Source organism: Arthrobacter sp. R4, assembly GCF_051365025.1.
Taxonomy (GTDB): domain Bacteria; phylum Actinomycetota; class Actinomycetes; order Actinomycetales; family Micrococcaceae; genus Arthrobacter.
In genome coordinates this window covers 55747-280101 of sequence record NZ_JBLWIJ010000015.1, presented here as the reverse complement: position 1 = coordinate 280101, position 224355 = coordinate 55747, and the positions used below count along the sequence as shown (strand labels likewise).

221 protein-coding genes, 3 tRNA genes and 2 riboswitches (2 of these 226 cut by a window edge) are annotated in these 224355 nt (G+C 65.4%); of the genes, 79 read left to right on the top strand and 145 right to left on the bottom strand.

Features of this window, described 5'->3' with window-relative positions:
• Positions 1-433, top strand: partial view of a Pls/PosA family non-ribosomal peptide synthetase gene (locus ACLKOZ_RS11410; protein ID WP_436475137.1) — the end only. The gene continues 3518 nt to the left of window position 1, outside the view; the window shows 433 of its 3951 coding nt (coding positions 3519-3951); the start codon falls outside the window, past its left edge; it ends in the stop codon at positions 431-433.
• Between the two features lie 43 nt (positions 434-476).
• The gene (locus tag ACLKOZ_RS11405) at positions 477-1862 is read left to right on the top strand and encodes a M1 family metallopeptidase (RefSeq protein WP_436475135.1); all 1386 of its coding nucleotides are present in this window, start codon (positions 477-479) and stop codon (positions 1860-1862) included.
• 13 nt (positions 1863-1875) lie between these two features.
• Here ACLKOZ_RS11405 and ACLKOZ_RS11400 read toward each other — a convergent pair whose 3' ends face one another.
• Genes ACLKOZ_RS11400 through pheS form a run of 3 tightly spaced genes read right to left on the bottom strand, consistent with a single transcriptional unit; the run spans position 1876 to position 6152 of the window.
• On the bottom strand, positions 1876-2535 hold the full coding sequence (locus ACLKOZ_RS11400) for a 4'-phosphopantetheinyl transferase family protein (protein WP_436475133.1): 660 nt from the start codon (positions 2533-2535) through the stop codon (positions 1876-1878).
• 9 nt (positions 2536-2544) lie between these two features.
• Entirely contained in the window at positions 2545-5088 is a 2544-nt protein-coding gene (gene pheT / locus ACLKOZ_RS11395; RefSeq protein WP_436475132.1) for a phenylalanine--tRNA ligase subunit beta, read from the bottom strand.
• 2 nt (positions 5089-5090) lie between these two features.
• Positions 5091-6152 carry a phenylalanine--tRNA ligase subunit alpha gene (gene pheS / locus ACLKOZ_RS11390; RefSeq protein WP_337347664.1) on the bottom strand — a complete coding sequence of 354 codons (1062 nt, stop codon included), beginning with the start codon at positions 6150-6152 and terminating at the stop codon, positions 5091-5093.
• A gap of 227 nt (positions 6153-6379) precedes the next feature.
• Between pheS and ACLKOZ_RS11385 the strand changes: the two genes are divergently transcribed.
• Both ACLKOZ_RS11385 and ACLKOZ_RS11380 read left to right on the top strand, forming a co-directional pair.
• Entirely contained in the window at positions 6380-6862 is a 483-nt protein-coding gene (locus ACLKOZ_RS11385; protein WP_436475129.1) for a hypothetical protein, read from the top strand.
• A 2-nt stretch (positions 6863-6864) separates the two neighbouring features.
• A complete protein-coding gene (locus tag ACLKOZ_RS11380) occupies positions 6865-7506 on the top strand; it encodes an SIMPL domain-containing protein (protein WP_337347662.1) in 642 nt (213 codons plus the stop codon).
• A gap of 72 nt (positions 7507-7578) precedes the next feature.
• Here the strand turns inward: ACLKOZ_RS11380 and ACLKOZ_RS11375 are convergent, their stop codons facing one another.
• From ACLKOZ_RS11375 to ACLKOZ_RS11365, 3 genes are all read right to left on the bottom strand, one after another.
• Positions 7579-8916 (bottom strand): MFS transporter, encoded by a 1338-nt coding sequence (locus tag ACLKOZ_RS11375; RefSeq protein ID WP_436475127.1) that lies wholly within the window; start codon positions 8914-8916, stop codon positions 7579-7581.
• A 111-nt stretch (positions 8917-9027) separates the two neighbouring features.
• The gene (locus tag ACLKOZ_RS11370; RefSeq protein WP_337347660.1) at positions 9028-10041 is read right to left on the bottom strand and encodes a PDR/VanB family oxidoreductase; all 1014 of its coding nucleotides are present in this window, start codon (positions 10039-10041) and stop codon (positions 9028-9030) included.
• Between the two features lie 28 nt (positions 10042-10069).
• Positions 10070-11164 carry an aromatic ring-hydroxylating dioxygenase subunit alpha gene (locus ACLKOZ_RS11365; protein WP_436475125.1) on the bottom strand — a complete coding sequence of 365 codons (1095 nt, stop codon included), beginning with the start codon at positions 11162-11164 and terminating at the stop codon, positions 10070-10072.
• A 160-nt stretch (positions 11165-11324) separates the two neighbouring features.
• Between ACLKOZ_RS11365 and ACLKOZ_RS11360 the strand changes: the two genes are divergently transcribed.
• Positions 11325-11924 carry a PadR family transcriptional regulator gene (locus tag ACLKOZ_RS11360; RefSeq protein WP_337347658.1) on the top strand — a complete coding sequence of 200 codons (600 nt, stop codon included), beginning with the start codon at positions 11325-11327 and terminating at the stop codon, positions 11922-11924.
• An 80-nt stretch (positions 11925-12004) separates the two neighbouring features.
• Positions 12005-13135 (top strand): Rv2578c family radical SAM protein, encoded by a 1131-nt coding sequence (locus ACLKOZ_RS11355; protein WP_436475123.1) that lies wholly within the window; start codon positions 12005-12007, stop codon positions 13133-13135.
• Positions 13136-13156: 21 nt separating this feature from the next.
• On the opposite strand, the gene ACLKOZ_RS11350 is transcribed toward ACLKOZ_RS11355, so the two are convergent.
• Positions 13157-13609 carry a (deoxy)nucleoside triphosphate pyrophosphohydrolase gene (locus tag ACLKOZ_RS11350; protein ID WP_436475121.1) on the bottom strand — a complete coding sequence of 151 codons (453 nt, stop codon included), beginning with the start codon at positions 13607-13609 and terminating at the stop codon, positions 13157-13159.
• Between the two features lie 81 nt (positions 13610-13690).
• On the opposite strand from ACLKOZ_RS11350, the gene ACLKOZ_RS11345 reads away from it, so the two are divergent.
• Positions 13691-14899: an MFS transporter gene (locus tag ACLKOZ_RS11345; RefSeq protein WP_337347655.1), complete on the top strand. Its 1209-nt coding sequence runs from the start codon at positions 13691-13693 to the stop codon at positions 14897-14899.
• Between the two features lie 48 nt (positions 14900-14947).
• Here ACLKOZ_RS11345 and ACLKOZ_RS11340 read toward each other — a convergent pair whose 3' ends face one another.
• Positions 14948-15925, bottom strand: coding sequence for a cation diffusion facilitator family transporter (locus tag ACLKOZ_RS11340; RefSeq protein ID WP_436475118.1), 978 nt, complete (start codon positions 15923-15925; stop codon positions 14948-14950).
• A gap of 204 nt (positions 15926-16129) precedes the next feature.
• On the opposite strand from ACLKOZ_RS11340, the gene ACLKOZ_RS11335 reads away from it, so the two are divergent.
• The gene (locus ACLKOZ_RS11335) at positions 16130-16405 is read left to right on the top strand and encodes a GlsB/YeaQ/YmgE family stress response membrane protein (protein WP_337347653.1); all 276 of its coding nucleotides are present in this window, start codon (positions 16130-16132) and stop codon (positions 16403-16405) included.
• Positions 16406-16511: 106 nt separating this feature from the next.
• On the opposite strand, the gene ACLKOZ_RS11330 is transcribed toward ACLKOZ_RS11335, so the two are convergent.
• From ACLKOZ_RS11330 to infC, 4 genes are all read right to left on the bottom strand, one after another.
• Positions 16512-17444, bottom strand: coding sequence for a TrmH family RNA methyltransferase (locus ACLKOZ_RS11330; RefSeq protein WP_436475116.1), 933 nt, complete (start codon positions 17442-17444; stop codon positions 16512-16514).
• A 57-nt stretch (positions 17445-17501) separates the two neighbouring features.
• Positions 17502-17966: a 50S ribosomal protein L20 gene (rplT, locus tag ACLKOZ_RS11325; RefSeq protein ID WP_436475114.1), complete on the bottom strand. Its 465-nt coding sequence runs from the start codon at positions 17964-17966 to the stop codon at positions 17502-17504.
• Positions 17967-18082: 116 nt separating this feature from the next.
• On the bottom strand, positions 18083-18277 hold the full coding sequence (rpmI, locus tag ACLKOZ_RS11320; RefSeq protein WP_009358635.1) for a 50S ribosomal protein L35: 195 nt from the start codon (positions 18275-18277) through the stop codon (positions 18083-18085).
• A 116-nt stretch (positions 18278-18393) separates the two neighbouring features.
• Positions 18394-19446 carry a translation initiation factor IF-3 gene (gene infC, locus ACLKOZ_RS11315; RefSeq protein ID WP_436475111.1) on the bottom strand — a complete coding sequence of 351 codons (1053 nt, stop codon included), beginning with the start codon at positions 19444-19446 and terminating at the stop codon, positions 18394-18396.
• A gap of 386 nt (positions 19447-19832) precedes the next feature.
• Between infC and ACLKOZ_RS11310 the strand changes: the two genes are divergently transcribed.
• Positions 19833-20219, top strand: coding sequence for a DUF1844 domain-containing protein (locus tag ACLKOZ_RS11310; protein WP_310166219.1), 387 nt, complete (start codon positions 19833-19835; stop codon positions 20217-20219).
• 183 nt (positions 20220-20402) lie between these two features.
• Here ACLKOZ_RS11310 and ACLKOZ_RS11305 read toward each other — a convergent pair whose 3' ends face one another.
• From ACLKOZ_RS11305 to ACLKOZ_RS11270, 8 genes are all read right to left on the bottom strand, one after another.
• Positions 20403-21695, bottom strand: a complete 1293-nt coding sequence (locus ACLKOZ_RS11305; RefSeq protein ID WP_337352213.1) for an MFS transporter — start codon at positions 21693-21695, stop codon at positions 20403-20405.
• Between the two features lie 56 nt (positions 21696-21751).
• On the bottom strand, positions 21752-22675 hold the full coding sequence (locus ACLKOZ_RS11300) for an SseB family protein (RefSeq protein WP_436475109.1): 924 nt from the start codon (positions 22673-22675) through the stop codon (positions 21752-21754).
• A gap of 20 nt (positions 22676-22695) precedes the next feature.
• Positions 22696-23442 carry a bifunctional 1-(5-phosphoribosyl)-5-((5-phosphoribosylamino)methylideneamino)imidazole-4-carboxamide isomerase/phosphoribosylanthranilate isomerase PriA gene (gene priA / locus ACLKOZ_RS11295; protein ID WP_436475107.1) on the bottom strand — a complete coding sequence of 249 codons (747 nt, stop codon included), beginning with the start codon at positions 23440-23442 and terminating at the stop codon, positions 22696-22698.
• Between the two features lie 54 nt (positions 23443-23496).
• Positions 23497-23655 carry a hypothetical protein gene (locus tag ACLKOZ_RS11290; protein ID WP_337347646.1) on the bottom strand — a complete coding sequence of 53 codons (159 nt, stop codon included), beginning with the start codon at positions 23653-23655 and terminating at the stop codon, positions 23497-23499.
• Entirely contained in the window at positions 23656-24390 is a 735-nt protein-coding gene (gene hisH / locus ACLKOZ_RS11285; protein ID WP_337352215.1) for an imidazole glycerol phosphate synthase subunit HisH, read from the bottom strand.
• Positions 24387-25013 (bottom strand): imidazoleglycerol-phosphate dehydratase HisB, encoded by a 627-nt coding sequence (gene hisB / locus ACLKOZ_RS11280; RefSeq protein WP_337352216.1) that lies wholly within the window; start codon positions 25011-25013, stop codon positions 24387-24389. Before hisB ends, hisH begins: the two co-directional genes overlap by 4 nt.
• Positions 25014-25075: 62 nt before the next feature.
• Entirely contained in the window at positions 25076-26194 is a 1119-nt protein-coding gene (locus ACLKOZ_RS11275) for a histidinol-phosphate transaminase (RefSeq protein WP_436475104.1), read from the bottom strand.
• A 56-nt stretch (positions 26195-26250) separates the two neighbouring features.
• Positions 26251-26661 (bottom strand): LysM peptidoglycan-binding domain-containing protein, encoded by a 411-nt coding sequence (locus ACLKOZ_RS11270; RefSeq protein ID WP_436475102.1) that lies wholly within the window; start codon positions 26659-26661, stop codon positions 26251-26253.
• A gap of 347 nt (positions 26662-27008) precedes the next feature.
• Between ACLKOZ_RS11270 and lexA the strand changes: the two genes are divergently transcribed.
• On the top strand, positions 27009-27755 hold the full coding sequence (gene lexA, locus ACLKOZ_RS11265) for a transcriptional repressor LexA (RefSeq protein WP_337352219.1): 747 nt from the start codon (positions 27009-27011) through the stop codon (positions 27753-27755).
• Between the two features lie 74 nt (positions 27756-27829).
• Here the strand turns inward: lexA and ACLKOZ_RS11260 are convergent, their stop codons facing one another.
• Both ACLKOZ_RS11260 and hflX read right to left on the bottom strand, forming a co-directional pair.
• Entirely contained in the window at positions 27830-29887 is a 2058-nt protein-coding gene (locus ACLKOZ_RS11260; RefSeq protein ID WP_337352220.1) for an ATP-dependent DNA helicase, read from the bottom strand.
• Positions 29880-31448: a GTPase HflX gene (gene hflX, locus ACLKOZ_RS11255; RefSeq protein WP_337347639.1), complete on the bottom strand. Its 1569-nt coding sequence runs from the start codon at positions 31446-31448 to the stop codon at positions 29880-29882. Before hflX ends, ACLKOZ_RS11260 begins: the two co-directional genes overlap by 8 nt.
• 430 nt (positions 31449-31878) lie before the next feature.
• Between hflX and ACLKOZ_RS11250 the strand changes: the two genes are divergently transcribed.
• Positions 31879-32493, top strand: a complete 615-nt coding sequence (locus ACLKOZ_RS11250; RefSeq protein WP_337347638.1) for a class I SAM-dependent methyltransferase — start codon at positions 31879-31881, stop codon at positions 32491-32493.
• On the opposite strand, the gene dapF is transcribed toward ACLKOZ_RS11250, so the two are convergent.
• The 6 genes from dapF to ACLKOZ_RS11220 all read right to left on the bottom strand — a co-directional run bounded on the left by dapF (position 32474) and on the right by ACLKOZ_RS11220 (position 38163).
• Complete coding sequence (gene dapF, locus ACLKOZ_RS11245; RefSeq protein ID WP_337352221.1) at positions 32474-33418, bottom strand: diaminopimelate epimerase; 945 nt, start codon at positions 33416-33418, stop codon at positions 32474-32476. The two genes, ACLKOZ_RS11250 and dapF, sit on opposite strands and share 20 nt — an antisense overlap.
• A 67-nt stretch (positions 33419-33485) precedes the next feature.
• Positions 33486-34382, bottom strand: a complete 897-nt coding sequence (miaA, locus tag ACLKOZ_RS11240) for a tRNA (adenosine(37)-N6)-dimethylallyltransferase MiaA (protein WP_436475098.1) — start codon at positions 34380-34382, stop codon at positions 33486-33488.
• Positions 34383-34385: 3 nt separating this feature from the next.
• Complete coding sequence (gene miaB, locus ACLKOZ_RS11235; protein WP_436475096.1) at positions 34386-35933, bottom strand: tRNA (N6-isopentenyl adenosine(37)-C2)-methylthiotransferase MiaB; 1548 nt, start codon at positions 35931-35933, stop codon at positions 34386-34388.
• A gap of 91 nt (positions 35934-36024) precedes the next feature.
• A complete protein-coding gene (locus tag ACLKOZ_RS11230; protein ID WP_436475171.1) occupies positions 36025-36522 on the bottom strand; it encodes a regulatory protein RecX in 498 nt (165 codons plus the stop codon).
• A 169-nt stretch (positions 36523-36691) separates the two neighbouring features.
• Positions 36692-37747: a recombinase RecA gene (recA, locus tag ACLKOZ_RS11225; RefSeq protein ID WP_337352224.1), complete on the bottom strand. Its 1056-nt coding sequence runs from the start codon at positions 37745-37747 to the stop codon at positions 36692-36694.
• A 191-nt stretch (positions 37748-37938) separates the two neighbouring features.
• A complete protein-coding gene (locus tag ACLKOZ_RS11220) occupies positions 37939-38163 on the bottom strand; it encodes a DUF3046 domain-containing protein (RefSeq protein WP_337347633.1) in 225 nt (74 codons plus the stop codon).
• 41 nt (positions 38164-38204) lie between these two features.
• Between ACLKOZ_RS11220 and ACLKOZ_RS11215 the strand changes: the two genes are divergently transcribed.
• Positions 38205-38753 (top strand): MarR family winged helix-turn-helix transcriptional regulator, encoded by a 549-nt coding sequence (locus ACLKOZ_RS11215; RefSeq protein WP_337352225.1) that lies wholly within the window; start codon positions 38205-38207, stop codon positions 38751-38753.
• 52 nt (positions 38754-38805) lie between these two features.
• On the opposite strand, the gene ACLKOZ_RS11210 is transcribed toward ACLKOZ_RS11215, so the two are convergent.
• The 8 genes from ACLKOZ_RS11210 to ACLKOZ_RS11175 all read right to left on the bottom strand — a co-directional run bounded on the left by ACLKOZ_RS11210 (position 38806) and on the right by ACLKOZ_RS11175 (position 47562).
• A complete protein-coding gene (locus ACLKOZ_RS11210) occupies positions 38806-39258 on the bottom strand; it encodes a helix-turn-helix domain-containing protein (RefSeq protein WP_337347631.1) in 453 nt (150 codons plus the stop codon).
• A 151-nt stretch (positions 39259-39409) separates the two neighbouring features.
• A complete protein-coding gene (locus ACLKOZ_RS11205; protein WP_436475093.1) occupies positions 39410-39889 on the bottom strand; it encodes a CinA family protein in 480 nt (159 codons plus the stop codon).
• Positions 39890-39931: 42 nt separating this feature from the next.
• On the bottom strand, positions 39932-40555 hold the full coding sequence (gene pgsA, locus ACLKOZ_RS11200) for a CDP-diacylglycerol--glycerol-3-phosphate 3-phosphatidyltransferase (protein WP_337347629.1): 624 nt from the start codon (positions 40553-40555) through the stop codon (positions 39932-39934).
• 9 nt (positions 40556-40564) lie between these two features.
• A complete protein-coding gene (locus ACLKOZ_RS11195; RefSeq protein ID WP_436475091.1) occupies positions 40565-43468 on the bottom strand; it encodes a DNA translocase FtsK in 2904 nt (967 codons plus the stop codon).
• A 135-nt stretch (positions 43469-43603) separates the two neighbouring features.
• A complete protein-coding gene (locus ACLKOZ_RS11190; protein WP_337347627.1) occupies positions 43604-45295 on the bottom strand; it encodes a ribonuclease J in 1692 nt (563 codons plus the stop codon).
• A gap of 40 nt (positions 45296-45335) precedes the next feature.
• Positions 45336-46244, bottom strand: coding sequence for a 4-hydroxy-tetrahydrodipicolinate synthase (dapA, locus tag ACLKOZ_RS11185; protein WP_337352229.1), 909 nt, complete (start codon positions 46242-46244; stop codon positions 45336-45338).
• Between the two features lie 100 nt (positions 46245-46344).
• Complete coding sequence (locus ACLKOZ_RS11180; protein ID WP_436475088.1) at positions 46345-47091, bottom strand: carbon-nitrogen hydrolase family protein; 747 nt, start codon at positions 47089-47091, stop codon at positions 46345-46347.
• Between the two features lie 48 nt (positions 47092-47139).
• Positions 47140-47562: a hypothetical protein gene (locus tag ACLKOZ_RS11175; protein WP_436475086.1), complete on the bottom strand. Its 423-nt coding sequence runs from the start codon at positions 47560-47562 to the stop codon at positions 47140-47142.
• Between the two features lie 123 nt (positions 47563-47685).
• Between ACLKOZ_RS11175 and ACLKOZ_RS11170 the strand changes: the two genes are divergently transcribed.
• On the top strand, positions 47686-48921 hold the full coding sequence (locus ACLKOZ_RS11170) for a heparan-alpha-glucosaminide N-acetyltransferase domain-containing protein (RefSeq protein ID WP_436475084.1): 1236 nt from the start codon (positions 47686-47688) through the stop codon (positions 48919-48921).
• A 13-nt stretch (positions 48922-48934) separates the two neighbouring features.
• On the opposite strand, the gene ACLKOZ_RS11165 is transcribed toward ACLKOZ_RS11170, so the two are convergent.
• The 7 genes from ACLKOZ_RS11165 to ACLKOZ_RS11135 form a co-directional block, all read right to left on the bottom strand.
• Positions 48935-49414 carry a hypothetical protein gene (locus ACLKOZ_RS11165; protein WP_337347622.1) on the bottom strand — a complete coding sequence of 160 codons (480 nt, stop codon included), beginning with the start codon at positions 49412-49414 and terminating at the stop codon, positions 48935-48937.
• Between the two features lie 3 nt (positions 49415-49417).
• On the bottom strand, positions 49418-50188 hold the full coding sequence (dapB, locus tag ACLKOZ_RS11160) for a 4-hydroxy-tetrahydrodipicolinate reductase (protein ID WP_337347621.1): 771 nt from the start codon (positions 50186-50188) through the stop codon (positions 49418-49420).
• 94 nt (positions 50189-50282) lie between these two features.
• Positions 50283-50744 (bottom strand): molybdenum cofactor biosynthesis protein MoaE, encoded by a 462-nt coding sequence (locus ACLKOZ_RS11155; RefSeq protein WP_337347620.1) that lies wholly within the window; start codon positions 50742-50744, stop codon positions 50283-50285.
• Complete coding sequence (locus ACLKOZ_RS11150) at positions 50734-51261, bottom strand: MogA/MoaB family molybdenum cofactor biosynthesis protein (RefSeq protein ID WP_436475081.1); 528 nt, start codon at positions 51259-51261, stop codon at positions 50734-50736. Before ACLKOZ_RS11150 ends, ACLKOZ_RS11155 begins: the two co-directional genes overlap by 11 nt.
• On the bottom strand, positions 51258-51752 hold the full coding sequence (gene moaC / locus ACLKOZ_RS11145; RefSeq protein ID WP_337347618.1) for a cyclic pyranopterin monophosphate synthase MoaC: 495 nt from the start codon (positions 51750-51752) through the stop codon (positions 51258-51260). The genes ACLKOZ_RS11150 and moaC overlap by 4 nt, the downstream gene beginning before the upstream one ends.
• Positions 51740-53029, bottom strand: a complete 1290-nt coding sequence (locus ACLKOZ_RS11140; RefSeq protein ID WP_436475079.1) for a molybdopterin molybdotransferase MoeA — start codon at positions 53027-53029, stop codon at positions 51740-51742. Before ACLKOZ_RS11140 ends, moaC begins: the two co-directional genes overlap by 13 nt.
• Positions 53030-53053: 24 nt before the next feature.
• Positions 53054-54481 (bottom strand): molybdopterin-dependent oxidoreductase, encoded by a 1428-nt coding sequence (locus tag ACLKOZ_RS11135; protein WP_436475169.1) that lies wholly within the window; start codon positions 54479-54481, stop codon positions 53054-53056.
• Positions 54482-54808: 327 nt separating this feature from the next.
• Here ACLKOZ_RS11135 and moaA point away from each other — a divergent pair, with 327 nt between their 5' ends.
• The 4 genes from moaA (at position 54809) to ACLKOZ_RS11115 (ending at position 57857) form a co-directional block, all read left to right on the top strand.
• Positions 54809-55936 (top strand): GTP 3',8-cyclase MoaA, encoded by a 1128-nt coding sequence (gene moaA / locus ACLKOZ_RS11130; protein ID WP_436475077.1) that lies wholly within the window; start codon positions 54809-54811, stop codon positions 55934-55936.
• A 4-nt stretch (positions 55937-55940) separates the two neighbouring features.
• Positions 55941-56207 (top strand): MoaD/ThiS family protein, encoded by a 267-nt coding sequence (locus ACLKOZ_RS11125; protein ID WP_436475075.1) that lies wholly within the window; start codon positions 55941-55943, stop codon positions 56205-56207.
• A 154-nt stretch (positions 56208-56361) separates the two neighbouring features.
• The gene (locus tag ACLKOZ_RS11120; protein ID WP_436475073.1) at positions 56362-57510 is read left to right on the top strand and encodes a hypothetical protein; all 1149 of its coding nucleotides are present in this window, start codon (positions 56362-56364) and stop codon (positions 57508-57510) included.
• A gap of 47 nt (positions 57511-57557) precedes the next feature.
• Positions 57558-57857, top strand: coding sequence for an HNH endonuclease signature motif containing protein (locus tag ACLKOZ_RS11115; RefSeq protein ID WP_436475071.1), 300 nt, complete (start codon positions 57558-57560; stop codon positions 57855-57857).
• A gap of 83 nt (positions 57858-57940) precedes the next feature.
• Here the strand turns inward: ACLKOZ_RS11115 and ACLKOZ_RS11110 are convergent, their stop codons facing one another.
• Positions 57941-59113 (bottom strand): helix-turn-helix transcriptional regulator, encoded by a 1173-nt coding sequence (locus tag ACLKOZ_RS11110; protein WP_436475069.1) that lies wholly within the window; start codon positions 59111-59113, stop codon positions 57941-57943.
• Positions 59114-59270: 157 nt separating this feature from the next.
• Here ACLKOZ_RS11110 and ACLKOZ_RS11105 point away from each other — a divergent pair, with 157 nt between their 5' ends.
• A complete protein-coding gene (locus tag ACLKOZ_RS11105; RefSeq protein ID WP_436475067.1) occupies positions 59271-59552 on the top strand; it encodes a hypothetical protein in 282 nt (93 codons plus the stop codon).
• Positions 59553-59632: 80 nt separating this feature from the next.
• On the opposite strand, the gene ACLKOZ_RS11100 is transcribed toward ACLKOZ_RS11105, so the two are convergent.
• From ACLKOZ_RS11100 to truB, 10 genes are all read right to left on the bottom strand, one after another.
• A complete protein-coding gene (locus ACLKOZ_RS11100; protein WP_337352237.1) occupies positions 59633-60094 on the bottom strand; it encodes a DUF1579 family protein in 462 nt (153 codons plus the stop codon).
• 34 nt (positions 60095-60128) lie between these two features.
• The gene (locus tag ACLKOZ_RS11095; protein WP_436475065.1) at positions 60129-61472 is read right to left on the bottom strand and encodes a M16 family metallopeptidase; all 1344 of its coding nucleotides are present in this window, start codon (positions 61470-61472) and stop codon (positions 60129-60131) included.
• Between the two features lie 109 nt (positions 61473-61581).
• Entirely contained in the window at positions 61582-63846 is a 2265-nt protein-coding gene (locus ACLKOZ_RS11090) for a polyribonucleotide nucleotidyltransferase (RefSeq protein ID WP_436475167.1), read from the bottom strand.
• Positions 63847-64094: 248 nt separating this feature from the next.
• Positions 64095-64364, bottom strand: a complete 270-nt coding sequence (rpsO, locus tag ACLKOZ_RS11085) for a 30S ribosomal protein S15 (RefSeq protein WP_310166300.1) — start codon at positions 64362-64364, stop codon at positions 64095-64097.
• Positions 64365-64504: 140 nt separating this feature from the next.
• Positions 64505-65809, bottom strand: a complete 1305-nt coding sequence (kynU, locus tag ACLKOZ_RS11080) for a kynureninase (RefSeq protein ID WP_436475165.1) — start codon at positions 65807-65809, stop codon at positions 64505-64507.
• 2 nt (positions 65810-65811) lie between these two features.
• A complete protein-coding gene (gene kynA / locus ACLKOZ_RS11075) occupies positions 65812-66666 on the bottom strand; it encodes a tryptophan 2,3-dioxygenase (RefSeq protein ID WP_337347612.1) in 855 nt (284 codons plus the stop codon).
• A gap of 30 nt (positions 66667-66696) precedes the next feature.
• Positions 66697-67680 (bottom strand): bifunctional riboflavin kinase/FAD synthetase, encoded by a 984-nt coding sequence (locus ACLKOZ_RS11070; RefSeq protein WP_337347611.1) that lies wholly within the window; start codon positions 67678-67680, stop codon positions 66697-66699.
• A 143-nt stretch (positions 67681-67823) separates the two neighbouring features.
• Complete coding sequence (locus tag ACLKOZ_RS11065) at positions 67824-68282, bottom strand: hypothetical protein (RefSeq protein WP_436475062.1); 459 nt, start codon at positions 68280-68282, stop codon at positions 67824-67826.
• A gap of 19 nt (positions 68283-68301) precedes the next feature.
• A complete protein-coding gene (locus ACLKOZ_RS11060; protein ID WP_337352241.1) occupies positions 68302-68655 on the bottom strand; it encodes a hypothetical protein in 354 nt (117 codons plus the stop codon).
• 2 nt (positions 68656-68657) lie between these two features.
• A complete protein-coding gene (truB, locus tag ACLKOZ_RS11055) occupies positions 68658-69593 on the bottom strand; it encodes a tRNA pseudouridine(55) synthase TruB (protein WP_436475060.1) in 936 nt (311 codons plus the stop codon).
• A 98-nt stretch (positions 69594-69691) separates the two neighbouring features.
• On the opposite strand from truB, the gene ACLKOZ_RS11050 reads away from it, so the two are divergent.
• Positions 69692-70846: a pyridoxal phosphate-dependent aminotransferase gene (locus tag ACLKOZ_RS11050; protein ID WP_436475058.1), complete on the top strand. Its 1155-nt coding sequence runs from the start codon at positions 69692-69694 to the stop codon at positions 70844-70846.
• Positions 70847-70857: 11 nt separating this feature from the next.
• On the opposite strand, the gene trxA is transcribed toward ACLKOZ_RS11050, so the two are convergent.
• The 7 genes from trxA to rimP form a co-directional block, all read right to left on the bottom strand.
• Complete coding sequence (gene trxA, locus ACLKOZ_RS11045; RefSeq protein ID WP_436475056.1) at positions 70858-71310, bottom strand: thioredoxin; 453 nt, start codon at positions 71308-71310, stop codon at positions 70858-70860.
• Positions 71311-71330: 20 nt separating this feature from the next.
• Positions 71331-71816, bottom strand: a complete 486-nt coding sequence (locus tag ACLKOZ_RS11040; protein ID WP_436475054.1) for a nucleoside deaminase — start codon at positions 71814-71816, stop codon at positions 71331-71333.
• A 91-nt stretch (positions 71817-71907) separates the two neighbouring features.
• Positions 71908-72417, bottom strand: coding sequence for a 30S ribosome-binding factor RbfA (rbfA, locus tag ACLKOZ_RS11035; protein ID WP_337347604.1), 510 nt, complete (start codon positions 72415-72417; stop codon positions 71908-71910).
• Between the two features lie 245 nt (positions 72418-72662).
• The gene (gene infB, locus ACLKOZ_RS11030) at positions 72663-75572 is read right to left on the bottom strand and encodes a translation initiation factor IF-2 (RefSeq protein WP_436475052.1); all 2910 of its coding nucleotides are present in this window, start codon (positions 75570-75572) and stop codon (positions 72663-72665) included.
• A 152-nt stretch (positions 75573-75724) separates the two neighbouring features.
• On the bottom strand, positions 75725-76087 hold the full coding sequence (locus ACLKOZ_RS11025; RefSeq protein ID WP_436475050.1) for a YlxR family protein: 363 nt from the start codon (positions 76085-76087) through the stop codon (positions 75725-75727).
• Between the two features lie 188 nt (positions 76088-76275).
• The gene (nusA, locus tag ACLKOZ_RS11020; RefSeq protein ID WP_337347601.1) at positions 76276-77256 is read right to left on the bottom strand and encodes a transcription termination factor NusA; all 981 of its coding nucleotides are present in this window, start codon (positions 77254-77256) and stop codon (positions 76276-76278) included.
• Positions 77256-77870 (bottom strand): ribosome maturation factor RimP, encoded by a 615-nt coding sequence (gene rimP / locus ACLKOZ_RS11015; protein WP_337352246.1) that lies wholly within the window; start codon positions 77868-77870, stop codon positions 77256-77258. Before rimP ends, nusA begins: the two co-directional genes overlap by 1 nt.
• Before the next feature lie 106 nt (positions 77871-77976).
• On the opposite strand from rimP, the gene ACLKOZ_RS11010 reads away from it, so the two are divergent.
• The 3 genes from ACLKOZ_RS11010 (at position 77977) to ACLKOZ_RS11000 (ending at position 81071) form a co-directional block, all read left to right on the top strand.
• Complete coding sequence (locus ACLKOZ_RS11010; protein WP_436475047.1) at positions 77977-79143, top strand: DUF4439 domain-containing protein; 1167 nt, start codon at positions 77977-77979, stop codon at positions 79141-79143.
• 45 nt (positions 79144-79188) lie between these two features.
• Positions 79189-79947 carry a VIT1/CCC1 transporter family protein gene (locus tag ACLKOZ_RS11005; RefSeq protein ID WP_436475045.1) on the top strand — a complete coding sequence of 253 codons (759 nt, stop codon included), beginning with the start codon at positions 79189-79191 and terminating at the stop codon, positions 79945-79947.
• Positions 79948-80030: 83 nt separating this feature from the next.
• The gene (locus ACLKOZ_RS11000; protein WP_436475043.1) at positions 80031-81071 is read left to right on the top strand and encodes an aminoglycoside phosphotransferase family protein; all 1041 of its coding nucleotides are present in this window, start codon (positions 80031-80033) and stop codon (positions 81069-81071) included.
• A gap of 58 nt (positions 81072-81129) precedes the next feature.
• Here the strand turns inward: ACLKOZ_RS11000 and ACLKOZ_RS10995 are convergent, their stop codons facing one another.
• The 3 genes from ACLKOZ_RS10995 to ACLKOZ_RS10985 are packed head-to-tail and all read right to left on the bottom strand — an operon-like array spanning position 81130 to position 85161.
• Positions 81130-82530, bottom strand: coding sequence for a pyridoxal phosphate-dependent decarboxylase family protein (locus ACLKOZ_RS10995; RefSeq protein WP_436475041.1), 1401 nt, complete (start codon positions 82528-82530; stop codon positions 81130-81132).
• Between the two features lie 9 nt (positions 82531-82539).
• Positions 82540-83340, bottom strand: coding sequence for a sulfite exporter TauE/SafE family protein (locus ACLKOZ_RS10990; protein ID WP_436475039.1), 801 nt, complete (start codon positions 83338-83340; stop codon positions 82540-82542).
• 9 nt (positions 83341-83349) lie between these two features.
• Positions 83350-85161 carry a proline--tRNA ligase gene (locus tag ACLKOZ_RS10985; RefSeq protein WP_436475037.1) on the bottom strand — a complete coding sequence of 604 codons (1812 nt, stop codon included), beginning with the start codon at positions 85159-85161 and terminating at the stop codon, positions 83350-83352.
• A 424-nt stretch (positions 85162-85585) separates the two neighbouring features.
• Between ACLKOZ_RS10985 and ACLKOZ_RS10980 the strand changes: the two genes are divergently transcribed.
• Genes ACLKOZ_RS10980 through ACLKOZ_RS10970 form a run of 3 tightly spaced genes read left to right on the top strand, consistent with a single transcriptional unit; the run spans position 85586 to position 87806 of the window.
• Positions 85586-86422: an ABC transporter ATP-binding protein gene (locus tag ACLKOZ_RS10980; protein ID WP_436475035.1), complete on the top strand. Its 837-nt coding sequence runs from the start codon at positions 85586-85588 to the stop codon at positions 86420-86422.
• 8 nt (positions 86423-86430) lie between these two features.
• A complete protein-coding gene (locus ACLKOZ_RS10975) occupies positions 86431-87174 on the top strand; it encodes an ABC transporter permease (RefSeq protein WP_436475163.1) in 744 nt (247 codons plus the stop codon).
• Entirely contained in the window at positions 87171-87806 is a 636-nt protein-coding gene (locus tag ACLKOZ_RS10970) for a TetR family transcriptional regulator (protein ID WP_436475033.1), read from the top strand. Before ACLKOZ_RS10975 ends, ACLKOZ_RS10970 begins: the two co-directional genes overlap by 4 nt.
• A gap of 40 nt (positions 87807-87846) precedes the next feature.
• Here ACLKOZ_RS10970 and ACLKOZ_RS10965 read toward each other — a convergent pair whose 3' ends face one another.
• The 8 genes from ACLKOZ_RS10965 to ACLKOZ_RS10930 form a co-directional block, all read right to left on the bottom strand.
• Positions 87847-88737 carry a GNAT family N-acetyltransferase gene (locus ACLKOZ_RS10965; RefSeq protein ID WP_436475161.1) on the bottom strand — a complete coding sequence of 297 codons (891 nt, stop codon included), beginning with the start codon at positions 88735-88737 and terminating at the stop codon, positions 87847-87849.
• Positions 88700-89866 (bottom strand): flavodoxin-dependent (E)-4-hydroxy-3-methylbut-2-enyl-diphosphate synthase, encoded by a 1167-nt coding sequence (ispG, locus tag ACLKOZ_RS10960; RefSeq protein ID WP_310166360.1) that lies wholly within the window; start codon positions 89864-89866, stop codon positions 88700-88702. The genes ACLKOZ_RS10965 and ispG overlap by 38 nt, the downstream gene beginning before the upstream one ends.
• A gap of 46 nt (positions 89867-89912) precedes the next feature.
• Entirely contained in the window at positions 89913-90206 is a 294-nt protein-coding gene (locus tag ACLKOZ_RS10955; RefSeq protein ID WP_436475030.1) for a YciI family protein, read from the bottom strand.
• A gap of 77 nt (positions 90207-90283) precedes the next feature.
• Positions 90284-90802, bottom strand: coding sequence for a hypothetical protein (locus tag ACLKOZ_RS10950; RefSeq protein ID WP_436475028.1), 519 nt, complete (start codon positions 90800-90802; stop codon positions 90284-90286).
• Complete coding sequence (locus ACLKOZ_RS10945; RefSeq protein ID WP_436475026.1) at positions 90799-91464, bottom strand: MarR family transcriptional regulator; 666 nt, start codon at positions 91462-91464, stop codon at positions 90799-90801. The genes ACLKOZ_RS10950 and ACLKOZ_RS10945 overlap by 4 nt, the downstream gene beginning before the upstream one ends.
• 102 nt (positions 91465-91566) lie before the next feature.
• Positions 91567-92898 (bottom strand): M50 family metallopeptidase, encoded by a 1332-nt coding sequence (locus tag ACLKOZ_RS10940; RefSeq protein ID WP_436475024.1) that lies wholly within the window; start codon positions 92896-92898, stop codon positions 91567-91569.
• Between the two features lie 18 nt (positions 92899-92916).
• A complete protein-coding gene (dxr, locus tag ACLKOZ_RS10935; protein ID WP_436475022.1) occupies positions 92917-94101 on the bottom strand; it encodes a 1-deoxy-D-xylulose-5-phosphate reductoisomerase in 1185 nt (394 codons plus the stop codon).
• 35 nt (positions 94102-94136) lie between these two features.
• A complete protein-coding gene (locus ACLKOZ_RS10930) occupies positions 94137-94883 on the bottom strand; it encodes a TSUP family transporter (RefSeq protein WP_436475020.1) in 747 nt (248 codons plus the stop codon).
• Positions 94884-94929: 46 nt separating this feature from the next.
• Between ACLKOZ_RS10930 and ACLKOZ_RS10925 the strand changes: the two genes are divergently transcribed.
• On the top strand, positions 94930-96405 hold the full coding sequence (locus ACLKOZ_RS10925) for a lipase maturation factor family protein (RefSeq protein ID WP_436475018.1): 1476 nt from the start codon (positions 94930-94932) through the stop codon (positions 96403-96405).
• A 19-nt stretch (positions 96406-96424) separates the two neighbouring features.
• Here the strand turns inward: ACLKOZ_RS10925 and ACLKOZ_RS10920 are convergent, their stop codons facing one another.
• From ACLKOZ_RS10920 to ACLKOZ_RS10890, 7 genes are read right to left on the bottom strand one after another with little or no spacing between them, the layout of a single operon-like run.
• Positions 96425-97264 carry an HpcH/HpaI aldolase/citrate lyase family protein gene (locus ACLKOZ_RS10920; protein WP_436475016.1) on the bottom strand — a complete coding sequence of 280 codons (840 nt, stop codon included), beginning with the start codon at positions 97262-97264 and terminating at the stop codon, positions 96425-96427.
• A complete protein-coding gene (locus tag ACLKOZ_RS10915; RefSeq protein ID WP_436475014.1) occupies positions 97261-97818 on the bottom strand; it encodes a MaoC family dehydratase in 558 nt (185 codons plus the stop codon). The genes ACLKOZ_RS10920 and ACLKOZ_RS10915 overlap by 4 nt, the downstream gene beginning before the upstream one ends.
• Positions 97815-98582 carry a CoA transferase subunit B gene (locus tag ACLKOZ_RS10910; RefSeq protein ID WP_337347583.1) on the bottom strand — a complete coding sequence of 256 codons (768 nt, stop codon included), beginning with the start codon at positions 98580-98582 and terminating at the stop codon, positions 97815-97817. The genes ACLKOZ_RS10915 and ACLKOZ_RS10910 overlap by 4 nt, the downstream gene beginning before the upstream one ends.
• Positions 98583-98584: 2 nt before the next feature.
• Complete coding sequence (locus ACLKOZ_RS10905) at positions 98585-99367, bottom strand: CoA transferase subunit A (protein WP_436475012.1); 783 nt, start codon at positions 99365-99367, stop codon at positions 98585-98587.
• Between the two features lie 23 nt (positions 99368-99390).
• A complete protein-coding gene (locus tag ACLKOZ_RS10900) occupies positions 99391-100554 on the bottom strand; it encodes an acyl-CoA dehydrogenase family protein (RefSeq protein ID WP_376046270.1) in 1164 nt (387 codons plus the stop codon).
• A 2-nt stretch (positions 100555-100556) separates the two neighbouring features.
• Positions 100557-102809 (bottom strand): acetyl/propionyl/methylcrotonyl-CoA carboxylase subunit alpha, encoded by a 2253-nt coding sequence (locus ACLKOZ_RS10895; RefSeq protein WP_436475010.1) that lies wholly within the window; start codon positions 102807-102809, stop codon positions 100557-100559.
• A gap of 7 nt (positions 102810-102816) precedes the next feature.
• Entirely contained in the window at positions 102817-104424 is a 1608-nt protein-coding gene (locus ACLKOZ_RS10890; RefSeq protein WP_436475008.1) for a carboxyl transferase domain-containing protein, read from the bottom strand.
• 302 nt (positions 104425-104726) lie between these two features.
• Here ACLKOZ_RS10890 and ACLKOZ_RS10885 point away from each other — a divergent pair, with 302 nt between their 5' ends.
• Positions 104727-105353: an SACE_7040 family transcriptional regulator gene (locus tag ACLKOZ_RS10885; RefSeq protein ID WP_376046279.1), complete on the top strand. Its 627-nt coding sequence runs from the start codon at positions 104727-104729 to the stop codon at positions 105351-105353.
• 67 nt (positions 105354-105420) lie between these two features.
• On the opposite strand, the gene ACLKOZ_RS10880 is transcribed toward ACLKOZ_RS10885, so the two are convergent.
• Genes ACLKOZ_RS10880 through pdhA form a run of 3 tightly spaced genes read right to left on the bottom strand, consistent with a single transcriptional unit; the run spans position 105421 to position 109030 of the window.
• Positions 105421-106836 (bottom strand): dihydrolipoamide acetyltransferase family protein, encoded by a 1416-nt coding sequence (locus ACLKOZ_RS10880; RefSeq protein ID WP_436475006.1) that lies wholly within the window; start codon positions 106834-106836, stop codon positions 105421-105423.
• A gap of 8 nt (positions 106837-106844) precedes the next feature.
• Complete coding sequence (locus tag ACLKOZ_RS10875; RefSeq protein WP_436475004.1) at positions 106845-107855, bottom strand: alpha-ketoacid dehydrogenase subunit beta; 1011 nt, start codon at positions 107853-107855, stop codon at positions 106845-106847.
• Positions 107855-109030 carry a pyruvate dehydrogenase (acetyl-transferring) E1 component subunit alpha gene (gene pdhA / locus ACLKOZ_RS10870; protein WP_337347575.1) on the bottom strand — a complete coding sequence of 392 codons (1176 nt, stop codon included), beginning with the start codon at positions 109028-109030 and terminating at the stop codon, positions 107855-107857. Before pdhA ends, ACLKOZ_RS10875 begins: the two co-directional genes overlap by 1 nt.
• 196 nt (positions 109031-109226) lie before the next feature.
• Here pdhA and ACLKOZ_RS10865 point away from each other — a divergent pair, with 196 nt between their 5' ends.
• Entirely contained in the window at positions 109227-109700 is a 474-nt protein-coding gene (locus ACLKOZ_RS10865; protein ID WP_337347574.1) for an Lrp/AsnC family transcriptional regulator, read from the top strand.
• Positions 109701-109858: 158 nt separating this feature from the next.
• Positions 109859-110431 (top strand): hypothetical protein, encoded by a 573-nt coding sequence (locus ACLKOZ_RS10860; RefSeq protein WP_436475001.1) that lies wholly within the window; start codon positions 109859-109861, stop codon positions 110429-110431.
• Between the two features lie 77 nt (positions 110432-110508).
• Here the strand turns inward: ACLKOZ_RS10860 and ACLKOZ_RS10855 are convergent, their stop codons facing one another.
• On the bottom strand, positions 110509-112125 hold the full coding sequence (locus ACLKOZ_RS10855) for a solute symporter family protein (RefSeq protein WP_337347572.1): 1617 nt from the start codon (positions 112123-112125) through the stop codon (positions 110509-110511).
• Positions 112122-112502, bottom strand: a complete 381-nt coding sequence (locus tag ACLKOZ_RS10850) for a DUF485 domain-containing protein (RefSeq protein WP_337347571.1) — start codon at positions 112500-112502, stop codon at positions 112122-112124. Before ACLKOZ_RS10850 ends, ACLKOZ_RS10855 begins: the two co-directional genes overlap by 4 nt.
• Before the next feature lie 178 nt (positions 112503-112680).
• On the opposite strand from ACLKOZ_RS10850, the gene ACLKOZ_RS10845 reads away from it, so the two are divergent.
• The 5 genes from ACLKOZ_RS10845 to ACLKOZ_RS10825 are packed head-to-tail and all read left to right on the top strand — an operon-like array spanning position 112681 to position 117199.
• Positions 112681-113871, top strand: coding sequence for a sensor histidine kinase (locus ACLKOZ_RS10845; RefSeq protein WP_337347570.1), 1191 nt, complete (start codon positions 112681-112683; stop codon positions 113869-113871).
• 45 nt (positions 113872-113916) lie between these two features.
• On the top strand, positions 113917-114639 hold the full coding sequence (locus tag ACLKOZ_RS10840; protein ID WP_337347569.1) for a LytR/AlgR family response regulator transcription factor: 723 nt from the start codon (positions 113917-113919) through the stop codon (positions 114637-114639).
• A complete protein-coding gene (locus ACLKOZ_RS10835) occupies positions 114636-114986 on the top strand; it encodes a DUF485 domain-containing protein (RefSeq protein ID WP_436474999.1) in 351 nt (116 codons plus the stop codon). Before ACLKOZ_RS10840 ends, ACLKOZ_RS10835 begins: the two co-directional genes overlap by 4 nt.
• 7 nt (positions 114987-114993) lie before the next feature.
• Complete coding sequence (locus ACLKOZ_RS10830) at positions 114994-116460, top strand: cation acetate symporter (protein WP_436474997.1); 1467 nt, start codon at positions 114994-114996, stop codon at positions 116458-116460.
• Positions 116461-116509: 49 nt separating this feature from the next.
• Entirely contained in the window at positions 116510-117199 is a 690-nt protein-coding gene (locus ACLKOZ_RS10825; RefSeq protein ID WP_337347566.1) for a hypothetical protein, read from the top strand.
• Positions 117200-117223: 24 nt separating this feature from the next.
• Here the strand turns inward: ACLKOZ_RS10825 and ACLKOZ_RS10820 are convergent, their stop codons facing one another.
• The 6 genes from ACLKOZ_RS10820 to rpsB form a co-directional block, all read right to left on the bottom strand.
• The gene (locus ACLKOZ_RS10820; protein ID WP_337347565.1) at positions 117224-117808 is read right to left on the bottom strand and encodes a DivIVA domain-containing protein; all 585 of its coding nucleotides are present in this window, start codon (positions 117806-117808) and stop codon (positions 117224-117226) included.
• Between the two features lie 94 nt (positions 117809-117902).
• Positions 117903-118826 carry a phosphatidate cytidylyltransferase gene (locus ACLKOZ_RS10815; protein WP_337347564.1) on the bottom strand — a complete coding sequence of 308 codons (924 nt, stop codon included), beginning with the start codon at positions 118824-118826 and terminating at the stop codon, positions 117903-117905.
• Positions 118826-119383 carry a ribosome recycling factor gene (frr, locus tag ACLKOZ_RS10810; RefSeq protein WP_337347563.1) on the bottom strand — a complete coding sequence of 186 codons (558 nt, stop codon included), beginning with the start codon at positions 119381-119383 and terminating at the stop codon, positions 118826-118828. The genes ACLKOZ_RS10815 and frr overlap by 1 nt, the downstream gene beginning before the upstream one ends.
• Before the next feature lie 127 nt (positions 119384-119510).
• On the bottom strand, positions 119511-120248 hold the full coding sequence (gene pyrH / locus ACLKOZ_RS10805) for a UMP kinase (RefSeq protein ID WP_337347562.1): 738 nt from the start codon (positions 120246-120248) through the stop codon (positions 119511-119513).
• Between the two features lie 129 nt (positions 120249-120377).
• Complete coding sequence (tsf, locus tag ACLKOZ_RS10800; protein WP_337347561.1) at positions 120378-121214, bottom strand: translation elongation factor Ts; 837 nt, start codon at positions 121212-121214, stop codon at positions 120378-120380.
• 129 nt (positions 121215-121343) lie between these two features.
• The gene (gene rpsB / locus ACLKOZ_RS10795; RefSeq protein WP_337347560.1) at positions 121344-122225 is read right to left on the bottom strand and encodes a 30S ribosomal protein S2; all 882 of its coding nucleotides are present in this window, start codon (positions 122223-122225) and stop codon (positions 121344-121346) included.
• Positions 122226-122660: 435 nt separating this feature from the next.
• Between rpsB and ACLKOZ_RS10790 the strand changes: the two genes are divergently transcribed.
• Complete coding sequence (locus ACLKOZ_RS10790) at positions 122661-123236, top strand: M23 family metallopeptidase (protein ID WP_436474993.1); 576 nt, start codon at positions 122661-122663, stop codon at positions 123234-123236.
• A gap of 39 nt (positions 123237-123275) precedes the next feature.
• Here the strand turns inward: ACLKOZ_RS10790 and ACLKOZ_RS10785 are convergent, their stop codons facing one another.
• Positions 123276-124013 (bottom strand): VOC family protein, encoded by a 738-nt coding sequence (locus tag ACLKOZ_RS10785; protein WP_436474991.1) that lies wholly within the window; start codon positions 124011-124013, stop codon positions 123276-123278.
• Positions 124014-124097: 84 nt separating this feature from the next.
• Here ACLKOZ_RS10785 and ACLKOZ_RS10780 point away from each other — a divergent pair, with 84 nt between their 5' ends.
• Positions 124098-124922 carry an alpha/beta fold hydrolase gene (locus tag ACLKOZ_RS10780; RefSeq protein WP_436474989.1) on the top strand — a complete coding sequence of 275 codons (825 nt, stop codon included), beginning with the start codon at positions 124098-124100 and terminating at the stop codon, positions 124920-124922.
• A 39-nt stretch (positions 124923-124961) separates the two neighbouring features.
• Here the strand turns inward: ACLKOZ_RS10780 and ACLKOZ_RS10775 are convergent, their stop codons facing one another.
• Positions 124962-126152 (bottom strand): acyl-CoA dehydrogenase family protein, encoded by a 1191-nt coding sequence (locus ACLKOZ_RS10775; RefSeq protein ID WP_436474987.1) that lies wholly within the window; start codon positions 126150-126152, stop codon positions 124962-124964.
• Positions 126153-126664: 512 nt separating this feature from the next.
• Between ACLKOZ_RS10775 and ACLKOZ_RS10770 the strand changes: the two genes are divergently transcribed.
• Positions 126665-127111: a hypothetical protein gene (locus tag ACLKOZ_RS10770; RefSeq protein WP_337347555.1), complete on the top strand. Its 447-nt coding sequence runs from the start codon at positions 126665-126667 to the stop codon at positions 127109-127111.
• A gap of 302 nt (positions 127112-127413) precedes the next feature.
• On the opposite strand, the gene ACLKOZ_RS10765 is transcribed toward ACLKOZ_RS10770, so the two are convergent.
• From ACLKOZ_RS10765 to ACLKOZ_RS10735, 7 genes are all read right to left on the bottom strand, one after another.
• Positions 127414-127644 carry a hypothetical protein gene (locus ACLKOZ_RS10765; RefSeq protein ID WP_436474985.1) on the bottom strand — a complete coding sequence of 77 codons (231 nt, stop codon included), beginning with the start codon at positions 127642-127644 and terminating at the stop codon, positions 127414-127416.
• 115 nt (positions 127645-127759) lie between these two features.
• Positions 127760-128653: a hypothetical protein gene (locus ACLKOZ_RS10760; RefSeq protein ID WP_436474983.1), complete on the bottom strand. Its 894-nt coding sequence runs from the start codon at positions 128651-128653 to the stop codon at positions 127760-127762.
• 311 nt (positions 128654-128964) lie between these two features.
• Positions 128965-129041 (bottom strand) — tRNA-Ile (locus tag ACLKOZ_RS10755).
• Between the two features lie 79 nt (positions 129042-129120).
• A complete protein-coding gene (locus ACLKOZ_RS10750) occupies positions 129121-130317 on the bottom strand; it encodes a glycosyltransferase (RefSeq protein ID WP_436474981.1) in 1197 nt (398 codons plus the stop codon).
• A gap of 96 nt (positions 130318-130413) precedes the next feature.
• Positions 130414-131322: a DMT family transporter gene (locus ACLKOZ_RS10745; protein WP_337347545.1), complete on the bottom strand. Its 909-nt coding sequence runs from the start codon at positions 131320-131322 to the stop codon at positions 130414-130416.
• Positions 131322-131945 (bottom strand): CDP-alcohol phosphatidyltransferase family protein, encoded by a 624-nt coding sequence (locus ACLKOZ_RS10740; RefSeq protein WP_337347544.1) that lies wholly within the window; start codon positions 131943-131945, stop codon positions 131322-131324. The genes ACLKOZ_RS10745 and ACLKOZ_RS10740 overlap by 1 nt, the downstream gene beginning before the upstream one ends.
• 45 nt (positions 131946-131990) lie before the next feature.
• The gene (locus ACLKOZ_RS10735; protein ID WP_436474978.1) at positions 131991-132845 is read right to left on the bottom strand and encodes a phage holin family protein; all 855 of its coding nucleotides are present in this window, start codon (positions 132843-132845) and stop codon (positions 131991-131993) included.
• Between the two features lie 178 nt (positions 132846-133023).
• Between ACLKOZ_RS10735 and ACLKOZ_RS10730 the strand changes: the two genes are divergently transcribed.
• The 3 genes from ACLKOZ_RS10730 to ACLKOZ_RS10720 all read left to right on the top strand — a co-directional run bounded on the left by ACLKOZ_RS10730 (position 133024) and on the right by ACLKOZ_RS10720 (position 134971).
• The gene (locus ACLKOZ_RS10730; protein WP_337347542.1) at positions 133024-134247 is read left to right on the top strand and encodes a multidrug effflux MFS transporter; all 1224 of its coding nucleotides are present in this window, start codon (positions 133024-133026) and stop codon (positions 134245-134247) included.
• A 41-nt stretch (positions 134248-134288) separates the two neighbouring features.
• Positions 134289-134468 carry a hypothetical protein gene (locus tag ACLKOZ_RS10725; RefSeq protein ID WP_337347541.1) on the top strand — a complete coding sequence of 60 codons (180 nt, stop codon included), beginning with the start codon at positions 134289-134291 and terminating at the stop codon, positions 134466-134468.
• Positions 134469-134563: 95 nt separating this feature from the next.
• Positions 134564-134971, top strand: coding sequence for a hypothetical protein (locus ACLKOZ_RS10720; protein ID WP_436474975.1), 408 nt, complete (start codon positions 134564-134566; stop codon positions 134969-134971).
• An 83-nt stretch (positions 134972-135054) separates the two neighbouring features.
• Here the strand turns inward: ACLKOZ_RS10720 and ACLKOZ_RS10715 are convergent.
• The 6 genes from ACLKOZ_RS10715 to ACLKOZ_RS10690 all read right to left on the bottom strand — a co-directional run bounded on the left by ACLKOZ_RS10715 (position 135055) and on the right by ACLKOZ_RS10690 (position 141461).
• Positions 135055-135127: transfer RNA gene (locus tag ACLKOZ_RS10715), tRNA-Asn, on the bottom strand.
• Positions 135128-135254: 127 nt separating this feature from the next.
• Positions 135255-135327: transfer RNA gene (locus ACLKOZ_RS10710), tRNA-Asn, on the bottom strand.
• 88 nt (positions 135328-135415) lie between these two features.
• Positions 135416-137347, bottom strand: a complete 1932-nt coding sequence (gene dnaG, locus ACLKOZ_RS10705; RefSeq protein WP_436474973.1) for a DNA primase — start codon at positions 137345-137347, stop codon at positions 135416-135418.
• A 49-nt stretch (positions 137348-137396) separates the two neighbouring features.
• A complete protein-coding gene (locus tag ACLKOZ_RS10700; protein ID WP_436475159.1) occupies positions 137397-138695 on the bottom strand; it encodes a deoxyguanosinetriphosphate triphosphohydrolase in 1299 nt (432 codons plus the stop codon).
• The gene (gene dusB, locus ACLKOZ_RS10695) at positions 138679-139857 is read right to left on the bottom strand and encodes a tRNA dihydrouridine synthase DusB (RefSeq protein ID WP_436474971.1); all 1179 of its coding nucleotides are present in this window, start codon (positions 139855-139857) and stop codon (positions 138679-138681) included. Before dusB ends, ACLKOZ_RS10700 begins: the two co-directional genes overlap by 17 nt.
• A gap of 80 nt (positions 139858-139937) precedes the next feature.
• Positions 139938-141461 (bottom strand): YibE/F family protein, encoded by a 1524-nt coding sequence (locus ACLKOZ_RS10690; protein WP_436474969.1) that lies wholly within the window; start codon positions 141459-141461, stop codon positions 139938-139940.
• Between the two features lie 85 nt (positions 141462-141546).
• On the opposite strand from ACLKOZ_RS10690, the gene ACLKOZ_RS10685 reads away from it, so the two are divergent.
• Both ACLKOZ_RS10685 and ACLKOZ_RS10680 read left to right on the top strand, forming a co-directional pair.
• Complete coding sequence (locus ACLKOZ_RS10685) at positions 141547-142305, top strand: alpha/beta hydrolase (RefSeq protein WP_436474967.1); 759 nt, start codon at positions 141547-141549, stop codon at positions 142303-142305.
• Positions 142302-143102, top strand: coding sequence for a DUF1295 domain-containing protein (locus ACLKOZ_RS10680; RefSeq protein WP_337352599.1), 801 nt, complete (start codon positions 142302-142304; stop codon positions 143100-143102). Before ACLKOZ_RS10685 ends, ACLKOZ_RS10680 begins: the two co-directional genes overlap by 4 nt.
• A 79-nt stretch (positions 143103-143181) precedes the next feature.
• Here ACLKOZ_RS10680 and ACLKOZ_RS10675 read toward each other — a convergent pair whose 3' ends face one another.
• The 3 genes from ACLKOZ_RS10675 to ACLKOZ_RS10665 all read right to left on the bottom strand — a co-directional run bounded on the left by ACLKOZ_RS10675 (position 143182) and on the right by ACLKOZ_RS10665 (position 146739).
• Complete coding sequence (locus ACLKOZ_RS10675; protein WP_337352600.1) at positions 143182-144213, bottom strand: GNAT family N-acetyltransferase; 1032 nt, start codon at positions 144211-144213, stop codon at positions 143182-143184.
• Positions 144214-144215: 2 nt separating this feature from the next.
• Entirely contained in the window at positions 144216-145601 is a 1386-nt protein-coding gene (locus tag ACLKOZ_RS10670; protein ID WP_337347534.1) for a glycine--tRNA ligase, read from the bottom strand.
• A 148-nt stretch (positions 145602-145749) separates the two neighbouring features.
• Positions 145750-146739, bottom strand: a complete 990-nt coding sequence (locus tag ACLKOZ_RS10665) for a DMT family transporter (protein WP_436474965.1) — start codon at positions 146737-146739, stop codon at positions 145750-145752.
• 33 nt (positions 146740-146772) lie between these two features.
• Between ACLKOZ_RS10665 and ACLKOZ_RS10660 the strand changes: the two genes are divergently transcribed.
• The gene (locus ACLKOZ_RS10660; RefSeq protein ID WP_337347532.1) at positions 146773-147006 is read left to right on the top strand and encodes an RNA-binding S4 domain-containing protein; all 234 of its coding nucleotides are present in this window, start codon (positions 146773-146775) and stop codon (positions 147004-147006) included.
• A 75-nt stretch (positions 147007-147081) separates the two neighbouring features.
• Here ACLKOZ_RS10660 and ACLKOZ_RS10655 read toward each other — a convergent pair whose 3' ends face one another.
• A complete protein-coding gene (locus tag ACLKOZ_RS10655; RefSeq protein WP_436474963.1) occupies positions 147082-147732 on the bottom strand; it encodes an alpha/beta hydrolase in 651 nt (216 codons plus the stop codon).
• 95 nt (positions 147733-147827) lie between these two features.
• Between ACLKOZ_RS10655 and ACLKOZ_RS10650 the strand changes: the two genes are divergently transcribed.
• From ACLKOZ_RS10650 to ACLKOZ_RS10640, 3 genes are read left to right on the top strand one after another with little or no spacing between them, the layout of a single operon-like run.
• Entirely contained in the window at positions 147828-148679 is an 852-nt protein-coding gene (locus ACLKOZ_RS10650; protein WP_436475157.1) for an SGNH/GDSL hydrolase family protein, read from the top strand.
• Between the two features lie 44 nt (positions 148680-148723).
• Positions 148724-149929 carry a winged helix DNA-binding domain-containing protein gene (locus ACLKOZ_RS10645; protein WP_436474961.1) on the top strand — a complete coding sequence of 402 codons (1206 nt, stop codon included), beginning with the start codon at positions 148724-148726 and terminating at the stop codon, positions 149927-149929.
• A gap of 13 nt (positions 149930-149942) precedes the next feature.
• On the top strand, positions 149943-150437 hold the full coding sequence (locus ACLKOZ_RS10640) for a hypothetical protein (protein ID WP_337347529.1): 495 nt from the start codon (positions 149943-149945) through the stop codon (positions 150435-150437).
• Positions 150438-150489: 52 nt separating this feature from the next.
• Here ACLKOZ_RS10640 and metX read toward each other — a convergent pair whose 3' ends face one another.
• The gene (gene metX / locus ACLKOZ_RS10635; RefSeq protein ID WP_436474958.1) at positions 150490-151605 is read right to left on the bottom strand and encodes a homoserine O-acetyltransferase MetX; all 1116 of its coding nucleotides are present in this window, start codon (positions 151603-151605) and stop codon (positions 150490-150492) included.
• Positions 151606-151617: 12 nt separating this feature from the next.
• Positions 151618-151733, bottom strand: a riboswitch (SAM riboswitch).
• Between the two features lie 122 nt (positions 151734-151855).
• A complete protein-coding gene (locus ACLKOZ_RS10630; RefSeq protein ID WP_436474956.1) occupies positions 151856-153175 on the bottom strand; it encodes a bifunctional o-acetylhomoserine/o-acetylserine sulfhydrylase in 1320 nt (439 codons plus the stop codon).
• A gap of 43 nt (positions 153176-153218) precedes the next feature.
• Positions 153219-153334, bottom strand: a riboswitch (SAM riboswitch).
• Between the two features lie 172 nt (positions 153335-153506).
• Here ACLKOZ_RS10630 and ACLKOZ_RS10625 point away from each other — a divergent pair.
• Positions 153507-154145, top strand: coding sequence for a VOC family protein (locus tag ACLKOZ_RS10625; protein WP_337347526.1), 639 nt, complete (start codon positions 153507-153509; stop codon positions 154143-154145).
• A 151-nt stretch (positions 154146-154296) separates the two neighbouring features.
• Here the strand turns inward: ACLKOZ_RS10625 and ACLKOZ_RS10620 are convergent, their stop codons facing one another.
• Complete coding sequence (locus ACLKOZ_RS10620) at positions 154297-155073, bottom strand: CPBP family intramembrane glutamic endopeptidase (protein WP_436474954.1); 777 nt, start codon at positions 155071-155073, stop codon at positions 154297-154299.
• Positions 155074-155158: 85 nt separating this feature from the next.
• Between ACLKOZ_RS10620 and ACLKOZ_RS10615 the strand changes: the two genes are divergently transcribed.
• Complete coding sequence (locus tag ACLKOZ_RS10615; RefSeq protein WP_337347524.1) at positions 155159-155839, top strand: histidine phosphatase family protein; 681 nt, start codon at positions 155159-155161, stop codon at positions 155837-155839.
• Between the two features lie 12 nt (positions 155840-155851).
• Here ACLKOZ_RS10615 and ACLKOZ_RS10610 read toward each other — a convergent pair whose 3' ends face one another.
• From ACLKOZ_RS10610 to tdh, 5 genes are all read right to left on the bottom strand, one after another.
• On the bottom strand, positions 155852-156640 hold the full coding sequence (locus tag ACLKOZ_RS10610; RefSeq protein WP_337352608.1) for a DeoR/GlpR family DNA-binding transcription regulator: 789 nt from the start codon (positions 156638-156640) through the stop codon (positions 155852-155854).
• A 95-nt stretch (positions 156641-156735) separates the two neighbouring features.
• The gene (hutI, locus tag ACLKOZ_RS10605) at positions 156736-157947 is read right to left on the bottom strand and encodes an imidazolonepropionase (protein WP_436474951.1); all 1212 of its coding nucleotides are present in this window, start codon (positions 157945-157947) and stop codon (positions 156736-156738) included.
• Between the two features lie 11 nt (positions 157948-157958).
• Positions 157959-159071 (bottom strand): NAD(P)/FAD-dependent oxidoreductase, encoded by a 1113-nt coding sequence (locus tag ACLKOZ_RS10600; RefSeq protein ID WP_436474949.1) that lies wholly within the window; start codon positions 159069-159071, stop codon positions 157959-157961.
• Positions 159072-159136: 65 nt separating this feature from the next.
• A complete protein-coding gene (locus tag ACLKOZ_RS10595; RefSeq protein WP_436474947.1) occupies positions 159137-160333 on the bottom strand; it encodes a glycine C-acetyltransferase in 1197 nt (398 codons plus the stop codon).
• An 8-nt stretch (positions 160334-160341) separates the two neighbouring features.
• Entirely contained in the window at positions 160342-161388 is a 1047-nt protein-coding gene (tdh, locus tag ACLKOZ_RS10590) for an L-threonine 3-dehydrogenase (protein ID WP_436474945.1), read from the bottom strand.
• A 134-nt stretch (positions 161389-161522) separates the two neighbouring features.
• On the opposite strand from tdh, the gene ACLKOZ_RS10585 reads away from it, so the two are divergent.
• Positions 161523-162443: a LysR family transcriptional regulator gene (locus tag ACLKOZ_RS10585; RefSeq protein ID WP_337347518.1), complete on the top strand. Its 921-nt coding sequence runs from the start codon at positions 161523-161525 to the stop codon at positions 162441-162443.
• A gap of 44 nt (positions 162444-162487) precedes the next feature.
• Here ACLKOZ_RS10585 and ACLKOZ_RS10580 read toward each other — a convergent pair whose 3' ends face one another.
• The 5 genes from ACLKOZ_RS10580 to ACLKOZ_RS10560 all read right to left on the bottom strand — a co-directional run bounded on the left by ACLKOZ_RS10580 (position 162488) and on the right by ACLKOZ_RS10560 (position 168318).
• A complete protein-coding gene (locus ACLKOZ_RS10580; protein WP_436474943.1) occupies positions 162488-163090 on the bottom strand; it encodes a hypothetical protein in 603 nt (200 codons plus the stop codon).
• Positions 163091-163288: 198 nt separating this feature from the next.
• Positions 163289-164797, bottom strand: a complete 1509-nt coding sequence (gene gatB / locus ACLKOZ_RS10575) for an Asp-tRNA(Asn)/Glu-tRNA(Gln) amidotransferase subunit GatB (protein ID WP_436474942.1) — start codon at positions 164795-164797, stop codon at positions 163289-163291.
• Complete coding sequence (gene gatA, locus ACLKOZ_RS10570; RefSeq protein WP_337347515.1) at positions 164797-166386, bottom strand: Asp-tRNA(Asn)/Glu-tRNA(Gln) amidotransferase subunit GatA; 1590 nt, start codon at positions 166384-166386, stop codon at positions 164797-164799. Before gatA ends, gatB begins: the two co-directional genes overlap by 1 nt.
• Positions 166387-166393: 7 nt before the next feature.
• On the bottom strand, positions 166394-166690 hold the full coding sequence (gene gatC / locus ACLKOZ_RS10565; RefSeq protein WP_066286151.1) for an Asp-tRNA(Asn)/Glu-tRNA(Gln) amidotransferase subunit GatC: 297 nt from the start codon (positions 166688-166690) through the stop codon (positions 166394-166396).
• Positions 166691-166836: 146 nt separating this feature from the next.
• Positions 166837-168318: a CitMHS family transporter gene (locus tag ACLKOZ_RS10560; RefSeq protein WP_436474939.1), complete on the bottom strand. Its 1482-nt coding sequence runs from the start codon at positions 168316-168318 to the stop codon at positions 166837-166839.
• A gap of 181 nt (positions 168319-168499) precedes the next feature.
• On the opposite strand from ACLKOZ_RS10560, the gene ACLKOZ_RS10555 reads away from it, so the two are divergent.
• Complete coding sequence (locus ACLKOZ_RS10555; protein ID WP_436474937.1) at positions 168500-170230, top strand: ATP-binding protein; 1731 nt, start codon at positions 168500-168502, stop codon at positions 170228-170230.
• Positions 170223-170885: a response regulator gene (locus tag ACLKOZ_RS10550; RefSeq protein WP_337352617.1), complete on the top strand. Its 663-nt coding sequence runs from the start codon at positions 170223-170225 to the stop codon at positions 170883-170885. The genes ACLKOZ_RS10555 and ACLKOZ_RS10550 overlap by 8 nt, the downstream gene beginning before the upstream one ends.
• 15 nt (positions 170886-170900) lie before the next feature.
• Here ACLKOZ_RS10550 and ACLKOZ_RS10545 read toward each other — a convergent pair whose 3' ends face one another.
• The 5 genes from ACLKOZ_RS10545 to ACLKOZ_RS10525 form a co-directional block, all read right to left on the bottom strand.
• A complete protein-coding gene (locus ACLKOZ_RS10545; RefSeq protein WP_337352618.1) occupies positions 170901-171284 on the bottom strand; it encodes a RidA family protein in 384 nt (127 codons plus the stop codon).
• Between the two features lie 46 nt (positions 171285-171330).
• On the bottom strand, positions 171331-171834 hold the full coding sequence (locus tag ACLKOZ_RS10540; RefSeq protein WP_337347511.1) for a GNAT family N-acetyltransferase: 504 nt from the start codon (positions 171832-171834) through the stop codon (positions 171331-171333).
• A 120-nt stretch (positions 171835-171954) separates the two neighbouring features.
• Positions 171955-172764 (bottom strand): inositol monophosphatase family protein, encoded by an 810-nt coding sequence (locus ACLKOZ_RS10535; RefSeq protein WP_337352620.1) that lies wholly within the window; start codon positions 172762-172764, stop codon positions 171955-171957.
• A gap of 5 nt (positions 172765-172769) precedes the next feature.
• The gene (gene ligA, locus ACLKOZ_RS10530; RefSeq protein ID WP_436474934.1) at positions 172770-175052 is read right to left on the bottom strand and encodes an NAD-dependent DNA ligase LigA; all 2283 of its coding nucleotides are present in this window, start codon (positions 175050-175052) and stop codon (positions 172770-172772) included.
• Positions 175053-175146: 94 nt separating this feature from the next.
• The gene (locus tag ACLKOZ_RS10525; protein WP_436474932.1) at positions 175147-175308 is read right to left on the bottom strand and encodes a hypothetical protein; all 162 of its coding nucleotides are present in this window, start codon (positions 175306-175308) and stop codon (positions 175147-175149) included.
• Between the two features lie 314 nt (positions 175309-175622).
• On the opposite strand from ACLKOZ_RS10525, the gene ACLKOZ_RS10520 reads away from it, so the two are divergent.
• Positions 175623-175895, top strand: coding sequence for a DUF2277 domain-containing protein (locus ACLKOZ_RS10520; RefSeq protein ID WP_337352684.1), 273 nt, complete (start codon positions 175623-175625; stop codon positions 175893-175895).
• Between the two features lie 15 nt (positions 175896-175910).
• Here ACLKOZ_RS10520 and ACLKOZ_RS10515 read toward each other — a convergent pair whose 3' ends face one another.
• From ACLKOZ_RS10515 to ACLKOZ_RS10490, 6 genes are all read right to left on the bottom strand, one after another.
• Positions 175911-178259, bottom strand: coding sequence for a heavy metal translocating P-type ATPase (locus tag ACLKOZ_RS10515; protein ID WP_436475155.1), 2349 nt, complete (start codon positions 178257-178259; stop codon positions 175911-175913).
• 86 nt (positions 178260-178345) lie between these two features.
• Positions 178346-178576 (bottom strand): heavy-metal-associated domain-containing protein, encoded by a 231-nt coding sequence (locus ACLKOZ_RS10510; RefSeq protein WP_337348629.1) that lies wholly within the window; start codon positions 178574-178576, stop codon positions 178346-178348.
• 44 nt (positions 178577-178620) lie between these two features.
• Positions 178621-178971, bottom strand: coding sequence for a metal-sensitive transcriptional regulator (locus ACLKOZ_RS10505; RefSeq protein ID WP_337348630.1), 351 nt, complete (start codon positions 178969-178971; stop codon positions 178621-178623).
• A 309-nt stretch (positions 178972-179280) separates the two neighbouring features.
• Positions 179281-179793, bottom strand: coding sequence for a universal stress protein (locus tag ACLKOZ_RS10500; protein WP_436474930.1), 513 nt, complete (start codon positions 179791-179793; stop codon positions 179281-179283).
• Between the two features lie 53 nt (positions 179794-179846).
• Complete coding sequence (locus ACLKOZ_RS10495) at positions 179847-180569, bottom strand: class F sortase (protein WP_436474928.1); 723 nt, start codon at positions 180567-180569, stop codon at positions 179847-179849.
• A gap of 100 nt (positions 180570-180669) precedes the next feature.
• Complete coding sequence (locus ACLKOZ_RS10490) at positions 180670-181419, bottom strand: hypothetical protein (RefSeq protein WP_436474926.1); 750 nt, start codon at positions 181417-181419, stop codon at positions 180670-180672.
• A gap of 366 nt (positions 181420-181785) precedes the next feature.
• Here ACLKOZ_RS10490 and ACLKOZ_RS10485 point away from each other — a divergent pair, with 366 nt between their 5' ends.
• From ACLKOZ_RS10485 to ACLKOZ_RS10475, 3 genes are all read left to right on the top strand, one after another.
• Positions 181786-181986, top strand: coding sequence for a hypothetical protein (locus ACLKOZ_RS10485; protein ID WP_337348634.1), 201 nt, complete (start codon positions 181786-181788; stop codon positions 181984-181986).
• A gap of 63 nt (positions 181987-182049) precedes the next feature.
• Complete coding sequence (locus ACLKOZ_RS10480) at positions 182050-183204, top strand: WD40/YVTN/BNR-like repeat-containing protein (RefSeq protein WP_436474924.1); 1155 nt, start codon at positions 182050-182052, stop codon at positions 183202-183204.
• Positions 183197-183484, top strand: coding sequence for a MoaD/ThiS family protein (locus ACLKOZ_RS10475; protein ID WP_436474923.1), 288 nt, complete (start codon positions 183197-183199; stop codon positions 183482-183484). The genes ACLKOZ_RS10480 and ACLKOZ_RS10475 overlap by 8 nt, the downstream gene beginning before the upstream one ends.
• Positions 183485-183569: 85 nt before the next feature.
• Here ACLKOZ_RS10475 and ACLKOZ_RS10470 read toward each other — a convergent pair whose 3' ends face one another.
• The gene (locus ACLKOZ_RS10470) at positions 183570-183806 is read right to left on the bottom strand and encodes a hypothetical protein (RefSeq protein WP_436474921.1); all 237 of its coding nucleotides are present in this window, start codon (positions 183804-183806) and stop codon (positions 183570-183572) included.
• A 172-nt stretch (positions 183807-183978) separates the two neighbouring features.
• On the opposite strand from ACLKOZ_RS10470, the gene ACLKOZ_RS10465 reads away from it, so the two are divergent.
• Positions 183979-184467 (top strand): hypothetical protein, encoded by a 489-nt coding sequence (locus ACLKOZ_RS10465; protein WP_436474919.1) that lies wholly within the window; start codon positions 183979-183981, stop codon positions 184465-184467.
• Between the two features lie 9 nt (positions 184468-184476).
• Here ACLKOZ_RS10465 and ACLKOZ_RS10460 read toward each other — a convergent pair whose 3' ends face one another.
• The gene (locus ACLKOZ_RS10460; protein ID WP_436474917.1) at positions 184477-185703 is read right to left on the bottom strand and encodes a pyridoxal phosphate-dependent aminotransferase; all 1227 of its coding nucleotides are present in this window, start codon (positions 185701-185703) and stop codon (positions 184477-184479) included.
• 100 nt (positions 185704-185803) lie between these two features.
• Here ACLKOZ_RS10460 and ACLKOZ_RS10455 point away from each other — a divergent pair, with 100 nt between their 5' ends.
• A complete protein-coding gene (locus ACLKOZ_RS10455; RefSeq protein WP_436474915.1) occupies positions 185804-187537 on the top strand; it encodes a glycoside hydrolase family 13 protein in 1734 nt (577 codons plus the stop codon).
• Positions 187538-187591: 54 nt separating this feature from the next.
• Here ACLKOZ_RS10455 and ACLKOZ_RS10450 read toward each other — a convergent pair whose 3' ends face one another.
• Together ACLKOZ_RS10450 and ACLKOZ_RS10445 are read right to left on the bottom strand one after the other, a co-directional pair.
• Positions 187592-189286: an alpha-amylase family protein gene (locus ACLKOZ_RS10450; RefSeq protein WP_436474913.1), complete on the bottom strand. Its 1695-nt coding sequence runs from the start codon at positions 189284-189286 to the stop codon at positions 187592-187594.
• The gene (locus ACLKOZ_RS10445) at positions 189283-190275 is read right to left on the bottom strand and encodes a TIGR03885 family FMN-dependent LLM class oxidoreductase (protein ID WP_436474911.1); all 993 of its coding nucleotides are present in this window, start codon (positions 190273-190275) and stop codon (positions 189283-189285) included. Before ACLKOZ_RS10445 ends, ACLKOZ_RS10450 begins: the two co-directional genes overlap by 4 nt.
• A 104-nt stretch (positions 190276-190379) precedes the next feature.
• On the opposite strand from ACLKOZ_RS10445, the gene ACLKOZ_RS10440 reads away from it, so the two are divergent.
• Entirely contained in the window at positions 190380-191468 is a 1089-nt protein-coding gene (locus ACLKOZ_RS10440; protein ID WP_436474909.1) for an ATP-dependent DNA ligase, read from the top strand.
• A 115-nt stretch (positions 191469-191583) separates the two neighbouring features.
• Here the strand turns inward: ACLKOZ_RS10440 and ACLKOZ_RS10435 are convergent, their stop codons facing one another.
• Positions 191584-192903 (bottom strand): MFS transporter, encoded by a 1320-nt coding sequence (locus ACLKOZ_RS10435; protein ID WP_436474907.1) that lies wholly within the window; start codon positions 192901-192903, stop codon positions 191584-191586.
• A 232-nt stretch (positions 192904-193135) separates the two neighbouring features.
• On the opposite strand from ACLKOZ_RS10435, the gene ACLKOZ_RS10430 reads away from it, so the two are divergent.
• The 17 genes from ACLKOZ_RS10430 (at position 193136) to ACLKOZ_RS10350 (ending at position 209267) form a co-directional block, all read left to right on the top strand.
• On the top strand, positions 193136-193963 hold the full coding sequence (locus ACLKOZ_RS10430; RefSeq protein ID WP_436474905.1) for an IclR family transcriptional regulator: 828 nt from the start codon (positions 193136-193138) through the stop codon (positions 193961-193963).
• A gap of 131 nt (positions 193964-194094) precedes the next feature.
• Positions 194095-194976 carry a shikimate dehydrogenase gene (locus tag ACLKOZ_RS10425; RefSeq protein ID WP_436474903.1) on the top strand — a complete coding sequence of 294 codons (882 nt, stop codon included), beginning with the start codon at positions 194095-194097 and terminating at the stop codon, positions 194974-194976.
• A complete protein-coding gene (locus ACLKOZ_RS10420; protein ID WP_436474901.1) occupies positions 194976-196919 on the top strand; it encodes a bifunctional sugar phosphate isomerase/epimerase/4-hydroxyphenylpyruvate dioxygenase family protein in 1944 nt (647 codons plus the stop codon). Before ACLKOZ_RS10425 ends, ACLKOZ_RS10420 begins: the two co-directional genes overlap by 1 nt.
• A 55-nt stretch (positions 196920-196974) precedes the next feature.
• Positions 196975-197850: a protocatechuate 3,4-dioxygenase subunit beta gene (pcaH, locus tag ACLKOZ_RS10415; protein WP_376047425.1), complete on the top strand. Its 876-nt coding sequence runs from the start codon at positions 196975-196977 to the stop codon at positions 197848-197850.
• Between the two features lie 3 nt (positions 197851-197853).
• Positions 197854-198420: a protocatechuate 3,4-dioxygenase subunit alpha gene (gene pcaG, locus ACLKOZ_RS10410; RefSeq protein ID WP_436474899.1), complete on the top strand. Its 567-nt coding sequence runs from the start codon at positions 197854-197856 to the stop codon at positions 198418-198420.
• Positions 198417-199913 (top strand): lyase family protein, encoded by a 1497-nt coding sequence (locus tag ACLKOZ_RS10405; RefSeq protein ID WP_436474897.1) that lies wholly within the window; start codon positions 198417-198419, stop codon positions 199911-199913. The genes pcaG and ACLKOZ_RS10405 overlap by 4 nt, the downstream gene beginning before the upstream one ends.
• Entirely contained in the window at positions 199906-200724 is an 819-nt protein-coding gene (locus ACLKOZ_RS10400) for an alpha/beta fold hydrolase (RefSeq protein WP_337348649.1), read from the top strand. Before ACLKOZ_RS10405 ends, ACLKOZ_RS10400 begins: the two co-directional genes overlap by 8 nt.
• Positions 200721-201182 (top strand): 4-carboxymuconolactone decarboxylase, encoded by a 462-nt coding sequence (gene pcaC, locus ACLKOZ_RS10395; protein WP_436474895.1) that lies wholly within the window; start codon positions 200721-200723, stop codon positions 201180-201182. The genes ACLKOZ_RS10400 and pcaC overlap by 4 nt, the downstream gene beginning before the upstream one ends.
• Positions 201183-201280: 98 nt before the next feature.
• The gene (locus tag ACLKOZ_RS10390) at positions 201281-202480 is read left to right on the top strand and encodes a thiolase family protein (protein ID WP_436474894.1); all 1200 of its coding nucleotides are present in this window, start codon (positions 201281-201283) and stop codon (positions 202478-202480) included.
• Between the two features lie 16 nt (positions 202481-202496).
• A complete protein-coding gene (locus ACLKOZ_RS10385; protein WP_436474892.1) occupies positions 202497-203186 on the top strand; it encodes a 3-oxoacid CoA-transferase subunit A in 690 nt (229 codons plus the stop codon).
• A 2-nt stretch (positions 203187-203188) separates the two neighbouring features.
• On the top strand, positions 203189-203881 hold the full coding sequence (locus tag ACLKOZ_RS10380; protein ID WP_436474890.1) for a 3-oxoacid CoA-transferase subunit B: 693 nt from the start codon (positions 203189-203191) through the stop codon (positions 203879-203881).
• A gap of 91 nt (positions 203882-203972) precedes the next feature.
• Positions 203973-204782 (top strand): IclR family transcriptional regulator domain-containing protein, encoded by an 810-nt coding sequence (locus tag ACLKOZ_RS10375; RefSeq protein WP_436474888.1) that lies wholly within the window; start codon positions 203973-203975, stop codon positions 204780-204782.
• 270 nt (positions 204783-205052) lie between these two features.
• Positions 205053-206261 carry a Re/Si-specific NAD(P)(+) transhydrogenase subunit alpha gene (locus ACLKOZ_RS10370; RefSeq protein ID WP_436474887.1) on the top strand — a complete coding sequence of 403 codons (1209 nt, stop codon included), beginning with the start codon at positions 205053-205055 and terminating at the stop codon, positions 206259-206261.
• Positions 206261-206596, top strand: coding sequence for an NAD(P) transhydrogenase subunit alpha (locus ACLKOZ_RS10365; RefSeq protein ID WP_436474885.1), 336 nt, complete (start codon positions 206261-206263; stop codon positions 206594-206596). The genes ACLKOZ_RS10370 and ACLKOZ_RS10365 overlap by 1 nt, the downstream gene beginning before the upstream one ends.
• Complete coding sequence (locus tag ACLKOZ_RS10360; RefSeq protein ID WP_337352658.1) at positions 206593-207966, top strand: NAD(P)(+) transhydrogenase (Re/Si-specific) subunit beta; 1374 nt, start codon at positions 206593-206595, stop codon at positions 207964-207966. Before ACLKOZ_RS10365 ends, ACLKOZ_RS10360 begins: the two co-directional genes overlap by 4 nt.
• Before the next feature lie 93 nt (positions 207967-208059).
• Positions 208060-208302 (top strand): hypothetical protein, encoded by a 243-nt coding sequence (locus tag ACLKOZ_RS10355; protein ID WP_436474882.1) that lies wholly within the window; start codon positions 208060-208062, stop codon positions 208300-208302.
• 47 nt (positions 208303-208349) lie between these two features.
• Complete coding sequence (locus ACLKOZ_RS10350) at positions 208350-209267, top strand: diacylglycerol/lipid kinase family protein (RefSeq protein ID WP_337348659.1); 918 nt, start codon at positions 208350-208352, stop codon at positions 209265-209267.
• Between the two features lie 57 nt (positions 209268-209324).
• On the opposite strand, the gene ACLKOZ_RS10345 is transcribed toward ACLKOZ_RS10350, so the two are convergent.
• On the bottom strand, positions 209325-210167 hold the full coding sequence (locus tag ACLKOZ_RS10345) for an amino acid-binding protein (RefSeq protein WP_436474880.1): 843 nt from the start codon (positions 210165-210167) through the stop codon (positions 209325-209327).
• 233 nt (positions 210168-210400) lie between these two features.
• Between ACLKOZ_RS10345 and ACLKOZ_RS10340 the strand changes: the two genes are divergently transcribed.
• Positions 210401-211150 (top strand): IclR family transcriptional regulator, encoded by a 750-nt coding sequence (locus tag ACLKOZ_RS10340; RefSeq protein WP_376047455.1) that lies wholly within the window; start codon positions 210401-210403, stop codon positions 211148-211150.
• A gap of 122 nt (positions 211151-211272) precedes the next feature.
• Positions 211273-212466, top strand: coding sequence for a 4-hydroxybenzoate 3-monooxygenase (locus ACLKOZ_RS10335; protein WP_436474878.1), 1194 nt, complete (start codon positions 211273-211275; stop codon positions 212464-212466).
• A gap of 98 nt (positions 212467-212564) precedes the next feature.
• Here the strand turns inward: ACLKOZ_RS10335 and ACLKOZ_RS10330 are convergent, their stop codons facing one another.
• Positions 212565-213104 carry a TetR/AcrR family transcriptional regulator gene (locus tag ACLKOZ_RS10330; protein ID WP_436474876.1) on the bottom strand — a complete coding sequence of 180 codons (540 nt, stop codon included), beginning with the start codon at positions 213102-213104 and terminating at the stop codon, positions 212565-212567.
• A gap of 56 nt (positions 213105-213160) precedes the next feature.
• Here ACLKOZ_RS10330 and ACLKOZ_RS10325 point away from each other — a divergent pair, with 56 nt between their 5' ends.
• Complete coding sequence (locus ACLKOZ_RS10325) at positions 213161-214216, top strand: FAD-dependent monooxygenase (protein WP_436474874.1); 1056 nt, start codon at positions 213161-213163, stop codon at positions 214214-214216.
• Here ACLKOZ_RS10325 and ACLKOZ_RS10320 read toward each other — a convergent pair whose 3' ends face one another.
• The 5 genes from ACLKOZ_RS10320 to ACLKOZ_RS10300 form a co-directional block, all read right to left on the bottom strand.
• Positions 214217-216061, bottom strand: a complete 1845-nt coding sequence (locus ACLKOZ_RS10320) for an ABC transporter permease (protein WP_436474872.1) — start codon at positions 216059-216061, stop codon at positions 214217-214219.
• Complete coding sequence (locus tag ACLKOZ_RS10315) at positions 216058-217125, bottom strand: ABC transporter ATP-binding protein (RefSeq protein ID WP_337348666.1); 1068 nt, start codon at positions 217123-217125, stop codon at positions 216058-216060. The genes ACLKOZ_RS10320 and ACLKOZ_RS10315 overlap by 4 nt, the downstream gene beginning before the upstream one ends.
• Positions 217126-217168: 43 nt before the next feature.
• Positions 217169-218254: an extracellular solute-binding protein gene (locus ACLKOZ_RS10310; protein WP_436474869.1), complete on the bottom strand. Its 1086-nt coding sequence runs from the start codon at positions 218252-218254 to the stop codon at positions 217169-217171.
• A gap of 280 nt (positions 218255-218534) precedes the next feature.
• Positions 218535-219038, bottom strand: a complete 504-nt coding sequence (locus ACLKOZ_RS10305; protein ID WP_337348668.1) for a GNAT family N-acetyltransferase — start codon at positions 219036-219038, stop codon at positions 218535-218537.
• 140 nt (positions 219039-219178) lie between these two features.
• A complete protein-coding gene (locus ACLKOZ_RS10300) occupies positions 219179-224044 on the bottom strand; it encodes an NAD-glutamate dehydrogenase (RefSeq protein WP_436474867.1) in 4866 nt (1621 codons plus the stop codon).
• 213 nt (positions 224045-224257) lie between these two features.
• On the opposite strand from ACLKOZ_RS10300, the gene ACLKOZ_RS10295 reads away from it, so the two are divergent.
• Positions 224258-224355: the beginning of a MarR family winged helix-turn-helix transcriptional regulator gene (locus ACLKOZ_RS10295; RefSeq protein WP_436474865.1), read on the top strand. Its footprint extends 409 nt past the window's final position; the window shows 98 of its 507 coding nt (coding positions 1-98); its start codon is at positions 224258-224260; the stop codon falls past the right edge of the window.

Sequence of the window (224355 nt, the reverse complement as noted above, 5' to 3'; positions counted from 1 at the left end):
GGTGGATACGTTTATCGAAATGGTCAGCGCCCCATGGTTTGCCCGGGCGGCGAGCGGAACGCCGGCGCTGGTGTGGTGGCTCCGCGGACTGGGGGCCAGGATAGGTTCCGGGACCTGGTGTGAGAGCTATTGGCTACCGGAAGCGGACCTCGTAACCCTGGGCGCCAACTCCACGGTCAACCGCGGCTGCGTGGTCCAAACCCACCTGTTCCATGACCGGATCATGAGCATCGACACTGTTACGCTCGAGGAAGGAGCCACCATGGGCCCGCACGGCGTCATCCTCCCACAGGCACGGATCGGCAAAGGCGGAACCGTGGGTCCGGCATCGCTGGTGATGCGCGGGGAGACCGTTCCCGCCGGGACGTATTGGATGGGCAATCCTGTCAGTCCCTGGCAGGGTCCCGATGTTCCCGTACCCCGCCTGAAGTAAGTACCCGCAAGTCCGCCACCGTTGCAAATTGAGGCCCGTCCCCATGAGTTTCACAGAACCAGCAAGCTCCGAAGCCGCCGTGGGAACGGCCGAGGCCGGCTTGCGGTCCGACCGCTATATGCCGGGCCATGGCACCAATGCCTACAGCGTTTCGCGGTATGAACTGGACCTGGATTACCGGCTGTCTGCCAACCGGCTCAACGGCCGGGCCGTCCTCCACGCCACAGCCGCACGCCAGGCGTCCGCCGTCGTCCTGGACTTTGTGGGCCTCCGGGCCACCAAGGTGCAGTTCAACGGGCGCCGGGTCCGGCGTTTTGTCCAGCGCGCCGAACAACTGGTGGTGCATCTCGAGGCCGACCTCGCCCCGGGAGACACCTTCATGCTGGACATCCGCTACGAAGGCAACCCCTCGCCCCGCCGCGGGCTGTGGGGTGAAGTGGGCTGGGAAGAGCTTACCGACGGCGTGCTGGTGGCCGGTCAGCCCAACGGCGCCCCCTCCTGGTTTCCGTGCAATGACCACCCGCGGAACAAGGCAAGCTACCGGATCACCGTAACCACCGATGCCAATTACCGTGCCGTCTGCAACGGCCGGCTGGTGGGGCACAGCATCAGGGCCAGCCGCGAAACGTGGACCTATGAGCAGGAAGAGCCGATGGCCACGTACCTGGCCACAGTGCAGATCGGCCGGTATGGGTCCCTGATCCTCGACCCCGGGGACACGCCCGGCGGAGTGCTGCAGTCGGCGGCTGTTCCGGCAGATCTGGCCAGCACGGCCCTGCAGGGGCTGCGCCTGCAGCCGGAGATGATGCGCACGTTTGTCAATTGTTTTGGGCCCTACCCGTTCGCCGAGTACACGGTTGTGGTTGCCGACGATGTCCTGGAGATCCCGCTGGAGGCCCAGACCCTGTCCATCCTGGGGCGGAACCACCTCAGCCCGGACTGGGATTCCCAGCGCCTGATCGCCCATGAGCTCTCACATCAGTGGTTCGGGAATTCGCTGACTGCCAGCGGGTGGAGCGACATCTGGCTGCATGAGGGTTTTGCCTGCTACGCGGAGTGGATCTGGTCAGAAGCCGCCGGCCTGATGACCGCAGGCGACCGGGCGGCGGCCGCCTGGCGCAGGCTCTCCTCCGCGGGCCAGGACCTGGTGATCGGGGATCCCGGTCCGGAGCTGATGTTCGATGACCGCGTCTACAAGCGGGGGGCCTTGGCATTGCACGCACTGCGGCTGCGTTGCGGTGACTTGGCTTTCTTTGCGCTGCTGCAGGAATGGACCCGGACCCACCAGCACGGTTCGGTGTCCACCGCCGAGTTCATCCTGATGGCGGACCGGGTGGCGGGCCTCGACTCCGAGACGCTGCTGCACCCTTGGCTGTTTGAGGAGGCCCTGCCGCCGCTGCCCATGCGCGGGCGGCACGCCTCCGGCTAGCGGAACGGCCCGACTACCCGTCGAGGGCAACAGCGGCCACAAATGCGCCGGGCAAGCCTGTGTCCGCCGGGTCGAGGTCCGTGATCCCGGGTTTGTCGAGAACGTCGACGGCGCTCGGGTCCGCCCGGAGTCCTTCGCCGGTCATTTTGAGCCAGGCCTCTTTCCGGGCCCAGAGCCGGGCACGTTCACGCAGCAGTCCCGGCCCGGACAGATTTCCGACGGCGCGCCGTTCAGCGGCGCTGAGCGCCACGGCGTCGAAACCGTCAAAGTCCAGCCGCGAAGGATCTTCGGCGTCCACACCCAGCCGCATCCCGACACCTGGTGCCACCAGCCCTGCCAGGAGGATCCACTGTTGCGTCCGCGCCATGCTCAGCAGCAGCGGCAACGGCTCTCCCCTGTGGGTGTAGCCAGGCCTGCCATGGGCAAGGTCAGGTCCGGAGCCGCAGCGAAGACAGGAATATCGCACCTCAAGATCCCCCGCCTGCAGTTCCAGCAGGTCCGCGGCGAAACGGCGCAGGGCCGCCCGGCCCGCGACAAAGCGCGCCCGTGCACTGGGCTCCAGGGAGGCCGCCCGGGCGGCCTCCACGGGTTCGAGCAACTGCGCGTCTGAGTCCGGACCGTCCGCGTGGGGGCGGCGGAGATCCACGGCCTGCAGGACGAGCCCGGACTCCACGTCAGTCAGCTAGCGCTGGACGGCACCGAAGCGCTCGGCGGCCAGGGCCACCGCGCTTTCGCGTGCGGCCGACGCCTCGTCAGCCGTCAGCGTGCGGTCAGTCGCACGGAAGCGCAGGCCGAAAGCCAGCGACTTCTTGCCTTCCTCAATGCCCTTCCCGACGTAGACGTCGAACAGCGCGACATCCTCCAGCAACTCTCCGGCTCCCTCCCGGAGCGCCTCAAGGACGTGGTCCGCCGGAACGTCCTTCGGCACTACCAGCGCCACATCCTGGGTAGCCACGGGGAATGTGGAGATATGGCGCGCCACAATGACGTCCGCTGCGGCTTCGAAGAGGGCGTCGGCGTTGAATTCCAGCGCCACCGAGCGGGCCGGCATGTCATGCGCGGCAAGAAGCTTCGGGTGCAGCTCGCCGGCGTAACCCACCACTTCGCCGGTCCGCAGCGAAAGCTGCGCGGCACGGCCGGGGTGGAACGCCTGGTGCGCACCCTGGCTGACCACGATTTCGACGCCCAGGACGTCCCCGGCAATCCGGGCGATGTCCAGCGCATCCGACCAGTCCCACATGCGGGGGGTGTGGCCCGCAGCCGCCGGTGAATCGTGGCCCGTCAGGACCGCGGCGACGTACAGCGGCTGGTCCGGCACGCCGTCGTACAGTGCATCCAGCACCTCGTCGGCAGGCTTGACGCCCAGCGGCGGGATGGAGGCAGTACCCACGGTGCCGCCGGGCAGGAAAACGAGCCCCGACTCAAAAAGCGCCAGGTCCCGGAAGCCGCGGGAGTGGTTCCGCTTTGCAACCTCAATGAGCCCGGGAAGGATTGAGGTCCGCAGGTAGCCGTGTTCCTCGCTGATCGGGTTGGCCAGCTTAACCGCGCTGCGGTCGGCCCCCTGTTCCGCGACGCCGAACGTGTCGTTGGCGGCCTTGGAGACAAACGGGTAGGCCAGCACTTCGGTCAGACCGGCATCGGCCAATGCCTGGATGAGGCGACGGCGCTGCTGCTGCACGCGGGTCAGCCCTCGTCCCGGAGGTGCCACCGGAAGGGTGGCGGGGATGTTGTCGTACCCCACCAGACGGGCGATTTCCTCGGAGAGGTCCTCTTTGGTTTCCAGGTCATTGCGCCAACTGGGGGCGGTAACGGACCATCCGCCGTCGGCCTTTTCGACTACTGCACCAAGATCCACCAGCGAGGTGGTGATCTGCTCTTCGGTGAAGTCGATGCCGATCCGCTGGGCGGGGAACGCCGCAGGCAAGGCGATGGTCACCGCGTCCGGCGCGGTCCCGACGTCGGTCCCGGCCTCGTCGGCGACGCCGCCGGCAAGTTCCACGAGCAGGTCAACAACACGCTGGGCGGCGATGCCGGCAACCTGCCAGTCCACGCCGCGTTCGAAGCGCTTGGACGCTTCGGACGGCAGCTTGTGGCGGCGGCGCGAGCGTCCAATGGACACCTCGTCGAAGTGTGCCGCTTCAACCAGGACGTTCGACGTCGAATCGCTCACCTCGGTGGCGGCGCCGCCCATCACGCCGGCGATGCCGATCGCGCCGGAACCGTCGGTGATGAGGAGGTCCTCGACGTCGAGCGTGCGCTCTTTATCGTCCAGGGTGGTGATCTTCTCCCCCGCCACCGCACGGCGCACCACGATGTCGCCGGAAAGCTTGTCCAGGTCGTAGCAGTGCGTGGGCTGGCCGAGCTCCAGCATGACGTAATTGGAGATGTCCACAGGCAGCGAGATGGACCGGATGCCAGCCAGCCGCAGCCGGGAGGTCATCCACGGGGGCGTGGGCCTGGTGGCGTCGACGCCACGGACAGTGCGGGCCACGAAGCGGTCACAGCCGGGCTTGCCGTAGATGGGAGCGTCGTCGTTGAGCTTGACGCCGTAGCCGCCGGAGAGCTCGGCCGGTGCCTGGACCTTGGAGGCCGGGTCCGTGAAGGAGGTTCCGGTGGCGTGCGCGTATTCACGGGCTACACCGCGGATGGAGAACGCGTAACCACGGTCCGGGGTCACGTTGATCTCGGCCGCCTCGTCGTAGAGGCCCAGCAGGTCCATCGCGTCGGTGCCGATTTCGGGATCCAGTCCGATCCGGGACAGCACCAGGATGCCGTCGTGATCCTCGCCGATGCCCAGCTCCCGGACGGAGGCGATCATTCCGGCGGACAGGTGGCCGTACGTCTTCCGGGCAGAAATGCGGAAGTCTCCCGGCAGGACGGCGCCGGGGAGCGTGACCACCACTTTGTCGCCCTCCACAAAGTTGTGCGCGCCGCAGATGATCCCCTGCACGCCGGACGGATCGATGCCCTCGCCGGACAGGGATTGTTCCTGCCCTTCGGGGACCACGCGGACCTGGCACCAGTTGATGGTCTTGCCGTTGGTCTGGGGTTCCTTGACGATGCTCAGGACCTGGCCCACCACAATGGGACCCTGCAGGGTGTCCGTGGGTCGGTGGACTTCTTCTTCTTCAAAGCCGACTTTGACGAGTTCGGCCATGACGTCTTCGGCCGTTGCTCCGGCCGGTACCGCTGCAAATTCCCGCAGCCAGGAAAGGGGGATACGCACTGTTAGATCTCCATCCCGAAATGCTCGCTGAAACGTACATCGCCTTCGATCATGTCGCGCATGTCGCCCACTTCATTGCGGAACATCAGTGTGCGCTCGATGCCCATGCCAAAGGCAAAACCTGAATAGGCGTCCGGGTCGATGCCGGCGGCCCGGAGGACGTTCGGGTTGACCATGCCGCAGCCGCCCCATTCGATCCAGCGTGGGCCGCCCTTGGCGCCAGGATGCCAGATGTCCAGTTCGGCTGAGGGCTCGGTAAAGGGGAAGTAGTTGGGGCGCAGCCGGATCTGGGCTTCGTCGCCAAACATCTGCCGGGCGAAGTGCTCCAACGTTCCGCGGAGGTCAGCCATGCTGAGGTTCTTATCGATGGCCAGGCCCTCGAACTGATGGAACACCGGGGTGTGGGTGGCATCGAGTTCATCGGTCCGGAACACCTTGCCCGGACACAGCACGTAGATGGGTACGTCGCGCTCCAGCATGGAGCGGACCTGCACCGGGGAGGTGTGGGTGCGCATCAGCAGGTGGGCCTCGGGAGGCTCCACAAAGAACGTGTCCTGCATTTCACGCGCCGGGTGGTCCGGCTTGAAGTTCAACGCGTCGAAGTTGAACCACTCGGATTCCACCTCGGGGCCTTCGGCAATTTCCCAACCCATGCCCACGAAGATGTCCGCCACGCGGTCCTGCAGCGTGGACAGCGGGTGCCGGGCTCCGGCCCGACGACGGCGCGGCGCGGCCGTGACATCAACTGTTTCTTCCAGCAGGATCCGCGCGTCGTTTTCGGCTTCCAGCTCGGCCGTGCGGTCCGCGAGCGCTTTGTTCACCCGGCCCCGGGAAGAACCCATCAGTTTGCCGGCCACGGCTTTCTGGTCCTTCGGCAGAGCACCGATTTCCCGGTTGGCCAGGCTGAGCGGTGACTTCTCTCCAGTGTGGGCAAGCCTCACCGCCTTGAGTTCGTCGAGGGAGCCGGCGCCGGCAATGGCGGCGATGGCCTGGTCTACAGCGGCAGTGATGGCGGCTTCATCCGTAGGGTTCGGGATGGCGGCGCCCGGCAAAGTTTCAGTCATCTACTGTTCTTAGCTACGAGTCGGGGCTGACGTATTTCCTCAATGACCAGGGCAGCCCCACACGGTTTCCCGGCAGCGCGTCCGTCACTGGCAGGCCACCAAAGTGAATCCATGCGGCATGAATGCACTCAATGGCCAGGTCAGGACCGCCAGAACATTACCCGTGGGAGTTCTGCCGGCGGCCACTATCCTCCAGTCTAATTGAAGGCTCCGGCTACCATGGCCTCATGACACTGCGGCGGCGCCTGGCAGGAGCACGGCCATTGACGGCAGGCCAGCGGGCGCGGCAAATCGCCAACCTGGCCAACGGCACCACGCTGCTGGGGCTCGGTATTGCCCGGGCTGCGGGAACCGCCATCACCAAGGGCCCACGGGGACTGGTCATAGCTGCCGGATATCGGTGGAGGCTGCCGCACGCAGGGGCTTTCGCCGTGGGGAATGTGATCATCTGCCGCACCTCCGCTGAACGGCTGGCCTCCAACGCGGCACTTCTGGGCCATGAGGAAAAGCATTGCAGCCAGTACGCCTGCTGCCTGGGATTACCCTTCCTTCCGCTGTATTTCCTGGCCGCCGGCTGGTCGCAGTTCCGGACTGGAAATCCGGGGTCGGCGAACTTCTTCGAAAAGCTGGCCGGCCTGGAGGCCGGCGGCTACGTTGACATCAGGACACCTAGGCCGGCTCCGCACAGTGCCGGTGGAATCGAGGTTTGACCATGGCCGGCGCGAAGACCAGGACCATCACCGTGACGGGAACAGGATCGGCCGAGGCGCCCCCTGACCTGCTGACGATTTCCGTCGGCGTCGAGTGCCGGCGGGACAGCGTGGGTGCTGCCTACGCGGCTGCAGGCACGGCGTCCGCCGCTGTCTCCGGTGTGCTCCGGCAGTACGGCGTTGGCGACGCGGACATCAGGACGTCCGGGCTGAACGTCCGGCCGGAGCTGATTTGGCGCGACGGGGAGGGCCAGAAAGTGGCCGGTTATGTGGCGTCGAGCATGCTCACGGTCCGCCTCCGGCAGATGGGCGCTGCCTCCACGGTCATTGCGGACGTGGTTGAGGCCGGCGGCGACGACGTCCGCCTCAACGGCCTGGAGCTCGGCTTCACGGATGAGTCCGCTGTGATGTCACGTGCCCGGGAAGCTGCGTGGCAGGATGCCGCGGCTGCGGCCGAACAGTTTGCTTCCCTCGCTTCAGCCAGGCTTGGCGCGGTGGTGTCCGTTGCCGAGCACCCCCTCTCATCCGGCCCGGTTCCTGTGGCCAGGCTCGAGCGGGCCGTAGCCACGGACGCCATCAGTGTGGAGGCCGGCCATTCGAGCGTCGGCGCCAGCGTCACCGTGGTGTGGGAACTGCAGGCCTGAAGGAAGTCCGGGACTGCACTGGCTCTCGGCGTCAGGAAGCCGTCGAGAGCCAGTGCAACCGGCAGTTTAAGGTCAGACTCCGCTGAGTTCCTCCAATGAGGCGTCCTTCGCGCCTGGCTCTTTGGACCGGATCATTCCAACAGCGACAGCGCTGATAAGTACTACGGCACCGACGGCGAGGTATAGCTGCACGGCGGACCACGACGCGTCGAGGAGGGCGCCCGTGATCAGCGGGGCAAGGATGGCCCCGATACGTCCGACGCCGATACCCCAGCCGACGCCTGTGCTGCGGGCGGACGCGGGGTAGAGGGAAGGAGCAAGTGTGTAGAGTCCGGCGATGCAGCCGTTGATCAGCACACCCACCAGTATGCCTGCGCCAAAAGCGAGCATGAGCACAGAGGCGGCCGAAATAAAGACGACCATCATGATGGCCGAGAGAACGGTAAAGACCACAAGGACAATTTTGCTGTTCCACCGGGTGGCTATCACGCCGTACAGCAGGGCTCCGAAAATTCCGCCCAAGGTGAGCATCAACCCGCCGGTGATGCCTTGGCTCTCGGTCATGCCGGCGCTGACCAGGAGACGGGGAGTCCAGCTGTTGACGAAGTAGAAGCCGAACATTGTGGCGAAGAAGGCCAACCAGAGCAGCAGCGTGGAACGCCGGTTGGCGGGCGACATGAGGTCGGAGACGGGATTTGGCTTCTTCCTGGCCGGGGCAGGAACGTCCTGCAGGACGGCAAGTTCGGGGTGGCCCGTTTTGCGTGCAATTCGATTGAGCCGGTCCAGGACGTTGCGGGGCCTCTTGGTCACGAGGAAGTCGACAGACTCAGGGAGCACGAACAGCAGCAATACCAGGATGCTGAGCGTGCTGATACCGCCGAAAACAAAGACGGAACGCCAGCCGTACTGGCTCTGGAGGTAGACGGCGACGGCACCTCCGGCAGTGGCGCCGACGCCGTAGCCGGCCGTATAGATCCCAATGCTCAGACCCCGGCGCTGCTTAGAGGAGTATTCGCTGGCGATGACGTTGGTGCAGGCCAGGATACAACCCACGCCAAGGCCCGTCAGAAAGCGCCAGATGCCCAACTGCAGCATGTCTGCGGCCGTAGCTGCCAGCACCATGCCCAGGCCGGCCACTCCGACGGCAGCCAGAATCATCGGCCGTCGTCCGATGATGTCAGCGATGGGGGCGAGGCAGAGGGATCCAATGGCCATGCCTACGAGGCCCGCGCTCAAGAGGACACCCAGTTCGGAGCCCGTAAGGCCAAATTCCTTGGTGACACCGTTGGCCGTGAAAGCCATTGCCAGGACGTCGAAGCCGTCCAGGGCGTTGAGCAGCACGCACATCCCGATGATCAACCATTGGTATGGCGACATCCGGGATCTGTCGATACGTTCGCGTAGATCCATCTTGTATTCCTTGGAGTCAGGAGTTCCCTGGTGGGAGCTGGTTCTGTTGAGGGCGGCGGAGATGTCCGCAACCCGTTTGAGTTGATGCACGAAGTGCCGAAGCAGGCGCGATCAGGAGACGTCGATCGTGACGACCGCCAATGACGCGGAGGCTGCAGCGTCCTCCCGGTAGCCCGTGGCAGAGGTGACGGCGCGCGAGACACAGCAGCACATTTTGCGGGCAGCATGTTGCTGGCGTTCGCTGTAGAAGACGTCGCGATGATCCACGACGCCCTTCAAATCCAGAATGCGAACCTCACAAAGTCCGCATTCGCCCTTGCGGCAGTCGAACATCATGTCCACTCCGGCGTCCTCCAGCGCCTCGAGCATGGAGCGGCCCTGCCCCACTTTCGCCTCAACTCCCAGCCGCGGAATCCGGACCAGGAACTCCTCGGGGTCGTACCACCCGGAGTTGCCAAAGGTTTCGTAGCGCAGATTCGGCATGTTGAGTTCCCGCTCGGCCCAAGCCCGGCGCACAGCATCCATCAGCCGGATTGGCCCGCACATGTACAGTTCTGTCTCCATATCGAGGCCGGCAACCATGGCTGTGACGTCCAGGCTGCCACCGTCGTCGTCAACGTGGATCTGCAACCGGTCCCCGTGGAGATCCCGTAAATCCTGCAGGTAGGCCATCGCGGGTACCGTCCGGCCGGCGTAGACCAGGGTGTAGTCCGCTTTGACATTTCGAAGCACCGTGGCCATCTGCATAATGGCCGTAATCCCAATTCCACCGGCCAAGAGGACGTACCGCTTGGCCCCGACGCGCAGTGGAAAATTCTGCAGGGGTTGGGTGATTCGAAGTGTGTCGCCGGGCTTCAACGCGTGCATGAAGATGGATCCGCCTCGCGAAACGGGGGTCTTGAAGACGCTTATGGCCAATCTCTTTCCGCCATCAATGGATTCAACGACCGAGTAGGAGCGCTTCTCCGTCGCCCCGTTGATCATCACGCTGAGATCGATGTGCGATCCGGGCTCTGCATGCTTCGGCTCGGCCGGTTCCAGCTCAATCCGGCGGATGCCTGTGGCCACGTCCAAGACAGCCACGACCGTCGCCGACTGCCAGATTTCGTTGTTGGTTGCTGCCATGGTGTTTCCCCTTGAAGTCCGTGGTTGCTCAGAGTGCCGCCACCATGCGGCCCTCTGCCTGGAGCATCCGTTCAATCATCCTGCGGACCCACATGCCGCCAGCGTCAATATTCAGGCTGTAGAACTCGAAATCCGGGTTGGCGTCAATGGCAGCCTGCTGAGCGGCCAGCATTGCTTCATCCTCACCGAACACGCCATGCACGGCGTTGCGAAGCTGCGTGGTGATGAGCTGGCTGTCCAGGCAATAGTTGCGCATGAAGGCCCAGAAGTAGTGGCAGGACTTTGATGTCTCCGGGCTGATGGTGTTCATGACATAACCGTTGACGCCCTGGCTGCGGTCGCCATCCGGGGCGCCTGTGCCGGCCTTGGCAACGCCGACGTCAATGCGGATGGTCGAGGGCGCCTCAAAGCGAATGATCTGCCAACGGTCCACCTTGCCTTCGAAGCCTGGGAATTTGTCACGCAGGTTTTTGAGCCAGAACGGCGGGGCCTCGATATCGAGCATCCATCGGGAGACGGTTACCGTCCGGTCGTCGTGCGTGACCACAAATTCTGATTCGCTCAGCTCTTCCTGGCCGATGCTGGAGGCGTGGACAAATTCCTCGTGTGTAAGGTCCATGAGGTTGTCCAGGACCAGCTGGTAGTTGCACGGAGCAAAGATCGTCTCCCCATCGCCAGCCCAGTCCGGGCTGTCCATTTGGTGCATGTCGGGAACAAGGCCCGGATCCGCCTGGGTTGGGTCGCCCAGCCAGACCCACACAAAACGATGGCGCTCCACTACCGGGAAGGAAGGCACCGTGGCCGAGGGGTTGATGCTCTCCTGTGCCGGCATCGACGTACAGCGGCCCGCCGAGTTATAGCGGATGCCGTGATACGGACACTGGATCTCATCCCTGCCCACCACTTTGCCCATGGAGAGCGGGGCGAGTCTGTGCCAGCAAGCGTCGGCCAGTGCCACGGCATCGCCGTCCTCCGTCCGATAGAGGGCCAGGGGGCGGTCGGCGATCCGGCGGGCCAGGGGCTTCCGGGTTACCTGGTGGTCCCAAGCGGCAACGTACCAGGCGTTCAAGGGATAGCCCAGGACTTTGTTGGTGGTGGAACCAATGGTTTGGAGCACAGTCATCTTTGACCTCTTTCGGGGGCTGGCGAACATCTGCTGCGGGGTTACATGCTGATGTGGGAGCAGTTCTCTGAATGCAACTATCTATGTACATAGATGGTGGGTTGGGTCACACACTATCTATAGATATAGTTAGTTGACAAGACCTCGAAAGGAATTCCCCATGAGTCTTCGCTACGCGCTTTTGGCATTGCTCACGGTCGAGCCAATGACCGGTTACGACCTGGCCAAACGATTCGAGTCCTCCGTTGCTTTCGTCTGGCACGCTCCGGACTCGCAGATCTACCCCGAATTACGGAAGATGGCGAAGGAGGCCCTGCTCGAGGCGGAGGAAATCTCCTGGGGACCCAACGGGAAGAAGACGCAATACCGCATCACCTCCGAAGGCCGCGACGCTTTCCGGCAGTGGATGAACACACCCTTGGAGTACTCCCGCGAGCGCGATCCGGTGCACCTCAAGGCCGCCTACCTGGAGTGGGCCGAGCCAAGCGCGGCCAGGCAGCACATGCAGGCCCATATCGATTACCACACGATGCGGCGGGCTCAGTGGACCGGAATGATCGCAGAGTTGCGCGGAGCCACCAATGAAATGCTGAACAAGAGGTTGGCAGCAACCCCCGAGCAGGACCGTAGACGCACTTTGGAGTACAAGATCTTCACCTATGAGGGGCTGATCGCCAGGGCGGAGACGGAGATCGAATGGGGCAAGCAGGGACTCCGGCTCATCGATTCATTCCCCGCACCTTCACAGCAGGGGACCTGATTCAGGCTGACGCAACTCTTTCGGCTCGCCGTATCGCACCCATCCTTGACTTAAGTTCGAACATATCTTCGAATAGAGGCATGAGATGGGATGCACAAGCACTGATGCCGCGGCCCGGCAATGACGCCGGAAGCGTGGCATCACCGGCCCTGCTCCCCCTCGCCGGATTGGTCCGTTCGGTTACCACTCCCGAGTTCGCCGGCATCACCTTCCATGAGGTCACTGCCAAATCGGTGCTCAACAAGGTGGTTGCCGGTTCAAGGATGCCATTCGAGTGGACGGTGAACCCGTACCGTGGCTGCAGCCATGCCTGCGTCTATTGTTTTGCACGCAAGAGCCACACGTATCTCGATTTCGACGCCGGCCTTGACTTCGACAGCCAAGTGGTGGTCAAAGTCAATGCCGCAGAAGTCCTCCGGAAAGAGTTGGCCAAGCCTTCCTGGGGCCGCCATCAGGTGGCTCTCGGCACCAACACCGACCCCTATCAGCGTGCGGAGGGCCGTTACCAGCTCATGCCGGGCATCATCACCGCATTGGCGGACTCCGGCACCCCGCTGTCCATCCTCACGAAGGGGACGCTGCTGGCCCGCGACATTCCTCTGTTGAAGAGGGCTGCCGCCCAGGTGCCGGTGGGTGTCGGCATCTCGTTGGCCATGACGGACGAAGCACTGTCTGAGGCCGTGGAGCCGGGCACTCCGGGCCCGAGGGCAAGGCTGAAACTGGTCTCCCGGCTACGCGATGCCGGGCTCCCCTGCGGTGTCATGGCCATGCCCATCCTGCCGTGGCTCTCGGACAGTGATGAAGCATTGGATTCCCTGTTCGCTTCCCTGGCTGCCGCGGGAGCTACGGGCGTCACCGCCGGAGCCCTCTACCTGAAGCCGGGCACCCGGGAATGGTTCATGCAGTGGATTGCCAGGAACCACCCGGAGCTGGCTGGCAGGTACCGGCGCCTCTACGGCACGGGATCCTACGCCTCCAAGGAATACCGCGCGTGGCTGGCGGCAAAGGTCCGCTACTTCAAGCAGCGGCATGGCTTTTCAAGCGGCCACGGTTTCAGCCACCGTGACCTTGAGGACGATCCCCGCGGCGAGGAAGCACAGTATCCCGCCGGGAGCATTCCGCCTGCCCACTTTGCCGGTACACAGGAAAAGCCGGCTGCAGATTCCCCACCGGCCGCCTCCGGCCTTAAGCAGCAGCCCACGTTGTTCTAGCGAACGCCTGGGGGAAATAGTTCAGCGGGGAGCGCTTGAACCCACGAGCGTGCCCAAGGATTCCAGGAGGGCCCGGACAATCGGGAAGTCGGCCGGGATCCACGGAAGGCTGAGAGCTTCGTCACGGTTGGTGGTGCTGATCCACCGCAGCAGGTCGTGGTCTTCGAGCGGCCGGGGCTCGCCGTCCGAAATTTCCGCAAGCCACACCCGCATGCTCGCGCGCTCGTTCAGGCGCCAGCCAGCGGGCGTTGCGGCGGGCAGTTCCTCCCCGAGGCGGACCTCGACGCCCAGTTCTTCCCTGAGTTCCCGGTGTAGTGCGGCCTCGCCTTGTTCGCCGGCTTCCACTTTCCCGCCGGGGAATTCCCAGAGCCCGGCGAACTGCTCAGGAGCCGTCCGCCTGGCCACCAGCATCCGGGTGGGCTCCGCTAACGAGTCAAGGATTGCGCCGCCAACTACCTGTATCCGTCCAGTCACCCTTCCAGTCTATGGGGGACAATTGATGAGGTGCCCGCGGGCGTGCGCCACAATCCACTCCCCTTTCGAAAAAGCAGGCACATGAGCAGCGTCATCCAGTCACCCACCGCCCGGAAAACCCAGTCCCCCGGCATCGCGCCCGCCATCATTTCGCTGGCGATGGGAGGCTTCGGGATCGGCGTGACAGAGTTCACTATGATGGGCCTGCTCAAGGAAGTGGAAGTGGGCCTTGGCATCAGCACGCCGGAAGCCGGACACCTCATTTCTGCCTACGCCCTGGGCGTGGTGGTGGGCGCACCCCTGCTGGCCGCAGTCGGAGCCAAACTGCCGCGAAAACACCTGGCCCTTGGACTGATGCTCTTCTTCAGCCTTGCCAACCTGACCTCGTTCCTGGCCCCGGACTACGGCACCATGTTGGTCTCCCGCTTTGCCGCCGGTCTGCCCCACGGCGCGTTCTTCGGTGTGGCGGCTGTCATCGCCGCGTCGCTCGTGTCGCCCACCCGCCGGGGGTGGGCCATCTCCATGGTGATGGCCGGATTGACTGTCTCCAACGTCGTCGGCGTGCCGCTGGCCACGTGGGTGGGCCAAGCATTCGGCTGGCGCCTGCTGTTTGTCCTGGTGGGGGCCATCGGACTGTTGACCCTGGCGCTGCTCTGGAGGTTCGTGCCATTCCAGGCGGCGCACCCCGATGCCAGCATCCGGCGCGAACTCGGGGCGCTGAAGCGTCTTCAGGTCTGGCTGGCCATCTTGATTGGCATTGTCGGCTTCGGCGGCTTTTTCGCCACGTACACCTACATAGCCCACACCATGACATCAGTGGCGGGCATCCCGTCGTCCCTGATCCCGCTGGTGGTCGCACTCTATGGGCTGGGCATGGTCGCCGGCAATATCGTGGGTGGCCGGATCGCCGACAGGTCCGTGATGGGAACCATCTACCGGGTGCTGCCTGGCATCGCCGTGGCGCTGGTGGTTTATGCCGTCGCTGCGCAATGGCCGTGGTCCGCGTTTGTCATGGTGTTTGTTGTGGGTGCGGCCGGCTCGATGCTGGTACCGGCACTGCAGACCCGCCTGCTGGATGCTTCCCCGGACGCACCTTCACTCGCTTCCTCCCTCAACCACGCGGCGCTGAACGTCGCCAACGCACTGGGCGCCTTCCTGGGGGGTGTGGTGATCGCCTGGGGCTGGGGCTATGTTGCTCCAGCCCTTGTAGGAGCCGTCCTTGCCATCCTTGGCTTGGGTGTGGCCATCATCAGCGGGCTGCTGGAACGCAAAAAACCGCTGACCGCCTGATCCAGTGAATCGGCGGCCAGCGGCCAAGGGCTATGTCCCATGGCAGACTCAGGCTTTGGCGTCCTGCTCCCCCGCTTTGCCGGCCGGGGCTTCCGATGGCGCTGTGCCCCCGGTGTCTGCACGGTGGAGGTCAGGTTCCAGGTAAATGACGCGGGCGATCGGAACCGCTGCCCGGATCCTTTCTTCTGCTCCATCGATGGCCGCAGCGATGTCACGGCCTGCATCGGCTGCGCCGACGGAAATTTTCGCCGCCACAAGCAGTTCTTCCGGACCAAGGTGGAGGGTCTTCAGGTGGATAACGCGCGTCCCACCAGACTCGATGGCGCGGTGGATTTTGTGGCTGTCATCCTTGCTGGCAGATTCACCCAGCAGCAGCGACTTGGTTTCGAGAGCAAGAACGACGGCGATCAGCACCAGCAGGATGCCGATCATGCCGGTGCCGATGGCGTCCCACACACCGTTGCCGGTCAGGAGGGTGAGCCCCACGCCGAAAAGGGCGAAAATCAGGCCAACCAACGCGCCGAGGTCCTCGAGCAGGATTACGGGAAGTTCGGGCTGCTTCGCGGTACGCACAAAGCTGACCCAGTTCTGCTTCCCTCGCACGTGGTTCGATTCGATAATTGCGGTGCGGAAGGAAAAGGACTCCGCGATGATTGCGCCCACCAGAACTGCCAGCGGAACCCACCAGAAGGCGCCTTCGATGGCATGCGGGTGCTGCAGTTTCTCCCACGCCTCATAGAGGGCAAAGAGGCCGCCGACGCTGAACAGCACGATGGAAACAATGAAGGCGTAGATGTAGCGCTCGCGCCCGTACCCAAAGGGGTGCTCGGGACTTGCGGCCCGCTTGGCCCGTTTTCCGCCCACCAGCAGCAGGATCTGGTTGCCGGAGTCAGCCAGGGAGTGGATGGCTTCGGCGAGCATCGAGGACGAAAGTGTCAGGATGTATGCGACGAATTTGAGGACGGCGATTGTCAGGTTTGCGGCAAGGGCCGCGACGATCGCCTTGGTACCGCCAGTTGCAGCCACGTGGGCTTCACCTCTTAAGGATTACAGGGCTGGGACAGGAAAAACGCGGCGCCGGCCACGGCTCCGCCCATGAACACCGTACCTGCCGAGGTGTGGGACACGCACCCCGTACAGGCCGTAAGGCTACTGACAATAAGGGGGCTGTGTGTTAGCTTGATGCAATATCGGGAAGATTTCGTCCCGGCGAATAAATAAGGAGGAGACATGGGTTTTCTTGCTTGGATTATTCTCGGCCTCATAGTGGGGGCCATTGTTAAGGCCGTAATGCCCGGCAGAGTGGGCGGCGGCTGGGTCACCAGCCTTGTTCTTGGTGTGGTTGGTGCAATTGTAGGCGGCTGGATTGGCAGCCTGCTTTTCAACAGGGGCGACCTTGCATTCTTTGACCTCGGCACGTGGATCCTCGCCATCGTTGGCGGCCTGGTAGTCGCCGGCGTCTACGGCGCAATCACGGGACGCAGCAAAAGCACGCGCGCACCCTGATTCCCGTCCTACTATTTAGAATTTCACCGCAAGGGCCCCGGATGAACATCCGGGGCCCTGCCATTTAAGTTGCGGATCGAAAGTCCAGGCCACAGTCCCCGCGTGATCAACCCGCTGATGCTGCCGCTGCGGCCGACACCGGCAGGCTGCCCTGTTGGGACCGTGCGCTGGCATAAAGGCAGACCGTTGCTGCGGTACCGAGATTGAGGCTCTCGGCCGCCCCGTAGACAGGCACTGCCACCCGGTGGTCAGCCAGGGCGAGTTCAGCCTCCGAAAGCCCTTGTGCTTCGTTTCCAAACAACCAGGCCGTAGGGCTTTCCAGTGGGTAGGCCGATTCGGTGGCGGACGCACCCAGCCGTCGGGCTGCGTTCTCGTCCTGCAGGGTGTCCAGGTTGAGGGTCCCGTAGCCATCCGCGGCCAGCAGCCCTATCCCCCGGGAACGGCACGCCGAGGCAACCTCGTCAATGTCGGCCCCAAGGACCACCGGCAAATGGAACAGGGACCCGGCCGTTGACCGGACGGCTTTGGGGTTGTAGATGTCCACGCTGGCTCCGGTGAGGACCACGGCGTCAGCGCCCGCGGCATCGGCTGCACGCAGCACTGTTCCGGCGTTGCCGGGATCGCGGACCTGGCAGAGGACCGCGATAAGGCGGGGACCGGCGTCGAGCACTTCCTCCAGGCTGACGTCAACAAAGCCGCAAACTGCGATGATGCCCTGGGGATTGACGGTGTCCGCCATGGCGGCCAGCACATCGTCGGTGGCCAGCCGCGCGGATGTCCCTTCGGCGAGGTCCTCGAACTCCGGGTAGCGGTCGAGGCAAGCTTCGCTGGCAAAGACCTCGTGCACCACTCCCGGCGCGCCAGCTGCCAGCCGCTGCTGGTGGAGGCGCAGGGCTTCGCGTACAGCCTGGGGGCCTTCGGCGAGGAACCGGCCCCGCTTTAAACGGGCCGGGCGCCCGGCAAGCCTTGCCACGTCCCTGACCCGATCAGCTCGGGGGTTTGAGAGTGGAAGGTCTTGCGGGCGCCCGGTTTCGTTCATATAAGAACCTTAGTTGCTGTTCAAGCAGGTTCTCGAACTACCCAGAACGGGAGGCTGTTAGACAGCCGCTTCGTTAGCAGCAGGCTTCTTAGCAGCCTTTGCCTTCGGAGCCTTGGCTGCCTTGGCCTTGGGGGCTTCAGCCTGGACGGCGGGAGCGGACGTGTCTGCGGGCAGGGAGTCCTTGGCAATCTTCACCAGCGCGGCGAAAGCATTGGCGTCGGAGACGGCCAGCTCGGCCAGCATGCGGCGGTCAACCTCGACCTCAGCGGCCTTCAGGCCCTGGATCAGGCGGTTGTAGGTGAGGCCGTTGGCGCGGGATGCAGCGTTGATGCGCTGGATCCACAGGCGACGGAAGTCGCCCTTCTTCTTCTTACGGTCACCGTAGCTGTACACAAACGAGTGCAGCAGCTGCTCTTTGGCCTTGCGGTACAGGCGTGAACGCTGTCCCCGGTAGCCCTTTGCGCGTTCGAGGATAACCCGGCGCTTCTTGTGGGCGTTTACCGCCCTCTTCACACGTGCCACGTGCGTACTCCTTCAAATCTGATCCCAAGCGTCTACTACCGGAAATCCGGCCGGCCTGAGAAGGCTTTATGGTAGGTGGCTGCTGCCAGGAGGCAGGCGGCCAAAAAACTTGGAAATTAGATGCCGAGCATCTTCCGGATGACCTTGGCGTCGCCCTTGAAGACGATCTTGTCGCCGGCAAGGCGACGGGTCAGCCTGGAGGACTTGTGCTCGAGGTAGTGGCGGCGGTTGGCCTGCTGGCGGCGCAGCTTGCCGCTGCCGGTCAGCTTGAAGCGCTTCTTAGCACCACTGTGGGTCTTCATCTTCGGCATGGGAACCGATCTCCTTACGTATCCGCAGACAGGGTCTGCAGTTCTTTCGTGCAGCCGCCCCTGCGGGCGGCGTGCTGGTTGCTTGCTGCCGGAGGAGAGCCTCCGGCAGCTATGAACTAAGTAGTCTTCTTGCCAGCCGGCTTCGGCGCCGCTTTGGGGGCGGGGCGCGCAGCAGGCTTCGGCGCTGCGGGCCGTGCCACAGGCTTCGGCATCGGGACGGCGGCGGGCTTCGGCGCTGCCGGGGCCGGAACCGCTGCGGCCGGCTTGGCCGCTTCCGGAACCTTTGCTGCAGCGGGCGCCTTGGGGGCTTCCGGAGCCTTGACTGGCGCCCGTGCTGCCTTGGGGGCTGCCGCCTTGGGAGCTTCAGCCTTCGGGGCCTCAACCTTCGGGGCCTCGACCTTCGGCGCTTCCTGCTTCGGGGCTTCCTGCTTCGGGGCTTCCTGCGGTGCGGCCTCCTTGACAGGAGCCTCAGCTGCGGGGGCGGCTTCAGCGGGAGTTTCAACCGGCGCCTCAACCTCGGGTGCCTCGGTCTCGGGCTCCGTGGTGATGGCGAAACCTTCCGGGAGAAGATCAGCCAGTGACTGCGTCAACGGTGCCTGGTCGTCGCCGGAGACGTCGATGCGTCCTGTGGCCTTGGCTTCGTTCTGCGCTTTGGCCTCCGCACGCTGCGTGGCGCGGCGTGCTTCTGCCTTGGCTTCTGCCTTGTTCTTCAGCGGACCCACAACCATGACCATGTTCCGGCCGTCGATGCGGGGGCTGGACTCAACAACGCCAACCTCAGCGACGTCGTCAGCAAAGCGCTGGAGCAGGCGGATGCCCATCTCCGGACGCTGCTGCTCGCGGCCGCGGAACTGGATCATTGCCTTGACTTTGTCACCCGCGCCGAGGAAGCGCAGTGCATGCCCGCGCTTGGTCTCGTAATCGTGGGTGTCAATCTTCAGGCGGAACCGGATTTCCTTCAGAACTGTGTTCGTCTGGTTCTTCCGGGCTTCACGTGCCTTGACGGCGGCCTCGTACTTGTACTTGCCGAAGTCCATCAGCTTGCACACCGGAGGCTTCGCCTGAGGTGCAACTTCAACGAGATCAAGGTCGGACTCGGCAGCCAAACGCAGGGCATCCTCAATACGGACGATTCCTACCTGTTCACCTGCAGGGCCGACCAGCCGCACCTCGGGGACGCGGATACGCTCATTGATTCTTGGCTCGCTAATGTTAAAGCTCCTGTGATTGTTGTGGGGTATTCCACCGGCAAAATAGAGAAGGCCCCCAATTGCCGGAGCAATCGAAGGCCTCGAAGATCGGATGTGCGGTCCTCCGCGGAGGATGCACGCATCATCCCCGCAAAAGCTGGGTGATGCCCGACCAGGTACCCGGCAACCTTGCTTCCTGTGGAAATACTTCCTTCGGGAAAACGGCTGACGCGGGTGGGAGAGGACTCCGCTTGCAAACTGGCTGCCATTCTACAGAAAAAAACCCGCTCAGCGCATCCCAGCGCCGGTGGGGATCATCCATAACAAATAACGACATCCAGTCGGTCTGTGACAAGCTTACCAGTATGAGCACCCCAGACAGTAATTCACACGTTTACCAGGCTGCCGACGCCCAGGGGGACGTCGCCCAGCAAATCCGAGACATCTCCGAAGTTCCGGCCATCGAAGTTATTACCACCGCGGCCGTCCACCTCATGAGCGCAGCCGCAGTGAAGCTTGGCCTCGCTGCCGAGGACAACGCCGAGGAACTCAAGGACCTGGACGAGGCCCGGAAGCTCATCACAGCCCTCGCCGGGCTGGTCACCGCCGCCGCCCCGGAAATCGGGTCCCAGCATGCCGGCCCCTTGCGCGATGGCCTGCGATCGCTGCAGCTGGCGTTCCGCGAAGAGTCGATCATCCCTGACGCCCCGGGCAAGGGTCCGGGCGAGAAGTACACCGGCGCGGTCAACTAACCAGCGCTCCCCCAAACTCCCATTCCCCTCCCCAAGCCCAACTAAGTAGCAATAGATGTCGTTTTGGACGCTCAAAACGACACCTGCTGCTACCTAGTTGGGCAGGATGGCGACGGCGGCGGGCTGACCATGGTGGCCAGCCCGCCGCCGTCGTCAATTTTGCGGGTCGTCATGCGGGTGCCGTCAGGCAGCGGTGCGGCTGCGCCGGCGCTGCTGGAGCACCAGTCCCACGAGGCACAGCACAACGCCGGCGACGCCGACGGACACGAACCCGCCGGAGGACCCCATACCGTCAATAAAAATTCCCGCGAGCGGTGCGCCGAGTGCCACGCCGGCAGTCAGCGCGGAACCGTACCAGCCCATTGCCTCTCCGCGACGTTCCTCAGCCACCAGGTCCGCCACTTTCTCGGACGCGGCGGACAACACCGGAGCGCACAGGAGGCCGGGCAGGATCGAGACGAACGCCAGAGTCCACGTATCGTGCGCGAAGCCCATCGGGATGGTCAGGGCGGCCATTCCCAGAAGGAGGACAATCGGCGAGACCGGACGGTGCATCGCGCCATAAACGAGGCCGCCGACCACGGACGCGGCACACCAGAAAAGGAACACAATACCGATCTCGCTTTGGTGTCCGCCTGTTTCGAGAGCTGCGACGATGCCGACGTCCGTGCCGCTGAGCACCATCCCGGCGCCCGCCGCAACCGCAAAGACGGCCGCGACAGTGGCCGTGAACCACGCGAAGTTGTGGGCCACCCTTCCCCGGAGACCGGGTCCGCCATGGGTAGCGGCTGGCATCAGGTCTGCCGCCGCCTCCTGGACGTGGGCCGGTGCGGCGGAGACCACTGCTACTTCCGCTGCGTGGCGTTGGTCCGCCTCACATTCCTCGGTCTGGACGACGCTCCGGGTGGGCGGGTTGAACCACATCAGGAACAGCCCTGCCAGTGAGGTGGAGACGCCAACGATGGTCAGCCCCAGGACGGAGTAGCCGCTGGTAGCCACCACGGCTCCGACGGCGGGGCCGATCATGAACACCATCTCGGTAGTGATGGAGTCCAGGGCGAAGGCGGTCCGCCGCTGGTCGCCGTCTGCCAGGACGCCCAGGGACTGGCGGAGGACGCTGAAGATCGGGAGGGTCAGCAGCCCGCCGATGAAGACCAGCGGCAGCAGCCATTCGTACGTCACGTGGGGCACCGCAGACCAGATCACTGTTTCGGAAACCACCGACGGGATGAGGGCCCTGCGCAGGCCCACTGTGTCCACGCGCCGGCCGCGCCACGGCGCCCCGAGCGCTATGCCGATGGTCATCACGGCCGCGGCGGCCCCGGCGGCAGCGTAGCCTTTGTCCAGCGTCAGGACGATGTGCAGGGTCAGCAGGACGCCGGCGGCGGAGTGCGGGATACGGGCAATCATGCCTACGAGCAGCAGCCGCCTGATGGGGCGCACTGAGAGCAGCTCCCGGTATAGGGCGAAATTCACGGAAATTCCTTTGGTCTGCCGCGGGCAGCCCGAGGGGTCTCCCCGCTGACCGTCAGCTATTGAACAGCGCGCCTCAACTTGATTTCGATCGAGTCAACCCGCTCCCCAAACAATACATTCCTGGACCAGGCGGATTGGAGGCCGGCCACGAGCTCCTGGACCGCGGCGGCGTCAAGGCCGTCCTCAAGGTAAAGCACTACCTGCAGTTCGGGACCCGCGCCCCCACCCGGCAACGTGTCACCGGTCCCAGTAGTTGAGGCGACGCCGGCCCCAGGCAGGAGTCCGATATTCCGGACGGCGGGGAATCCGGTAGCAGCCTCCGCTATGGTGGCGGCCACTTCGCGGTCAAGGTAGGAGGGCACCCAGGTGCGTTGCTGGGCCAGTGCCCACACGGCAGGACGACGGACCACAAACGTGACCTCAGAACCGGGGTCCAGCACCAGGAGTTCGGCCTGTTCCGACACCGCGGAGAGGGCAGCCCTCGCGGCGTACACAGCCACCGGCCGGGCATCCGGGTGCCAATTGGACAGCGCCTGGGCGGATGTGAAGGCGGGCATTGCGGTCCTGCCGTCGGCTGCCTTCAGCATCACGAGCGCCATGTCAGCTTGCTTGTCAGCCGTCAGGCCGTCTTCGCCTTCGGCTTCTTCCGCGAGCTGGGCAATGATGGGGATAAACACCCTTGCTGTCGCCAGCGAGGCGACGACGGCCGCCTCGTCTCCGCTTCCGTTCCGAAGCGCCGCAACCGCGGCGAGGTATCCGGCGTCGGCCGTTCCGTCGTCGTCCTCGAAGTTGTGGATCTTCCCGTCGTCCCCGGCCAGGCTTCGGCCCTGCCACGGCCGGCCCGCCGAGTCTGCCGCTCCACCGGCTCCGGCGAGGGCTGCTGCGATGTGGCCGGGCAGGTGCCGCTGCGCCGGTCCGGCCGTGCCGGAAATGCTGCCGGACGCGCTGTCCACGCCAGGTGCAGTGCCGTTCGGTTCCATCCTGTCAGGCTGACCGGGGCTTAGCGGCGGCCAGCGACGTCGAGGGCTTCGGGCAGCGTGAAGGCTCCGGCGTAGAGGGCCTTGCCCACGATGGCGCCTTCGACGCCCAGCGGGACAAGGGAACGGAGCACCTTGAGGTCATCAAGGCTGGAAATGCCGCCGGACGCCACCACGGGCTTGCCGGTCTTCTCCACCATCTGGCGCAGCAATTCCACATTGGGCCCTTGCAGGGTGCCGTCCTTGGTGACGTCGGTGACAACGTACCGGGCGCAGCCGGCGTCCTCCAGGCGGCCGAGGACCTCCCAGAGGTCACCGCCCTCCTTGGTCCAGCCGCGGCCTGCCAGCGTGGTTCCGCGGACGTCGAGGCCGACGGCGATTTTGTCGCCAAAGCGGTCGATGGCCCGGGCTGTCCATTCCGGGTTTTCCAGGGCCGCGGTGCCAAGGTTCACCCGTGCCACGCCGAGGTCCAAGGCAGCTTCCAGTGATTCATCGTCCCGAAGTCCGCCGGAGAGCTCCACCTTGATGTCCAGGCGGCCCACTACTTCGCGGAGAAGTTCTGCATTGGAGCCGCGGCCGAACGCGGCGTCGAGGTCCACCAGGTGTACCCATTCGGCGCCCTGCTGCTGCCAGTTGAGGGCGGCTTCCAACGGAGTGCCGTAACTCGTTTCGCTGCCGGCCTCACCCTGCACCAGCCGGACGGCCTGGCCGTTCACGACGTCGACGGCGGGGAGCAGTTCAAGAACCGGCAGATCGTTTGCGGTGGTCATCTCAGAATCCTCAGGTAGGTGTGCAGCTGTTAGTGGGAGGTGGCCCGGTGCGGGCTAGCTTCCGGGAAAGGTCAGCAGGGCGGCAGCCAGCAGGGACATGCCGGCCAGGACGTAGAAGCCAATTTGGGTCCAAAGCGGCTTGTGCTGCTGCCGGAAGGACAGGGCACCGCCCACCAGGAGGCCGGCGAGCCCCATCAGGACAATGGACCACATCTAGGCGTTGCCATCCGCGGGTGCAGGCTTCCGCAGGGCGTCCACCCAGTTGCGCAGGAGGCGGGCTCCGGCGTCGCCGGATTTTTCCGGGTGGAACTGGGTGGCGCAAAGCGGTCCGTTCTCCACGGCAGCGATGAACGGCGCGCCGTGCTCGGACCAGGTGACCTTGGGCGGTGCCATACGCGGCTGCACCACGTCAAAGTTCCATTCCTGGACGCCGTAGGAGTGCACGAAATAGAAACGCTGGTCCTCGACGCCTGCGAACAACGTGGACCCTTCCGGCACTTTGACGGTGTTCCAGCCCATGTGCGGCACGACCTCCGCCGGAAGGAGTTCCACCTTTCCGGGCCACTCCCCCATGCCTTCGGCCTCGGTGCCGTGTTCCACACCAGCCTCGAACAGGACCTGGAGGCCTACGCAGATACCCAGCACTGGACGCCCGCCGGCGACGCGCCGGCCGATGAGGCGGATGCCATCCACGGCTTTCAGTTCGCGCATGACCGTTTCGAACGCGCCGACGCCGGGGACCACAAGGCCGTCTGCGTTCAGTACGTCCTCGGGCTTGGAGCTGAGGATGACTTCTGCCCCGGCCCGTTCGAGGGCGCGCACGGCGGAACGGACGTTACCGGACCCGTAGTCGAGCACGGTGACGGTGGGCTTGCCTTCCGGTGATTCCGGCTTCTTCAGGGAAGCCGGGTCGATAACGGCTCCATCGCGGAGGATCTGGCCGCTCACAGGGCACCCTTGGTGGACGGAATGCCTTCTACACGGGGATCTGGCTCCACGGCTGCACGCAATGCACGGGCGAATGCCTTGAACTGTGCCTCGACGATGTGGTGCGGGTCCCGGCCGGCGATGACGTTCATGTGCAGGCAGATGCCTGCGTGCAGCGTGATGGCCTCGAAGACGTGCCGTGTCAGCGACCCGGTGAAGTGGCCACCGATCAGGTGGTACTCCTGGCCGGCAGGCTCGCCGCCGTGTACCAGGTAGGGCCGGCCGGAGACATCAACTACCGCGTGCGCCAGGGCTTCATCCAGCGGCACGGTGGCTTCGCCGAAGCGGCGGATGCCGGCCTTGTTGCCGAGGGCTGTGCGCAGGACTTCACCGAAGGTAATGGCGACGTCTTCCACGGTGTGGTGGACATCGATGTGGGTGTCGCCGGTGGCCTTGACGGTCATGTCAATGAGCGAGTGCTTGCACAGTGCCGTGAGCATGTGGTCATAGAACGGGACCGAGGTGTCGATGTCTGAGACGCCGGTTCCGTCGAGGTTGATCTCCACGAGTACTGACGATTCGCTGGTGGCACGCTCCATGCGTGCGATGCGGGACGCGGCAGTGCTGGATCCGGTGGAACTCATGGTCATGTGTCCTTTGCGAAGAAGGAGTGATTGCCGGCACGCGCAGCGCGGCTAACTCAAGTTTAGGCGGGCAGCTTTGCCTGGCTCGCCAGGATGGCTTCCAGGGACGTGAGGAAGGCAGTGGTTTCTGTCTCAGTCCCGGCTGTGACGCGCAAATGGCCGGGGATTCCGATGTCCCTGATCAGGACGCCGGAGTCCAGCAGCTGCTGCCAGACGTCGTGGGGCCGGTCCAGTCCGCCGAAAAAGACGAAGTTCGAGTCCGAAGCGGCGGGTTTGAGGCCCATCCGTGTGAGCTCCGAGACGATGCGGTCACGCTGCTTCTTGATGTCCTCAACATCGGCCATCAGCGCCTCACGGTGCTGGAGGGCGGCCAAGGCCGTGGCTTGCGTGACGGCGGACAGGTGGTACGGCAGCCGCACGAGGCGCAGGGCGTCCGTCACTTCGGGTGCGGCAGCCATGTAGCCCAACCGGGCTCCGGCCAGGGCAAAGGCCTTGCTCATGGTCCGGGTGACGATGAGGCGTTCCCGGCCCGGCAGCAGGGTCAGGGCGCTCGGCGTACCGTCGTGGGCAAATTCGTGGTAAGCCTCATCCACAATCACGATGGTCTGGCTCTCCTCGCCGGCGGCGTACACGGCCTCCACAACATCCAGCCCCAGCCCTGTACCGGTGGGGTTGTTGGGCGAACTCAGGAAAACGATGTTCGGCTGGAGTTCCTTCACCTGCAAGGCGGCTGATTCGGCGCTGAGGCCGTAGCCGAGCGCGCGCTGGCCCGCAATGTACTTTGTGTCGGTGCCGCTGGCCAGTAGGGGGTACATGGAGTACGTGGGAGGGAAACCCAGGGCCGTGCGGCCGGGTCCGCCAAACGCCTGGAGGATTTGCTGAAGCACTTCGTTAGAGCCGTTGGCTGCCCAGATGTTGGCTGCGTCAAGACCGTGGCCAAGGTATTCAGCCAGCGCAACGCGGAGGTCGGAAAATTCACGGTCCGGGTAGCGGTTCAGGCCGGCTGCTGCCTCGGTGACTGCTGCGCTGATCGCGGCCCGTACGTCCGCAGGAACGCCGTGAGTGTTTTCGTTGACGTTCAGCAGAATGGGAACATCCAACTGGGGAGCCCCGTACGGGGTCAGGCCACGGAGGTTGCTGCGGAGGGGAAGGCGGTTCAGACGCTCTAGCTGGTCATTCACCTGAACAGTTTAGTGCCGAAGCATGGACCCCGAAAATGTGACGGTGAGCGGCAGCGTCACTTCACAGGCACAAACAGCTGCTGGCCTGGCACGACAGCGCCGGCAGTGAGGTTGTTGAGCTGGACGATGTCCGCTATCACGTCGCGGGGATCGCGCTCGGGTGCAACCGCTGCCGCGATCGCCCACAGTGACTCCCCGGACTGCACGGTGACAGACACTGTCGGTGTGACTGCGAGATCGGCTGCGGAGTCTGCTGCCTTGGCGGGGGCGTTCAAGAATCCCGCCAGCAGGAAGATCAGGACAGCGAGCAGGACCAGCGGGATGCCGATCAGGACCACCCGTCCGCGTCGCGTCAGGCGAAGGGGCGGCAACGGCTCCTTGCCGGGGCGGACCGGCGGGACTGACGTGAGGTGCTGTACCGAGACGAACTGCGGACGGGAGTCCTGCGATGCTGAAAACGCTGACATGAAATGAGCCCTCCTGGACCATGCTTTGCTGCCCGGAGTGTTCCTTTCGCTTGTCCGGCGAAGCGGACGTTCCCGAAGTATTCGAATCTTCGAACGCTTCCGAAAGTGAATAGAACACATGTTCGAACTTTGCTTCTTCTGTTTTAGCACTTATCAACGAACATTGTCGAGACTCGCTAGAACAAATGTTTGAAAAAGTGTTGCGGCTGGCCTACGTTTGAAGCAAGGATCAACCACCCGAAGTACAGCCACCTCTGTAGTTGATCAGCAGGGTCTGACAATCAATGCCGGAGGCTCCCGGCACCCGGCGCCGGAGGCACCGGGGCAACGGAAAGGCATTGGCTAACATGGCAGCAGCAGCCGGCGGCAGGGCGACCCAGCGGGGTCCACAGCCCCAGAGGACTCCCAAGGGGCTGACTGCCCGTCAGAAGAAGATCCTGGAAACGATCCAGCGTTCAGTCAATGACAACGGATACCCCCCGTCCATGCGCGAAATTGGCGACACCGTGGGGCTGGCCAGCCTCTCCAGCGTGACGCATCAACTCTCGCAGTTGGAGAAGTTGGGATACCTGCGCCGGGACCCTAAGCGGCCACGGGCCATGGAGGTCCTGATGCCGCTCACCCTGGATGGCGGGACTGCCAAGGCTCCGGGCTCGGCCGCACCGGCAACCCTGCGGGGCATCAGCGGCGGGAAGGTAACGGAGCTTTCCACTGCCATGGATACGGCCATGGTTCCCCTGGTGGGCCGGATCGCAGCCGGCGGGCCGATCCTTGCGGACCAGGTGGTTGAAGACGTGATGCCCCTCCCCCGCCAACTGGTCGGTCAGGGCGAGCTCTTTATGCTCAGGGTGGCCGGAGACTCCATGGTGGACGCGGCCATCTGCGATGGCGACTGGGTGGTGGTGAGGCGCCAGGCCGACGCCGTGAACGGGGACATCGTCGCAGCCCTCCTGGACGACGAAGCAACCGTCAAGACGTTCCGCCAGCGGGACGGCCACACGTGGCTGTTGCCGCAGAACACGCAGTACGAACCCATCCTTGGCGACCACGCCACCATCATGGGCAAGGTCGTTTCGGTTCTGCGTTCACTCTAGGTACATTGCCCAGCAGCAAAAAGATGGGCTGAGCCCGCCCACAAGGGCTGGCTCAGCTGATCTTCGCAGTTAACTCAGGCGTGCTCTTTGGACAGCCGTTCCAGCGCCGCGAACGCGATCTTGCGATCTGTGGTGGGCCAGAAGGGCGGCAGCGCACCCCGGAGGAACCCGGCGTACCTCTCGGTTGCCAGCCGTGAATCAAGCACCGCCACCACACCTTTGTCCCCGGTGGACCGGATCAGCCGGCCGGCACCCTGGGCAAGACGGATGGCGGCATGAGTGGCGGAGACCGACATAAAGCCGTTGCCGCCGGCCTGGGCGACGGCCCGGGAACGGGCAGTCATAAGGGGGTCGTCCGGCCGAGGGAACGGAATGCGGTCAATCACCACCAGCCGGCAGGAGCCGCCGGGTACGTCCACTCCCTGCCACAGGGACATGGTTCCGAAGAGGCATGTGTCGGGCTCGTCGGCGAACTGCTTGACCAAGGCGGTCATCGTGGAATCGCCCTGGCAGAGGATGCTCAGTCCCAGACGGGGCCGCAAGGCGTCGGCTGCTTCTTCCGCGGCGCGGCGTGAGGAGAACAGGCACAGTGCACCGCCGCCTGAGGCCCTGATCAGCGCCTCGAGCTCCTCCAGCGCCTCCGGGGACACACCGCGCCCGGGCTTGGGCAGGTGCCCGGCAACGTACAGTATTCCCTGCTTTGGGTAGTCAAACGGGGAACCGACGTCAATGCCCGTCCAGCTCGGGGCGCCCGGACCCACAAGGCCCAGCCCGCCGGCGGCCGGCTCGAAAGCGGAGCCGATGGCAAGTGTGGCCGAGGTCAGCACAACGGTGTGGCCTTCGAACAGTCCCTCGCGCAGCTTCCCTGCGACGCTGAGCGGTGCGATGTTTATCAGTGCCGGTGCGGCGTCGTCGGGCTGCGCATAGCCTTGCTGCGGATCGAAGGTGCTGGCGCGCGAGAACCACACCACTTCCCGGTTCTCCCGGGCCACGATCAGCCGTTCACACAGTTCCAGGATGAGCATCAGGCGTGAGCGCGCGAGCTGGCGCCCGCCGTCGGCCGTCTGGCTGCTGTCCCCCTTCGAGTCGGACAGGGCAGCCCTGCAAGCGTCACGCAGCTGGTCGATGCAGTCCAGCTGCTCGTCATTTAGGCCGTTGGGAAGGAGCCCGTTGGGAACCCCTGCCAATGCCAGTTCCAGGTTGGCGGCCGCAGCGTTGAGGGCGTCCACCGTAATGGCCGTGTGCTTCCGCGCTCCGGCAGCCGCCGCATGGACCATCGCTACGGACAGCTGCCCGGACACCGCACCGGTCACCCGGTCCTGGAGTTCGTGCGCCTCGTCAACCACCACGACGTCGTATTCGGGCAGGACAGCCAGCCCCTCGAACGCGCTGACGGCGAGCATCGCGTGGTTGGTGACCACAACATCGGCGTCGGCCGCGTCCTGGCGGGCGAGTTCGCTGAAGCATTCAGCGGCCATCGGGCACTTCTGCGCCCCCAGGCATTCCATCGACGTCACCGAAACCTGCCGCCAGGCACGGTCCGTGACACCCGGGAGGAGTTCGTCACGGTCGCCGGTAGTGGTTTTTTGCGCCCAGTCGCGCAGCCGCACTACCTCTTTGCCCAACTGCGACGCCGGTCCCCCGAGAGCAGCTGCGAAGTGCGGCACGCTGGTGTCCTCGCCAAGGGAAAAAAGCTGGCCTTCGGAGGGTTCCTCCGAGGGAAACCCGCCTTCAAGCTTGTGCCGGCAGACGTAGTTGGAGCGACCCTTCACCAGCGCCACCTTGACGGGGCGGTCCAGGGCCGGGGTGATGGTCTTCAGCAGCCGTGGCAGGTCCCGGCCCACAATCTGTGTCTGCAGTGCCAACGTTGCGGTGGAAACCAAGGTGGGCTTGTTGCTCACCAGCGAGTGCGCAATGAGCGGAATCAGGTAAGCCAGCGACTTTCCCGTTCCAGTGCCGGCCTGGACCAGGAGGTGGTCGCCGGTTTCGATGGCACGGGCCACCTGCCTGGCCATCTCGTGCTGGCCGCTGCGGCTTTGTCCGCCCATTCCGGCCACGGCACGGTCGAGCAGTTCGATCACGAACTGCTCGCCGGCCGTGCCTGAAGGCTCACCTGCCACCGGTTCAGCCATTGCTGACGAATGATTCCAGTTCAGCCGCGAGGCCTTCCCGGACCATCACCACTGCCCGCGTTCCGTCCTCGCCATGGTCAAGGCTGAGGATTTCCGCGTCGGTGTCATGCAGTTTGCTGATCACGTCGCCACGATTGTAGGGAATGAGGAGTTCAAGCTTGACGCTGGGCCGCGGGATCGAGCTGCTGATTTCGCGCAGCAGCTCCGCGATCCCTTCGCCGGTCCGCGCCGACACCACCACATGGCGGGGTTCGCGCTGCTTGAGGCGTTCGATTACAAACGGATCCGCGGCGTCTGCCTTGTTCAGGACGATGATTTCCGGCACCTTGCGGGCATCGACTTCGCTGAACACCTTGCGGACGGCGGCGATCTGGCCTTCCGGGTCCGGGTGCGAGGCATCCACCACATGCAGGATAAGGTCCGCGTCCGCTACTTCCTCCAGTGTGGAACGGAATGCCTCCACGAGCTGGGTGGGAAGCGAGCGGACAAAGCCCACGGTGTCCGCCAGGGTGTAGCCCAGGCCATCCGCGGTCTCCGCCTTGCGCACGGTCGGGTCCAAGGTGGCGAACAACGCGTTCTCCACCAGAACGCCAGCGTCCGTCAGCCGGTTCAGCAACGACGATTTCCCGGCGTTGGTGTAGCCGGCTATGGCAACGGACGGCACTGAATTACGACGCCGGTTGGCCCGTTTTGTTTCCCGGGCCGGCTTCATCGCGGCGATCTCGCGCCGCAGCTTAGCCATGCGGGTCCGGATCCGGCGACGGTCCAGTTCGATTTTCGTCTCACCGGGACCACGCGAACCCATACCGGCGCCAGCGCCGCCCACCTGGCCACCAGCCTGGCGGGACATGGATTCGCCCCAGCCGCGCAGGCGTGGCAGCAAGTATTCGAGCTGAGCCAGTTCCACTTGGGCCTTGCCCTCACGGCTCTTGGCGTGCTGGGCGAAAATGTCCAGGATCAGGGCCGTACGGTCAATGACCTTGACCTTGACGATGTCCTCCAGCCCGCGCCGCTGGGAGGGAGCCAGTTCGGCGTCCACCACTACGGTGTCCGCGCCGGTGGACATCACGATTTCCTTGAGTTCCAGGGCTTTGCCTGACCCTAGGAAGGTTCCGGGGTCCGGTTTGGCTCGGCGCTGGACCATGCCGTCCAGGACTTCCGAACCGGCGGTCTCGGCCAACGCTGCAAGCTCACGAAGTGAGTTCTCAGCGTCCGCGAGCGTTCCTTCGGCCCACAGGCCAGCCAGGACCACGCGCTCGAGGCGCAACTGACGGTATTCGACTTCGGTGACGTCTTCGAGTTCCGTGGACAGCCCTGCCGTGCGGCGGAGTGCCCGGCGCTCCTCGAGGTCCTGCTGGTCGCCGTCGTAGGCGCTGTGTTCTTCTTCGAGGCGGGAGATCGCCTGGGCTTTGCCGAACACCGCCCTGCCGTCGCCTTCTGCGGCGGGGCCTCGTTTTGCCGGAACATCCTTGGAAAGAATCCGGTCGATGACAGCTTGGATTTCCTCCGGGCTCATATCCTGGGCTGCTGGATCGGATCCGGTGTTGGGCTGGCTGGTCATGGTCTCCTTTGAAGATTCGGCATTTCCAGAATAGTGCCGATTGCTGGTGAGTGGGGACGTATTCGCGCTGGGCTGACGGCTGGCGGTCATCCAGGACTCCTGTCTGTTGCGCACACCGTACAAGCGATGGCGTGCAGCGTAGGATCCACGCCTTCGGTAGGGGTGGAGGAAGTGGTATGCGCAGGCAACGTCAGGAGGGGCGCAGCGGGAGGCTGGCTTCGAGTATTGCCCGGCGGTCGGACCAGCCGGCGAAAGCTTGGTCGATGACGCATCTGCGGAAGGTAGGAAACCTGCATCGCTGCGGGACATGGCTGCGGGACGGGTTCAACCCGTGCCGGCTACTCGAAGATCAGGAACATGCCTTCCAGATTAGCAGACCCGATCCCCCGCGGTTTCCCTTACGCTTCAGGGCCAACTAATCTGGCCAGTTATGGAGTCCGCACACTATTTCAGCGCATCGCCCGCAGGGCCCTTTACCCGCAAGCCGCTCACGGTGGATCTCGCTGGGGAAACGCGCACACTGCAGACATCCGGTGGCATCTTCAGCCCTGACGGGATAGACAAGGGCACCGCCGTCTTGCTCGCCGAAGTCCCGGCGCCGTCGCCGTCGGGAAACCTGCTGGACATCGGCTGCGGCTGGGGTCCGATTGCGCTCACGATGGCCCTGAAGTCGCCGGCAGCCCATGTCTACGCCGTGGACGTCAACGAACGCTGCATCACGCTGACAAACGAAAATGCGGCTTCGCTCGGCCTGGGCAACGTGACGGCCAGCATGCCGGAAGACGTGGACCCGGAACTCCGCTTTGACACGATCTGGTCCAACCCGCCGATCCGGATCGGTAAGGAGGAACTCCACTCGCTGCTGAAGCTGTGGATTCCGAGGCTGGCGCCTGGCGGCTCAGCATGGCTGGTGGTGCAAAAGAACCTCGGCTCCGATTCCCTTCAGCGCTGGCTGTCCCAGGAGCTGGACGCCTCGTTCACCGTCACCCGGGAAGCCACGGCCAAATCCTTCAGGATCCTGCGGGTCAGGAAAGCGTCCCGCTAGCCACTATCACGGCCGGGCCGCTGAGTTCGACGTGCTCGTGCCCACCGGCTCCGGCAAAGAATTTAACGCCGACGACGCCGCCTGGCACCTTGACGTTCCAGGCGTCTGGTGCGCCGGCCCCGGCCCAATGCCGGATTGCCACGGCAGCGGCGCAGGCGCCTGTGCCGCAGGATTGCGTTTCGCCGACACCGCGTTCGTGGACCCTCATGGTGATGGTGCCTACGCCGTCGTGCACCAGCGGCTCCGCGGGGACCACGAATTCGACGTTGGTTCCGTTGACGGGTGTTGGATCGACATGCGGTGCGGTGAAGAGCCGGGTGGCTTCCAGCTCGGAAAGCTCGGCGAGGGCCACTACGGTGTGCGGATTGCCCATGCTGACGGAGATGGCGGGGCGGGGTACTTCCAGGCCATCGGCCGTGACCAGGGAGTCCATAGCTTTGGCGGTGGCCGCGCCGGGGAAGATGAACTGCCAGGGGCCCATGTCGACGGCGTAGTCCTCGCCCGTGCGGACGACGGTCTTGACCCCGCCGCGGGTTCCGATGGTCAGGGCCCCGCCGTCGGGCAGGTCAACCAGGCCCTCGGCCCGGAGGAAGTGGACGAACACACGGACGCCGTTGCCGCACATCTCAGACAGGGAACCGTCTCCGTTGCGGTAGTCCATGAACCATTCCGCGTCCGGTGTTCCTTCGAGCAGTTCCCGGCCCTCGGGCAGGTATCGCGATGGCACGGCGCGGATGAGTCCGTCGCCGCCTATGCCGCGGTGCCTGTCGCACAGCGCGGCCACCTGGTCTGCGGCAATAGTGTGGACACCGTCAGGGTCAGCGACCAGGACAAAATCGTTTCCTGTACCGTGCCCTTTAGAGAAGCGGAGTCCGCCCAAGGCGGCGAAGGCGGGCTCGAGAGTCACAGCAGGGGTAGCGTCCATGCTCCAAGGCTACCGGCCAAAGGCAGGGCCACAGAAACCCGCCCCCCGGCGAGGGAACTGCGTGGGTTCAGGTGCAGAGCGCCGCCGCGCGGGTTTCAAGTTCGGGATCCTGCCAGTCCAGCCAGCTGATCCGGGGATCGGCACGGAACCAGGTCAGCTGCCGCCTGGCAAACTGCCGGGTCGCCACGATGGTCTCCTCGACGGCTTCCTCGACGGTGGCGCCGCCGTCGAGGACTTTGAGGAACTGGGAGTAGCCCAAAGCCCGCGGGGCCGTCTTGCCGCGGCGCAGGCCTGCCGCGTCCAGTCGGCGGACCTCTTCCAGCAGCCCCTTATCCACCATGCTGTGAACGCGCTGCGCCAGCCGTTCGCGCAGCTGATCCCGGTCTACGGCCAGTCCGATCTGGAGGGCGGGCTGGAAATACTCCCGCCGGGGCATGAAAGAACTGAAGGGCCGCCCAGTGAGCTGGTGGACTTCCAGCGCCCTGATGATACGCCGGGCATCCGAGACGCGGTCGGCCGAAATGGGGTCGACGACACGGAGCCGGGCAAGGAGCGGCCCGGAACCTTCGGCCGCATAGTCCGCTTCCAGCTGGCCGCGTACGTCAGGGTCGGTTCCCGGGAACTCCAGGACGTCCAGCGCCGCACGGACATAGAGTCCGGAACCGCCCGCCAGGATGGCGCGCCTACCACGTTGGTGGATGTCCGCGATGATGGCGCGGGCCTGCCGCTGGAAGTCCGAGACGCTCGCTTCCTCGGTGACGTCCAGGGTGTCGAGCAGGTGGTGGGGAACTCCCCTGCGTTCGGCGGTGGTGATTTTCGCCGTGCCAATGTCCATACCACGGTAGAACTGCATGGCGTCGGCGTTGACCACCTCGCCGTCCAGGGCCAGGGCCAGGTTGACAGCGAGGTCGGACTTACCGGACCCGGTGGGGCCAACAACGGCTATGACCGGTGGGCGTGCCACCGGTCAGGCGCTGCGGACCGGCAGGGACGGCATGCCAAGCGAAACCCCTGTGCGGCCGGCTCCGGTCTTTGCCGAGCCTGGGACCGGTGCGCCGCAGGAGTCGGCCTGCGACCTGTCCCAGGCGTCACCGGCTCGTGAACGCCGAAGGCTGTAGTCCTCCACAGTGGGGTCGGCCACGAGGTGGAACGCTGCGGCTTCGGTGATGGTAACCGTCACGAGGTCACCGGGGCGGGGCGACGTCGCCCCGACCGGGACTGAGAAATGCACCAGCCGCTGGTCCTGGGAGCGACCGGAGAGCCGGTGGGTTTCCCCGGCTTTGCGTCCGGACTGTGCGGTGACCATGACTTCCACCCTGCGGCCCAGCTGTTTGGCGTTTTCCTCCGCCGCGATTCTGTCCTGCAGGGCGGTAAGGCGCTCGAATCGTTCCTGGACGATGGCTTTGGGCAGCTGGTCCGGAAGGTCGGCCGCCGGGGTGCCCGGGCGCTTGGAGTACTGGAACGTAAAGGCAGTGGCAAAGCGGGATTTCTCCACGACATCCAGGGTGGCCTGGAAGTCCTCCTCGGATTCGCCGGGGAAGCCCACGATGATGTCAGTGGAAATGGCGGCGTGCGGGATTTTCTCTCGGACCTTGTCCAGGATGCCGAGGAACTTGGTGGACCGGTAGGACCGCTTCATGTCGCGCAGGACTTTATCCGAGCCGGACTGCAGCGGCATGTGCAGCTGTGGCATGACGTTGGGCGTTTCGGCCATGGCGTCGATGACGTCGTCGGTAAAAGCCGCCGGATGGGGGCTCGTAAACCGCACCCGTTCCAGGCCTTCGATCTCTCCGCAGGCACGCAGGAGATTGGAAAAGGCCTGCCGGTCGCCGAACTCAACACCGTAGGAGTTCACATTCTGGCCGAGCAGGGTGACTTCAATGGCGCCGTCATCCACGAGGGCCTGGATTTCGGCCAGGATGTCGCCCGGGCGGCGGTCCTTCTCCTTGCCGCGCAGGGCTGGAACGATGCAGAAGGTACACGTGTTGTTGCAGCCGACTGAGATGGATACCCAGCCGGAGTACACCGAGTCCCTCTTGGTGGGCAAAGTCGAGGGGAACACGTCAAGGGATTCGAGAATCTCCAGCTGCGCTTCGTTGTTGTGGCGCGCGCGGTCAAGAAGGGCGGGCAGAGCGCCCACGTTGTGCGTTCCGAAGACGGCGTCCACCCACGGTGCCTTCTTGAGGATCGTTTCGCGGTCCTTCTGGGCCAGGCACCCGCCGACGGCGATCTGCATGCCGGGGTTGGCCGCCTTCACCGGAGCCAGCATGCCGAGGTTGCCGTACAGCTTGTTGTCGGCGTTCTCCCGGACCGCGCACGTGTTGAAGACCACCACGTCGGCGTGGTCACCGTCTGCCGGCACATAGCCAGCGTCCTCGAGCATGCCCGCCATCCGTTCGGAGTCGTGCACGTTCATCTGGCAGCCGAAGGTGCGCACCTGGTAGGTACGCGGCTGCACGGCAGGGTCGGCTGACGGGACGGTACCGGATGCGGGGGAAGGAATGGTCAAACTCACCTGTTAAGGGTACCGGGTCGGCGGAAGAGCCGCTTCGCTGGCGAACCCACGCAACCGACTACCCAAACCGGGGGCGCTTACGCGGACGGGCTTAATCGTCGGGCAGCCCATCCGGCGGACCGTCCGCGCCCGCGGGGCCGGCACGCGAAGCGAGTACCTCGCCCACGATCCTGAATGCCTGCGATGGCTGGTATCCCTTGCGCGCGAGCATGGACGCGAGCCGCCGGGTGGTCTTGTCCCGCTCTGACCGGTCCGACAGGTCCGTGCCCGGACGGAGCTTCCGCTCCACAAGCACGCGGGCCGCGGCTTCCTCGTCCTCATCGGAGAGTTGTTCCAACGCTGCGGCGGCCGTATCAGAATCGATCCCCTTGTCGGCAAGCTCGCGGCGAAGAGCGCCCTTGGCCAGTTTCCGCGACTGTGCCCGACTGCGCACCCACATGTCCGCAAACTCGGCGTCGTCGATGAGCCGCACTTCCTGGAATCGGTCCAGCACGGACTCGGCAACGTCCTCGGGGATGTTGCGCTCCGCCAGCTTTCGCGACAGCTGCAGCCGGCTCTTGGCCGAACTGGTCAGCTGCCGCAGCACTATCGCCCGCGCAACCGAGGCAGGATCCGGTTCCGGGTCTGATGCAACGGAGGAATCCGGGCTGGGCCCGTCCGATCCGAAGCCGGAGCGTCCGCCGCCCCGGCCCCTCCGGCGTCGACCTGGGCCGGTGCCAACGCCCGGGCCCTGCCCGTCCACGAAGTCCGGGGTATCCCTAGAAGCCGTCAACAGCCTTCAGCTTCGGTGTGTCCTTGGACTCCGCCTCGGCAGGCTTGACGCCAACCCCAAGCTTTTCCTTGATCAAGCGCTCAAGCTCGGCAGCGAGTTCCGGGTTGTCACGCAGGAACCGACGGGAGTTCTCCATACCTTGACCCAGTTGGTCGCCGTCGTACGTAAACCATGAACCGGACTTCTTGATGATGCCGTGTTCCACACCCATGTCGATGATGCCGCCCTCGCGGGAGATGCCCTGGCCGTAGATGATGTCGAACTCGGCGATCTTGAAGGGCGGTGCCATTTTGTTCTTGACGATCTTGGCCTTCGTGCGGTTACCGACGGAATCGGCGCCTTCCTTGAGCGTCTGGATGCGGCGCACGTCGATGCGGATGGAGGCGTAGAACTTCAAGGCCTTACCACCGGTGGTGGTCTCGGGGGAACCGAAGAAGACGCCGATCTTTTCGCGGAGCTGGTTGATGAAGATGGCTGTGGTTTTGGTCTGGCTCAGGCGCCCGGTGATCTTACGCAGCGCTTGGCTCATCAGGCGGGCCTGCAGGCCGACGTGGCTGTCGCCCATGTCTCCTTCGATTTCCGCCCGGGGCACCAGCGCCGCCACGGAGTCGATGACGATGACGTCAAGCGAGCCTGAGCCGATAAGCATGTCCATGATTTCCAGGGCCTGCTCGCCGGTATCCGGCTGTGAGACCAGAAGGGCGTCCGTGTCCACGCCCAGCTTGGCGGCGTACTCCGGGTCCAGGGCGTGCTCGGCGTCGATGAAGGCGGCAATACCGCCCTGGCGCTGGGCGTTGGCCACGGCGTGGAGCGCAACGGTGGTCTTACCTGAGGATTCCGGTCCGTAGATCTCCACAACGCGGCCGCGGGGAAGCCCGCCAATTCCGAGGGCGACGTCCAGCGCGATGGATCCGGTGGGGATGACCTCGATGGGGGCGCGGACTTCGTCGCCCAGCCGCATAACCGAGCCCTTGCCGAACTGCTTGTCAATCTGTGCCAGCGCTGCGTCGAGCGCCTTTTGACGATCCGGGGCTGCCGCCATGGTTCACACCTCTAATGCTTTCTCATTGTGGAGTGGCCTCAGCGGCCGTTTCTTGGTCATCTCTGACGCTAATGGCACCCACAGACATTCTCGCCGGATGACATCGGCTATGTGGATAACCCACTACGAAAAGCATAGCTTTACCCGAACAGATATTCGAACAATCCGGCGGCGTGTCAGGTTGGTGGCGGTCAGTCGCGGGCCGGCTTGATGTCCCGGCCCAGGCGACGTTCCGGCGGGACGTCCTGGACGTCACACATCGCCAGCCAGACCTGCCGGGGACTCACTCCCGCGGCGAGTGCCTGGTCCGCGGTACGCCCGCCGACCCCGGCCAGGATCAGGGTACTGCTCAGGACCCGGGAGTAGCCGGAACCGAATTCGTCGTCCATCAGACGCCAGTAGTCACTGATTCGCACCAATAGAGTCTCTCATGGAGCAGGACCCTAGAATTGTTGCCATGAGCAACTCCCCTGACGTTCCCGCTCCTGCCGACCCCGCGGATAACACCGTTGACGCGGCGTTGAAGACTGTGGAGCACCAGATCAGCGTCTTTTGGCGAAGGGCACGGTCCGTCTCCCATCAGCTGTCCCGCCAGGTCCATCCCGACATGGAACCTGCCGCCTACGGGCTGCTGACGGTTATCCGGCGGGAAGGACCCATCCGGCTCACTGACCTTGCCCTGAGTATCGGCGTCGGGAAACCCTCGGTCAGCCGGCAGATCGCGTTCCTGGAGAGCATTGGCCTCATCTCCAAGGAGGCTGACCCCCTGGACGGCCGCGCGCAGGCGATCCGGCTGACGCCCAAGGGCGAAGAAAAAATGCACCAGGTCCAGGACGCCCGGCGTGAAGTCTTCCGCGAACGGCTGGGGGAATGGCCGCTTGAGGATCTGCAGGCACTGGCGAAATACATGGCCAAGCTCAACGCCACCTATGAACGCGATGGCTTCCCCCAGGACGTGGCGCCCGCCAAAACGGAGCCCCAGCCACGAGACACCGAAAGCCTTTAACACAGAAAGCCTCCGGCTGGTGCCGGAGGCTACTGTTAATGGTTCAGGGTGCTTACCGTGCGCCGGAAAGCAGTCCCTTGGAAAGTTCGTTGGTGAGTTCGGCGTTCAGGTCGCGGTCAAGATCGCGGCCGTAGCGCTGCGAGAACTCCTGGGGAACGGTGTCCGGAACAGCCACGCCCTCTGCGACGGCAACGCGGTCGCTGACTTCACGGAGCATGCTGGACAGGGGTACGTCCAGAGCAGAGCAGATCGAGGACAGAAGCTCTGACGAAGCTTCCTTCTGGCCGCGCTCCACTTCACTGAGGTATCCCAGGGAAACACGGGCACTGTGCGAAACTTCGCGGAGAGTACGCCCCTGACGCTGGCGGACATCGCGCAGAACATCACCAATTTCGTGACGAAGTACAACCATCTTGCGCTCCTTCTGTTCGCTCTTGCCCTGATCGGCGAGGCCCACATCCTTCCAGCGGACAACGCCGTTTACGGATACGGGCTGCTTTACCATCTGTATCGCCTTGCTCCTTATAAGTCCGGTTCGCCGTGGAGCGAACCGTGGTGGTGTATTCATCCTAGGCGCCTCCGCTATCCGGAAGCGACACAATGTAATAACTAATGGGTACCAGGATTTGTTCCCGGCTACTTTACCCCCGGTAACTTCAGGAAGATAGGGCCGCGAGGAGGCGCTCCAGCGCAGCGCCGCAGGCTTGGCCCCGGATCTCCGCGCGGTTGCCGGAAAAGCCGTAGTCGAAGGACTCGGTGCCGTCCGCGGTCGCGATCCCGATGTACACCGTCCCCACCGCCTTTCCGTCGTGTTCGTCGGGGCCGGCTACACCCGTGGTGGCAACGCCGATGTCCGAGCCCAAAGCCGTGCGGACGCCGGCAGCCATGGCAGCGGCAACGTCAGCGTCCACGGACCCGGCGGACGCAAGCAGCTCTGGCGAGACACCCAGGACGTTTACCTTGACGGAGTTCTGGTAGGCCACCACTCCGCCCTGCAGCATTCCGGAGGCACCGGCGGTGTCTGCCAGGATGGCGGACACCATTCCGGCCGTCAGGGATTCTGCAGTAGCTACCGTCAGCCCCCGGCCCAAGGCATTCTTGACTGTTTCCCCTGCGAGGTGGTGAAGGTTTGTCATGCCTGCTCCTTGTCTACAATGCCGTGCCGGATCAAGAGCCGCCTACTGGCTGGCAGCGCGTTTGCCCTGCGAACGGAGCCGCAAAGCTTCAACTACATATTCGACGCCGGTCCAGACCGTGATCAGCACGGCCGCCATCATCACGGCGAAAGCCACCCAAGCCAGCCACGGGGCGAGGGCGGCCAGCGGCAGGAGGTAGAGGAAAATCGCGGCGGTCTGAACCACCGTCTTGAGCTTGCCGCCGCGCGATGCCGGGATAACACCGTAGCGGATCACAAAGAAACGCAAGGCCGTGATGCCCCACTCGCGGACAAGGATCACGATAGTGACCCACCACGGCAGTTCTCCAAGGACGGAAAGCATGACCAGCGCTGAGCCGATGAGCAGTTTATCGGCGATGGGATCGGCAATCTTGCCGAAGTCCGTGACGAGGCCGCGGCTCCTGGCGATGTCGCCGTCGAGCTTGTCAGTGTAGATCGCGACGGCGAACGCCAGCACTGCCGCCCAGCGCCACAGCCCCGACTCACTGCGCAGTCCGGGCGCATCGGCCACGAGGAACCAGATGAAGAACGGCACGAGCGCGATGCGCAGCATGGTCAGGATGTTGGGTAGATTCCAGATTCCTGAACTGCTGGAGCCGGCGGCGGTTGCTTCGGTGCTAGTCACCTTCCTAGGCTACCGCCCGGTGAGTGACCAGGCGTCTTCGGAACCGTCCTCGTCGTCGTTATACGAACTGGTGTCCGCCCCATCGAAGTATTCAACGTTCTGGCTGCGCTGGTCCAGGTCCTTGGCAACGAGGTCCTCGGCGTAGCCGCCCTGGGCAATATTGGCGTTGGCGTTATCGCTCAGGGCAGCAGTCTGGGAATCCGGGGCCGCGGGGGCATCCTGGCCCTTCATGGCGGCCAGGACAGCGGCCAGGTCATCCGGTTTCACCAGGACGTCGCGGGCCTTGGAGCCTTCTGACGGGCCAACCACTCCCCTGGATTCGAGCAGGTCCATGAGGCGCCCGGCTTTCGCGAAGCCGACCCGGAGCTTGCGCTGCAGCATGGAGGTGGAGCCAAACTGGGTGGTGACCACGAGCTCCGTGGCCTGCAGCAGGACCTCGAGGTCATCCCCGATGTCGTCGTCGATCTGCTTTTTCTGCGCCTCAGGAGCGACGTCGTCGCGATACACGGCCTTCAACTGGCCCTTGACGTGCTCAACAACCTTGTGGATCTCGGACTCTGTGACCCACGCGCCTTGGACGCGCATGGCCTTGGAGGCACCCATGGGCAGGAAGAGGGCGTCGCCCTGGCCGATGAGCTTCTCGGCGCCAGGCTGGTCCAGGACCACACGGGAGTCGGTCACCGAGGACGTGGCGAACGCCATCCGCGACGGGACGTTGGCCTTAATCAAGCCTGTGACAACATCCACGGACGGACGCTGGGTGGCAAGGACCAGGTGGATGCCGGCGGCGCGGGCAAGCTGGGTGATGCGGACAATGGAATCTTCCACGTCACGCGGTGCCACCATCATGAGGTCCGCGAGTTCGTCCACGATCACCAGCAGGTACGGATAGGGGCGGATGATGCGCTTGGAGTCGACCGGCGGGTGGACCTTACCGGCGCGGACTGCCTTGTTGAAGTCGTCGATGTGCTTGAAACCGTAGTTGGCGAGGTCGTCGTAGCGGGCATCCATCTCACGGACCACCCACTGCAGGGCTTCCGCCGCTTTCTTGGGGTTGGTGATGATGGGCGTGATGAGGTGCGGAACGCCTTCGTAGGCCGTGAGCTCCACGCGCTTGGGGTCCACCATGACCATGCGGACCTCGTCCGGGGTGGCGCGCATGAGGATGGAGGTGATCATGGAGTTCACGAATGAGGACTTACCCGCCCCGGTGGCACCTGCGACGAGCAGGTGGGGCATCTTGGCGAGGTTGGCCACGACGTAGCCGCCTTCAACGTCCTTGCCCACGCCCATCACCATGGGGTGGTCCGTACGGCGGGCGTTCTGGCTGCGGAGCACATCGCCGAGGGAGACAGTTTCGCGGTCCGTGTTGGGGATCTCGATGCCGATGGCCGACTTGCCCGGGATGGGGCTGAGGATCCGGACGTCCGAACTGGCCACGGCGTAGGAGATGTTCTTCGAAAGCGCCGTGACGCGTTCCACCTTGGTGCCGGGCGACAACTCGATTTCGTACCTGGTGACCGTGGGCCCACGGCTGAAGCCTGTCACCTGCGCCTCGACGTTGAACTGGTTGAGGGTTTCAGTCAGGGACGCGACGATGGCATCGTTGGCCTCGGTACGCTCCTTCGGAATGGAGCCAGGCGTCAGGACATCCGAGGATGGAAGCGTGTAGGTGACGTCGCCGGCCAGCGAGAGCTGTTCCGTCCGCTGCGGAATCGGTGTGGGCAACGGCGCCGGGGCGACCGGGTTGGCGGGCACCTTGACCGGGTTCAATGAGCCCGCGGCAACCATGCCGGGCGTCACCAGCGGAATTGCCTCGGTGGCGTTCTCCCCAGCCGATGCCGCAGTTGATGCCGTTCCCAAGCCCTGGGCGGCCTTGATTTTTTCGACGGCGATTTCCGCCTGGGTGGGGCGGCGTACGCCGGGGGCCAGCTGCGGCCCCGAGCCCGGCTTGGGGTCGTTGGCGGGGTCGTCGTCGTCGATGACGGCATGCTCGAACGCTTCGTCCCCCACGTAACCCTCAAGGCCGGCGTCGGGGTCCTCGTCTTTTCCAAACAGACGCCGCTTCTTCTTTTTGGGCGCCGCCGCAGCCGCTGTCTGCTCCAGGTAGCTGCGGTCATGGCCATCCCCGGCCTCGTCCGGATCCTGCAGGTCGATTCCCATCAGGTGCTCGTAGGCTGCCCGGAGTCGCCGCGGAATCGCACCGAACGGCGTGGCCGTAATGATAAGCAGCGACACAAATGCCAGCAGCCCATAAAGGGCCGCCGGTACGGCCGCGTGAATGGCAGCAAGCGGAGAGGCGGCCAGGAAACCCAGCATGCCACCGGCCTGGCGAAGTCCGTCGAAGCCGTCAGCAACAGTGGGCTGGCCGCCAACGATATGGGCCAGGCCGCAGCCGGCGAAAGTCATAATGAGGAAACCGATGCCCACCCGGTTGTTGCCCCGCCCGTCGGACGGCTGCCGGAAGAGACGGAACGCACAAACAAAAAGCATCAGGGGCAGCAGGAGTGACATCCAGCCGAACGTGCCGTTGACCACGCTGTAGACGGCGTCGGGGAACCACCCAGTGAGGCCCCACCAGGCAAAGGTGGCGATGAAGATGCCGAGCCCAAGGTTGAACAGTGCCGCGCCGTCCCGGCGGTCCTCTGCCGGCAGGTCGCTGACGTCGTGGCCGATCCTGCGGACGCCGCCTCCCACCAGGTGGCCAATACCCAGCCACGCACCGCCCACCACGCGCACCGGCCACGGCTGGCGCTCTTCGACGGCAGGCAACTGGCGCGTGCGGGCAGTGCTGGAGGTCCGGCCGGTTTTTGACCCCGTGGAGCCGGCCCCGCGGCCAGTGCTGGTGCCGGATTTGGCACCGGCGGTGCCTCTGGCGGGGCCCTTGGGCGCGGAAGTAGTACGAGTGGCCATAGGTGCCACGCTACCCGAACCACGGCGGAATTCCGCGGATTTCCGGCCTGTTCCGGCCCTCATGTTGCCCAAAGGGAAGGGGCCCGGTTCCGAAGAACCGGGCCCTTCAGTTACTCCACTGGCGGCTCAGGGTTGTTACGCCTCAAGCACCACGGGGATGATCATGGGGCGGCGGCGGAGCTTCCGGTTGACCCAGGTGCCCACCACCCTGCGGACAACCTGCTGCAGCTGGTGGCTGGTGTGGTCGGAGTGGTTCAGCACCGCCTCTTCCAACGCGGCGTTGATCTTGGGGATGATGTCGTCGAAGACAGAATCATCCTCGGCGACGCCACGGGCGTGGATCTCCGGTCCGGAGACCACCTTCCCCGTGGCACGGTTGATCACCGTGATGATGGAAATGAAGCCCTCGTCCCCCAGGACCCGGCGGTCCTTGAGGTCGGCATCCGTGATTTCGCCTACGCTGGAGCCGTCCACGTAGACAAAGCCCACTTCAACCTGGCCAACGACGTCGGCGCGGTGGTCCTTCAGGTCGATCACGGTGCCGTTGTCCGCCAGGATGACGCTGGCAGTGGGGACGCCGGATTCGATGGCGATTTTGCCGTTCGCGATCAAGTGGCGGGTCTCGCCGTGCACCGGCATGGCGTTGAGCGGTTCCAGGATGTTGTAGCAGTACAGCAGCTCCCCCGCGGCGGCGTGCCCGGATACGTGCACCTTGGCGTTGCCCTTGTGGATCACGTCTGCGCCCAGCTTGAGCAGGCCGTTGATGATCCGGAAGACCGCATTCTCGTTGCCGGGGATGAGGCTGGACGCCAGGATGACGGTGTCGCCGTCGCCCACCACCACGCGGTGGTCGCCGTTGGCCATCCTGGACAGGGCAGCCATCGGCTCTCCCTGGGAACCCGTGGACATCAGGACCACGCGGTTATCGGGCAGGTTGTCGATGTTCTTGATGTCGACGATGAGGCCTTCAGGAACGTCCAGGTAGCCAAGCTTCGCCGCGATGGCCATGTTGCGCACCATCGACCGGCCCACGAAGGCAACTTTGCGGTTGTGCTTCGCCGCGGCGTCCAAGACCTGCTGCACGCGGTGCACATGCGAAGAGAATGAGGCCACGATGATGCGCTTGGTGGCCTGGCCGAAGAGCCGTTCCAGGGTGGGACCGATTTCCTTCTCGGCCGTGGTGAAGCCGGGAACGTCCGCATTGGTGGAGTCGGACATAAAGAGATCCACGCCTTCTTCGCCCAGCTTGGCAAAGTGGCGGAGGTCAGTGATGCGTCCGTCCAGCGGCAGCTGGTCCATCTTGAAGTCACCGGTATGCAGGACTGTGCCTCCGGCCGTTCGGATGAAGACTGCCAGGGCATCCGGAATGGAGTGGTTGACCGCGACGAATTCGCATTCGAAGGGGCCGAACTTCTCCACCTGGCCCTCTTCAACCGTCAGGGTGTAAGGACGGATGCGGTGTTCCTGCAGCTTGGCCTCGATCAACGCGAGGGTCAGCTGGGAACCTACCAGGGGGATGTCGGCCCGCAAGCGCAGCAGGTACGGGACGGCCCCGATGTGGTCCTCGTGGCCGTGTGTCAGGACGACAGCCACAATGTCATTGATCCGATCCTCGATATACGAGAAATCGGGCAGGATCAGGTCGACGCCGGGCTGCGTTTCTTCAGGGAACAGAACACCGCAGTCCACCACGAGGAGCTTGCCGTCGATTTCGAACACGGCCATGTTCCGGCCGATCTCCCCGAGCCCGCCCAACGGAACGATCCGAAGGGTGCCTTGCGGCAGGGCGGGAGGGGTAACAAGGCCGGGAAGGGCGATTTGGGTCATAGTGCACTACTTTCCAGGCGGAAGGGTGCCGGTCTTAGCCTTAGGAAAAGACCAGCCCTCCTTCAGCCAAGTCCTCGCGGATGGTTTCGATCTCGGCTTCGTCCGGCTCCACGAGGGGCAAACGGACAATCGAGTTGGGCAGGACTCCCTGCCATTTAAGAATTTGTTTGGCCGCAACGGCTCCCTGGACGCGGGTCATCGTGGCCCGAATGACCGGATAGAGCTCGAAGTTGATCTTCCGGGCCGTTGTGAGGTCGTTCGCGTTGACGGCGTCGATCAGTTCGCGGAAGCGGCGGGTCGCGACGTGCGTGGTGACTCCGACGAGGCCGACGGCGCCCAAGGCCATCCAGGGAAGCGTCAGTCCGTCATCCCCGGAGTAGAAGTAAAGATCGGTTTCCGCCAGGACGCGCGTGGCTGCGGTGAAATCGGCTTTGGCATCCTTGACGGCGACGATGTTCGGGTGCTGCGCGAGGCGGATCATGGTCTCGGGCTCGATCGGAATGGACGAGCGGCCCGGGATGTCGTAGAGCATCACGGGCACATCGGTGGATGATGCGATGGCCTCAAAGTGTGCCCGGACGCCCGCCTGGCTCGGCTTGTTGTAGTAGGGCGTGACGAGCAGGAGCCCGTCCACGCCCAGCGCGGCCGCCTGCTGGGAAAGGTGCACTGAGTGCGCAGTATCATTCGTTCCGGTTCCGGCAATGATGGCGGCGCGATCGCCGACAGCCTCCTTGACAGCACGGAACATGCCGAGGTTTTCCTCATCTGTGAGGGTGGAGGTCTCGCCAGTGGTTCCGGTGACCACCAGGCCGTCGCAGCCGTCATCCACGAGCTTGGTAGCCAACTCTGCCGCCTGTGCGTAGTCCACTGCGCCGTCCTTGGTGAACGGCGTGACCATGGCGGTCAGGAGGGTACCGAGGGCAGGAATGTTCGCGGAGGTGTGAGGCATGGCAAAAACGTTACCCTGTCTGCGGCTGGTTAGGACAATGGCGGAGACGTGATGAACGTCAAATAACGCCCTGCGGTGTCACGTTGTTGCGGCCGCCGGCTCAGCGGAATTTCTGCAGCGCGCTCCGCTGAAGGGTTGCCGTGACCACTTCCGTGCCCCTTCCTGCCGCTTTCTTCATCCGCAGTCCGTCCGGGCCCCAGAAGCCGCTCAGGCCACAGGAGGGGCCCAGCGGGGTTGTTCCGCCAAGGTTGGCCAGGATGCCGAACATCCCGTTGTCCATGGCGCGGGCGCCCAAGTGCAGCTCAAGCCTGTGGTCTTCGTCCTGCGTGTAGACGGCAGAGACGGCATATGCGTCCGCGCCGGCCTCGGCTGCACCGGTGGAATGTTCCGGCACGGCGGCATCGAAGCAGATGGCCAGGCCGATCCTCCACCCGTCAAGTTCCAGGAGGCTGGCACCGCTGCCAGCGACGAAAATGTCCTTTTCCTGGCCGTGCAGGTGCGTCTTGAACGCGGCCTGGGCGGTGCCTTCCGGATGGATGGCCAGCGAAGCCAGCCTCGGGGTACCCCCGGGCTCCCGGTAGGCGCCTCCCACGACGGCGGTAATGCCAGTGCGGCGGCAGATTTCACGGAGATTCTCGAGCCGGTTGTCATCCTGGACCAGCCACGATTCCGGGGATTCCAGGAGGGCCAGGTTATAGCCGGTCAGGGAAAGTTCCGGAAACACAGCCAAGCGGGCGCCGTGGGATTCCGCATCCTCGATCAGCCGGACGTGCTCCATAACGTTGGGCAGAACTCCGCCATCGAGGGCCTGGTACTGGATGGCGGAAACAGTCAGGGCTAGTGTCACCACTTCATCCTAGGGAACAGGCCGGGACCGTGTCAGCGCAGGGCCGTGTCAGGGCGAGGAAACTCCGCCCCGCTGGCGGCCCTGGTCCGCGGGCGGCATGTCCGGGCCGCAGTACCGCCCAACGGCAGCCTCCCGCAGGCCCTCCGCCCAGGCAGCGAGGCGCTGGGCAGCCCTGACGTAGTGGAAAAGCTCCGTGGGCGTCAGGGCGTCCAGATCCGTCTCCGCCAGCCGGCGCGCCAGCTCCGCTCCGGCCGGCTGCGCAGCCAGGGCAATGCCTTCCTGCTGCCACTGGACGTCCTCAGGCGATTCGCCGGCGACGAGCTGGCGGAACAGATAGTCCACAACGCCCGGGCTCATGGCCTTCATCAGACCTGCGGGCGCCGCTGGGCCATCCAGGCTCCTGGTGGTCCGGTTCGATCCCTTCCCCGCCGGAATGGCCGACGGGGGCTGTGGCTGCGATGGGGTGTGCATGCCCACAATGCTATTCGAACATATATTCGAATACAAGGACTCGAGGTCAGTGTCCTGCCTGTTACAGCGCTGCCCCCGGGCGCGTGACTGCCTGGGCCCGGCAACGTGTGAGACGATCGGCTCATGACCTCCCGCGCCACGGCAAAACCATCCAGGGCGCCCCGAAGCTCATCGGCCACGGAACGGCTCCGCGGCATTGACGCGGCCCGGGGGCTGGCCCTCCTTGGCATGATGGCCACCCACCTGCTCCCCACATTCGAGTCCAATGCCGAACTCACGCCAACGTGGATCGGGCTGACATTTTCGGGCCGCGCAGCCGCCCTCTTCGCCGTGCTGGCGGGAATCGGCCTCGCCCTGTCAACGGGAAAGCAGGTACCGGCGGAGGGGGCCAGGCTGGGGGCGGCGCGCCGCGGGATTGCGCTGCGCGCGGCGGTGATTGCCGCCGTCGGACTGACGCTGGGCGGGCTGGAAGTGAACCTGGCTATCATCCTGGTCCACTACGCGCTGCTGTTCCTGTGCGTGCTCCCGTTCCTGGGCCTTCGGCCGAAGGCGCTGTGCGCCTGGGCGGCAGGATGGATCCTGGTTTCGCCGGTCCTTGCCTACCTGCTCCGGCCCTGGCTGCTGGCGTCCAACCCGCCCCTGCACCTTGGGCACAATCCCTCCTGGGAGGACCTGTCCACGCCAGGCCCCTTGTTGGGCGATCTTTTCTTCACCGGTTACTACCCCGTCCTGCAGTGGATGTCCTACCTTTTGGTGGGCCTGCTGATCGGACGCCTTCCCCTGACCAAGGCCCTGGTGCCATGGCTGCTGCTCGCGGGCGGGACGTTGCTGGCCGTCCTTACCAAGTACTTGGGTATTGCCGCGATGGAAAGCTGGGGAGGCAGGGCCGCCCTCGAGGACGTGCTGAATGCGCCCAACTATCCTTTGGACAGCGTGCTCCAGGTCAACCTGACCGGCGTGCCTCAGGAGGGCTCCTGGTGGTGGCTGGCTTCTGCTGCGCCCCACTCCGGCACCGCCCTGGATCTGGCGCACACGTCCGCAGTGGCGGCCGCTGTGGTGGGCGCCTGCCTGCTGCTGGGCAGGCTCGCGGACTGGCTGGACCTGGACTTGCTGCTGCCACTCCGGGGTGCAGGTGCCATGACGCTGACCCTGTACACCGTGCACGTCTGGGTGGTGGCGGGCTTCTACCTGAAGCCGCTCCCTGCTGGATGGACCGAAGACGGGATGTACTTCGCCCATGCTGCCACCGCCATTGTTGTGGGCATGGTTTTTGTCCTGCTGAAGTGGCGGGGCCCCCTGGAGTGGCTGGGCCATGGCGCCAACCGGCTTGGCCGCATGGAGCGGGACACCGGCCGCTGATTCTGCGCAGCGACTACGCGGGAACCTTACCGCGGAACAGCTTCACGGCGTCGCGCATGGACGCCCGGGCACGCTTGCGGTCGCCCGCGGCGTCGTAGGCGCAGCTAAGCCGGAACCAGGAACGCCAGTCCTCAGGAGCTGCCTCAGCCTCTGCCCGGTACTTTTCGAACTCCGCGTCCGCCGCTGAACGGACGATGCGCCCGGCAGGGGTTCGCGGCAGTTCATCCACGGGGAGCCCACCTTCGGCCTCCAAGACCTTCGCCATCTGTTCAGTGCGGGCACCGAAGAGCAGTTCACGGACCATGGCCCACCCGCCAATGATGGGCAGGACCAGGTACGCGGCGCCGATCGCCTTGGCGGCAGGGTTGCTGTCCAGCAACAGCAGGACGGACCGCTGGAAGGACACCACCAGGTAGAACACCAACAGGAGCGTTATGGCACCCACCCAGATCTTGGTGCGGTTCTTCCGGAAGGCGGCCACCACGTCAGCCACGGTTCAGAGCCCCAGATCGAGGTAGCCGTCAAGGCCTACTGTGAGGCCCGGGCGCGAGGAAACATTGCGGACACCGAGCAGTACGCCAGGCATAAAGGAGGCGCGGTCAAAGGAGTCGTGACGGAACGTCAGCTGCTCCCCCGGTCCGCCAAGGAGCACTTCCTGGTGGGCTACCAGCCCCCGGAGGCGGACGCTGTGGACGCGGACACCATCCACCTCGCAGCCCCTGGCACCGGCGAGTTCGCTGGTGGTGGCATCGGGGCTGGGCGGCACATCAGCAGCTTGTCGCTCGGCGGCAATGAGCTGGGCGGTGCGCACGGCGGTGCCCGACGGCGCATCCACCTTGTCCGGGTGGTGCAGTTCGATGATTTCCACTGACTCGAAGTACTTGGAAGCCTTGGCCGCGAACGCGGAGGCCAGCACGGAGCCGAGTGCAAAGTTGGGGGCGATCAGCACACCGGTTTCCGGGTGCTCCGCGAGAAGTGTTTCCAGGGCGGCGAGACGGCCGGTGTCCCAGCCGGTGGTGCCCACTACGGCATGCATTCCGTGCTCGACGGCGAACCGGATGTTCGCTTCGGTGCTCTCCGGAACCGTCAGGTCCACCACGACTTCGGCACCCGATGCGGTCAACTGCTCCAGGGAGTCGCGACGCCCGAGCGCTGCGACCAGCTCCAGGTCTGAGGCGGCTTCAACGGCCTTGACGGCTTCGGCGCCCATGCGTCCGTTGGCGCCCAGGACGGCGACGCGCCGGGGAGCGGAAAGTTGTTGGGTCATGCCGTTAACCCTACCGTCGGGCCGGCCGCGGGATGGAACCGAAGGCTGTGCGTTACCTCCCACTGTGGGCCGGCAGGCAGGAGCAACCGGTAGCTCAGCTGCCCGCGCCCACCCACTCAACCGTGCCGTCGGCGAAGAACTGTTCCTTCCAGATGGGCACCTGCTCCTTGATTCGGTCCACCAGTTCGGAGCAGACCGCAAAAGCCTGGCCCCGGTGCGCCGCCGAAACCGCGCACACCAGCGCGGGATCGCCGATTTCCAGCATGCCGATGCGGTGGGCAGCCCAGATCCGCACCGGCTGGGTGGAGGAGCCCTCGCCCGCGTGTTCGGCAACGAGCCGGGCGACGACGTCGGCCATCACCTGGTGGGCCGTGGGGTGGGCGCTGTAACTGAGCCGCTCGACTTGCTTGCCGCCGTCGTGGTTCCTCACCACGCCGCTGAAGCTGACCACTGCCCCGGCGGTATCCGATTCGACGGCCGCGATGGCCTGGTCCACGGAGATGGGCTCGGAGCTCAGGACTGCGTGGACTACCTCGAACATGGATTCAGTGCCCATGGCCGCCCTCCAACTGGTCGCAAAGGTGCCCGATCACGGGGTCCAGGACGGACAGTCCGTCCATGACGCCCTTGGGTGAACCGGGCAGGTTGACGATGAACGTGCCGCCGTGCGCGCCGGCATGGCCGCGGCTGAGCGCTGCAAGCGGTGTTTTGGCCGCCCCTGCCCGCCGGATGGCCTCCATGATGCCCGGGATTTCCCGGTCCAGCAGGGGCAACGTGACGTCGGGCGTGCGGTCGTCCGGGCTGAGCCCGGTGCCGCCGCTGGTAATCACGACGGCGGGACGCTGGGTGAGCAGCGCCCTGATCGCCGCGCCCACGGGCTCGCCATCAGGCACCACCATGGCAGGGAACGCCTCGAAGCCGTGCTCGGTGAGCCAGTCGATGATGACCGGGCCGGTTTCGTCCTGGTAGATCCCGGCCGCGGCGCGTGTGGACGCGATGACCACGCCGGCCTTCCGGCCCTGGACGTCGCCATGCCGGTCCGGCTCCGGCAGGAAAGTACTTTCAGTGCTCACAGTTTCCAATCCCCGCTCTTGCCGCCGCTTTTCGCCAGCACCTTGATGTCCGTCAGTACAGCGTGCTTGTCCACGGCCTTGATCATGTCGTACACACTGAGGGCGGCAACGGAGGCCGCCGTGAGGGCCTCCATCTCCACGCCGGTGACTCCCCGGGTCTTGACCGTGGCCAGGATGGCGACCGAATCCGCCCCCAGCTCGAAATCCACGGTCACCTTGGACAGTGGCAGTGGATGGCACAGCGGGATGAGGTCGGGGGTCTTTTTGGCAGCCATGATGCCGGCGACGCGGGCCACCGCCAGGGCGTCACCCTTGGGCAATCCGCCCGATCCGAGCAGGCCCAGGACTTCTGCAGTGGTGTTGACGGTGGCCGTGGCGGTGGCTTCCCGGGTGGTTTCGGCTTTCTCCGACACGTCCACCATCTGCGCACTGCCGTCCTGGCGCAAATGCGTCAGCACTGGGGGGCTTTGTTCTGAATTCACAACATCCATACTTCCACCTCGTCACCCTCCACGAGAGCCGAGAGCCCAACAGGGACGTGCACCAGGGCGTTGGATCCTGCCAGTGCGTGCATCAGGTGGGAACTTTCGCCGCCTTCCAGCCTGACTGTGCCATCGTTGTGGAGGCTTCCGCGGCGGACCTGGTGCTTGTGGGCGGGTGAGGTGAGGCTGTGCGCCAGCCGGGCCCGGACTGGTGTCCGGTGCGCGGGCGCTCCAAAGAGCTCGGACAACACCGGCCGCAGGAACATTTCGAAAGACACCAGGCAGCTCACCGGATTCCCAGGAAACCCTAGGAAGGGCACGCCCTCGAACGTGCCAATGCCCTGCGGCCCTCCCGGCTGCATGGCGACGTGAACGAAGTCGGCGCCCTGCCCCTCAAGCACCTGGCGTACCACCTCGTAAGCCCCCATGCTCACGCCGCCCGTAGTGACGATCAGGTCCACCGAAGACGCGTGGCTGCCCAGCAGCGCCTGCAGTTCACCGGGGCTGTCCGTGGCAATCCGCGTGCGCACCACCGTCAGTCCTGCCTGGCGCATGGCGCTCTCCAGCAGGGTTCCATTGGAGTTGTAGATTTTGCCGGCTGGCAGCGGCTGGCCGGGTTCCACCACTTCATCGCCCGTGGTGACCAAAAGGACTGTCAACCCCTTGTGCACGGTCACTTCGTCGATACCCAGCCCTGCCAGGAGCCCCAATTGGGCCGGTCCGAGGAAGGTCCCTGTAGCCAGCGCCTGCTCTCCCGCGGCGAGGTCGCTGCCGACGGACCGCACAAACGTTCCAGACGCCGTGGATGGCAGCCACACAGTGCTGTCCGTTTCCGGGTCCGGGAACCGGTCCGGTACTGCTTTCTCGACGGGGACGACGGCGTCCGCGCCGGCCGGGATCATGGCGCCGGTCATGATCGGGGCGGCCCAGCCCGGCTCCAATGGCGCCGGCATGGCACCGGCCGGAACGGGGGCAGCCACACGGAGCTCCGCGCCGCCGTCGGGCATTGCTGCACTGTTGACGGCAAAACCGTCCATTTGCGAGTTAGCGAACGGCGGCAGGCTGACCGGCGCCGTCACCTCGTGCGCCAGGCCCCTGCCCAGTGCATCCCGCAAGGCCACCCGTTCAGTGCGGCCCGCAGCCCGCAGCGGTGCCAGCAGCTCCACGACAGCCGTTCGGTGCTCCTCCACCGACCTGGCGCTGTGGTTACCTGTGCGGTGCGAGCCGCCGGAGGGGGCGCCGTCGTGGGCGGGCGCGTGGCCGTGCGGATGCGGGACACTGGGCATGTGACTGCTTTCGGTTGCGGCCAGTTACGGGTTCACGTCAACTCTAATGGTGTGGAAGCCGGTGGCTCCGTCGGGCGCAACGGCCCGGCGTTCCTCTGCCTGCGGTTCGCCATCCAGGTCGGTGGCGCGCACTTGGACCTCATACTGGCCTGGGCTCAGTTCGATCCCGCACTTCCACTGATACCAGGTGTCCACCGAGATCCCGGGGGCAAGCTTGGCCTCCTGCCAGGCACCCCTGTTGACACGCACCTCCACCTTGCCGATCCCGGTGTGCTGGGCCCAAGCCACTCCGCCGAACATGACCGTGCCCGTGGTGACCGCCCGGCCGCTGCGCGGCACGTCGATCCGGGACGACGTTTTGATGGGGCCGTGGTCCGACCAGCCACGGGTTGTCCAGTAGGCGACGTCGTCCGCGAACCTGGTGACCTTCAGTTCCGTGAGCCATTTGGTGGCTGATACGTAGCCGTAGAGCCCGGGGACCACGAGACGCACGGGAAACCCATGCTCCAGCGGCAGCGGCTCACCGTTCATTCCGATGGCCAGGATGGCGTCCCGGCTGTCAGTGAGGACGTCCAGGGGCGTGCTCGCCGTCCAGCCGTCGGTGCTCCTGGAGAGGACCATGTCCGCGTCCGGCCGCGGCCGGGCCAAGGCAAGGAGTTCGCGGACCGGCCAGCCCAGCCAGCGGGCATTGCCGATCAAATCGCCGCCCACCTCATTGGACACGCAGGCGATGGTCACGTGCCGTTCGATCAGGGGCTTGGCCAGCAGTTCGTCGAAGGTCAGTTCGACTTCCTCAGCCACGAGGCCGGTGACGCGCAGGACCCATTTCCCGGGATCAATCGCGGGCACGGCGAGGGCTGTGTCGATTCGGTAGAAGTCGATGTTGGGCGTTACCAACGGTTCCATGCCGTCAAGCCCTACCTCCGCGCCGGACGGAATGGGCGGCGCGGCCGATCCCGCGGCAGGGAGCCGAAGCTGCTGGCGGGCTTCGTTCACAAGGGTGGCCGCACCCCGCCACACCGTGGCGAGGGCTCCGCCCAGCGCGGTGACCGCCGCCCCGCCGGCCAGGAACTGCAGGAAGCTTCGCCGGGGCTGCCCTGCGACTTCGGCATTAGCCGCGTTGTCCAGCCACCTGTGCAGCCTGCCGGTCAAAACACGCAGCAGAATCACCGCTGCCAGCACTACCAGCAACGGAACCGCGACGGCGGCAGGGGTCGCCTGCTGCCTGGTCAGCACAGCGGCCGCTCCGGCGAGCCCAAAGACAGCAATCACCAGCGCGCCTGCAAAACGCCTGCGGTATTCGAGGACTCCCGCCAATGCAGCCAACGCGGCGATGACGAGTGCCATCCCCACCAGCAACGCCACTTTGTCGGACGTGCCAAACACCGCAATGGCCCAGTCCTTCACTGCAGGCGGCACGGCGTCAATCACGGCTCCACCGACCGCGGTCATGGGAGATACGGCCGGGCTCACCAGGCCGGCGACCAGCTCTCCGAACACCACCCCGCCGCCCACCGCCACCACTCCGGAAGCCGCGGCCCAGCGGGCGCTCCGGTTGCCTGCACCGGCGGTTCCTGGCGTTGCCGGGGGTCGAGTGCCGCCGTCGGCCGTTCCCTCACTGCGCTCGGGTTTGTCCACAACTCCAGCATAGGTTCGCCCGCCCCCGGCGGCACTGGCCAGGCGCGAAGGCTTCGCTGATTTGCGGAGACTGGTATGTCAGTCGCGGTTCACTGCGTCACGGACGTCCTGCCCGGGCGAAAGTTGGCGTAGCCTGAATTCATGAGTGTTCAGCTTGGCATGCCGCAGCCACGCGACGCCGCAGGCGCCTCCCTGCCGCCCAGGCCTGCCGCGCGCCCTGCCGATGCCCCTGCGGGACTGGTGGACCGCTACGGCCGCAGGGCAACGGACATGAGGCTGTCGCTGACGGACAAGTGCAACCTGAGGTGCACCTACTGCATGCCTGCCGAGGGCCTGGAGTGGCTGGCCAAGCAGGCGGTCATGTCAGCTGAGGAGATCGTTCGGATTGTCCGAATCGGCGTCGACAGGCTGGGGGTCAGGGAGCTTCGGCTGACCGGCGGCGAACCTCTTGTTCGGCATGACCTCGTGGAAATCATCGCCGCGCTCCGGAACAACCACCCCGACTTGCCGATCTCCATGACTACCAACGGGGTGGGCCTGACCAAAAAGGCCGCCGCGCTGAAGGCGGCTGGGCTAACCCGCATCAACGTCTCCCTGGACTCGCTGCATGAGGAGACCTTCACCAAGCTGACCCGCAGGCCATTCCTGGACCAGGTGCTGGCCGGGGTGGATGCTGCGTGGGCTGCCGGCCTGGGTCCGGTCAAACTCAACGCCGTACTCATGCGGGGCATTAACGACGCGGAGTCGCCGTCGCTGCTGGCATGGGCGCTGGACCGAGGTTACGAGCTGCGCTTCATCGAGCAGATGCCCTTGGACGCCGATCACGGCTGGACCCGGCGGAACATGATCACTGCTGCCGAGATCCGTTCCCTGCTTTCCGCGGACTACGTCCTGAGCCCGGACCCGCGTGCCCGCGACGGTGCCCCCGCGGAACGCTTTGAAGTACGACGCCGGGTGGCCGGGTCTGAGGACGCGCTCGGGCCCGTGCTGGGCACCGTGGGAATCATCGCCTCCGTCACTGAGCCGTTCTGTTCTGATTGCCGTAGGACCCGGATCACCGCCGAAGGCAAGATCATGAGCTGCCTTTTCTCCAGGGAAGAGTTTGACCTCCTGGGGCTCCTGCGGGAGGGGGCCAGCGATGACGCCCTGGCCGAACGGTGGCAGGACGCCATGTGGGTTAAACCCAAGGCCCACGGCATGGACCACGTGGGACTGGACGCCCCGGATTTCGTCCAGCCTGACCGCAGCATGAGCGCCATCGGAGGCTGAATTCTTGAACGTACGATACTTCGCTGCCGCGCGCGCCGCTGCCGGTGTGGAAGAGGAGCAATTCGAGCTGCCCGTTGGCGCCACGGTTGAGTCGCTGCTCGAGGCCGTGCTGGCTGTGCAGCGCCCCGAACCTCCGGCCGGAACTCCTCCTCTGCCGCGCATCCTCTCACGGAGCAGCTTCCTGCTCAACGAGGTGGCTGTGCGGGACCGAAGTGTGGCACTTCAGCCAGGAGATGTGGTGGACGTCCTCCCGCCGTTCGCCGGCGGCTAGGCAACTTCCGTTTCCGCTCGTTCTGTTTACACTCGCGCGAACGCAAACTTGCCGGCTTCGCGGGCGCAGCCAAAGCTTGGACGGGGCCGGGAGGTTATCCACATAGCGTGGTTGCTGTGCTGTTTTTGTTGGCGGGTCGCTGGATGATGGGGGTATGGAGAGATCGACAGCGGACGGTGCCTTAGAGGCCCTTATGGCTTCTGCCGCTGCGCTTGCCGTCGTTGTCCCAGGCCCGGGATCCGCTGCTGAATGCGTTCCGGATCCGCTGCGGGCTCAGGCTGATGGCTGGCTGGACTCCCTTCAGGAGGCGTGCCGGCTGCAGGCTGCTACGGCTGCCTTTATCGTTCACGCCGCTGCCGGGTTCGCCGACGCAACCCGGGCGATGTCCCCTCCGGATGAGCAGCCGCACCAGCGCCTTGCCCTGGAGATGGGCATCGTCTCCGAACTCGCGTGTGTGATGACGGTGAGCGAACGCTCCGCCTCGGCCCTGTTGGCGCAGGCCCATGAACTGACCACTGCCCTGCCGTTGACGCTGGAGGCGTTGCAGAAGGGGTCGATGTCATGGCAGCACGCAAGGGCCATGGTCGACGAAGCGGCCAGCCTGGACCCCGCCGGGGCGGCTGCGTTGGAAGCCCACTTCCTGGACCCGGACGCACCAGACGCAGCCAAGAGGTGCCCGGCCGGTGACCTGGTCCCGTCCCGATTCCGGCACAAGGCCCGGACCTGGCGGGAACGGCACCACCCGGTCAGTATTGAAAAGCGCCATGCCAGGAGTGTGTTGGACCGGCGGTTGGAGTACGTCCCGGACCGGGACGGCATGGCCTGGCTTTCGGCCTACCTTCCCGCGGACCAGGCGGCCGGGATCTGGAACGGCATCACCGCCACCGCCCGGGCCCTCCAGGGCCCGGCCGAGGACCGGACCCTGACCCAGCTCCGCGCCGACATCGCCGCCCAACTGCTCCTCAGCGCCGGCTTCACCCCCAGCACCACGGCCAGCAGCCCGGCAGATGGCAGCACCGACACGGCCCCCGGAAACGTGTTGGTCATCGACGTGGACGCGGTCCCTGCGCCCTCACCCGCTGCGCAGGTCCTGGTGACGGTGCCGGTGTTCGCGCTGATGGGGCTGACGGACGAACCTGCCGATCTTGACGGGTACGGGCCGATCCCGGCGTCCATGGCCGGAAGCTGGTCGCTGACGGGTCGTCCTCATTCCGCCGAATACTGGTTGACCCCCGTGATGGGGCGCCGCTGGAGATCGGCCGCCAAAGCTACCGCATCCCGCCGGCGATGCGGCAATGGCTAAGACTTCGGGATCGGCAGTGTTCGTTTCCTGGCTGCAACAACCAGTCCTTGGACAACGAAGCGGACCACATTCTGGCTTGGGCTGACGGCGGGACCACCGGCCTATCCAACCTCGGGCAACTTTGCCGCAAACACCACCGGCTCAAGCACACCACAACCTGGACCCCCACCGGCGCCTGCAATGACAAACCACCCGGCTGGACATCACCCACCGGCAGGCACTACCCGAGCGAACACCACGACTGGGAACCACCCCAACTGCCTGCTGCGGTGCAGGATGCAGTGAACGATCGGAAACGTGAGCCTTCCCTGGACCTGGAACATGTCCCCGATCCGGACCTGCGATAGCAAAAGTCCGCGGACCCAGCTGGTAGTAGATCCGTACGCGTGCTGTACGGAGAATGGCCGAACTGTGCTGTTGCCGAGGATTGTCACTCTTGGGGTGATGTTCCGGGTGCGCCAAGGACAATTCCGAGTGCTATGGCCAGCAGTGCTGCGCGGCTCCGCACCCCACAGTTTTCAAAGATCTGTTTGAACTGGTCCTGGACCGTATAGGCACTTGTACCCTGGATCTCAGCCATGGCCGCTGTGCTCGCGCCCGTGGACGCGAGCTCCAAGAGTTCCCGTTGGCGCGGCGTCAGGCCGAAAGACCGCGCAAACATGTCCAGCCTGGCCGCCGGAGGGCACTCCTGGATGGTCACGGCCAAGGGCGGTGTTGAACCGTAACCTGCAGACGCCATCCGGCTAGCCCTCAGCATGGCCCACCTGCCGGAGCCGATGTGCACACGGGCTGCTGCATCATGATCATCGACGCCCGCCTCCCGCGCCAGCAGTTGTGCAGCCACATTCAGGACCTCAGCCGGCACGGCCTGATAGGGGCGCGGCCCGGGCTGAAGCAACTCCAGCCATTCCCTGGTCGACGCCGTCTCGCCCACGACCGCCATCTCTTCGTCCAGGGTGAGCACGGCCTGCGGCGGCAGCTCACCGCGCCCCTTGTCGCCATTCGGTAGCGTCGCGACTGGATCGTCCGGTAGACGGCGCTTGTCCCTCTTAATCGCCTCGAATTGCCGGGCTATCGACCGTCGCAAGGCGGGCGTCAGCTCCTTTGCCACGTCAGCGAGATACCCGGCTTCTGTGGCAGAAAATGGGTCTTGGCCATCCCGCCGCCACAGGTCGAGCCACCCCCAGCACCCGTGTTTGTCCGCAAAGACAGTGGACAGGACATCCGCGATTCCGTATCGCCTCAGGACGCCGTTCCACAGCAGGCTCTTGGACAGGTCACCATCGGTGGCGTGCAGCAAAGTTGTGGCCTGCGCCCCCGAAGCCGCCAGGCCGGTCCATCTGGCTGGCAACGACACGTACTTCAGCCGGATAACCAGCGGCAATTCCTCCGGGCACGGAATTCGCGCGCGCGGTGCAATGCCGGTAGCGGTCACCGGATCACAGAGGGGCCAGACGAAGGCATCAAACGGCACTATCCGGCCCACCTCAGCCAGTACCTCGACGCGCAGGGCCTGATGGTCCAGGTTGGAATCGCCGGGGGTCAAGTCGCCCAGGAGCCGAATCCGATCCAGGCTCCGGGTGAGCGTCCAGGCAGTGGTCATTTCCCCAGTATGCGCCCGAGTTCAGCCGCCAACGCGTCGACCGGCGTACTCCAGATTTCTGGGATACCGGCAACCGGGAGGTGCGCCTACTTTGGGCAGTGTCCATGAAAATTGACGCCGGAACAGATGGCCGTCGGACCCTAAGGAGAATGCCGAAATGTTCACCCTCCAGATAGAACACAGCATCAAGGATTTTGAGATGTGGAAGGCCGCTTTTGACCGCGATCCGGTGAACCGCGCGGCCTCGGGGGTAGTGTCCCACAGGGTATGTCGGCCGGTGGACGACGCCCACTATGTGGTGGTGGAACTGGACTTCGCCGCGCTCGAGCAGGCCGAGCAGTTATTGGCAAACCTCAAGGCCACAGTGTGGAATTCGCCAGTCGCCGCTCCCGCCTTGGCCGGGGCGCCACGGACGCGGATTCTGGAAACCGCTGGCTGAGGGTCGCGCTTTCACCGCGCCCAACTGTACGTTCACGGCAATTGCGAGCCGCACTTTACGTACGCGCTAAGACGGGGCAGTCAAGCACGGCGGCACTCCGAGGTCATAAATGGCACGAAATGGGGTGCGTCCCCGAGGCGCAGCTCTGCGGTGTGCGTGAGCACCCCGTTGTCCACCCGGAATGTATGGCGTGCGGTCCCCCGGTCACTATGGCGCTCCACTCGAAGGACCCCATCAACCCACGTGCAGCGGACCGGAGCCCCAGGAGGCAGCCCCAGGCTGTCCACGTAATACCAAAGAACGTCGTCGTGATCGGGGTCGACCGTGAAGACACCGTGTCCTTCAAAATGGGTGCCGTCCGCTTCCGTATGCCGGTAGCTCTGCACCACCGCGTAGCCACCGGCCGCCCGGGTGTAATTCACTTCCGCTTCGGCGGTTCGTTCGGGGCCCCACGCGGACGCCGCAAGCCGCGTGGTTCCGCGCCAGTGTCCCAGGAAGTCCTCGAGTACAGCGTGCACGGTGCCACTCTGCGGCCGGTTCATAGCTCCATTATGTCGGGGCGCAGCAACATCCCGCTCAGAGCCCGAAAGTCTCGGTTTCCTCAAACGGGCCAACCACTGTGACCGTGCGCGGCGCTGCGGCGAGCTCCTTCGCAAGGTCCTGGACTTCCTCGGCCGTGACGGCCTTGATCAGCCGCAGGGTCTCGTCGATGTCCTGGTACTCGCCGGACACCAGTTCGGCGCGGCCCAGCCGGGACATGCGTGACCCGGTGTCCTCCAGGGCAAGGACAATCCCGCCACAGAGCTGGCCCACGGCCTTGCGGAGTTCGTCGTCGGAAATCCCGCCTTCGGCGAGCTTGTCCAGCTCGGCGCCGAGGAGATCCAGTACCTGGCGGACCTTCGATGGTGTGCATCCGGCATACATCCCGAAGTAGCCGGCGTCGGCGTAGGAGGAAGCGAAAGAGTAGGTGGAGTACACCAGGCCGCGCTTCTCGCGGATTTCCTGGAAGAGGCGAGAGGACATGCCGCCGCCCAGAACAGCGTTGAGTACGCTCATGACGTAGCGGCGGTCATCCGTGGCCACTATGGTGGGGCAGCCCATGATGATGTTTGCCTGTTCCACCGCACGCTTGACCACATGCAGGCCGGCAGTGCCGGTGATGTCCGCGCGCTCCGTGGAGCGCCGCTCCACGGGGGCTGCGTCTGGCTCAAGCGACCAGCCGGCGGCGTGGAGCGCCTCCACCACCAGGCCGCAGACGACCTCGTGCTCAAGGCCTCCAGCGGCGGTGATGACCAGCTCGTCCGGGCGGTAGTACCGGCGGTAGTGCTCCCAGACGGAGTCGCGGGCAACCGCCCGGATGGCTGCGGGGGTGCCGCCGATGGGGCGGCCCAGCGGATGCGTGCCCAGCACGGCAGCCACAAAGTTTTCGTGTGCCACGTCCGTGGGGTCGTCGCTGTCCATGGCGATTTCTTCGAGGATGACGTCGCGTTCCTGCTCCATTTCGGCGGGATCCAGGACGGCGCCGGTGATCATGTCGGCAATGACGTCAATGGCCATAGGCAGATCGGAGTCCAGCACGCGTGCGAAGTAGCAGGTGCTCTCCTTGGCGGTGGCGGCATTGGATTCCCCGCCCACCTCGTCGAATGCCGAGGCGATTTCCAGGGCCGTGCGCCGCTTGGTGCCCTTGAACAGCAGGTGTTCGAGGAAGTGCGTTGAACCGTGCTGTCCCGGGGCCTCGTCGCGCGACCCGACACCCACCCAAAAACCGATCGTTGCCGAGCGCTGGCCCGGCATCGCCTCGGTGAGCACCCGAACGCCGCCGGGGAGCACCGAACGCCTGACGACGGAGCCGCCGTCGGTTCCGTGGACGAAGGTGTCACCGGGCTGGTTCTGCTCAAGCGGCAGGGGTACAACAGTCATTGAAGCCTTTCGGGAGCGGCAGCCGGATCTGGCTGCCATCGTAACAGCGGCGGGGCCGGTGGATCATCCACCGGCCCCGCCGATTCATGCTGTGTGGTGCAGGAGCCGATTACTCGGAGTCTGCAGAGCCCTCTGCCCCGGCGGAAGCGTGAACGCGCTCGGGCTCGCCGGCGCCTTCCTCTTCAGCCACAACGGGTGAGAGAGACAGCTTTCCGCGGTCGTCGATCTTGGTGATTTCCACCTGGATCTTCTGGCCCACGGACACGACGTCATCAACGTTGTCCACGCGCTTGCCGCTGGCCAGCTTGCGCAGCTCGGAGATGTGCAGCAGGCCGTCCTTGCCCGGAGTCAGGGAAATGAAGGCACCGAAGGTGGTGGTCTTGACGACCGTACCCAGGTAACGCTCGCCGATTTCCGGGACCTGCGGGTTGGCAATGGCGTTGATGGCGGAGCGTGCTGCGTCAGCAGACGGACCGTTCGTGGCGCCAATGTAGACCGTGCCGTCGTCCTCGATGGAGATGTCGGCGCCGGTGTCTTCCTGGATCTGGTTGATCATCTTGCCCTTGGGCCCAATGACCTCGCCGATCTTGTCAACCGGGATCTTGACCGCGATGACGCGCGGCGCGAACTCGGAGAGTTCATCCGGGGTGTCGATCGCGGAGTTGATGACATCCAGGATGTGCAGGCGGGCTTCGCGGGCCTGCTTCAGTGCTGCTGCCAGCACGGAGGCGGGGATGCCGTCGAGCTTGGTGTCCAGCTGGATGGCCGTGACGAACTCGGACGTACCGGCAACCTTGAAGTCCATGTCGCCGAAAGCATCTTCGGCACCCAGGATGTCCGTGAGGGCTGCGTAGCGGGTCTGGCCGTCAACCTGGTCGGAGACCAGGCCCATGGCGATACCTGCAACTGCTGCCTTCAGCGGCACACCTGCGTTGAGCATGGACAGCGTGGAGGCGCAGACCGAACCCATCGACGTCGAACCGTTGGAGCTGAGGGCCTCCGACACCTGGCGGATGGCGTACGGGAATTCCTCGCGGGACGGCAGCACCGGCACGAGTGCGCGCTCTGCCAAGGCACCGTGGCCGATTTCGCGGCGCTTGGGCGAGCCCACGCGGCCGGTCTCACCGGTGGAGTACGGCGGGAAGTTGTAGTTGTGCATGTAGCGCTTGCGCGTTACGGGAGACAGCGAGTCGATCTGCTGTTCCATCTTCAGCATGTTCAGCGTGGTGACACCCATGATCTGGGTCTCGCCGCGCTCGAAGATGGCCGAACCGTGGACGCGGGGCAGAACCTCGACCTCGGCGGTGAGCTGGCGGATGTCCGTCAGGCCACGGCCGTCGATGCGGATCTGGTCCTTGAGGATGCGCTGGCGCACAACGTGCTTGGTGACCGAGCGGAACGCTGCGGACAGCTCCTTCTCGCGGCCTTCGAACTGGCCGGCCAGGGAAGAGGTGACCTCGTCCTTCAGTGCGTCCGAAGCGGTGTCGCGCTCCTGCTTGTCAGCGATCTGGAAGACAGCGGCGAGCTTCTCGGCGGCAGCAGCCTCAACAGCGGCGTAGGCGTCGTCCTCGTAGTCGAGGAAGACCGGGAACTCGACGGTCGGCTTGGCAGCACGGGCGGCGAGGTCGGCCTGGGCGTCGCACAGTGCCTTGATGAACGGCTTGGCAGCCTCGAGGCCTTCGGAGACAACCTCTTCGGTGGGAGCGGTGGCGCCCTGTTCCTTGATGAGGTTCCAGGAGTTATCCGTGGCCTCGGCTTCGACCATCATGATGGCGACGTCGTCACCGGCGATGCGGCCGGCCACAACCATGTTGAACACGGAGTTCTCAAGCTGGGAGTGCTTCGGGAAAGCAACCCACTGCGAGCCGTTCTCGTCAGCGACGAGGGCAACGCGGACGCCGCCGATCGGGCCGGAGAAAGGCAGGCCGGAGAGCTGCGTGGACATGGAGGAGGCGTTAATGGCCACAACGTCGTAGAGCTCGTCCGGGTTGATCGCCAGGACGGTGACCACGATCTGGACCTCGTTGCGCAGGCCCTTGATGAAGGCGGGGCGCAGGGGGCGGTCCATCAGGCGGCAGGCCAGGATGGCTTCGGTGGACGGGCGGCCTTCGCGGCGGAAGAACGAACCCGGGATGCGGCCGGCAGCGTACATGCGCTCTTCGACGTCGACCGTCAGGGGGAAGAAGTCGAAGCCTTCGCGCGGGTGCTTGCCGGCAGTGGTTGCGGACAGCAGCGCGGTGTCTTCGTCGATGTACACCATGGCTGCGCCGGCTGCCTGCTTGGCGAGGCGGCCGGTTTCAAAGCGGATTACACGCTTGCCAAAGCGGCCATTGTCAATGACTGCTTCTGAGAACTGGATTTCGGGACCCTCCAAGAGAGTCACCTCCGTTTCTTGATTTGAACGGAAGTCCAGCCGCATCAACCCAGCCCAGCATCTGTCTACTGGCCTGCACTGCACCCGGTCATCGATCGAGACCCACGGGCCGGGCTTCAGTCAACGAAGCTTCCCGGGGATCACTACCGAGGACCGCGAATGCGTGATGCGGTTGATCCTCCTGTTTAGTTTTTCTACTGAAGAAGGCGGCCCGTTCCGGCAAAGGAAAGGGCCGCCCCTAAATCAGACTAGCGGCGCAGGCCGAGACGCTCGATGAGCGCACGGTAGCGGGCGATGTCAGTCTTCTTGAGGTAGGTGAGCATGCGCTTGCGACGACCAACCATGGCCAGCAGACCGCGCTGGGTGTGGAAGTCGTGCTTGTGCTCCTTCATGTGCTCAGTGAGATCCTTGATCCGCTGAGTCAGGACTGCAACCTGGACCTCCGGTGAACCGGTGTCGCCTTCGCCGGTTGCGTATTCCTTGATGATGGACTGCTTTACAGCGGCGTCAAGTGCCACAATAACTCCTAGAGATGTGCCGTGAGGCCCGAATCAGTAACTCACTGCCGGGTGTGCCAGCGCGGGAATCCCTGGGAAATTCCCGGAGTCCCTGCACATAACAAGAACCAGCCGCCACGGACTGCAGCCGGATCCAACGTTTAGTTTACCGGCATGCCGCGCGGGTTGTCGAAACCGCGGCCCTCCAGCCGTTCCCGGATGGCGGCCACGCCGCGGTGGACTTCCTCGAAGGACGTGCTCAGCGGCGACAAACCGATCCGGATTCCCTGGGGTGCGCGGAAGTCAGGGATGACGTCCTGCTCCCACAGTTCAGCCGTCACGTCGCGGAACGCCGGATGGTCCACCGTGATGTGACTCCCCCGCTGCTGCGGGTCGCGCGGTGATGTCAATCTGACGCCAAGGGGTTCCAGCCATGCTTCGAACAGTTCCACGGCAAAGCCGGTGAGCTTGAACGACTTTTCCCGAATGGCCGCCATGCCGGCTTCTTCGATGAGGTCCAAGGTGCCGCGCATCGCGAGCATCCCAAAAATGGCCGGTGTGCCGCTGAGGAAACTCCGGATCCCGGGCGCGGGCTCGTAGCCGGCGGCCATCTCGAACGAGTCTTTGCGGCCCATCCAGCCCCAGATCGGCTGCTGAAGCCCCGGCAGGTGCCGGCTGTTGACGTACGCGAAGGCCGGTGAACCCGGGCCGCCGTTGAGGTACTTGTACGTACATCCGGCTGCGAAATCGACGCCGGCGCCGTCCAGGTCGATCTCCACCGAGCCTGCGGAATGGCAGAGATCCCAGACCACTACGGCACCGGCGTCATGGACGGCGGCAGTAATGGCTTCCAGGTCGGCAAGGAACCCTGAGCGGTAGGCCACGTGGCTCAAAAGTACGACGGCGGTGGCAGGGCCGGTTGCCTCCCTCACCTGTGCGACGCTCACCCCGGACGAGGGATCGGATTCGATCCACCGCAGGGTCAGTCCTTCCTCGCGGGCGATGCCCTCCACGAGGTACCGGTCAGTGGGGAAGTTATCGGTGTCCAGGACGATTTCGGTGCGCTCAGTGTCGCCCACTGCTGCCACGGCCGCGCGGATGAGCTTGTAGAGCACCACTGTTGTTGAGTCTGCGATGACAGTCTGGCCCGGGGCGGCGCCGAGGACGGCGCGCCCCAGTTGGTCGCCAATGGTGTGCGGGAGTTCAAGCCATTCCTCGTCCCAGCCACGGATCAGTCGTCCGCCCCAGCTGTCCCGGATGAAGTCACTGATGTCCTGCGGCGTGCGCTTGAGCGGGCGGCCCAGCGAGTTGCCGTCCAAGTAGGACAGTGGCGTGTCGGTGCCGATAAAGAGGTCCCGGTAGGGAGCCAACGGGTCCGCGGCATCCAGTTCTGCCGCCCGCCGGAGGAGGGCGCCGCCGTCGGGGTCCTGCCGTGTTTCCTGTCCGTTCACCTTCCCGGCATCCATGCTCACTGGCCGATCTCCGTCCGGACGGCGAAGAGTTCGGGGAAGAAGGTCAGCTCAAGTGCTTTCTGCAGGAAAGCGGCACCGCTGGAGCCTCCTGTTCCGGACTTCATGCCGATGGTCCGTTGCACGGTGCGGAGGTGCCGGAAACGCCATAGCTGGAAGTTGTCCTCAAGGTCCACGAGCTCTTCGCAGGCCTCGTAGGCTCCCCAGTTATCGGCAGCGTTTTCATAGATGTGCTTAAACAGCGGCACCAGTTCCGGGCAGAATTCGTGGGCGCGCGTGACGTCCCGCTCCAGGACGGAGAGGGGCACGTCGAAGCCCTGCCGTGCGAGGTAGGACAGGAATTCGTCGTAGATGCTGGGGGCAGTGAGCAACTCCTCCAGCATGGAGTGCGCCTCGGGATCGGATTCGAACACCGGCAGCATCTTGCGGTTCTTGTTGCCGAGGATAAATTCGACGGCCCGGTACTGGCTGGACTGGAAGCCTGATGAGTTGCCGAGGAAGCCGCGGAACTGGGAGTACTCCGTGGGCGTGAGCGTGGCCAGGACCGACCACTGTTCCGTGAGCGTCTTCTGGATGTGCTTGACCCTGGCGATTCCCTTCAGCGCGGAGCCGAGGTCGTCGGCGCGGAGCCAGGCCGCTGCGCTGCGGAGTTCATGAAGCACCAGCTTTAGCCACAGCTCGGTGGTCTGGTGCTGGATGATAAACAGCAGTTCGTCGTGGTGTTCGGGTTTACTGACGGGCTGTTGGGCGCTGAGGAGGGTGGGCAACTGCAAGTACGAGGCGTAGCTCATGCGGGAACTGAAATCGCGGACAATGCCCTTGTCCAGTTTCCTGGTGTTCTTTTCAATGGTCACTTCGGCTGCCTTTCCTGGCGGGTGCTCCGATCAGCGGCGGACCAGGAGATCATGGGCCTGGACCACGTCCAGGCGCATCTGGTCCACCAGTGCCTCAGGCCCACGATAGGCCACCATCCCCCGGAGCCTGGCCACGAATTCCACCACTACTGTCTGGCCGTACAGATCGAAGTCCTCCACGGACTCGTCCGGACGGTCGATCACATGGGCTTCGACCTGGCGGCTGACGCCGTCAAATGTGGGGTTGGAACCAACTGAAATGGCCGCAGGCCAGCGGGTGCCGGCCTGGTCAACGAGCCACCCGGCGTAGATTCCGTCAGCAGGGATGAGCCCCGTTGCTTCATGGGCGAGGTTGGCCGTGGGGAACCCAAGCGCCCGTCCCCGGGCAGCACCGTGGACCACTTCGCCGCGCATCCGGTGCGGGCGACCGAGCACGGCAGCGGCCGTGGCGACGTCGCCCTCCCGCAGTGCCTCACGCACCCAGGTGGAGGAGCAGCGGCGGTCCTTGCCGTCGTCGTCATGCAGGGGGTAGCCCTCCGAGCCGAACTCGCTGATGACCTGGACGTCGAAACCGAACTTCTCGCCAAGCTGCTTCATGGTGTCCAGGTCGCCGGAGTTGCCGCGGCCAAAACGGGCGTCGTGGCCGATCACCACGTGGCTGGCGTGGAGGCTGTCAACGAGTACCTGGCCCACGAACTCCTCGGCCGTAAGGGCCGCCAGGTTCAGGGAGTATTTCATCACCAGGATGGCGTCCAGGCCCAGTTCCCCCAGGGCTTCGAGTTTGTCGTGAAGGCCCATGATCATCTCGGGCGCCGACTCCGGACGGTGGATCACTGCGGGGTGGGGATCGAAGGTCACAGCCACGGCTTTGGTGCCGTTGCGGCGGGCGGACCGGATCAGCTGGGACAGCACCTGCTGGTGGCCGCGATGGACGCCGTCGAAGTTGCCGAAAGTGACAACGGATGGACCGAAGTCCGCCGGGACCTCGGACGGATCGTTCCAGATGTAGACCATCACCCTCGCCTTTTACTGCCTGCAACTGACATGTACGCGGCGCCTGACCGGCGCCGGAACTCTCTAAGATTACCCGGTATCACGGGCCCACCAGGACGGCGCCGCGGACGTGGGCGGCCGGCCGGCCCGGGAGCGGAAAACGATCAAGCCGCTGCTTGGCGTTTGCCCGGGCGCCGCCTGTACAGCCAGGCCAGGCCAAGGATCGGCAGCACCAGCGGAACAAAGGCATACCCCCGGCCAAACAGCGACCAGACGGTTTCGTGCGGGAACTGGACCGGGTCAAACACGCTCAGTGCTCCCACTACCACCACGCCCACCAATTCCACCAGCACCGCAGCCAGCGAGACCTTGAACCAGGTACTTCCGGGCTTGGCCAGGGAGACGGTAGCCACCACGTACACGAGGGCGGCGAATGCTGAGAGCAGGTAGGCCAGAGGTGCCTCGGAGAATTTCGTCAGGATCTGGTAGCCCGCCCGCGCGGTGGCGGAGATGGCGAACACAGCATAGACGGCGATCAGGAGCCTGCCGGGGCCGGTGTTCCGCGTGTCCTCGGCAGACGGGTTTGCCTTGTCCGGCGTCGCTTCGGAGCGAGGTGATTTCACGTTGCGGGCTTCTTCCACTTCAGTACCAGATCTGGTTCATTCGGGCGGCCATAACCAGGGCGGTCACCCCGACGGCGGCCAGGACAAAGTTGCTCCAGCGGGTCCGTTCGAGGATGGACCAGTAGACGGCGGCGGGCGGCAGGAGCATGGCTGTAACCAGGTAGCCCCAGAACTCCCAGGCTTCGCCTGCGATGGGTTCGCCAGCCATCACCCTGACAATGGAGCCCACGAGGTAGACCACGAGGGCCAGTTCGACGCCGGCAACGGACAGGATGGTGAGGTCGTTGGGGGCTTTCTTGAGGATCCCGGCCACCAGGCAGATGCCGCTGGAGAGGAGGCCGACAGCCAGGATGATGTAGAAATATGCGTCCACGCCTAAGACTCCCGGGCGCCATTGCCGGGCGCGAACACCAGGACGGGTTTGGCAAAGTTGCCCGAATCCGCCAGGAGCGCCACGAGGCTGCCATCAGGGGCAAAGGCGGCGGCTGGATGATCAGCGGTGGCAGCCTTGGGACTGCCTGCTTCGGCGCCAGCTGCGATCCTGCGGCCGAAGGAGATCTCCGTGGTTTCCTCGGCGGTGAGCTCCCTGTTGGGCATCAGCGCCCTGGCGGCCTCGGACATCTCCAGGACCTGGAGTTCCTCGGCCAACTGTTCCAACGTCCGTGCCTGCTCCAGCGAGTAGGGGCCAACGTGGGTGCGGCGGAGCGCCGTCAAGTGCCCGCCGACACCCAGCGCGTTTCCCAGGTCCCTGGCCAGCGCGCGGATGTACGTGCCGGAGGAGCACTCCACTGTGACGTCGATGTCCACTACCGCGGAGCCCTCCGGCCCGGCGCCGTGTTCCCGGTGGATGCTGTGCACTTCGAAGCGGTGAATCGTGACGGGGCGGGCAGCGAGCTTGACCTCTTCGCCGGAGCGAACCCGGGCGTACGCCCGTTCGCCGTTGACCTTGATCGCACTGACGCTGCTGGGCACCTGCTGGATCAGCCCCGTAAGGGCCGCCACGCCGTCGTGAATGGCCTCATCCGTAACCGCGGCAGCGCTGGTGGAGGCAACGACGTCGCCCTCGGCATCGTCAGTGACGGTTGACTGGCCCAGCCGGATGGTGGCGGTGTACGTCTTGGAGGTGCCCACGATGTAGGTGAGCAGTCGAGTGGCCTTGTTAATGCCCACCACCAGGACGCCCGTGGCCATGGGATCCAGCGTCCCTGCATGCCCTACTTTACGGGTTCCGGCGATGCGCCGCATCCGACCAACCACATCATGGCTGGTCCATCCTTGCGGTTTGTCCACTATCACCAGTCCAGAAAGCACGCCTCCCAGTATATCGGCGCCGACGGCGGCCCCGGCCCACACCCCTCAGGCCAGATCCGGGCCTGCCCCGGATCCTGGCCACGGCTAGGATGGCAATCATGCCTGAGCTTGCCGCGCACGCGCGTGACGTACCCGTCAACCAGATCCGCGAAATCACAGAGGCCGCCTGGCGCAGTCCCGGGGCGATCGTCCTGAGTATCGGCGAGCCGGGCTTCGCACTCCCCCGCCACGTCCTTGAAGCCGGAATGGCATGCCTGGACAGGGACGAAACCAACTACACACCCAACGCCGGCATCCCGGCACTCCGCGAAGCGTTTGCTGCCAGGTTTAGCGCCGGCGTCAGCCATGGCATCGGCGCCGAGCGGGTGTACGTGGTGGCGGGCGCGCAGCAGGGCCTGCACCTTGCGATGAGCCTGCTGCTCTCCCCCGGCGATGAGATCCTGATCCCCAACCCCGGCTACCCAACGTTCGCCATGACCAGCCGGCTCCTCAGCGCCGTCCCGGTGGGGTATCCGCTGTATCCCGAGGAGGACTTCCAGCCCCGGATCCAGGACATCGAGGCCCTCATCACGGACCGGACGCGCGTGCTCGTGCTGAACTCGCCCTCTAATCCCTTGGGCGCAGTCCTCGGCGAGGAACTGACGCGGCAACTTGTGGAACTCGCCCGCCGGCACGACCTCTGGATCATTTCCGATGAATGCTACGAGGCTTTCACCTACGATGTTCCCCACGTCAGCCCGGTGCGGTTCGACAGCGACGAGCCCGGTGAGGCGCGCGTCTTCACGTCCCTGACGCTGTCCAAGACGTACGGCCTGACCGGCCTCCGGATCGGTGCCCTGGTCTGCCCGCCCGGGCTGGAGCAGAAGATGAACAACGTGATGGAGGCGATTGTCTCCTGCGTTGCGTCGCCCTCGCAGTATGCGGCGCTCGCGGCCCTCACCGGACCGCAGGACTACGTCCGGGACACCCACGCCCACTACCGGGCCAACCGGGATGCGGCTTCGGCCATCCTCGACGCCAAGGGGATTCCGTACTTGAGCGCGCAAGGGGCCTTCTATCTCTGGGCCGACGTTTCCCACGTGAGTGAGGGCGACGTCCGGGGTTGGGTCCGCTCGTTCCTCGCCGGCTCGGGGGTGGCGCTTGCGCCTGGAACGGCCTTCGGCTCGATCGGCGAGGGTTGGGTGCGGATCGCGCTGTGCGGCGGTCTGGACGAGTTGGTGGAGGGCGTTGGCCGGTTGCCCGAGCGCACGTGAGTAAAGAAGCCCTAACTGCGGCTGTCGGCCAACGCCCCATCCAGCCAGGAGCGAAGCGCCGCCGCAGGGGCCGCCCCCGCCTGCCGGGCTACCACTCTTCCGTCGACGATAACCATCAGCGTGGGGATGGCCTGCACGTCGAACCGACGGGAAAGCTGCGGGGAACGGTCAACATCCACCTTAACGAGCTTGATCCGGCCGGCCCGTTCCACGGCAAGTTTGTCCAGCACCGGGCTCACCATCCGGCAAGGACCGCACCAGGCAGCCCAGAAATCGATGAGTGCGGGAACCGGGGACCGTTCTGCAATCAAGGCGAAGTTGTGATCGCCGGCGGTAACGATCCAGGGCAGGTCCAACCGGCAACTGCCGCAGCGTGGACGGCCGGCAGCGTCGGCGGGAACCCTGTTGGTCTTCCCGCAGTTGGGGCACTTGATGAGCGTTGGTTCCGCTGCGCCGGGCTCCACTGGGCATTCTGCCTTCCGGGTCAGTAGTGTGTGCGGTGCCTATTGCGCCGCCACGCTTCAAACGGGGCGTCCGACGCCGACACAGCAGCCTGGGCGACCGGCAACAGTTCCGGCCGGGTGCCGCTGAAATAGTCATAGAACACTGCGTCGTCGAAGCCTGCTGCGGCGGCTCCGTGCCGGTCGGCGGCGAAGTAGACACGGTCGATGCGGGCCCAGAGGGCGGCCGCCAGGCACAACGGGCATGGCTCACAACTGGTGTAGAGAACAGCCCCGCGCAGGTCAAACTTCGCTGTGGCCGCCGCGGCCGTCCGGATCGCTACGACTTCCGCGTGTGCCGTGGGGTCGTTGTCCCGGGTGACGCGGTTGATGCCTTGATGGACGCGTCCGTCCACGGTCACCACCAGCGCACCGAAGGGACCACCGCCGTCGGCAACGTTCTTCACGGCCAGTTCAACGGCCTGTTCCAAGTATCGGGAAGCTTCATGGTTCTCGCTCGCCAGGGTCATAGCTAGATCCTAGCCCGGCAGACGCAGGAAGGCCCGGACTGCAGTTGCAGTCCGGGCCTTCCTGTAAGCCACGCTGTGGTGCGTCAGAGGCCTACTTGTTGCCGTCTTCGTCGAGTTCTTCGTCGTCGGTGACGTCAAGGTCCTCTTCGTCGAAATCGTCCTCGTCGATCTCCACATCGGCAGGTACGTCACGCTTGTAGGGATCGGCGTCGCCGGCGTGCTTGGCTTTCTCGGCGAGGGCGGCAACCTCGGCGTCGCGCTTCTTCGCGGCCCGGAGGAGTTCCTCGAGGTTGGAGGCAACCACGGGAATCTGGTCGGCCACGAATTCAAGGCTGGGAGTCAGCCGGACCGTTACGTTCCGGCCCACTTCCTGGCGAAGCACGCCTTTGGCCTTCTCAAGACCCTTGGCAGCATCAGCCTGGACAGCCTGGTCACCAAACACGGTGTAGTAGAGGGTGGCGTGCTGCAGGTCGTTGGTCACCCGGGCATCGGTAATAGTGATGCCTTCAAGCCGAGGATCCTTAACCTTCCGGCCCAGGGCCTCGGCAACAACAACCTTAATCCGCTGCGCCAACTTGGCAGCCCGTGCGGGATCAGCCATGAACAACTCCTAAAAATATGGAACGTACGACGGCGGCTTGGCAGCTGCGTCACGCGTTTTAGTTTGGATGCCACGCGCCTAACGCGAGCCTACGACGGACCCGCGTTGGGTTTTTCCGGCGGCCGGGGAGTGGCATCGGGCCTGTCGGAGCCGGGCGGCTTGCGATCGCAGATCGCCAGCCGTCCGGCGAAGGGGCGGGGCCGCCGGGAAAACCCAACGACCCCGACCCTGTAAAGCTCAGACGACTAGACGCGCGGCTTCTCGCGCATCTCGAAGGTCTCAATGATGTCGCCTTCGGTGATGTCGTTGAACGAGCCAAGACCGATACCACACTCGAAGTCCGTACGGACCTCGGTGGCGTCGTCCTTGAAGCGCTTGAGCGTCTCAACGGTGAGGTTGTCACCGATGATCTTGCCGTCGCGGCTGATGCGCGCCTTGGTGTTGCGTCGGATGATGCCCGAGCGAACGATGGAACCTGCGATGTTGCCGAACTTGGAGGAACGGAACACTTCGCGGACCTCGGCGGTGCCCAGCTGGACCTCTTCGTACTCGGGCTTGAGCATGCCCTTGAGGGCCATCTCGATGTCATCGATTGCCGAGTAGATGACGGAGTAGAAGCGCATGTCCACGCCTTCGCGGTCTGCCAGTTCGGCAACACGCTCGGCAGGCTTGACGTTGAAGCCAATGATGACGGCGCTGTCGACCGTCGCCAGGTTGACGTCGTTCTGCGTGATGGCACCAACGCCGCGGTGGATGACGCGCAGCTGCACGCCTTCGCCGACGTCGATCTTGAGCAGGGCGTCTTCCAGGGCTTCCACGGCACCGGACACGTCACCCTTGAGGATGAGGTTGAGGGTGTCGATCTTGCCGTCGGCCACGGCCTGGTCGAAGTCTTCCAGGCTGATGCGCTTGCGGCGCTTGGCCAGTGCAGCGTTGCGGTCGGCTGCTTCACGCTTCTCGGCGATCTGGCGTGCGGTGCGCTCGTCAGCGGTCACGAAGAAGGTGTCGCCGGCGCGCGGCACGTTGGACAGACCCAGGACCTGTACGGGGCGGGACGGGCCGGCCTCGGTCAGGGCGCTGCCGTCGTCGTCGAACATGGCGCGGACGCGGCCGTGGGCCGTACCGGCCACGATAGTGTCACCGACACGCAGTGAACCGGACTGCACCAGGACGGTGGCAACGGAACCGCGGCCCTTGTCCAGGTTGGCTTCGATCGCGATACCGCGTGCGTCCTTGTTCGGGTTGGCGCGCATGTCCAGGGCGGCGTCTGCGGTGAGCAGGACGGCCTCGAGCAGCTCGTCGATGTTGAGGTTCTGGCGGGCAGAGACCTCCACGAACATGGTGTCGCCACCGTATTCTTCGGGAACCAGGCCGTACTCGGTCAGCTGGCCGCGGACCTTGTCCGGGTTGGCGCCTTCCTTGTCGATCTTGTTCACGGCCACCACGATCGGCACATTCGCTGCCTGTGCGTGGTTGAGGGCTTCAACGGTCTGCGGCATTACGCCGTCGTCCGCTGCGACCACCAGGATGGCGATGTCAGTGACCTTGGCACCACGGGCACGCATGGCGGTGAACGCCTCGTGGCCCGGAGTATCAATGAACGTGATCTTGCGATCGGTGCCTTCGTGGTTGTGCGTGACCTGGTAAGCACCGATGTGCTGCGTGATGCCACCGTGTTCGCCGGCCATGACGTCCGACTTGCGGATGGCGTCGAGCAGGCGGGTCTTACCGTGGTCAACGTGGCCCATGACGGTGACAACCGGAGGACGTGCCTCAAGGTCTTCGTCGCCTTCGGCTTCCAGCTCTGCTTCGAAGTCGATGTCAAAGGTGGAGAGCAGCTCGCGCTCCTCATCCTCCGGCGACACAACCTGGAGCTTGTAGCCAAGCTCCTCGCCGAGCAGTGCGAAGGTTTCCTCATCCAGTGACTGGGTGGCCGTGGCCATTTCGCCCAGGTGGAAGAGAACGGTGACCAGCGCTGCGGGGTTTGCCTCGATCTTGTCGGCAAAGTCCGTGATGGACGAACCACGGCGGAGCCGCACTACGGTGTTGCCATCGCCGCGGGGTACGCTCACGCCACCCAGCGACGGGGCACTCATCTGCTCAAGTTCCTGGCGCTTGGCACGCTTCGACTTGCGCTGCTTGCCACGGCCTGCGCCGCCCTTACCGAAAGCACCCTGGGTGCCACCGCGTCCGCGGCCACCCTTGCCAAAGCCGCCGCCGGCCGGAGCGCCGCCACCGGCACCGGGAGCACCGGTACCTGGAGCGCCACCCGGACGTCCCGGACCACGGCCACCGGCACCCGGACGGCCTGCACCAGCCGGTGCGGGACGCTCAGTGCGGTTAGGCATCATGCCCGGAGTAGGACGGTTTCCACCAGCACCACCGGGACGCGGTGCCCCGGGTCGCGGGCCACCGGCACCTGCTGCGGGACGGGGACCGCCTGCACCGGCTGCCGGACGCGGACCACCGGGACGGGGGCCACCGGCACCGGCTGCCGGACGGGGACCACCGGGGCGTTCGCCGTCGGTACGGCCACCGGCGCGGGGCATGCCCTGGGAGGTAGCGAACGGGTTGTTACCCGGACGCGGAGCGCGCTCACCATCGCCACGGCCGCGGGGCATGCCCTGGGACGTGGCGAACGGGTTGTTGCCCGGACGGGGGCCGCCGGGACGCGGCGCAGAGCCGCCCTGTGCAGCTCCGCCTGAGCGGGTGGGTGCTGCCGGAGTCTCTGCCTTGGGGGCGGGACGGGCGCCCGGCTTGGCTCCGGTGGACGGAGCGCTTGCTGCCGGAGCGCTTGCTGCCGGAGCGGAAGCAGTCGGGGCTGGTGCAGCCGGAGCTGCCGAAGCGGCAACGGGCGCAGCCGGGGCTGCGGGCGCTGCAGCGGCAGGCGCCGGAGCTATGGGGGCTGCTGGACCGGGAGCAGGTGCTGCCGGACGTGATTCTGCCGACGGGGCAGGCGCCTTGGGCGCGGCTGCCGGAGCTGCGGCCTTAGCCGCGGCGTCGGGATAGGCGTTGCGGAGTTTCCGCACCACCGGGGCCTCAATGGTGGAAGAGGCGGAGCGAACGAATTCGCCCAGTTCCTGCAGTTTTGTCACTGCATCTTTGGAAGTAATACCGAGCTCTTTAGCGAGCTCGTGTACGCGGACCTTGGCCACATTTCTCCTGTCTCGGTCCGCACCGAGCCAGGCACGAACCGTCTACTTCTTACTGCGGGCCCTCACCGCGGCTGCGGCTGCAGGGCCCATTGCAGAGCGCAACAAAGTTGTCATCGTTGCGCACTCATCGCTGGGAACTCATCGGGTTTCCATCAGTTTTCTGACCCGCTTTCAGGTTGGACGGTTGTTGCTGCAGCTACCGGAGGTAACCGCAGCGGGCCTTCAGCGCCCGCGCCTGCCTTGATCCGGCGTTCGACGTCGGCGGTCCCGGTCGCGCCGTTAAGGGCACGTCCGAATGCTCGCCGCTTGACCGCCAGGGCCATGCACGATTCGCTGGGGTGCAGCCATGCACCCCGGCCAGCCATCCGGCGTCGTTCATCGACTATGACAGCGGACGAACCGCTGGCATCAGCCACGAGCCGGAGGAGCTCCGACCGCGGACCCTTCTTCCGGCATCCGATGCAGGTACGCTGCGGTTGATTCTCGCTGTGAAGCACTTCTGCCACGGTGAGCATCTTCCTGACGTACTAGCTGCCAGCCCATGCCAGCCCGCCACAGCAAACTGCAGGGAGGGCACGCAAGGGCGCACGAATACCGGCCGTTAGGCGCGGTCATTGTCTATTCTAGCCCCTCGGGGCCATTCTGCCGGAAACCGGCGTGCCGACGGAGGGTATCCGCCGTCGGCTGCCGGACCTGGTGAGGTTCAGTTTTCGCGCGGCGACGCGGCGTCGGAGACGATGTCGATCCGCCAGCCGGTCAGCTTCGCTGCCAGGCGGGCGTTTTGGCCCTCTTTGCCAATGGCCAGAGACAGCTGGTAGTCCGGGACGACAACCCGGGCTGAACGGGTGGCTTCGTCGATGATCGTGACGGAATTCACACGCGACGGGGACAGGGCGCTGGCAATGAAGGTCGCTGGGTCCTCGCTGAAATCGACGATATCGATCTTCTCGTCGTTCAGTTCAGTCATGACCGCCCGCACGCGTGAGCCCATTTCACCGATGCACGCACCCTTGGCGTTGATGCCAGGGGTGTTGGCCTTGACGGCGATCTTGGTGCGGTGGCCGGCTTCGCGGGCCAGTGCAACGATCTCCACGGACCTGTCCGCGATTTCCGGCACCTCCAGTTCGAAGAGCTTCCGGACAAGGCCCGGGTGCGACCGGGACAGTGTGACGGACGGGCCCTTAGTACCGCGGTGGACGTCGATAACCAGGGCGCGGAGCCGGTTGCCGTGGGTGTACTTCTCCCCCGGCACCTGCTCGGGCGGCGGGAGCAGCGCTTCCACCGTGCCCAGGTTGACCTGGATCATGTGCGGATTGTTGCCCTGCTGGATCAGCCCGGCAACGAGTTCACCCTCGCGGCCCTTGAACTCGCCCAGGACGGCGTCGTCCTCGACGTCCCGGAGGCGCTGCAGGATGATCTGCCGTGCCGTGCTTGCCGCAATGCGGCCGAACCCGGCCGGAGTGTCCTCGAACTCGCCGATGGGGGCACCGTCGTCGTCGATCTCCACAGCCCAGATGGTCACGTGTCCGCTCTTGCGGTCCAGTTCGGCGCGGGCCTTCTCGAAGGCGCCGGGCGACTTGTGGTAGGCCACCAGGAGCGCCTGCTCAATGGTGGGAATCAGGAGGTCCAGCGGAATTTCACGCTCACGCTCCAGAAGTCTCAGTGCGCTCATGTCAATATCCATCAGGCCTCCTCAGAAGGTCCATTGTGCTCAGGTTCCAGACCGGCCTCGTCGAGGTGGCTGAATTCGATCTCGACTTTTCCGTTGCGGATCCTGTCGAAAGGAAGTTTTACGGGTTCGCCCTGCTTGGGCTTCATACCCTTTTTGACGGCGATCTCCGGGACGAGGGTCACGCCGGATTCGTCCACAGCTTTGACCCTGCCGGTGACGTTGTCGCCCTGGATGACGTTGACCTTGACCAGGCGCCCGCGGGCCCGGTGCCAGTGGCGCTCTTCCGTCAGGGGCCGGCCCACGCCGGGAGAGGAAACTTCAAGGTCATAGGGACGGCCGTCATCGCCGGGGTCGTTGTCCAGGACGTCGGACAGGACTTTGGAGATATCGGCGATGACGTCCAAATTGACGCCGCCGGTCTCCTCCTGCGGCAGGTCCACCACCACGTGGACCACCCGGTGCGAGCCGGGGATGATGGAGACGTCCTCAAGGTACAGGCGGTTGGCCTGGACCGAGGGTTCAAGTAAGGCCCGAAGCCGGGCAGCTTCCGGATTGTAGGCAGGCGCAACGTCAGCCCTACCCGTTCCGGTACGGTCTGATGAAGTCGTGGCTTCTGCATTACTCACGATGCCGGCCGCCTCCCGATAGATGATGTTGTGACTACTAGCCTAGCGATTTTCCGGGCACAGTGGTGCACCGGGTTTGCCGTCCGGCGTGACAACATGGTCTGTTGTGAAAGCCGACAGCACCGAAATCAGCGCCCGAACGCGGTATTTCCGGTATGCCGTTTTTTCGCTCACAGCCCTGCTCGTGATGAGCCTGGGCATGGTCCTCATCCCCCATCAGCCCCCTGCACCTGCGGAAACGCCTTTTTCCGAGCGTGCCCGGGCTGCTGCACTGGCCGATACCCTGGCTCTGCGGGCTGCCGGGAGGGACCTGACTGAAGCCGGCGCGGGAGCGGGTGCGCCCGACGATACCGCTGTGCTGGACCGCGTTGTGACTTTGCTGACCATCCAGGCCCGGACCCTGCTGCTGCCCGGTGACACCCCCACCTCCCCCACCCGGTCAGATGCGGGGCAGGCCGCCTCCCCTGACTCTTCCGCCGGCCAGACCGCCTCTCCCGGGGGTCCGACGTCGGCCGTTCCATCTACCGCTGCCGAGCTCGCGGCAGCCCTGTCCGCCAGCGGGGCGAGGCGCCTCACCGATGCGCTGGAAGCCGACGGCGGCATGGCCCGCCTCCTCGCCGGCGCCGGTGCCGCGCAGTTACTCGTGGCCCGGGACGTAGCCGCTTCCGCCGGCATTCCGGCTGAGGAACTGCCTGGCTGGCAGGAGCCCGACGCTCCCGCGGGCCAGGCCACCCGCACGCCGGCCGAGTGCCCCAGTTCCGGACCGTCAGGCGAAGGGGACGACGATCGTGGTGGTGTTGGGGAGGACGCGGCACTCACTGCCGCGCTGGACTCCGAACGTGAGACTATCTATGGCTACCAGGCTGCGCTGACGCGCCTCGACCCGGCAGCCGCGGCCCAAGCGTCCGCCCTGTTGGCGGAACACCTGGACCTCGCCGAGCAGGCTGAGGCCTACGCCACCATGCACTGCGCAGCGGTGCCGCCAACGCCGCCCGGATACGTACTCGACAGTGCATTCCTGAGTGCGCCCGCCGCAGGGTTGTCACACCTTGAGTCCGGCACCCTGCCGGCCTATGGGGACGTTGTGGCGTTCAGCACGGCTCCAACCCGTGGCTGGGCGGTGTCGGCCCTCGTCTCCGCCGCGAAGCGGACCATCGTTTGGGGCGGGGACCCCGGAGCCGTTCCCGGCCTGGAACTGGACGAGTCACAGCTTCCGCCCTTGCCGGACATGCCCGTGCACGCCGTCCCCACCACATCTGAGCCAGCCACGTAGTTCCTGATGCTGGCAAGCAGGCCCAAGTGGTGGTTTGCTGATTTTATGGATTCCCAGGAGCCAGCCGGCCTTCCGGCGGACAAGAAGGACCTGCAGCGCCACCTCGAAACCGAGCCTCACGACAACGACGTGGCCCAGCGCCTGAACTGGCTGCGCGCCGGAGTGCTGGGCGCCAACGACGGCATCGTCTCCGTAGCCGCCATCGTGGTGGGCGTGGCAGGTGCAACCGCGGACACCGGACCTATCCTGGCAGCGGGCGCTGCCGGCTTGGTGGGCGGCGCCGTGTCCATGGCTTTGGGTGAGTATGTCTCCGTCAGCAGCCAAAGCGACAGCCAGAAAGCACTGATCGAAAAGGAGCGGCGCGAGCTCGCCGAAGAGCCGGAAGAAGAACTCGCGGAACTGGCCGCCATTTACCAGGACAAGGGCCTCACCCCCGAAACAGCCCACCAGGTAGCGGTGGAACTGACCGAACACAATGCCCTTGCAGCGCATCTCTCGGCTGAACTCAACATCGACGAAGAGGACATCGTCAGTCCTTGGCACGCCGCCTTCGCTTCGGCTGTGGCCTTCACGCTCGGCGCGGTCCTGCCGATGCTGGCCATCCTCCTGCCGCCGCCGGGCATCCGGGTTCCGCTGACCTTTGGCACCGTGCTTTTGGCACTTGCCCTGACCGGCGCGCTGGGAGCCTGGATCGGGGGCGGTTCCAAAACACGCGCGGCAGTCCGGGTGGTGGTGGGCGGAGCACTGGCCCTGGCGGCAACTTTCACCATTGGCAACCTGCTCGGGGCCAGCGGAATGGTCTAACGCTGTCAACCCGGCGCAAGGGGCCGGATGAGGACGCGTCGGCATCCCCGCCCCTGCAGCCAGGGTCAACTACGCTGGAATCGATGAGCCAGCAGATTCAGGTGCCGATCCCCGTAGACCTCGCCAGAAGATACAGCAGAAACAGCGCAGGACGGGCCTGGCTGGCCGCACTGCCTGCCCTGTTGAGCGGCCGGATGGAGCATTGGGACCTTGGCATCGATCTGGCTCCCGGTGGCGTGCCATGGAACGGACACGGCGGAATTGTCGTCCCGGTTCGCCGCAACGACGGAACACCGGCCGCCCTCAAGGTTGCCTTTCCGCATGATGAAGCCCGCGTCGAACGGCACGCCCTGGAGCTGTGGGCGGGGCACGGCGCCGTACGGTTGCTGGAATCCGACGCCGGAACGTGCTCCATGCTGCTGGAACGGCTGGACGCGGACACCTCGCTGCAGGATGTCCCGATGGATGACGCCGTATCCGTGTGGGGCGGCCTGCTCCGCCAGCTGAGCCTGGAGCCTGACCACCGGCCACAATGGCTGGAGTTCGACCACATCGCCGGGCGTGCCGAGCAGTGGAGCGACGACCTGCCCGCCGACTGGGAGCAGCAGGGCCGGCCGTTCCCCCGGTGGCTGCTGGAAGCCGCACTGGAAGTCTGCCAGACCCGCGGTGCCGTGGGGCGCCGCTCCGGACACGACGTGCTGGTGCACACCGACTTCCACTTCCTGAACATCCTGGCCCGTCCCACATGGCAGGACAGACCAGGCTTCGCGGCCATCGACCCGCAGCCCATGATCGGCGAACCGGAATTTGCGGTGGCACCGTTGCTCTGGAACCGGATCCAGGACCTCCCCCGCAGCGACCCGCAGGCGGGGCTGCGGGAACGCTGCTGTGACTTCAGCGAGGCAGCTGGCCTGGACAGTGAAGTGGCACGCCAGTGGGGTGTTGCCCGCGAAGTGGAGAACGCCCTCTCCTACGCCGGCCGCCCGCACCACGAAGGGGACCTGGCACGCTCGCTTTGGGTGGCCAGCACCCTGGCCGGCCGGACCCTGGACGTGCTGCCGCCCGCGCATTCCCTGCCGGAACCGGGACAGGCTGGAAGTTTTTGTCCAGAGGCAGCGGGATAAACGGTGGCCACGTCCCCCGATCTTGACAAAAACCGTGGCTCTTGGGGGTAGGGCGATATCAGGCCTTGGCCGCCCGGACCGCCGCAAAGGCCGAAGTGACCGCATCAACCGCGGTGCCGACGTCGTCCGCGTCCGTGCTCCAATTGCTCACTGACACGCGCAGGACGTCCCTGCCCTGCCACCGCGATCCGGACATCCAGACCTTGCCGTCCTCGATCACCCGGGCCGTGACCGCCCTCGTGGTGGCGTCATCGCCGAAGGCGAGCGACACCTGGGTGTACTCAACATCGTTGAGCACCTCGATGCCGTCCACGGCGGCCAATGCCGCTGCAATCCCGGAAGCCGCCTCCACCAGGCCCCTGACCTGCGCGGCCACGCCGTCGCTGCCCAGAGAGCGGAGGGCCGCCCAGACCGGTACTCCGCGGCCCCGGCGCGACAGCTCCGGGGCCTTTTCGAACGGGTCACCCGGACCTTCGGCGTCGTGGATCAGGTAACTCGTGTGCTGCAGCCCCATCGCGCTGCGCAGGGCGTTGGAATCCCGTACGACGGCGATGCCACAGTCATACGGTACGTTCAGGGTCTTGTGTGCGTCCGTCCCCCAGGAATCGGCGAGTTCCATACCGTTGGTGAGGTCACCAAGTTCCGGTACCGCCGCGGCCCACAGCCCGAAGGCACCATCGACATGCACCCAGGCACCATGCTGCCGGGCAACGCGGATGGCGTCCTCAAACGGATCGAAGGAGCCCGAGTGGAGGTTTCCGGCCTGGAGGCACACCAGGGCTGGTCCGGAACCTTCGGCCAGCATGCGGTCCAGTTCCCCGGGGATCAGCCTGCCTTGGGCGTCCGCGGGGACCTCAGCGGGGCGCCCCAGCCCGAGGTAGCGCAGGCCCAGGTCAATAGTCTCGTGACGCTCCTGTCCCACGAAGCACCTGATCCGGGGTCCGCCCGCCAGGCCGTCGGCGTCCAGGTCCCAGCCGGCGTCCGCCATAAGGCGCCACCTCGCGGCGGCCAACCCGGTGAAGTTTGCCATGGTGGCCCCGGTGGCAAAGCCGACGTCGGCGTCCCCGGGCAGGTGCAACAGCTGCAGCAGCCAGTGGCCGGCGGCTTCTTCAATGGCCGCGATCGCCGGGGTGGCGTAACGCAGGCCGGAGTTCTGGTCCCAGGCGCTGACAAGCCAGTCGGCAGCCAGTGCAGCAGGCAGCGTCCCGCCGATCACCCAACCAAAAAACCGCCCGGACGGCATGGCCATCAGGCCCGGCTCCGCCTTGAGCGCGAGGTAGTCCACCACTTCTGCCGCGGGCATGCCCTGTTGTGGCAAGGGTCCGGCGAAGACGTCCACGAGATCGTGGGCGGCCACCCCCGGACCAACGTGCCGGTCCGGCAGGCTTGCCAGCCACTCCTGGGCGTGGCGTGCGGCAGCCTCAAGTGCCTCGGAATATTGCCCCGCGCCTGCTGACATAGGAGCATGCTACGCCTCCGCGAAGTTCTCCTGCCAGACGTCGTAGCCGAGTTTGATGATCAAGGCACCTACCACCACCAGGAAGACGATCCGGACGAAGCGGCTCCCCTGGCTGACCGCGGTGCGGGCGCCGAGGTATCCACCCGCCATGTTGGCTGCGCCCAACAGCAGCCCGACGCCCCACAGCAGGGAGCCGTGGGGCAGGAAGAACAGCAGCGCGCCGGCATTGGTGGCCATATTGACGATCTTCGCCTTGGCACTGGCTTCCAGGAAGGCGTACCCCATGGCTGAGACCAGGGCGATGACCAGGAACGAGCCGGTGCCCGGCCCGATGAGGCCATCGTAGAAGCCGATCACCGCCCCAATCAGGCACGCCACCACGTAATGCGTGTGTCCGTCGTGGCGCAGCACCGTGATGTCCCCGACGTTGGGCTTGAGGGCAGTAAAAAGCGCGACGGCGACAAGTGCTACCACGATGATGGGCTTGAACACGCTCGCCGGAAGGGTGGCCGCCAGGACCGCCCCGCCGAAACTTCCGGCGAGGGCGATCACCGCCATCGGCAGTGCGGTCTTCAGGTCCGGTTTGACCCGCCCGTAGTAGGTGACAGCGCTGGTTGTGGTCCCGAAAATCGAGCCCATCTTGTTGGTGGCCAGCGCCTGGACGGGGGTAATGCCAGGCACCAGGAGCAGCGCCGGAAGCTGGATCAGTCCCCCGCCGCCCACCACTGCATCCACCCAGCCGGCAGCGAATCCAGCCACCACAATCAAAATGAGGGTGGTGAGCTGGATCGATTCGAAACCCGAGATCAACGCTGCGGGTCAGCTGTTGCGGACGGCAGTGACCACGTAGTCAACCGCCTTGTCCACTGCAACGTTCTCCGCTTCGCCGCTGCGGCGGTCCTTGATCTCCACAACGCCGTCCACCAGGCCGCGGCCAACAGCCAGGATCGTGGGGACGCCTACAAGTTCGGCATCGCCGAACTTGACGCCCGGGGACACCTTGGGCCGGTCGTCATAGATGACGTCCAGGCCTGCGGCCTCAAGATCCAGGGCCAGTTTTTCGGCTGCGGCGAAGATCTCTTCGCCCTTGCCCACAGCCACCACGTGGACATCCGCGGGGGCGACGGCGCGGGGCCAGGTCAGGCCCTTGTCGTCATGGTTGGACTCAGCAAGCGCGGCGACGGCGCGGGTGACGCCCACGCCGTAGGAACCCATGGTGACCACTACCTGCTTGCCGTTCTGGTCCAGGACCTTCAGTTCAAGGGCTTCGGCATACTTGCGGCCAAGCTGGAAAATATGGCCCATCTCGATGCCGCGGGCAATCTCCAGCGGGCCGGAGCCGTCCGGGGCAGGATCGCCTTCACGGACGTCGGTGCATTCGATGACGCCGTCCCAGCCGAAGTCGCGTCCGGCGACGAGGCCGTACACGTGCTTGCCGGCCTCATTGGCTCCAGTGATCCAGGCGGTGCCGCTGACAACGCGGGGATCAACCAGGTACAGGAGGTTGGTGGAGCTTTCGCTGCCCAGCAGGGGTTCGTCCAGGGTCAGGCCGGGGCCCAGGTAGCCCTTGACGATGAGGGGCTGCTTCTTGAGGTCGTCGTCGTTGGCTGCTTCCAGTCCGATCTCGCCTGCGATGGGCAGGAACGAACCAATGTTGGCTTCCACGCGCTTCAGGTCAACGCCGCGGTCACCCGGCAGGCCGATGACCACAAGCTGGCGTTCTCCGGTGGGCAGGGTGACTGCCAGGACAACGTTCTTGAGGGTGTCGGCGGCCGTCCAGGGGCCGCCGTCGGCCTCGCTGCGGGGAGCAAGCACGTTGGAGGCGGCAACCAGCGTGTCGATCGTGGGGGTGTTCGGGGTGTCCAGAACTTCCGCGGCCGGGGCATCCGTGAAATCAATGTCCTCAGGGACCACGGTGGTGACTGCCTCCACGTTTGCCGCGTAACCGCCGGCGGAGCGCACAAACGTGTCCTCGCCGATCTCGGTGGGGTGCAGGAATTCCTCGCTCTTGGACCCGCCCATGGCGCCCGCGGTGGCCGCAACCGGAACAACCTCCAGGCCCAGGCGCTCGAAGATCCTGAGGTAGGCGCCACGGTGGGCCATGTAGCTCGCGTCCAGGCCGGCGTCGTCCACGTCGAAGGAGTAGGAGTCCTTCATGATGAACTCGCGTCCGCGCAGCAGGCCCGCGCGGGGGCGCGCCTCGTCGCGGTACTTGTTCTGGATCTGGTAGAGGCTCAGGGGAAGGTCCTTGTACGAGGAGTACAGGTCCTTGACCAGGAGCGTGAACATTTCCTCGTGCGTGGGTGCCAGCAGGTAATCCGCGCCCTTGCGGTCCTGGAGCCGGAACAGGCCCTCACCGTATTCGGTCCAGCGGTTGGTGGCCTCGTAGGGTTCCCGCGGCAGCAGCGCCGGAAAGTGAACTTCCTGGGCCCCGATCGACGCCATTTCCTCGCGGATGACGGCTTCGACCTTGCGCAGCACACTGAGCCCGAGCGGCAGCCAGGTGTAGATGCCGGGCGCCGCGCGCCGGATGTAGCCGGCCCGGACCAGAAGCCGGTGGCTGGCCACCTCGGCGTCGACGGGATCTTCACGCAGGGTGCGCAGGAAAAGCTGGGACAGTCTTGTGACCACGGGGCGGTATCCGTTTCTGGGGAATGGCTGCTGGATGCAGGGCCGGGCAATTCGTCTGGGTACTAATCTACCGGCAAAGCCTGCCCTTCCCCTGCGGCAGGACCCCTTGCGGGCCACTCAGGTGATCGGCCGGGACGCGATAGAGCCACGCCCGGCGATGCAAAGCCCCTGGCCGTAAACGGCTGGTCATTGCATCCGGGCGTGGCTCCACGGCGTTGACGCTTGGTACTGGTGAGGACTGGTGAGACCGCCCACCCACACTCCAGCGCAGCTAGATCGAACTTATGTGATCGCTGACACCTTGACAAGGGTTTTTTCCATTCGAAGTTGTTGACGCCCCTCCAATGGGGGTCTATTTTTAATTCATCAAGTGGTGAATTCATAGCGTTTCGCAGCGTACAGGCACCATCACCCGGAGGCAGTCGTGTCCCACTCAGCAGCAGCGGCCCCGGGCAGACCCGGAGATGACGTCGCGGTGGCCACCAGGTCCCTGCACGTGGTCCGGGGAAAGATTCCCGTCCTCCAGGGCCTGGAATTTGCCATCCCGGCCGGAAGGATCACCGGCCTGCTGGGCCCGTCAGGGAGCGGAAAGACCACCCTGATGAGGGCTATCGTCGGAGTACAGCGGCTGAGCTCGGGATCCGTGACGGTACTGGGCCTTCCGGCCGGCCATCCGTCACTACGGCACCGGGTGGGCTACGTAACCCAGTCCCCCAGCGTCTACCCGGACCTGACCGTGGAAGCCAATGTCCGCTATTTCGGAGCTATGCACCGGAAAGGGCGCCGCGATGCCGCCGAGGCAATTGCCGCCGTCGGACTTGAACAGCAGTCACGGCAAAAAACAGCCGACCTCTCCGGGGGCCAGCTCAGCCGGGTTTCGCTGGCGTGCGCCCTGGTTGCGCGTCCCCGCCTGCTGGTCCTCGACGAGCCTACAGTGGGCCTTGACCCTGTTCTTCGGGCCGATCTCTGGGACCGCTTCCGGTCCATGGCGGAGGCGGGGACCACGCTCCTGGTCTCCAGCCATGTGATGGAGGAGGCAAGCCACTGCGGTTCCCTGCTGCTGCTGCGCGAAGGCAGGCTCCTGGCCCAGCTGACGCCGGCCGAACTCAGCAGGCGCGGTCACAGCACGGACCTCGAGAGGGCGTTCCTGCATATGATCCGGGAAGCGGAAGGAACGGCGGCAACCGAAGTCGCAGTCACCCACCACGGCACAGCCTCCCCGGAAAGCAGCACAACCCCGGAAAGGACGGTGCGGTCGTGAACCTGTTGATGATGCTGGCCACAACCCGAAGGGTCCTGGACCAATTGCGGCATGACCACCGCAGCGTCGCCCTGATCCTGGTGGTCCCGGCACTGCTGCTGACGGCGGTGTATTTCCTTTTCGAGAACGAGACGCTCCCACCGGGGATGTCCAGGACGTTCGACCGGGTGGGCCTGATGATGCTGGCCATTTTCCCGTTTGTGGTGATGTTCCTGGTCACCTCCATCACCATGCTGCGGGAACGCACGTCCGGGACGCTGGAGCGGCTCCTGACCACACCCATCCACAAGGCCGATCTGCTGTTCGGTTACGGGCTCGCGTTTTCCATCATGGCCGCCCTGCAGTCATTGGTTGCCACAGCCGTCGCCTACTGGATCTTCGACCTGGATATCAAGGGCAGTCCCGGCCTGGTGGTCATGATTGCGGTGATCAACGCCGTACTTGGTGTGGCCCTGGGACTGCTCTGCTCGGCGTTCGCCCGGACCGAATTCCAGGCCGTCCAGTTCATGCCGGTTGTGGTGGTGCCCCAGATTCTGCTGTGCGGATTGTTCGTTGCCCGTGACCGGATGAACGAGGTCCTCGAATCCATCTCGAACGTCCTGCCCCTCACGTTTTCGGTTGATGCCCTGCAGGAGATCGCTGCAAACACCGAGGCCACGGGCCAACTGTGGTCGGATGCCACCACCATGCTGGCCATCGTCCTGGGGGTCCTGGTACTGGCGTCCCTCACGCTCCGGCGGCAGACTGCATGAGCGGCATGCAGGAGGTCCGAAAGCCAGGATCGGGCAGGAGGGGACGGCGTGAAGGAACAAGCGAGTCCCGGGAACACATCCTGGCCACGGCCCGCCGTCTCTTCGCCGAGCATGGCTTCGAGGGTACAAGCCTTCGGCAGGTGGCACGGGAGGCCGGGGTTGACCCCGCTATGATCCATCATTTCTTCAAGGGAAAGGATGAGCTCTTCGCGCTGAGCGTGGCACTCCCGGCCGACCCGGCACAGGTCCTGGAGGGCGTGGACCAGCACGACCCCGGGCATCGGGCGGAAGCAATTGTGCGGGCGGTACTGCGGCTGTGGGAGAGCCCGGCCCAGCACAGCCTGGTGGCGTTCATCCGGGGCACCATTGGCTCCAAGTCCAAGACGTTGTTGCTGCGGGAGGTGGTGACCCGGACGATCATCAGCCGCATCATGGCCGGCATTCCCGGCCCACCCGAGGAAGTGGCATTGCGAGGCAACCTGGTAGCCACGCAGATGGTGGGCCTCATGCTGGTCCGCTACGTGGTCAAGTTGGAGCCGCTTGCCTCTGCCTCACCTGAGGATGTGGTTCGGCTGCTGGCTCCGAACGTCCAGCATTACCTCACGGGAGAACTGGACGGACTGGACAACTGACACGCGCCCACGAAAAGCACGGCCCCCTCAGGATACTGGCTTAGAACAGCACAGTGGCGAAGGTTCCCCGCTGGATGAAACCGACTCGCTCATACGTGGATCTGGCGCGGGAATTGAAGCCATTCACGTACAGGCTGGTGACCGGTGCGATCTTCCGGGCGTGATCGACGACGGCGGCCATGTAGCCCGCGCTAAGGCCCTGGCCCCGATATTGAGGGTTCATCCACACACCCTGCACCTGCGTTACCTCCGCCGTCACGGCTCCAAGTTCGGCCTTGAAGACGACGTCGCCGGCGGGGTTGAGGTGTACCAGCGAATGTCCTTGCCGGATCAGCCCTTCCACCCGCCGGCTGTAGAACTCGCGGCCCCCCAGGAAAGGCGAATAGCCCACTTCTTCTTCAAACATGGCGGCGCAGGCAGGGAGGATGCGGTCAAAGTCCGCGAGCCTGCCCAGGGTCAGTTCCGTGTTTGGTTCCACCGAAGGCGGACCCGCGAGGGTCAGGAGAGGCTGCTCGGGGCGCACCTCGTGGGCCGCGTGGCCCAACAGCTCCAGCTCAGCATGCAGGGCGAGGACGGGTTCCGCGGGGCCAAAAGCCGAGGCATACCGGCGGCCCGAACGGTTGGCCGCCGCGGCAACCAGCCCGGCATAGGCGGGATCCAGCTCAACCGGAACCAGGTTGGCTCCCGTCCAGCAGGCACCCACCAGCATGCCGTCGTCGAACACGCCAAGGACCGATGCGCCACCCGTGGTGGGTGCGGCGGTCCCGGCCGAGCGCAAGTGGGCAAGGATGAAGACGTTGGCTACTGGATCCTGCTGCGCCAGGCGCCGCAATGCCGACGTGTCCGCACCGGCCAGGGTTCTAACGGAGATCCCTGCCGGCGCGGTGCCGTCCTTAGGAGACGCTAACCACGGGGCTACCCTTGACAGCATCTTCGCCATCGGCCTCCCCCATCTCTTCGGCGATACGCATGGCCTCTTCGATCAGTGTCTCAACAATCTGGTCCTCGGGGACAGTCTTAATGACTTCACCCTTCACAAAGATCTGGCCTTTGCCGTTGCCCGATGCCACGCCGAGGTCAGCCTCACGGGCCTCGCCAGGTCCGTTGACGACACAGCCCATCACTGCCACGCGCAGCGGGATTTCCATGCCTTCCAGGCCTGCGGTGACCTGTTCGGCCAGGGTGTAGACATCCACCTGCGCGCGGCCGCAGGACGGGCAGGAGACAATCTCCAGTTTGCGCGGGCGCAGGTTGAGGGATTGCAGAATCTGGTTGCCGACCTTGATTTCCTCCACCGGCGGGGCGGAAAGTGAGACCCGGATGGTGTCGCCGATGCCCCTGGACAGCAGTGCGCCGAAGGCGGTGGCGGACTTGATGGTTCCCTGGAAGGCCGGCCCGGCCTCCGTGACGCCGAGGTGGAGGGGCCAGTCTCCCTTTTCGGCCAGCATCTCGTAGGCCGCCACCATGATCACGGGATCGTTGTGCTTGACCGAAATCTTGAAGTCGTGGAAGCCGTGCTCCTCGAACAGGGACGCCTCCCAGACTGCCGATTCCACGAGTGCCTCAGGGGTGGCTTTCCCATATTTCTTCATGATGCCCGGCTCCAGGGAGCCCGCGTTGACGCCGATCCGGATGGACGTGCCGTGGTCCTTGGCCGCCTTCGCGATTTCCTTGACCTGGTCATCGAACTTGCGGATATTCCCCGGGTTCACGCGGACCGCGGCGCAGCCTGCCTCGATGGCCGCGAAAACGTACTTGGGCTGGAAGTGGATGTCCGCGATGACCGGAATCTGGGACTTGCGGGCAATGATAGGCAGCGCCTCGGCGTCGTCCGCGGACGGGCAGGCCACCCGAACGATGTCACAGCCGGACGCCGTGAGCTCGGCGATCTGCTGCAGGGTGGCGTTGATGTCCGTGGTGGGTGTGGTGGTCATGGACTGCACGCTGATGGGGCTGTCCGAGCCGACCCCCACGGATCCGACCTTGATCTGGCGCGTCTTCCGGCGCGGGGCAAGAACGGGCGGCGGTGCTGACGGCATTCCCAGGCTGACCGAGGTCACGTGGACTCCTTGGGTAGGTGGATCGAAAGAGGAGAGAGGTCAGATATCAGGACGCGTGGGCGGCCAGGATGCCGATCACGGGGGTCCATTCGGTGCTCCGGATCCCGGCGATGGTGCCTGCCAGCGCGAAGGGATCCTGCTTGAGCAGTTCGTTCAACTCCGCCTCGTCCTGGACCTTGAAGATCAGCAGGGCACCGGCGCCGTCGCCATAGGGTCCGCTGGTCAGGAGCCGGTCGCCCTCGGCAAGGGTGGACAGCCAGGCCCGGTGTGCGGGACGGCTCTCATCGCGGGCGGCAGAGGAATTGGCAGCGTAAACGTACTCAACAGCAAAAACAGTCATAAGGACACCCTATCCCCCGCGGCGGGCCTGCGCCGATCCGGGCAATGCGTCAAAACCCCACATGCCGGGCCGGTGGCCTAGGACAGAAAGAGCACTTTAACAGTGGCCGCAATCCCGGCGGCCCACAGCATGGAGGTGAGGGTCCCGATAATGAACCGCTCCGCGGCCACGGGTGTTTCCTTCAGCTCGGCGAACCTTCCCAGTCCTTTGATCGCCACCACGTACGCGATGGCCACCGGCTGGCCGGCCAGGATGGCCAGGCATACCGCGAGGCGCTCCAGCACGCCGATGATCGCCCCACCACGCAGGATCCGCTGGGCCGCAGCGGGTGGCGCCGGGGAGGGAACGTCCGACGACGGCCTCCCGCCGTCCGCTGTCAGCTCGCCGTCCACGGATTGTCCCGGGCGGGGCTGCGGGACTGCGGGAAAGGTGTCCACCGTAACGTCGGCTGACGGGTCCTCGAGCGCCCGGTCCGCTGCACTGGCCGCATCCGCCTTGTCATCGATGGTCCTGGCCAGCCGAAAGACCAGCGCGGTCACTGGCCAGCCGGCGAATCCGGCCACCAGCAGGGCCGCGGTTATCCAGAGTGCGTTCACCGGTCTCCTTCTATCTGGGAATGAGCGTGCGCCAGGAGCATTGCGGCGGCGGGCCTGGCCGCCCATTCTTCCTGCCATCCGGACCTGAGCACGGCACGGCTCACCGACTGTTCCGTAATTCCCAACTCCTTGGCCACCTCCTTCTGGCTGCCATGCCGGCCGCCACCGCCCTGCAGGAGACGGAGCCGGTCCACCACACGCCATTGGGCTGGAGTCCGTTCCTGGACCAGGCGGCCGATCAGGCGGAGCACCGCCTCGGCATGGGCGCAGGCCACGGCTCCTTCCCGGGCATGCTGCGGTACTTCCGCTGTCCGTCCGATACTGCCGGACACCACCGACAACGGGACCTGTCCGGCTGCGGTCTTGGCGAGATCAACGGCCTTACGGGCGGCCACGAAGCCCGTTCCGGTACCTTCGCGGGGGCTGGCCCCGGGAGCGAGCACCACTGAGCCGATGCCGATCCCCACGTACCAGTGGCCACTGCGCAGCGCGTGCAGGGCAATGTCCACTACCTCGGCCGGGTCGGCTACGAGTCCTTGGAGTTCGTCGCCCACAGAGCGCTCGAACGCCTCCGAAGTAAGGCCGGCCAGTTCGGAGATCAGTTCCGGAACCCGGTCGACGTCGTCGCTGCTGCCGCGCTGGTCGATGGTGAGGATGTACATGCCTTAACCGTAGGTGGCTGATTTCAGATAATCAATCGTTTGCAGCTGATTATCCAAAATAAGCCTAATATGGCTGATTCTCGAATATCAGCCGAAAGCGGCTTAGCCGAACAGATTGATGGGCTTCACGATGTCCGCATAGATCAACAGCGCGCTCATCCCCATCAGCAGGGCGGCCACGACGTACGTCGCGGGCAAGAGCTTGGCGATATCGAAGGCGCCGGGGTCGGGCTTGCCGAGGAGCTTCGCCACCCGGCGCCGGACCCCTTCATACAGTGCACCGGCAATATGGCCGCCATCGAGCGGCAGCAGCGGAACCAGGTTGAAAACGGCCAAGGCGAAGTTCAGCCCGGCTAGCAGCCCGACCAGGGCCCCCAGCCTTGACTGGAGCGGCACCTCTTCCATGGCCGATATCTCTCCGGCCACGCGCCCCACACCCACTACGCTGATGGGTCCGTTGGGATCACGGGGCTCCTCGCTGAAGGCCGCCTGCGCAACCCCGACTACACGCGCCGGAAGGTTGAGGACCACACCGGCCACTTGCCGGATGTTCTCCCCCGCCATGGGCAGGACAGTCGACGCCGGCTGTGGCACCAGTTCACTCTGTGCACCAATACCCAGGAAGCCAACGTCCTGGTACAGGAGGTTGCCGGCGTCATCCTTGGCCTGGCGTCCGTCGACACCGACAATGGGGCGGGCGGACAGCACAGGAGTCACGGTGGTAGTGACCGTGCCGCCGTCACGCTCTACGGTGATGCTGACTTCTTTCCCGGCGGACGTACGGATCCACTCCGTCAGCTGGTCCCAACTGGTGACTGCCTTCCCATCAAAGGAGGTGACCCGGTCATTGGGCAGGAGGCCGGCGGCGGCCGCTGGCGTCAGTTCGCAGTCGGCAGAATCAGGATCCACGGTCTCGCCGGCGGCGACCTGGCACTTGGAGACATCGGCGATGGTGGTGGTGGGCGTGGAAATGCCGAAGCCCATGAGGAGGACCGCCGTGAGGGCCAGGCCGATAAGCAGGTTCATGGCCGGGCCGCCGAGCATCACAATGACTTTCTTCCACACCGGGAGCCGGTAGAACACCCGGTCCTTGTCGTCCGGGCCCACCTCCTCGTGGGCAAGGGACCGCGCTTCCGTGGCCAGGGTCTGGAACATGCCGGTGCTCGATGGCCTGACTGTCCCGTCGTCCTTGTTCGGCGGGTACATGCCGATCATTGAGACGTAGCCGCCCAGGGGGATGGCCTTGACCCCATATTCGGTTTCGCCTTTGCGCTTTGACCACAGGGTGGGGCCGAAACCGATCATGTACTTGGTGACGCGGACCTTGAACAGCTTGGCGGGCACCAGGTGGCCGACTTCGTGCAGCGCAATGGACACGGCAATGCCGATCGCCACAAACACGACACCGAGGATAAAGAGGAGTACGGGACTCATGGGTGGATTGACTGCTTCCTAGAGACTGCTGACTGCTAAACGTTCGTGGGCCCGCGCCCGTGCCCAGCTTTCAGCTTCCAGCACGGACTCCACTGTCAGCCCGGAGGATCCTGGGTGTTCGCTGAGTACGCCAGCGACGGTGTCAACGATGTCGGTGAAGCGGATGGATCCTTCGTGGAAGGCGGTGACGGCCTCCTCGTTGGCGGCGTTGAACACCGCAGGAAAGGTGCTTCCCTGCTTGGCTGCGTCCTTGGCGAGCTCCACAGCCGGGAAGGCCTGTGAGTCCAGCGGCTCGAACGTCCAGCTGGTGGCTTGGGTCCAGTCGCACGGGGACGCAGCCTTGGGCACCCTGTCGGGCCAGCCCAGCCCCAGGGCAATGGGCAGGCGCATGTCAGGCGGCGAAGCCTGGGCGATGATGGACCCGTCGACAAACTGGACCATGGAGTGCACTACGGATTGCGGGTGGACCACAACGTCGATCCGGTCCAGCGGGATGTCGAAGAGCAGGTGGGCTTCGATGACCTCGAGGCCCTTGTTGACCAGGGTGGCCGAATTCGTGGTGACCATTAGCCCCATATCCCACGTGGGGTGTGCCAGCGCCTCCTGGGGCGAAACGCTGTGCAACTGCTCCCTGGTCCGGCCGCGGAAGGGTCCGCCGGAGGCCGTCAGGATCAGTTTGTCCACTTCGTTGGCGGAGCCGGAGCGCAGGCACTGGGCGATGGCGGAATGTTCGGAGTCCACAGGCACAATCTGCCCCTCCCGGGCGGCTGCCTTGACCAGCTCTCCACCAACAATGAGGGACTCCTTATTGGCCAAAGCCAATAAGGCCCCGGATTTCAGGGCCGCCAGCGTGGGGGCGAGTCCGATCGAGCCGGTAATTCCGTTGAGCACCACGTCGGCGGGGATTTCGGCAATCCGGGTGGAGGCGTCGGGGCCGGAGATAATCTCCGGCCGGTAGTCTTGCCGTCCTGATTGGCGGGCGGCGTCGTTGATCAGGTTTTGCAGCTGCCGCGGATCCCCGGACGCGATGCCGACGGCGGCGGCCCCCGTGTGGACGGCCTGGCGGGCCAGCAGTTCCAGGTTTCCGCCCCCGGCGCTGAGCGCCACCACTTCAAAAAGGTGCGGGGCGCCGTCGACGACGTCAATCGCCTGGGTGCCGATGGAACCGGTGGATCCGAGGATGACGATTCTGCGAGGCTGCATTGCTTAAGTATCCCGCACCGGCAGGCTGTGCCCGCTCACCCAAAGGCCAGTTCCACGAAACCCTTGGTCAGTGTGGACGCGGCTCCGAGGTAGGCGATGGCCACCACGATCCGCCGGACGGAGGCAGGCTTGACCTTGCCTGACAGCAAGTCGCCGGCAACGATTCCGACCACCATGGCAGCCAGAATGCTGAGCCACTGCCATCCCTCCAGGCCGGGAAGGTGCCCGCCGGAGAGAACATATTTGCTCACCAGGGACGTCAGCCCCGTGGTCACGAAGTACGGCTGCAGGGTGGCGCCGAAGCTCTTTTGGTCCCAGCGGGTGGCGATGGCGTAGGCGGTGATGGCAGGTCCGCCCACGCCGGCGGCCGCATTCATCAGTCCGCTGGAAAAGCCGAGTGATGCCATGGGGACCGGACCGCTGGCGCGCCACGAGCTGCGGGTCAGCCGCTGCGAAGCAAGCAAGGCGATGATGAGCAGGACGCCGATACAGATCTCCAGCGGTGCTTCCGGCACGTTGCTGGCCAGCCAGGCGCCCGGCAAAACCCCTGCCACGGCGGCGAGCGCCAAGCCGAAGTAGCGTCGCCACTGAACGTGCCGCCACACCCTGGACAGGATCAGCAGCGACGACGCGGCGCCGCAGAGGTTGATGATCATCACGCCGTCGAACGGCCCCAGGAGTACCACCAGGACCGGGGAAACGAGGAGGCCGAATCCGAGGCCGGCCAGCCGCTGGGCCAGTGCCCCCGCAATGACGGCAATCAGCACCAGTGCAAACACCATCCGATCCTAGTGCGCGGAACCTGGGGGCGGGCGTAACGTGGACACCGTGGACTGGGTTTCCTGGTTCGATGCGCCGGAGTACGAATTCGCCCGGCAGGTGCTGCAACGCGGCGTCGCAGCACTCTTCCTTATTGCATTCCTCTCCTCCTTCAACCAGTTCCCGGCACTGCTGGGTGCGCGCGGGCTGCTGCCGGTGTCCGACTATCTTGAGGGATTCAGAGCTATGAGGCGGCCCACCCTGTTCCGCTGGCGGTATTCGGACCGGCTGCTGCGCGCGGTGTGCGTCGCCGGGATGGCCATCGCGGCGCTCCTGGTGGCAGGCCTTCCCCAGCTCGGGCCGCCGTGGCTGCCGCTGGTCGCCTTCCTGGCCCTGTGGCTGCTGTACATGTCCATCGTCAACGTGGGCCAAACGTTCTATGGCTTCGGCTGGGAGATGTTGCTCCTGGAGGCCGGGTTCACCGTGGCTTTCCTCGGGTCGGACCAGACTGACCCGCCGCGCACCATCCTGATCCTGGTGGCCTGGCTGGTGTTCCGCCTGGAATTCGGGGCAGGGATGATCAAGATCCGGGGCGGCCGGGAATGGCGCGACCTGACTGCGCTCTACTACCACCACGAAACGCAGCCGATGCCCGGACCCCTGAGCCGGCAGGCGCATTTGCTGCCCAGGCCGTTCCATCGGCTGGAGGTCCTGGGGAACCACTTCGCGCAGCTCGTGGTGCCGTTCTTCCTCTTCGCGCCGCAGCCCGTGGCCAGTGCCGCCGCCGGTATCATCATCTTCACCCAGTTGTGGCTCGTAGCCAGCGGCAACTTCGCGTGGCTGAACTGGATCGCCATTGTGCTGGCCTTCGCCGCCGTGAGCGACCCCGTCGCCCACTCCGTTCTGCCCTTCCTGCCGCTGGAGTGGCATGAAGGCTCGGCAGGCGGCGGGGAGACACCGGTGTGGTGGCTCGCCATCACCCTCGCCGCGACCCTGCTCCTTGTGGTGCTGAGCTATTGGCCGGTGCGCAACCTGTTCTCCAAGCGGCAGCTGATGAACGCTAGCTTCAACCGCTGGCAGCTCGTCAATACCTACGGCGCGTTCGGCACGGTCACCAAGCAGCGGATCGAGATCGTTGTCGAGGGCACCCTGGATGAGGATCCGGACGAATCCGCCGACTGGCGGGAGTACGGCTTCAAGGGAAAGCCCGGGGACGTGCGCCGGCTGCCGCGCCAGTGGGCCCCCTACCACCTCCGGCTGGACTGGCTGATGTGGTTCCTCCCGCTCCGGACAGTCCATGAGGAATGGTTCTATGCCTTCCTCGCCAAGCTGCTCGAAGCCGACCGCCAGGTGCTGCGGCTGCTCCGCCACGACCCGTTCGACGGCGGCCGCCCGCGGTGGGTGCGCGCCCGCAGCTACCTGTACCGGTTCGCCACCCGGGCTGAGTTCCGTGACACCGGCGAACGGTGGGTCCGGACGCCACTGTATGAGGCCATTCCGCCGCTGTCCCTCCGCCGGACTCCGGGACGCCGGCCGACAAGCTGAGCGATAGGGCGAGGGATCCCTAGCTGTGGATGCCCGCCCGGCGGATGGTGGCTTCGGCATGCTTGAGGATGGGGCCGTCGATCATCCTGCCGTTGTACTGGAAGACCCCTGACCCGGCGGAGGCTGCCGCCTGCAGCAGCTCCGTCGCGGCAGAAACATCGGCCTCGGACGGGGCATAGGCGCCGCGGACAACGGCCGCCTGGGTGGGATGGATGCAGGCCTTGGAGCTGAACCCGGATGCGACGGCGTCGGCGGACTCTACGGCAAGACCCTCCAGGTCCGGGATGTTGACATAGACCGCGTCCACGGCCGCCTTTCCGAAGGCGCCGGCGGCCAGGAGAACGCTTGAGCGGGCGTGCAGGGCTACGGCGCGGTATCCGCCGTCGTCCTTCCTGCTGGACGTGCCGCCCAGGGATGCCAACAGGTCTTCGGCACCCCACATCAGCGCCACCACGTTCGGCTCAGCGGCGATCGCGGGGGCATTCAGGACACCGGCCGCCGTCTCGCAGAGGGCAATCACATGGAAGTCCTCAAGCTGTTTGAGCTGCTCAGCACTCTCCGCTTTGGCCAGCATGACCGTCTTGTACGGCGTGTGCGCCAGGCAGTGCAGGTCCTTCTCGAACTCTTCGGTGCCGGCAGGGTTGATCCGGACGATGGTCCGGCTCGGGTCCAGTTCGGGTACTTCGCCGCCGGCGCCCAGCTGGGCGAGGATCGCGCCGCGGGCCCTTTGCTTGTCCGCGGGCGCCACCGCATCCTCGAGGTCGAGGATGACGGCGTCTGCACGGTCGGAGGCTTTCTGGTACCGCTCGGGCCGGTCTGCAGGGCAAAAGAGGAGGGCTGGCCCCATCACAAAGGTCATAGAGCCATTGTCCCCTTTTGGCCCCCGGTTTGCTGCCCGGCATGAGCCTCCCGCGTCCACATCAGGCAACTCCTCGTGGCCAACGCCACCACGGTGCCGTCCTGGTTGCGGCCGGTGTGCTGCATGGTCACAATCCCCTGTCCGGGCCGGGAGCCCGAGAGCCGCTTCCCGGTGATCACGGTCTCGGTATACAGCGTGTCGCCGTGATACAGCGGGTGGGGAAAGGACACATCGGTCAGGCCCAGCTGGGCGACGATGGTGCCCTGGGTCAGCTGCGACACCGACTGCCCCACCACAGTGGACAGCGTGAACATGGAGTTGACCAGCCGCTGGCCGAACGGCTGGCCGGCGCTCCACGCTGCGTCAAGGTGCAGCGCCTGGGTGTTCATGGTGAGGGTGGTGAACAGGACATTGTCCGTTTCCGTTACGGTGCGGCCCGGCCTGTGCGCATACAGGACGCCCTCCTCCAGTTCGTCGAAGTACAGGCCGCGCTGTTCAACGACGCGCGGTTCAACGGCAGGCTGTTCAACGGCAGGGGGATTGTCCGCCGTCATACGGTAAGTTCCTGGTCCTCTTCGAAGAGTTCGGCGCCGGTGGCCGCGGCCACTTCCTCGACCGACACGTTGGGGGCCAACTCGCGCAGCACCAGCCGTGAGGACCCCCCTTCGGTGACGACGTCGATCACGGCGAGGTCGGTGATGATCCGGTCAACGCAGGCTTTACCGGTCAGGGGCAGAGTGCACTGCTCCACGATTTTGGGGCGGCCGTTGCGGTCCACGTGCTCCATCATCACAATCACCTTCTTGGCGCCAAAGACCAGGTCCATGGCTCCACCCATCCCCTTGACCATCTTGCCCGGGATCATCCAGTTGGCGAGGTCGCCGTTTTGGGCCACTTCCATCGCGCCGAGCACGGCCACGTCGACGTGTCCGCCGCGAATCATGCCAAAGGACGAGGCTGAATCGAAGAACGCCGCACCCTTGTTGACCGTGACGGTCTCCTTCCCTGCGTTGATGAGGTCGGGATCCACGGCATCCTCGGTGGGATACGGTCCCACGCCCAGGATCCCGTTCTCAGAATGCAGCACAACTTCGACACCGGCCGGGATGTAGTTGGGGATGAGCGTCGGCATGCCGATGCCCAAGTTCACGTACTGCCCATTGCTGAGTTCCTGGGCCACCCGGGCGGCCAGTTCATTGCGTGTCCACCCTTTGGTCTCCGGGTTAGCGGCGTCCGGGTGGCCGACGGCGGCGCGCCGGTATTCCGGGCGCACGGCTTCGGGGCGGGGAGGCGCTCCCTGCGGTCGGTTGGACTCCATGGCTACACTCCTGCCTGTTCTGTGGCCGCCGGCCGGTTGAGGGCCACGGTCCGCTTTTCGATCCGTTTCTCGCCGGCCGGAACAACCACCACCCGCTGGACGAAGATACCTGGGGTGTGGACATGCTCCGGATCGAGTTCCCCCGGTTCCACCAGCTCCTCCACCTCGGCGATGGTGATCCTGCCGGCCATGGCGCAGAGCGGGTTGAAGTTCATGGCCGTTGCGTGGAAGACCAGGTTGCCGTGGCGGTCGCCCTTCCAGGCGTGGACCAGGCCGTAGTCAGGAGTCAGGGACTCCTCGAGGACGTAATCGACCCCGTTGAAGGGACGGACCTCCTTCGCGGCGGAGGCGATGAGGATGCCGCCGTCGGCGTCGTATTTTTGCGGCAGGCCGCCGTCGGACACCTGCGTGCCTACCCCGGCCTTGGTGTAAAAGGCAGGGATACCGGCGCCGCCGGCCCGGAGTTTCTCCGCGAGGGTCCCCTGCGGCGTCAGCACAACTTCCAGTTCACCGGAGAGGTACTGGCGTGCGAACTCCCTGTTTTCTCCAACGTAGGAACTGATGGTCCGACGGATCCGGCCGTCGCGGAGCAGGACGCCCAGCCCCCAATCGTCCACGCCGCAGTTGTTACTGACGGTCTCCAGGTCCGTGGTGCCGTGCCGGTGCAAGGCGTCGATCAGGGCCACGGGGATTCCGCACAGGCCGAACCCTCCCACCGCGAGGGAGGCGCCGTCGGGGATGTCCGCTATGGCTTCCTCGGCGCTGGCAACAACCTTGTTAATCATCAGTGATCCTCTCCGGCCGGCTATTACAGTCCGAGTTCGCGGGCGATCAGCATCAGCTGGACCTCCGTGGTGCCCTCCCCCACTTCAAGGATCTTGGAGTCGCGGTAGTGGCGTGCCACAGTGAATTCGTTGATGAAGCCATAGCCGCCGAATACCTGGGTGGCATCCCGCGCGTTGTCCATGGCCGCCTCGCCTGCGACCATCTTAGCGATGGCCGCCTGCGTCTTGAATGGCTTGCCTGCGAGCATCCGGGCGGCGGCGTCGTAGTAGGCCAGCCGTGCAGTATGCGCGCGGGCCTGCATGCGGGCGATCTTGAACGCGATGGCCTGGTGCTTGCCGATGTAGTGGCCAAACGCGCTGCGCTCCTTGGCGTACTTCACCGACAGGTCCACGCAGCCCTGCGCCGCCCCCGTGGCCAGTGCGGCGATGGCGATCCGGCCTTCGTCGAGGATGGAGAGGAAGTTTGCGTAACCGCGCCCCTCGGCACCCAGCAGGTTTTCCTCCGGCACCCGGACGTCCTTCAACGTCAGCGGATGCGTGTCGGAGGCGTTCCAGCCCACCTTGTTGTACGCCTTTTCAGCCGTGAACCCGGGCGTGTTGGTGGGGACCAGGATGGTGGAAATCTCCTTCTTGATGCTCCCGTCCTTGCGTTCCTTCTGGCCGGTGACGGCAGTGACCGTGACCAGGCGGGTGATGTCCGTTCCGGAGTTGGTGATGAACTCCTTATTGCCGTTGATGACCCACTCGCCACCCTCTCGCCGGGCGTGGGTCTTGGTGCCGCCGGCATCCGAACCGGCCTCCGGCTCCGTGAGGCCGAATCCGGCGAGCGCCTCACCAGAGGCCAGGACGGGCAGCCATTCCTCCTTCTGCGCGTCGGTGCCGAACCGGTAGACCGGCATGGCGCCAAGGGAGACCCCTGCCTCCAGGGTGATGGCCACGGACTGGTCCACCCGGCCCAGCTGTTCGAGGGCCAGGGCCAGGGCGAAATAGTCGCCGCCCATCCCGCCGTACTCCTCGGGGAAGGGCAGCCCGAACAGGCCCATGTCGGCCATTTGCTTCACGATTTCGTACGGGAAACTGTGCTCCTCGTCGTGCTTGGCCGACACGGGGGCCACCGCGTGGTCCGCGAAGTCCCGTACGGTGTCGCTGAGGTCCTGGTATTCCTCACTGAGTTCAAAATCCGGCATGGCTAGGCTCCCTCGCCTGTGTTGAGTGTGTCTTCGATGTTGTGCCCCGGCTGTGCCGGGCCTTCTGTGTGGGCGTTGGCATGGATAGTGGCCAGCACCTGGCCGGCCCTGACGGGCTGACCGGGCGTGACGTTGAGATGGACGGTGCCCGCGACCTCCGCCAGCAGTTGGTGTTCCATCTTCATGGCTTCCACCGCGAGGAGAACCTGGCCGGCCACAACGGCGTCGCCGCTGCTGACTGCCACCGATACCACCGTGCCCGGCATGGGCGAACGGACCTCAGGGTCTGCCGTCCCTTCCTCCCGCTCGATTGCGGCCAGCACCCGGGCGAGCCTGGACTCACGCGTGAGTACCTCCAGCCGGCAGGACCAGCCGCCGTTTCCCAGGAAGAGTTCAGTGGGCACGCCGGGGGTGGGGTTGTCCCAGGTGGGCGTGACGGGACCGGTGAACACCGGCGCGATGGAATAGGGTGTGGCTTCCCCGTCGAGGGACAGAACAGCCGCCCTCGGGGAGCGCCATTCCAGCGACGCCGTCTGTTGGTGTCCGCCGTTGACGCTGACAAGAACAGGCCCGTCGCTGGTACGGCCGGACACCTGCACTGTTGCGATGCCGCCGTCGGGTGTTCCCAGGCTGATCCGGCGCGGCGCGGGTTCGCCGAGGCGCCAGCCGTTGCGGGCCTGCCACGGACCGGAGGCCGGAACAGGGTGGTTTCGTTCCGCGTCCGAGGCGTACAGCGCTGCGGCAACCAATTCGGCATCCTCCACGCGCCGGAAGGCAAAGCCCGGCAGCTTCCGCTCGATCAGGCCGGTGTCGAGGCGCCCGGCGCGGACGTCGTCGTCGTTGATCAGCAGCCGAAGGTACTCCACGTTGGTGTCCAGCCCAAGGGCGGTGTACCCGGCGAGCGCTTCATCGAGCGTGTCCAGGGCGGCCCTGCGGTCCTGGCCCCAGGCAATGACCTTGGACATCATGGGGTCGTAATTCGAGGAGAGTTCAAGCCCCTCGCGCAGGGAGGAATCGACCCGGACGCGTCCGTGGCCTGCAGCCACTTCGCCGCGGGGAGGTGCGCTTGGCCGCGGGGCTGGCCCTGGAAGTTCGTCGAGCAGCAGGACCGTTCCCGTAGAGGGAAGGAAATTGCGCTCCGGGATTTCCGCGTAGACGCGGGCTTCGACGGCATGGCCGGCGAGTTCGACGTCGGCCTGGCGGACGGTCAGTTCCTCACCGGCGGCGATCCGCACCTGCCATTCGACGAGGTCCACGCCGGTGACCATTTCGGTGACCGGGTGCTCCACCTGGAGGCGGGTGTTCATCTCCATAAAGAAGAACTCGTCCGGGGCTTCGTCGGACACGAGGAATTCCACGGTGCCCGCTCCGCTGTAGTGGACGCTGCGGGCTGCCTGGCAGGCGGCCTCACCAATGCGCACACGGGTGGCGCCGCCGTCGTCCAGCGAATCCAGCAGTGGCGACGGTGCTTCTTCGATGACTTTCTGGTGGCGGCGCTGAAGGGAGCACTCGCGCTCCCCCAGATGGATGACGTTGCCGTAGTGGTCTGCCAGGACCTGGACCTCGATGTGGCGGGGCGTGCGGACCAGCCGCTCCAGGAAAAGGGTGTCGTCGCCAAAGGCGCTCGCGGCAACACGGCGGGCCGTGGCCAGCGTGGCCGCGAGCTCCTCCGGGCCTTCCACGATGTGCATGCCCTTCCCGCCGCCGCCGGCGGAAGGTTTGATGAGCAGCGGGAAGCCGACGGCGGCCGCCGCCTCGATGAGTTGGCCGTCCGTCATGCCAGGCTCGGCAATCCCCGGCACCACGGGAACCCCATAGCCCGCCACGTGGTTCTTGGACCGGATCTTGTCGCCCATGACGTTCAGGGACTCGACACCCGGGCCGATAAAGGTGATGCCGGCGGCTTCGAGGGCGCGGGCAAAGTCCACATTTTCGCTCAGGAAGCCGTAGCCGGGGTGGACCGCCTCGGCGCCGGTGTCCCGGCAGGCCTGGATGATGGCTTCGATGTTCAGGTAGCTCTCCGCTGCGGCTGCCGGGCCGATCCGCACGGCACGGTCCGCTTCGCGCACATGCCGGGCGCCGGCGTCGGCATCGCTGTAGACGGCCACCGAACGGATGCCCAAGGCACGCAGGGTACGGATCACCCGGCACGCGATCTCACCGCGGTTGGCAACGAGCACGGTACCAAAGAGGGGTCTCTGGGGGCCCGACGTGGTGCTCTGAGAGGGAGCAGTGGGTGGGGAAGGGACGGTCATTGCTGGCTCACATCCGAAAGAGGCCGAAGGAAGTCTCCGGCAGCGGGCTACGGGAGACGACGTCGAGCGCCAGTCCCAGGACGGTGCGGGTGTCCGCGGGGTCGATCACGCCGTCATCCCAGAGGCGGGCGGTGGAATAGTAAGGGCTGCCCTGGTCCTCGTACTGTGCCTTGATGGGGGCCTTGAACGCTTCCTCGTCCTCGGCGGACCATTCCTGCCCGGCGGCCTCGTACTGGTCCCGTTTCACGGTGGCGAGCACGCTGGAGGCCTGGTTTCCGCCCATGACGGAAATCCTGCTTGCCGGCCACATCCAGAGGAAGCGCGGTGAGTACGCCCGGCCGCACATGGAGTAGTTCCCTGCACCGAAGGACCCGCCGATCACCACGGTCAATTTGGGCACGCGCGCCGTGGCCACCGCCGTGACCATCTTGGCGCCGTTCTTGGCGATGCCGCCCTGTTCGGAGTCCTTGCCCACCATGAACCCGGAAATGTTCTGCAGGAAGACCAGGGGAATTCCGCGCTGGTCGCACAGCTCGATGAAGTGTGCGCCCTTGAGCGAGGACTCGCTGAACAGCACGCCGTTGTTGGCTACGATTCCCACCGGGTGTCCGTGCAGCCTCGCGAAGCCGGTGACCAGGGTAGCGCCGTATTCCTTCTTGAACTCATGGAACCGGCTCCCGTCAACCAGCCGCGCTATCACCTCGTGGACGTCATACTGGGCGTTGACGTCAGTTGGCACAGCACCATAGAGCCCTGCGGGGTCCGCAACGGGTTCGACGGCGGTGTCCACGTCCCATGCGGGGGCCGCCGGCCTGGGAAGGGTGGCCACGATGTCGCGGATGATCTGCAGGGCGTGTTCGTCGTTCTCGGCCAGGTGGTCGGTGACGCCGGAAATCCTCGAGTGGACATCGCCACCGCCGAGCTCCTCGGCGGTGACGATCTCGCCGATGGCCGCTTTCACCAGGGGCGGGCCGCCCAGGAAGATGGTGCCCTGGTTCCTGACGATCACCGTTTCGTCGCTCATGGCTGGGACGTAGGCGCCGCCGGCGGTGCATGAGCCCATGACGGACGCAATCTGCGGGATCTTGGCGGCGGACAGCCGGGCCTGGTTGTAGAAAATCCTGCCGAAGTGCTCCTTGTCCGGGAACACCTCGTCCTGTTTCGGCAGGAAGGCCCCGCCGGAGTCCACCAGATAGATGCAGGGCAGCCGGTTTTCGAGGGCGATTTCCTGGGCCCGGAGGTGCTTCTTGACCGTCATGGGATAGTAGGTGCCGCCCTTGACGGTGGCGTCGTTGGAGATCACCAGGACCTGCCGGCCATGGACCAGGCCGATGCCGGCGATGACCCCGGCGCCAGGCGACTCATCGTTGTACATGCCGTTGGCGGCGAGCGGAGCGATCTCCAGGAACGGGCTGCCGTCATCCAGCAGCTGGTCGATGCGTTCGCGCGGGAGCAGCTTCCCCCTGGCCACATGGCGTTCGCGGGATTTTTCCGGACCACCCAGGGCGGCCTCAGCGAGCCTGGACCGGAGTTCGGCGGCGAGCGCAAGCTGCGCCGAGTTATTGGCGGCAAAGTCATCGCTTCCGGTATCAAGCCGGGTGGCGAGAGTCTCCATCGACTGGTCCGTTCCTGTTCTGTTAAGAGCCATCTTCATAGACCGCAAAGGCCAACTCGGTTAGTGCTGTGTAACTGAGATTAGGTTAGTCTTTATTAACTGTGATGTCCAACACATGGAGGCGTTGCTAGAATTTGCAGGTCCGAGGAGGAAATGTGCCCACTACCCGGCCGGTGCAGCCAACCCAGCAGGCCCTGTCCACCCCATCCGTTCCAGCAAACAGCGGCTCTGCCATCAACGGAAGTCCTGCAGCTAAGCCAGTTCCAGCAGCCCGGACTGCTGCAGGAAGCCAGGCAGCTCCGGTGACCCAACGCAGCCAGGCCAAAGAGTTGCGACGCCAGGCCTTGCTGACCGCTGCTGCCTCGCTGTTCGCCAAGAACGGGTTCAACCGGGTGTCCCTGGAGGACCTGGGCGCCGCCGCAGGAGTGAGCGGCCCGGCCGTCTACCGCCATTTCCGCGGTAAACAGGCCGTCCTGGGCGATTTGTTGCTCACCGTCAGCCGGGAACTCCTGGACGGCGGACTCAGGGTGGTGGCTGAAACCACTGATCCATTCGCGGCGCTGCGCCGGCTCGTGGCGTTCCAGGTTGATTTTGCCCTGGGCAAGCCTGACGTGATCCGCGTGCAGGACCGCGACTTCAGCAACCTCACGGAGAAAGACCAGTCCGAGGTGCGTACGCTGCAGCGGAACTACGTTGAGCTTTGGGTGGACGTCCTCACCCGGCTGCATCCTGACACCGATGCCGCCGAACTGCGGATGCGGGCCCACGCAACTTTTGGCCTGATCAACTCCACCCCGCACTCGGTACGCAGCCACGGCCGGAAGATCGCCGTGAAGTCCGCCCGCCCCCTGCTGGAGGGCATGGCCCTGGCCGCCCTCACCGTAGACACTTCCCAGACAGCGCCCCAAGAGCGGCCCCAGCCCGCTTGACCGGTGCGGGCCAGCAACGGTTAGACGGGTCGGGGCCGCTTGTGCGGGGAGTCGCACGGCTTCCGCTTTAGACCATGGTCAGCACCATGCCGGGTTCGGCCAGGATCGCGCCGACGTCGGCCAGGAACCGGGAGCCCTGTTCCCCGTCCACCACGCGATGGTCGAAGGACAGGCTCAAGGTCATGACCTGGCGCAGGGCCACCTCCCCCTGGTACTCCCACGGCATGTTCCGGACAGCCCCCACCGCCAGGATCGCAGCCTCGCCGGGATTGAGGATCGGTGTGCCGGCGTCAATACCGAAGACCCCGATATTGGTGATGGAGATAGTGCCGCCGCTCAACTCGGCCGGCGTGGTCTTTCCGGCCCGGGCCGACTCAGTCAGAGCCGTCAGCGCTTCGGACAGCCCGGTGAGGGACAACGTGTCCGCGTCCTTGATGTTCGGCACCGTGAGGCCGCGCGGTGTAGCTGCCGCGATGCCAAGGTTGACGTAATTGAACTGGACAATCTCCTGGCCGGCTTCGTCCCAGCGGGAGTTCAGCGACGGGTTCCGCCGCAGCGCAATGAGGACAGCCTTGGCCACGATCGTCAGCGGCGTGAGTTTGTACCCGGCAAAAGCCCGGTTGGCCTTCAGCCTTGCGAGCAGGTCCATGGTGGGGGTGACATCAACCGTCAGGAATTCGGTCACGTGCGGGGCGGTAAAAGCGCTGGCCACCATCGCGGCAGCCGTGAACTTCCGGACCCCCTTGATCGGCGTGCGTGTCTCGCGCTCGGGCTGGCTGGCCCCGGAGGGCTCGCCATGCCGGTCATCAGGCACTGCCTGCAGATGCTGGGCGGCCGCCGGGAGGTCCCCGCCTCCCACGAAGTTGCGGACGTCGTCGCGGCTAATCAGCCCCCCGGGGCCCGTGCCTGCAACCTCGGCCAGGTCGACGCCAAGGTCCTTGGCGAGTTTCCGCACGGGCGGCGTGGAGCGGGGGCGTTCGGAAGTCACCACCCGCTCCCTGGCCTCGCGGGGCCGGCCAGGGAACCCTGCGGCCGCGGCCGCCGGCTCAGCCGGCGGCTCCGCGGGATTCTCGACCAACGCCAGGTTGCGTTGACGGCGGGCTGGGCGGCCGGAACTTTCGACGACGGCGCCGTACCCCACGAGGTTCGGTTCCCTTTTGCCCGCGGCCGCCGCGCTGCCGGCATCAATTGCCTCCGGGGCAGCGCCGGTGGAGGTGTCCATCGATGGCGCCGCGCCGCCGTCGTCGGGTACTTCGAAGGAGACGATCGGCTTGCCCACCTCGACAATCGTGCCTGGCTGTTCGTGAAGCTCCTTGATGACGCCGGCGAAAGGTGACGGCAGTTCCACCACGGCCTTGGCGGTTTCCACCTCGGCAATGACCTGGTTGAGGGCTACGGTGTCCCCCACCCCGACCTTCCAGCTGAGGATTTCGGACTCGGTCAGTCCTTCGCCGAGGTCCGGGAGCCTGAATTCCTTGATCATGGTGGCGCTCATCCTTCCAGCCCGCTCAGGGAGTTCGGCCGGCCCAGGGCCCGGTCAACGCCGTCGAGGATCCTGTCCAGGCCAGGCAAATGGTGCATCTCCAGCTTGGAATACGGGTACGGAATATCGAAGCCGGTGATCCGGACCGGGGCGGCTTCAAGGTGGTAGAAGCACCGCTCGGTGATGCTCGCCGCGACCTCTGCGCCCAGTCCGCCGGACTGGCCCGCCTCATGGGTGATCACCAGCCGCCCGGTCTTGCGGACGGACGCCTCCACCGTCGAGTAGTCCACCGGCGCCAGCGAGCGCAGGTCGATGACTTCGATGGACACGCCTTCATCTGACGCCGCAGTGGCGGCATCGCGTGCCGTCTTAACCAGCGGCCCGTAGGCCACGAGAGTTACGTCGGTCCCCTCAGTGACTACACGGGCGCGGTCCATGGGCAGGGCTGTGGAGAGGTCGACGGCCTCGTCCACTTCGCCTTTGTCGTGGTAGCGGCGCTTGGGTTCGAAATACAGGACGGGGTCATCGCTGGCAATAGCCTGCTGGATGACGGTGTGGGCATCCTGCGGGTTGGACACCGTTACCACGCGGAGCCCGGAGGTGTGGGTGAAATAGGCCTCGGGTGATTCCGAATGGTGCTCGGGTGAGCCGATGCCGCCGCCGAAAGGCACACGGACGGTGATGGGCATCTTGACGGCACCCTGCGTGCGGTAGTGCAGCTTGGCCACCTGGCTCACGATCTGGTCGAACGCGGGGTAGATGAAGCCGTCGAACTGTATCTCCACCACTGGCCGGTAACCGCGGTAGGCCAGGCCGACGGCGGTGCCCATGATGCCGGATTCGGCGAGCGGCGTGTCCACGACCCGGTGTTTGCCGAAGTCCTTCTGCAGGCCGTCCGTCACCCGGAAGACGCCGCCGAGGGTTCCGATGTCCTCCCCCATGAGGATGACTTTGGGGTCGTTCTCGAGGGATTTGCGCAAGCCTGCGTTGATGGCGCGGGCAAAGGTCATCTGGGTCATCAGCGTGCACCTTCTTGGGAAGTGGCTCCGGCGGGATCACCGAAGGAAGCCAGGTAGCGGGAGTAGTGGTCCTGCTGACGGTCAAGCCAGGAGTTGGGCGAGCTGTAGACGTGCTTGAAGATGTCCAGGGGCTCGGGGTCGGGCATGTTGGTGCAGCCGGCACGCATCTCGCGTGCCACGGCGTCGGCCTTGTCCTTGACATGCTGCTGCAGGTCACTGGTCAGGAGTCCCTTGCGGTCCAAAAGCGACTTGACCCTGTCGAGGGGATCCTTCGCGGCCCAGTCCTCCAGTTCGTTGGGGTCCCGATACCGGGTGGGGTCATCCGCTGTCGTGTGCGGGCCCATGCGGTATGTGACGGCTTCGATGAAGGTGGGTCCGCCACCATTCCGCGCCCTGTCCAGCGCGACCCGGGTGGCTGCCATCACGGCGAGGACGTCATTGCCGTCAACCCGGAGGCTGGGGATGCCAAAACCGGTGGCCCTGTCCGCCAGGTGGATGTGGGACTGCAGCCTGACCGGTTCCGAGATGGCCCAGTGGTTGTTCTGGCAGAAGAAGACCACGGGCGCCTGGAAGCTGGCGGCGAACACCATGGCTTCGTTGACGTCGCCTTCACTCGTGGCACCGTCGCCGAAGAATGTCACCGCTACGGAGTCGGCGCCGTCGTTCTGGATGCCCATGGCGTACCCGGTGGCGTGAAGCGTCTGTGCGCCGATGATGATTTGCGGTGTGGCCATGTTGATCGTGTACGGATCCCAGCCCGCTGACGCATTTCCCCGCCATACCCGGATGATGTCCGTCAGGTCCACGCCACGGCAATAGGCGACACCGTTTTCGCGGTAACTGGAGAACACAAAATCGTCGTCCCGCAGTGCCCGGCCCGCGCCGACCTGCGAGGCTTCCTGCCCCAGCAGCGGCGGCCACAGGGCCAGTTCGCCCTGGCGCTGGAGCGCTGTGGCTTCGACGTCGATCCGCCGCACCACGGCCATGTCCTCGTAGAGGGAACACAACCGCTCATCGGTGATGTCCTGCACCCATGGATCGAATTCCGGATGACTGATCCGCTCCCCCGCGGGATTGATCAGCTGGATCAGGTACCGCCCGGATCCAGGGATTCCTGCACTGTTGCCCGGGCCTTCCGGGGTTGTTCCGCCATGGCCCGTTTCGTCTGTAGACACGATCGCCCCGCAACCTTCTCACGTCGTTTGACCGGGGCTTAGGGACTCGTGGTCCTGCCGCCGTCCGGCCTCCCGGGCGCCGTTGCCCCGGATAATTGTGACCCTACTCACAATGCTCAATGGGTACAACCACCGCGCAAATAACTGAGCATAATGCCCTGTTTGGGAGCAGCAGACCGTGCTAGCGTTGCGCATTATGCAAGCTTTGGATGGCACCGACACCCGGCTGCTTTCGGCCATGGCCAAGGACCCCCGCCGGACGGTGGTGGCCCTTGCCCAGAAGCTGGGCCTGTCGCGCAACACGGTTCAGGCCCGGATGGCCCAACTGGAGAAGAAGCACGTCTTCCTGTCCTTTGAACGGCGGATCAATCCGGCGTCTTTGGGCTATCCGCTGATGGCCTTCATTTCCGTCCACGTGCAGCAGCAAAAGCTCGGGCAGCTGGCCCATGACCTGGCCAGCATCCCGGAGATCCTGGAGGGCTACGGCCTCACCGGATCCGCTGACCTCCTGTTGCGCGTGGTGGCCCTGGACGCCGAGGACCTGTTCAGGATCAACGGCAAGATCCTGGCCTGCGACGGAGTGGAGCGCACGGATACCGCGTTGGCTATGGGTGAGCTGATTCCCTTCCGCATCCAGCCGCTGCTCGAACGCGGCCCGGCCGAGGCCTAGGATCCGAGCGTTCGCTGCGTCTTTCGGTCCTGCGGATGCCGGGGCGGGACAGGCCGGGTTATAGGCTGGTCGAAGTTGAATCGAATGGTGTGCCGGTCACCGGCTCCCGCAACGAGGCAGTCCCAGTGCAGGCTGCACACTGCCGGAAAGGCTCCATCTTGAGCAATCCTGAGGAACCGTACCAGCCGGGTCATGCCGACGCCGGCGCGCGGCCGGCTGCCCCGCCGCGGCAGCCACCTGCGCAGCCGCCCGGGCAGTACGCAGATCCAACGCCCTTCGGCCTTCCGGGCCAGCCGCTCGCCAAGGACCGGAAGAAGCTGTGGATCATCCTTGGCATCGTCGGTGGCGTGGTGCTGCTGGCCGTCGTCGGCATCATCGTCCTGTTCAATGTCCTTGGCGGCGCCACCAACCACGCCCGTGGACTCGCGGACGGCTTTACCAAGCTGGTCATCGCCGGTGACTCCTCCCAGGCCTACGACGACTACCTTGACCCCGCACTCCAGGAACAGCTGTCGAAGGAAGACTTCATCGCCGGCGTCGAAAGCCTGGAAATGGACGAGACCTGCGAGCCGGCCTACAACGACCTGAAGGTCAGTTCGGAAAATGGCAACAACGCCGCCGACATCGCAGGCGTGATCACCTGCGACGGACGGCAGGTTGACCTCGCCTACCGTTTCGAAGGCACTGACGAGTTGAAAATGACCAATATCAAGCTCCGGCCGAAGGCATAACCGGACTGCCCACGCGAAGAGCCCCGTGCTGCTGGCACGGGGCTCTTCACGTTAAAGGTGTTGTGTGTTGGCTGCCGTCAGTGGTCCACGGCCTTCTCGGCGCCGACGCCGGTGAGCGAGCGGACTTCCATTTCGGCCTGCTTGGCGCTGTCTTCACGCTTCTTGTCCAGGACCGTGCCCAGCCAGCCCAGCAAGAAGGCCAGCGGAATGGACACAATGCCCGGATTGCTGAGCGGGAAGAAGGCAAAGTTGGCGCCGGGAATCATGGACGTCTTGGCCCCGGAAACCACCGGGGAGAAGATGATCAGGATGATGGCCGAGCCCAGGCCGCCGTACATGCTCCACACTGCGCCCTGTGTGGTGAACCTTCGCCAGAACAGCGAGTAGACGATCGTCGGGAGGTTCGCCGACGCCGCGACGGCGAAGGCGAGCGCCACCAGGAAGGCCACATTCTGGCCATTGGCGAAGATGCCACCCAGGATGGCCATGACACCGATGACCACTACGGTCCGCCGCGCAACCTTGACCTCGGTGTCGGCGTCGGCCTTGCCCTTGGAGATGACGCTCGCGTAGATGTCGTGGGCGAAGGACGCCGCGGCTGTGATGGTCAGGCCTGCCACTACCGCCAGGATGGTGGCGAACGCCACCGCCGAGATGAAGCCCAGCAGCAACGGTCCGCCCAGGTGGAAGGCCAGCAGGGGTGCAGCGGAGTTCACGCCACCCGGTGCGGTTTTGATGGTTTCGGCACCCACGAGGGCTGCTGCGCCGTAACCCAGCACGAGGGTGAACAGATAGAACAGGCCGATCAGCCAGATGGACCAAACCACGGACTTGCGGGCTTCCTTGGCCGTGGGCACGGTGTAGAAGCGCATCAGGACGTGCGGCAGGGCTGCGGTGCCCAGGACCAGGGCCAGGCCCAGGGACATGAAGTCCAGCTTCGAGGTCTCGGTCTTGCCGTACTGCAGGCCCGGGTTCAGTACCGCCGGGTTGTTGGAGGTCTCCACGGCCGCGCCGAGCAGGCTGGAGAGGTTGAAGCCGTAGATGGCCAGGACCCAGAAGGTCATCACGGCCGCACCGGCGATCAGCAGGATGGCCTTGATGATCTGGACCCAGGTGGTGCCCTTCATCCCGCCGATCAGTACATACATGATCATCAAGGCACCGACGACGATGATCACCAGGGCCTGTCCGCCCCAGTCGCTGATGCCGAGCAGCAGGGAGATCAGGCTGCCGGCGCCTGCCATCTGCGCCAGCAGGTAGAAGAAGCAGACGGCCAGGGTGGAAATGGCAGCCGCGATCCGGACCGGACGCTGCTTGAGCCTGAAGGAAAGGACGTCCGCCATGGTGAACTTTCCGGTATTCCGGAGCAGCTCCGCCACCAGCAGCAGTGCAACCAGCCAGGCTACGAGGAAGCCGATCGAGTACATAAAGCCGTCGTAGCCGTTGATGGCAATGGCGCCCGTGATCCCCAGGAACGAGGCGGCCGACAGGTAGTCCCCGGCGATGGCCGTTCCGTTCTGGGACCCGGTGAACGACCGGCCTGCAGCGTAGTAGTCGGCCGCGGTCTTGTTGTTCCGGCTGGCCCTTAGCACGATCACCATGGTCACGGCCACAAACAGGCCGAAGATGCCCATGTTGAGCAGCGTGGTTTCCTTGAGGTCGGCGACGTCGACCGCCGTGGCAATCCCGATCATTTGGCTACTCCGCTCACGACGTTGCCGTCTTTATCAAACTCATGGCCTTCGATTTCGTGGCGGATCTCCGCCGCGATGGGATCCAGCCTTCGGTTGGAGTAGCTGACATACCAGCCAGTGATGGCGAAGGTGGAGACGAACTGCAACAGGCCTAGGATCAGGCCGACGTTGATGTTGCCCCACACCTTGGTGGACATAAACTCGACGGCGTAGTCAGCCAGCAGGACATACGCGAAGTACCACAGCAGAAAAGCGACGGCCATGGGGAATACAAAGCTGCGGTGACGTTTGCGCAGTTCCTGGAACCGCTCCGTCGACTGGACCTGTTCGAAGTCCACGGACGCCGCTGCGTCCGGAGTGTGGGCATCGTTACCCATCGTTCCTCCTCATTGAGTCTTGCCTGGTTCACACCGGCGGGCGCCCCAGCACCTTTCCGCTGATGTGACTGCAATCACTCTGCGCCGTGGCGGCACGGCACAACAGGGGCAGCGGCGGAACGCTCGCTCAACGGTCGCGATGCTGCGACAAACGGCACCCGCCGCTACGCTGGGCACCATGCCGGACTCCCCTCTCCTGACCGCCGCAGCAGTTGCGGTGATTGTTTTGGCGATCGCCGTCGTCGTCGGCGTGGGAGCTAAAGTGCTGCGCTCCTTCCGTGAACTCGGCACCGACGCCGAGCGCGCCACCTACAACACCCTCCACGCCGCGTCCCGTGCAGGGCAGCACCTGCGCACCGGGCTCAATCCGGCGGGCGCGGCGAAGGCGTGCCGGCAGTTGCGGACCCTCCTGGGCTGCAGTGCGCTGGCGATCACCGATACTGCCGGCGTGCTCGCCTGGGACGGTGTCGCCGAGGAACTGAAGCCCCGCTTGATGGACCTGGCCGCAGACGTCCTGATCGGAGGCCGGACTACTGTGCTCCAGGCGCGTGACCTGGCTGCGAATCCTGCCGCTGGCAACCTCGCCGCCGTCATCGCGCCGGTGCGTGCCGGATCACGGGTGGTGGGGGTGGTGGCCGCCTTTGCGCCCCTTGCAGGGGCCGGGCTGGTCCGCGCCACCAGTGAAGTGGCGGACTGGGTGGCGGTCCAGGTGGAACTGGCCGAGCTGGATGCTTCCCGGACGCTGCTGATGGAAGCGGAGGTTCGTGCACTGCGGGCGCAGATCAGCCCGCACTTTATCTACAACTCGCTCAACGCCATCGCATCGTTCATCAATACCGACCCGGCGCGGGCCCGCGAACTGGTGGTGGAGTTCGCGGACTTCACCCGGTACTCCTTTCGCCGCCACGGCGATTTCACAACCCTCGCCGAGGAACTCCGCTGCATCGACAGGTACCTGCTCCTTGAACGTGCCCGCTTCGGCGAACGGGTTCAGGTCAGCCTCCGAATAGCCCCGGAAGTGCTGGGCACCGTGATCCCGTTCCTGAGCTTGCAGCCGCTCGTGGAGAACGCGGTGCGGCACGGGCTTGAGGCCAAGGAGGGGCCAGGGCACATCAGCATCACCGCCAATGATTCCGGCGCTTTCGCGGAGGTCACCATCGAGGACGACGGCGTGGGCATGGACCCTGCCCAGCTCCAGTCGATGCTTGCCGGCCACACCGACGGCGAACACGTGGGGCTGCGCAACGTCGATGCCCGCCTCCGGCAGGTCTATGGCGATGACCACGGCCTCGTGATCGAGACGGCGCCCGGGGAGGGGACCCTGATCACCATGCGGGTGCCCAAGTCCCAGCCCGACCACGACGCCTGAGCCCCCCATCTGATTCCAGCGCCCCCCGGCGGATAATGTAGGACCATGATTAATGTCCTCGTCGCCGATGACGAGCTGCCCGCAGTGGAAGAACTGGCCTACCTCCTGGGCCGGGACGACCGGATCGGCACCATCCACCGCGCCACCTCAGGGTCAGAAGCGCTGAGGGCCCTCACCACTCAATCCGTGGACGCTGTCTTCCTGGACATCCACATGCCGGCAGTGTCCGGGCTGGACATTGCCAGGGCCATCGCGCGCAGCAGCCATCCGCCGGCGGTGGTCTTTGTCACTGCGGACGAGGACTGCGCCCTGGAGGCATTCGAGCTGGCCGCCGTGGACTACCTGCTGAAGCCGGTCCGCGCCGAACGGCTGTCCCGGTCAGTGGGACGGATCAGCGAACTGCTGCGCGAGGGCGGCGGCCCGGCTCCGGAGATGATCACCGTGGACCAGGGCGGCACCACCCGGATGATCAGGCGCGACGACGTCACGTACGTCCAGGCGCAGGGAGACTACGCACGGCTTCACACAGTTGATGCGAGCTACCTGATCCGGGTTCCCCTGGCCGACTTGGAGCAGCAGTGGGCGGCTGCGGGCTTCATCCGTACGCACCGGTCCTACCTGGTGGCCCTGAAGCACGTGGCCTCGATGAAGCTGGCCGCGGACGGACCAAGCGTCACAGTCGCCGGGGCCAACCTCCCCATCAGCCGCCGGCACCTGCCCACTGTCCGGGAGAAGCTGGAAGCCACGCGCATACGGCCGCAATCATGACGCGGGTCCGGGTCACGGCCCCGCACTCCGCAGCCAGGCCGGCGATGCAGTCGCGGGAGGCCGCCGAGGAATCGGAGGTGGGGCAGCTTTTTGTCAGGTCGCTGATCCGCACCCAGCTCCGGCTGGCGCTGGTAGTGGCCGGCGGATTCCTGCTGGTCCTGTGCGCTTTTCCGTTGCTGCTGGCGGCCGCACCGGGCCTGGCCGAGATCCGGGTGGCCGGCATCCCTTTCGACTGGCTGCTGTTGGGCGCCGGCATCTACCCGGTGACCGGGCTCAGCGCCTGGCTGTACATCCGCAGCGCGGCCCGGAACGAGTCCCGGTACCGCGACCTGGCCGAGGACAAGTGATCCTCCCGTGAGTCCCGCCGTCGGACTGGTGGCCCTTGTGGTGGTTTCCGTGGCCACTGCGGTCATCGGGTTCTATGGCCTCCGGATCTCCCGTACGACCGGCGATTTCTATGTTGCCTCCCGGACGGTCCGTCCGTGGTGGAACGCCTCGGCGATCGGGGGCGAGTACCTGTCCGCGGCGAGCTTCCTGGGCGTGGCCGGCCTGATCCTCCTCTCGGGAACGGACGCCCTGTGGTTTCCGGTGGGCTACACGGCCGGGTACCTGATGCTGTTGCTCTTCGTGGCCGCCCCGCTGCGCCGCTCGGGCGCGTACACCATCCCGGACTTCACGGAAGCCCGGCTGGATTCGCGGGCAGTCCGGCGCGTGACCAGCGTTGTGGTGGTTGTGGTGGGTTGGCTGTATATCGTGCCGCAACTCCATGGTGCGGCACTGACCATCAGGATCACCACCGGGCTTCCGGGCTGGGTGGGATCCGTGTGCGTGGTGATCGTGGTGTGCCTGACTGTGGTGGCCGGCGGGATGCGGTCCATTACTTTTGTCCAGGCCTTCCAATACTGGCTAAAGCTCACTGCACTTGCCGTCCCTGTCCTCTTCATCGTGTTCACCCTCCTGGGCAACGGAAGCACCGCCGTCGCTCCCGCCGTCGTGAACCCCACCGGGCTTGCTCCCGCCGGCCCGTACCAGAACATTTCATTGCTGGTGGCACTGCTGTTCGGCACCCTGGGCCTGCCCCACGTCCTGGTCCGCTTCTACACCAACCCTGATGGGCACTCTGCGCGCCGGACCACGCTGATCGTGCTCGGGCTGCTTTCGGTGTTTTACCTGTTTCCCACCGCGTACGGGCTGCTGGGACGGATGTTCAGGCCCGAGCTCGCGCGCTCAGGACAGGCAGATGCGGTGGTACTGCTCCTGCCAGGGCAGCTGATCGGCGGAACAGCGGGAGACCTGCTCTCGGCCCTGGTGGTGGCCGGAGCGTTTGCGGCGTTCCTCTCCACTACATCGGGACTGGTGGTCTCGCTCGCCGGTGTGATCAGCCAGGACGTCCTGGGCGGCAGTGTCCGCGGTTTCAGGCTTGCCGCCGTCATCTCGTCGTTGGTCCCCTTGGGCTTCGCCTTAGCCACCGACTCCCTGGCCCTGGCAGGCAGCGTGGGCCTGGTGTTCGCCTTTACCGCGTCCACCGTCTGTCCGGTCCTCCTCCTGGGCATCTGGTGGCGAGGCCTTACCGACACCGGCGCCATTGCCGGGATGGTGACCGGCGGCCTTCTCTGCGGCGGCGCCATGGTGTCCGGTTCCGTCCTGGGCGCAGCGGGCACCCCTTTCTGGCTGGCCCAGCCGGCGGCCTGGACGGTTCCGGGCGCGTTCGCCGTGATGGTGCTCGTCTCGCGCGCCACCAAAGGGCGCGTGCCACGGACCATGTCACGGCTCATGACCCGGCTACACACCCCGGAAAGGCCATTGGTCACCGAACGCTGAAAACGGGCTGCCCCTCGCGCGGGAACTGCCCAGGGTGGACAATTACGGCATGTCCACGCAGGACGAACGAACACCCGCCGAGTCCGAAGGTGTCCCGCCGTCGGTCCGGGCGCAGCTGCTCGCCACCGAACACTGGAGCCTGCTGGCTTCCCGGAGCACCACCCAGGGTGAAGTGCTGACCCGGATCAGTATGTTCCTGATGTTCACCTCCGCGAGCCTGGTCAGCCTTGCGCTCGTGGGCCAGGCAACCAGGTTCTCGGACACGTTTGTCATGCTGGCCATGATCGTCCTGTCCACCGACCTGCTGATCGGCCTCCTCACGCAGGTCCGTGTCCTGAACGTTGCCATGGAGGACCTGATGTATGTCCTGGCCATGAACCGGCTGAGGGCGGCCTACGTGGACCTGGATCCCGGCATTGCGAAATACATGCTGGCGGGTACGCACGACGACCAGCCGGGCATGGACCGGACGTATTACTTCCTCAGCGGCCGGAGTACGTGGAGCCACGTTGCCGGGAGCAGCATGGTCTTCATCATCATGGCCAATGCCGCCCTGACAGCCATCCTGCTGGGCACGTCCGTCACCCTTCTGGGCTGGCCAACACCGACGGCGGTCCTGCTGGGGTCGGCCAGCGGACTCGTCTTTGCCGGGGCTTCAATGGTGCACGGCTACCGGCAGTACCGCGACGTGTGGCCGGCGTTCACGCCGCTGTCCCCCACTCCACCGGGCGGGGACTGAGCCAGGCAGTCAGCCCGGACGGATTCAGTCGATGGCGGCCATCAGTTCAACCACCCGGTCCAGGAAGGCGTCCACCTGGCTTTCTTCGTAGCCGTCCTTGCCGACGGCGGGACGGAAGACTGCGCGGCGGACGTTGTCCACGCTGAGCGGCTTGTCCTCTTCCAGGTAACCGATCAGCTCACGGCAGAGCCGATCCACATCCACCGTGCTGTAGCTGCGGGCCTTGTTTTTGGACGGCCGGCGGAACCGCTCGCCGTCGGGCCTGTGCAGGCGGCCGCGGAGGATTCCGGACAGGTTCCCGATCTCGCGCAGCCAGGCTTCTTCGCCGCTGGCGGCAATCAGTTCATCCCGTTCACGACGGGCAAACGCATCTTCGAGCCTGTCCAATGCGGCATCCACCACGGCGGCAGAGTAACCGCCCTTGACGGGGTCGAAGGACACGGCGCGGACGTCTCCGCTTTTAACGACGTGGGTGGCGGCCTTCGGCGTTTCCAGTGACACGCGCGCCCGCTGGAGGAACTGGTCCACCTGCTTGGCGTTGTACCCGTATTCGCTGCGCGGCACGCGTTCAAAGGACGCGGGGATGTGCCGGTGAAAGTCCAATGCCACTATGTTTCCTTCAATGCTGTTCAGCCGGATCGGTTGGGTACCAGTCTAAGGGCGCCTCCGGGCCGGCATGGTTTTTCCAATTGGGGATTCCCGGTCAGGCGCCTGCCACCAGGACGTACAGGACGAAAGCCAGGGGACATGCAAAGACTATGGAATCAAGGCGATCCATAACACCGCCGTGGCCAGGAAGGATGCTGCTCATGTCCTTGATGCCCAGCTCGCGTTTGACCATGGATTCGGCGAGGTCCCCTGCCGTCGAGGCAGCCACCACGCCGACTGCCAGGACAAGGCCCACCCACCACGGTTTGTCCAGCAGGAAGATGCTGGCCAGCACACCGATCAGCATGGCGCCCGCAATGGAGCCGGCAAAACCCTCCCACGACTTCTTGGGGCTGATTTTCGGGGCCATGGGATGTTTGCCCAGTGATGCCCCCACCAAGTAGCCGAACGTGTCGTTGGAGACCACCAGAAGCAGCATGACGGCCACCTGCCAGGCGCCTTGGGGAACCGTGCCACCGGGCCACAGCCCCAGGGGCGTCACACCGCCAGCAGCGTGCAGCGGCAACGCGGCAAAGCTGATGAAGAACGGCACCCAGCCGAGGGTGAAGACGCCGGCGAAGATGCTGTTGGCCGAGCCGGCAGCACTTTCGATCGAACGCCACAGCAGCACGGCGATACAGCTCAGGAGCATGGCAAAGAGCAGGCTCTCGAGTCCACCGAAGTAGGCGACAAAAGGCATGGCCACCGTCCCTGTCATGACCGGAACAATGGGCATCCTGGTGCCGTTGGCCTCGAGGGCGCGGAAGATCTCCCACACTCCGAAGATCGCGAACGTAGTGGTTACCGCCACGAACCCCAAGGGAAGAAAGAGCAGCCCGCCCAGGACGGCAATCAGCATGGCCAGCCCCACAGCCGTGGCTGCCGGAAGGTTCCGCCCGGCTTTGGGGGTGGGGTTGGCCCGGGCCAGCCTGCCTTTCATGTGCGCCCGTTGTGCGGGAGCCTGCTCTGCCTGGCCCATCAGACTTCGAGCAGCTCTGCTTCCTTGCGCTTGAGCAGCTCGTCGATGCCGTCAACGTGGGCCTTGGTCAGGGCGTCGAGTTCCTTCTCGGCGCGGGTGCCTTCGTCTTCGCCGGCCTCGCCGTCCTTGACCAGCTTGTCCAGGGTTTCCTTGGCCTTGCGGCGGATGTTGCGAATGGAAACCTTGGCGTCCTCGCCCTTGGTTTTGACGATCTTGACGTATTCCTTGCGGCGCTCCTGCGTCAGGTCCGGAATGGTGATGCGGATGACGTTGCCGTCGTTGGACGGGTTGGCGCCCACCTCGGAGTCGCTCAGTGCGCGTTCGATGTCCCGGAGTGCGGTTTTGTCGAACGGGGTGATGAGGATGGTGCGCGCGTCCGGGATCGCGAAGGAGGCGAGCTGCTGCAGCGGCGTGGGTGAGCCGTAGTAGTCCACCAGGACCTTGTTGTAGAGGCCGGGGTTTGCCCTGCCGGTGCGGATCGAGGCGAAGTCTTCCTTGGCTACCTCAACGGCCTTGTCCATTTTCTCTTCGGCTTCGAGCAAGGTTTCTTCGATCACGGTCTCTCCTCAGAAATCAGTGCAGTCCGGGTGCCGGTTTCCTGCACAAGCTTGGTTCAGTGCTGCTGGTTCCATCGTGGGTCCCGCCAGCGGGGATGGATCTGTCCTGAAAACATCCTAGCCGTTGCTAGGCGGTCACCAGGGTGCCCAGCTTTTCGCCGAGGATGGCGCGCGTGACGTTGCCTTCGCCTTCCATCCCAAAGACCACCATGGAGAGGTTATTGTCCTTGCACATGGTCATGGCCGTCTGGTCCATGACCCTGATGTCGCGGCGCAGGGCGTCGTCGTAGCTCAAGGTCTCCAGGCGCTCGGCCGCGGGGTCCTTCTTGGGGTCGGCGGTGTAGACGGCATCCACCCCGCTCTTGGCCATCAGCACCACATCCGCATGGACTTCGAGTGCCCGCTGGGCCGCCACCGTATCGGTGGAGAAGTAAGGGAGGCCGGCGCCCGCACCGAAAATGACCACACGGCCCTTTTCCATGTGCCGGATGGCGCGGCGGGGAATATAGGCCTCAGCCACCTGGCCCATGGTGATGGCGCTTTGGACGCGCGTCTCAACGCCGGCCTGCTCCAGGAAGTCCTGCAGGGCCAGGCAGTTCATGACCGTGCCGAGCATGCCCATGTAGTCCGCCCGTGAGCGGTCCATGCCGCTTTGGGACAGTTCCGCGCCGCGGAAGAAGTTACCGCCGCCGACGACGATGGCTACTTCCACGTCAGGGACCGCCGCTGCGATCTGCTTGGCGACGTCGCGGACGGTTTCGGGATCAACGCCCAGCTTTCCGCCGCCGAAGACCTCACCTGAGAGCTTCAGGAGGACGCGGCGCCTGCTCTTCTCCGACTCGTTGGACGTTTTGACGGCTTCCATGGGTGCCTTCCCGTTCGTGAACTCTGAAAAAAGGTTATCCTGCCGGGCGGCCAAAGGTCTCATCCGGCGTTTGGCCCGGCGCATGCAAAAGGGGCGGCCACCGAAGTGGCCACCCCCTTGCAGGTTCGACTAGGAGCCGACGCGGAAACGCGTGAAGGCAGTAGCCTTGACGCCGGCCTCTTCGAGGACCTGCGCCACGGACTTCTTGGCATCCTTGGCGAATGCCTGGTCAACCAGGACCTCGCCCTTGTAGAAGCCCGTTACGCGGCCTTCGACAATCTTGGTGAGGGCAGCTTCAGGCTTGCCTTCAGCCTTGGCAGTCTCTTCGGCGATGCGGCGCTCGGACTCAACCAGCTCGGACGGAACGTCCTCGCGGGTCAGGTAGTTCGGGGCCATGGCGGCAACGTGGACAGCGACGTCGTGCGCGGCGGTGGTAGCTGCTTCGCCTTCACCGTCGACAGCGAACAGGACGCCGACCTGGGCCGGGAGGTCCTTGGAGGTCTTGTGCAGGTACGCGTCGACCGTTGCGCCCTCGATGCGGGAGATGCGGCGGACAACAACCTTTTCGCCCAGGACAGCACCTTCTTCGACGACGACCTCGGACAGCGGCTTGCCGTCGACGTCGGTGGCCAGCAGGGTGTCGAGGTCGGCTGCGCCGGACTCCACAGCCACGGCCAGGACCTTGTCGGCAAGCTGGATGAACTTGTCAGCCTTGGCAACGAAGTCGGTCTCGCAGTTGACCTCGATCATTACGCCGACGCCGTTGGTGACCTTGGCGGCAACCAGGCCTTCGGCGGTGGAGCGGCCTTCACGCTTGGTCGCGCCCTTGAGGCCCTTGATGCGGATGATCTCGATGGCCTTCTCGGCGTCACCGTTGGCTTCGTCAAGAGCCTTCTTGACATCCATCATGCCGGCGCCGGTGCGCTCGCGCAGAGCCTTGATATCAGCGGCAGTGTAGTTCGCCATGTGAACCCCTCTGTCTAGAAAATGTATGTGGTGTACGGACCGACAGGACAGCAGCCCACGAGAGTGGGCCGCCGTCCTGTCAGCAGTTCCGGTGCTGCTGGCAGCGCCGGTAATCCGGATTTACTTGTGTTACTTGTCGGCGTCGGCGGCGGGAGCCTCGGCAGCGGCCGGTGCTTCCTCAGCTGCGGGAGCCTCGGCAGTTGCCGGTGCTTCCGGGGCGGCCGGAGCGGCAGCCTCTTCAGCCTTGCTGCCTTCGAGGAGTTCGCGCTCCCACTCAGCCAGCGGCTCTTCCGGAGCCTCCGTGGTGCCGGTGGCGCGCTGGTTGCGGGCGATGAGGCCCTCAGCAACGGCGTCGGCGACAACGCGGGTCAGCAGGTTCACGGAGCGGATGGCGTCGTCGTTGCCCGGGATCGGGAAGTCGACTTCGTCCGGGTCGCAGTTGGTGTCCAGGATGGCCACAACCGGGATGTTCAGCTTCTTGGCTTCGTCAACAGCAAGGTGTTCCTTCTTGGTGTCCACGATCCAGAGCACGGAGGGTGCCTTGGTCAGGTTGCGGATACCGCCGAGGTTGGTCTCAAGCTTGGTGAGTTCGCGGCGAAGGAGCAGCAGTTCCTTCTTGGTGTATGCAGAGCCGGCGACGTCGTCGAAGTCGATCTCTTCCAGTTCCTTCATGCGCTGGATGCGCTTGGAGACGGTCTGGAAGTTGGTCAGCATACCGCCGAGCCAGCGCTGGTTCACGTAGGGCTGGCCAACGCGCGTAGCCTGCTCAGCAATTGCTTCCTGGGCCTGCTTCTTGGTGCCGACGAAGAGTACGGTGCCGCCGTGTGCAACGGTGGCCTTGACGAACTCGTAGGCGCGGTCGATGTAGGACAGCGACTGCTGGAGGTCAATGATGTAGATGCCATTGCGTTCCGTGAAGATGAATCGCTTCATCTTCGGGTTCCAACGGCGGGTCTGGTGTCCAAAGTGGACGCCGCTGTCAAGCAGCTGGCGCATAGTTACGACGGGCATGCCGGCGCTCCTTCCGGCAGGTCATTCATGAGAAGGCCCTGAAGCCCTCTTACCCTGCCAATAGTTGACGGTTGTTAGCGTAGTCCGGGACGGACCGTGCTCCTGGCATCCCTTGCACTTCCCATCAGGACCATGGGGCCCTGACCGCGGGAGGCACAAGCCTCCTCACACGAAGCCGGGGGCGACAGATGAGGAGGGCTGGATGCGCGTAGTCAGCTGCTGCTCCCCCGCACCTCTGAATGAGACGTGCTGACGCATAGCGGACACACGGATTTCCCGCTGACACGACAAACGTTGAGGGCACAGCAAACTGCTCCACCAAGTGTACTACAGGCACCCCGATCCTCCGGACATCGTGGAGGCCACCGCAGAGCGTTTTCCACATAGCCAAAGGGGTCCCTGCCGCAGGTTGAAATGCAGCGGCATGCTGGGCGGATGAAAGCTCCAGCGTTGCTCGCCGCGGTCCTGCTGCTTCCGGCATCCATCGCGCCATCCGGAGAGGTTCTCACCGCCGGCCCGGCCCCCGTCCCGGGAGGCCGGATTCCGGTTCTTCCGGCATCTGCCGGACGAATGCCGGCCGAGCCGGCCTGGGAGTGGCCCCTCGCGCCAAGGCCCCGGGTGCTGCGCGCGTTTGATCCTCCGGACAAGCCATGGATGAGCGGGCATCGCGGGGTGGACCTCGGAGCCGCGCACGACGGCGTTCCGGTCACCACGCCCGAGTCGGGCACCGTCAGTTTTGTGGGCGTGGTGGTGGACCGGCCGGTGGTCACCATAGATCACGGGAACGGACTCCGCAGCAGTTTCGAACCCGTGGACAGCTCGCTGCGGGCCGGCGACGCGGTGGCCAAAGGGGACACGATCGGCACCCTGCTGCCGGGACACTGTGGCACCCGGCCGTGTGTCCATTGGGGCGTCCGGCGCGGGGAGGAATACCTCAATCCACTTCGTTTCGTTGTGGACCTCAGGCCATCCGTCCTGCTTCCCCTTGGCCCCGGCCAAGGAACGCCTTGAGGAGCCTGGGCCGCGTGGTCAGGAGTCGGGGGCTTTGCCTCAGCCCGGGGTGAGGACGCAGAACTCGTTGCCCTCCGGATCGGCGAGGCAGACCCAGGGCACATCGCCCTGGCCGAGGTCGGCCTCGGTGGCACCCAGGGCCCTTAGCCGGGCCACCTCCGCCGCTTGATCGTCACCGGAGTACGGCATCAGGTCGAGATGGACACGGTTCCACACCGTCTCCTCGCCGGTCGTACGAAGCAACTCCAAGTACGGCCCCACACCCTTGGCCGAACGCAGCCTCGCGTGGTCGTCGTTTACTTCGTGAAGGGTCCAGTCCGTAGCTTCGCTCCAAAACCGGGCCATGGCCCGCGGATCCGCGCAGTTAACCACCACCGTGGCGATCGGCCCGGTGTCCCGGTAGAGCTCCCGAGGCTCCAGCACGCAGAACACATTGCCCTCCGGGTCGGCCAAGACCTTCCACGGCACATCACCCTGACCAATATCCGCAGGCGTTGCGCCGAGTTCAAGCAGGCGAGAGACAAGCTCCTTCTGATGCGCCACCGAGGTGGTGGCGTGATCGATGTGAGTGCGGTACCTCACCGTCTCAGGGTCCGGGACTGTGACCACATCGACACAGACCGCGGCGGGGTCCGGCCAGGCGAAGCCCACAGGCTCCACATTGGTCACGCCGGGCCCCTCGCTGGAAACACCCCAGCCAAGCGCCTCCGCCCAAAACCGGCCGAGGGACGAATCATCCCGAGCCTTGAAATTCACCTGAACAAGTCGCAGTGCCATAACTCCCGATCCTAGTACCGAGGCAACCTGGCCCAGTTTCTGGCACCCCTGACTGCCGCCGAGCGTTGCCGGCCTGTTGAGCGGATGCCACAATGCGCAGGTGGGCGCAGTTACGGTGACGGGCCTCGAGATTACCTACCAGCGAGCAGGATCAGGGGAACCACTCATCCTTCTCCATGGCGGCTTTGGATTCGACAGCGATCCTGGGGCCCGCAGCTCGACGGCCTCGATGACGAGTTTGACGTCATCGCTTGGGACGCTCCGGGCTGTGGAGGATCCGCGGATCCGCCTGAGTCCTTCTCCATGGATCACTACGCGGACAGCCTTGCCGAGTTCGTGAGGGCGATCGGCCTGACACGCCCGCATGTCCTTGGCCTTTCGTTCGGTGGCGCGCTCGCCCTGGCCCTCTATGCGCGACATCCCGCCCTGCCCAGGAGCCTGATCCTGGGCAGGGCGTACGCCGGGTGGGCCGGCTCCCTGCCGCCTGACGAGGTGCAGCGGCGAGTCCAGCGGATCAGCGAGGAAGTTGCCCAGCCGCCCGAGGAATGGCTGCCCAAGTACCTGCCGGGCATGCTCACCGCGTCTGCCCCTCGAGAAATGGCCGAACAGACACTCGCGCTGATGTCCGATATCCATCCGCGTGCCAGTCTGACGATGCTCCGAGCCATGGCGGATGCCGATCTTCGAGGCATACTCCCTGCCATTGATGTCCCGACGCTGGTGCTTCATGGCGAACTCGACGAGCGATCGCCGCTGGCTGTCGGGAAAGAACTGCACACGAAGATCCCCGCATCGCAGTTCGTCGTACTCCCCGGCGTCGGGCACCTGAGCAACATAGAGGCCGCCGACGCCTTCAACCTCGCGGTAAGGACGTTCCTTCGTTCGCTCAGCGGGCCCACCAGGCTTTGACCGGCAGCCAGCCTGCTTCAGGCTTTGCCTGGCCGGAGCCTAGACGATTGCGGAAATGCCCGTGATGGCGCGTCCGGTTACCAGGGTATTGACCTCATGCGTGCCCTCGTACGAGTAGATGGCCTCCGCGTCTGCGAAGATCTTGGCCATCTCGAAGTCGGTGACGATCCCGTTTCCGCCCAGGAGGCTCCGCCCGATCGCCACGCTTTCGCGCATCCTGGCCGTCGTGAAGGCCTTGGCCAGCGCCGACTGCTCGTCCTTGGCCTGGCCGGCGTCCTCGAGCTGGGAGAGCCGGACCATCATGCCCAGGGAGCTGACGGCGTTCCCCAGGATCTGCACCAGCTGGCTCTGGACCAGCTGGAACGATGCCAGGGGGCGGCCGAACTGGTGGCGCTCCACGGCGTAGCGGCGGGCTACGTCAAAAGCGGCCAGCTGCTGGCCAACGGCCTGCCAGGCAACACCGAGGCGGGTAACCTTGAGGACCTTGTTGGTGTCACGGAAGCTGTTGGCGTTGGCGAGCTTGAAGAAGTCCGGCACCACCACGCTGTCCAGGCTGATGTCGGCGTTCTGGACGGTGCGCAGCGAGATCTTGTTTTCGATCTTGGTGGCAGTGAAGCCGGGGAGCTTTGTATCCACCAGGAAGCCCTTGACCTGGTTGTCGGCGAGGTCCCGTGCGTAGATGACAACCCAGTCCGAAAAAGTAGCGTTGCCGATCCACCGCTTGGCGCCATTGAGGATCCACGAGTCGCCTTCGCGCCGGGCTGTGGTGCGGGTCCCTCCGGCCACGTCCGAACCACCCAGCGGCTCAGTCAGGCCGAAGGCCCCGATCTTCTTCAGCGAATAGATGTCGGGAAGCCAGGCATCCTGCTGTTCCTGAGAGGCCAGCGCCTCAATGGAACCGGTGAAGAGGCCATCGTGGACTCCCATAAACGTCGAGATGGAGGTGTCGGCCCGGGTGACTTCCGCGTGCATCAGGCCAGCGAAGAGATTGGAGTGCCCTTGGCGCCTGACCGGGCTGACCAGGTCGATCTCGGCCAGCCTGGGAATGAGTTCCATCGGGAATTCGCCCCTGTTCCAGCAGTCCACGGCGATCGGGCGGACTTCGCGGGCCAGGAAGTCCCGCACTTCCGCGAGCCGGTCCTGCTCCTTGCCGGTGAGGAGCTGTTCAAAAGCGAAAAAGTCACCGTCGGCGTAGGGAAGGTCGTTGATGTCAATGGATTTCCTGGACATGTTTTCCTCGCTGGGGATCAGTGCTGGCGGAAGGGCTCTTAGGGATGGATGTCCCACGGAGTAAGTTACTGGTGAGTAACATACCGCATTGTCGGCCTTAAACAAAAGAAACCGCGGCCTGATGTGGCCACGGTCCTTCGGCTGCATCCAGCCATGCCGCGCTCTCATGCAGATCATCATCAAAGAGCCCCGCGTAAGTATCCAGCGTAAGAACTGCTGTGGCATGGCCCGCTATTTGCTGCACAACGTTCCCATTTGAGCCTACGCGGACATGCAGGCTAACAGCAGTGTGCAGGAGGTCATGCGGCGTCAGGGTAGGCAAGCCCTTTAGAGCGGCGCGGGGTGGCCGTCCAGTCAACCTGGGGAAAGCTGTTCACTCTGGCCCTGGTTCAGGTATTGCCCTGACCACCCGGGAGGAGTGCAATAGTACGAAGACACCACCGAGCGGGAGCCGCCATGATAGTCCGGGACACTTTTGTCATCCCAAGCTCAACATGGCTCGGTGCGACGTCATGAAAATGAAGGAGCATGCCGGTCTCATCTGGGGCCTTATAGGTGCAGCCATCGCAGTCTTGGGGACGATCAAGACGCTCCTGTCCATCTCGACCGGTAACGATTTCAGCCTGCAGAAGGCCGGCTTTTACGTGGGAGCCACTGCGGTGATCATTTACTTCGGCGCCTTTATGGCGATAATCGTCGCTGCCATTCTCCTTATGATCGCCAAGCTGATGGTAGGCGAAGAAAAGAGCGAGGGTGACTCCGTCATGTATCCAGTTCTGTGGGTCGCGGGAGCTGTGGGCCTGTGGTTCGCCGGGGCGATAGTGTTCTCAGACTGGCTGAAATACGAGGATACCGATGCTTTTGGCCAGGGCGCTTTTGCGCTTCTTGGCCTCGCGGCCCTAGCCGGAACAATATATATGTGGCGCCAGAAGACGAAAACGGCGCAGACGGAACAGTAGGCCTCGCCCTGGGTGCGCACGCGCCTGCTTTAGCCTTACCCCACCCCACCTCTACTGGACGGCGGCGACGCTGGCGTGCAGACCTGCACGTCGATAGCTTACTGATTTGCGTCCTACGGCTCGACAGTCCTTCGGTGCTGGAATGCCGTGGCAGCAGAGCCAATCTTTGAGGTCTGGGCTTCGCCAAGTGCTTCGGGAGACGTGCCAGGCATGGGTGCAGGCGGCGTGGCCGTAACCGTGGCCGCCGTCTCCGAAGGTGGCATCACGCCGCGGTCCCTGGAAGGCGTCCGCTGGTCAACGACCTACCCGAAGGCCTGCCGTTCGGTGGCCTTCTCCTCGCAAGTCTCGGAGCAGAAGCCGCCCTCGAGTCGTGGCATGTGCCGGCAGTAGAGGCAAAGCGAACCGCGCTGCTCGAACCAGCGCGCAATGCGATGGACCACAGGCAGTTCGGTTGGGCCGGTGGCTGTATCGCCGACCAAGCCCGTCCGCCAAGGCGTCCCAGGGACGTGGCGGCCAGGTTTCATGATGCTCACGAGCGAAGTATATCCATGCGATGGACAATATTGACTTGACCGTCACATAACAAAGCAGGCAGAACGCACGCACGCCCGTCTCACTTCTATGGGACGGGCGCCTTTGGTTGTTTGGTTAGGCCGTGCAGCCGACGGCGAAGGCTGCCAGGTCGCGTCCGTTGAAGTGGGAGGCGTCGCCGTGTTCTCCGCTGACAGTCACCGATGAAACGCTGAAGCCGGCTGTCGAGAGGTATGCCTCCAGAGAGTTGGCGTTCGAGGCGGCGGGGACCATGGTGTCACCGGGCGATGCGACGATCCGGTACTGAGTGTTCTTAGGTAGGGCCTCTAAGTGGGCGGCCGGGTTGCCAGACGATAGCGGCGCCCCCGCGTAGGCTTCCGCGATCTGCTTAGCCGAATTCTGCACGGATCCAACGGCACTGAGATCAACGACAGGGTCAACGCCGTACCAGCACGACGGCGAGGCACCATCGATCAGGGTATTGAGTGACGTCGTTGAACCCATGGACGCAGCGATGAACAATCTGACAGGCTGCCCGGACTTCTCTTGGGCCCACACCATCAGCTCCTTCGTGTCCTGCACGGCGGCGGCGTTGCCCCATGCGTTGCGGTGGTAATCCGACGATGCGATGGCCCATCCCTGCGCCCGGATCGAGTTCAGCCATGAGGAGTTCATACGGCCGTTGGCGTCGCCACCCTGGCCGTGGAACCACAGTGCAGTCCCAGCGGGGACGCCGCCCGTCGGCAGGTCAATGCGGACGGTCTGGCCGTTCAACCTCGCCATGATGGTCCGTTCACCATCGGCGTTTGCGGGAAGGCCTGTCGTTATCGGCACGGCAACCGGGCCGCTCGGCGCCGAACCAGCAGGACCAGCAGGCCCCTCGGTCGCGACGGCTGTAGGAGCCGGCACGGCCACCGAGGCCTCCTTGGGCTTGTCGGATACAAACACCCAGGCGAGGACGCCGAGGACGGCGATGGCGAGCGCTGCCCGGATTCGATCAGTCGCGGTCACTCGACAACCATAGCGAAGAGGGATAGCCCCTAGCTCCCACTCGAACCAGCCCCAGCGCGGCCCCCATGGACCGAGCACAAAAGGCGCTGTGACGCCCGGGGAGAGCCTCGCGCAAGATCGAGGGGCTACCCCCACAGGGGCCACACGCGGCCTGCTGATAGCCTGCCGGCGCTCCTGCGGGCGGCGGATGTACGGCCGCCCACTCAGGGCCTTAGATAGGCAGTTGCGGGCGTACGCCGTCAAGCTCCTTTTGACCACCTGCGCAAATCAGGCCTCTTCCCTTTATTGCAAGGGATGCAGGCCTTTAAGGTTGGTAGGGCTACTCGGACTTGAACCGAGGACCTTAGGATTATGAGTCCCGCGCTCTAACCAGCTGAGCTATAGCCCCGTGCGCCCCGCGGATCCGCGTCCGTGCGGACTTCGGATCCCGCGGGGCAAAAACACTCTAGCAAATCCACGGAATGCCTTTAGACCACCTTGTCTTCGAAGCCGGCTCCCCGGTAGAGATCTTCAAAGGTCTGCAGCGTTCCCTGCATGCTGTGCGGCTCCACCATTCGACGGCTGGCCCGGCCCATTTCAGCCAGCTGGTCTGCCGGCAGCTGAAGGACCCGCTTGATCTTCGCAGCGAGGTCGTCGCTGTCGTTGGGCGTGAAGAGATACCCGTTCTCGCCATCCCGCACCAGGTGCGGCAAAGCCATAGCATCGGCAAGCAAGACCGGCGTGGATGCAGACATGGCTTCCAGGGTGACGAGCGACTGCAGTTCAGCGGTGCCCGGCATGCAGAACAGGTCAGCCTTGATGTACGCCTCACGGAGATCTTCGTCGCTGGCCAGGCCCAGGAACTTCACCCGGTTCCCCAGTCCCAGCCGTTCCACCTGTGCCTCCAACGCGGGACGTACTTCACCGCCGCCAATGACCTCCAGATGGACGTTCATTTCCGCCGGTGTCTTGGACACGGCATCAATCAGCACGTCCACGTGTTTTTCCTCGGCGAGCCGCCCCACGAACAGCAGCGTGGGGTGCTCGTGGCGTTCGATGACTTCCCCCGGCTGCAGCTCATAAGCCGACGAATCGATGCCATTGGAGAGCGGCAGCACCTTGCGGAGGAAGGCATGCTGGTGCATCGCCTTGGCGGCCAGCGGCGTGGGCGTGGTGATGACGTCGGCCTGGCCCATGACCTTGCCCATGTCCTTCCAGGAGATCTTGCCAATGATGTCCTTGAACCACTGCGGGAACGGCAGGAAGGGATTGAGGTTTTCCGGCATGAAGTGGTTGGTTGCCACAACCCTCACGCCGCGCTTCACGGCTTCGTACAGGACGTGCTCGCCGATCATGTAGTGGCTCTGGATGTGCACTACATCGGGCTTCACCCGATCGAACAAGAGACTGATTTCCTTTTTGATTTCCCACGGAAAGCAGATGCGGAAGTACTCGTGGGTCCACACACCGTGCGAGCGGAGCCGGTGCACCGTAGCTTCAGAGCGGAATTCCGTGAAGCTCTTCCCGTTGTCCGCCCGGCACGCCAGGACATGCACGTCATGGCCCCGTCCGGTCATTCCCTTGGCCAGGCGGTAGCCGAAAGTGGCGGCACCGTTGATGTGGGGCGGATAAGTGTCCGCGGCGATCAGGATGGTCAGGGGAGGCTGGTCAGCGGGCGTTGTCACGTGGAGAGCTCCTGATGGTCTCGGTGCCGGCAGCTGAGGCTGACAGCACCGGTTGGCCGCTGGCACGGTGGTGCCGGGCCTCTTAGTGAAAATGATCTAGTGGGACGCCCGACCCGCGGCCTTCCGCGCATCCTTCTTGCGCTTCGTGACCTCGGGGTGGTGCCTGGAAAGGGCGATCACCCCAACGATAGCAAGGGAAGCAGCCGTACCCATGGCAATCGCCATCACGGCGTGGACGTCCGGGCGGAGTTCACCAAGGATGACGATGCCGATCGCGATCCCCACAATCGGGTCGATGACAGTGAGTCCAGCGATGACCAGGTCCGGTGGTCCGCCGGAATAGGCGTTCTGGACAAAGTAGGAACCCAATCCACCGGCAGCCGCGATCGCCACGACGGAATACCACTGCACATTGAGCAGGACCAGCCCGTTGGGATCCAGCAGGTGCTTACCGATGATCCGCGTCAGGACGGCCACGAAGCCGAACAGGACACCGGCACCCAGGATGTACACGAACGCGCTCATCCGGTGCCGGAACATGGCGGCCAGCGTACCGAAAACGCCCACCGCAAGGGTCAGCAGCAGCACGATGGTGAGCTCGTCGTCGTAACTGACGTGGTGGTTCTCCTGCGTGACGTTGACGGCAAGGAGGACAAACAGCGCCGACCCGGTGACACAGGCAGCGATGGCCACCCAGGTTGCCCTGTTGATGGTCAGGTCCTGGTCCCGGGCGTTGACCACTGTAGTAATCACCAGCGCAATAGCCCCGATCGGCTGCACCACGGTCAGCGGTGCGGAAACCAGGGCAACAGCGTTCATGCCCATCCCGGCGCAGAGCAGGAGCAGCCCGAGCACCCAGCGCGGGTTGCGAAGGAGCCGGAGGAAGCCGTTGGAACTCAGTGCCAGCCCGCCGGTATCGGCCTTGACGGCGCTTCCCTGCTTCTGGGCACCGATGGCCAGGAAGAATGCTCCAAGTACCGCGAGCAGAACGGCCACCCACACCATCAGGTGGTGCCGCCGTCGTGATGTGACTGCATTCTGCCCTTCCGCAGGATGGCCCAGAAGTAGTTATAGGCGGCAATCCAGTGCCCGGCCAGGCCGAGTCCCAGCACCACCCAGGCAGCAATATGCAGGGCGCCGGCCAGCGGGACGTCCAGCCGCGACATGACGAGCATCGGGGTGCCGAGGAGCAGCAGTCCGGTGCGGATCTTGCCGATCCGGCTCACCGGAAGGTCCGGGTGGCCGCCGAAGAAGGAAAGCGTCAGGACGAGCAGGACGGCGTCGGGAATGACCAGCGCGGCGAGGTAGAGCCAGTGCACGACGCCGGCGATCACCAGTGTGACTGCGACGGCGATCAGCGCCAGCCTGTCTGCGATCGGGTCCATGACCCGGCCCAGCCTGGATGCCTGGTCGAAGCGGCGTGCCACATAGCCATCCACCCAGTCGGTGCCCGCCATGACCACAAGGACCAGGACAGCCCACCCATACTCCTTCTGCGCGAGGACCAGCCAAATGAAGAGCGGGACGCCCATGAACCGCAGGACCGTGAGGGCGTTGGGCACGGTAAAAACAAGGTCGTGGTCAACCTGGGGGCGGCCCGGACGGGAGCCAGCACCGATGAACCTCATCCCGTCCCCCTTTCCTAAAGCATGATGTGCGGCAGAGCGTGTCGGTTACGGTTCTTTCAGAAGTTTGCGCAGGAGCACCACAAACACGGCCGCCGCTCCGGCAAAGGCCGCCAGCGGCTTCCATCGAAGGGCCGTCCCGCCGGTGCCTTCTGACAAACCGGAGATCTTCTGCGCGGCGACGTCCCGACCGTGGTTCATCAGCGCCTGGCCCTCCCGCAGCTTCTGTTGGGCGGCGCCGACGAGGAAGCGTACCTGGGGCTTGATGTCCAGTTCGGTGTCCAACTCGTCGCGGACCTGGGTGAGGTGGCGACGGCGCTGGTCCAGCCGGCGGTGCAGCTCGGGTTCGGACGCGTGCGGGAATTCCTTCTCGTGCGTCTCGGCCTTGGCTTCCTTCTCGGCCTTGGCCTTCGCCGCAGCTTCGGCCTTGGCAGCCTTGGCGGCCTTCGCCTCGGGGCTGGCCGGATCGAGCAGCGCGGCGTTGAAGTCCGAGCCCTCCTTGGCAACGCCAAGGTCATGCTTGATCCCCCGGATGGTTTCCTCCGGTACCAGTGGCATGGCCTTCTTGAACTTCTGGAGCCCCACCAGGCCGCCCACCAGGGCGATCAGCAGGAACGCGGCGCTGACAAGAAGTGCCGCAAGCCACGCCGGCATGATGGTGGCCAGCCCCATGATGGCTGCAACGATCAGTCCCACCACGAGGAATGCCACAAAAATCAACGCAATGGCGAAGAACGCTGCGGCGACTCCCAGCTGGATGCCCTTGCGCTTGATCTCAACCTTGGCCAGGGCGATCTCGTCATTAAGCTGGCGGGGGGCCAAACGGAAAAGGAGTTTTAGCGTCCTGGGCAGCGCAGTGATGCGCAGGCCCTGGCTGGTCCGCCCGCTGTGACGTCCGCTCATCGGTTCCGCCTAACTGGTTGCATGGTCGATTCGGCTTCCGTGTACTGCCGGAGAGTGCAAGTGCACAGTCCCGCCCACAAAACTATCATTCAGGTTCAGGACGAACTTCGGGGCATGCGGAGCGGCGTGCCCTGCAACGCTGTAAATGTATGACGCTTCGGGCCTAGGATTGGTCTCCGTGACCATAACCGCCAATCCGGGCGATCTGCTGACCCGCCGCCGGAAACTCCTGTACATCCTCCTGCTCGGTGCCCTGACCGCCCTGGGACCTTTCACCATAGACCTGTACTTGCCGGCTTTCCCCGCGCTCGAGGCCAGCCTGGGTGTCACTGAGGCGCAGGTCCAGCTGACCCTTGCCGGAACAACTGTGGGCTTTGCCTTGGGCCAGTTGGTGGTGGGTCCCTTCAGCGACAGGTTTGGACGGCGTCTTCCACTGATTCTCGCTACTGCCCTGCACATCGCCGCGTCGGTGGGGGCGGCACTCTCCACGGACATCACCACACTCGGAATTTTCCGGGTCCTGATGGGGGTCGGCGCTGCGGGTGGCGGGGTGGTGGCCATGGCTATGGTCCGGGACCTGTTCTCGGGCTACGCGATGGTGCGGATGTTCTCCCGGATGGCACTGGTGAACGGACTCGCGCCCATCCTGGCGCCCGTCATCGGCTCCCAGCTGCTGCTGGTCATGCCGTGGCCCGGGATTTTTGTGTTCCTGGCCGGCTACGGCACTTTGGTGATCATTGCTGCGCTGTTCCTCGTGCGCGAGACGCTCCCGCCGGAAAAGCGTGGCCAGTCCGGCTTGACGGCCGGCCAGCGCTACAAGGTCCTCTTCACGGACCGGATCTTCGTGGGGCTCCTGCTGGTGGGCGGCATGAACTTTGCCGGCCTGTTTACCTACTTGTCCGCTTCGCCGTTCCTCTTCCAGGACGTGTTTGGCTTCTCCCCCCAGCAGTATGGCCTGCTTTTCGGCATCAATTCGCTGGGTATCGTCGCTGGCGTCCAGACGAGTTCCCGGCTGATCAAGCGCGTGCCGCCGCAGTGGATCCTGGCGTGCTCCACGGCCTGGATGTTCCTGATGTCCCTGCTGATCGTGCTGTTCGACCAGTTGGGAATGGGCTTGTGGGGGGTCATGGTGCCCCTCTGGTTCTACATCCTCGGCACAGGTTTTACTTTCCCGTGCGTGCAGGTCCTGGCACTGGCCAGCCATGGGGACAAGGCCGGGACGGCCGCCTCCCTCCTGGGGGCCGCCACGTTCATGATGGCCGGACTCATCTCGCCCGTAGTGGGCTGGCTGGGGATTGAGACGGCCACGCCCATGGGCGCCGTGCAGGCGGCGTGCATCCTCCTGGCCATCGCCGCTCTCTGGCTCGTCGTCAGGCCCCGTACCGTGCCTTCCATCCACTGATGGCCGCGACCACTGGCAACCGACGGCAGTAGGGTGGGACGATGACACGCAAGCCACACCGCAACCGAAGGGGACTTTTCCTCGGCGCGGTGCTGGGCGCCGTCGTGGGCTACTTTGCCGGCCGGGCGCTGGGTAGTCCGGCCATAGGCATCATCCTGGGCATGCTGGCCGGATCGGCCCTGTTGTACCGCGTTAACCCTGGCCCCTGGAACCGCTCCTGACGTTCCTGGCGCGGCCCCGCAAGGCCCCACTGGGCCGTCCACTGCCCCGGGACACCCCCTGCCGCGCCGGAGCCCTGGCGGGATAAAATAAGTCCGTGCACAGCTGGCAGGCCCATCCGCCACTTCCGGCCACGTGGCAACGATGCGACACCGGCATATTGCCCCTGTGGTGGGACCGGTTGTGCGCCCAGACCGGTGAGCAGTCCGCGGCTCTCTACGCCGCAGGGCTTTTTACCGAAGACCGGCGCCGGCCCATCGCCCAGTGGTTTAACCCGGCTTTCAACGCGGCGCTGCTGGTAGCCCCCGAGACCTCCCCCGAATGGCCTGTACAGCGCTTCGGCATCTTCTACGCTCCACCGGACTCCGGCTTCACCCGCGTCCACTCCGCACCCCATGAATGGCACCCGCGCGAGCCCCGCAAGTCCCCCACCGAGCAGGAGGCCTTCCTAGCGGCCATCGCCGAGGCAGAGCGCTTCCTGCAGGTGGAAATGGATTTCGTCTAAGTACCCGCCACAGGATGCAATGCCAGTTTCTGCGCAAGCAAAAATCCCCGCCCTCACGAAGAGGGCGGGGATTTTTGTGTTTGCTCCTCCTGCTGGACTTGAACCAGCAACCCTTCGATTAACAGTCGAATGCTCTGCCAATTGAGCTAAGGAGGAATGAAGCAGGTATGACATTAGCAAACGTTTCAGGGCTATGGGAAATCGGCGCCACTACAGGGAAGCAATACCCTCCCCGGGTATAGAAAAAGTCCCCGTTCCGGAAGCCCGGAACGGGGACTGAGCGCTCCTCCTGCTGGACTTGAACCAGCAACCCTTCGATTAACAGTCGAATGCTCTGCCAATTGAGCTAAGGAGGAATGAAGCGGGTACTAGCCTAGCAAACACCCCGCGCGGAAACGAAATTGAATCCCGGAGCGGGGCCTGCCACGACGGTGACGCCGTTGCCTACGCGTCCGAACGCAGCGCCCGGCGCTCCATTTCCAGCATCATCAGTTCCCTGTTCAGCCGCTGGAAATCCTCGGGGTCCGCTGCCGGATCCAGGCGCTGCAGCTGGCCCATTTTGTCCGCCTTCACCCGCGTGATCTGCAGCTCGAACAGCCTCGAAAGGATGTCCTTGCAGTACTTTTGGACGGCTTCCTCGGTGCTCGCGGGCAACGGAACCACTGCGAGTTCGGACACGAGGGGCCGCAGGGGCTCCGGGACCTCGTGCATGACCTGCTCCACCCAGCGGACAGGGTCCCCGATGAGCCCGGACCCGGATGCCCGCATGGCATCATGAACCACTTGGAAGGCCGGTGTGACGAATCTCGCAGCCGAGAAACGCTCCCAGATGCCTCCGCCGAGCAGCGAGGGCTCCTGCAGGGCAACCTCGAGTGCCTGCCGCTCCATGGAAGCAACGGGATCCCGCGGGTCCGGACGGTGATAGGACGGAACAGCGCCCGACGCCGGTCCGGCAGCTACGCCGGGTCCGCCCGCCTGCGGCGTGGGAGCCGACGTGGGGGCACCCGGGGCAGGACCGCCTCCCGGAGCGGCCGGGGGACCAGCGGCAGAACGCTTCATTGCTACCCCCACGGCGCGGCTGACGTCCTCCACGGACATGCCTAGCCAGCCGGCCAGTTCCCGCGCGTACGCGGGCCTAATGCCGGCATCGCGGATCTGGGCCACCACCGGCGCGGACTCCCGCAGGGCGGCCACGCGGCCTTCCACGGTGTCCAGGTTATGCCGCTTCAGCGTGGCCCGGATGGCAAATTCAAACAGCGGCCGGCGGGTGTTGATGAGGTCCCGTACGGCGGCGTCGCCCTTGGTCTGGCGCAGGTCACAGGGGTCGGCCCCCGTGGGCTCTACCGCCACGTAGGTCTGGGCCGTGAAGCGCTGGTCCTCCTCGAAAGCCCGCAGGGCAGCCTTCTGGCCGGCAGCGTCACCGTCGAAAGTGAAGATGACCTCTCCCCCGGTGCCGTCGTCGGACAGCAGGCGGCGGGCGATCTTGATGTGCTCGGTGCCGAACGCCGTGCCACAGGTGGCCACCGCCGTCGGGATTCCCGCGAGGTGGCAGGCCATCACGTCCGTGTAGCCTTCCACCACCACCAGTTGGCGGTCCTTGGCGATGTTCCGCTTGGCGAGGTCGATCCCGTAGAGCACCTGGGACTTCTTATAGAGCGTGGTTTCAGGGGTGTTGAGGTACTTGGGGCCTTGGTCGTCCTCGTAGAGCTTGCGGGCACCGAAGCCGATGGTGTCCCCGGCTATGTCCCGGATGGGCCAGATGAGCCGCCCGCGGAAGCGGTCATATATACCGCGGTTGCCTTCCGAGAACATGCCCGTCAGCTTGAGTTCCTGGTCCGTGAACCCGCGCCCGCGGAGGTGCTTGAGGAGCGCGTCCCAGCCCTGCGGCGCATAACCGACGCCGAACTGTTCCGCGGCGGCGCGGTCAAAACCCCGGCCATGCAGGAAGCTTCGGCCCTCAGCCGCACCGGGAGTCAGCAGCTGGGCACGGAAGAATTCGTCGGCGATCTTGTGCGCATCGAGGAGCCGCTGGCGCTTGCCCACCTCTTCGCGGTTGGGCCCCGTGCCGCCATCCTCGTAGCGCAGTTCATAGCCGATGCGGGCGGCGAGCTTCTCCACGGCTTCCTGGAAGGAGGTGTGGTCCTGTTTCTGGACAAAGGCGATGACGTCGCCGTCTTCACCGCAGCCGAAGCAGTGGTACCTGCCCACCTGGGGGCGCACCGTGAACGACGGCGAGCGCTCGTCATGGAAGGGGCACAGGCCTTTGTAGGTTCCCAGCCCGGCACCCTTGAGCGTGACGTAGCCGTCAATCACTTCCTTGATGTCCGTGCGCTGGCGTACTTCGTCAATGTCTTCGCGTTTGATCAGGCCAGCCACAGAGCCATCCTAGTCCCGGCCGACAAGCAGATTCGCAGTGTTGCCTCGGTCACCACAGAGACGGCAGGCTCCCCACTAGCCGTTCGTACATAGCCAGCGCCGAGCCGTCGGTCAGCGACGCCACCTGGTCGATGACCACCCTCAGCCGTGCGCCGTCGTCGGCCGCGTCCCGCCAGTCCGCCGCGAACATGGGTTCGAGGTGGCGGTCACCGGTGGCGCTCAGCGCCGTAACGAGGGAATGCAGCACCTCGCGCTGTCGCTCGTAGATCGGCTGGCGGTGTTCGGTGGTCATCACGAAAGTGGTGGCCAGGCCCTTCATCACGGCGATTTCCATCACCGTCTCGTCCGGGACCATCAGCTCGGCGTTGTACCGCGTCAGGTTTTCCGGTCCGTACAGGGCGCGGGTGGTCTCCAGGGCGCTCTGGCAGAACCGGCCGATCAGCTGGCTGGTCATGTTCTTCAGGGCGGCCATGGATTTGCGGCTGCCGTCGGCCTCGCGCACCCAGACATCGGTGGCTTCCAGCCGGGCGAGCGCGGCATCTATGGCAGCGGGATCGTTGTGCGGGAGGTACCACTGCTTGGCGTAGCCCACTACCCGGGCGCGGTGGTCCGGGTTGTCCATCCAGCGCAGCTGGAAGTGCCCGGCCACAATCGCGTCCTCAACATCGTGCACGGAGTACGAAATGTCGTCGGCCAGGTCCATGACCTGCGCTTCCAGGCAGGACCGGCGCACCGGCGCACCCTCCCGCAGCCAATTGAAAATGGGGAGGTCGTCCTCGTAGGCGCCAAACTTGCTGGTGCGCTGCCCATGGATCACCGGTGCGTCCAAGGCAGACCACGGATACTTCGCGGCGGCGTCCAGGCTGGCCCTGGTGAGGTTCAGGCCGGCCGGGCGGCCGTCCGTGGCCAGGACCTTGGGCTCGAGCCGGGTGAGCAGGCGGAGTGTCTGGGCATTGCCTTCGAAGCCGCCAATGGCGTGCGCCACCTCATTCAGCGCGGACTCGCCGTTGTGACCGAAGGGCGGGTGGCCGAGGTCGTGGCTGAGGCAGGCGGTGTCCACCACGTCCGGGTCGCAGCCCAGGGCGCGGCCGAGTTCACGGCCAACCTGGGCGACTTCGAGGCTGTGGGTCAGGCGGGTCCTCACGAAGTCGTCCGTGTCAGGTGCCACCACCTGGGTTTTGGCGCCCAGGCGCCGCAGCGCCGATGAGTGCAGCACCCGGGCGCGGTCCCGCTCGAAGTCGGAGCGGTAAGTGGATTTGGGCGGTTCCTCCACCCAGCGGGCGGAATCATGGGGTTCGTAGCCGGGGAGAACCGGTGCCGTGGTGCGGGTTTCAGCCACCGGAAACATCCAGTTCCGCAGCCGCGATGTCCTGGGACTGGGCGTCGTTGAGCGCGCGGGATTCAAGCCAGTCCTTGGGCAGCGCCGGCTTTTTGGGTGATCCGGCACGGCCGCGCGGGCCTTCGGCGTCCACTCCGGGGTACGGCGAATCATGGTCCAGTTCAGCCAGTGTCTCGCGCAGCACCTGCAGGCTGGTCACCAGGGCCAGCCGCGTGCGCAGCTCCCCGCCCACCACATAGCCCTTGAAGTACCAGGCCATGTGCTTGCGGATCTCGCGCAGGGCCTTGCCCTCGTCGCCGAAGGTCTCCACCATCAGTTCCGCATGGCGGTACACTCCTTCAGCTACCTGGCGGAGGTTGGGCTTGTGCCTGGTATCACTGCCTTCGAACGCCGCCTGGAGGTCCCCGAAAAGCCAGGGCCGCCCCTGGCAGCCACGGCCCACCACCACGCCGTCAACCCCGGTCTCCCGGACCATGCGCACGGCGTCCTCGGCGGACCAGATATCGCCGTTGCCCAGCACGGGGATGTCCGGCAACGCCTCGCGGAGCCGCGCGATGGCGGACCAGTCTGCCTGGCCGGAATAGAACTGAGCCGCGGTGCGGCCGTGGAGTGCGACGGCGGCGACGCCGGCATCGCGCGCAATCCGGCCGGCGTCGAGGTACGTCAGGTGGTCCTCGTCGATGCCCTTGCGCATCTTGATGGTCAGCGGCACGTTGCCTTTGGAAGCTTCCTTCACTGCGGTCTGCACGATCGAGGTGAAGAGGTCGATCTTCCAGGGCAGGGCCGAGCCGCCGCCGCGCCGGGTCACCTTCGGAACAGGGCAGCCGAAGTTCAGGTCGATGTGGTCCGCTCGGTCCTCCTCCACCAGCATTCGCACTGCGGCGCCCACCGTTACCGGGTCAACGCCGTACAACTGCACAGAGCGGACTTTTTCGTCGTCGTCATGGGAGATGATGCGCAGTGATTCAGGGGTGCGCTCCACGAGGGCGCGGGAGGTGACCATCTCCGCCACGTACATGCCGCCACCGTATTCACGGCACAAGCGTCGGAAAGCGGAGTTGGTGATGCCCGCCATGGGAGCCAGGATCACGGGGGTGTCCACTGTGATGGGACCCAGCTTCAGGGGCGGGAGTTCCAGCTTGGGGGCGGGAGGCGTTGCAGTAACAGTCACCTGTCCATTGTCGCAAAGCCGGGCAAATCGGGGCGGCACCTCCGCGCAGCCGCTGTCACCGCGGGCGTAGCGCCTTCCAGTCAGCGGCGGTCTGCCCGGCGGCCCCGCCGTGTTTCTGCGGTCCCCGTCTCTGCCACGCGCGTTCTTGCCGTCCCCGCTTCAGCAGTCCGCGTTTCTCCAGCTATGGCTGCCGCGGCCGCGAGCGCCCCGGTATCGTCCACATCGTCCGGGCTGACACTGTGGACCGGGCCGCCGTCGTGGTCATGGCCGTTACCGTGGTCCCCGGCACCGTGGCCGGACGGAAGACCGGTGTTGCGGATGCCCGTTGCCTTGACCACCAGCACGGCGATCAGGGTGGTCACGGGAATCGCGAGCACGAGGCCGATGGAGCCGACCAGGGTCCGGATGACTTCTTCGGAGAGCTCGGCACTGGTGAGGGTGTCTCCCAGCGGGCGGTCGTAAAGCATCACGATGATCAGGATGGGCAGGGCTGCCCCGGCGTAGGCGAAGGCAATGGTGTAGACGGTGGAGGCGATGTGGTCGCGTCCAATCCTCATGGCGGAGGTAAAGAGCTTGCGTGCGCTGGTGGCGGGCGCAAGTTCGTACAGTTCCCAGACTGCCGAGGACTGTGTGATGGTGACATCGTTCAGGACACCCAGGCCCGAGATGATGAGGCCGCACAGAATCACCCCGGAGATGGAAATGTTGGCCGACGTGTTGACCAGCGTGGCGGCGTCGTGGTTTCCCACGCCGGCGAGGTTTGCGGCGTCGGTGGCCCACGCTGCCAGCAGCGCCGTGATGGCGAGGCCGAAGATCGTGCCCAGTAACGCCGTCGACGTCCGTGCCGAAAAGCCGTGGGCGAAATAGAGGACCCCGATCATGATCACCGTGGAACCGACCAATGCCAGCAACAGCGGCGGTTTGCCCTCCACGAGGCCCGGAAGCATAAAGCTGACCAGCACAAAGTAGGCACCCACCAGTCCGATCAAGGCGCGGAGCCCTCGCCACCTGGCTACCGCGATCACTACCACCGCATAGAGCAGGGCGAGGAGCACAATGGGGAGGGTCCGAACGAAGTCAACGAAGATGTAGGCCGGCGAACCCTGCCCCGCGGATGCCCCTTGGGCGTTGGACAGGTTGAGGTAGCGGATCTGGTCCCCCGGCTTCACACCGTGGGATTCGGCGACGTCGGGGTTGATGACCACCTTGACGGGGCTGCCTCCCTGGTCCGGTTCAGTGAAGGCGAACGTACAGTCTGAGCCCTGGCTGCCCGAACCGGCCTGGCCCGAATTCGGCTGGCCGGCATCCTGTCCGCTGGCGTCCGCCGGGTTTTGCGCCACGGAGCCCTGCATGCAGGGCTCCACCACCACGCTCTGGATTTTGCCGGTGTCGAACGTCACACCCGGCGCGGCCGAATACGGGTTTGCCAGCGAAATGCCTTCCTTGCTGCCGGACGGCCACAGCATGGCCATCGCGGCGAGGGTCAGCAGGGTGAGCGGCACCAGGATGGCAGCGAGGATGTAGTTCGCTTTCCTCCGGGCAGCAATCGCTTGAGCCGTCGGCTCCGAATGACCTTGTGAAACGTGGGTGTGACCGGAACCCATCAGCAGTTGAACCTCATACCTTGAACTCTACGTCCGGCGCCATAGGGTTGATAAATGGACCACCAGGAACCGGGAGGAACACCGCGTGACCAAGCGCAAGGCTGAGGGACATGGCTTGCTTCACTCCACCGGGGCCACAGGAGGGCCCTCCCGCCAGGCGGTCCTGAGCGTCCTGGAGCCTGCCGGGCCCGCCCTGGGCGTGGCACTGGTACTGCACGGCGGCAAGTCGCACAGTTTCGAACCTGTGGAGGCCCGTCACCTGAGTCCGGCGCGGATGGTTCCCTTTGCCAGGCACCTGCACCGGGCTGGCAAGGACCATGGCCTGGCCGTATGGTCGTTGCGAAACAGCACAAGGGGCTGGAACGGCCAGGACATGACGCCCCTGCAGGATGCCCGGTGGGCGCTGGAGCAGATCAGGCAGCAACACCCGGGCGTCCCGGTGTTCCTGCTGGGCCACTCCATGGGAGGGCTGACCGCCGTATCAGCGGCCGACGATCCCCAGGTGGCAGCCGTAGTTGCCCTCGCACCCTGGCTCAGCGGCGCGACGCCCTCCTCCCGGGTTGCAGGGAAAAAGGTATTGATCGTCCACGGGACCACCGACCGCTGGACCAGCCCCTCGGAGTCGCTTAAGTTTGCCCGCCGCGCAACCGGTGAGGCCGCGTCCATGCAGTACGTGACCCTCAGGGGGGCGGGGCACTTTATGTTCCGGCGGGTCCGCTTATGGCATGCCTTGGCGACAGGCTTCATCATGAAGGCCTTTGCCGAGGCAACCGGGGCGGGCCCCATTTCGTCGAGGACACTGGATGAACTGTTGCCCGCATCATCGGTACAGGTCACCTTGTGAGCCCTTTTCCGTGGCCGGAATTCGTGGCTTCGCTCCCCTGGACGGCCTTGGCCGTTGTCCTGGTCCTGGCCGTTACGTTCGCCGTGGCCGTCCGGCAGGACAGGCATTCCGTCATGGACGTCGCCTGGGGACCGGGTTTTGTGGCGGTTGCTGCAGTGTCCTGGTTTCTCTCCGCCAGCTCCGGCGATGACCTGAGGCGGCTGCTCCTGCTGGTCCTGACGGCCATCTGGGGACTCCGCCTGGGCACGCACATCGGCTGGCGCGCACGCGACGGCCACGAAGACCCCAGGTACAAGGCGATGCTGGACGCGGCGCCGCATTCGCGCAACGTCTATGCGCTCCGACGTGTCTACCTGCCCCAGGGCGTGGTCATGTTCTTTGTCTCCCTCACCCTCCAGGTGGGAATGTTCTCCACAGGCCCTGCGGGGTGGCTGGCAGCGCTGGGAGTCATGTTCTGGCTGACCGGCTTCGTTTTCGAGACGGTGGGCGACTGGCAGCTGGCGCAGTTCAAGAACGACCCGTCCCGCCGGGGGACCGTGCTGGACTCGGGCCTCTGGCGCTACACGCGGCACCCCAACTACTTCGGTGACGCCGCGGTCTGGACTGGCCTGTTCCTCATTGTTGCCGAGTCCTGGCCGGGCGCACTGACGCTGCTCTCACCAGCCCTGATGGTGTGGACGCTGGCGGGCAAGACGGGCAAGCCCCTGACCGAGAAGGCCATGTCCGGCCGTCCGGGCTACCGCGAGTACGTCGAGTCCACCAGCGGGTTCATCCCCTGGCCGCCGAAGCGACGGTGACGCCCCCAAGTAGGTAGCAGCAGGTGTCGTTTTGAGGGCTCATAACGACATCTGCTGCTACCTAGTTGGGAAGGGCGGGTCAGTCCGAGACGATCAGCGTTTCCGCACCGGCCTGCCGCGCCTTGCCGCTGTCCAGCAAAGGCTCGACGGCGGCACGCAGGGCCGTCATGGAGTCGTCCAGTTCCAGCATGACCGGGTGCTGGTACGCGATGAGTGAGAGCAGGTCGCGGACCGCTTCAGCGGCGTCGGCGGCGTCAAGGGCCGGATCATGCCCAACAAAGACGTCCGTGGCCGCCGAACCAGGTGCGGAACCTTCCTGGGCCAGCGGGTCCTGTGCAGCCTCGGCATAGCTCACTGCAAAGGCGCGGATCCTGCCTTTCTTGCTGGGCGCAACCCCAGAGCCAAAGGCGGACTCCGGCTCGGCCCGCAGCACGATCGCACCGTGGGCGCCGGTGAGGTCGTCAAGGAAAAGCTTCTGCACCTGCCCCATGGACAGCACGCCCGGTGAATCCCAGTCGTGGATGGACGTGTAGTACCGCCCCACCACATCGGTCAGCTCGACGGACCCGGTAGCGAGATCCATGACAACGTCGGAGCCGGCGTTTTCGTCGTTGGCGGGCCGGCCGCCGTCGTCCTTGGCCGGAAAAACCGGCAGCTTCAGGGCGCCGGGTTCCACTACCACCAGCCGGGAACGCTGGATGGGCGACAGTCCGAAGGCTTCGGCGAACGCGGCCCCGGGGCTGCCGGGCTGGACCTTCGCGCGGAGCTTGGTAACGCCCGACGGCGCGTGTTCGGCTTCGCGGCGGAGCATGGTCAGGAGCGTGGCACCGATGCCTGACCGGCGGTGGTCCCGCGCCACTTCGATGTAAGCCCACAGGCGTTCAGGATGCAGCGAAGCCTCGTAAACCACGCCTGCCGCCACCGGAATGCCGACGCCGTCAATGACGTCCTCGGCCACGATGGTCCGGCGCCAGGGAGTCCCATCCGTACCTGCTGAGGAAACCGTCAGGGCGCCGCGGAACTGGCCGGCCTGGAAGGTTTCCGGATCGCCCCAGATTTCCAGGAGCGCGAGGTCATCGCCCTCCCGCCACTCGCGGTATTCGATGGCCATGCTCAGGCGCCGATCAGGCGGGCGGCCAGGTAGCCTTCCACCTTGTCCAGGGACACGCGTTCCTGCGTCATGGTGTCCCGCTCGCGGATGGTCACGGCGTGGTCGTCCAGTGTGTCGAAGTCCACGGTGATGCAGAACGGGGTGCCGATCTCGTCCTGGCGGCGGTACCGGCGGCCGATCGCGCCGGCGTCGTCGAAGTCGATGTTCCAGTTCTTGCGCAGCTGCGTGCCAAGGTCCTTGGCCTTCGGCGACAGGTCCTCATTGCGGCTCAGCGGCAGCACGGCTGCCTTGACCGGGGCAAGGCGCGGATCCAGCTTCAGGACGGTGCGGACGTCGACGCCGCCCTTGGCATTGGGTGCCTCGTCTTCGGTGTAGGCGTCGATCAGGAACGCCATGAACGAGCGGGTGAGGCCGGCGGCGGGCTCGATCACGTAGGGCGTGTAGCGCTCGTTGGTGGCCTGGTTGAAGTAGCTCAGGTCCGTGCCGGAGGCCTTGGCATGGGTGGAGAGGTCAAAGTCCGTACGGTTGGCGATGCCCTCGAGCTCGCCCCATTCCGAGCCCTGGAAGCCAAAGCGGTATTCGATGTCCGTGGTGCCCTTGGAATAGTGGCTGAGCTTCTCCAGCGGGTGCTCGAAGAACCGCAGGTTGTCCTCACGGATGCCCAGGCCGGTATACCAGGACATACGCTCCTTCATCCAGTACTGGTGCCATTCCTCGTCCGTGCCGGGCTCTACGAAGAATTCCATTTCCATCTGCTCGAATTCACGGGTGCGGAAAATGAAGTTTCCGGGCGTGATCTCGTTGCGGAAGGACTTGCCGATCTGGCCGATGCCGAACGGTGGCTTCTTGCGCGAGGTGGTGAGGACGTTGTTGAAATTCACGAAGATGCCCTGCGCGGTTTCCGGGCGCAGGTAGTGCAGGCCTTCGTCGCTGGCGACGGGGCCCAGGAAGGTTTTGAGGAGGCCGGAGAATTCCTGCGGTTCGGTCCATTCGCCGCGGGTGCCGCAGTTGGCGCAGGCGATGTCCTTCAGGCCGTTTTCGGCCGGGCGGCCCTTCTTTTCCTCGTATTCTTCCTCGAGGTGGTCCGCGCGGTAGCGCTTGTGGCAGGACAGGCACTCCACCAGCGGATCGGAGAAGACGTCAACGTGGCCGGAGGCTTCCCAGACCTGGCGGGGAAGGATGACGGACGAGTCCAGGCCAACTACGTCCTCACGGCCGCGGACCATGGACTGCCACCACTGGCGCTTGATGTTTTCCTTCAACTCGGCACCAAGGGGCCCGTAGTCCCAGGCAGAACGTGAACCACCGTAGATCTCACCGGCCTGGAACACGAAGCCCCTCCGTTTGGAGAGGGAAATGACCTGATCGAGAACGGATTTTGGTGCCATGGTGGAACTCCAATTTCTACAGGGCCGCTGGGTGCGGTCCGCGGGTTATCTGGCCCCCGGGATCACCGTGGGCGAAACACCTCTGGTGGCCGGGCGGGGCGGGCGAAGGAAACATTGCAGAAAGCTGCGTGTCCTAGCCTACCGGCCGCTACCTCCGGAAGGCGCCCCGGGGCCAGGGCAGTGTGGCCAAGACGATGGCGGCCAACGTGAGGATGGTGCCCAGCACGGTGGCGGGCGCCACGATGGTACCCGGAGCTGGGACCAGGAGGTCAAGGCCAAGGGAACCCAGCAGTTGCCCGGCGATCATGCCAAGCCCGGTGACCAGGACCCCGAGGCTGCGGACCAGAAGAGCACCGAGTCCGATGAACACGCAGCCCATGGGTCCGCCGACGTAGTACCACCACTCCCCCGGCAGCGGGCTTCCCGGCCCTGCCAGCGCAACCTTGATTCCCCAGGCGGTCCACAGCACCACAGTGCCTGCCACGAAGTTGACCAGCGTCGCGGCGATGGGCGTGCCGTAGTGGACAGTGGCGGTTCCGTTCATGGCCTGCTGGAAGCTCATCAGGAAACCCGCCGCCACGGGGAGCAGGAGCGGCAGCAGCAAGGCGGCGGGGCCGCCGTCGGACGCTGTACCGGACCCGGACCCCGCTGCGAACCGCGGGGACACAGCCCAAGCCACAGCGGCGATGGTCAGGACGCAACCGATGATCCGGATGCCGGTCACCGGCTTCTTGCCGGCAGGGCCGATGCCCAGACGGTCCACCAGCAGGCCGCTCAGGGTCTGGCCGGTCACGGTGGCCACAGTGAACAGGGCAACGCCCAGGAGCCCGACCGTGAAGGACTGGGCGAAGACGAACAGTGCCCCGATCCCTCCGGCCAGGACATAAACGGGAGGAAAGGCGCGGCTGCGGACGGCGGGAACGATCCTCGCCAGGCCAGCGCGCCCCTTAGGCAGGACCAGCGAAATCAGCACCATCAGGACCAGGCCTGTGCTGAAACTCACCACGGACGCGGCGATCCCGTCATTGAGCCTGGCACCGAGGGCGCCGTTGATCCTTCCCTGGACCGGGATGGCCAGGCCTGCTCCGACTGCCATCGGAAGGCCTGCCAGCAACGGCAGCCGGGGGGTGTGGGTCATTGAATTCACCTTACGTCAGGCATCATTGCTTGTATGAGCAACCCGGATATTGAAGAGATCCCCATCCGCGACAGCATGATCCGCCTCGGCCAGCTCCTGAAGCTTGCCAGCCTCGTGGAGGACGGCGTGGAGGCAGCCGAGCTGATCAAGAACGGTCTCGTCAAAGTCAACGGGGATATAGATGACCGCCGCGGGCGCCAGCTGCACAACGGCGACACCGTCACCGTCAACGGTCAGACCGTGAAGGTCGTCGCGCCGCAGGCCTGATATTCCCGACGGCGTGCGGCGGGCCGGACACTGCGGCCGCCCGCCGCCGTCGTCAGCTTTCTGGCTCAGTAATCCTTACTTCTTCAGGACCTCGTGCGTCAGGAACTCTGACACGTGCCCGATCTCCTGCTGGTTGATGCCGTGCCACATGCCCGTGTACAGCACCTTGGTGAGCTTCACGTGCTTGCGGACCCAGCCCATGGTGAAGTCGATCTTGTCCGGGGTGATCACAGGGTCCTGCTGGTCTCGGCCCCAGAACATGGGGATGCTGCCATCCAGTTCGGAGTCGCGGAACGTGGGATCATCGCCCGCGTCAATCGCAAAGCCGGAAAGGCCGACGACGGCTGCGAAGTCAGTGGGGCGCTGCCGCAGCAGCGTGGTAGCCATGGCCATGCCCATGGAGAAGCCGAGCAGCGTCACCGAGGGATGGCCAACCTTGATGGCATCAATCCATTCCAGTAGGTAGCCGGAGGCCCTCTTCACGGCGTCCAGGGAGTAGTCGATCGACGCCGTCAGCGGGAACCAGGTAAAGCCCGGCCCCATGGCCATCGGAGCACGCACCGAAGCCACCGCAAAGTCAGCCGGCAGCATGTCTGCAAGGCTGAGGAGATCCTGCTCGTTGGCGCCGTACCCGTGCAGCAGCACCAGCAACGGCTTTCCGTCGCGCTGGTCCTCGGGCTGGGACCACAAAACAACAGGGGCAGGAAATACTTCGGCTTCAGTCATGGTTTCCATTCTTACAGTTACCCGACGGTAACAACCTACGTTGGCGTAGCTTGAGAACGAACAGGCAGGATAGGACCGTGAGTGAAGCCAAAGCCATGCAGAACCCGCCTTCCGCTGTGGAATCCCATCCCTGGACCCGCTATGTGGCCATGGGCGACTCCTTTACGGAGGGGATCGGCGACCCCGAACCGTCCCGCCCCGGCGGCTACCGGGGCTGGGCTGACCGCGTGGCGGAAGAACTGGGCCGCGGCCAGCAGGATTTCGCCTACGCCAACCTCGCCGTGCGGGGCAGGCTCCTCCAGCAGATCGTGGACCAGCAGCTGGCACCGTGCCTTGCCCTGAAGCCTGACCTCGTGACGCTGTCAGCCGGCGGGAACGACCTCATCCGGCCCGGCGGCGACCCCGACGCCCTCGCGGAGAAGCTCGATTCGGTAGTGCAGATCCTCGGCATGGGCGGAGCCACGGTGGTGCTCTTCAACGGCCCGGACACCGGGTCGTCAGTCCTGGGCCGGGTCCGCAGCAAGGTGGCCATCTATAACGAGAACCTGCGGACCGTCGCGGCCCGGCATGACGCCATCATCGCCGACATGTGGTCCCTGCGGCAGCTCAGCGACCCGCAGATGTGGGACGAGGACCGGCTGCACTTCTCTCCCCTGGGACACCACACCATCGCGGCCATGGTCCTGGACGCACTCAACGTCAGCCACACACTGGAGCCGCTGCAGCCCAAGCCGCTGCCGCCCCGCACCTGGCGTGAGGCCCGCACCGGGGACCTTGTGTGGGCACGCGAATACTTTGTGCCGTGGGTAGTGCGGAGGCTCCGTCACCGTTCTTCCGGCGATGGGATCACCGCTAAGCGCCCGACGCCGGGACCCGTGTTCGGTCCGGGCGTCCCCTTGGGATCCGGTGAAGGTCCGCTCGGTTCCACCGACGCGGGCCGGCACTAGCGGCGGAACGGCCCGGGGCCGGCAGGGTGCAACGGGGGATGGCCATGGAACCGGATACGGTGGTGCGGCTGCGTCTCCAGTCCCAGATGCTCCGGGGACCGGCTGCGGAATCTCCCGAGGCTGCCCTGCGCAAGCTGCTGGCCGTGCAGGCACAGGAATTTCCGTACGCCCGCTGGAGCCTGGCGCAGCGCGCCTCGCAGCACACTTTCGGGGACCTGGACCATTCCACCGATGGAGGGCCAGCCGCAACGGCCGCGGACGTCGAGGAGGCCGTGGCAGCCGGCCGGATCCTGCGCACGCATATCCTCCGGCCCACCTGGCATTTTGTCCACCGGGACGATCTGCGGTGGCTGCTGGCACTGTCCGCGCCCCGGCTCCACCAGGGCAATGCCGGCATGTACCGCCGCACCGGCATCGACGCCGCCGTGGCCGCCCGCAGCGGGGAGGTGCTGGCCAGGGCCGTCGCCGGCGGAAACCACAAGACCCGGGAACAGCTCGCGGCCACTCTTCAGTCTGCCGGCTACGCGGGAAAAGGACTGGAACTCGCCTACCTGATCATGCACGCCGAAATCAGCGGCGTGCTGGTGAGTGGTTCGCCGGTGCGGAGCCGGGGCGGTGCTCTGAAGCAGACCTACGCCCACTTTGATGAGCGGGTCCCAGCGGGACCAGAGAGGGCTCCCACCCGGGAAGACGCGCTGGCCGAACTCGCCGTGCGGTATTTCACGAGCCGCGGCCCCGCGACGGTCAAAGATTGCGCCGACTGGTCGGGGCTCACGATGGCCGATGTCCGGCAGGGCGTGCTTCTTGCCCTGGACCGGGATCCCGGGGCCCTCGGCACAACGGCGATTGACGGCGTGGTGTTCTATCACAATGCCGGGCCTGGCGGCTCCGGTGACGAGACCGGCAGCCAGCCCAGCGGACCTCGGATCGACCTTATCCAGTGCTACGACGAATATGTGATGGGCTATTCCGCAACAAGGCACTACCTGGGCGGCTCCGCCCCGGCGCTTCCTGTCGACGGTGCGCTGATGCACGTGGTGCTGCTGGACGGTCGGATGGCGGGCTCCTGGCGGCACACACTGCTTTCGGGCCGCTGCGAACTGGATATCCGGCTGTTCGCCTCCACCGATCCGGCACCGGGCTCTGCGCTGGACGTTGCCATCGGCGACGCCGTGGACAGGTACGCGGCTTTCCTGGGCATCCCGACGGTCCGGGTGCCGTCCGGGGCTAAGCTGGAAGGACACACATGAGAGGCGTTACACCGTGAACAGCTTGTTCTTCTGGATCATCATTTTGTCGTTCCTGATTCCGATGGCGATGCGGATGTACCGGAAATCCGTCAACAAGCGGAACCAGGACCAGAGCTTTTCCGGCCGTTACCCCGACCAGTTTCCGGGCGGGGGCCAGTTCCCCGGGCCGCAGAGCCGCCAGCCGCGGGACGGCTACACGCAGCAGGATTACATGAGCGGCGGATTCCGCCAGATCAACGGCCCGCAGCCCCTGCCGCCCAGCCAGCCGCTGCCGCCCATGATGCCAGTGCCGCCCGCAGACCAGCAGTTCCCGCCCTACGGCCAGCCTGTGCCGGGCCAGGCAGCGGAGGCACCGCAAAAGCCTGCCGCCCCTGCAACTCCCCCGCCGCCGTCGGCCCCCCAGGGCTACCGGGCCCGCAAACTCGCGGAACTGGACCAGCAGTACAGCAACGGCGAGATGGCCGTGGACGAATACATGAAGCGGCGCTCCGAAATCATGGACGGCTGACCAGCCGGCTTCCTAGGCTTCCGGAACGTTCGTGGCGCCGTGAGGTGCCCGGTCAGACCAGGAAATTCTTCCGGAGTTGGCTGCCCAGCTGGCCGATCTCGGTCAGGAAGCCGTCATGGCCAATGGGCGCTTCGATAACGTGGACATCCACGGCTCCCGGAAGCGCGGCGGCGAGCTCCTGCGACTGCGACGGGAAGTAAAGACGGTCCGAGTCCACCGCGGCAACAAAGAACTTTGCGGAGGCCCTCGCCAGGGTTTCGCTGAGGGTTCCCCTCCCCCGGCAGACGTCGTGGCTCATGAGGGCCTCGGTGATGGCGATGTAGCTGTTGGCATCAAAGCGGCGGACAAGCTTGCTGCCCTGGTGGTCAAGGTAACTCTCCACCTGGTAGCGCCCACGGTCCCCCAGCGCGGCTGCCCGCAGCGGCGTTTCGGGAGTCTGGGCCGTCCGCCCGAACCGCCCATCGAACTCCTGGGCTGATCGATAGGTGATGTGGGCGATCCGCCGCGCCAGGGCCAGCCCGTCCTCCGGGAAAGGCCCTCCATAGTAGTCGCCGCCGTTGAAGTTGGCGTCCTGGCGGATGGCGAGCGTCTGGGCCTGCGCAAAGGCGATCTGCTCGGCGGTGCTGGCGGCACCGATCGAGATCACGGCGCAACGCTCCACCCGTTCGGGGTAAATGAGCGCCCACTCCAAGGCACGGGCACCGCCCATGGAACCGCCCAGCACCGCGTACCAGCTCCGGATGCCCAGCTGGTCCGCCAACCGGGCCTCGGCTGCGGTGCTGTCACGGAGGGTCACCAGCGGAAAGCGGGAACCCCAGGGCCGGCCGTCGGGAGCAGGCGAGGACGGCCCTGTGGAACCGTAGCAGCCGCCAACAATGTTGATGGACACCACAAAGAACCTGTCCGTGTCCACCGGCGCGCCCGGACCGGCAAGTTGCTCCCACCAGCCCGGCTCGTCGCTGTCACCGCGTGTCACGTGCGTGCTGCCGGTCAGGGCGTGCTCAATGAGGACGGCGTTGGAGCCGTCCTCATTGAGCGTTCCCCACGTTTCATAGGCGAGCGTGACCTCGGGCAGGTATCCGCCCGCTTCTAGTTCAAGGCCGCCGATGCTGGCGTAACGGACCACGCCGTTTTCGGGTACTGCGGTACGGGAGACGGTAATCGTCATGTGGAGACCTTTTCTACGCGCTTGCCCGCCGTCGAATGACCGGCAGGCCAGGTCTTCACCCGGGGCACCCCGCCGCGAAAGGAGGGTTGCCGGCCAGCAAGCCGGGGCTGTCGCTGGCACTCATGACCTTCTCCGAGTGTACGAAACCAGCCCCGGATCTGGCTAAGAGTGTGACTGGTTTGTGACTCCACAATGCCTCTCCTGCCGGGCGCCGGACTCCCGGGGCCGGGAATCCGGCGCTGAAACCGCCTTAGAGAGCCGCCTTGGCCGCCCGGAAACCTGCCTCCAGGTCCGCCAGGATGTCATCGATGTGTTCGATGCCCACGGAGAGGCGGACCAGACCCGGCGTAACGCCCGCAACTGCCTGCTGCTCCGGGGAGAGCTGGCTATGGGTGGTGGACGCAGGGTGGATGACCAGTGACCTGACGTCGCCGATGTTCGCCACATGGCTGTGGAGCTCCAAGGCGTCCACAAACCGCTTGCCCGCCTCGGCCCCGCCGGCCAGGTTGAAGGCCACCACGGCTCCTGTGCCCTTGGGGCCGTACTTGCGTCCGCGCTCGTACCAGGGGCTCGAAGGCAGCCCCGCGTACGCGACCGACTCGACGTCGTCACGGGCTTCCAGCCACTGCGCCACCGCAACAGCGTTCTCAACGTGCCGCTCCACCCGCAAGCTCAGCGTCTCCAGGCCCTGGGCGATGAGGAACGCGTTGAAGGGCGATACTGCGGAGCCAAGGTCTCGGAGGAGCTGGACGCGGGCTTTGAGGATGTAGGACAGATTGGCGCCCAAGGCGCCGCCGGCGCCAAGGTCACGGGCATAGACCAGGCCGTTGTAGGTGGGATCCGGGGTGTTGAAACCAGGGAACCTCTCCGGGTCTTGACCGAAGTCGAAGTTGCCGGAGTCCACGATCACCCCCGCGATCGCCGATCCGTGTCCGCCAAGGTATTTGGTGGCCGAGTGGACCACAATATCGGCGCCCCACTCCAGCGGGCGTATGAGGTACGGCGTGGAGAGCGTATTGTCCACCACCAACGGAACGCCGGCCTCGTGGGCGGTCCGGGACACCCCTTCGATATCGAGGACATCCTGGCGCGGGTTGGACACGACCTCGGCAAAGAACAGTTTGGTGTTCGGGCGGACGGCCTCGCGCCACTGGTCCAGGTTATCCGGGTCCTCCACGAACGTCACCGAGATGCCGAACTTCTTCAGCGTGTACCCCAGCAGGTTGTACGTGCCGCCATAAAGGCTGGGGCTTGCCACCACATGGTCCCCGGCTTCGGCGATATTGAGGATGGCGAAGGTTTCGGCCGCCTGCCCCGAGCTCAACAGGAGGGCAGCCAACCCGCCTTCCAGGCTGGCGATCCGTTGCTCCACGGCGTCCTGGGTGGGGTTGCCGATCCGCGTATAGATCGGGGCCAATTCTGCGAGCGCGAAGCGGTTGGCGGCGCTTTCGGCACTCGGGAAGACGAACGACGTCGTCTGGTAGATCGGGAGGGCACGCGCCCCTGTGGCGCTGTCCGGCTCCTGGCCGGCGTGGATCTGGCGGGTTTCAAAAGACCATCCGTCGGACATTCAAGGCTCCTTTGACATGGGCCCGGCATGCTGGGAGCACCACGGGCCGCGCTTGCCGCCCGGCCGTTGCCGGGCAGCCAGGTCCTCACCCGGGGCACCCCACCGCGGATGGAGGGTTGCCGGCCAGCGAGCCGGGGCTTGGCGCTGGCGCTCATGACCTGCGTTCAGTGTAGGAACCGTTCGACGGCGCGCAACAGCATTGTGACGAACATGGTCACCCGGCGCTCTTCCCGGGGGTGATGGAAAGCCCGATGTCCACTCGTGACGCACTCCAAAGTTGGTAAGGTTACCCTTAGCTGAGAGCCCGATCACAAAGTGCCAAGATGAGGGCATGCGCATGGATCACGTCTCTTACGCCTGTGAACACGATGGCCTGGCTGCCACCACCGAACGTATTTCGTCCGCCCTCGGCGTTGAAGCCGTAAAGGGTGGAGTGCACCCCCGTTTCGGAACCCGGAACATGATCATCCCTCTCGCGGGGCACAAATATCTGGAAGTAGTCGAGGTGCTTGACCACCCGGCATCGGACAAGGCACCGTTCGGACAGGCAGTCCGGGCACGCTCCGCTGCCGGCGGCGGCTGGATGGGGTGGTGCGTCGAAGTTGACGACCTCGCCCCCTTCGAAGCACGCCTCGGCCGGTCCGCGGTCAACGGAAACCGCAAGTTTCCCGACGGCCGCGAACTGGTCTGGAAGCAGATCGGCATCCTGGGCCTGATCGCGGACCCGCAGGTCCCGTACATGCTCAAGTGGGAAGGCGATCCCGCCCTCCACCCGTCCAACGCCTACGACAGCAATGTCAAGATGTCCTGCCTGACCATCGCCGGTTCCGCTGCACGGGTGACCGAATGGCTGGGCGAACCGGTGGAGAAGCCGCTTGAGGACGTCGCCGTGGACTGGGTAGCTCCGCACGGGACCCCCGGCATCCTGTCCGTCACGTTCGAGACCGCCTCCGGAGCAGTCACCATCTGATTGCTTTCTTCCGCCGGGCCAGCACGGCCCGCCGGGCAACCATGCCCGGCAACATACTTCGGCCGCCATCAGCGGGTGCCAACGATGCCACCCACCGATGGCGGCCGAATCCCTTTAACTTCCCCGGTTAACTTCCCCGGCCTTAGTCTGGCTAACCGAGGCCGACGGCCTTCCCAAACAGGCTGAAGCCAACAAACGCCACGATGTCCAGCAGGGCGTGGGCAATGACCAGCGGCATAACGCGCCGGGTCCTGGTGTACAGCCAGGCGAAGACCACCCCCATCACAGCGTTCCCAATGAAGGGCCCGAAGCCCTGGTAGAGATGGTAGCTGCCGCGCAGCATGGAACTGGCGAAGATCGCCAGCGGAACGCTCCAGCCGAACGCGCCGAAGCGGTTCAGGAGGTACCCCACCACAATGACTTCCTCCACGACGGCATGCCGCAGGGCGGACAGGATCAGCACAGGCACCGTCCACCAGTACGAATCCAGTGCGCTGGGGATGATGGCGGTGGTGATGCCCAGGGCCCGGCCCGCAGCATATAGGCCCAGGGACGGAACGCCGATCAGCGCTGCGAGGCCCAGCCCCTGGAGCACGTCGCGACCAGGCCGGGCAAAGTCGAAGCCGAGCTTCCGGAACGCCGAGCCGCCCTGCGGGGCACCGGAGGTGGACTGCCGGTGGTCAGTGAGGAAATAGATGACCAGCAAGACCGGAACCAACGCGAAGACGATGTCCAGCAGCTGGTAGGTGAGGTCAAAGTATTCGCGGGTGCTCTGCGAGCGGTTAAGCGTGGAGGTACCTTCAGCCAGCGGTGCGCGCGTCATCTTATCCAGCAGCTGCACCACTGAGTAGACAGCGGACTGCCCCAGCGACAGGCCCAGGACGATCCATACTTCGAGCCGCAGCCGACGGCGGGAGGGAACCAGCATGTTCCCATCTTGCCTGCAGTTTCTGGTTCTTTCCTGATTTGGGCTTCCCGGGAGGGCGTGGGCACAGGACTTATGCTTGGGGCTTATGAGCGCGCCAGGGAAAATCATCATGATCCGGCATGGCCAGTCCATGGCCAACGCTGATACGTCCATTTACAACCGCGTGCCGGACTACCGGATCCCGCTGACTCCCCTGGGCCTGGAGCAGGCCACCGCGGCAGGCGAACGGATCCGCCGGGAACTTGATGGCCGCCAGGTCTGCGTCTATGTGTCGCCGTACCTGCGTGCCCATCAGACCCTGGAAGCACTCAACCTCGGCAACCTCACGGAACGGGTGATCGAAGAGCCGCGCCTCCGGGAACAGGACTGGGCCAACTTCCAGATCAGCGGAGACATCGAGGACCAGAAGGAACTGCGCAACGCCTACGGCCACTTCTTCTACCGCTTCCGCGAAGGCGAGTCCGGCTCCGACGTCTACGACCGGATCTCCTCCTTTATGGAAACCCTCTACCGCCACTGGTCCAAACCGGACTATGCGCCCAACACCCTGCTGGTGACCCATGGGCTGACGATGCGGCTGTTTTGCATGCGTTGGTTCCACTGGTCGGTGGAGTACTTCGAGTCCCTCAACAACCCGGACAACGCCGACGTGCGGACCCTGGTGCGGACTGACGCGGACAAGTACGAACTGGACATTCCGTTCAGCCAGTGGGTGGAACGCCGGGTGGACGAGACGGTCCTGGACGCCCCGCCCATGGTGTTCTAGCGCTATGGCGTCCTAATGCGGCGCCACGATCACTTCGGTTCCGTTGGCCTCGAATGCTGCCTTGTCCTCGGCAGAAATCCCGGCATCGGTGATGAGGCGGGTGAAGTCGTAGCCGTCCATAGTGGCGAAGGCACGTACACCCACCTTGGAGGAATCGGCCAGCACGTAGGACACGCGGGCCCGGCTGGCAAGGAGTGCATTCACCGATGCCTCCCCTTCCCCGGTGTTCGTGGGGCCAACTACCGGGTCGATGCCGTTGACTCCGATGAAGGCGATATCCAGGACCACCTTCTGCATGATGATGTCCGTGTACGGTCCCACGAGCTCGTAGGAGCGGGGATTCAGGATGCCGCCGGTCACCATGACCTTGATGTTGGGCCGGACGGCCAGCTGCGAGGCGATGTTGATCGCATTGGTGACGACGGTCAGCGTTGGCTGGTTGGCGGGGGCGTTGAGGTCCTCGCGGGTTGCCAGGATCTGCGCCAGGGCGGTGCTGGTGGTGCCGCCGCACAGGCCGATCACGGCCCCGGGCCTGATCAGTGCCGAGGCCGCCTGGGCAATTTGTTCCTTGGCTTCGGCGTGGTCGTCTCGGTTGTACCGCCCGGGAAGGTCGTAGGCGAGCGCTCCGGTGGTGGCGCCGCCCCGGGTGCGGGTCAGCAGCCGCCTCTTGGCCAGGCTGTCCAGGTCGCGGCGGGCCGTGGCGGGCGAAACAGCAAGCTGTGAGACGATCTCCTCAACCTCGACCTGGCCGGTCTTCGCGAGGATATCCAGGATGGCCGTCAGGCGGTCGGTACGGGTCATGGGGGCCTTTCAGCGTCAAACAGTCACTCGATTATGACGTTTCATGATTATATCAGACCAACAACGATCATAAAGCGTCAAAAACTGCCTGAGGCTCAGCGCACCCGTACACCCGCCCGCCACACAGCGTACGTGAGTGGCATGCCCGGGCGGTAGGCGAGATGGGTGGCGGAGGGTGCGTTGAGCATGTGCAGATCCGCCCGGTGTCCGACGGCGAGGGATCCCACCGCCCGTTCGCCGTCGGCGTCGTTCCCGGAGTCCCGGTGCAACGCCAGCGCACCGCCGTACGTCGCGGCCCGGACCGCCTCATGGACGCTGAGCCGCATCTGCAGCACCGCCGTCGCCACACAGAAGGCCATGGAACTGGTGTAGGAGGTGCCGGGGTTGCAGTTGGAGGCCAGGGCCAGCTGCACCCCGGCGTCCAGCATTGCCCGTGCCGGGGGCAGCGCCTGCCGGGTAGAAAGGTCGCAGGCGGGAAGGCACATGGCCACGGTCCCGCGCGCGCCAGTGCCCGTTGCGGGGTCCCAGCCGGCCCAACTCTCAGCCAGCGCGGCCACGTCTTCAGCCGACAGGTAATTGACGTGGTCCACGCTCGCCGCGCCCAGATCCACCGCCAGCTGCACCCCGGGGCCCTGGCCCAACTGGTTGCCGTGTACCCGGATCCCCAGCCCGGCATCCCGGCACGCCTCAAGTACGCGGCGGGACTGCTCGGCAGTGAAGGCCCCCTCCTCACAGAAGACGTCCGCCCAGCGGACATAAGGCCGGACGGCGTCCAGCATGGGCCCGCAGACGAGCTCCGTGTAGGCATCGGCGTCCGAGCCGGCGGGTACCAGGTGTGCGCCAAGGTAGGTGACTTCGTCGACCACTGTGGAGGCGATCCGGGCGCTCCGTGCTTCGTTTTCGGTGTCCAGCCCGTACCCGGTCTTCGTTTCGAGATACGTGGTGCCCAGGGAGACAGCCTCGGAAACCCGTGCCATCGCCAGCCTCGTGAGGTCGAAATCGGACGTATGCCGGGTGGCGTCGACGGTAACAGCGATGCCACCGGCCGAATAGGACTCCCCCGCCATCCTGGCTTCGAACTCCGCGGTGCGGTCCCCGGCGAAGACCAGGTGCGTATGGGAGTCGACCCAGCCGGGCAGCACCGCGCGGCCGCCGGCATCGACGGTGTCATCGGCGGCCGGGGCTGAGGCGGCGGCACCCAGCCACTCAATCCGTTCCCCTTCGACCACCATGGCGGCGTTTTTCAGGACCCGGTGTTCCAGGTCCTGGGTCATCAGCTCGGCGATATTGGTGATCAGGGTGCTCATGAGTCTATTCTTCAGCGCCGAATGGACCAGCGCGTGGCGGCCAGCGCCTCCGCTGTCCGGAATGCCGGACTGTTGTCGACGTCGGTCCCGGCGCCCTGCCCGGCGAGGATCTGGGCGGCCGCGAGCTCGGCCATGGCCGCCGAGGTCTGGAACCCGTAACCGCCCTGGCCGGCGAGCCAGTAGAACCCGCGGGCCTCCGCGTCGAAGCCGGCCACGGGCACGCCGTCGGCCGCTTCGGTCCGGAGCCCGGTCCAGGCATTGCGGATTTGGCCGATCCCGAGGGTGGTGACCTGGTTGAGCTTGGCGATCAGCCGCTCCACGTCGCCGGGCCGGGGCCGGGCGTCCTCCGGCCCGCTGGGGACAGTTTCCGAAGGCGAAACCAGCACGTCAGTCCCCTCTCGGCGGAAGTAGAACGTGTTGTCCGCTGCCGCCACCATGGGGCTGTGCTCAGGCAGGGGACGTTCGACGCCGACAATCGCCGCGGTGCGCCGGTACGGCTGCAACCCGAGCTTCTCCACTCCGCTGATGACGGCGAGTTCGTCGGCCCAGGCCCCTGCGGCGTTGACCATCACACCGGACTGGAAAGCCTCCTGCCCGGCACCGATCTCCCAGCCGGAGCCCAACCGTTGGGCGGAATGCACTCGGGCACCGGTAATAATGTCCGCGCCGGCGGCTTCCGCCCGCTCCCGGTGGTCAGCCAGCAGCAGGGGGGCGTCGCAGCCGAAGGATCCGGTATCCAGGCCCGCGGCGGAAAACGTGTCCGGCACCAGCGACGGACACAGCTCCAGTGCTTCGGCCACTGAAATGGGGCTCATGTGGCCGCTGGCCTCGGCACGGACAGCCTCCTCAGTGCCGATGAGCATAAAGCTGCGCGGCGACAGGACCGGCCGGGGCAGCTCCGCATCCCTTGCCGCGATAAGCTCCAGCGTGCGGGCCGTCAACTGCTGCACTACGGCCGGACCGTAGCTGGGGATCAGCTGCCGGGCTGAGCGGGAGGACGTGTGGTATGCCAGCTCCTGTTCCGCCTCCACCAACGCAACGCTGCAGCTGGCGGCGAGTGCCGACGCCAGGGACAGGCCCGCGATACCGCCGCCGACAATGAGGACATCGTAATGTGCTGCCATGGCTCCATCCTTGCAGAGTTGCCGTGCGGCCGCGCCGAGCCTGGCGTCGCTTCTAGCCCCGGGCCCTACCCCGCAACCGCGGCACGGCTGGCGACGAAGGCACCCACGCACGCTTCGACGTCGTCCGCCGAATGTGAGGCTGAGAGCTGCACCCGGATCCGGGCCGCGCCGCGCGGGACCACCGGGAAACTGAACGCAGTGACGTAGACGCCGTGCTGGAGCATCTGGTCCGCCACCTTGGCGGCCATCACGGCGTCCCCGAACATGACGGGAACAATCGCGTGTTCGCCATCCAGGAGTTCGAAGCCTTCCTCGGTCATCCGGGACCGGAAAAGCCGGGCGTTCTCGAACAGCCGGGTCCGCAGTTCGCCGGAATTCTCCACCAGGTCCAGGGCCTTGATGGTGGCTGCCACGATCGCGGGGGCCAGGGAGTTGGAGAACAGGTAGGGGCGCGCCTTCTGGCGGAGCATGGCCACCACTTCCCTGCGGCCGGAGACGTAGCCTCCGGACGCGCCACCCAGGGCCTTGCCGAACGTGCCGGTGTAGATATCAACGCGGTGGGACACACCGGCGTGTTCGGGAGTTCCGGCTCCGGTGGCACCCATAAAGCCGACAGCGTGGGAGTCGTCCACCATGACCAAGGCGTCGTGCTTCTCCGCGAGGTCGCAGATCGCCTCCAGCGGGGCGAGGTAGCCGTCCATGGAGAACACGCCGTCGGTCACGATGATCTTGCGCCGGGCATCTTTGGCTTCGAGGAGCTTGGCTTCGAGATCGGCCATGTCCTGGTTCGCATACCGGAAGCGCTGGGCCTTGCAGAGCCGGATGCCGTCGATGATGGAGGCATGGTTGAGGGCGTCGGAAATGATGGCGTCCTCCGGCCCGAAGAGGGATTCGAAGACCCCACCGTTGGCGTCAAAGCAGCTGGAGAACAGGATGGTGTCCTCGGTCCCGAGGAATCGGGAGACCCTGGCTTCGAGTTGCAGGTGCAGGTCCTGGGTGCCGCAGATGAAGCGGACGCTGGCCATGCCAAAGCCGCGGGTGTCCATGGCTTCCTTGGCTGCGGCGATGATTTCCGGGTGGTCTGCCAAGCCCAAGTAGTTGTTGGCGCAGAAATTGAGCACCGTGGTGCCGGGCTGGCCGATCTGCCCCGCGGTGACGTGGCTGGACTGCGGGGAGTTGATGCTCCGTTCGGTCTTGAAGAGCCCGGCGGTTCGGATGTCGTCCAGCTCTGCCTGGAGTTGGTCCTTGATGGCGGTGTACATGGTGCTCCTTAGAGTTCGGTCCAGTCGAGGACAACTTTGCCGCCGACGCCGGCGCGGGCAATGTCAAAGCCTTTTTCCCAGTCCCTGGCGGGAAGCCTGTCCGTCACGACGGCCGAGATGCCGGCGTGCAGCACCGGGTTGGATGACAGCATGGCACTCATGGCGTACCAGGTTTCATACATCTCCCGGCCGTAGATGCCCTTCAGGGTCAGCATGTGCGTGACCACCTTGCCCCAGTCGATGGTGATGTCCTGGCTGGGCAGGCCGAGCATGGCAATACGCCCGCCGTGGTTCATGTTGTCGATCATCTCAGGAAGCGCGGTGGGGTGGCCCGACATTTCCATGCCGATGTCAAAGCCTTCCCGCATGCCCAGTTCCCGCTGGGCATCGCGGACCCGGGTAGTGGAGACGTCGATGGCGAGGTCCACGCCGAGCCGGCGGGCCAGGTCCAGTCGGGGCTGGGACACATCGGTGATGGCGATCTTGCGCGCCCCTGCGTGGCGGGCCACGGCGATGGCCATGAGTCCGATGGGTCCGGCACCGGTGATCAGCACGTCCTCGCCCACCAGGGGGAAGCTGAGGGCGGTGTGCACGGCGTTGCCGAACGGATCGAAGATCGCGCCGAGCTCGGGGGTGATGGAGGGATCGTGATGGACCCAGACGTTGGTCTCGGGGATAACGACGAACTCGGCGAAGGCTCCGTCCCGCTGAACACCCACGCTGACGGTGTGGATGCACATCTGCCGCCGGCCGGCGCGGCAGTTGCGGCAGATCCCGCACACCACATGGCCTTCACCGGACACCCGGTCGCCCACCTTGACGTCGCGGACGTCCTTGCCGGTTTCCACTACTTCGCCATAGAACTCGTGGCCGGGAATGAGTGGCGCTTCGATAATGCCCTGGGCCCATGAGTCCCAGGACTGGATGTGCAGGTCTGTGCCGCAGATGCCGGTAGTCAGGACGCGGATCTTGACATCGTCAGGCCCCGCCTCGGGTTCCGGACGGTCAACCAGTTCGAACCCGGCGTGTGCGCCGGACTTGTAAAGGGCCTTCATTGGCTTCCTAACTGTTGGTTGTCGCCCGGGCAGCGGGCGGAGATCTCCCTTCATTAGAGCGATTCCAAAGCATTAGCACAAGCAGTATTTTCTCAATCGACGATGAAGCCTTGGCTTATGCGTAGACTGGCTGAATGGAAATTCACCAGCTGGAAATCCTTCGCGAGCTTGGAGCCCTGGGCAGCGTGAAAGCGGTGGCGGAGACGCTGATGGTCACACCCTCCGCCGTGTCCCAGCAACTGTCCCTGCTGCAAAGGAACGTCGAGGTGCCGCTGACGCGCAAGGAGGGCAGGAACCTGGTGCTCACGGAAGCCGGTCAGGTGCTCGCCGACGCCGGCGCCGCCGTCGTCAGTGCCATGGCGGATGCGCGCACTGCCATCGGCGCGTACCACGGCTCGCCGGTGGCGCCGGTGACGCTCTGCGGGTTCCACAGCGTGGGCCAGGCCTTGTTCGCCCCGCTCGCGCGGATGCTGGACGCGCCGGGCCAGCCGAGGATCCAGCTCTCCGACGAGGACGTGGCGCAGCACGATTTCCCGGCGTTGACCGCCCGCTACGACTTGGTGCTCGCCCACCGCATGGACCACAGCCCGCGCTGGCCGCAGGAGCGGGTCGCGGTGATCCCGCTGGCTCATGAACCGCTGGATGTTGCCCTGCCGGCGGACCACCGCCTGGCCGGCCAGGCCACGGTGACCGCGGCCGACGTCGTGGGCGAAGCCTGGGTGACCAGCCACACCGGTTACTCTCCCGCGGACGTGCTGTCCGCCGTCGCGGCCGTGTCCAGCAAGGAACTGAACATCGTGCACCGGATCAATGATTACTCCACCGTGGCGGCGCTGGTGGCCGCTGGCGGCGTGGTGGGACTGCTGCCGCGTCATACGGCCCGGCCTGTGCTCAATCCTGGTATTGTGCTGCGGCCGCTCGAGGGCATCAGCACCCGGCGGCGGATCGACATCCTGGCCCGCCCGGAGAACCTGAAGCGGCGTGCGGTGACGATGGTGTGCGAGGCGCTGCAGGCGATCATGACCGGACTGGTGGACCCTCCCCCAACTAAGTAGCAGCAGATGTCGTTATGAGGGCTCAAAACGACATCTGCTGCTACCTACTTTTCGAGCCCTTTCCCGTGGCCTTTGCGTGCTTCCTTGCCGAGGCCCTTGCCCATGCCTTTGCCCAGGCCAAGTCCCGGACCCGTTCCCGCGCCCTCGACGATCTTGTCCGCCGTGGCAGAGTCGCCGCTTTTCACACCGGAGACCCGGACCGACTCACCCGTGGCGATCTCCGCGATGGTTACCTCTGAGGGCTTAAGCCGCTTGCCGTCCTCCCCCGTGGCAGGAGATCCGTCCGCCGCTGGAGCGGGGAACTTGATGACCTTAGTCTCTGCGTTGACGGCGTAACTCTGTGTGAAGCCGTCTTCGCTCTTGACGGTGACTGACGTTTCGTTGACGGCCTCCACTGTGCCCTGCTGGCTCAGGTGGGTTTCAAACGTCCCGTCGGCCTTCTTCACTACGCTCTCGCTGTGCAAATGCTGGGGTCGCTCGGCCTTGTCCTGCTTCTTGTCCTGCTTGCCCGGGGCCGACTCCGACGGAGAAGGCGACGGCGAGTCAGTGGCGGACCAGGCGATCGCCACCCCGGTACCGGTCAGGCCCAGCGCCACCACGCCGGCCAGCAATGCCTTGCGGATTCTCAACGGTTCTCGGACCGACATGGCCATACCTCCACAGCACGGGCAGGGCCCCTGTGCCCTGGAACTTCAGTGTAGGACCGGGAACCGCCACTGAACACGAGTACTTTTAGGCCTGCAGGATGCGAGTACTACCTAGAAGCAAAACTGGGTCGCAGCAAGTGTCGTTATGAGCGTTCTAAACGACATTTGCTGCGACCCAGTTGGGTTAAATCAGGCGAGTCAGCCCTCGACGCCAAGCTTCTGCAGGATCAGTTCCTTCACGCGGCCTGCATCTGCCTGCCCGCGGGTGGCCTTCATGACACCGCCCACGATCGCACCGATGGCCTGGAGCTTGCCTGCGCGGATCTTGTCCGCGACGTCGGGCTGCGCGGCGAGGGCGGCATCGATGGCTTCAAGCAGGGGGCCGTCGTCGGAAACGACGGCCAGGCCGCGTTTCTCGACGATTTCCGCCGGGCTGCCTTCACCAGCGAGCACGCCGTCAAGGACCTCGGTGGCCATCTTATTGTTGATCTTGCCGTCTTCCACCAGTTTGTTCAGTTCAACAATGGTGGCGGGCTGGACGCCCAGCTGGCCGGGATCGACGTCCGCGTTCTTGGCGCGGCCCACGATCTCGCCCATCCACCACTTGCGGGCCACGGAGGCCGAGGCGCCGGCCGCAATGGTTTCCTCGATTTCGTCCATGACACCGGCGTTGACGACGTCCCGGAATTCCAGGTCCGAGTAGCCCCAGTCGGCCTGCAGCCGCTTGCGCCGGGCCGCGGGCGGCTCGGGCAGGGTGGCACGCAGTTCCTCAACCCACTCACGCGAGGGAACAACCGGAACCAGGTCCGGCTCCGGGAAGTAGCGGTAGTCGTCGGCGTCGGACTTGGCCCGGCCCGACGTCGTGGTGCGCGTGTCCTCGTGCCAGTGACGGGTCTCCTGGATAACCGGCTCGCCGGACTCGAGGACGGCAGCGTGCCGCCTGATTTCGTAGTGCACAGCGTGCTCGACGGCGCGCAGCGAGTTCACGTTCTTGGTTTCGGAGCGGATGCCGAAGCGTTCGCGGCCGTGCGGGCGGAGCGAAACGTTGGCGTCGCAGCGGACGTTGCCGCGTTCCATCTTCGCGTCGGACACACCAAGGTTCTTGACGATCTCACGGACCGCAGCCACGTAGGCCTTGGCCAGCTCGGGGGCCCGTGAACCGGCACCTTCGATGGGCTTGGTGACGATCTCGACGAGCGGCACGCCAGCGCGGTTGTAGTCCACCAGCGAGAAGTCGGCACCCTGGATGCGGCCGGTGGCTCCACCCATGTGGGTCAGCTTTCCGGCGTCCTCCTCCATGTGGGCGCGCTCGATCTCCACGCGGAACACGGTGCCATCCGAGAGCTCGATGTCCAGGTAGCCGTCGTACGCGATGGGTTCGTCGTACTGGGATGTCTGGAAGTTCTTCGGAGTATCCGGGTAGAAGTAGTTCTTCCGGGCGAACCGGCAGGACTCAGCGATCTTGCAGTTGAGCGCAAGGCCGATCTTGATAGAGGACTCGATCGCGGTCTTGTTCACCACCGGCAGCACGCCGGGCATGCCAAGGTCCACCTCGTTGACGTTGGTGTTCGGCTCGTCGCCGAAGACGTTGGGCGCCGAAGAGAACATCTTGGTCCTGGTGTTGAGCTCAACGTGGACCTCAAAGCCCAGGACGGGATCGTACTTCTCCATGGCCTCTTCGAAGCTCAGGGTAGCGTCAGTGCTCATTATTTTGCCTCCTTGGCGTCGACAAGGGTGGGGACCGGTCCGGCCAACGTGGACTCAGCCAGGTCCGGGGCCTGGGCGAGGAGCGGTCCGCCCCACTTCGCCTCCAGGAGGGATTCCAAAACCGCACCCACCCGGTAGAGGCGGGCATCCTGGCGGGCCGGGGCCAGCAACTGGATGCCGACCGGCAGGCCGTCCTCGTCAGCCAGGCCGCCCGGAAGGGACAGTCCGGGGACGCCGGCCAGGTTGGCAGGGATGGTGGCGACGTCGTTGAGGTACATCGCCAGGGGGTCATCGAGCTTCTCCCCCAGCTTGAAGGCCGTGGTGGGGGCCGTGGGCGAGATCAGGACGTCGGCCACCGTGAACGCGGCGTCGAAGTCGCGCTGGACCAGCGTGCGCACCTTCTGGGCCGAGCCGTAGTAGGCGTCGTAATAGCCTGCGCTCAGGGCATACGTGCCAAGGATGATGCGGCGCTTGACCTCGTCGCCGAAGCCGGCGGCGCGGGTGGCCCCCATGACGCGTTCGATGGTCATGGGCCCGTCCTCGGGGAGGACGCGCAGGCCATAACGGACGCCGTCGAACTTTGCCAGGTTGGAGGAGGCCTCCGACGGCATGATCAGGTAGTAGGCGCCGAGGGCGTACTGGAAGTTGGGGCAGGAAACCTCAACGATTTCCGCGCCGGCCTGCTTGAGCAGTTCCAGCGAATCGTTGAAGCGGTTCTCGACGCCGGCCTGGTAGCCCTCGCCGTGGAGTTCCTTGATGATGCCGATCCGCATGCCGTCCACGTTGCCCAGCCGGGCGGCAGCCACGAGGTCCTCCAGGGGGTCGGGCAGGGAGGTGGAGTCGAAGGGGTCGTGCCCGCCGATGACCTGGTGCAGGAGCGCCGAGTCCAGCACTGTCCGCGAAACCGGGCCTATCTGGTCCAGCGAGGAGGCCATGGCGATGGCGCCGTAGCGGGACACGCTGCCGTATGTGGGCTTGACGCCCACGGTGCCGGTGACGGCGCCGGGCTGGCGGATGGAGCCGCCGGTGTCGGTACCGAGGGCCAAGGGTGCTTCAAAGGCGGCGACGGCGGCTGCCGAACCGCCGCCGGACCCGCCTGGGATCCGGTCCAGGTCCCAGGGGTTCCTGGTGGGCCCGTACGCGGAGTGCTCCGTGGAGGAGCCCATGGCGAATTCGTCCAGGTTGGTCTTACCCAGGATGGGCATTTTAGCCTCGCGCAGCCGCTTGACCACCGTGGCGTCATACGGGCTGTGCCAGCCCTCAAGGATCTTCGAACCGGCCGTGGTGGGCTGGCCGATAGTGACAATGAGGTCCTTGACCGCGATCGGCACGCCGGCGAGCTCGTGCAGCGCCTCGGCCGCGGCGCCGCCGGCGGCGCGGATGGCGTCAACTTCGGCGGCAACGGCAAGCGCCTCTTCCGTGTTGACGTGGAGGAAGGCGTTCACGCCGCGTTCGCCGCCGTCGACCTCTGCGATCCGGTCCAGGTGGGCCTGCACTACCTCGACGGAGGTGATTTCGCGGGCGGCGAGCTTCTCGGCAAGCTGCGCTGCGGAGAGGCGGATGAGCTGGTTGGTGTTGGTTTCAGTCATTGGTGTCTTATGCCTCATCCAGGATGGCCGGGACCTTGAAACGGTTCTCATCGGAGTCCGGAGCTCCCGAAAGTGCCTGGTCCGCGGTGAAGGTGTGCCCCACAACGTCCTCGCGGAACACGTTGCTCAGCGGGATCGGGTGCGAGGTTGCCGGGACGTCGTCTCCGGCGGCTTCGCTCACGGATTTGACTGATTCAACGATGACGGCGAGTTCGCCGGCCATCCTGTCCAGCTCTTCAGCACTCATCTCGATGTGAGCGAGCCGCGCGAGGTGCGCGACGTCGTCACGGTTGATCGCAGCCATGGATCTCCCCTGCAAAGTTCGAATTGTTTTCCGAACCAGTCTAGTGGGGAAACGTCGGTGCCCGTCTGACGACCCCCAGCGGGCGTCAGACGGGCACGTCGGTGCCGTGGTCCCGGCCACGAGGGCCAGCCACAGGCAGGACAAGACTAACCGATTCCGATGGCTCCAGTCAGCATTCCCACACCAAGCATTACGAGGGAGATGACGGCCGTGCGCCAGAGGACCTTTTTGTGGTGATCGCCCAGGTCAACCTTGGCCAGGGAGACGAGCAGCAGGATGGCCGGAACAAGTGGGCTCTGCAGGTGGAACGGCTGGCCGGTGATGGAGGCACGGGCCATCTCGGCGGCGCTGATGCCGTAGTGGCCGGCCGTCTCGCTGAGTACCGGCAGGACACCGAAGTAGAAGGCGTCATTGCTCATGAAGAAGGTCATGGGGATGCTGAGCACACCGGTGATCGCGGCCATGAAGGGGCCCATGCTCGAGGGGATGATCTGGACCAGCCAGGCGGACATTGCCTCCACCATGCCGGTTCCGGTGAGGACGCCGGTCAGGACTGCGGCGGCCATGACCATGCTCACCACGGCCACGATGGACGATGCGTGGGCGGTCAGCTGCGCGCCCTGCTCCTTGACGTTGGGGAAGTTCACCACCAGCGCGATGGCGGAACCGACCATAAAGACGAACGGCAACGGCACGAGGTCGGCCACCAGCATGACCATCACCGCGATGGTCAGGCCCAGGTTGAACCAGATGAGCTTGGGACGCAGGGTGCTGCGGTTGGGGTCCAAAGCGGTGTCCGCCATCGCGGAGTCGTGGTCGTCCACGAGGGTCTCGGTGCGTTCCAGGACGGCAACGGAGGACCCCGCCGGGAAACCGCCGACGGCGGGAGTGCCGCCGGGGGTACCTGACCCCGTGCGGTCGGTGCTGGAGAAGGCAGCGGCTGTGCCGCCGTCGAACTTTTCAGCCGTAAACTGCTCTGCCGTAGACGGCACTCCCCAGATTTCCGGCTCAGTGGCGCGGAGGCGGTTGCGTTCCTGCAGTCCCAGCAGCCAGGAGAAGGCGAATACCACCACGAGGCCGGCGATCAGCGACGGGATCATGGGGACAAAAACGTCATTGACGTCCAAGTGGAGCGCGGTGGCGGCGCGGGCCGTGGGGCCGCCCCACGGAAGGATGTTCATGGTGCCGTTGGCCAGGCCGGCCACGCAGGTGAGGACCACCGGGCTCATCTTCAGGCGCAGGTAGACGGGCAGCATGGCAGCGGTGGTGAGGATGAAGGTGGTGGAGCCGTCACCGTCCAGGGAAACTGCGGCCGCCAGGATTGCGCTGCCGAGCACCACCTTGGCGGGGTCGTTGCCCAGCTTGCGGAGGATGAACTTCACCAGCGGGTCGAACAGCCCGACGTCGATCATCAGGCCAAAGTAGATGATCGCGAACATCAACAGGGCTGCGGTGGACGTCATTGACTTCATCGAATCAAGGACCATGTCCCCGATGCCAAGCCCGGCGCCTGCAAAGAGGCCAAAAACGGTGGGGACGATGATCAGCGCCAGCACTGGCGTCAACTTCTTCGTCATGATCAGCACCATGAATACCGCGATCATGGCGAATCCAAGTAATACCAGCACGGCCGGCTCCTTCTTGTGAACAGCGACACAACGGTGTGACGCGTGCTACAGACGTTATAGTGGCGGCCATCACCGCCGTGCCTTTGCCTCAATTGATTGGCATACTGCTTATTGTGAGCATTTTGCGCATTGTGCTCACGGCGTCCCATCAGCCGACCACACCAGCAAATCAAGGAGGATCATGCAGCGTTCCGCGCCCCGGCCGCCCTTGCGGTTCTCCACCCAGACGCTGCTCCTGCAGCTTGGCGTGGTTCTTTTGGTGGTTCTGCTCAGCGCCGCCGTCCACGCCTGGCTGACGTACGACAGGGTTGGCGCCGAGGCTGAGAACCAGGCGCTGACGCTGGCGCGCACTGTCGCGTCGGACCCGTCCGTCCGTGCCGACGTGCTTGCCATCAGTGAGCAGGCCGGCACTCCCCCGGCCAGCGAACTTTCGGCCGGGCCCCTGATGGCCGCCGCCGAAGCCGCCCGCGCCCGCACCGGAGCCCTTTTTGTGGTCATCACCGACGAAACCGGCCTGCGGCTCGCCCACCCGGACCCTGCCCGGCTCGGCGAAAAAGTCAGCACCGATCCCACCGAAGCACTGGCCGGCCAGGAGGTGACCACCCGCAACACGGGCACGCTAGGCCCGTCGGCCGGGGCCAAGGTCCCGGTGTACGCACCGGGAACAGAGACTGTGGTGGGCGAGGTCAGTGTTGGCTACTCCATGGAGACGGTGGGCCAGAGCGTGCAACGCGACATCGGGCCTGTTGCGCTGACCGCTGCCGGCGCCCTGCTGGCAGGCGCGCTGGCGTCCTTCCTGCTGCGGCGCAGGCTGCAGCGCCTGACCCTGGGCCTGGAGCCTGAGGAGATCAGCACCCTGGTCCACGACCAGGTGGCAGTGCTGCAAGGCGTGGACGACGGCGTGATCGGCGTTTCCGCCGACGGCAGGATCAGCGTCTTCAATGCAGCAGCACAGCGGCTCCTGGGGCAGCGCGACCTCACTGGGGGCCTGTGGGCGGGTGCTCCGGTCCCCGGCCAGCTGAAGTCGTTGACGCTGCCGGACGCCGAAGAGGCGGATGCCATCGAGCTGGTGGCGGGCGGGCGGGTGCTGGTGGCCAGTGCGCGGAAGGCCCTGCACCGGCGCGAGGACCTGGGCTGGGTGGTGATGCTGCGGGACCGCACCGAGCTGCAGCAGCTCACCCGGCAGCTGGACGCCGTGGGCACCATGTCCACCGCGCTCCGGGCCCAGCGCCACGAGTTTGCCAACCAGTTGCACACCATCGCCGGGTTCATGAGCATCGGCCAGCACCACCAGGCCCGGGAGTACCTGGCCCGGCTCGCCGCAACGGGCCCGCTGAAGTTCCCCGTCGACCAGGCCGAGCTGCTCCAGGACCCCTACCTTCAGGCTTTTGTGGGCGCCAAGGGCGTGGAAGCCGACGAACGCGGGGTCACACTCCGCATCGGGCCGGAGACGCTGGTCCGGAGCCAGGTCACCGAGCCGCAGGACGTTACCACCGTGCTCGGAAACCTTATCGACAACGCGGTGAACGCCGCCGTCGCCGGTACTTCTCCGGACCGCTGGGTGGAACTGGAAGTTTTGGATGAACCGGACGACGCCGGCGGCACCCTGCACATTGTCGTCGCCGACTCCGGTGACGGGTTGGGGGCTGGGACGGAACCCGAAGCGGTGTTTGCGGAGGGGTTTACGACGGCGGCCTCCGGAACGCCTGCGTCCGGTCCGGCTGTCTCCGCCCGGGCCGGGGGCCAGGGACTGGGACTCGCCCTGGCCCGTCAGCTGGCCCGGCGCCGCGGCGGGGACGTGAAGGTCCTGGAGCCGGGCTCCGAAGGCGGACCTGGCGCCGTCTTTATGGCCTCCCTTCCGCACACGACGGCGGGAATAAAGCCTTCCGCCGGAGAGGATGACGATGCCTGAAGATTTCAGGGTGCTCATAGTGGACGACGATTTCCACGTGGCCAAGCTGCACGCCGCGTACGTGGATTCGGTGCCGGGCTTCCTGGCGCTGTCGCCGGTAGGCTCGGCGTCCCTTGCCCTGCAGGCCATCCACAGCCTGCGCCCGGACCTGGTCCTGTTGGATGTCTACCTGCCGGACGGGTCAGGGCTGGACCTGCTCCAGCAACTGGACGTGGACACCATGATCCTGAGTGCGGCCTCGGATGCCGCCTCGGTCAGCAGGGCGTTCCGCCGGGGAGCCCTGGGCTACCTGCTCAAGCCCTTTACGGCCGAATCCCTGGCACAGCAGCTGCGGTCCTACGCCCGGTACCGGCGCATCCTGGGCCAGGCGGGCGCACTGGACCAGGACGCGGTGGAACGCGCGAAGCGGTCCCTCATCCCGGGCGAAGCGGCACCATCAGCCAAGCCCCGGTCCGCCACGGAAGCCGCCGTCCTGGAGTCACTGGTTCCAGGGGAGCAGTACTCGGCCGCCGAAGTAGCCACCCGGGTAGGCGTCTCCCGGGCCACGGCGCAACGGTACCTGTCCTCGCTGGCCGACGACGGCGCCGTCGACATCCAGCTGCGCTACGGAACCACGGGCCGCCCCGAACACCGCTACGGCCTCCCGGCCCGCTAAGCCCTGGACGGCTTCTTAGCTGGCGCTCTTCTGGGCTACGAGCTCGATCTCCACGAGCATTTTCGGGTCCAGGAACGGCAGGACGTGCACCAGGGAGAGCGTGGGGCGGATCTCGCCGAAGACTTCGCCGTGGGCACGGCCGGCCTCTTCCCACTTGCTGATGTCCGTGAGGTAGAGCTTGGACTGCACAACATCGCCGAAGCCGAAGCCGGCGTCGGCCAGGACAGCGCCGAGCTTCTGAAGGATGTACTGGGTCTGGGTGTAGAAGTCTTCGCCCACAATGCCGTCTTCGCCGCTGGCAGCTGTCGCCGAGATGTACAGCGTGTTATCCACCTGGACGGCTCGGGAGTATCCGAGGGTCTGTTCCCAGACGGAGCCGGTGCCGAATGTTTTGCGCATGGTGGGCCTTTCAGTCCTGAAATGAGTCGGCACCACTCTAGGGCGGCTAGACGTCCAGCCGGTAAACCAGCAGCTTTATGTCAGTGCCGGGAACGAACCAGTCGCGCTTTGGCACTCGCTGGAACCCGGTCTTGCGGTATAGCCCGTGGGCGCTTTCCCATGTTTTTCCAGTGGTGAGCGCCACCGCGTTGATGCCCTCCAGGGACCGGGCATGGTCAATAATGGCCTCCACCATGGCCTTGCCGGCTCCGCTGCGCTGCGCTGCGGGGTCCACCACGAGCATGCGGAACTCCAGCTCATCGGCAAGGGCAATGTCCGCGTACGGCTCACCCGCCACCGCCAGTGTCACGGAGCCCACCACCTGGCCGTCACGCTCTGCTACCCAGATGGTGGCCTTCGCCGCACGCTCGGCGACTTCCTGGACCTGCCGCATATATGGGTGGTCCGCGTCCTCGAAGTAGCCCGCGGCGAGGTAGGAATCCCGGGTGATCCGGGCGATGACGTCAAAGTCGGACTCGACGGCGGGACGGACGGTTATCTGCGGCTGCACCTGACAATGCTAGTAGCGTCCGCCGGGCGGCGGCCTTGAAAGGGCACTTTCCGTGACTGAACTATCACTGCCCGCCGTATGGCACTCCAGCCGTGGCACGCCAGCCGTGGCGGGAATCCCTCAGAGGGGGAACTTCCCCGAGAGCTCCAGGCTCGCGGCGCACGTCCAGGCTGCCAGCCTGTCGCCGTCCTTGGGCCCGCCCCGGAGCGGGCTGGTGAGGCGCGGCCGCCGTACCCAGCAGCCTGCCTCCTCGGCGATCAGCGCTCCGGCGGAGAAATCGTGTTCGTTGAGGCCGCGTTCGCCAAAGGCGTCGATGGTTCCGTCAGCAACCATGCAGAGGTCCAGGGCTGCGGAGCCCAGGCGGCGGACGTCCGCGAAACCGTCCATGAGTCCGCCCAGGGCAACGGCCTGTTGCGCGCGGACGGTGGGATCGTAACTGAATCCAGTGGCCAGGATCTGCCCCTTCCGTCCGGCTACCGGGCCTTCCAGCCGGGTCACCCTGCCGCGCGCTTCAAGCCATGCGCCCTGCCCACGGGAGGCGTAGTACACCCGTTCCAGTGCAGGTGCGTGGACGACGCCGGCCAGCCAGACACCGTCGGGATCGGCCACTGCCACGGAAGTGGCGTAGTAGACGATATTCCTGATGAAGTTGGTGGTTCCGTCCAGCGGGTCGATGGACCAGCGGTAGCCGCTGGGGGCCTCCGGCCGAGTGGTGCCGTGCTCCTCGCCCGTGATGGTGTCCTGCGGCCGCGCCGCGGTGATGGCGCGGCGTACCGCGTCCTCGGCCGCGACGTCGTAGGCCGTGACCCAGTCCCCGGCGTCGCCCTTGTTGCTGACGCCCAGCGCATCACCGTTCCGCGACGCCAGTACAGCGGCGCCGGCAGCGGCGGCCAGCCGGGCCACCGCCAGCAACTCAACGGTGAGGTCCAGGCGGCTCACTCCGCTGCCTGTTCGGATTCGCTGGCTTCTGCCTGGGTTGAAGGAGCAGGACCGTTTTCCAGGAGTTCCCGGAAGCCGTCCTCGTCGAGCACCGGAATGCCGAGCTGCTCCGCCTTGTCCAACTTGGTGCCCGCATTCTCCCCGGCCACCACATAGCTGGTGTTTTTGGAGACGGAGCCGGCAGCCTTGCCGCCCCGGGTGAGGATGGCTTCCTTGGCTTCGTCCCGGCTGAAGTTGGGCAGCGAACCGGTGACGACGATTGTGAGGCCTTCGAGGGTGCGGGGCGTGGATTCGTCCCGTTCGTCCTCCATCCGGACCCCCGCAGCGGCCCAGCGGTCGATGATTTCGAGGTGCCAGTCCTCGGCAAACCATTCCTTCAACGCAGCGGCGATGGTGGGACCCACACCGTCAACGTGAGCGAGTTCCTCCTCGGAGGCCTGCCGGATGGCGTCCATGCTGCCGAAGGCCTGCGCGAGGGCCCGGGACGCCCGCGGTCCCACGTGCCGGATGGAGAGCGCCACGAGCAGCCGCCACAGGGGCTGGGTCTTGGCTTTTTCCAGCTCCCGGAACAGCTTTTCGGTGGTGGCCGTGGGCTTGGAAGGAGTTTTTGCCGTCCCTTTGCTCCAGAAATACGGCACCAGCTCAAACTCGCCGGTGGCCACGCCCTTGGAGCGTTTTTCCCGCCTGATGCGTACGTCCGCCAGGGATTCCGGGGTGAGGTCAAAAAGGGCCGCTTCGGTGGTCAGCGGCGGTACCTCGGGTTCGGCAGGCTGCGTGAGCGCTATGGCCGCTTCCCAGCCGAGGGCCTCGATGTCGAACCCGCCCCGGCCTGCCAGATGGAAGACCCGCTCACGCAACTGGGCCGGACAGGACCGTGCGTTGGGGCAGCGGATATCCACGTCCCCTTCCTTGCCGGGCGCCAGCGGCGTTCCGCAGGAGGGGCATTCGGTGGGCATCACGAAGTCGCGTACCGGCGGGTCCTGCTGCTCGCGCAGGGCGAGGACAGGGCCCACGATTTCGGGGATGACGTCGCCGGCTTTCCGCAGGACCACGATGTCGCCGATTTTTACGCCCTTGGCTTTCACAACATCCTGGTTGTGCAGGGTGGCCATCCCCACTGTGGAGCCTGCCACCTTGACGGGCTCCATAATGCCGAACGGGGTCACCCGCCCGGTGCGCCCAACGTTGACGGCAATGTCCAGGAGCTTGGTGTGGACTTCCTCCGGCGGATATTTGTACGCCACCGCCCAGCGCGGCACCCGGGTGGTGTATCCCAACGCCCTTTGGGTGGCGAAGTTATCCACCTTGACCACGATGCCGTCGATTTCGTGGAGGAGCTTGTGCCGCTGATCGCCGTATTTCCTGATGAAGCCCAGGACCTCGTCCAGGTTGTTCAAGACCTCGAAGTATGGGCTGACCGGGAGGCCCCACTTTTCCAGGAGGGCATAGGTTTCGGACTGGCTCTGTGCTTCCAGGCCCTCCCGGGCGCCGATGCCGTGGACGAACATCCGCAGCGGCCGCTTGGCGGTTTCGGCGGGGTCCTTTTGGCGGAGTGAACCGGCCGCGGCGTTCCGTGGATTGGCCAGCGGAGCCTTTCCGGCCTCGATCAGGGCTTCGTTGAATTCCGCGAAGGCCTCGGACGGTATGAAAACCTCGCCGCGGATCTCCATCTCGGCCGGGAAGTCGGTTCCCTTGAGTTCCTGCGGGATTTCCTTGATGGTGAGGACGTTGTGGGTGATGTCCTCGCCCGTAAAACCGTCTCCGCGGGTTGCCGCGCGGACCAGTTTTCCATCGCGGTACAGCAGGTTGACGGCGAGGCCGTCGATTTTCAGTTCCGTCAGCCAGACGGGTCCGGCCGTGCCGTTCCCGATTTTTGCGACGGAGGCTTCTGCCTTGGCCAGCCAGGCCTCCAGCTCCTCGAGGGAAAAGACGTCCTCGAGGCTGTACATGCGCTGCAGGTGCTCGACGGCGGCAAACGCCGCGGAGACCTCGCCGCCCACTTCCTGCGTCGGGGAGTCATTGGACACCAGTTCGGGGTGCAGGGCCTCGATCTCCTCCAGCCTGCGGAAGAGGTCATCAAATTCGGCATCCGAAACCAGGGGCTCGTCCTCCTGGTAGTAGGCGAACCTGTACTTCCTGACGAGATCGGCCAGGTTCTCGTACTCCTCACGCACGGACTCGGAAGGGATCACCTCCGGAGCCGTGATTCCTGGCTCAGTCCTGGTGGTGGTCTGTTCTGCGGGGCCTGGTGCTGTGCTCACAGACCTATCTTGCCTCATGGCACTGACATCCCGCCGGAATGCCCGCGGGCCCCGGACACTGTGCTGTGTCCGGGGCCCGCGATTCGCGTGCTGCGTGGTGGCGCGGCAGTGGCTAGCGTGAAGCCTGGTCCTGCTCGTTGGCGTTCTTCGTGGCCTTCTGGCCGGCGTCCTTCAGTGCCTGGATGACCTGGTTCAGGGCCGAGGTGTGGTTCCCTGACCATTCACTGCGGAAGTTCTGCGCGTCCGGGCCTTCCCAGGTAGTGCTGTCCAGCACGCGGGTCAGGTTGGTCCGCTGCTGCTCGATCTCCGAAGCACCGGCCTGCAGCTTCGTGCCAAGAGTCCTGAGCTGCTCTACATCTGCGCCCCAAATATCTATCAGTTTCTCCTCGTTTAGTCTTTGGTCCGATCAAGGTCGGCATCCCCAGCGGCCCCCGGCTGATCCGGAAGATCCATTACCTAGAACCTATCCCGGCCCCAAAACACTGTCGATGGGGACCGCTGCCCATGCACCACTGCCCATCGCGGAAGACCGCAACCAGGATGGGGCAGGGGGTCGATCCCAGGCGTTCCAGAGCCTAGCATGGCCTTATGTGCCGGAACATCCGAACCCTCCACAACTACGAACCGCACGCCACGTCCGAGGAGGTGCACGCCGCCGCCCTGCAGTACGTGCGCAAGATCAGCGGCAGCACCAAGCCCTCCAAGGCCAACGAGGCGGCCTTCAACGAGGCAGTACACGAGATCGCCCATATCACTGAGCACCTTCTCGATGCGCTCGTGAGCCATGCGCCCGCAAAGGACCGGGAAACGGAGGCCGCGAAGGCCAAGGCCCGGGCTGCCGTGCGCTTCGGCGCTGCCTGACCCTAGTCCGCGCGGTTAGCGGCCGAAGCTGCGCAGCCGGAGCGAGTTCGCCACGACCAAGACGGAGCTCGCCGCCATCGCAGCGCCGGCAATCATCGGGTTGAGCAGGCCCAAAGCGGCGACGGGGATACCCACGGCGTTGTAGAAGAACGCCCAGAACAGGTTGGTCCTGATGGTGGCCAGGGTCCTGCGGGACAGCTCAATGGCCTGCGCCACCTGGCCCAGGTCATTGCCCATAACCGTGAGGTCCGCGGCCTCGATGGCCACGTCTGTGCCAGAACCCATGGCGATCCCCAGGTCAGCCTGCGCCAACGCGGCGGCATCGTTCACGCCGTCCCCGGCCATGGCCACGATCGCTCCGTTGGCCTGCAGCTTCCGGACAGCGTCCACTTTTCCGGCCGGGAGAATTCCGGCATACACGTCATCGGGCGAAATGCCGACGGCGTCGGCCACCTGGGCGGCGACGGCGGCGTTATCGCCTGTCAGCAGGATGGGCCGGAGCCCCAGCCCCCTCAGCCGGGAGATGGCTGCCGCTGATCCCGGTTTGATGGTGTCCCGGAGGCTGATGATGCCCGCTGCGGTCCCGTCCACGGCAACCCAAATGGCAGTGGCACCGGATGCCTCGGTGTCATGCAGGACCTCTTGCTGCGCGGGGGAGATCTGGACGCCGTTCTCCTGCAGCCACCCGGTGCGGCCGGCCAGCACCGGACGGCCCTCCACTGTGCCGGCCACTCCGCCGCCGGGCGCCGAACGGAACTGCTCGACGGCGGGAAGCCGCCCGCCGTCGTCGTCCTGGCCCTCAGGGCTCCGGACGGAACCCCCCGTGGCAGGCATCCGGGCCGCGGCGGCCGAGACCTGGCCGAGGGCGGCGGCTGCAATGGCGTGGGCAATCGGGTGCTCGGACGCTGCCTCCACCGCGCCGGCGAGTCGCAGTACCTCGGAACGGGTGAACCCGTCGAAAGCTACGGTGTTGTCCACGGCCAGCCGGCCGGTGGTGACCGTCCCGGTCTTGTCCAGCAGGATAGTGTCCACGGTCCGGGTGTCCTCCAGCACCTGGGGCCCCTTGATCAGGATGCCCAGCTGCGCGCCGCGGCCGGTACCGGTGAGCAGTCCCACGGGCGTTGCCAGTCCCAGCGCACAGGGGCAGGCGATGACCAGGACCGCGACGGCGGCGGTGAAGGCGGCCCGCAGTTGGGCTTCACTGACGGAGGGTCCGGCAAGGAGCAACCAGGCCGCGAAGGTGAGCACTGCGATGACCAGCACTACCGGGACGAAGACGGCGCTGATGCGGTCCGCGAGGCGGGCAATCGGTGCCTTGCCTGTCTGGGCCTGGGAAACCAGGCGCGCCATCTGGGCCAGGGTGGTTTCGGATCCGACCCGGGTTGCGCGAACCAGGAGCCGTCCCGAGGTGTTGATGGTGGCTCCAGTGACTTTGCTGTCCGGGCCCACTTCCACCGGTACGGATTCACCCGTTACCAAGGACTCGTCCACCGCGGAATTGCCCTCGATGACCAAGCCGTCGGTGGCGATCTTTTCACCAGGCCGGACCACGATGACGTCACCCACCTGGAGCTCGTCGGCAGGGATCTTGGTTTCGCCGCTGTCCCGCAGGACTGTGGCGTCCTTGGCGCCCAGGTTCAGCAGGGCCCTGAGTGCGTCCCCGGCCCTCTGTTTGGCGTTGGCCTCCAGGAAGCGGCCCAGGAGCAGGAACGTGGTGACGACGGCGGCCACCTCGAAGTAGAGGCCGCCGGGTTCCATCCCTTCCATCCCGGGGTGTTCGGTCATGCGGGGGTTGCTGAACAGCTGCCACGCTGAGAAGAGGTAGGCGGCAATGACGCCGATGGACACCAGGGTGTCCATCGTTGACGCTAAGTGCCGGGCGTTGATAGCTGCCGCCCGGTGGAACGGCCACGCTGCCCAAGTGACCACGGGCAACGCCAGGGCTCCCGCCGCCCAACCCCAGTGCGCGAACTGGAAGGCCGGGACCATGGAAATGAGGAAGACCGGCACCGTGAGGACGGCTGCCAGGATGAGGCGCGGCTTGAGCTGGGAGGCCGTGCCGCCGTGCTGCATATGGTCGCCACCAGGCGCGGCGCTTTCGGTGCCATGGTCCGCGTGGTCACTTTGGGTGGCGCCACCGGAGACATCCTCGGCATGCTCGTGCGCATGGTGGCTGTGGGAGGGTGACTGGCGGATCCGTGCCTTATAGCCTGCTGCTTCCACCGTGGCCGTAATCTGTTCGTCCGTGATGCCTGCGGGGACTTTTACGTGGGCGGATTCCAGGGGGAGGTTGACCGAGGCTTCCACGCCGTCGAGCTTGCCAAGCTTCTTCTCTACCCGGTTCACGCAGGAGGCGCAGGTCATGCCCTCGATCTCAAGGTCAACCACCCGGTTCCCGGGCTGGTGGGGATGTTCAGTGCTCACGGAGCGTCCTCTGATCAGTGGTGCACTCAGGCATCGTTGGCTACGACCAGGTATCCGGCCTCGGCCACGGCCTCGCCAATTTCCGATGGCGACAGTTCCTGGCTGGAGGTGATGGTGACCGTGGAAATCCCACCGGCATTGAGGTCCACGTCCACGGCTTCGACCCCGGCGAGGGATTCAAGTTCTTCGCTGACCGACGAGACACAGTGGCCGCAGGTCATACCCGAAACACTGACGGTGGTGGAGGTGGTGCTCATGGGGCTCCTTAGGGTGGACCGGCTGGTGGCCGGTAAATGGTGGTTTAGCGAAGCAGGCGCCCGATGGCGTCGGCGGCTTCCTTGACTTTGATGTCGATCGCTTCGGCGCGGAGTTCGGGATCTGGCTCGGAGGCGGCTCCCACGACGCAGTGGCCGATATGCTCCTCCACAAGCCCGAGGCTGACGGCGTGAAGGGCCTTGGTCACGGCGGAAACCTGAGTCAGGATGTCGATGCAGTACTTGTCCTCGTCAACCATCCGCGCGATGCCGCGCACCTGTCCCTCGATGCGCTTGAGCCGGCGAAGGTAGGCCTCCTTGTTGCCGGTATAGCCATGCTCCGTCGCGGAATCCGTGCCATGGGCCAGCTCTGCGACAACTTCTTCCGGTACGTTCATAAAACCCAAACTATACCCCATGGGGGTATAGCGCAAGTACCCCTGGGGGGTATGGAGGGGGCGGGCTTAGGTAGGTGCTGTTGCCAGGGACCGGGAAAAAGGGCAACAAAAAGCTCCGGAGTGCGTTATTGGGGGATACGCACTCCGGAGCAGCTTTTGGGCAGTTTACCCATCCATTCCATCAGGCTGGATCGGTCTGCTTGAACCAGCTTACTTGCCGGTAAGGCGGTCCGCCACCACCTCGAATAACTACTTTCACTTTATTATTCCGGGGCGTCGTAGCCATGGCGTTCTGCGGCAGCTGCGGCCTTATCCGGCGTCCTCGTGGGCGGGCATCCGGTATGGAACCACCAGTACGGGCCTGCTCTGGTGATGGCTGAGCCAGGCGGCTACGGAGCCGCTGAGCGCCTCGGAAATCCGGTGCGCGAGTCCCCGTTCGGAGGTCCCCACAATGATCATGGGTGCGTTGGTCTCCGCCGCGAGCCGGGCGAGGGCGCGTGCAGGATCGCCGGCCAAGGTGCGGAGGGTCCAATTGATGGGAGGGTCTCCAGCGGTGGTGACGGCGTCGTCAATGACCGCCCTGATTTCCATTGTCACGGCACGGACGTCCTCGTCATCCTTGTCAGGATGGAGGGACAGCCTGTGCGCGGAGCGGGCCGGATCCCATTCGACCAGGTAGCTCGCCTCGTCTACGTACGCGCAGAGCAAAGGGGCGGAGAGCCGCACTGCGAGTTGGGTCGCGGTACGGAGGACCTCGGGGTGCTGATCAGGGATAACACCCACCAGCAGGGGAGGCGGACCGCTGAATCGTTCTGGAGTCATAAGCTCATTCTCTGCCCGGCGGGTGTGCTTGAACAGTGTCCGGGAGTTCGTTCCTAGGCTGGTGAGGCCGAGACCACCACGTTCTTCCCCCACGGATCTTCCGTGTAGCAACTGATCAGCACCAGCCTGCTGGGCACCATGTCCCAGATGGGGCTGTCCTTGAGTGTGGCCTTGAGGTACGTGGTCACAGTGTCCACGCGATACCGGATAATTCCGGTGGCGGTGACTACATCGAACTCGTCGCCCACTGCTGCCGCGGAGCTGAGGTGGTTAAACGGGGCGTCCTGGCCTTCCCAGCTGTGGCCAATGACGTAAGTGGTGTTGTTCGATCCGTTTCCCGGCACACCGAAGGGTGTTAGCCAATAACCATCCATGGTGGTGGGCGGCACGATTGTCTGGCTCTCGACGGCGGTGCTGTCCGGCGCGAGTGGATGTACGGCTGTGTCCATCGCAGCCTTCGGATAGACGACCCGCAGCGGCGGCGAAGCAGCCGGCAGGACGGGACCTGCGGCGACGGGCACGGCAGTTGGTGCGTGCGTGGGAGAGGACGGCAGGCCCGAAACGGCCAGGGGCAATGGCAGTTCGATCGACGACGTTCCCGCCGAGTGCACCGTGGCGGTTGTTCCGGGCGCGGCGGCCCCATGCTGGTCCAGCAGCGGCCCGCCAAACGTGAAGGAAAAGAAACCCAGAACACCGCAGGCAAGGATGGCCAGGTCGGCGCGGTTCCAGCCGCGGCGCCGTTTCGCCAGTTCGTGCCTGCCGGTTTGCTTTGCCACGATGCTCCTTAGGCTTTTCGAAAATGTGCTTACAGGAAGGGCGCCCCGCCTTGGGTTGGCGGGGCGCCCTGCAGGTCAGATGGCCCAGTCCGAACTGGTGCTAGCCTGCCTCTGCCTCCAGGGACCTGCGGCGGACAGCAACCACTGCGCCTGCGCCCAGCATCACGGCCAGGCCCGCTAGCCACGTAGGAGCACTTTCAGTTCCGCCCACTGCCGTCTGGGCGTTGAAGCCGCGGTTGGTGCCTTGGCTGACGGCCTGCGCCCCGGTGGCGCGTGGTGGAGTCGTGCCGGAAAGCACGACTTGATTGGTGTTGACGGGGTCGACGGGGTCCACGGGGTCGACGGGGTCAACGGGGTCCACCGGGTCGACGGGGTCAACGGGGTCGACGGGGTCGACGGGGTCAACGGGGTCGACGGGGTCAACGGGGTCCACCGGGTCGACGGGGTCAACGGGGTCCACCGGGTCGACGGGGTCAACGGGGTCCACCGGGTCGACGGGGTCAACGGGGTCCACCGGGTCAACGGGGTCAACGGGGTCGACAGGGTCGACCGGGTCAACGGGGTCCACCGGGTCGACGGGGTCCACGGGGTCAACCGGGTCCACGGGGTCCACCGGCGGATAAACCGGAGGCTCCTCGCCCGGCGGCAGCGGTGCGCAGTTGGCGATGTAGGTAATCTTTCCGGCGTTCGTCCAGTTCAGGCCGCCCGGTATGGAGTTGTTCGGCGGAATGATGTCGGTGGCATGCCCGTCGTGGCCATTCAGGCCGTTCACGTTGAAGGCAATTGCGTCCCAACCCGTTCCGGTTGATGAGCCGTCGTGGCAGACGATGACCATATTAGGAGCAGCCATTGCTGGTGCTGTCAGACTAATCAGCCCCAGCCCCATGACCCCCAGTGCTGCAAAGGTACGTTTCATTGTTTTCTCCCCAGTGTGTGTGAAACGGACCATGATGAGGGGAGTAGCGGTGACTCTGAGTGCCCCAGCAGCACGGTCAGCTTGCTTGTCACTTCAGGCTAGGGTGGCCCCAAGAGGCAGTCGCGAGTAGCAGGTACTCGACTTTAAAGGCCGCTGAACTGCGGCGATACCTGCTACTACGCGGAATCCGCGGGAATACTACTTGTTCCCTCCGCACGTAACCGGCTTCGGGGACTCGCACCCTTGAACGTGGACATGCCCGCGCCTAACGTATGAGTCATACGAAAGGGCGTGACGGGCATGGAAATTTACATGTGGTGGCTGGACTTGGACCTTGCATCCAAGGAATGGCTCCGGGAGAACCTGCGTGCGGAGGAGCTGCCCCTCCCGGTGCTGCAGGGCATCGCCGAAGCGGGTGGGCCCCACCCTGAGAATCCCGTCTCGGTGCTCACTGAAGCGGACTGGGACTTCATCGAGACCCAGTCCGAGTTCGTGGACTAACGCCGCCGGACTAAGAGCCGGCCCTGTCGAAAACCGTTGCGGCCTTCCGGCCGGAGTGGTTGCATGGGGTGCATGGCATCCACAGAGAGCTTTGTCCTGGCGATCGGAACCAAAAAGGGCCTGTGGCTGGCCACCAGCCAAGACAGGCAACAGTGGTCCTTCTCCGGCCCGCACTTTTTGATGAGCGAAATTCCCAGCATTGGCATCGACACGCGAGACGGCCGCACCCGGATTATGGTGGGGGTCCGGTCCGAACATTGGGGGCCTACCGTGGCCCACTCCGATGACCTCGGCGCCACCTGGTCCGAGCCCGAACAGGGGGCGATCACCTTCCCCGAAGACACCGGAGCCGCCGTCGAGCGTATCTGGCAGATCTATCCGGACGCAGAGTCGCGGCCCGGAGTGGTCTGGGCAGGCGCCGAACCCATTTCCGTGTGGAAATCCACTGACGGCGGCGAACACTTCGAGCTGAACCGCGGGCTGTGGGACCACCCGCACCGCAGTGAGTGGGGTGCCGGCTACGGCGGCGCTGCCGCCCATTCGATCGTGGTGAACCCGGCGGGTGACAACGTCCATATCGCCATGAGTACCGGCGGCGTATACCGCTCGCTCGACGGCGGAGCGTCCTGGGAGGCCAGGAACAAGGGTATTTCGGCCTACTTCATGCCGGACCCCAACCCGGAATTCGGCCAGTGTGTGCACAAGATCGCTGCGGATGCCGCCGTCGAAGGCCGCCTCTACGCCCAAAATCACCACGGCGTGTACCGTACGGACGATAACGGCGAGCACTGGGAATCCATCGCGGAGGGGCTGCCTGCGGACTTTGGCTTTGTGATGCTCACACACCCCCGGCGGGAGGGGACTGCCTGGGTGGTGCCGCTAAAGGCCGACGGCGAACGTATCCCTCCCGAAGGAAAGCTTGCAATGCACCGCACGGACGACGCCGGAGCCACCTGGAAGCGCCTCTCCACCGGACTGCCCGAGGGGGAATACAACAGCGTGCTCCGGGACGCCGCGTGCGTGGACTCCGCCGAGCCGGTGGGCGTCTACTTCGGGACCCGCGGCGGCGCGGTGTACGCCAGCGCGGATGAAGGGGAGACATTTACGGAAGTTGCCAGCCATCTTCCGGATGTTCTGTGTGTCCGCGCCGCCCTGGTGGCGGGAGCAGGACTGCCGGAGTCGCGTGTTCCGGAAACGGTGGCGTCCCAGGGTGCCTGATATCCGCCTGGTGCTGCCCAGCATCCTGCAGCCCCTGGCCGGCGGGCAGTCCATCCTGACTGCGCCCGCCGAAGGCTCGATGACGGTGCGGAAGCTCCTGGACTCGGTAGCCGGGGATTACCCCGTGCTGGCGAGGCGCCTGCGGGACGAGACCGGTGCCTTGCGCAGGTACGTGAACGTCTACGTGAACGGCGACGAGGTGCGCAGGCTCCAAGGCCTGGAAACTGAGGTGGCGGACGGTCAGGAAGTTCTGATTATCCAGTCGGTTGCCGGCGGCTGAACCGGCTTGGCTCCATGACGGCGGGCAGTCCTGACTGACTGCGCCCGCCGTCGTGGTGCTGTTTGAGTGGCACGAACGTTCCTGGTCAGGCGATGCGCCACACGCTGCATTCGTCGGTATTGATTGCTTTGCGCATTCCTGTGCGGCGGTCCATGATCCAGACGACTCCGATGCCCGGAGCCGTTTCCTGGACGCTTCCACGGCGGATCACAACGTCGTCGTAGCTGGGCCCAACCGAGAGACGGGCTTCGATTTCGTCGCCGCGGTGGAGCTGGTCCAGGGCGCGGACCCGGGTGACATGGGCTTTGACTTCCTTCAACATGGCTGGGGCCTCCTGGACTGGAGCTGGACGCCTGCGCTTGCCGGCACTTCCAGTGTGGCGGGGCATTGTTGCGCCCGCGTTTCCTGACGGTTAGGAGCCGGTTAGATCCCTGCGCCGGGCCCGTTTCCGCGTCCGCCAGCCGATCCAGTGGCGGCGTGCCTAAGGTGGTGGCATGGAGATCATGGACGGGATCTGGACTGCCGTGCTGGGGGCTGCAGCGGTGGCACCCCTGGCCACGTTCGGGGTGGTCCTGGTGGCCTACCTGACGTACCGGCAGAAGTCGCACGCGGACCGGCGCGACCAATGGTGGAAGCGCGCCCAGTGGGGCATCGACTCGGCCCTGAGCGATGCTGATCCCCAGCGGCGGCTGGCGGGGATGAAAGTCCTGGTGCAACTGATCGGCAGCGACCTCGCCACGGCTGAAGACGCCGAGCTGATGAGTGCGCTGGCCGTTGGCATCCAGGACCAGGAACTGGACCGCCTGGCCTCCCTGGAAGGCGTCCCAGGGGTCCGTCCCGGAGCCGGCCAGCGCCCGGATCGTGACGTGCCGCTGCCCTCCCGAAATATTGCGGTGCCGGTGGGGTCGGCGGCGGCGGCCCACATCCTGCGGGAGGCTGAGAAGCTCATTGCCGTCGCGAAGGAGCGCTCAAACCAGCCCTGACTCCCGCGGTCAGTCCACCACACTGCTGCGGTAGGTCGCCAGGAACGTGGAGATCCTCCGCACGGCTTCCTCGATGTCCAGGACGGAGGGGAGGATCACAAAGCGGAAGTGGTCCGGAGCGGGCCAATTGAAGGCCGAGCCGTGGGACACCAGGATCTTTTGGTCCTGGAGGAGGTCCAGGACGAACTGCTCATCACTCCTGATCGGGTAAAGCTCCGGGTCCAGACGGGGAAACAGGTACATGGCTCCCGCCGCAGGGACGCACGTGACGCCGGGGATGGCCGTGAGGAGCTTGTACGCCAGATCGCGTTGGTCGCGCAGCCTGCCGCCCGGCTTCACCAGCGCCTCGATGCTTTGGTAGCCGCCCAGGCACGTCTGGATTGCATGCTGGGCCGGAACGTTGGGGCACAGGCGCAGCGAGGCAAGGAGCTCAAGTCCCTCGCGGTAGTCGGCAGTGGCGGCGTGCGGTCCAGTGACCGCCACCCAGCCCGCCCGGTACCCCGGCATGCGGTAGGCCTTGGACAAACCGCTGAAGGTCAGGACGCACACGTCTTCGGCCACGGAGGCCGTGTGGATGTGGGTAGCGTCCTCGTAAAGCACCTTCTCGTAGATCTCGTCCGAGAACAGGACCAGGTTGTGCTTCCGGGCCAGCGCAGCAAACTGTTCCAGGATGTGCCGCGGGTAGACAGCACCGGTGGGGTTGTTCGGGTTGATGATCACGATCCCCTTGGTGCGGTTGGTGATCTTTGCCTCGACATCGGCCATGTCCGGCCACCAGTGCTCAGCCTCATCGCAGAGATAGTGCACCGGCTTGCCTCCGGTCAGGGTCACCGCGGCCGTCCACAGGGGGTAGTCGGGGGCCGGGACCAGGATCTCATCGCCGTTTTCCATAAACGCCTGCAGGCACATGGAAATGAGCTCACTGACACCGTTCCCGATGAAAATGTCCTCCACGCCGATCTGCATGAGGCCACGGGTCTGGTAGTACTGCGAGATGGCCGTCCGGGCGGAGAAGATCCCCTTGGAATCGCTGTAGCCCTGGGCGTCCCGCAGGTGGTGGATCATGTCCACCACCACTGACTCCGGCGCCTCCATGCCGAACGGTGCGGTGTCCCCGAGATTCATCTTGAGGATCCGGTGCCCCTCGGCCTCCATGACCTTGGCCGCCTGGAGGATGGGCCCGCGGAGTTCATACCGGACGTTCTGGAGTTTGCTGGAGTGTTGCATAGGGCGCATGGTTGATCTTTTCATAATGGGGGCCATTGACCGCAGTACCTGCGGGAACCAGACTTTCACTGAGCCCGTATCCCGCCGCGCCGCGTCCCAGTAGGAAGCCATGACCAGCCAGGAAATCCAGTCGGAAACGGCCCGCCGAGCGGGACGGGAATGGTTCAAAAGCGCCGTGGTCTACCAGATCTACCCGCGCAGCTTCGCCGATTCCGACGGCGACGGCGTGGGCGACCTCCGCGGGATCATCGGCCGGCTCGACTACCTACAGGACCTCGGCGTCGACGTCGTCTGGCTCTCCCCTGTGTACCGCTCACCGCAGGACGATAACGGCTACGACATCAGTGACTACCAGGACATTGATCCGGTGTTCGGGGACCTCGACACGCTGGACGAACTGCTGGACGGCCTCCACGCCCGCGGCATGAAGCTGGTGATGGACCTGGTGGTCAACCACACGTCCGACGAGCATCCGTGGTTTGTCGAGTCCCGCTCCTCCCGGGACAACCCGAAACGGGACTGGTACTGGTGGCGCGCCCCGCGGGACGGCACGGAGCCGGGTGTGCCAGGGGCCGAGCCCAACAACTGGGGTTCGGCGTTCTCCGGCCCGGCGTGGGAGTACGACGCCGCCAGCGGCGAGTACTACCTGCACCTTTTTTCGAAGAAGCAGCCGGACCTGAACTGGGAAAACCCCGCGGTCCGGGCCGCCGTCTACGACATGATGAACTGGTGGCTGGACCGCGGTGTGGACGGTTTCCGGATGGACGTCATCAACTTCATTTCCAAGGACCCTTCCCTGCCGGACGGGCCGCGGGCTGACGGCATGCTCTACGGCGACGGCGGCCCGCACTACATCTGCGGTCCGCGGATCCACGAGTTCCTCCAGGAGATGCACCAGGAGGTCTTCGAGGGCCGGGATAAGGACCTGCTGACCGTGGGCGAAATGCCTGGCGTCACCGTGGAGGACGCCGTCCTGTTCACCGACCCCGCCCGGGCGGAGGTTGACATGGTCTTCCAGTTTGAGCACGTGGCCCTGGACCAGGAGGGCGGCAACAAATGGCGGCCCAGGAAGCTCCGGCTCACCGACCTGAAGAAGTCACTGGGCCGCTGGCAGGAGGCGCTGGGGGAGCGCGGGTGGAACAGCCTCTACTGGGGCAACCATGACCAGGCCCGGGCCGTGTCCCGCTTTGGCGACGACGGCCAATACCGTGACGTGTCCGCCAAGATGCTGGCTGCCGTCCTCCACCTGCACCGTGGCACGCCGTATGTCTACCAGGGCGAGGAGTTGGGCATGACCAACATGACCTTCGGCGCCATCAGTGACTACCGGGACATCGAAGTACTCAACCACCACCGCGAGGCCACCACCCACCTCGGCCACACCGATGCCGAGGTGCTGGCCGCCCTGGCACCACTGAACCGGGACAACGCCCGCACTCCCGTCCAATGGGACGCAACCCGCCATGGCGGCTTCACCACCGGGGCGCCATGGATTGCCGTGAACCCCAACGCCAACACCATTAACGCTGCCGCGCAGGTGGACGACCCGGACTCCGTGTACAGCTTCTACCGCAGGGTGATCGGCCTGCGCCACACGGACCCCGTGGTGGCCTATGGAGATTTCACTATGCTGCTGCCCGACGACGAACACGTCTATGCCTTCACGCGCTCGCTGCCGGACGCCGAACTGCTGGTACTGGGAAACTTCTCCGGGTCAGACCAAATAGCCGACGTCGGCGACCCCACATGGGCGGACGCTGCCCAAGTCCTGGGGAACTACCCACCCGACGGCGGTCCGGAGTTGCGGCCCTGGGAAGTGAGGGTCCTGCGCCGGGAACTGTAGGCCCACACGTGTCAGCTGCCGAGGAGCTGCCACACGGGCAGGGCGCCAGTCTGCTCAGGGCGCCAGCCGGTCGCCCGGCTGCTGCACGCGGAACCACCGGTAGCCGTAACGGCCCAGCTCTACGCTGAAGCCGCCGTCGGGCTCCAGCGGCACGTTGTCGCCGTCGAGCACGTCCAGCAAGGTGGCCCCCCTAAACGCCCGCTTCGGCCCGTCCTCAGGCCCCACCTTCCCGGTGATCTTGACCGTGCTGGTGCCGAAGTTGTGCAGCAGCACCATGGTGGCCCCGTCCGAGGTGCACGTGTGGGCGAAGACGCCAGGCTCAGGCTGGTCGATCACTGCGAACTCGCCCCAGCCGAGCTCCGGGGATTCGCGGTAGCGCTGGATCAGCTTGGCCATGAAGTTCCAGAGGGAATCCGGGTCCCGTTTGGCTGCGGAGGCGTTGACGTTCGCCGGACCGTACTCGCCGCGGGCCAGCGGGACCACGAGGTCGGACGCCTTGGCGCTTGAGAATCCGCCGTTCCTGGTGCTGTTCCACTGCATGGGCGTGCGAACCGCGGCGCGGCTCTTCTGCCGCAAGTCCTCCCCCATGCCGATTTCCTCGCCGTAGAACAGAACAGGGGTGCCTGGAAGGGAGAACATCAGGGAGTACACCATCCTGATCCTTTCGGCGTCGCCGCCGAGCATGGGTGGCAACCTGCGGCGGAGCCCGCGCCCGTAGATCTGCATGTTCTTCTCAGGGCCGAAGGCAGCAAAGACCTCCTGGCGCTCGGCGTCATTGAGCTTGTCCAGGGTCAGTTCATCGTGGTTGCGCACGAACATCGCCCACTGGTTGTCGGGGTGCAGTGGCGGGCGGCTCTTAAGGTTCTCGGTCAGAGGCCGGGCATCCTGGCGGGCCAAGGACAGGTAAAGGTGCTGCATAGTCATGAAGTCGAACTGCATGTTCAGCTCGTTGCCCTCGGCCCCGCCGAAGTATTCCAGTTGTTCCTTGTAGGGGAGGTTGACTTCGCCGAGCATCACGGCGCTGCCGTTGCGGCGGCCCAGGAAGCTGCGCAGCGCGCTGAGGTATTCGTGCGGATCGCGGTTGGCGGCCTCGTCCTTGGGCTGGCCCCGCGTTTCGAGGAAGAACGGCACGGCGTCCAGCCTGAATCCGTCCAGGCCCAGTTCAAGCCAGAGACCCATGGCCTTGGCGATCTCGTTGCGGACCTTGGGGTTTGTCACGTTCAGGTCCGGCTGGTGTTCGGCGAACATGTGCAGATACCACTCGCCGGTGGGCTCATCCTTGGTCCAGAGGGAGGTCTGCTCACCAGGGAAAACCACCTCGGAGGAGGTGTCCGGCGGAGTGTCGCTCCGCCACACGAAGTAGTCCCGATACGGGTTGTCCTTGGACTTCCGGGCCTCAACGAACCACGGGTGCTGGTTGGAGGTGTGGTTGACCACGAAGTCAGCGATGACGCGCATTCCCCGGTCCTTGGCGCTGCGGATGAACTCGACGAGGTCTCCCATGGTGCCCAGCCGGGAATCCACCGTGAAGAAATCCGTCACGTCGTACCCGTCGTCGCGGTCCGGTGACGGGTAGAACGGCATCAGCCAGATGCACGTCACGCCCAAGGCAGAGAGGTAGTCCACCCGCTGCGTGAGGCCGGCGAAATCACCGGTGCCGTCGCCGTCGTCGTCGAAGAAAGTCTCGACGTCCAGGCAGTAGATCACGGCATTTTTCCACCAGAGGTCCGAGGTCTCGGCGATCCTCACAGCCTGGCCTCCAGCGGGTCCGTAACGGCCGCCGGACGCAGCTGCGGCAGCACGTCGGTGCCGAACGTATCGATGAACGGCGCCTGCTCCTGCCCCACAAAGTGCAAGTACAACTCGTCGAAACCCAGGTCAACGTACCCGGCCAGCCACTCCGCGTGCCGGTCCAGGCTGGCGGAGATATTCACCGACTTCCGGACCTGGTCCTCACCGACGTGGCCGCTGACGCCGTCGAAATGGGCCGCAGTGGGGAGGTCCCACGGCACGGGAGGGGCGAAGGTGTTGGTCCTCCACTGGTCCAGCGCCGTGGCCACGGCGTCCTCCTCGCGCGGCGCCCACGACAGGTGCACCTGCAGGACCGCTTTGCCCTGGCCGCCGTTGTCCCGGTACGCGGCCAGCATGTGTTTCAGCTTGTCCGCCGGCTGGTTGACCGTCACCAGACCGTCCGCCCAGGCTGCGGCACGGCGGGCGGTCTCCACGCTGATGGCAGGGGCGATCAGCGGAGGCGGGGGTTCCGGCACGTCCCAGATCCGGGCCTGCTCTACGGTCACCAGCCCGTGGTGGGTGACCTCCTCGCCGCGGTGCAGGCGCCGGATGATGTCCACGCACTCCTCAAGCCGGCGCTGGCGGGTCTCCTTGGGCGGCCAGGCATCGCCCGTGACGTGCTCGTTCATGTTTTCGCCGCTGCCCGGCGCCAGCCAGAACCGGCCCGGGAACATGCCCGCCAGGGTGGCCGAGGCCTGCGCGGTGATGGCGGGGTGATAGCGCTGGCCCGGGGCGGTGACGACACCAAAGCGCAGGCTTGTGGTGGCCAGAGCGGCACCCAGCCAGGACCAGGCGAAGCCAGAGTGGCCCTGCCGGGCAGACCATGGCTCAATGTGGTCCGAGCACATGGCGGCGTCGAAACCCGCCTGCTCCGCGTGCTGGACGTCCTCAAGGAGCTGGCGGGGACTGATCTGTTCATGCGAGGCGTGAAAGCCGACGGTGACCATCGTTAAGGTCTACAGGTCCGCGGCGCATGGTGTCGAGGCTTTCAGCTGGGCTGTTCCTGGATCGGGCCTACCGCTGGCGCGGCCGCCGGGCAAGAATGGGGCCTATGAAACTTCCTGTGATGCCGCCCGTCCCGCCGATGCTCGCGAAAGCCGTCAGTGGATTTGGTGGTGTCCCGCAGGGGCGTGCACTGAGCTATGAGCCCAAGTGGGACGGCTTCCGGTCCATCATTTTCCGGGACGGCGACGACGTAGAGATCGGCAGCCGGAACGAGAAACCCATGACACGGTACTTTCCCGAGGTGGTGGAAGCGCTGAAGGCCAACCTGCCTCCGCGTTGCGTGCTGGATGGTGAGATCGTCCTGGTGGGCCGGTCGGGGGACCGGTTGGACTTCGATGCCCTGCAGCAGCGTATCCATCCGGCGGCAAGCCGGGTGAAACTCCTTTCGGAGCAGACGCCGGCGAAGTTCGTCGCCTTTGACCTGCTGGCACTCGGAGACGAGGACTACACCGGCCGGCCCTTCTCCGAGCGTCGGGCCGCCCTGGAGAAGGCGCTCGCCGGCAGCAGCGCACCAATCCACATCACCGCCGCCACCCAGGACAGGGCAGTCGCCGAGCAATGGTTCCAGCAGTTCGAGGGCGCGGGGCTGGACGGCATCGTGGCCAAGCACCTGGACAGCAGCTACCAGCCGGACAAGCGCGTGATGTTCAAGGTCAAGCACGAACGCACGGCGGACTGCGTGGTGGCCGGCTACCGGCTGCACAAGAGCGGACCGGATGCGATCGGCTCGCTCCTGCTCGGGCTGTACAAGGACGACGGCGCCTTGGCCAGTGTGGGTGTGATCGGCGCCTTCCCCATGAAGCGCCGCCAGGAACTGTTCGCCGAGCTCCAGCCACTGGTCACCGACTTTGAGGGACATCCCTGGGCCTGGGCCAAGCAGGAGGAAGGCGAACGGACGCCGCGGAACGCCGAAGGCAGCCGGTGGAGTGCGGGCAAGGACCTGTCCTTCGTGCCCCTGCGCCCCGAGTTGGTGGTGGAGGTCAGGTACGACCATATGGAAGGTGAGAGGTTCCGGCACACCGCACAGTTCAACCGGTGGCGGCCGGACCGGGATCCTGAGTCCTGCACCTTCGAACAGCTCGAAGAGCCGGTTAACTTCGATCTTGCCGAGGTGCTCCAAACCGGGCGGCCCTGACTCTCCGGCCACCTGCCGTCGCACTTTTGCTGCCGGAGTAGCCCATTTATCACCAGGGAAAGCCCGCCATTTGGGGGAATGGCGGGCTTTCCGGTCTCAAAAGTGGGCTGGTGCGTTACTTAAGGCCGAGCTGCTTGGTGGGAACCCGGAAGGTTTCCTTGGCCGTCAGCGCCGAGACCGCAGCGACGGAGCAGATGATGGCGGTGAAGATGCTGATCTGCACCCAGCCGCCGGGCTTGATGCCGCCCATTGCTGCCACGATCGCCGGGGCAAAGCCAGCCATCAGGAAGCCCAGCTGCGTGCCGATCGCCAGGCCCGAGAAGCGGACCTTTGTGCTGAACATTTCGGCGTAGAAGGACGGCCAGACGGCGTTGGAGGCAGCGTAGCCGCAGGAGAAGAACCCGATGGCTGCGAGGAACATCAGCGGGACGCTGCCGGATTCCAGGCTGAGCAGGAAGACCGGGGTAAGGATGGCGCTGGAGAGTGCGCCGTAGATGAAGACGGGCTTGCGGCCGATCCTGTCGGCGAGCTTGCCGAAAAGGGGCTGCGTGCCCAGGGCTACAAGGTTGGCGCCCACCACGAGCCACAACGTGGTGGTGCCGTCCACGCCGGCGACGGTCTTTGCGTAGCTGATGGCCAGCGTGCCGAACACGGTGGAGACGGCGGCAATGAAAGCGCAGCAGATGACCCGGAGGACGTCGCGCCAGTGTGCTTTGAGGAGGTCGGCGACGGGGAGCTTGGAGATCTGGGCGGTCTTCTGGGCTTCCTCGAAGGCGGGCGGTTCGTGCAGCGTGCGGCGGATAAAGAACGCAACAACAACCACGACGGCGCTGAGCCAGAACGGGACGCGCCAGCCGATGCCGTACTTGATCTCATCCGGGAGGGCCAGGACGGGGATGAAAACGAGGGCTGCGAGGATCTGGCCGCCCTGGGTGCCCGTGAGGGTCCAGGAGGTAAAGAAGGAGCGCTGGTTGTCAGGGGCGTGCTCCAGCGTCATGGAGGAGGCCCCTGCCTGCTCGCCCGCGGCGGAGAGGCCCTGGCACAGCCGAGCAAGGACCAGCAGGGCCGGAGCCCACCAGCCAACAGTGTTGAAGTCCGGCAGGCAGCCGATCAGGAAGGTGGAGGCACCCATCAGCAGGAGGGTGAACATCAGGACCTTCCGCCGGCCCACCCGGTCACCGAAGTGGCCGAGGATGACGGCGCCCACCGGGCGGGCCACGTATGCGAAGCCGAAGGTGGCGAAGGACATGATGGCCGCGTTCGCGTCAGCATTCGGGAAGAAGACCGTGGGGAAGATCAGGGCGGCGGCGGAACCGAAGATGAAGAAGTCGTAGTATTCGACGGCGCTGCCCAGGAAGCTTGCGAGGGCTGCCTTCTTCGGCGTCCCGGCCGGGGCAGCGATGCCTGGCTCGGCGGACGGAAGTATCTGGCTCATGGAGTTCCTTTGATGTGACGACATTGTCGCGGATGGATCAGGGGCTGGCCGACGGCGCGGCCTGGGATGGAGGCTTCGGTGCGGCACGGCTGGAGTTGCGGGGGAACCCGGACAGTAGCCACATGGTGGGAGCTACTTGTGCGATATAGCAATGATGACTGTGAGGGTGGTCACCTGTCAAGAAAATAATCACCATCTAGAAATAGTTGCCACCATGTGGCAATATCAGGTTATGAGTGTGAACCAAACCACAGTGGGCGATGACATGGCCGCCGAATCAAAAGCCGAGTCAAAGGCGGCTAAGGGTGACCGGACGGACATGGTGGGCAAGGCGCTTGGCCTCCTGGTCCTCCTGGGGGATGAACCCCGCGGCGCCAGTGCTGCGGAGATCTCCCGGCGTGCGGATCTTCCCTTCAGCACCACGTACCGCCTGCTGGGTTCGCTCACGCGGGACGGCTTTGTGGACTACGAAGCGGATGGGCGCCGCTACCATCTGGGGCTGCGCATCTTCCAGCTGGGCCAGCGGGTGTCCAACCATCACGGTTTCGCCGGCACGGCCATGCCCGTGCTCCGGCGGGTGACCGAGCAGACGGGTGAGGCCACCATCCTCAGTGTCCGCGACGGCCACCACCACCTGACGGTGAACAAGGTTGATGGTCCGCAGATGTTCCGGGTGACCAGCGATCCCGGCCACCTCGGTTCCCTGCACACTACGGCCGTGGGCAAGGCGCTGGTGGCATTTGCGGAGGACTCGGAGCGTGAACGCCTGCTGGAGGAGCTGGATCTCGAGCCTCTCACCGAGCGTTCCATCACGGACCGTGATGTCTTTCGCGCCGAAATAGATAAAGTCCGGCGCCAGGGGTTCGCGGTGATGGATGAGGAAAATGAGACCGGCATGCGGGCTGTGGCGGTTCCTCTTTTCAACTCCCAGGGCCACGCCTTCGCGTCCCTGGCCACGGCCGTTCCGGTCTTCCGCCTGAGCCTGGAAGCTCTCATAGCCCACGTCCCCCTGCTGCAGGAGGCGGCGGCCGAGCTGTCCGCCCGGCTCCCGCAGCGCTAGCCAATGTTCGCATCTCGAACAACAGTGCGAGATATGAACAAATGTTGTACTGTAATCCCTAACACCGGACCTGCTGCGCCTGCCTGGGCCTGCGCCGCCCGCCCGGTGCCGTTACCAAAGGAGCTGCACGGATGAGTAATCGAACTGAGTCCTACCTCGTAGGACTGGTCGGCGATGGCGTGATGCCATCACTCACCCCCCACATGCACGAACGCGAAGGCGACGTGCAGGGCCTGCGCTATCTGTACCGTCCCATTGACCTCCTGGAGCTCGGCCTCCCCGGGGAGTCCGTGGGCCACCTGCTGCAGAGCGCCCGCAGCCTCGGGTTCAACGGCCTGAACATCACCCACCCCTGCAAGCAGCTGGTGCTGCAGCACCTCGATGAGGTTTCGCCGGACGCCCTCCGGCTCGGTGCCGTCAACACTGTGGTGATCGAGGACGGCCGGTTCATAGGCCATAACACCGACTTCTCCGGCTTCGGCGCCGCGCTCGCCTCCGGCCTCCCGGGCGCGAAGCTGGACCGGGTGGTCCAGCTCGGTGCCGGCGGTGCGGGTTCCGCCGTCGCCTATGCCCTGCTCACCGCCGGCGTGAAGGCCCTGGACCTGGTGGACGTGGACACCGCACGCGGCACTGCGAAAGCCGAGGAACTGGCTGGCTTCTTCCCTGACAGCACCGTCACGCCGAGGACGACGGCGGAGCTGCCGCAGCTTTTGCCCCTCGCCGACGGCCTGGTGCACTGCACCCCCGTAGGAATGGCCGCACACCCGGGTGTCCCGCTTGACCTTGACCTGCTCGAAGCCCGGCACTGGGTGGCGGACATCGTTTACCGCCCCATCGACACCGAACTGGTCCGCGGCGCCCGGGCCAGGGGCTGCGACGTCCTGGACGGCGGCAGGATGGCCGTGGGACAGGCAGCGGATGCCTTCCGGATCTTCACCGGGCTGACGGCGGACGCGGACAGGATGCGGTCGCATTTCCTGGAGCTCGTGGCAGCGGAAGAGGTGGCCGCCTGATGCGCACCGGAATCGCCACCGTCTGCCTCTCCGGGACGCTGATGGAGAAGATGCAGGCCTGTGCCATCGCAGGCTTCGACGGCATCGAGATCTTCGAACAGGACCTGGTCACGTCACCGCTGACGCCTGAGGACGTGCGCAAGATGGCAGCGGACCTGGGCCTGACCTTGGACCTCTACCAGCCGTTCCGCGATTTCGACAGCGTGTCCGAGGACCTCCTGGCAGCCAACCTCCGCCGTGCTGACGCCAAGTTCAGGCTCATGGAGCGCCTGGGCATGGACACCGTCCTGGTCTGTTCCAACGTTGCCACCGCCAGCATAGACAGCGACGACCTTCGGACCGAGCAGCTGGCCGTGCTGGCCGACCTCGCGGGCCAGCACGGCGTCAAGGTTGCCTATGAAGCATTGGCGTGGGGCAAGTATGTCAGCGACTACGAACACGCCCACCGGCTCGTGGAGGCCGTGGACCACCCGAACCTGGGTACCTGCCTGGACTCCTTCCATATCCTGTCCCGCGACTGGGACACCGCACCCATTGAGGCCTTCAATCCGGACAAGATCTTCTTCGTCCAGGTGGCAGACGCCCCCAAGCTTTCCATGGACGTGCTGTCCTGGAGCCGGCACTACCGGGTGTTCCCGGGTGAGGGCCAGTTTGAGCTCGCCAAGTTCATGGGACACGTGGTCCGCGCGGGCTATGCCGGCCCGGTGTCACTGGAAATTTTCAACGATGTCTTCCGCCAGTCGGACGTGGAGCGCACTGCCGTGGACGGCATGCGGTCGCTGATCTGGCTGGAGGAGCAGAGCGCCAAGTGGCTGGACGCCAACGCTCCCGTTCTTTCCAGCACCGCCACCGGTGAGGCCGGCACCCAAGCCCCGGTCCGCCGTCGTTATCCCATGGAACTGGCCACCCTCCCCCAGGTGGCAGAACCGGCTGGGTACAACTTTGCCGAGGTCAAAGCTGCCGATACCGCCGGGCTCGAAACCCTCCTGGGCCAGCTGGGCTTCGAGTTCAACGGCCGCCACCGCACCAAGGATGTCCAGCTCTGGACCATGGGCCACGCCCGGGTGATCATCAACGAAGCCGGCCCCGGGTCGGGGGATGATTCGCCGGCGATCGCAGCCCTTGGCTTCGACGTCGATTCGCCCGTGATTGCTTCCGCCCGGGCCCAGCAGCTCAAGGCTCCTGCAGTGCCGCGCAAGAGCCAGGCCAACGAGGAAGTGTTCCAGGGCTTCGCCGCCCCGGACTCCACCGAGATCTTCCTGTGCCAGGGCAGCCCGGACGGGACAGCGGCCTGGACCAGCGAATTCGGCGAGGGGCTGGACGTGCCCGCGGCGGGCGCTACCGCCGTGATCGACCACGTGAACCTGGCCCAGCCCTGGCAGCACTTCGACGAAGCAGTCCTCTTTTACACCAGCGCCCTGGCCCTGGCACCGCAGCCGTTCGCCGAGGTGCCCAGCCCCACCGGCCTGGTCCGATCCCAGGTGATGCTCACCGAAAGCCGCGCCGTGCGCCTGGTGCTGAACCTTGCCCCGCTCATGCAGCAGGATGGCGCCTCGGACGGTTCGGACGCTCTGGACTCCGACGGCGGGAGAACCGGTACGCGCAGGACCTACCAGGAACACATCGCGTTCGCCGTGGACGACCTCGTGGCCACTGCGCGGGATTGCAAAGCCCGCGGTCTGGAGTTCCTGGAGATCCCGGCGAACTACTACGAGGACCTGGACGCGCGGTTCGGCCTGGCGCCGGAGTTCCTGGCAACCCTGCAGGAACTGAACCTCCTCTACGACCGCGACGCCGACGGTGAGTTCCTGCACTTCTACACCGCCACCGTGGGAAGCGTGTTTTTCGAAATGGTGGAACGCCGCGGCAGCTATGACGGCTACGGCGCGCCCAACGCCCCCGTCCGGCACGCTGTGCAGTACGACCACCAGCAGCGGCGCTGACGCTGCCCCGGAACCCTTCAACTCAACCAGCAAGCAACCACGAAAGGAGCCAGCCGTGCCGCAGCACACCAATGCCCAACAGCTTGACACCGACGAGCTCGTACCGGCCGCCGAACCACATGCCGGCCACCTGCCCCTGGACCGTGCAATCGAGACCCAGGCCGACCTCAGTGCAGAGATCAACGCCCTGGGAGACGCTTATGCTCGGGCACTCAAGGACGGCGCCGCCGTCGAGACCCAGCCCCGCCTGGACTACCCGCCCTACCGCAGCAGTATCCTCCGGCACCCCACCAAGAGCCTGCACCACGCAGACCCGGAGACCATCGAGCTGTACTCGCCGGCGTTCGGACACCAGGACGTGCACGCCCTGGAGTCGGACCTGACCATCCAGCACAACGGCGAACCACAGGGTGAGCGCATCATCGTCGCCGGCAAGGTCCTGGACGGCGACGGCCGCCCGGTGGCCGGACAGCTCGTGGAAATCTGGCAGGCCAACGCCGCCGGCCGGTACATCCACAAGCGCGACCAGCACCCGGCCCCGCTGGACCCCAACTTCACGGGCATCGGCCGCTGCATCACCGGCCCGGACGGCTCCTACCGGTTCACCACCATCAAACCCGGCGCCTACCCGTGGAAGAACCACCTCAACGCCTGGCGCCCGGCCCACATCCACTTCTCGATGTTCGGCACCGAGTTCACCCAGCGCATCATTACGCAGATGTACTTCCCCGGCGACCAGCTTTTCCCGCTGGACCCCATTTACCAGACCATCGTGGACCAGGACGCCCGCGACCGCCTCGTGGCCAAGTATGACCACAACCTCACGGAGCCGGAGTGGGCCCTGGGCTACAACTGGGACATCATCCTGACCGGGCCCAAGCGGACCTGGACCGAAAACGAGGCGCTCGGCGCAGAAGGTGATGAGGACTAGGCAATGAGCAACCAGACCACCCAGCTTGTTCCCACCCCCGGCCAGACGGTGGGCCCGTTCTACGGCTACGCCCTGCCGTTCGAGAAGGACAACGAACTCCTGCCCCCGGGTTCGCCGGGCTCCATCCGCCTCCAGGGCACCGTGTACGACGGCGCCGGGGAGACTGTCCCGGACGCCATCCTGGAAATCTGGCAGCCCGACGCCGACGGCAAGGTTGTCCAAAAGACCGGTTCGCTGGTCCGGGACGGCTACACCTTTACCGGCTGGGGCCGCGGCTCCGTAGGCTACTCCGGCGTGTTCACGTTCACTACGGTCAACCCCGGCCCTACTTCCCCCGGGGCTGCGCCGTTCATTTCTGTGGCCCTCTTTGCCCGCGGCCTGACGAACCGCCTGTTCACCCGCATTTACCTGCCGGAGAACGGGGAAGCCCTGGCCAAGGACCCGCTGCTCAGCACCCTGGATCCGGAACGCCGCAAAACCCTGATCGCACGCCGCGATGCGGACGGCGGGCTGACCTGGGACATCCACCTGCAGGGTCCGAACGAAACAGTCTTCCTGGACTTCCAATGAGCGACCCCGCCCTGGGCAGGTTCGGAAGCGCGGCCGACGGCGATGTCGGCCTGCTGAGTCCCGTCTCGGCATCACCACTGGTGCTGGCTTTGACCGGGGACCGCGCGGTGCTGGCGGCGATCCTCGCCGTCGAATCCGGCTGGGCCGCCGTGCTGGAGAAGGCGGGCCTGGCGCCTGCCGGTTCCGCCGCCGTCGTGGCCTCCGCCGCGGAAGCCGGCCGCTACGACGCCGCAGACATCGCGCTCCGTGCCCTGGGTGGAGGCAATCCCGTGATCCCGCTCCTCGCCGATTTGCGGAAGCAGGTCCGGGCGAGGGACACGTCCAACGTAGGCGCAGTGAAGGCGGTGCATACGTCACTGACCAGCCAGGACGTGCTGGACACCGCCCTGATGCTGCTAGCCCGCAACACGGTCGAGGCGCTGCTGGCAGACCTGAAAACCACGACGGCGGCACTCGCCGCCCTTGCGGAACAGCACGCGGAAACGCTGTGCGTGGGCAGGAGCCTGACCCAGCACTCGTTGCCGTTCACTTTTGGGCTCCGCGCTGCGCAGTGGTTCCACGGCATCGCCGCCGCAGGCAGGCAGCTGGAGGACCTGGAGCTGCCGGTACAGTTCGGCGGTGCAGCAGGAACACTGGCCGCCGGGACCGTGCTGACCTCCGGGACGGCGTCCACGCCCTTTGGCCTGGCCGATTCGCTGGCCGCGCAGCTGGGCCTGGCCGCAGCGTCCGCACCGTGGCACACCAACCGCCTGGCCATCACGTCCCTCGGGCATGCGCTCGCCTCGGTGCTGGACGCCTACGGCAAGATCGCCGCCGATGTCCTGTTCCTCAGCCGGCCGGAAGTTGCCGAGCTCGCCGAACCGCGTGCCGCGGGCCGGGGTGTGTCCTCGGCCATGCCGCAGAAGCAGAACCCCATGCTCTCGGTCCTGGTTCGCAGTGCCGCCCTCCAGGCGCCGCAGCTGGCGGCGCAGCTCCACCATGCTGCCGCCAACTTCAACGACGAACGTCCCGATGGGGCCTGGCACACGGAATGGCCTGCCCTGCGCGGGCTGCTAAGGCTGGCCCTGGCCGCCGCGGGGCACGTCAAAGAGCTGACGGAAGGCCTGCAGGTCTTCCCGGACGCCATGCGCCGCAACCTGGACCTTGCCGGGCCGCTGCTGCTGGCCGAAGGGGTGGGGGCCGCCGTCGCGCCTCTTCTGGAGGACAAGGACGGAGCCACCGGAAAGCAGCAACTCCAAGCCGTAGTGGACCGAAGCCTCGCGGCACCGGCAGCGGAACAGGCCGCTACCTACCGGCGCCTGCTCCGCGAGGCTGTGCCGGCCGGCCAGCTCACCGATCTCCGGCTGGAACAGCTCCTGGATCCGGCCAGCTACCTGGGCCAGGCCACCGAGATCACCCGGCGTATCCTCGCTGCTTTTCCAGACTTTGCGCAGTCCCCAGTTCCTGCAGAGAACCATTCCGCCAACGACGCGAACGGAGCCAACCATGGCTAAACCCACCCTGAAGGCAGTGCTGCTTTCGCCCCAGCGCCAGCTGGGGGACAGGCCCCTGCTGGTCGCGGGCCCGTCCCTGGGCACATCCACCCTCCTGTGGACCGAGGCGGCAACACTGCTCGGCACCGACTACGACGTCGTGGCGTGGGACCTGCCCGGCCACGGCGTCTCCCCGGCAGCCACCGAAACCTTTGACGTGGCCGACCTCGCGGACGCAGTGGTGGACCTCGTGGACTCCATCGCACCCGGGGCTGCCTTCCACTACGCGGGTGTTTCGCTCGGTGGCGCCACCGGCCTACAACTCGGTATCAAGCATGGCGAACGCCTCAAGAGCCTTTCTGTCCAGTGCAGCGGCGCCAAGCTGGGCACGCCCGAGGGCTGGCTGGAACGCGCCGAAACCGTACGCAGCCAGGGCACGCCCGTGATGATCCAGGGCTCCGCGGAGCGGTGGTTCGCGCGGGGCTTTATGGACCGCGAACCCGCGCGGAGCAGCCGCCTCCTGCACGCCCTCCGCGACGCCGACCGCTTCAGCTACGCCTTCTGCTGCGAGGCCCTGGCATCCTTTGACGTCCGCGGGGACCTCGGCAGCATCAGCGTCCCCACGCAGGCACTGGCGGGTGCCGAGGATACTGTTGCGCCGCCGTCGTTCGCCGAAGAAGTGGCGGCGGGAATTACCGCCGGCGGAGGCACTGCCAGCGCCGTGACGCTGGGCGGAGTTGCGCACCTGGCGCCGTTTGAGGCACCCGGGCACGTGGCCGATCTTCTCCGGAACCTCATCTCCTGGAGCGAATCCCGGGAGGCAGCCAAGTGAGCGGGCTTCCGGGCAGTGAACGGAACGGCGTCGTCCAGCCGGACGCCACCAGCCAGGAGATTTACGACGGCGGCATGGTGGTCCGCCGCGAGGTGCTGGGCGCCGCCCATGTGGACCGGGCCAACGCCACCAAGGACGAATTCACCGACGACTTCCAGGACATGATCACGCGGATCGCGTGGGGTGGCATCTGGACCCGCCCGGGCCTCAGCCGGCAGATGCGCTCTGCTGTGACCATCACCGCCATGGTGGCCTACGGGCATTGGGAAGAGCTGGCCATGCATATCCGCGCAGCCATCAACAACGGCCTGAGCAGGGACGAAATCAAGGAAATCCTGCTCCAGACCGCCATCTACTGCGGTGTTCCCTCCGCAAACACAGCCTTCAAGACCGCCCAGCAGGTGTTCCGTGACATGGACAACACAGCAACGGACACCCCCGCGGGCCCACCCAACTAGCACCCCACCCAACTAGGTAGCAGCAGATGTCGTTTTGAGCCCTCATAACGACATCAGCTGCTACCTAGTTGGGCCCCACACAGATTTAGAGGAGCACCATGAATCAGGCTTTTGTGTACGACGCCGTGCGCACCCCGTTCGGGAAGTTCGGCTCCGGCCTCGCGGCCGTCCGCCCGGATGACTTGGCAGCGCACGTGATCACCGAGTCGGTAAAGCGCGCGCCCGGGCTCGATCCGGAGCGGATCGACGAGGTTGTGTTCGGCAACGCCAACGGCGCCGGCGAGGAAAACCGCAACATCGCCCGGATGGGTACGCTTTTGGCCGGACTGCCGGTGTCCATCCCGGGTACCACGGTGAACCGGCTCTGCGGCTCCTCCCTGGATGCCGCGATTATCGCCTCGCGCCAGATCAACGCCGGCGACGCCGAGCTGATGCTGGTGGGCGGCGCCGAGTCGATGTCCCGTGCCCCCTGGGTGCTGCCCAAGACGGAAAAGCCCTACCCCGCAGGGGACATGACCCTGGCCTCCACCACGCTGGGCTGGCGCCTGGTGAACAAGGCCATGCCTCAGGAATGGACCATCTCCCTGGGCGAGGCCACGGAGCGGCTGCGCGAGAAGTACGGTGTGACCCGCGAGGCGCAGGACGAATTCGCCGCGAACTCGCACAACCTGTCCGCCGCGGCGTGGGACGAGGGTTTCTACGACAACCTCGTGGCCCCGGTTCCGGGAACGGACCTGGTCCGGGACGAAGGCATCCGCGCCGGCTCTTCCGCCGAGAAGCTCGCCGGGCTGAAGACCGTGTTCCGGGCCGAGAACGGCACGGTCACGGCTGGAAACGCGTCGCCGTTGTCCGACGGCGCCTCCGCGGCCTGGATCGGCTCCGAAGCTGCCGCCGGGCTGCTCGGGCTCGAACCGCTGGCCAGGATCGCGGGGCGCGGCGCTCACGGCAATGACCCCCAGTACTTCGGCTACGCCCCGGTGGAGGCCGCCAACAAAGCCCTCGCAAAGGCGGGCATCAGCTGGGACCAGGTCGGCGCCGTCGAACTTAACGAAGCGTTCGCCGCGCAGTCCCTGGCCTGCATCAACGCCTGGGGCATCGACCCCACGATCGTGAACCGGCACGGCGGTGCCATCGCGATGGGCCACCCGCTCGGCGCGTCCGGGACCCGGATCCTGGGCACCCTCGCCCGGTCGCTGCAGGCCTCGGGTGAACGCTGGGGCGTGGCCGCGATCTGCATCGGCGTTGGGCAGGGCCTGGCCGTGGTGCTTGAAAACGTCACTGCCGGTGCTTCGGCGTAAAGGAAAGGGCTAAACGATGCTGAATTTCGTAGACACTGTGGCCGATGCCGTTGCCGGCATCCGGGACGGTTCCACCGTGATGATCGGCGGGTTCGGCAATGCCGGGCAACCGTTCGAACTGATCGACGCGCTGATGGACTGCGGCGCCACCGACCTGACTGTGGTGAACAACAACGCCGGCCAAGGCGACCAGGGCCTTGCGCTGCTGATCAAGGAAGGCCGGGTGAAGAAGATGATCTGCTCCTTCCCGCGGCAGTCCGACTCCTGGCACTTCGACGCCAAGTACAAGGCCGGGCAGATCGAGCTGGAACTCGTCCCGCAGGGCAACCTGGCCGAGCGCATCCGGGCCGCCGGCGCGGGAATCGGCGGGTTCTTCACCCCCACCGGGTACGGCACCATGCTCGCCGAGGGCAAGGAAACCCGGATCATCGACGGCCGCGGCCAGGTCTTTGAGACCCCCATCCACGCCGACGTCGCACTGATCAAGGCCCTCAAAGCCGACGGCAAGGGCAACCTCGTTTACCGTAAAACCGCACGGAACTTCGGCCCGATCATGGCCGCCGCCGCCAAGCAGAGCATCGTCCAGGTTTCCGAGATCGTCCCCACCGGGGCACTGGACCCGGAAAACATCGTGACCCCGGGAATCTACGTCAACACCGTTGTCCGCGTGGCCGCAGCCGCCGGAACACCAGAACAGGTGGCCTGAAAATGAGCGCACAGACCAACAGCCAGACCAGCATCCAGACCTCCGAGACGCCACTGGGCCGCGACGACCTCGCCCGGCTCGTGGCCCGCGACATCAAGCCCGGCTCGTTCGTGAACCTGGGCATCGGCCAGCCCACCCTGGTGTCCAACTACCTCACCGCGGACCAGGACATCACCCTCCACACCGAGAACGGCATGCTGGGCATGGGCCCCGAAGCCAAGGGCGACGAGATCGACGGCGACCTCATCAACGCCGGAAAGATCCCCGTCACGGAACTCCCGGGAGCCTCGTACTTCCACCACGCCGATTCGTTCGCGATCATGCGCGGCGGGCACCTGGACATCTGCGTCCTGGGCGCTTTCCAGGTCTCCGCCACGGGCGATCTCGCGAACTGGCACACCGGTGCCCGTGGCGCGATCCCGGCCGTGGGCGGCGCGATGGACCTCGCCACGGGCGCCAAGGACGTGTTTGTGATGATGACGCTCCTGACCCGCGAGGGTGCCTCCAAGATCGTGGAAGCCTGCACCTACCCCCTCACCGGTGTCGGCTGCGTGACCCGCGTGTACACGGACAAGGCGGTGTTCCTTACCGGGCCTGAGGGCGTCCAGGTCCGCGAAACCTTCGGCTGCACCCTCGAGGAGCTCCAGGAACTGGTGCCGGTCCCGCTCACAGCAGCCCCCGCCGTCGCGCATTAACACTGGCCCCGGCGCGAACTTGGCAGCAGATCCCCTCAAACCCATGAGTTGAGGGGCATCTGCCAGTTCCCGCCGAATAGGATTGGTAACCATGACCAACGCACCAGCAGACACGCAGGCCGCTCCGCAGGCGGGCGACCAGTACGTGCAGTCGCTGGCGCGCGGGCTGGCCGTCATCCGTGCGTTTGATACCGATCACCCGCTGATGACCCTCACTGAAGTGGCAGCCCGCACGGACCTCACCCGGGCCACCGCGCGGCGTTTCCTGCACACGCTGGTGGAACTGGGCTATGTCCGCACCGACGGCAAGACGTTCGCGCTGACGGCCAAGGTGCTCCAGCTCGGGTACGCGTATCTCTCCGGACTGTCGCTGCCGCAGCTTGCCCAGCCGCATTTGGAAGAATTGTCGCTGAAACTGGGCGAGTCGACCTCCGCGGCCGTACTGGACGGCACCGATATCGCGTACATCGCCAGGGTGACCACCCGCCGGATCATGAACGTTGGCATCACGGTGGGCACCCGCTTCCCGGCGTACGCCACATCGATGGGCAGGGTGCTCCTGGCCGCGCTGCCGCCCGCCGAGCTGAAGGCCTACTTGGCCGCCGCTGAGATCAAACCGCTGACGCCCCGCGCGCTTGGCAATGTCCCGGAACTGTTGGCCGTCCTGGAAAAGGTCCGCACCCAGGGTTGGTGCCTGCTGGACCAGGAACTGGAACTTGGACTCATGTCCGTCGCCGCTCCGGTTTATGACGGACCCAAGGTGGTGGCAGCCGTCAACGTGTCCCTGCAGGCCCAGTCCGTCGGGGCCCAGCCGGACCCGGATGCGTATCTCGCCTCGGTGGCGCAGGAAATCGTGGCGACGGCGAAGCTCATTTCGGCCGATCTGACCGCCCGGCGGTAGCCGAGACAAACAGAAGAGGGCGACGGCGGAATGTTCCGCCGTCGGCCTCTTGTCCCTTCTGCCTGCCTCGAGCTGGACCGCGGGCCTTTTCTGGGCCCCTGTGGGTAACTGTTTCCACATAAGCCTGCTGCGCTACTGCCGCCGGAGCGGTGCTGGCCATAGACTCTAGCCAACTACGTGCAGCAGTGCCGCTCGCGAAGTTCCCGCCGGTCAAACGGACGGACACGGACCCTGAGGCACTGCCGCACACGGCTGTGAGGGGAGTGGCGGGTGAAACTGGGCATACCGCGGGAACGCCATGAGGGTGAACGGCGAGTGGCCGCCACCCCGGAGACGGTCAAGCAATTGGCCGGCCTGGGGCTGGACGTGCTGATCGAGTCGGGGGCAGGGGACCCAGCCGGATACGGCGACCACGAATACATGCACGCCGGCGCCATGACAGTCCCAGCCCTGAATCCCGCCGACCTGGACATCCTGGTCCACGTACGTCCGCTGGAACCGGCAACGGCCCTGTCCTTGAAGCCCGGGGCCGTTACCGTGGGGATGGCGTCGCCGTCGTCCGAGCTGGCCACCGTCCAGGCGCTCGCGGACGCCGGCGTCACGGCCTTCGCCTTGGAACTGGTGCCCCGCATTTCCCGGGCCCAGTCCATGGACGCGCTCAGCTCCCAGGCCCTGGTAGCCGGCTACCGCTGCGTGTTGGAGGCCGCTATCCGGCTGCCGCGCTTCTTCCCGCTCTACATGACCGCTGCCGGCACCGTGCCGCCGGCCCGGGTGCTGGTGCTTGGCGCCGGTGTGGCGGGGCTGCAGGCTATCGGCACCGCCAAGCGGCTCGGTGCCCGCGTCTCCGCCAACGACATCCGGCCCGCCTCCGCGGATGAAGTCGCATCGATGGGCGGCACCTTCATCAGGCTCGACCTCGAAACGGCCGAGGCCTCCGGCGGCTACGCCCGTGAACTCAGCGCCGACCGCGGCGCCCTCCAGCGTGAGCTGCTCGCGCCGCATGTCGCCCAGGCGGATGTCCTGATTACGACGGCGGCTGTACCCGGCAGGCGGGCACCGCTGCTGGTGAGCCGGCAAATGGTGCAGGCCATGCGGCCCGGTTCCGTCGTCGTCGACCTCGCCGCGGAATCCGGCGGCAACGTGGAGGGCTCGGTTCCCGGCGAAGATATTCCGGTACCCACAGCAGACGGGCAGGGCCACGTCACCTTGGTGGGACTGAAGGACGCGCCGTCCGCGATGGCCTCGGATGCGTCCCGCCTCTACGCCAAGAACGTGGCAAACCTGCTGGCCCTGATGACTCGGGACGGGGTGGCCAGCCCTGATTTCGACGACGAGGTGGTGGCCGGCGCCTGCCTCACGCACGACGGCGCGGTGCGGCATTTGCCCACGGCCGAAGCTTTGGCGGCGCTCATCCCCGCCCCTCCGGACCATTCGCCCACGGTCCAAAACGACACTGTCCCCAGCGAGGGAGGAATCTGATGGACGGCATGAGCCTGCTGACCGTCACGGTCCTGGCCGTCTTTGTGGGTTTTGAAGTGGTCTCCAAGGTCTCCAGCACCCTGCACACGCCGCTGATGTCCGGGGCGAACGCCATCCACGGCATCATCCTGGTGGGTGCCATCATCGTGGCCGGGCAGGCTGCCGATCCGGGGATCCTGGCCGTGGCCCTGCTCGCCGTTGTGCTGGCCACCGCCAACCTGGTGGGCGGTTTTGTGGTTACTGACCGGATGCTGCACATGTTCCGGGGCCGCCAGGAAGCCCTAGGCAGGGATGGCACCGGCACGAAAGCCGTAGGCAAGGGGGAAGGACAATGACCCTCCTCGATCCGGTCTGGACTGCCCTGCTCTACCTGGCAGCGGCCGTGTTCTTCATCCTTGCCCTTCGTGGCCTCAGCTCGCCGCGCACGGCCCGCCGCGGAAACCTGGTGGGTGCCTTCGGTGCGCTGGTCGCCGTCGTTACGGTGTTCCTGTCCTCACGCTTGGACAATATTCCGTGGATTATCGGGGCCATCGCGGTGGGAACCGCCGTGGCCGCCCCGGTGGCCAGGCGGGTGAAAATGACCCAGATGCCCCAATTGGTGGCGCTCTTCAACGGGGTGGGCGGCGGTGCCGCCGCCCTGGTGGCGCTCCTGGAACTCGGCCATACGCCGGATCCGTGGGTGCGGCTCGCCATTGTCTTCACGCTCCTGGTGGGCGCAGTTTCCTTCGCCGGGTCCGGGGTCACCTTCGCGAAGCTCCAGGAACTGATGACCACCCGCCCCGTCGTCTTCCCCGGACTGCCTGTGGTGATGGCGTTGGTGCTGCTCGCCGCGGTGGGTACCGCCGTCGCCGTCGTCCTGACCGGTTCCCTGCCGCTCGCCGTGCTGCTGATGGTCCTGGGACTGGCGGCCGGCGTGCTGCTGGTGCTGCCGGTGGGCGGCGCGGATGTGCCGATCGTCATTTCCCTGCTGAACGCGTTCACCGGCCTCGCCGTGGCCGCGTCCGGCGTGGTGCTGGGCAACGTGCTGCTGGTGGTGGCGGGAACCCTGGTGGGTGCCTCCGGTACCATCCTCACCCGCGCCATGGCCGCGGCCATGGGCCGCAGCGTGGCCGGCATCCTGTTCGGCGCCTTTAGGGGAGGTTCGACGGCGGGATCCACCGCCGTGAGCGAACGTCCCGTGAGGTCCTCCAGCGCGGAGGACGTCGCAGTGCTGCTGGGCTACGCGCAGCGGGTCATCATTGTGCCTGGCTATGGCCTGGCCGTGGCGCAGGGACAGCATACCGCCGCCGAGCTGGCCCTGGCCCTGGAGGCCCGGGGCATCGAGGTGGACTTCGCCATCCACCCGGTGGCCGGGCGGATGCCGGGGCACATGAACGTGCTTCTGGCCGAGGCCAATGTGCCGTACGAGTCGCTCAAGGAGATGGGCGAGATCAACTCTGAGTTCCGGACCGCGGACGTGGCGCTGGTGGTGGGCGCCAACGATGTGGTGAACCCGGCGGCGAAGACGTCCTCCGGCTCGCCGATCTACGGCATGCCCATCCTGGAGGTCTCCGACGCCCGCCAAGTGATCTTCCTGAAGCGCTCGATGCGGCCCGGTTTCGCGGGAATCGAGAACGAGCTGCTCTATGAACCGCAGACTTCCCTGCTGTTCGGCGACGCCAAGGATTCGCTGGCCAAAGTCCTGGGTGCTGTGAAGGCGTTATAGCCTGCTGGCCATAGGATCGACCCTGACACTTACCGGCCTGGCACATCACACGCTGGCGATTCCACCCCGACGCTTCCACGAGGAGACTCACCCATGAGCTACCCGAAGACCACGCCCGAAGAAGCACCCCGGACTGCCCGCCCCGTTTGGCTTCTGCCCGTCATCATGACAGTTGTCACCGGTGTGATCGGCATGGTCCTGGTGGCGGGGCAGGGCCTGTACTGGATGATCGCCGTCATCGCCGTGGTTGATGCTCTCGGCGTCTTCACCATCGTGCGGTCGGCCCGGATCAACGCCCGGAACCACGAAGCCAGGGCTCAGGAAATCCAGACTTAGGAAGTACGCTTTCTATTAACGCCCATCCAACGTCATCGAAGGACACCATGACAGGCAACAGCTCCCCAGCCCTTAAGCGCGCGGCCATCATCGTCAATCCTGCCAAGCCGGTGGACGTTGACGTGCGTGCCCTCGCGGCAAAGCACTGTTCTGAGAACGGCTGGGGCGAACCCATTTGGTTGGAGACCACCAAGGAGGACCCAGGCGTCGGCCAGGCAAAGGAAGCGCTTGAGCAGGGCGCCGCCATCGTTATTGCCGCAGGTGGCGATGGCACCGTGCGATGTGTGGCCGAAGTCCTTGCCGGCGGTGACGTGCCCATGGGACTGCTTCCGTTCGGCACGGGCAACCTCCTGGCCCGCAACCTGGGCATGGACGTCACCGACTTTGACGGCGCCATGGCCGGGGCCTTGGCGGGAACGGAGCGGAAGATCGACGTCGTCCGCGCCCGCCGGAACAACCCCGACAAGGAGCAGCTGTTCCTGGTGATGGCCGGCGTGGGCTACGACGCCACGATCATGGCCGACACCAACGAGGACCTCAAGGACAAGGTGGGCTGGCTGGCCTACGTGGATGCCGGCATCCGGAACCTGCCGGGCAAGCCGGTCAAGGCCACCATCGTTGTCGACGGCAAGGATGTGGTGCACCGCCGGGTCCGCAGCGTCATGGTGGGCAACTGCGGCAAGGTCCAGGGCGGGCTGGAGATCTTCCCCGATGCCAAGGTAGACGACGGCCTCCTCGATGTGGTGGTCCTGGCACCGCGGGGGAAGCTCGGCTGGTTCTCCGTGATCGCGGGCATGATCGGCAAGGGGAAGGGCCGGGACACCTCAGTGGAGTACTTCCAAGGTAAAACCGTGGAGATCACCCTGGAACATAACGACGACTACCAACTCGACGGCGACCACGAGGGTGACGGCAAGCATGTCCTCATGACCCTGGAGCCCTCCGCCCTCACCCTCCGGATGTAACCCAACTAGGTAGCAGCAGATGTCGTTTTGAGGCTCCATAACGACATCTGCTGCTACCTAGATGAGGGGGCTGGCAGCGGCGGGCCGGTGCGCCAGGATCTCTGCGAGCTCCGCGAGTCGGTGCGCGCGGGCAGACTCAGCGGGCGTGAACGGTTCGCCGGGACGGACGAACGTGAGGGGTCCGTGCCAGGCGGTAGGGATCTTCAGCCGCGTTCCGGCGTCGTGCTTTTCCAGAACAGCCTCCGACGGCGTGAGGATGCGTGCGCGCAGGAGTTCGGCCACGGCCAGCGGCAGTTCGTCCGGGGCATCTGCGATCCTGGCCGCCAGGCTCAGCGCCCTGGTCTGGCCGTCCGCCATGGCCAGTGCCGTGGTGGGCCACACATGGGAGCGGGTGCCGCCGCCGTCGTACAGCGCATCCAGCAGGTCCCGTTCGCTGAGGTTTCCGGGGGCGGAGAGCACAAACTCGTCCAGGACTCCGCCGGCCACAGGGTGGACGTGGATGCTCAGGATGTTGGTCTCCAGGCGGGCCAGGGCCTTGGTGATTTTCTGGAGCGAACCCGGCTGGTCTTGGAGTACCGTGCGGGCCCGCCACAGCGACGGTGCCTTTCCCAGCTGACGGCGGTGGCGCAGGGCTGGTGCATGCAGCCAGCCGCGCAGGACGCGGGCCGCGGACGGCTCGGCCACCCAGATCACCAGGATGGTGGCCGTGAGGGTGAGTACCAGCACCTTGGCCAGGTAAGGGAGATGGGTCCCCACCACCAGGGCGTGGACCAGAAGCTCAATAGGAAGCATGACGGCGACATTCGCCACCGTGAGCCGGGTTTTGGTGGGTTCGGGCATCAGGCCGCAGACTTCGCAGCTCAAATCAGCCGCGGCAGGGCTGCTTGCGGTGGGCTTCATGTTCCAAGGATCACGTGGTGCTGTTTCGGGGGTGTTGCCCCGCCGTTCCGATCGTGGGAACGCTCCGCAACATAGCATTTACGGGCAGTCCCGGCAGCTTCCACTGACTGTCCGACTTCCACTGACTGTCCGACGGCGGCACGTGGCTGGGTGCGCACGCGCCGGCTGCTGGCTGAGTCAGGCGGCGGGGTATTCTGGGACAAAGTCACCCCATTCAATGGAAGCGATGAATCATGGCCAATTCAGTCTCCGGGGACTCTGTGGTGGATCGTGTGGTGAGGGTCATTTCAGCGTTCCCTGAAGGCGTCAGCAGCCTCCAGCTTTCGGACTTGGCCGCCCGGGCGGAGCTTCCCCTCACTACGGCGCATCGGCTGGTCCGGCAGTTGGCAGCGCACGGCCTGCTTGAGACCGGCGCCGGTGGAACCGTCCGGCTGGGGCTGCGTCTGTGGGAACTGGTGAACCGTAATTCGCCTACCTTGGCGCTGCGGCAGGCCGCCATGCCGTTCATGGAGGACATCCAGCAGGTCCTGAACCAGAACGTGAACCTGGCGGTCCTGGACCACTGGGAGGCCCTCTTCGTGGAACGGCTGTCCCACCGCGGTTCCGTGGCCAACCGGGCCAAAGTGGCCGGACGGATGCCCGTCCACGTTTCCTCAGCCGGGCTCGCGCTGATGGCGCACCAGGGGAAGGCGCTGCAGGCTGAGTACCTCGAGCAGTTCGCTGACCCCTCCGGGAAGGTAACGCGGGATGCGGTGCGCGGCCTGCTCAGCGAAACGGCCTTGCAGGGCTTTGCGCAGCTCGCCGGCGTCGTGGATCCGGACACCTGGGGCATTGCCGTTCCCGTCCTGGACGCGAGGCAGCGCGCGGTGGCAGCGCTCGGCGTCGTGGTTCCGCTCCGGGAGATGCGCCTGCAGGCCCTGGTTCCCGCGCTGCAGACTGCCGCGCGGGGAATCGCCCGGCGACTGGGCGAGGCCGGTAGCTGATTTTTGACTTCCGTTGAATGGAATACGCGTTACGCGGGTCAGGCTTCCTGCTGCACACTGTAGCCCAGACGTCCTACGCAGTTCTTCCAGCACGAGCCCCCGCAACGAAGCGAGAAACAGCCATGGCACCACGCAAAATCATCACCACCCAGGTGGCCATCATGGGCGCCGGCCCGGCCGGCCTGATGCTCTCCCACCTCCTGGCCAACGCCGGGATCGATTCCACCGTGGTCGAAGTCCGCAGCCACAAGGTCATCTCCGAAACCGTCCGCGCCGGCATCCTGGAGCACGGCACCGTCAACCTGCTCGTGGACAGCGGAGTCTCGGACCGGGTGCTGCGTGACGGGGACCGGCATGACGGCATCGAACTGCGGTTCAACGGCGAAAGCCACCGTGTCGACTTCAAGGACCTTGTGGGGGAGTCCGTGTGGCTCTACCCGCAGACGGACGTCTTCCTGGACCTCGCAGCACGACGGAAGGCCGACGGCGGCGACGTCCGCTACAGCGTCACGGACACCACCGTGCACGACCTCGAAGGCAAGCCGAAGGTGTGGTTCACCGACGCCGCCGGTGTGGAGTACGAGGTCCAGGCGGACTACGTGGTGGGCGCGGACGGTTCCCGCAGCCACTGCCGCTTCCAGATCCCGGAGGCCAACCGGAAGTGGTATTTCCACGAGTACCCTTTCGCCTGGTTCGGCATCCTCGCCGAAGCTCCGCACAGCGCGGACGAGCTGATCTATGCCAACTCCGCCAACGGCTTCGCCCTGATCAGCCAGCGCACCGAAACCGTGCAGCGGATGTACTTCCAGTGCGATCCCCGCGAGAACGTGGCTGACTGGGACGACGACCGGATCTGGGCCGAGTTCCGCAGCCGGGTCAACGGCAACGGCTTTGAACTCAAGGAAGGCCCTGTCATCGACAAGATGGTCCTGCCGTTCCGCAGCTTTGTGCACACCCCCATGCGCCACGGCAACCTTTTCCTGGCCGGCGATGCAGCGCACACCGTCCCGCCCACCGGCGCCAAGGGCCTGAATCTGGCCATCCATGACGTCAAGGTCCTCTTCGAAGGACTGGACAGCTACTACAACTCGGGCTCCACGCACCTGCTGGACACTTTCAGTGACCGGGCACTGGAGCGCGTGTGGAAGGCCCAGCAGTTCTCCTACTGGATGACCACCATGCTCCACACGCCGGTGGACGCGGATGACTTCACCCGCGCCCGCCAGCTCGGCGAACTGAACTCCGTGGTCTCCTCCCGGCACGGCATGGCCTACCTGGCCGAGGCCTACACTGGCTGGCCCGGCGCCGTTTCCTAGGATGCCGTGACATAGGCTGCCGTGAAATTGAAGTACGACGGCGGGGCTGACGCCGGTTGTGCGGGCCTGGCTCCGACGTGCGGAATCAGGCAAGGGCGTCAGGGCGCCAGCAGCCTGCGGATTGGAGCGGCAATGGCTGCAACGTCCGGATGCTCGCCTTGCCTGACGGTGAGCATGTGGAGCAGCACGCCGTCGCCGTAATCCGCCACGTCCCGAGCCCGCGCGGCTGCGTCAGCCACCCCTAAGGCGGTCAGCGCCTGCTCCAGCCCGCCCACCAGCCGGAAATGGCCGGCGGTCACCGCCTCGGGTTTGTCCAGGGAAAGCGCCAATCGGGCACGCGTGAGGGCGGCGTGCTCTCCTGCCAGCGCCAGCACCAGGGCGGCCAGTTGACGGGCCAGCTCCTCAATGTTCCCGGGCGGGCCGGCCTGCCCTTGGTCCTGCAGGAGTGCGACGTCCAGCTGCTCCAGGCGGTCCAGAACGGCCTCCACTAAGGCAGCCCGGTTCCGGTAGTAATTGGAGGTGGTCCCTTCGGCCAGCTGCGCCGCCGCGTCAACGGCCCGGTGGGTGAGGCCCTTCATTCCTTTGTCCGCCACTACCCTCAAGGCGGCGTCCATAAGTTCCGTGCGGCGGTCAGGCATGGGCCCAGTGTAATTGACCCCTTCCGCATCACTACAAAAGTAGTAGGATCGCACGCATGGAAACAATCTCGATTGTTGGCGGAGGAATTGCCGGGCTGGCACTGGCTGCCTGCCTGGACCAGGACCGTTTCGATGTGACGGTCACAGAGAAGCGGCCGGAGTTGCCCGCGGTTGGGACAGTGCTGGCCATGTGGCCCAACGCGCAACGTGCCCTGGAAAAAGTGGGTGTCCTGGCTGAGGCCCGCACCGTGAGCCCGGTGATTGGAAGCGGATCCATCCGCAATGCCGCGGGCGTGCCCTGGGTTACCGTGAACGGCGGCCAAATGTTCGGCATTTCGAGGGTGGACCTGCTGCGCCTGCTGGACGCTGCCGTGCCGGACACTGTCCGCCGGATCACGGGCCGCTTCCACGCGGTCCCGTCCGGGGCCGGCCTGGTGGTAGGGGCCGATGGCGTACACAGCGCGGTGCGTCGCGGCATCTGGGGGGAGAGGACCGCAGCCCGGCCCACTCCGTACCTTGCCGTCCGGGGTACGCTTCCGGTTCCTGTCCACCCGGAACACGTTGGCGAGTACTGGGGGCGCGGAGATCTTTTTGGCATCGCCGCTGCAGCCGCCGGCACCAACTGGTACGCGAGCTATCGCTCCGACCTTGGGGTGGAGGGAATCGACGTCGCCTCAGCCCTTGAGCAGGCACGGATCCGCTACGCCGGGCACGCGGGTGCCATCCGCGACGTCCTTGCCCAAGCCACTCCGGAGCGTTCGCTTGCCCAGGGGATCTGGACCACGCCGCGGTTGCGGTCCTTCGTCCGCGGCCGGGTTGTGCTGATCGGCGATGCAGCCCATGCCATGACGCCCAACCTCGGCAGGGGAGCCTGCGAAGCATTAGTCGATGCAGTCACACTGGCGGAACTTTTGAATGTCCTTCCTGCTGACGAGGCACTGAGGTCATACGATCGCCAGCGCCGGCTCCGCACTCAAGCCCTGGGCCTGGCATCGTCCGCGCTGATGCGCGTGGCGCTGACGGAAGCCGCCCAGCCCCTGCGCGACCGGCTGCTGACGCTGGCCCGGCGCCCGAAGGCGCGCGCCGCCGTCGTTACTGGTTCCCCCACCTGATCAGCGGACGGGGGCGGCTGGTTCTGCGCCGGCCGCCACCAGGCCAGGTGACGTGGCCGCATCTGGAGCAGCCCCCGGGACGTTCCTTTTGCGCCCTGCACCGCGGCGGCTGGAGCGGCCGTAGACGAGGTACATGGTGAGCCCCGTGATGATCATCAGCAGCACGGTGTAGACGAACGTGTTCGCCACGCCCTCAACTCCTTCTGCACCGTCGGTATTGGCCTTGATCACCAGCCCCAGCGGCTGGACCAGTGGGTGCGCCAGGAAGATCGCGGTGTCATAGTCATCCAGCATGCTGTTGAAGTTCAAAGCCGCGATGGCTGCAGCAGCCGGAAGGACAATGGGCAGCAGGATCCGGCGGAACACATACAGCGTTTTGGCTCCCATGATGGCTGCGGCTTCCTCCATCGAGGAGTTGACCGACGCGAACGAGGCTTTGAGCATACGGAGGGTGAACGGGATCTTCACAGTCACGAACGCGATCAGGAGGATCACCGTGGTTCCTGTCAGCACGGCCCCGCCCACGAGCGGATTCGGGTGGTCGTAGCTGATGATGAGTCCGAGGGCGAGCAGGGCGGACGGCAGGATCCAGGGAATGTGCAGCAAGTATTCGAAAACGGACGCGACCCAATTCTTGTACTTCTGCAGCAGCCGGGCCACGAACAGCAGGCCGCCCACCGCTATCAGGGTGGCCAGCCCACTGTAAACGACGCTGACGATAAAAGGACGCAGGCCAGACTCCTGCGTGAGGACCCGTACGTAGTTGTCCAGGGTCAGGCTGCCCGGGGAGATCTTGCCGGTCTGGATCGCGGCGCCGTCGGCAAAGGAATACAACACGATGAGCACCACGGGCAAGGTGTACAAGGCAAAAAGCAGGTAGGCGATGGCGTGCACGGCAGCGTTGGCAACAGGGCTGGTGATTCGCTGCTTCTGCAGGGCCGAGGACACTTTGGACAGTGAGTAGTACGTGCCGCGCTTCTCCAGCCGGGACATGACCGCGAGCATCAGGATGGTGGAAACGCCCAGGATGACGGCCAGCAGCGCAGCCAGGTCACGGGAGGTGGGGCTGTTGGCGAACGTCAGGATCATCGGCGTGATGGTCTGGAACTCCCGGCCCCCCAGCACCTGCGGAGCGCTGAGTGCGCCCAGGCCAGTCAGGAAGGACAGGATGGTGACGGCGAACAGCGTGGGTTTGAGCATGGGCAGCACCACACGGCGCAGGATGGTCCACGTGGACGCCCCCAGGTTCCTTGCCGCCTCGATGGTCTGGTAGTCAACGCCCTTGAGCGCATTGCCCACGAACAGCATGTGGTTGGTGGTGGTGGCGAAGGTCATCACCACAAGGACAGCAAAGAAGCCGGAGAACCATGCCGGGTCCATTCCGGGGAAGACCGTGAGCAGCAGGGAAGTGACAATGCCTTTGTCGCCATAGATGAACTTATAGCCAGCGGCCAGCACGATGCCGCCGTAGATGAAGGTGGTGGCGTAGCCGAGGAAAAGGATACGGGAGCCGCGGATCTTGAAGTAGTGCGTGACCAGCACAATGAAGATTCCCACGGCGTTCACCGTGATGGACAGGGCCAGTGCCAGCAGGAAGCTGTTGCCCAGTGACTTCATGGCGCGCTGCGAGGAGAACAGCTTCTCGGCCGCCCGCCCCGAGAAGCTGCCGTCCGGGAAGAACGTTGCAATCAGGACGTTTAGGTTGGGCCAGACCAGGAACGCTGCGATAAACCAGGTGAGCACTGCGCCGACCATCAGGACGAAGGGGGACCGGAGCATGCTCCTGGCAGAGCCGCCGTTCCTGCCGCCCTTCGTACCGCCGATTTTAGCGGGACCGCGGTTCATGGCAGGGCCACTGCCTGGTCCTGCTTGGCCAGGGCGGCTCCGGTGCCCGGATGGTACTGCAGCACGTGGGCCGGCTGGACGTACACTGTGGCTTCGGCGCCGGCTTCGGGGTGGGCACCGCCGTCTTCCTTGACCAACAGCCGGATGTCCGCGCCGCGGCTCCGCACCACATAGCGGCTGTGCAGGCCGTGGTAGGTACGAGATACGACTGTTCCGGACAGCCCGACGGCGGTGCCTCCGTCCGCCGGCGGTGTCAGTGACGCCTTTTCCACCCGCAGGTAGGAATTGGCGTCAGGGTCCAGGCCGGCGCCGGAGAGCCGGTTCAGCTCCGCCACGAACTCCGGGGTCAGCGGGGAGCTATCACCGATGAAGTTGCAGACAAACTCAGTGGCTGACTGGTCGTAGATGTCCTTCGGGGTGCCCACCTGCTCAACCACTCCCTTGTTGAACACGGCCACGCGGTCGCTCATTGCCAGGGCCTCATCCTGGTCGTGGGTGACGTAGACGGTGGTGATGCCGAACTCGCTTTGCAGGTCTTTGAGCTGCTGCCGGAGCTGGTTCCGCAGCTTGGCGTCCAGGTTGGACAGCGGCTCGTCCAACAGCAGGATCTTGGGCCGCAGAACCAGTGCGCGGGCCACGGCCACACGTTGCTGCTGACCTCCCGACAGCTCGGCCACGTTCTTGCCCAGCTGGTCTTCGCTGAGCTCCACCCGGCGCGCAATATCGCGCACCAGGCGGTCAGTGTCGGCGGATTTTTCCTTCCGGACCCGAAGTCCGAATGCGATGTTCTCCCATACGCTCATGCTGGGGAACAGGGCATAGTTCTGGAAGACCATGCCCACCTGGCGTTTGTCGCTGGCCAGCCGGGTGACGTTTTTCCCATCCACGTGGACGGTTCCCCTGGAGGGCTCGATGAACCCTGCCAAGGTGCGCAACGCCGTCGTTTTTCCGCAGCCGGAGGGGCCCAGCAGCGTGAAGAATTCCCCTGGCCTGACGTGGAGGTTCAGGTCTGGGATAGCTGTGAAGTCGCCGAAGGAAACTTCGATGTTGTCCAAGCGGATCATGGGAAACCTGTCTGGTGGGACTGTGGGTGCGGATAGGGGGCGGCTACGTCATGTACTCGAGCTCGATCTTCTCCACCCAGGCGCCCATGTTCTCCTGCACGAAATCCCAGTCGATGTCCTGCTGCTTCACGTCGGCGAAGAACTCCACCACCTCAGGATTCGCTTTCGAGGCGGCGCTGGTGTTCACCGGCATGGAGTTGAACTGCTGGGCAAACGCGCTTTGGACTTCGGCGCTGCCGAACCAGTCAATGAACTTCTGCGCCTGTTCCTTCTTGTCGGTCCCCTTCACCAGTGCTATCTGTTCCACTGCCAGGGGTACGCCCACGGAGGGCGCCACAGTTTCGACGTTGACCTTGAAGGACTTCTCCCGTTCGGCGATGATCGACGACGGCATCTGTCCCAGGTCCACCTCGCCCGAGGCAATCCGGGCAAACAGGTCGGTCTTGGCCACGGCGGGGCTGCCGTTCTGGAAGTACTGCTCCACCTGCTTCCAACCTTCATCCGAAACGCCGAGGTCTCCGGAGTCGTCCTTGTAGCGGGTGAGGATGCCGGCAAAGACAAGCTGCGCGGTGGCAGTACCGAGCCCGGTCACGCGCTCATAGCGTTCCTTGAGTGCGTCTTTGGTCCAGAGATCTGTCCAGTCCTTCGGAGCATCGCCGGCGCTGATTTTGTCTGAGTTGTAACCGAGCAGGATGGCCTGCTTGACCAGGGGCCAGTAAGCCTTCCCGTCCCCGCTGTCGCCCAGGGCCGTGTCAACCTCGCCCGCCCATGAGGGCTCATAGGGCTCAAGCGCGCCTTCGTCCTTGATCTGGGCAAAGTACATGTTGTTCAGGCCGTAGGCTACGTCGGCAATGGGATTGTTCTTTTCCGCGATCAACTTGTTCGTAGCATCGGCGCCACCGGCGCCTACAATCTCGATTTTGAAGCCGGCCTCCGCGGCTTTGGCGGTCACCCACTCGCCGCGGCCTTCGCCGTTTGAGTTGGTGTAGATCACGAGGGTTTCGCCGGAACCGGCCGCCGGGGAGGTGGACGCCGCCCCTGAGGCGGCGGGCGACGCTGTACCGCCTCCGCATCCGGCGAGAAGGGTGACGGCGACTGCGGCGGCAACCAATGTCTGCAATTTACGCACGATCAGGACTCATTTCTGGACTGTCAGCGGAGCATGTCCGGCCAGCCTATCGCCGGACGCGCCAATTTCAGGCTGTTATAGCTATCGATTCGATAAACAGCTCGGCTGATGAGTCTGGAGGACCCGATAAAACGTTCAGGGCACGGTGCGTAAACGTGCGGTGAACGCTGGGCGGCATGCCCACGGCGGTGCGTGCCGCCGTCGTCAGTCCTGGGCGGGGGTCTCGGTGGGGATGCTGTGGCGCATGATCAGCGAGGTTAGCGGACGGCCCAGTTTCCGTTCAGGCCATGGCCGTGTGGGCGGCGCTGCGCGAGTTGATGGATTTCGCGTAGCAGTAAGAGTGCGCCACTCCGATGTACGGGCCGAAGTTGGGAACGCTTTCGAAGCCGGAGTTTTCGTAGAAATTCCGCCCATCCGGCTGTGCCGATCCGGCCTCGGCCTTGATCCGGGTGATCCCCTGCTTGTATGCCTCGGCCTCAAGGGCAGCAAGGATGGAGCTGGCCACTCCCGAACCCCGCGTGTACGGGAGGACGTACAGCCGTTTGATCTCCGCCGTCGTGGAATCCAGCAGCCTCAGGCCACCGCAGCCCACGGGCTGCCCGGAGCCTTTGTCGTAGGCCACCAGGAACACGGCGCAGTCCGCGGACGACGGCGGCGTGCCGGGTTCGTGGTCAGGGGTGCCAAAGCGGGCGTCCAGTTCCGCCTGCTGGGCCCGGCGCAGGTCGGCACCCACGGGGTTCGACCAGGTGACCTGCCTGATGTTGAGTCGGGGATTGGTCTGCATGGCTGCCTCGTTTCGCCGAAGGGTTATGCCTGACAAGCCTAGGAGGCCGCGGTTACCGCGGTGTTTCCTTCGCGTAAGCGCCCAGAGAACAGTCAGCGATGGTGCAGCCCGCGCGCCCCGACGGGACAAACGCGGCGGGCCTACTGCCGCACGAGCGTCCGCAGGAGCTTGAGCGCTACTGAGATTGACGCGATGTCCACCTGGCCCGGGCCGGTCACTTCGGCGAAGGTGTCCTTGATCCGTGCCAGCTGCTCCTGGTGTCCACGCTCCCAGGCCACGATGCGTTCCACGGCGTCGGGTCCGCCTGCTCCCGGCGTCGGACTAGATTGCATCACCGAGATGGTCATGTCGGCGACGGCCGAGTAGACGTCATCCCGCAGCGCCGCCCGGGCGAGTGTCTCCCACCGGCTTTGGCGCGGCAGGTCCGTGATGCGCAGGAGGAGGCCGGCGGCGTCGATCCTTTGGAAGACCGCGTAGTAGAGATCAGCGATGATGGGGATCGGCTCGTGCACCTGTTCGGATATGAGGGAGATATCAAGCAGGCCGAAGCTCTCCAGGAGATCAGAGGCGCGCACACCCAACTCCCGTGGGAGGCCCAGGCTGTCCCAGTGTGCCAGGCGCCCCTGGACCCGGTCGATATCGGAGCCGCGCAGGTACTCCGACGTCCGCGTTCGCAGCAGCTCCAGCGTAGGCATGATCCGGGCCAGGGCTGTGGCGATGCGCTGGTCCCGGTGGTCGTGCGTCACATACCAGCGGGTGGCCCGGTCAAGGACGCGGCGCATATGGATGGCGAGTTCAGCGGCCTGATCACTGGGAAAATCCGGTGGCAGGGCATCAATGTTGTCCATGATCCAAGGCAAGTCGTACGCCTGGCGCGCCACCACGAAGGCCCGCGCCACCGCCGCTGCGGTGGCGGTGGTTTCCTCTTTTGCCCGGAACGCAAAGGTGATGCCGCCCAGGTTGATCATGTCGTTCGCCACCACCGTACAGATGATCTGGCGGCGGAGCGGGTGAGAGTCCAGCTCGGCGTCGAAGCGTTCGGCCAGCTGGTGGGGGAAGTAGCCTCGGAGCGTGCCTTGGAACCACGGGTCATCGGCCAGGTCGCTGGACGTGAGTTCCTTGGCGAGTTCGATCTTCGCGTAACCGGCAAGGACAGACAGCTCCGGGGAGGTCAGCCCCTTGCCGGACCGGAGCCGTTCGCGAAGCTGCTCCGTGCTGGGCAGTGCTTCCTGTCCGCGGTCCAGTTCCGAAGCGTTCTCCAGCCAGTCCATGGCACGTTCGAACCCGGGACTCCACTCAAGCACCAAGTGCCTGTCATTGAGCAGCAGCACGTTCTGGTCGGCATTGTTGGTTAGTACCAGCCGGGACACTTCGTCAGTAAGGGAGTGCAGGAACGGGCCGCGTTCGGTGTCCGGCATGCGCCCCGCGGCGATCATTCGGTCAACGAAGATCTTGATGTTGACCTCGTGGTCCGAACAGTCCACGCCGGCTGAGTTGTCGATCGCGTCCGTGTTCAGCAGCGTGCCGCCGAGGGCCACCTCGATCCGGCCACGCTGGGTGATGCCCAGGTTGCCGCCCTCCACGATGACACGGGCCCGTACCTGGTCGCCGTCGATCCTGAGGGGGTCGTTGGCTTTGTCGCCTACGTCCTGGTGACGTTCCAAGGAAGCCTTGACGTAGGTTCCGATCCCGCCGTTGTAGAGCAGGTCCACCGGCGCCCGGAGGATGGCCTGGAGCAGGGCATGCGGCGGGAGCTCGGACGTACCGGCCGGCAGGCCGAGGCACACCCGGACCTGCTCGGTGATGCCGATGGCCTTCGCGCTGCGCGGGTGGACTCCGCCGCCCTCGCTGATGAGTGACGGATCGTAGTCGGCCCAGGATGAGCGCGGCAGGCTGAAGAGCCGCCGGCGTTCACGGAAGGAGGTCTCGGCGTCGGGCGTTGGATCAAGGAAGATGTGGCGGTGGTCAAACGCTGCTACCAGCCTGATGTGCCGTGAGAGCAGCATGCCGTTCCCGAAGACGTCCCCGCTCATGTCTCCGATGCCCGCCACGGTGAAGTCCTGCGCCTGTGGATCCATGCCCAACGCACGGAAGTGCTGCTTGACGGATTCCCAGGCCCCACGGGCAGTGATGCCCATCTTCTTGTGGTCATAGCCCACAGAGCCTCCTGACGCGAAGGCGTCCCCGAGCCAGAAGCCGTATTCGTGCGCCACTGAGTTCGCCGTATCGGAAAAGGCCGCTGTACCCTTGTCCGCCGCCACCACCAGGTAGTAGTCATCACCGTCATGGCGAACCACCCGAGGCGGCGGCACTATCTTCTCGCCCGCCGGTGACACCACGAGGTTGTCCGTAAGGTCCAGGAGTCCGCGGATGAAAATGCGGTAACACTCGGTTCCTTCCGCCAGCCATCCCATACGGTCAACGGAGGGATCCGGGAGGCGTTTCGGATAGAAGCCGCCCTTGGCCCCGGTGGGCACAATGACGGAATTCTTCAGGTTTTGGGCTTTGACCAGGCCCAGGACCTCGGTCCGGAAATCCTCACTCCTTTCGGACCACCGCAGCCCGCCGCGGGCCAACTCGCCGAAGCGGAGATGGACCCCCTCCACGCGTGGCGAGTAAACCCAGATCTCATACTTCGGCCGCGGAAACGGGGCGTTGACGATGGCAGCCGGCGTCAGCTTGAAGCTCAGGTGCCCTTTCTCCTGGAAGTAGTTGGTGCGCAGCGTGGATTCCACGAGGTTCATGAACGTGCGCAGCAGCCTGTCGGCATCCAAAACGGGTACGGCCTCGATGGCTGCCAGGACCTCCGTGCGCGCCGCGGCCGTTTCACGGAACCGGGCGGCAGGTTCCAGGTTGGGGTCGAACTTTGCCTGGAAGAGCGCCAGGAGGGCGTGTGTGGCCCGGACATTGTTTTTCAGGGTCTCGGCGATGAAGCCGTAGGAATTGGTGGTTCCCAGCTGTTGGAGGTACTTCGCGTAGCTTCGCAGGATTACGGCCTGCCGCCACGCCACGCCCTCCCTGATGACCAAGGCATCGATTGCATCGGACTCGATGTCCCCGCGCATTGCGGCGCGAAAAGCCTGCGCCAGCAGGTCGCTGGTTGCCTCCGGGTCTACGCCCGCCGGATACTTCACGCCCAAGTCGTACAGGAACAGCTCGCGGGCCGTTCCGCGCCGGATCTCGAATGGACGCTGGTCCAGGACCTCCAGGCCCAGGTTGTGCAGGAACGGCAGGATCTGCGTCAGGCTCCGGGGCCGTGTCAGGTAAAGCCGGATCCTTGCCTCTCCCGGGGTGGCTGTTGACCGGGTCACCGTCAGGAGGGGATCGCCGGAGGGGCGGCCACCGTCTCCGTCCAGGTCGAATGCTTCGAAGTTCGCAATGTCCCGGACCGCGGTGTCCAAGCGGTAGTCCGCGCGGTATGCCGGCGGAAACGCGTGGGACCACAGGCGGGAAATTCCCGCTGCCTCCGCGGCCGGGAAGCGCTCGCGGATGAGTTCGTCGAGGCCTTCCGCCCAGGAGCGCGTGGCAGCGATCAGGTCACGCTCCAGTTGGGCAGGGTCGACGCCGGGCTGGCCTGCGGGTGCGTCGCGGACTGCCGTGGGACGTGTGTCAGCCCGTGGCTCCGCCGTTCCGATCCGAAAGAAGATCCGCGCCATGGGCGATTCGGAGAGCCGCACCTCGAACTCGATGGAAGTGGCCTTGAAGGCGAGAGTAAACTCGCGCTCCATCTGCAGCCGGACAGCGGTGTTGTAACGCTTACGGGGAAAGAAGACGAGAGCCAGCACAAACCTGCCGAGTGTATCGGGGCGGAGGAACAGCCGTGTCTGCCGGAGCTGTTCCGCGCGCATGATTTCACGCGCGAGCCGGCTGAGGTCCGGGATGTCGATCTGGAAAAGCACCTCGCGCGGGATCGCTTCCAGAGCGGCAATCAGCTCCTTGCCCTGCGGGGACTCGGCCGCCGAACCCAGAGCGTCGCTGACTGCGTTCAATTTTTCCCGGATCACCGGGATCCGCCGGACGGACTGGTGCTCTGCGCTGGGTGTGAAGAGGCCCAGGAACCGTTGTTCTCCGGTGGTTTTTCCTGACTGGTCGAAGGCCTTCACCCGAACCTCGTCCAGGTAGGATCCCCGCAGGACAGTGGAGCGAACATCAGAGGTGGCCAAGGCGAAGACCTGCTGGTCCTTCATGCCGGATTCCCCTGCGCCGTTCCGGGGACCGGGGCCGGTGTCCGGGACGAGTGTGGTGGAGGGACTTCGGTGGCGCAGCAGCCCCAGCTCCGAGCCTGGCCTGAGGGCGAGCGAGTCAAGGCCTCCCGCCGTCGTCAATCCGTATTCGCTGTAGCCCAGGAAGACGAAGTTGCCCTCGGCCAGCCAGCGGAGCAGATCGCGGAGCTGCTGGGCCGCCGGAACAGCATGAGGCGGCGCCTGTCCCGCTGCGGCGATTGCTGCGGACAGCTTGCCATGGATAGCGGCCTCGTCATGGGCCACTGCACGCACGTCGGCCACGACGGCCCGCAGCCGTTCCGTCAGTGCCCGGGCCGCCTCGGCGTCGGCCACCCGACCAATTTCCATGCCGATCCAGACCTCGGGCGTTCCATCGGAAGGCGCAGCATTGTCCGACTCCAGTCCCTCCCGGGCCGGACCAGGGCGGACTTCCAGCAGTGCATGGGAAGCAGGGTCGCGGTGCACCAGGAAGGTGGGGTGGACCAGTTGGTGGATCGGGGTGTCCTCGCGGGTGAGCTCTGCGGTGACGGATTGGACCAGATAGGGCAGGTCTTCGGCGACCACCGCCACGACGCTGGTGTCCAGTTCGTTCCGGATGCCGACGGCGGCCTCACCGGGACGCCGCCGGGAAGCCAGCTCCAGATGGTGGGCTGCCCTGGCGCGGAGGGTCTCAGGATCGTCATTGTGCAGGTCCTCGGCCGCTACGTGCGCGTAGTATGCGGCGAGGAAATCCGCGTCGGGTTCCAGCGAACCTGAGGGGGTCTGCTCCGATGTCCGTGCCATGCCACTGCGCCTCCGTGCGCGGCGGGCTACCGGGATCACGCCTCCCCGCGCCTACTCTTCATCATGGTCGCCGCGGCTCATGCAGTCCAGTGCTGTTCCCCGGCATCATGCGACTACTGTTCCTCGGCACCATGCACCCGCAAGCCCGCCGCCTGCCGGGCCACCTGCCGGATCGCAAGCTTGGCTAGATACCAGCCCGTCTAGGATTGTGGAATGGGCGCACAAACTGACGGATCCGGCTACTGGTACGGCCCGGATGGTCAACTCGACTCCGGGGCGGCCGTCCTGAAAGCCCTGCGGGATTACCGGGC

Bases quoted from the DNA above. Each gene is read 5' to 3' on its own strand.
- ACLKOZ_RS10445 (WP_436474911.1), bottom strand. From the start codon at position 190,275: ATGGTCACCGTCGGCTTTCACGCCTCGCATGAACAGATCAGTCCCCGC.
- moaC (WP_337347618.1), bottom strand. From the start codon at position 51,752: ATGGATGTTGTGAATTCAGAACAAAGCCCCCCAGTGCTGACGCATTTG.
- ACLKOZ_RS10460 (WP_436474917.1), bottom strand. From the start codon at position 185,703: ATGCGCCCTATGCAACACTCCAGCAAACTCCAGAACGTCCGGTATGAA.
- dapB (WP_337347621.1), bottom strand. From the start codon at position 50,188: ATGACCCAACAACTTTCCGCTCCCCGGCGCGTCGCCGTCCTGGGCGCC.
- ACLKOZ_RS10405 (WP_436474897.1), top strand. From the start codon at position 198,417: ATGAGCGACCCCGCCCTGGGCAGGTTCGGAAGCGCGGCCGACGGCGAT.
- ACLKOZ_RS10420 (WP_436474901.1), top strand. From the start codon at position 194,976: ATGCGCACCGGAATCGCCACCGTCTGCCTCTCCGGGACGCTGATGGAG.
- ACLKOZ_RS11120 (WP_436475073.1), top strand. From the start codon at position 56,362: ATGGAGAGATCGACAGCGGACGGTGCCTTAGAGGCCCTTATGGCTTCT.
- ACLKOZ_RS11040 (WP_436475054.1), bottom strand. From the start codon at position 71,816: ATGACCCTGGCGAGCGAGAACCATGAAGCTTCCCGATACTTGGAACAG.
- ACLKOZ_RS10350 (WP_337348659.1), top strand. From the start codon at position 208,350: ATGACAGGCAACAGCTCCCCAGCCCTTAAGCGCGCGGCCATCATCGTC.
- ACLKOZ_RS10545 (WP_337352618.1), bottom strand. From the start codon at position 171,284: ATGCGCAAAACATTCGGCACCGGCTCCGTCTGGGAACAGACCCTCGGA.
- ACLKOZ_RS11105 (WP_436475067.1), top strand. From the start codon at position 59,271: ATGTTCACCCTCCAGATAGAACACAGCATCAAGGATTTTGAGATGTGG.
- ACLKOZ_RS11290 (WP_337347646.1), bottom strand. From the start codon at position 23,655: ATGTGGTCCATTGTCCTGATGGGGCTCGCCGGCCTCCTGGTGGGCGGT.
- ACLKOZ_RS10785 (WP_436474991.1), bottom strand. From the start codon at position 124,013: ATGGCACTGCGACTTGTTCAGGTGAATTTCAAGGCTCGGGATGATTCG.
- lexA (WP_337352219.1), top strand. From the start codon at position 27,009: ATGGCAGCAGCAGCCGGCGGCAGGGCGACCCAGCGGGGTCCACAGCCC.
- ACLKOZ_RS11310 (WP_310166219.1), top strand. From the start codon at position 19,833: ATGAGCACCCCAGACAGTAATTCACACGTTTACCAGGCTGCCGACGCC.
- ACLKOZ_RS10945 (WP_436475026.1), bottom strand. From the start codon at position 91,464: ATGTACATCCTCACCATCGACCAGCGCGGCAGCAGCGACGACGTCGAC.
- ACLKOZ_RS10940 (WP_436475024.1), bottom strand. From the start codon at position 92,898: ATGAGTCCCGTACTCCTCTTTATCCTCGGTGTCGTGTTTGTGGCGATC.
- ACLKOZ_RS11370 (WP_337347660.1), bottom strand. From the start codon at position 10,041: ATGGCAGCAACCAACAACGAAATCTGGCAGTCGGCGACGGTCGTGGCT.
- ACLKOZ_RS10865 (WP_337347574.1), top strand. From the start codon at position 109,227: ATGCAAGCTTTGGATGGCACCGACACCCGGCTGCTTTCGGCCATGGCC.
- pheS (WP_337347664.1), bottom strand. From the start codon at position 6,152: ATGACTGAAACTTTGCCGGGCGCCGCCATCCCGAACCCTACGGATGAA.
- ACLKOZ_RS10725 (WP_337347541.1), top strand. From the start codon at position 134,289: ATGACACGCAAGCCACACCGCAACCGAAGGGGACTTTTCCTCGGCGCG.
- ACLKOZ_RS10670 (WP_337347534.1), bottom strand. From the start codon at position 145,601: ATGGCACCAAAATCCGTTCTCGATCAGGTCATTTCCCTCTCCAAACGG.
- moaA (WP_436475077.1), top strand. From the start codon at position 54,809: ATGAGTGTTCAGCTTGGCATGCCGCAGCCACGCGACGCCGCAGGCGCC.
- rpsB (WP_337347560.1), bottom strand. From the start codon at position 122,225: ATGCCCGTCGTAACTATGCGCCAGCTGCTTGACAGCGGCGTCCACTTT.
- ACLKOZ_RS10440 (WP_436474909.1), top strand. From the start codon at position 190,380: ATGAAACTTCCTGTGATGCCGCCCGTCCCGCCGATGCTCGCGAAAGCC.
- rbfA (WP_337347604.1), bottom strand. From the start codon at position 72,417: ATGGCTGATCCCGCACGGGCTGCCAAGTTGGCGCAGCGGATTAAGGTT.
- ACLKOZ_RS10790 (WP_436474993.1), top strand. From the start codon at position 122,661: ATGAAAGCTCCAGCGTTGCTCGCCGCGGTCCTGCTGCTTCCGGCATCC.
- ACLKOZ_RS11380 (WP_337347662.1), top strand. From the start codon at position 6,865: ATGGCCGGCGCGAAGACCAGGACCATCACCGTGACGGGAACAGGATCG.
- ACLKOZ_RS10340 (WP_376047455.1), top strand. From the start codon at position 210,401: ATGGCCAATTCAGTCTCCGGGGACTCTGTGGTGGATCGTGTGGTGAGG.
- ACLKOZ_RS10330 (WP_436474876.1), bottom strand. From the start codon at position 213,104: ATGCCTGACCGCCGCACGGAACTTATGGACGCCGCCTTGAGGGTAGTG.
- ACLKOZ_RS11100 (WP_337352237.1), bottom strand. From the start codon at position 60,094: ATGAACCGGCCGCAGAGTGGCACCGTGCACGCTGTACTCGAGGACTTC.
- ACLKOZ_RS10915 (WP_436475014.1), bottom strand. From the start codon at position 97,818: ATGACGGCGGACAATCCCCCTGCCGTTGAACAGCCTGCCGTTGAACCG.
- ACLKOZ_RS11210 (WP_337347631.1), bottom strand. From the start codon at position 39,258: ATGGTAAAGCAGCCCGTATCCGTAAACGGCGTTGTCCGCTGGAAGGAT.
- ACLKOZ_RS11000 (WP_436475043.1), top strand. From the start codon at position 80,031: ATGAGCCAGCAGATTCAGGTGCCGATCCCCGTAGACCTCGCCAGAAGA.
- ACLKOZ_RS10920 (WP_436475016.1), bottom strand. From the start codon at position 97,264: ATGACCTTTGTGATGGGGCCAGCCCTCCTCTTTTGCCCTGCAGACCGG.
- ACLKOZ_RS10745 (WP_337347545.1), bottom strand. From the start codon at position 131,322: ATGGTGTGGGTGGCCGTTCTGCTCGCGGTACTTGGAGCATTCTTCCTG.
- pyrH (WP_337347562.1), bottom strand. From the start codon at position 120,248: ATGGAAGCCGTCAAAACGTCCAACGAGTCGGAGAAGAGCAGGCGCCGC.
- ACLKOZ_RS10600 (WP_436474949.1), bottom strand. From the start codon at position 159,071: ATGGCAGCACATTACGATGTCCTCATTGTCGGCGGCGGTATCGCGGGC.
- ACLKOZ_RS10360 (WP_337352658.1), top strand. From the start codon at position 206,593: ATGACCCTCCTCGATCCGGTCTGGACTGCCCTGCTCTACCTGGCAGCG.
- hisB (WP_337352216.1), bottom strand. From the start codon at position 25,013: ATGAGTTCCACCGGATCCAGCACTGCCGCGTCCCGCATCGCACGCATG.
- ACLKOZ_RS10585 (WP_337347518.1), top strand. From the start codon at position 161,523: ATGGAAATTCACCAGCTGGAAATCCTTCGCGAGCTTGGAGCCCTGGGC.
- ACLKOZ_RS10595 (WP_436474947.1), bottom strand. From the start codon at position 160,333: ATGTACACCGCCATCAAGGACCAACTCCAGGCAGAGCTGGACGACATC.
- ACLKOZ_RS10490 (WP_436474926.1), bottom strand. From the start codon at position 181,419: ATGGCTGCTCCTAATATGGTCATCGTCTGCCACGACGGCTCATCAACC.
- tdh (WP_436474945.1), bottom strand. From the start codon at position 161,388: ATGAAGGCCCTTTACAAGTCCGGCGCACACGCCGGGTTCGAACTGGTT.
- ACLKOZ_RS10770 (WP_337347555.1), top strand. From the start codon at position 126,665: ATGAAAATGAAGGAGCATGCCGGTCTCATCTGGGGCCTTATAGGTGCA.
- ACLKOZ_RS11170 (WP_436475084.1), top strand. From the start codon at position 47,686: ATGACCTCCCGCGCCACGGCAAAACCATCCAGGGCGCCCCGAAGCTCA.
- ACLKOZ_RS10780 (WP_436474989.1), top strand. From the start codon at position 124,098: ATGCCACAATGCGCAGGTGGGCGCAGTTACGGTGACGGGCCTCGAGAT.
- ACLKOZ_RS11110 (WP_436475069.1), bottom strand. From the start codon at position 59,113: ATGACCACTGCCTGGACGCTCACCCGGAGCCTGGATCGGATTCGGCTC.
- ACLKOZ_RS10345 (WP_436474880.1), bottom strand. From the start codon at position 210,167: ATGAAGCCCACCGCAAGCAGCCCTGCCGCGGCTGATTTGAGCTGCGAA.
- ACLKOZ_RS10400 (WP_337348649.1), top strand. From the start codon at position 199,906: ATGGCTAAACCCACCCTGAAGGCAGTGCTGCTTTCGCCCCAGCGCCAG.
- ACLKOZ_RS11155 (WP_337347620.1), bottom strand. From the start codon at position 50,744: ATGGGCACTGAATCCATGTTCGAGGTAGTCCACGCAGTCCTGAGCTCC.
- ACLKOZ_RS10875 (WP_436475004.1), bottom strand. From the start codon at position 107,855: ATGACCCAGATGACCTTTGCCCGCGCCATCAACGCAGGCTTGCGCAAA.
- ACLKOZ_RS10390 (WP_436474894.1), top strand. From the start codon at position 201,281: ATGAATCAGGCTTTTGTGTACGACGCCGTGCGCACCCCGTTCGGGAAG.
- ACLKOZ_RS10620 (WP_436474954.1), bottom strand. From the start codon at position 155,073: ATGCTGGTTCCCTCCCGCCGTCGGCTGCGGCTCGAAGTATGGATCGTC.
- ACLKOZ_RS11175 (WP_436475086.1), bottom strand. From the start codon at position 47,562: ATGCACACCCCATCGCAGCCACAGCCCCCGTCGGCCATTCCGGCGGGG.
- ACLKOZ_RS10435 (WP_436474907.1), bottom strand. From the start codon at position 192,903: ATGAGCCAGATACTTCCGTCCGCCGAGCCAGGCATCGCTGCCCCGGCC.
- ACLKOZ_RS10740 (WP_337347544.1), bottom strand. From the start codon at position 131,945: ATGAGGTTCATCGGTGCTGGCTCCCGTCCGGGCCGCCCCCAGGTTGAC.
- ACLKOZ_RS10515 (WP_436475155.1), bottom strand. From the start codon at position 178,259: ATGACCTGCGCCTCCTGCGTGAACCGGGTAGAGAAGAAGCTTGGCAAG.
- hflX (WP_337347639.1), bottom strand. From the start codon at position 31,448: ATGACCAGCCAGCCCAACACCGGATCCGATCCAGCAGCCCAGGATATG.
- tsf (WP_337347561.1), bottom strand. From the start codon at position 121,214: ATGGCGAACTACACTGCCGCTGATATCAAGGCTCTGCGCGAGCGCACC.
- ACLKOZ_RS10650 (WP_436475157.1), top strand. From the start codon at position 147,828: ATGCAGAACCCGCCTTCCGCTGTGGAATCCCATCCCTGGACCCGCTAT.
- ACLKOZ_RS11375 (WP_436475127.1), bottom strand. From the start codon at position 8,916: ATGGATCTACGCGAACGTATCGACAGATCCCGGATGTCGCCATACCAA.
- ACLKOZ_RS10955 (WP_436475030.1), bottom strand. From the start codon at position 90,206: ATGACTGTTTTTGCTGTTGAGTACGTTTACGCTGCCAATTCCTCTGCC.
- ACLKOZ_RS10425 (WP_436474903.1), top strand. From the start codon at position 194,095: ATGAGTAATCGAACTGAGTCCTACCTCGTAGGACTGGTCGGCGATGGC.
- ACLKOZ_RS11070 (WP_337347611.1), bottom strand. From the start codon at position 67,680: ATGGTCTACATCTGGAACGATCCGTCCGAGGTCCCGGCGGACTTCGGT.
- gatA (WP_337347515.1), bottom strand. From the start codon at position 166,386: ATGACTGAAACCAACACCAACCAGCTCATCCGCCTCTCCGCAGCGCAG.
- ACLKOZ_RS10840 (WP_337347569.1), top strand. From the start codon at position 113,917: ATGATTAATGTCCTCGTCGCCGATGACGAGCTGCCCGCAGTGGAAGAA.
- ACLKOZ_RS10850 (WP_337347571.1), bottom strand. From the start codon at position 112,502: ATGGGTAACGATGCCCACACTCCGGACGCAGCGGCGTCCGTGGACTTC.
- ligA (WP_436474934.1), bottom strand. From the start codon at position 175,052: ATGAGGCAAGATAGGTCTGTGAGCACAGCACCAGGCCCCGCAGAACAG.
- ACLKOZ_RS11205 (WP_436475093.1), bottom strand. From the start codon at position 39,889: ATGACAAACCTTCACCACCTCGCAGGGGAAACAGTCAAGAATGCCTTG.
- ACLKOZ_RS10855 (WP_337347572.1), bottom strand. From the start codon at position 112,125: ATGATCGGGATTGCCACGGCGGTCGACGTCGCCGACCTCAAGGAAACC.
- ACLKOZ_RS11195 (WP_436475091.1), bottom strand. From the start codon at position 43,468: ATGGCCACTCGTACTACTTCCGCGCCCAAGGGCCCCGCCAGAGGCACC.
- ACLKOZ_RS10520 (WP_337352684.1), top strand. From the start codon at position 175,623: ATGTGCCGGAACATCCGAACCCTCCACAACTACGAACCGCACGCCACG.
- ACLKOZ_RS10510 (WP_337348629.1), bottom strand. From the start codon at position 178,576: ATGAGCACCACCTCCACCACCGTCAGTGTTTCGGGTATGACCTGCGGC.
- ACLKOZ_RS10610 (WP_337352608.1), bottom strand. From the start codon at position 156,640: ATGACCCGTACCGACCGCCTGACGGCCATCCTGGATATCCTCGCGAAG.
- ACLKOZ_RS10380 (WP_436474890.1), top strand. From the start codon at position 203,189: ATGAGCGCACAGACCAACAGCCAGACCAGCATCCAGACCTCCGAGACG.
- ACLKOZ_RS10485 (WP_337348634.1), top strand. From the start codon at position 181,786: ATGGAAATTTACATGTGGTGGCTGGACTTGGACCTTGCATCCAAGGAA.
- ACLKOZ_RS10995 (WP_436475041.1), bottom strand. From the start codon at position 82,530: ATGTCAGCAGGCGCGGGGCAATATTCCGAGGCACTTGAGGCTGCCGCA.
- dapA (WP_337352229.1), bottom strand. From the start codon at position 46,244: ATGCCTCACACCTCCGCGAACATTCCTGCCCTCGGTACCCTCCTGACC.
- ACLKOZ_RS10355 (WP_436474882.1), top strand. From the start codon at position 208,060: ATGAGCTACCCGAAGACCACGCCCGAAGAAGCACCCCGGACTGCCCGC.
- ACLKOZ_RS11360 (WP_337347658.1), top strand. From the start codon at position 11,325: ATGAGTCTTCGCTACGCGCTTTTGGCATTGCTCACGGTCGAGCCAATG.
- ACLKOZ_RS10660 (WP_337347532.1), top strand. From the start codon at position 146,773: ATGAGCAACCCGGATATTGAAGAGATCCCCATCCGCGACAGCATGATC.
- ACLKOZ_RS10690 (WP_436474969.1), bottom strand. From the start codon at position 141,461: ATGGGTTCCGGTCACACCCACGTTTCACAAGGTCATTCGGAGCCGACG.
- kynU (WP_436475165.1), bottom strand. From the start codon at position 65,809: ATGGATGCCGGGAAGGTGAACGGACAGGAAACACGGCAGGACCCCGAC.
- ACLKOZ_RS10500 (WP_436474930.1), bottom strand. From the start codon at position 179,793: ATGACTCCAGAACGATTCAGCGGTCCGCCTCCCCTGCTGGTGGGTGTT.
- ACLKOZ_RS10975 (WP_436475163.1), top strand. From the start codon at position 86,431: ATGATGCTGGCCACAACCCGAAGGGTCCTGGACCAATTGCGGCATGAC.
- ACLKOZ_RS10880 (WP_436475006.1), bottom strand. From the start codon at position 106,836: ATGATCAAGGAATTCAGGCTCCCGGACCTCGGCGAAGGACTGACCGAG.
- ACLKOZ_RS11190 (WP_337347627.1), bottom strand. From the start codon at position 45,295: ATGACCCAAATCGCCCTTCCCGGCCTTGTTACCCCTCCCGCCCTGCCG.
- ACLKOZ_RS10365 (WP_436474885.1), top strand. From the start codon at position 206,261: ATGGACGGCATGAGCCTGCTGACCGTCACGGTCCTGGCCGTCTTTGTG.
- hutI (WP_436474951.1), bottom strand. From the start codon at position 157,947: ATGAGCACCCTGATCACCAATATCGCCGAGCTGATGACCCAGGACCTG.
- ACLKOZ_RS11135 (WP_436475169.1), bottom strand. From the start codon at position 54,481: ATGACCGCGGTCGGTGGAGCCGTGATTGACGCCGTGCCGCCTGCAGTG.
- ACLKOZ_RS10615 (WP_337347524.1), top strand. From the start codon at position 155,159: ATGAGCGCGCCAGGGAAAATCATCATGATCCGGCATGGCCAGTCCATG.
- ACLKOZ_RS10465 (WP_436474919.1), top strand. From the start codon at position 183,979: ATGGAGATCATGGACGGGATCTGGACTGCCGTGCTGGGGGCTGCAGCG.
- metX (WP_436474958.1), bottom strand. From the start codon at position 151,605: ATGACGATTACCGTCTCCCGTACCGCAGTACCCGAAAACGGCGTGGTC.
- ACLKOZ_RS11335 (WP_337347653.1), top strand. From the start codon at position 16,130: ATGGGTTTTCTTGCTTGGATTATTCTCGGCCTCATAGTGGGGGCCATT.
- ACLKOZ_RS10645 (WP_436474961.1), top strand. From the start codon at position 148,724: ATGGAACCGGATACGGTGGTGCGGCTGCGTCTCCAGTCCCAGATGCTC.
- ACLKOZ_RS10815 (WP_337347564.1), bottom strand. From the start codon at position 118,826: ATGGGCCAGGCAGAGCAGGCTCCCGCACAACGGGCGCACATGAAAGGC.
- recA (WP_337352224.1), bottom strand. From the start codon at position 37,747: ATGGCGGCAGCCCCGGATCGTCAAAAGGCGCTCGACGCAGCGCTGGCA.
- ACLKOZ_RS10580 (WP_436474943.1), bottom strand. From the start codon at position 163,090: ATGTCGGTCCGAGAACCGTTGAGAATCCGCAAGGCATTGCTGGCCGGC.
- ACLKOZ_RS11005 (WP_436475045.1), top strand. From the start codon at position 79,189: ATGGATTCCCAGGAGCCAGCCGGCCTTCCGGCGGACAAGAAGGACCTG.
- ACLKOZ_RS10325 (WP_436474874.1), top strand. From the start codon at position 213,161: ATGGAAACAATCTCGATTGTTGGCGGAGGAATTGCCGGGCTGGCACTG.
- nusA (WP_337347601.1), bottom strand. From the start codon at position 77,256: ATGGATATTGACATGAGCGCACTGAGACTTCTGGAGCGTGAGCGTGAA.
- ACLKOZ_RS10655 (WP_436474963.1), bottom strand. From the start codon at position 147,732: ATGACTGAAGCCGAAGTATTTCCTGCCCCTGTTGTTTTGTGGTCCCAG.
- ACLKOZ_RS10300 (WP_436474867.1), bottom strand. From the start codon at position 224,044: ATGGCACGGACATCGGAGCAGACCCCCTCAGGTTCGCTGGAACCCGAC.
- ACLKOZ_RS10430 (WP_436474905.1), top strand. From the start codon at position 193,136: ATGAGTGTGAACCAAACCACAGTGGGCGATGACATGGCCGCCGAATCA.
- priA (WP_436475107.1), bottom strand. From the start codon at position 23,442: ATGACCACCGCAAACGATCTGCCGGTTCTTGAACTGCTCCCCGCCGTC.
- ACLKOZ_RS10845 (WP_337347570.1), top strand. From the start codon at position 112,681: ATGCCGGACTCCCCTCTCCTGACCGCCGCAGCAGTTGCGGTGATTGTT.
- ACLKOZ_RS10775 (WP_436474987.1), bottom strand. From the start codon at position 126,152: ATGTCCAGGAAATCCATTGACATCAACGACCTTCCCTACGCCGACGGT.
- dapF (WP_337352221.1), bottom strand. From the start codon at position 33,418: ATGGACGCTACCCCTGCTGTGACTCTCGAGCCCGCCTTCGCCGCCTTG.
- pcaG (WP_436474899.1), top strand. From the start codon at position 197,854: ATGAGCAACCAGACCACCCAGCTTGTTCCCACCCCCGGCCAGACGGTG.
- ACLKOZ_RS10965 (WP_436475161.1), bottom strand. From the start codon at position 88,737: ATGCTGTCAAGGGTAGCCCCGTGGTTAGCGTCTCCTAAGGACGGCACC.
- ACLKOZ_RS11365 (WP_436475125.1), bottom strand. From the start codon at position 11,164: ATGACTGTGCTCCAAACCATTGGTTCCACCACCAACAAAGTCCTGGGC.
- ACLKOZ_RS10890 (WP_436475008.1), bottom strand. From the start codon at position 104,424: ATGGAGACTCTCGCCACCCGGCTTGATACCGGAAGCGATGACTTTGCC.
- ACLKOZ_RS11140 (WP_436475079.1), bottom strand. From the start codon at position 53,029: ATGCCCAGTGTCCCGCATCCGCACGGCCACGCGCCCGCCCACGACGGC.
- ACLKOZ_RS10320 (WP_436474872.1), bottom strand. From the start codon at position 216,061: ATGAACCGCGGTCCCGCTAAAATCGGCGGTACGAAGGGCGGCAGGAAC.
- dxr (WP_436475022.1), bottom strand. From the start codon at position 94,101: ATGCAGCCTCGCAGAATCGTCATCCTCGGATCCACCGGTTCCATCGGC.
- ACLKOZ_RS10555 (WP_436474937.1), top strand. From the start codon at position 168,500: ATGCAGCGTTCCGCGCCCCGGCCGCCCTTGCGGTTCTCCACCCAGACG.
- ACLKOZ_RS11385 (WP_436475129.1), top strand. From the start codon at position 6,380: ATGACACTGCGGCGGCGCCTGGCAGGAGCACGGCCATTGACGGCAGGC.
- gatC (WP_066286151.1), bottom strand. From the start codon at position 166,690: ATGGCTGCGATCAACCGTGACGACGTCGCGCACCTCGCGCGGCTCGCT.
- ACLKOZ_RS10335 (WP_436474878.1), top strand. From the start codon at position 211,273: ATGGCACCACGCAAAATCATCACCACCCAGGTGGCCATCATGGGCGCC.
- gatB (WP_436474942.1), bottom strand. From the start codon at position 164,797: ATGAGCACTGACGCTACCCTGAGCTTCGAAGAGGCCATGGAGAAGTAC.
- ACLKOZ_RS11345 (WP_337347655.1), top strand. From the start codon at position 13,691: ATGAGCAGCGTCATCCAGTCACCCACCGCCCGGAAAACCCAGTCCCCC.
- ACLKOZ_RS11270 (WP_436475102.1), bottom strand. From the start codon at position 26,661: ATGTCAGCGTTTTCAGCATCGCAGGACTCCCGTCCGCAGTTCGTCTCG.
- ACLKOZ_RS10505 (WP_337348630.1), bottom strand. From the start codon at position 178,971: ATGAACGTACCGGAAGAAGTTGTCGCAGAGCTGGCCCATGGCACGGAT.
- ACLKOZ_RS10930 (WP_436475020.1), bottom strand. From the start codon at position 94,883: ATGGTGTTTGCACTGGTGCTGATTGCCGTCATTGCGGGGGCACTGGCC.
- ACLKOZ_RS10700 (WP_436475159.1), bottom strand. From the start codon at position 138,695: ATGTTTCCGGTGGCTGAAACCCGCACCACGGCACCGGTTCTCCCCGGC.
- ACLKOZ_RS11405 (WP_436475135.1), top strand. From the start codon at position 477: ATGAGTTTCACAGAACCAGCAAGCTCCGAAGCCGCCGTGGGAACGGCC.
- ACLKOZ_RS10900 (WP_376046270.1), bottom strand. From the start codon at position 100,554: ATGCCGGATTTTGAACTCAGTGAGGAATACCAGGACCTCAGCGACACC.
- rpmI (WP_009358635.1), bottom strand. From the start codon at position 18,277: ATGCCGAAGATGAAGACCCACAGTGGTGCTAAGAAGCGCTTCAAGCTG.
- ACLKOZ_RS10550 (WP_337352617.1), top strand. From the start codon at position 170,223: ATGCCTGAAGATTTCAGGGTGCTCATAGTGGACGACGATTTCCACGTG.
- ACLKOZ_RS10625 (WP_337347526.1), top strand. From the start codon at position 153,507: ATGCGCATGGATCACGTCTCTTACGCCTGTGAACACGATGGCCTGGCT.
- ACLKOZ_RS11250 (WP_337347638.1), top strand. From the start codon at position 31,879: ATGGAGTCCGCACACTATTTCAGCGCATCGCCCGCAGGGCCCTTTACC.
- ACLKOZ_RS10385 (WP_436474892.1), top strand. From the start codon at position 202,497: ATGCTGAATTTCGTAGACACTGTGGCCGATGCCGTTGCCGGCATCCGG.
- ACLKOZ_RS10665 (WP_436474965.1), bottom strand. From the start codon at position 146,739: ATGACCCACACCCCCCGGCTGCCGTTGCTGGCAGGCCTTCCGATGGCA.
- ACLKOZ_RS10895 (WP_436475010.1), bottom strand. From the start codon at position 102,809: ATGACCGTCCCTTCCCCACCCACTGCTCCCTCTCAGAGCACCACGTCG.
- ACLKOZ_RS10480 (WP_436474924.1), top strand. From the start codon at position 182,050: ATGGGGTGCATGGCATCCACAGAGAGCTTTGTCCTGGCGATCGGAACC.
- ACLKOZ_RS11215 (WP_337352225.1), top strand. From the start codon at position 38,205: ATGAGCAACTCCCCTGACGTTCCCGCTCCTGCCGACCCCGCGGATAAC.
- ACLKOZ_RS10835 (WP_436474999.1), top strand. From the start codon at position 114,636: ATGACGCGGGTCCGGGTCACGGCCCCGCACTCCGCAGCCAGGCCGGCG.
- ACLKOZ_RS10630 (WP_436474956.1), bottom strand. From the start codon at position 153,175: ATGTCCGACGGATGGTCTTTTGAAACCCGCCAGATCCACGCCGGCCAG.
- ACLKOZ_RS11050 (WP_436475058.1), top strand. From the start codon at position 69,692: ATGCCTGAGCTTGCCGCGCACGCGCGTGACGTACCCGTCAACCAGATC.
- ACLKOZ_RS10905 (WP_436475012.1), bottom strand. From the start codon at position 99,367: ATGATTAACAAGGTTGTTGCCAGCGCCGAGGAAGCCATAGCGGACATC.
- ACLKOZ_RS10675 (WP_337352600.1), bottom strand. From the start codon at position 144,213: ATGGCCATCGAATACCGCGAGTGGCGGGAGGGCGATGACCTCGCGCTC.
- ACLKOZ_RS10305 (WP_337348668.1), bottom strand. From the start codon at position 219,038: ATGCAGACCAATCCCCGACTCAACATCAGGCAGGTCACCTGGTCGAAC.
- ACLKOZ_RS10470 (WP_436474921.1), bottom strand. From the start codon at position 183,806: ATGTTGAAGGAAGTCAAAGCCCATGTCACCCGGGTCCGCGCCCTGGAC.
- ACLKOZ_RS11355 (WP_436475123.1), top strand. From the start codon at position 12,005: ATGAGATGGGATGCACAAGCACTGATGCCGCGGCCCGGCAATGACGCC.
- ACLKOZ_RS11095 (WP_436475065.1), bottom strand. From the start codon at position 61,472: ATGACTGTTGTACCCCTGCCGCTTGAGCAGAACCAGCCCGGTGACACC.
- ACLKOZ_RS10970 (WP_436475033.1), top strand. From the start codon at position 87,171: ATGAGCGGCATGCAGGAGGTCCGAAAGCCAGGATCGGGCAGGAGGGGA.
- ACLKOZ_RS10825 (WP_337347566.1), top strand. From the start codon at position 116,510: ATGTCCACGCAGGACGAACGAACACCCGCCGAGTCCGAAGGTGTCCCG.
- ACLKOZ_RS10375 (WP_436474888.1), top strand. From the start codon at position 203,973: ATGACCAACGCACCAGCAGACACGCAGGCCGCTCCGCAGGCGGGCGAC.
- ACLKOZ_RS11300 (WP_436475109.1), bottom strand. From the start codon at position 22,675: ATGGAACCGAACGGCACTGCACCTGGCGTGGACAGCGCGTCCGGCAGC.
- ACLKOZ_RS11025 (WP_436475050.1), bottom strand. From the start codon at position 76,087: ATGCTCACCGTGGCAGAAGTGCTTCACAGCGAGAATCAACCGCAGCGT.
- ACLKOZ_RS11260 (WP_337352220.1), bottom strand. From the start codon at position 29,887: ATGGCTGAACCGGTGGCAGGTGAGCCTTCAGGCACGGCCGGCGAGCAG.
- ACLKOZ_RS10455 (WP_436474915.1), top strand. From the start codon at position 185,804: ATGACCAGCCAGGAAATCCAGTCGGAAACGGCCCGCCGAGCGGGACGG.
- ACLKOZ_RS11330 (WP_436475116.1), bottom strand. From the start codon at position 17,444: ATGAACGAAACCGGGCGCCCGCAAGACCTTCCACTCTCAAACCCCCGA.
- ACLKOZ_RS10735 (WP_436474978.1), bottom strand. From the start codon at position 132,845: ATGAGCGGACGTCACAGCGGGCGGACCAGCCAGGGCCTGCGCATCACT.
- ACLKOZ_RS10910 (WP_337347583.1), bottom strand. From the start codon at position 98,582: ATGGAGTCCAACCGACCGCAGGGAGCGCCTCCCCGCCCCGAAGCCGTG.
- ACLKOZ_RS10315 (WP_337348666.1), bottom strand. From the start codon at position 217,125: ATGATCCGCTTGGACAACATCGAAGTTTCCTTCGGCGACTTCACAGCT.